The sequence below is a fragment of the Capnocytophaga stomatis genome, assembly GCF_002302635.1.
Lineage (GTDB): Bacteria > Bacteroidota > Bacteroidia > Flavobacteriales > Flavobacteriaceae > Capnocytophaga > Capnocytophaga stomatis.
The window spans coordinates 2,476,065-2,706,750 of the sequence record NZ_CP022387.1 but is presented as its reverse complement, the minus strand read 5'-3'; the positions used below and the strand labels follow the sequence as shown (position 1 = coordinate 2,706,750).

Annotated in this window: 200 protein-coding genes, 1 tRNA gene, 3 pseudogenes and 1 CRISPR repeat array (2 of these 205 only partly in view); of the genes and pseudogenes, 70 read left to right on the top strand and 134 right to left on the bottom strand. The window is 34.8% G+C overall.

The window, feature by feature from the left end; genetic code table 11:
- From CGC58_RS12020 to nusB, 18 genes are all read right to left on the bottom strand, one after another.
- On the bottom strand, window positions 1-347 hold the start of the coding sequence (locus tag CGC58_RS12020) for a M23 family metallopeptidase (RefSeq protein ID WP_232748842.1). It extends 1,330 nt beyond the left edge of the window; the window shows 347 of its 1,677 coding nt (coding positions 1-347); the start codon lies at window positions 345-347; its stop codon lies off the left edge, out of view.
- Between the two features lie 77 nt (window positions 348-424).
- A complete protein-coding gene (locus CGC58_RS12015) occupies window positions 425-772 on the bottom strand; it encodes a hypothetical protein (RefSeq protein ID WP_157909266.1) in 348 nt (115 codons plus the stop codon).
- 107 nt (window positions 773-879) lie between these two features.
- Window positions 880-1,536 (bottom strand): hypothetical protein, encoded by a 657-nt coding sequence (locus CGC58_RS12010; RefSeq protein WP_095896933.1) that lies wholly within the window; start codon window positions 1,534-1,536, stop codon window positions 880-882.
- A complete protein-coding gene (locus CGC58_RS12005) occupies window positions 1,533-1,727 on the bottom strand; it encodes a hypothetical protein (protein WP_095896932.1) in 195 nt (64 codons plus the stop codon). Before CGC58_RS12005 ends, CGC58_RS12010 begins: the two co-directional genes overlap by 4 nt.
- Before the next feature lie 225 nt (window positions 1,728-1,952).
- Window positions 1,953-2,642 carry a cell division ATP-binding protein FtsE gene (locus tag CGC58_RS12000; protein ID WP_095896931.1) on the bottom strand — a complete coding sequence of 230 codons (690 nt, stop codon included), beginning with the start codon at window positions 2,640-2,642 and terminating at the stop codon, window positions 1,953-1,955.
- 49 nt (window positions 2,643-2,691) lie between these two features.
- Window positions 2,692-3,603 (bottom strand): UDP-3-O-(3-hydroxymyristoyl)glucosamine N-acyltransferase, encoded by a 912-nt coding sequence (locus tag CGC58_RS11995; RefSeq protein WP_095896930.1) that lies wholly within the window; start codon window positions 3,601-3,603, stop codon window positions 2,692-2,694.
- 49 nt (window positions 3,604-3,652) lie between these two features.
- Window positions 3,653-4,276 carry a WbqC family protein gene (locus CGC58_RS11990; RefSeq protein ID WP_095896929.1) on the bottom strand — a complete coding sequence of 208 codons (624 nt, stop codon included), beginning with the start codon at window positions 4,274-4,276 and terminating at the stop codon, window positions 3,653-3,655.
- Between the two features lie 102 nt (window positions 4,277-4,378).
- Window positions 4,379-5,938, bottom strand: a complete 1,560-nt coding sequence (lepB, locus tag CGC58_RS11985) for a signal peptidase I (protein ID WP_095896928.1) — start codon at window positions 5,936-5,938, stop codon at window positions 4,379-4,381.
- A 109-nt stretch (window positions 5,939-6,047) separates the two neighbouring features.
- Entirely contained in the window at window positions 6,048-6,356 is a 309-nt protein-coding gene (locus CGC58_RS11980) for a hypothetical protein (protein WP_232748841.1), read from the bottom strand.
- A 293-nt stretch (window positions 6,357-6,649) separates the two neighbouring features.
- Window positions 6,650-7,741 (bottom strand): DNA polymerase III subunit gamma/tau, encoded by a 1,092-nt coding sequence (gene dnaX / locus CGC58_RS11975; RefSeq protein ID WP_095896926.1) that lies wholly within the window; start codon window positions 7,739-7,741, stop codon window positions 6,650-6,652.
- Window positions 7,742-7,821: 80 nt separating this feature from the next.
- Window positions 7,822-8,352 (bottom strand): isopentenyl-diphosphate Delta-isomerase, encoded by a 531-nt coding sequence (gene idi, locus CGC58_RS11970; RefSeq protein ID WP_095896925.1) that lies wholly within the window; start codon window positions 8,350-8,352, stop codon window positions 7,822-7,824.
- An 8-nt stretch (window positions 8,353-8,360) separates the two neighbouring features.
- Entirely contained in the window at window positions 8,361-8,891 is a 531-nt protein-coding gene (locus CGC58_RS11965) for a DUF192 domain-containing protein (RefSeq protein ID WP_095896924.1), read from the bottom strand.
- Window positions 8,892-8,947: 56 nt separating this feature from the next.
- Entirely contained in the window at window positions 8,948-9,877 is a 930-nt protein-coding gene (lgt, locus tag CGC58_RS11960) for a prolipoprotein diacylglyceryl transferase (protein ID WP_095896923.1), read from the bottom strand.
- 17 nt (window positions 9,878-9,894) lie between these two features.
- Window positions 9,895-11,397 (bottom strand): glutamate--tRNA ligase, encoded by a 1,503-nt coding sequence (gltX, locus tag CGC58_RS11955; protein ID WP_095896922.1) that lies wholly within the window; start codon window positions 11,395-11,397, stop codon window positions 9,895-9,897.
- 45 nt (window positions 11,398-11,442) lie between these two features.
- Window positions 11,443-12,105, bottom strand: a complete 663-nt coding sequence (locus CGC58_RS11950; protein WP_095896921.1) for an aspartate kinase — start codon at window positions 12,103-12,105, stop codon at window positions 11,443-11,445.
- A gap of 101 nt (window positions 12,106-12,206) precedes the next feature.
- Window positions 12,207-12,566, bottom strand: coding sequence for a YraN family protein (locus CGC58_RS11945; protein ID WP_095896920.1), 360 nt, complete (start codon window positions 12,564-12,566; stop codon window positions 12,207-12,209).
- A gap of 106 nt (window positions 12,567-12,672) precedes the next feature.
- The gene (yajC, locus tag CGC58_RS11940) at window positions 12,673-12,960 is read right to left on the bottom strand and encodes a preprotein translocase subunit YajC (protein WP_095896919.1); all 288 of its coding nucleotides are present in this window, start codon (window positions 12,958-12,960) and stop codon (window positions 12,673-12,675) included.
- A 40-nt stretch (window positions 12,961-13,000) separates the two neighbouring features.
- Window positions 13,001-13,945, bottom strand: coding sequence for a transcription antitermination factor NusB (nusB, locus tag CGC58_RS11935; RefSeq protein WP_095896918.1), 945 nt, complete (start codon window positions 13,943-13,945; stop codon window positions 13,001-13,003).
- A gap of 194 nt (window positions 13,946-14,139) precedes the next feature.
- On the opposite strand from nusB, the gene CGC58_RS11930 reads away from it, so the two are divergent.
- The 6 genes from CGC58_RS11930 to lpxB all read left to right on the top strand — a co-directional run bounded on the left by CGC58_RS11930 (window position 14,140) and on the right by lpxB (window position 21,569).
- Window positions 14,140-15,045 carry a YitT family protein gene (locus CGC58_RS11930; RefSeq protein ID WP_095896917.1) on the top strand — a complete coding sequence of 302 codons (906 nt, stop codon included), beginning with the start codon at window positions 14,140-14,142 and terminating at the stop codon, window positions 15,043-15,045.
- A gap of 139 nt (window positions 15,046-15,184) precedes the next feature.
- A complete protein-coding gene (tpx, locus tag CGC58_RS11925; protein WP_095897224.1) occupies window positions 15,185-15,682 on the top strand; it encodes a thiol peroxidase in 498 nt (165 codons plus the stop codon).
- Between the two features lie 92 nt (window positions 15,683-15,774).
- The gene (locus tag CGC58_RS11920) at window positions 15,775-18,171 is read left to right on the top strand and encodes an FtsK/SpoIIIE family DNA translocase (RefSeq protein ID WP_095896916.1); all 2,397 of its coding nucleotides are present in this window, start codon (window positions 15,775-15,777) and stop codon (window positions 18,169-18,171) included.
- 90 nt (window positions 18,172-18,261) lie between these two features.
- Entirely contained in the window at window positions 18,262-18,906 is a 645-nt protein-coding gene (locus tag CGC58_RS11915; RefSeq protein ID WP_095896915.1) for a LolA family protein, read from the top strand.
- 91 nt (window positions 18,907-18,997) lie between these two features.
- Entirely contained in the window at window positions 18,998-20,443 is a 1,446-nt protein-coding gene (locus CGC58_RS11910; RefSeq protein ID WP_095896914.1) for an LptF/LptG family permease, read from the top strand.
- 16 nt (window positions 20,444-20,459) lie between these two features.
- Window positions 20,460-21,569 (top strand): lipid-A-disaccharide synthase, encoded by a 1,110-nt coding sequence (gene lpxB / locus CGC58_RS11905; RefSeq protein ID WP_095896913.1) that lies wholly within the window; start codon window positions 20,460-20,462, stop codon window positions 21,567-21,569.
- A gap of 14 nt (window positions 21,570-21,583) precedes the next feature.
- Here lpxB and CGC58_RS11900 read toward each other — a convergent pair whose 3' ends face one another.
- The 24 genes from CGC58_RS11900 to CGC58_RS11785 form a co-directional block, all read right to left on the bottom strand.
- Window positions 21,584-22,186 carry a thioredoxin family protein gene (locus tag CGC58_RS11900; protein ID WP_095896912.1) on the bottom strand — a complete coding sequence of 201 codons (603 nt, stop codon included), beginning with the start codon at window positions 22,184-22,186 and terminating at the stop codon, window positions 21,584-21,586.
- A 45-nt stretch (window positions 22,187-22,231) separates the two neighbouring features.
- On the bottom strand, window positions 22,232-22,501 hold the full coding sequence (locus CGC58_RS11895) for a chaperone modulator CbpM (RefSeq protein WP_095896911.1): 270 nt from the start codon (window positions 22,499-22,501) through the stop codon (window positions 22,232-22,234).
- A gap of 3 nt (window positions 22,502-22,504) precedes the next feature.
- On the bottom strand, window positions 22,505-23,389 hold the full coding sequence (locus CGC58_RS11890; protein WP_095897223.1) for a DnaJ C-terminal domain-containing protein: 885 nt from the start codon (window positions 23,387-23,389) through the stop codon (window positions 22,505-22,507).
- Between the two features lie 119 nt (window positions 23,390-23,508).
- A complete protein-coding gene (gene mscL / locus CGC58_RS11885) occupies window positions 23,509-23,883 on the bottom strand; it encodes a large conductance mechanosensitive channel protein MscL (RefSeq protein WP_095896910.1) in 375 nt (124 codons plus the stop codon).
- 166 nt (window positions 23,884-24,049) lie between these two features.
- Window positions 24,050-24,970: a tRNA (adenosine(37)-N6)-dimethylallyltransferase MiaA gene (miaA, locus tag CGC58_RS11880; protein ID WP_095896909.1), complete on the bottom strand. Its 921-nt coding sequence runs from the start codon at window positions 24,968-24,970 to the stop codon at window positions 24,050-24,052.
- Window positions 24,954-25,847, bottom strand: coding sequence for an ion transporter (locus CGC58_RS11875; RefSeq protein WP_095896908.1), 894 nt, complete (start codon window positions 25,845-25,847; stop codon window positions 24,954-24,956). The genes miaA and CGC58_RS11875 overlap by 17 nt, the downstream gene beginning before the upstream one ends.
- A 66-nt stretch (window positions 25,848-25,913) precedes the next feature.
- Complete coding sequence (locus CGC58_RS11870; RefSeq protein ID WP_095896907.1) at window positions 25,914-26,573, bottom strand: alpha/beta hydrolase; 660 nt, start codon at window positions 26,571-26,573, stop codon at window positions 25,914-25,916.
- A 93-nt stretch (window positions 26,574-26,666) separates the two neighbouring features.
- Window positions 26,667-27,917: a dihydroorotase gene (locus CGC58_RS11865; protein WP_095896906.1), complete on the bottom strand. Its 1,251-nt coding sequence runs from the start codon at window positions 27,915-27,917 to the stop codon at window positions 26,667-26,669.
- A gap of 208 nt (window positions 27,918-28,125) precedes the next feature.
- Window positions 28,126-28,842 (bottom strand): DNA repair protein RecO, encoded by a 717-nt coding sequence (gene recO / locus CGC58_RS11860; RefSeq protein WP_095896905.1) that lies wholly within the window; start codon window positions 28,840-28,842, stop codon window positions 28,126-28,128.
- Window positions 28,843-28,949: 107 nt separating this feature from the next.
- Window positions 28,950-33,539: direct repeats of the CRISPR family, unit length 47 nt; unit sequence GTTGTAAATTGCTTTCAAATTTTCGTAACTTTGTGATTGGTTACAAC.
- Between the two features lie 112 nt (window positions 33,540-33,651).
- Entirely contained in the window at window positions 33,652-33,990 is a 339-nt protein-coding gene (gene cas2, locus CGC58_RS11855) for a CRISPR-associated endonuclease Cas2 (RefSeq protein ID WP_095896904.1), read from the bottom strand.
- Complete coding sequence (gene cas1, locus CGC58_RS11850; protein WP_095896903.1) at window positions 33,987-34,880, bottom strand: type II CRISPR-associated endonuclease Cas1; 894 nt, start codon at window positions 34,878-34,880, stop codon at window positions 33,987-33,989. The genes cas2 and cas1 overlap by 4 nt, the downstream gene beginning before the upstream one ends.
- A gap of 17 nt (window positions 34,881-34,897) precedes the next feature.
- Window positions 34,898-39,241 (bottom strand): type II CRISPR RNA-guided endonuclease Cas9, encoded by a 4,344-nt coding sequence (gene cas9, locus CGC58_RS11845; protein ID WP_095896902.1) that lies wholly within the window; start codon window positions 39,239-39,241, stop codon window positions 34,898-34,900.
- A 347-nt stretch (window positions 39,242-39,588) separates the two neighbouring features.
- On the bottom strand, window positions 39,589-40,902 hold the full coding sequence (gene nqrF / locus CGC58_RS11840) for an NADH:ubiquinone reductase (Na(+)-transporting) subunit F (RefSeq protein WP_095894057.1): 1,314 nt from the start codon (window positions 40,900-40,902) through the stop codon (window positions 39,589-39,591).
- 3 nt (window positions 40,903-40,905) lie between these two features.
- On the bottom strand, window positions 40,906-41,616 hold the full coding sequence (gene nqrE, locus CGC58_RS11835; RefSeq protein WP_095896901.1) for an NADH:ubiquinone reductase (Na(+)-transporting) subunit E: 711 nt from the start codon (window positions 41,614-41,616) through the stop codon (window positions 40,906-40,908).
- Window positions 41,617-41,642: 26 nt separating this feature from the next.
- Entirely contained in the window at window positions 41,643-42,284 is a 642-nt protein-coding gene (locus CGC58_RS11830) for an NADH:ubiquinone reductase (Na(+)-transporting) subunit D (RefSeq protein WP_095896900.1), read from the bottom strand.
- A gap of 4 nt (window positions 42,285-42,288) precedes the next feature.
- Complete coding sequence (locus CGC58_RS11825; RefSeq protein WP_095896899.1) at window positions 42,289-43,023, bottom strand: Na(+)-translocating NADH-quinone reductase subunit C; 735 nt, start codon at window positions 43,021-43,023, stop codon at window positions 42,289-42,291.
- 2 nt (window positions 43,024-43,025) lie between these two features.
- Window positions 43,026-44,252, bottom strand: coding sequence for an NADH:ubiquinone reductase (Na(+)-transporting) subunit B (locus CGC58_RS11820; RefSeq protein WP_095896898.1), 1,227 nt, complete (start codon window positions 44,250-44,252; stop codon window positions 43,026-43,028).
- Between the two features lie 105 nt (window positions 44,253-44,357).
- Entirely contained in the window at window positions 44,358-44,684 is a 327-nt protein-coding gene (locus CGC58_RS11815) for a DUF1493 family protein (protein WP_095896897.1), read from the bottom strand.
- A 15-nt stretch (window positions 44,685-44,699) separates the two neighbouring features.
- Window positions 44,700-45,050 carry a hypothetical protein gene (locus tag CGC58_RS11810; RefSeq protein ID WP_095896896.1) on the bottom strand — a complete coding sequence of 117 codons (351 nt, stop codon included), beginning with the start codon at window positions 45,048-45,050 and terminating at the stop codon, window positions 44,700-44,702.
- On the bottom strand, window positions 45,044-45,289 hold the full coding sequence (locus CGC58_RS11805; protein WP_095896895.1) for a hypothetical protein: 246 nt from the start codon (window positions 45,287-45,289) through the stop codon (window positions 45,044-45,046). The genes CGC58_RS11810 and CGC58_RS11805 overlap by 7 nt, the downstream gene beginning before the upstream one ends.
- 170 nt (window positions 45,290-45,459) lie before the next feature.
- Complete coding sequence (locus CGC58_RS11800) at window positions 45,460-46,812, bottom strand: Na(+)-translocating NADH-quinone reductase subunit A (RefSeq protein ID WP_095896894.1); 1,353 nt, start codon at window positions 46,810-46,812, stop codon at window positions 45,460-45,462.
- A gap of 237 nt (window positions 46,813-47,049) precedes the next feature.
- A complete protein-coding gene (locus CGC58_RS11795; protein WP_095896893.1) occupies window positions 47,050-48,885 on the bottom strand; it encodes an SUMF1/EgtB/PvdO family nonheme iron enzyme in 1,836 nt (611 codons plus the stop codon).
- Window positions 48,886-49,063: 178 nt separating this feature from the next.
- Window positions 49,064-51,694, bottom strand: coding sequence for a putative LPS assembly protein LptD (locus CGC58_RS11790; RefSeq protein WP_394336617.1), 2,631 nt, complete (start codon window positions 51,692-51,694; stop codon window positions 49,064-49,066).
- Between the two features lie 119 nt (window positions 51,695-51,813).
- Complete coding sequence (locus CGC58_RS11785) at window positions 51,814-52,335, bottom strand: DUF7935 family protein (protein ID WP_095896892.1); 522 nt, start codon at window positions 52,333-52,335, stop codon at window positions 51,814-51,816.
- A gap of 306 nt (window positions 52,336-52,641) precedes the next feature.
- On the opposite strand from CGC58_RS11785, the gene CGC58_RS11780 reads away from it, so the two are divergent.
- Window positions 52,642-53,889: a site-specific integrase gene (locus CGC58_RS11780; RefSeq protein WP_095896891.1), complete on the top strand. Its 1,248-nt coding sequence runs from the start codon at window positions 52,642-52,644 to the stop codon at window positions 53,887-53,889.
- Between the two features lie 138 nt (window positions 53,890-54,027).
- Here the strand turns inward: CGC58_RS11780 and CGC58_RS12765 are convergent, their stop codons facing one another.
- On the bottom strand, window positions 54,028-54,270 hold the full coding sequence (locus CGC58_RS12765; RefSeq protein WP_095896890.1) for a hypothetical protein: 243 nt from the start codon (window positions 54,268-54,270) through the stop codon (window positions 54,028-54,030).
- A gap of 209 nt (window positions 54,271-54,479) precedes the next feature.
- Between CGC58_RS12765 and CGC58_RS11770 the strand changes: the two genes are divergently transcribed.
- Genes CGC58_RS11770 through CGC58_RS12760 form a run of 4 tightly spaced genes read left to right on the top strand, consistent with a single transcriptional unit; the run spans window position 54,480 to window position 56,284 of the window.
- Window positions 54,480-54,827: a molybdenum ABC transporter ATP-binding protein gene (locus CGC58_RS11770; protein ID WP_095897221.1), complete on the top strand. Its 348-nt coding sequence runs from the start codon at window positions 54,480-54,482 to the stop codon at window positions 54,825-54,827.
- Window positions 54,828-54,841: 14 nt separating this feature from the next.
- Window positions 54,842-55,234 carry a single-stranded DNA-binding protein gene (locus CGC58_RS11765; RefSeq protein WP_095896889.1) on the top strand — a complete coding sequence of 131 codons (393 nt, stop codon included), beginning with the start codon at window positions 54,842-54,844 and terminating at the stop codon, window positions 55,232-55,234.
- Window positions 55,235-55,255: 21 nt separating this feature from the next.
- Entirely contained in the window at window positions 55,256-55,780 is a 525-nt protein-coding gene (locus CGC58_RS11760; protein WP_095896888.1) for an antirestriction protein ArdA, read from the top strand.
- A 15-nt stretch (window positions 55,781-55,795) separates the two neighbouring features.
- Complete coding sequence (locus CGC58_RS12760) at window positions 55,796-56,284, top strand: hypothetical protein (RefSeq protein WP_157909265.1); 489 nt, start codon at window positions 55,796-55,798, stop codon at window positions 56,282-56,284.
- Here the strand turns inward: CGC58_RS12760 and CGC58_RS11755 are convergent.
- Window positions 56,212-56,430 (bottom strand): annotated as a pseudogene (locus tag CGC58_RS11755) (DUF4134 domain-containing protein); the annotation flags it as partial. The gene CGC58_RS12760 and the pseudogene CGC58_RS11755 sit on opposite strands and share 73 nt — an antisense overlap.
- Window positions 56,431-56,578: 148 nt before the next feature.
- On the opposite strand from CGC58_RS11755, the gene CGC58_RS11750 reads away from it, so the two are divergent.
- The 5 genes from CGC58_RS11750 to CGC58_RS11730 are packed head-to-tail and all read left to right on the top strand — an operon-like array spanning window position 56,579 to window position 64,677.
- The gene (locus CGC58_RS11750) at window positions 56,579-58,567 is read left to right on the top strand and encodes an OLD family protein (protein WP_095896887.1); all 1,989 of its coding nucleotides are present in this window, start codon (window positions 56,579-56,581) and stop codon (window positions 58,565-58,567) included.
- A complete protein-coding gene (locus tag CGC58_RS11745; protein ID WP_157909264.1) occupies window positions 58,564-59,487 on the top strand; it encodes a hypothetical protein in 924 nt (307 codons plus the stop codon). Before CGC58_RS11750 ends, CGC58_RS11745 begins: the two co-directional genes overlap by 4 nt.
- Before the next feature lies 1 nt (window position 59,488).
- Window positions 59,489-61,624 (top strand): AAA family ATPase, encoded by a 2,136-nt coding sequence (locus CGC58_RS11740; protein ID WP_095896885.1) that lies wholly within the window; start codon window positions 59,489-59,491, stop codon window positions 61,622-61,624.
- 12 nt (window positions 61,625-61,636) lie between these two features.
- Complete coding sequence (locus tag CGC58_RS11735) at window positions 61,637-64,192, top strand: AAA domain-containing protein (protein ID WP_095896884.1); 2,556 nt, start codon at window positions 61,637-61,639, stop codon at window positions 64,190-64,192.
- A complete protein-coding gene (locus CGC58_RS11730; RefSeq protein ID WP_394336616.1) occupies window positions 64,189-64,677 on the top strand; it encodes a DEAD/DEAH box helicase in 489 nt (162 codons plus the stop codon). Before CGC58_RS11735 ends, CGC58_RS11730 begins: the two co-directional genes overlap by 4 nt.
- Before the next feature lie 378 nt (window positions 64,678-65,055).
- Here the strand turns inward: CGC58_RS11730 and CGC58_RS11725 are convergent, their stop codons facing one another.
- The 5 genes from CGC58_RS11725 to CGC58_RS11705 form a co-directional block, all read right to left on the bottom strand.
- Complete coding sequence (locus CGC58_RS11725) at window positions 65,056-65,775, bottom strand: hypothetical protein (RefSeq protein ID WP_157909263.1); 720 nt, start codon at window positions 65,773-65,775, stop codon at window positions 65,056-65,058.
- The gene (locus CGC58_RS11720) at window positions 65,756-68,806 is read right to left on the bottom strand and encodes a TaqI-like C-terminal specificity domain-containing protein (protein ID WP_095896881.1); all 3,051 of its coding nucleotides are present in this window, start codon (window positions 68,804-68,806) and stop codon (window positions 65,756-65,758) included. The genes CGC58_RS11725 and CGC58_RS11720 overlap by 20 nt, the downstream gene beginning before the upstream one ends.
- 219 nt (window positions 68,807-69,025) lie before the next feature.
- Window positions 69,026-69,580 (bottom strand): hypothetical protein, encoded by a 555-nt coding sequence (locus tag CGC58_RS11715; RefSeq protein ID WP_095896880.1) that lies wholly within the window; start codon window positions 69,578-69,580, stop codon window positions 69,026-69,028.
- A gap of 2 nt (window positions 69,581-69,582) precedes the next feature.
- Window positions 69,583-69,984: a DUF3408 domain-containing protein gene (locus CGC58_RS11710; protein ID WP_394336615.1), complete on the bottom strand. Its 402-nt coding sequence runs from the start codon at window positions 69,982-69,984 to the stop codon at window positions 69,583-69,585.
- Between the two features lie 30 nt (window positions 69,985-70,014).
- Window positions 70,015-70,779 carry a ParA family protein gene (locus tag CGC58_RS11705; RefSeq protein ID WP_095896878.1) on the bottom strand — a complete coding sequence of 255 codons (765 nt, stop codon included), beginning with the start codon at window positions 70,777-70,779 and terminating at the stop codon, window positions 70,015-70,017.
- A 482-nt stretch (window positions 70,780-71,261) separates the two neighbouring features.
- On the opposite strand from CGC58_RS11705, the gene CGC58_RS11700 reads away from it, so the two are divergent.
- From CGC58_RS11700 to CGC58_RS11680, 5 genes are all read left to right on the top strand, one after another.
- Window positions 71,262-71,447 carry a hypothetical protein gene (locus CGC58_RS11700; protein WP_095896877.1) on the top strand — a complete coding sequence of 62 codons (186 nt, stop codon included), beginning with the start codon at window positions 71,262-71,264 and terminating at the stop codon, window positions 71,445-71,447.
- Between the two features lie 11 nt (window positions 71,448-71,458).
- On the top strand, window positions 71,459-71,908 hold the full coding sequence (gene mobA, locus CGC58_RS11695; RefSeq protein ID WP_095896876.1) for a conjugal transfer protein MobA: 450 nt from the start codon (window positions 71,459-71,461) through the stop codon (window positions 71,906-71,908).
- Window positions 71,898-73,265, top strand: a complete 1,368-nt coding sequence (gene mobB, locus CGC58_RS11690) for a conjugal transfer protein MobB (protein WP_095896875.1) — start codon at window positions 71,898-71,900, stop codon at window positions 73,263-73,265. Before mobA ends, mobB begins: the two co-directional genes overlap by 11 nt.
- 97 nt (window positions 73,266-73,362) lie before the next feature.
- Entirely contained in the window at window positions 73,363-75,378 is a 2,016-nt protein-coding gene (mobC, locus tag CGC58_RS11685; protein WP_095896874.1) for a conjugal transfer protein MobC, read from the top strand.
- Window positions 75,379-75,647: 269 nt separating this feature from the next.
- The gene (locus tag CGC58_RS11680) at window positions 75,648-78,122 is read left to right on the top strand and encodes an ATP-dependent Clp protease ATP-binding subunit (RefSeq protein WP_095896873.1); all 2,475 of its coding nucleotides are present in this window, start codon (window positions 75,648-75,650) and stop codon (window positions 78,120-78,122) included.
- 27 nt (window positions 78,123-78,149) lie between these two features.
- Here CGC58_RS11680 and CGC58_RS11675 read toward each other — a convergent pair whose 3' ends face one another.
- The 3 genes from CGC58_RS11675 to CGC58_RS11665 are packed head-to-tail and all read right to left on the bottom strand — an operon-like array spanning window position 78,150 to window position 81,344.
- The gene (locus CGC58_RS11675; protein WP_095896872.1) at window positions 78,150-79,028 is read right to left on the bottom strand and encodes a TssN family type VI secretion system protein; all 879 of its coding nucleotides are present in this window, start codon (window positions 79,026-79,028) and stop codon (window positions 78,150-78,152) included.
- Window positions 79,029-79,058: 30 nt separating this feature from the next.
- Window positions 79,059-80,885 (bottom strand): type VI secretion system baseplate subunit TssF, encoded by a 1,827-nt coding sequence (locus CGC58_RS11670; RefSeq protein WP_095896871.1) that lies wholly within the window; start codon window positions 80,883-80,885, stop codon window positions 79,059-79,061.
- Between the two features lie 3 nt (window positions 80,886-80,888).
- A complete protein-coding gene (locus CGC58_RS11665) occupies window positions 80,889-81,344 on the bottom strand; it encodes a GPW/gp25 family protein (protein WP_095896870.1) in 456 nt (151 codons plus the stop codon).
- A 141-nt stretch (window positions 81,345-81,485) separates the two neighbouring features.
- On the opposite strand from CGC58_RS11665, the gene tssK reads away from it, so the two are divergent.
- From tssK to tssR, 6 genes are read left to right on the top strand one after another with little or no spacing between them, the layout of a single operon-like run.
- Window positions 81,486-82,598, top strand: coding sequence for a type VI secretion system baseplate subunit TssK (gene tssK, locus CGC58_RS11660; RefSeq protein ID WP_095896869.1), 1,113 nt, complete (start codon window positions 81,486-81,488; stop codon window positions 82,596-82,598).
- Window positions 82,599-82,615: 17 nt separating this feature from the next.
- A complete protein-coding gene (locus CGC58_RS11655) occupies window positions 82,616-83,563 on the top strand; it encodes a type VI secretion system baseplate subunit TssG (RefSeq protein ID WP_095896868.1) in 948 nt (315 codons plus the stop codon).
- 13 nt (window positions 83,564-83,576) lie between these two features.
- A complete protein-coding gene (tssO, locus tag CGC58_RS11650) occupies window positions 83,577-84,086 on the top strand; it encodes a type VI secretion system TssO (protein WP_095896867.1) in 510 nt (169 codons plus the stop codon).
- 25 nt (window positions 84,087-84,111) lie between these two features.
- On the top strand, window positions 84,112-84,621 hold the full coding sequence (locus CGC58_RS11645) for a type VI secretion system transmembrane protein TssO (protein WP_095896866.1): 510 nt from the start codon (window positions 84,112-84,114) through the stop codon (window positions 84,619-84,621).
- Between the two features lie 3 nt (window positions 84,622-84,624).
- Window positions 84,625-85,524 (top strand): PKD domain-containing protein, encoded by a 900-nt coding sequence (locus tag CGC58_RS11640; protein ID WP_095896865.1) that lies wholly within the window; start codon window positions 84,625-84,627, stop codon window positions 85,522-85,524.
- Between the two features lie 3 nt (window positions 85,525-85,527).
- Complete coding sequence (gene tssR / locus CGC58_RS11635; protein WP_095896864.1) at window positions 85,528-87,942, top strand: type VI secretion system protein TssR domain-containing protein; 2,415 nt, start codon at window positions 85,528-85,530, stop codon at window positions 87,940-87,942.
- A gap of 815 nt (window positions 87,943-88,757) precedes the next feature.
- Here the strand turns inward: tssR and CGC58_RS11630 are convergent.
- The 43 genes and pseudogenes from CGC58_RS11630 to CGC58_RS12875 all read right to left on the bottom strand — a co-directional run bounded on the left by CGC58_RS11630 (window position 88,758) and on the right by CGC58_RS12875 (window position 131,351).
- Window positions 88,758-90,137, bottom strand: a complete 1,380-nt coding sequence (locus tag CGC58_RS11630) for a DUF5458 family protein (RefSeq protein ID WP_095897220.1) — start codon at window positions 90,135-90,137, stop codon at window positions 88,758-88,760.
- Window positions 90,138-90,150: 13 nt separating this feature from the next.
- Complete coding sequence (locus tag CGC58_RS11625; RefSeq protein ID WP_095896863.1) at window positions 90,151-90,609, bottom strand: hypothetical protein; 459 nt, start codon at window positions 90,607-90,609, stop codon at window positions 90,151-90,153.
- 91 nt (window positions 90,610-90,700) lie between these two features.
- A complete protein-coding gene (gene tssD / locus CGC58_RS11620; protein ID WP_095896862.1) occupies window positions 90,701-91,093 on the bottom strand; it encodes a type VI secretion system tube protein TssD in 393 nt (130 codons plus the stop codon).
- Between the two features lie 249 nt (window positions 91,094-91,342).
- Window positions 91,343-91,966: a hypothetical protein gene (locus CGC58_RS11615; protein WP_095896861.1), complete on the bottom strand. Its 624-nt coding sequence runs from the start codon at window positions 91,964-91,966 to the stop codon at window positions 91,343-91,345.
- 4 nt (window positions 91,967-91,970) lie between these two features.
- On the bottom strand, window positions 91,971-92,453 hold the full coding sequence (locus tag CGC58_RS11610) for a hypothetical protein (RefSeq protein ID WP_095896860.1): 483 nt from the start codon (window positions 92,451-92,453) through the stop codon (window positions 91,971-91,973).
- On the bottom strand, window positions 92,450-92,824 hold the full coding sequence (locus CGC58_RS11605) for a hypothetical protein (protein ID WP_095896859.1): 375 nt from the start codon (window positions 92,822-92,824) through the stop codon (window positions 92,450-92,452). Before CGC58_RS11605 ends, CGC58_RS11610 begins: the two co-directional genes overlap by 4 nt.
- Before the next feature lie 5 nt (window positions 92,825-92,829).
- Window positions 92,830-93,453 carry a hypothetical protein gene (locus CGC58_RS11600; protein WP_157909262.1) on the bottom strand — a complete coding sequence of 208 codons (624 nt, stop codon included), beginning with the start codon at window positions 93,451-93,453 and terminating at the stop codon, window positions 92,830-92,832.
- Between the two features lie 5 nt (window positions 93,454-93,458).
- Complete coding sequence (locus CGC58_RS11595) at window positions 93,459-94,106, bottom strand: hypothetical protein (RefSeq protein WP_095896857.1); 648 nt, start codon at window positions 94,104-94,106, stop codon at window positions 93,459-93,461.
- Window positions 94,100-94,720: a hypothetical protein gene (locus CGC58_RS11590; protein ID WP_095896856.1), complete on the bottom strand. Its 621-nt coding sequence runs from the start codon at window positions 94,718-94,720 to the stop codon at window positions 94,100-94,102. The genes CGC58_RS11595 and CGC58_RS11590 overlap by 7 nt, the downstream gene beginning before the upstream one ends.
- A 4-nt stretch (window positions 94,721-94,724) precedes the next feature.
- Complete coding sequence (locus tag CGC58_RS12755) at window positions 94,725-94,862, bottom strand: hypothetical protein (RefSeq protein ID WP_157909261.1); 138 nt, start codon at window positions 94,860-94,862, stop codon at window positions 94,725-94,727.
- 14 nt (window positions 94,863-94,876) lie between these two features.
- Window positions 94,877-95,500 carry a hypothetical protein gene (locus CGC58_RS11585; protein ID WP_095896855.1) on the bottom strand — a complete coding sequence of 208 codons (624 nt, stop codon included), beginning with the start codon at window positions 95,498-95,500 and terminating at the stop codon, window positions 94,877-94,879.
- 4 nt (window positions 95,501-95,504) lie between these two features.
- Window positions 95,505-96,359, bottom strand: coding sequence for a hypothetical protein (locus CGC58_RS11580; protein ID WP_095896854.1), 855 nt, complete (start codon window positions 96,357-96,359; stop codon window positions 95,505-95,507).
- A gap of 5 nt (window positions 96,360-96,364) precedes the next feature.
- Entirely contained in the window at window positions 96,365-96,973 is a 609-nt protein-coding gene (locus CGC58_RS11575) for a hypothetical protein (RefSeq protein ID WP_095896853.1), read from the bottom strand.
- Complete coding sequence (locus CGC58_RS11570; RefSeq protein ID WP_095896852.1) at window positions 96,970-98,769, bottom strand: hypothetical protein; 1,800 nt, start codon at window positions 98,767-98,769, stop codon at window positions 96,970-96,972. The genes CGC58_RS11575 and CGC58_RS11570 overlap by 4 nt, the downstream gene beginning before the upstream one ends.
- Window positions 98,748-99,359 carry a hypothetical protein gene (locus tag CGC58_RS11565; RefSeq protein ID WP_095896851.1) on the bottom strand — a complete coding sequence of 204 codons (612 nt, stop codon included), beginning with the start codon at window positions 99,357-99,359 and terminating at the stop codon, window positions 98,748-98,750. Before CGC58_RS11565 ends, CGC58_RS11570 begins: the two co-directional genes overlap by 22 nt.
- 10 nt (window positions 99,360-99,369) lie before the next feature.
- Window positions 99,370-101,043 carry a phospholipase effector Tle1 domain-containing protein gene (locus tag CGC58_RS11560; RefSeq protein WP_095896850.1) on the bottom strand — a complete coding sequence of 558 codons (1,674 nt, stop codon included), beginning with the start codon at window positions 101,041-101,043 and terminating at the stop codon, window positions 99,370-99,372.
- 2 nt (window positions 101,044-101,045) lie between these two features.
- Window positions 101,046-102,077, bottom strand: a complete 1,032-nt coding sequence (locus CGC58_RS11555; protein WP_232748840.1) for a DUF2931 family protein — start codon at window positions 102,075-102,077, stop codon at window positions 101,046-101,048.
- Window positions 102,078-102,181: 104 nt separating this feature from the next.
- Window positions 102,182-102,367: a hypothetical protein gene (locus CGC58_RS11550; RefSeq protein ID WP_095896848.1), complete on the bottom strand. Its 186-nt coding sequence runs from the start codon at window positions 102,365-102,367 to the stop codon at window positions 102,182-102,184.
- 2 nt (window positions 102,368-102,369) lie between these two features.
- Window positions 102,370-103,407, bottom strand: coding sequence for a DUF2931 family protein (locus CGC58_RS11545; RefSeq protein WP_232748839.1), 1,038 nt, complete (start codon window positions 103,405-103,407; stop codon window positions 102,370-102,372).
- An 86-nt stretch (window positions 103,408-103,493) separates the two neighbouring features.
- A complete protein-coding gene (locus CGC58_RS11540) occupies window positions 103,494-103,895 on the bottom strand; it encodes a hypothetical protein (protein WP_095896846.1) in 402 nt (133 codons plus the stop codon).
- Between the two features lie 3 nt (window positions 103,896-103,898).
- Window positions 103,899-104,771: a hypothetical protein gene (locus tag CGC58_RS11535; protein ID WP_095896845.1), complete on the bottom strand. Its 873-nt coding sequence runs from the start codon at window positions 104,769-104,771 to the stop codon at window positions 103,899-103,901.
- Entirely contained in the window at window positions 104,771-105,811 is a 1,041-nt protein-coding gene (locus CGC58_RS11530) for a hypothetical protein (RefSeq protein WP_095896844.1), read from the bottom strand. Before CGC58_RS11530 ends, CGC58_RS11535 begins: the two co-directional genes overlap by 1 nt.
- A gap of 40 nt (window positions 105,812-105,851) precedes the next feature.
- A complete protein-coding gene (locus tag CGC58_RS11525; protein WP_095896843.1) occupies window positions 105,852-106,583 on the bottom strand; it encodes a hypothetical protein in 732 nt (243 codons plus the stop codon).
- Complete coding sequence (locus CGC58_RS11520) at window positions 106,580-109,054, bottom strand: type VI secretion system Vgr family protein (protein ID WP_095896842.1); 2,475 nt, start codon at window positions 109,052-109,054, stop codon at window positions 106,580-106,582. Before CGC58_RS11520 ends, CGC58_RS11525 begins: the two co-directional genes overlap by 4 nt.
- A 117-nt stretch (window positions 109,055-109,171) precedes the next feature.
- A pseudogene (locus CGC58_RS12935) lies at window positions 109,172-109,270 on the bottom strand (HU family DNA-binding protein); the annotation flags it as partial.
- A 26-nt stretch (window positions 109,271-109,296) separates the two neighbouring features.
- The gene (locus CGC58_RS11510) at window positions 109,297-110,409 is read right to left on the bottom strand and encodes a hypothetical protein (RefSeq protein ID WP_095896841.1); all 1,113 of its coding nucleotides are present in this window, start codon (window positions 110,407-110,409) and stop codon (window positions 109,297-109,299) included.
- Between the two features lie 41 nt (window positions 110,410-110,450).
- Window positions 110,451-111,563 carry a hypothetical protein gene (locus tag CGC58_RS11505; RefSeq protein WP_095896840.1) on the bottom strand — a complete coding sequence of 371 codons (1,113 nt, stop codon included), beginning with the start codon at window positions 111,561-111,563 and terminating at the stop codon, window positions 110,451-110,453.
- A gap of 42 nt (window positions 111,564-111,605) precedes the next feature.
- Window positions 111,606-112,718 carry a hypothetical protein gene (locus CGC58_RS11500; protein WP_095896839.1) on the bottom strand — a complete coding sequence of 371 codons (1,113 nt, stop codon included), beginning with the start codon at window positions 112,716-112,718 and terminating at the stop codon, window positions 111,606-111,608.
- Window positions 112,719-112,760: 42 nt separating this feature from the next.
- Window positions 112,761-113,870 carry a hypothetical protein gene (locus tag CGC58_RS11495; RefSeq protein ID WP_095896838.1) on the bottom strand — a complete coding sequence of 370 codons (1,110 nt, stop codon included), beginning with the start codon at window positions 113,868-113,870 and terminating at the stop codon, window positions 112,761-112,763.
- Window positions 113,857-116,346 (bottom strand): DUF4280 domain-containing protein, encoded by a 2,490-nt coding sequence (locus tag CGC58_RS11490; RefSeq protein ID WP_095896837.1) that lies wholly within the window; start codon window positions 116,344-116,346, stop codon window positions 113,857-113,859. The genes CGC58_RS11495 and CGC58_RS11490 overlap by 14 nt, the downstream gene beginning before the upstream one ends.
- Window positions 116,347-116,373: 27 nt before the next feature.
- Window positions 116,374-117,645, bottom strand: a complete 1,272-nt coding sequence (locus CGC58_RS11485) for a phage baseplate assembly protein V (RefSeq protein WP_095896836.1) — start codon at window positions 117,643-117,645, stop codon at window positions 116,374-116,376.
- Window positions 117,646-117,678: 33 nt separating this feature from the next.
- Window positions 117,679-118,176 carry a hypothetical protein gene (locus tag CGC58_RS11480; protein ID WP_095896835.1) on the bottom strand — a complete coding sequence of 166 codons (498 nt, stop codon included), beginning with the start codon at window positions 118,174-118,176 and terminating at the stop codon, window positions 117,679-117,681.
- A gap of 117 nt (window positions 118,177-118,293) precedes the next feature.
- A pseudogene (locus CGC58_RS12930) lies at window positions 118,294-118,392 on the bottom strand (HU family DNA-binding protein); the annotation flags it as partial.
- Window positions 118,393-118,418: 26 nt separating this feature from the next.
- Window positions 118,419-119,531 (bottom strand): hypothetical protein, encoded by a 1,113-nt coding sequence (locus CGC58_RS11470; RefSeq protein ID WP_095896834.1) that lies wholly within the window; start codon window positions 119,529-119,531, stop codon window positions 118,419-118,421.
- A gap of 41 nt (window positions 119,532-119,572) precedes the next feature.
- Window positions 119,573-120,685, bottom strand: coding sequence for a hypothetical protein (locus CGC58_RS11465; RefSeq protein WP_157909259.1), 1,113 nt, complete (start codon window positions 120,683-120,685; stop codon window positions 119,573-119,575).
- Window positions 120,686-120,741: 56 nt separating this feature from the next.
- Entirely contained in the window at window positions 120,742-121,773 is a 1,032-nt protein-coding gene (locus CGC58_RS11460; RefSeq protein WP_095896832.1) for a hypothetical protein, read from the bottom strand.
- 41 nt (window positions 121,774-121,814) lie between these two features.
- Window positions 121,815-122,840, bottom strand: a complete 1,026-nt coding sequence (locus CGC58_RS11455) for a hypothetical protein (protein WP_095896831.1) — start codon at window positions 122,838-122,840, stop codon at window positions 121,815-121,817.
- A gap of 40 nt (window positions 122,841-122,880) precedes the next feature.
- On the bottom strand, window positions 122,881-123,912 hold the full coding sequence (locus tag CGC58_RS11450; RefSeq protein WP_095896832.1) for a hypothetical protein: 1,032 nt from the start codon (window positions 123,910-123,912) through the stop codon (window positions 122,881-122,883).
- Between the two features lie 41 nt (window positions 123,913-123,953).
- On the bottom strand, window positions 123,954-124,979 hold the full coding sequence (locus CGC58_RS11445; RefSeq protein WP_095896831.1) for a hypothetical protein: 1,026 nt from the start codon (window positions 124,977-124,979) through the stop codon (window positions 123,954-123,956).
- A gap of 40 nt (window positions 124,980-125,019) precedes the next feature.
- The gene (locus tag CGC58_RS11440) at window positions 125,020-126,042 is read right to left on the bottom strand and encodes a hypothetical protein (protein WP_095896830.1); all 1,023 of its coding nucleotides are present in this window, start codon (window positions 126,040-126,042) and stop codon (window positions 125,020-125,022) included.
- Window positions 126,039-128,360, bottom strand: coding sequence for a DUF4280 domain-containing protein (locus tag CGC58_RS11435; protein WP_095896829.1), 2,322 nt, complete (start codon window positions 128,358-128,360; stop codon window positions 126,039-126,041). The genes CGC58_RS11440 and CGC58_RS11435 overlap by 4 nt, the downstream gene beginning before the upstream one ends.
- A gap of 27 nt (window positions 128,361-128,387) precedes the next feature.
- The gene (locus CGC58_RS11430; RefSeq protein WP_095896828.1) at window positions 128,388-130,190 is read right to left on the bottom strand and encodes a phage baseplate assembly protein V; all 1,803 of its coding nucleotides are present in this window, start codon (window positions 130,188-130,190) and stop codon (window positions 128,388-128,390) included.
- A 243-nt stretch (window positions 130,191-130,433) separates the two neighbouring features.
- Complete coding sequence (locus tag CGC58_RS12875; RefSeq protein ID WP_255321234.1) at window positions 130,434-131,351, bottom strand: DNA topoisomerase; 918 nt, start codon at window positions 131,349-131,351, stop codon at window positions 130,434-130,436.
- A 105-nt stretch (window positions 131,352-131,456) separates the two neighbouring features.
- On the opposite strand from CGC58_RS12875, the gene CGC58_RS11420 reads away from it, so the two are divergent.
- Complete coding sequence (locus tag CGC58_RS11420) at window positions 131,457-132,284, top strand: RteC domain-containing protein (protein WP_095896826.1); 828 nt, start codon at window positions 131,457-131,459, stop codon at window positions 132,282-132,284.
- A 1-nt stretch (window position 132,285) separates the two neighbouring features.
- Here the strand turns inward: CGC58_RS11420 and CGC58_RS12835 are convergent, their stop codons facing one another.
- Window positions 132,286-132,537: a hypothetical protein gene (locus tag CGC58_RS12835; protein WP_198540732.1), complete on the bottom strand. Its 252-nt coding sequence runs from the start codon at window positions 132,535-132,537 to the stop codon at window positions 132,286-132,288.
- 120 nt (window positions 132,538-132,657) lie between these two features.
- On the opposite strand from CGC58_RS12835, the gene CGC58_RS11410 reads away from it, so the two are divergent.
- The gene (locus CGC58_RS11410; protein WP_095896824.1) at window positions 132,658-133,653 is read left to right on the top strand and encodes a TlpA disulfide reductase family protein; all 996 of its coding nucleotides are present in this window, start codon (window positions 132,658-132,660) and stop codon (window positions 133,651-133,653) included.
- 471 nt (window positions 133,654-134,124) lie between these two features.
- Window positions 134,125-134,826: a class I SAM-dependent methyltransferase gene (locus CGC58_RS11400; protein WP_095896822.1), complete on the top strand. Its 702-nt coding sequence runs from the start codon at window positions 134,125-134,127 to the stop codon at window positions 134,824-134,826.
- A gap of 13 nt (window positions 134,827-134,839) precedes the next feature.
- Here CGC58_RS11400 and CGC58_RS11395 read toward each other — a convergent pair whose 3' ends face one another.
- The 9 genes from CGC58_RS11395 to panC all read right to left on the bottom strand — a co-directional run bounded on the left by CGC58_RS11395 (window position 134,840) and on the right by panC (window position 147,186).
- A complete protein-coding gene (locus CGC58_RS11395) occupies window positions 134,840-135,460 on the bottom strand; it encodes a hypothetical protein (protein WP_095896821.1) in 621 nt (206 codons plus the stop codon).
- Window positions 135,461-135,544: 84 nt separating this feature from the next.
- Window positions 135,545-138,055, bottom strand: coding sequence for a type I DNA topoisomerase (gene topA / locus CGC58_RS11390; RefSeq protein WP_095896820.1), 2,511 nt, complete (start codon window positions 138,053-138,055; stop codon window positions 135,545-135,547).
- 218 nt (window positions 138,056-138,273) lie between these two features.
- Window positions 138,274-140,052 carry an acyl-CoA dehydrogenase family protein gene (locus tag CGC58_RS11385; protein ID WP_095896819.1) on the bottom strand — a complete coding sequence of 593 codons (1,779 nt, stop codon included), beginning with the start codon at window positions 140,050-140,052 and terminating at the stop codon, window positions 138,274-138,276.
- 103 nt (window positions 140,053-140,155) lie between these two features.
- Entirely contained in the window at window positions 140,156-140,845 is a 690-nt protein-coding gene (locus tag CGC58_RS11380) for a DNA alkylation repair protein (RefSeq protein WP_095896818.1), read from the bottom strand.
- A 43-nt stretch (window positions 140,846-140,888) separates the two neighbouring features.
- On the bottom strand, window positions 140,889-142,682 hold the full coding sequence (locus tag CGC58_RS11375; RefSeq protein WP_095896817.1) for an AMP-dependent synthetase/ligase: 1,794 nt from the start codon (window positions 142,680-142,682) through the stop codon (window positions 140,889-140,891).
- 66 nt (window positions 142,683-142,748) lie between these two features.
- Window positions 142,749-143,435 (bottom strand): transporter, encoded by a 687-nt coding sequence (locus tag CGC58_RS11370; protein ID WP_095896816.1) that lies wholly within the window; start codon window positions 143,433-143,435, stop codon window positions 142,749-142,751.
- Window positions 143,436-143,574: 139 nt separating this feature from the next.
- Window positions 143,575-145,167 carry a pyruvate dehydrogenase complex dihydrolipoamide acetyltransferase gene (locus CGC58_RS11365; protein ID WP_095896815.1) on the bottom strand — a complete coding sequence of 531 codons (1,593 nt, stop codon included), beginning with the start codon at window positions 145,165-145,167 and terminating at the stop codon, window positions 143,575-143,577.
- A 6-nt stretch (window positions 145,168-145,173) separates the two neighbouring features.
- A complete protein-coding gene (pdhA, locus tag CGC58_RS11360) occupies window positions 145,174-146,172 on the bottom strand; it encodes a pyruvate dehydrogenase (acetyl-transferring) E1 component subunit alpha (RefSeq protein WP_095896814.1) in 999 nt (332 codons plus the stop codon).
- Window positions 146,173-146,340: 168 nt separating this feature from the next.
- Window positions 146,341-147,186 carry a pantoate--beta-alanine ligase gene (gene panC, locus CGC58_RS11355; RefSeq protein WP_095896813.1) on the bottom strand — a complete coding sequence of 282 codons (846 nt, stop codon included), beginning with the start codon at window positions 147,184-147,186 and terminating at the stop codon, window positions 146,341-146,343.
- A 104-nt stretch (window positions 147,187-147,290) separates the two neighbouring features.
- Here panC and CGC58_RS11350 point away from each other — a divergent pair, with 104 nt between their 5' ends.
- The 9 genes from CGC58_RS11350 (at window position 147,291) to CGC58_RS11310 (ending at window position 158,485) form a co-directional block, all read left to right on the top strand.
- A complete protein-coding gene (locus tag CGC58_RS11350) occupies window positions 147,291-148,100 on the top strand; it encodes a glycogen/starch synthase (protein ID WP_095896812.1) in 810 nt (269 codons plus the stop codon).
- Window positions 148,101-148,114: 14 nt separating this feature from the next.
- A complete protein-coding gene (locus CGC58_RS11345; protein ID WP_095896811.1) occupies window positions 148,115-149,680 on the top strand; it encodes a DUF4270 domain-containing protein in 1,566 nt (521 codons plus the stop codon).
- Window positions 149,681-149,793: 113 nt separating this feature from the next.
- Complete coding sequence (gene gldF, locus CGC58_RS11340; protein ID WP_095896810.1) at window positions 149,794-150,513, top strand: gliding motility-associated ABC transporter permease subunit GldF; 720 nt, start codon at window positions 149,794-149,796, stop codon at window positions 150,511-150,513.
- Window positions 150,510-152,192: a gliding motility-associated ABC transporter substrate-binding protein GldG gene (gene gldG / locus CGC58_RS11335; protein ID WP_095896809.1), complete on the top strand. Its 1,683-nt coding sequence runs from the start codon at window positions 150,510-150,512 to the stop codon at window positions 152,190-152,192. The genes gldF and gldG overlap by 4 nt, the downstream gene beginning before the upstream one ends.
- Before the next feature lie 174 nt (window positions 152,193-152,366).
- Complete coding sequence (gene secDF, locus CGC58_RS11330; RefSeq protein ID WP_095896808.1) at window positions 152,367-155,330, top strand: protein translocase subunit SecDF; 2,964 nt, start codon at window positions 152,367-152,369, stop codon at window positions 155,328-155,330.
- A gap of 152 nt (window positions 155,331-155,482) precedes the next feature.
- Window positions 155,483-156,580: a Nif3-like dinuclear metal center hexameric protein gene (locus CGC58_RS11325; RefSeq protein ID WP_095896807.1), complete on the top strand. Its 1,098-nt coding sequence runs from the start codon at window positions 155,483-155,485 to the stop codon at window positions 156,578-156,580.
- 2 nt (window positions 156,581-156,582) lie between these two features.
- On the top strand, window positions 156,583-157,365 hold the full coding sequence (locus CGC58_RS11320; protein ID WP_095896806.1) for a zinc ribbon domain-containing protein: 783 nt from the start codon (window positions 156,583-156,585) through the stop codon (window positions 157,363-157,365).
- A gap of 140 nt (window positions 157,366-157,505) precedes the next feature.
- Entirely contained in the window at window positions 157,506-158,282 is a 777-nt protein-coding gene (mazG, locus tag CGC58_RS11315) for a nucleoside triphosphate pyrophosphohydrolase (protein WP_095896805.1), read from the top strand.
- A 2-nt stretch (window positions 158,283-158,284) separates the two neighbouring features.
- Window positions 158,285-158,485: a hypothetical protein gene (locus tag CGC58_RS11310; protein WP_095896804.1), complete on the top strand. Its 201-nt coding sequence runs from the start codon at window positions 158,285-158,287 to the stop codon at window positions 158,483-158,485.
- A gap of 26 nt (window positions 158,486-158,511) precedes the next feature.
- Here CGC58_RS11310 and CGC58_RS11305 read toward each other — a convergent pair whose 3' ends face one another.
- A complete protein-coding gene (locus tag CGC58_RS11305; RefSeq protein WP_095896803.1) occupies window positions 158,512-159,792 on the bottom strand; it encodes a replication-associated recombination protein A in 1,281 nt (426 codons plus the stop codon).
- A 162-nt stretch (window positions 159,793-159,954) separates the two neighbouring features.
- Here CGC58_RS11305 and CGC58_RS11300 point away from each other — a divergent pair, with 162 nt between their 5' ends.
- Window positions 159,955-162,057 (top strand): M3 family metallopeptidase, encoded by a 2,103-nt coding sequence (locus CGC58_RS11300; protein WP_095896802.1) that lies wholly within the window; start codon window positions 159,955-159,957, stop codon window positions 162,055-162,057.
- A gap of 86 nt (window positions 162,058-162,143) precedes the next feature.
- On the opposite strand, the gene cydB is transcribed toward CGC58_RS11300, so the two are convergent.
- The gene (cydB, locus tag CGC58_RS11295; protein WP_095896801.1) at window positions 162,144-163,220 is read right to left on the bottom strand and encodes a cytochrome d ubiquinol oxidase subunit II; all 1,077 of its coding nucleotides are present in this window, start codon (window positions 163,218-163,220) and stop codon (window positions 162,144-162,146) included.
- A gap of 5 nt (window positions 163,221-163,225) precedes the next feature.
- Window positions 163,226-164,566, bottom strand: coding sequence for a cytochrome ubiquinol oxidase subunit I (locus CGC58_RS11290; RefSeq protein WP_095896800.1), 1,341 nt, complete (start codon window positions 164,564-164,566; stop codon window positions 163,226-163,228).
- Window positions 164,567-164,846: 280 nt separating this feature from the next.
- Here CGC58_RS11290 and CGC58_RS11280 point away from each other — a divergent pair, with 280 nt between their 5' ends.
- The 4 genes from CGC58_RS11280 (at window position 164,847) to rimM (ending at window position 168,347) form a co-directional block, all read left to right on the top strand.
- The gene (locus CGC58_RS11280; RefSeq protein ID WP_095896798.1) at window positions 164,847-166,208 is read left to right on the top strand and encodes a sigma-54-dependent transcriptional regulator; all 1,362 of its coding nucleotides are present in this window, start codon (window positions 164,847-164,849) and stop codon (window positions 166,206-166,208) included.
- A complete protein-coding gene (locus CGC58_RS11275) occupies window positions 166,192-167,184 on the top strand; it encodes a sensor histidine kinase (RefSeq protein ID WP_095896797.1) in 993 nt (330 codons plus the stop codon). The genes CGC58_RS11280 and CGC58_RS11275 overlap by 17 nt, the downstream gene beginning before the upstream one ends.
- Window positions 167,185-167,296: 112 nt before the next feature.
- Window positions 167,297-167,818: a 30S ribosomal protein S16 gene (locus tag CGC58_RS11270; protein WP_095896796.1), complete on the top strand. Its 522-nt coding sequence runs from the start codon at window positions 167,297-167,299 to the stop codon at window positions 167,816-167,818.
- A 1-nt stretch (window position 167,819) separates the two neighbouring features.
- On the top strand, window positions 167,820-168,347 hold the full coding sequence (rimM, locus tag CGC58_RS11265) for a ribosome maturation factor RimM (RefSeq protein WP_095896795.1): 528 nt from the start codon (window positions 167,820-167,822) through the stop codon (window positions 168,345-168,347).
- Window positions 168,348-168,367: 20 nt separating this feature from the next.
- Here the strand turns inward: rimM and CGC58_RS11260 are convergent, their stop codons facing one another.
- The gene (locus CGC58_RS11260) at window positions 168,368-168,958 is read right to left on the bottom strand and encodes a DUF3109 family protein (RefSeq protein ID WP_095896794.1); all 591 of its coding nucleotides are present in this window, start codon (window positions 168,956-168,958) and stop codon (window positions 168,368-168,370) included.
- A gap of 148 nt (window positions 168,959-169,106) precedes the next feature.
- Between CGC58_RS11260 and CGC58_RS11255 the strand changes: the two genes are divergently transcribed.
- Window positions 169,107-171,740 (top strand): sodium:solute symporter family transporter, encoded by a 2,634-nt coding sequence (locus CGC58_RS11255; RefSeq protein WP_095896793.1) that lies wholly within the window; start codon window positions 169,107-169,109, stop codon window positions 171,738-171,740.
- A gap of 218 nt (window positions 171,741-171,958) precedes the next feature.
- Window positions 171,959-174,085 (top strand): elongation factor G, encoded by a 2,127-nt coding sequence (locus tag CGC58_RS11250; protein WP_095896792.1) that lies wholly within the window; start codon window positions 171,959-171,961, stop codon window positions 174,083-174,085.
- 1,010 nt (window positions 174,086-175,095) lie between these two features.
- Here CGC58_RS11250 and CGC58_RS11235 read toward each other — a convergent pair.
- Together CGC58_RS11235 and CGC58_RS11230 are read right to left on the bottom strand one after the other, a co-directional pair.
- The gene (locus tag CGC58_RS11235; protein WP_095896789.1) at window positions 175,096-175,593 is read right to left on the bottom strand and encodes a stage II sporulation protein M; all 498 of its coding nucleotides are present in this window, start codon (window positions 175,591-175,593) and stop codon (window positions 175,096-175,098) included.
- A gap of 145 nt (window positions 175,594-175,738) precedes the next feature.
- Window positions 175,739-176,011 carry a hypothetical protein gene (locus CGC58_RS11230; RefSeq protein WP_157909258.1) on the bottom strand — a complete coding sequence of 91 codons (273 nt, stop codon included), beginning with the start codon at window positions 176,009-176,011 and terminating at the stop codon, window positions 175,739-175,741.
- Between the two features lie 161 nt (window positions 176,012-176,172).
- Here CGC58_RS11230 and CGC58_RS11225 point away from each other — a divergent pair, with 161 nt between their 5' ends.
- From CGC58_RS11225 to CGC58_RS11200, 6 genes are all read left to right on the top strand, one after another.
- Entirely contained in the window at window positions 176,173-176,370 is a 198-nt protein-coding gene (locus CGC58_RS11225) for a hypothetical protein (RefSeq protein WP_308444662.1), read from the top strand.
- 196 nt (window positions 176,371-176,566) lie between these two features.
- Window positions 176,567-177,709 carry an AAA family ATPase gene (locus tag CGC58_RS11220; protein ID WP_095896786.1) on the top strand — a complete coding sequence of 381 codons (1,143 nt, stop codon included), beginning with the start codon at window positions 176,567-176,569 and terminating at the stop codon, window positions 177,707-177,709.
- 3 nt (window positions 177,710-177,712) lie between these two features.
- Window positions 177,713-178,372 (top strand): tRNA (5-methylaminomethyl-2-thiouridine)(34)-methyltransferase MnmD, encoded by a 660-nt coding sequence (gene mnmD, locus CGC58_RS11215; protein ID WP_095896785.1) that lies wholly within the window; start codon window positions 177,713-177,715, stop codon window positions 178,370-178,372.
- Window positions 178,373-178,476: 104 nt separating this feature from the next.
- On the top strand, window positions 178,477-180,252 hold the full coding sequence (locus tag CGC58_RS11210; RefSeq protein ID WP_095896784.1) for a vWA domain-containing protein: 1,776 nt from the start codon (window positions 178,477-178,479) through the stop codon (window positions 180,250-180,252).
- Between the two features lie 199 nt (window positions 180,253-180,451).
- Window positions 180,452-182,593, top strand: coding sequence for a S46 family peptidase (locus tag CGC58_RS11205; RefSeq protein WP_095897219.1), 2,142 nt, complete (start codon window positions 180,452-180,454; stop codon window positions 182,591-182,593).
- A 137-nt stretch (window positions 182,594-182,730) separates the two neighbouring features.
- A complete protein-coding gene (locus CGC58_RS11200) occupies window positions 182,731-183,582 on the top strand; it encodes a hypothetical protein (protein WP_095896783.1) in 852 nt (283 codons plus the stop codon).
- A gap of 323 nt (window positions 183,583-183,905) precedes the next feature.
- Here the strand turns inward: CGC58_RS11200 and gpmA are convergent, their stop codons facing one another.
- Complete coding sequence (gene gpmA, locus CGC58_RS11195; protein WP_095896782.1) at window positions 183,906-184,652, bottom strand: 2,3-diphosphoglycerate-dependent phosphoglycerate mutase; 747 nt, start codon at window positions 184,650-184,652, stop codon at window positions 183,906-183,908.
- Between the two features lie 84 nt (window positions 184,653-184,736).
- Window positions 184,737-186,479, bottom strand: coding sequence for an ABC transporter ATP-binding protein (locus CGC58_RS11190; protein ID WP_095896781.1), 1,743 nt, complete (start codon window positions 186,477-186,479; stop codon window positions 184,737-184,739).
- 258 nt (window positions 186,480-186,737) lie between these two features.
- Between CGC58_RS11190 and CGC58_RS11185 the strand changes: the two genes are divergently transcribed.
- The 5 genes from CGC58_RS11185 to CGC58_RS11165 all read left to right on the top strand — a co-directional run bounded on the left by CGC58_RS11185 (window position 186,738) and on the right by CGC58_RS11165 (window position 190,236).
- On the top strand, window positions 186,738-187,436 hold the full coding sequence (locus tag CGC58_RS11185) for a MotA/TolQ/ExbB proton channel family protein (protein ID WP_095896780.1): 699 nt from the start codon (window positions 186,738-186,740) through the stop codon (window positions 187,434-187,436).
- A gap of 28 nt (window positions 187,437-187,464) precedes the next feature.
- On the top strand, window positions 187,465-187,851 hold the full coding sequence (locus tag CGC58_RS11180; protein ID WP_095896779.1) for an ExbD/TolR family protein: 387 nt from the start codon (window positions 187,465-187,467) through the stop codon (window positions 187,849-187,851).
- 6 nt (window positions 187,852-187,857) lie between these two features.
- The gene (locus tag CGC58_RS11175) at window positions 187,858-188,709 is read left to right on the top strand and encodes an energy transducer TonB (protein ID WP_095896778.1); all 852 of its coding nucleotides are present in this window, start codon (window positions 187,858-187,860) and stop codon (window positions 188,707-188,709) included.
- 106 nt (window positions 188,710-188,815) lie between these two features.
- Window positions 188,816-190,030, top strand: a complete 1,215-nt coding sequence (locus CGC58_RS11170; protein WP_095896777.1) for a bifunctional folylpolyglutamate synthase/dihydrofolate synthase — start codon at window positions 188,816-188,818, stop codon at window positions 190,028-190,030.
- A gap of 133 nt (window positions 190,031-190,163) precedes the next feature.
- A tRNA-Gly gene (locus CGC58_RS11165) sits at window positions 190,164-190,236 on the top strand.
- 42 nt (window positions 190,237-190,278) lie between these two features.
- Here CGC58_RS11165 and CGC58_RS11160 read toward each other — a convergent pair.
- From CGC58_RS11160 to CGC58_RS11150, 3 genes are read right to left on the bottom strand one after another with little or no spacing between them, the layout of a single operon-like run.
- On the bottom strand, window positions 190,279-192,180 hold the full coding sequence (locus CGC58_RS11160; protein ID WP_095896776.1) for a RecQ family ATP-dependent DNA helicase: 1,902 nt from the start codon (window positions 192,178-192,180) through the stop codon (window positions 190,279-190,281).
- Window positions 192,181-192,206: 26 nt separating this feature from the next.
- The gene (locus tag CGC58_RS11155; RefSeq protein ID WP_095896775.1) at window positions 192,207-192,560 is read right to left on the bottom strand and encodes a hypothetical protein; all 354 of its coding nucleotides are present in this window, start codon (window positions 192,558-192,560) and stop codon (window positions 192,207-192,209) included.
- Window positions 192,561-192,620: 60 nt separating this feature from the next.
- Window positions 192,621-193,814, bottom strand: a complete 1,194-nt coding sequence (locus CGC58_RS11150) for an alanine dehydrogenase (RefSeq protein ID WP_095896774.1) — start codon at window positions 193,812-193,814, stop codon at window positions 192,621-192,623.
- Window positions 193,815-193,979: 165 nt separating this feature from the next.
- Here CGC58_RS11150 and CGC58_RS11145 point away from each other — a divergent pair, with 165 nt between their 5' ends.
- The 3 genes from CGC58_RS11145 (at window position 193,980) to CGC58_RS11135 (ending at window position 197,112) form a co-directional block, all read left to right on the top strand.
- Window positions 193,980-194,393, top strand: coding sequence for an HYC_CC_PP family protein (locus CGC58_RS11145; RefSeq protein WP_095896773.1), 414 nt, complete (start codon window positions 193,980-193,982; stop codon window positions 194,391-194,393).
- Window positions 194,394-194,486: 93 nt separating this feature from the next.
- Window positions 194,487-196,754 carry a TonB-dependent receptor gene (locus CGC58_RS11140; protein WP_095896772.1) on the top strand — a complete coding sequence of 756 codons (2,268 nt, stop codon included), beginning with the start codon at window positions 194,487-194,489 and terminating at the stop codon, window positions 196,752-196,754.
- Between the two features lie 4 nt (window positions 196,755-196,758).
- The gene (locus tag CGC58_RS11135; protein WP_095896771.1) at window positions 196,759-197,112 is read left to right on the top strand and encodes a heavy-metal-associated domain-containing protein; all 354 of its coding nucleotides are present in this window, start codon (window positions 196,759-196,761) and stop codon (window positions 197,110-197,112) included.
- 98 nt (window positions 197,113-197,210) lie between these two features.
- Here CGC58_RS11135 and CGC58_RS11130 read toward each other — a convergent pair whose 3' ends face one another.
- The 10 genes from CGC58_RS11130 to pfkA form a co-directional block, all read right to left on the bottom strand.
- Entirely contained in the window at window positions 197,211-197,600 is a 390-nt protein-coding gene (locus CGC58_RS11130; protein WP_095896770.1) for a thiol-disulfide oxidoreductase DCC family protein, read from the bottom strand.
- Window positions 197,593-198,843 (bottom strand): ABC transporter permease, encoded by a 1,251-nt coding sequence (locus CGC58_RS11125; RefSeq protein ID WP_095896769.1) that lies wholly within the window; start codon window positions 198,841-198,843, stop codon window positions 197,593-197,595. The genes CGC58_RS11130 and CGC58_RS11125 overlap by 8 nt, the downstream gene beginning before the upstream one ends.
- A 48-nt stretch (window positions 198,844-198,891) precedes the next feature.
- Window positions 198,892-199,716: an HAD family hydrolase gene (locus CGC58_RS11120; RefSeq protein WP_095896768.1), complete on the bottom strand. Its 825-nt coding sequence runs from the start codon at window positions 199,714-199,716 to the stop codon at window positions 198,892-198,894.
- Between the two features lie 43 nt (window positions 199,717-199,759).
- Window positions 199,760-200,461: a 4-hydroxy-tetrahydrodipicolinate reductase gene (gene dapB / locus CGC58_RS11115; protein WP_095896767.1), complete on the bottom strand. Its 702-nt coding sequence runs from the start codon at window positions 200,459-200,461 to the stop codon at window positions 199,760-199,762.
- A gap of 111 nt (window positions 200,462-200,572) precedes the next feature.
- Window positions 200,573-201,412, bottom strand: a complete 840-nt coding sequence (locus tag CGC58_RS11110) for an outer membrane beta-barrel protein (protein WP_095896766.1) — start codon at window positions 201,410-201,412, stop codon at window positions 200,573-200,575.
- 63 nt (window positions 201,413-201,475) lie between these two features.
- Window positions 201,476-201,826, bottom strand: a complete 351-nt coding sequence (gene arsC, locus CGC58_RS11105) for an arsenate reductase (glutaredoxin) (RefSeq protein WP_095897218.1) — start codon at window positions 201,824-201,826, stop codon at window positions 201,476-201,478.
- A 12-nt stretch (window positions 201,827-201,838) separates the two neighbouring features.
- Window positions 201,839-202,603 carry a C40 family peptidase gene (locus CGC58_RS11100; protein WP_095896765.1) on the bottom strand — a complete coding sequence of 255 codons (765 nt, stop codon included), beginning with the start codon at window positions 202,601-202,603 and terminating at the stop codon, window positions 201,839-201,841.
- 132 nt (window positions 202,604-202,735) lie between these two features.
- The gene (locus tag CGC58_RS11095; protein ID WP_095896764.1) at window positions 202,736-203,587 is read right to left on the bottom strand and encodes an N-acetylglucosamine kinase; all 852 of its coding nucleotides are present in this window, start codon (window positions 203,585-203,587) and stop codon (window positions 202,736-202,738) included.
- A gap of 102 nt (window positions 203,588-203,689) precedes the next feature.
- The gene (gap, locus tag CGC58_RS11090; protein WP_095896763.1) at window positions 203,690-204,691 is read right to left on the bottom strand and encodes a type I glyceraldehyde-3-phosphate dehydrogenase; all 1,002 of its coding nucleotides are present in this window, start codon (window positions 204,689-204,691) and stop codon (window positions 203,690-203,692) included.
- 77 nt (window positions 204,692-204,768) lie between these two features.
- Window positions 204,769-205,758, bottom strand: a complete 990-nt coding sequence (gene pfkA / locus CGC58_RS11085; RefSeq protein ID WP_095896762.1) for a 6-phosphofructokinase — start codon at window positions 205,756-205,758, stop codon at window positions 204,769-204,771.
- Window positions 205,759-206,099: 341 nt separating this feature from the next.
- On the opposite strand from pfkA, the gene CGC58_RS11080 reads away from it, so the two are divergent.
- A complete protein-coding gene (locus tag CGC58_RS11080) occupies window positions 206,100-207,338 on the top strand; it encodes an MFS transporter (RefSeq protein WP_095896761.1) in 1,239 nt (412 codons plus the stop codon).
- Window positions 207,339-208,128: 790 nt separating this feature from the next.
- Here the strand turns inward: CGC58_RS11080 and CGC58_RS11075 are convergent.
- The gene (locus CGC58_RS11075; protein WP_095896760.1) at window positions 208,129-209,280 is read right to left on the bottom strand and encodes a cysteine desulfurase family protein; all 1,152 of its coding nucleotides are present in this window, start codon (window positions 209,278-209,280) and stop codon (window positions 208,129-208,131) included.
- Between the two features lie 782 nt (window positions 209,281-210,062).
- Here CGC58_RS11075 and CGC58_RS11065 point away from each other — a divergent pair.
- The 3 genes from CGC58_RS11065 to CGC58_RS11055 all read left to right on the top strand — a co-directional run bounded on the left by CGC58_RS11065 (window position 210,063) and on the right by CGC58_RS11055 (window position 213,757).
- Window positions 210,063-210,557 (top strand): hypothetical protein, encoded by a 495-nt coding sequence (locus CGC58_RS11065; RefSeq protein WP_095896758.1) that lies wholly within the window; start codon window positions 210,063-210,065, stop codon window positions 210,555-210,557.
- 199 nt (window positions 210,558-210,756) lie between these two features.
- Entirely contained in the window at window positions 210,757-212,076 is a 1,320-nt protein-coding gene (locus tag CGC58_RS11060) for a pentapeptide repeat-containing protein (RefSeq protein ID WP_095896757.1), read from the top strand.
- Between the two features lie 124 nt (window positions 212,077-212,200).
- The gene (locus tag CGC58_RS11055; RefSeq protein WP_095896756.1) at window positions 212,201-213,757 is read left to right on the top strand and encodes a flotillin family protein; all 1,557 of its coding nucleotides are present in this window, start codon (window positions 212,201-212,203) and stop codon (window positions 213,755-213,757) included.
- Window positions 213,758-213,899: 142 nt separating this feature from the next.
- Here the strand turns inward: CGC58_RS11055 and lysA are convergent, their stop codons facing one another.
- Complete coding sequence (gene lysA / locus CGC58_RS11050; protein WP_095897217.1) at window positions 213,900-215,108, bottom strand: diaminopimelate decarboxylase; 1,209 nt, start codon at window positions 215,106-215,108, stop codon at window positions 213,900-213,902.
- Window positions 215,109-215,346: 238 nt separating this feature from the next.
- On the opposite strand from lysA, the gene CGC58_RS11045 reads away from it, so the two are divergent.
- The 3 genes from CGC58_RS11045 (at window position 215,347) to CGC58_RS11035 (ending at window position 219,255) form a co-directional block, all read left to right on the top strand.
- Window positions 215,347-216,096: a Mur ligase domain-containing protein gene (locus CGC58_RS11045; protein WP_232748838.1), complete on the top strand. Its 750-nt coding sequence runs from the start codon at window positions 215,347-215,349 to the stop codon at window positions 216,094-216,096.
- 201 nt (window positions 216,097-216,297) lie between these two features.
- On the top strand, window positions 216,298-218,745 hold the full coding sequence (gene lon, locus CGC58_RS11040) for an endopeptidase La (RefSeq protein ID WP_095897216.1): 2,448 nt from the start codon (window positions 216,298-216,300) through the stop codon (window positions 218,743-218,745).
- Between the two features lie 15 nt (window positions 218,746-218,760).
- Window positions 218,761-219,255, top strand: coding sequence for a DUF4112 domain-containing protein (locus CGC58_RS11035; RefSeq protein ID WP_095896754.1), 495 nt, complete (start codon window positions 218,761-218,763; stop codon window positions 219,253-219,255).
- 37 nt (window positions 219,256-219,292) lie between these two features.
- Here CGC58_RS11035 and CGC58_RS11030 read toward each other — a convergent pair whose 3' ends face one another.
- Complete coding sequence (locus CGC58_RS11030) at window positions 219,293-219,856, bottom strand: NfeD family protein (protein ID WP_095896753.1); 564 nt, start codon at window positions 219,854-219,856, stop codon at window positions 219,293-219,295.
- A gap of 149 nt (window positions 219,857-220,005) precedes the next feature.
- On the opposite strand from CGC58_RS11030, the gene CGC58_RS11025 reads away from it, so the two are divergent.
- The 3 genes from CGC58_RS11025 (at window position 220,006) to CGC58_RS11015 (ending at window position 226,427) form a co-directional block, all read left to right on the top strand.
- On the top strand, window positions 220,006-221,193 hold the full coding sequence (locus tag CGC58_RS11025; RefSeq protein WP_095896752.1) for a PNGase F N-terminal domain-containing protein: 1,188 nt from the start codon (window positions 220,006-220,008) through the stop codon (window positions 221,191-221,193).
- A gap of 233 nt (window positions 221,194-221,426) precedes the next feature.
- Window positions 221,427-223,469 (top strand): recombinase, encoded by a 2,043-nt coding sequence (locus tag CGC58_RS11020; RefSeq protein WP_095896751.1) that lies wholly within the window; start codon window positions 221,427-221,429, stop codon window positions 223,467-223,469.
- 48 nt (window positions 223,470-223,517) lie between these two features.
- Window positions 223,518-226,427 (top strand): glycoside hydrolase family 3 N-terminal domain-containing protein, encoded by a 2,910-nt coding sequence (locus CGC58_RS11015; protein ID WP_095896750.1) that lies wholly within the window; start codon window positions 223,518-223,520, stop codon window positions 226,425-226,427.
- A 55-nt stretch (window positions 226,428-226,482) separates the two neighbouring features.
- On the opposite strand, the gene accC is transcribed toward CGC58_RS11015, so the two are convergent.
- The 5 genes from accC to CGC58_RS10990 form a co-directional block, all read right to left on the bottom strand.
- On the bottom strand, window positions 226,483-227,832 hold the full coding sequence (accC, locus tag CGC58_RS11010) for an acetyl-CoA carboxylase biotin carboxylase subunit (RefSeq protein ID WP_095896749.1): 1,350 nt from the start codon (window positions 227,830-227,832) through the stop codon (window positions 226,483-226,485).
- A 72-nt stretch (window positions 227,833-227,904) separates the two neighbouring features.
- Window positions 227,905-228,402 (bottom strand): acetyl-CoA carboxylase biotin carboxyl carrier protein, encoded by a 498-nt coding sequence (gene accB, locus CGC58_RS11005; RefSeq protein ID WP_095896748.1) that lies wholly within the window; start codon window positions 228,400-228,402, stop codon window positions 227,905-227,907.
- Window positions 228,403-228,448: 46 nt separating this feature from the next.
- Window positions 228,449-229,438, bottom strand: coding sequence for a beta-ketoacyl-ACP synthase III (locus tag CGC58_RS11000; RefSeq protein ID WP_095896747.1), 990 nt, complete (start codon window positions 229,436-229,438; stop codon window positions 228,449-228,451).
- Between the two features lie 349 nt (window positions 229,439-229,787).
- Window positions 229,788-230,597: a hypothetical protein gene (locus CGC58_RS10995; RefSeq protein WP_095896746.1), complete on the bottom strand. Its 810-nt coding sequence runs from the start codon at window positions 230,595-230,597 to the stop codon at window positions 229,788-229,790.
- Between the two features lie 31 nt (window positions 230,598-230,628).
- On the bottom strand, window positions 230,629-230,686 hold the final stretch of the coding sequence (locus CGC58_RS10990) for a hypothetical protein (protein ID WP_095896745.1). Its footprint extends 2,066 nt past the window's final position; only the last 58 of its 2,124 coding nucleotides appear in the window; its start codon lies off the right edge, out of view; it ends in the stop codon at window positions 230,629-230,631.

Below are 230,686 nucleotides of genomic sequence, written 5' to 3'. Positions count from 1 at the left end.
CGTGCATATTGTCGTTTTTTGATGTAAGCCTCAATCGCCGGAGCAAATTTTTGCAAGTGTGCGTACACGCTTGTATATCCGTTAGGGTGGGTTATGTACAGAGCTTTGCCATATCCGTACGCACCTACCTTAATTCGTGATACATATCCTTCTTTTATAGCGTATATGTTAAGTCCTTCGCGTCCCTGAGTTTTAAAATCAACTCCCGCGTGGAAATGATTAGGGCGTAATTCCCCAAAATTGCCCGATAAGAGCAACGGAATGTCCAGCGGAGAGGCGAAATCTGTTTGTGCAAATGAAAATGAGCATAGTAATAGCGACCATACGGCCGTTAGTGATAGTTTCATATTCTGTGATTCGATGTTTTTTATTGAAATTTGTTTCTTTTTATGTGTTTTTTATTAGTTTTAAATGATTTTGCTTATTAAAATAAGGTTTTTTCACTATTAAATTGAACGAAATTCATTTTTTTGTGTAAAGAGGCTTCGACTTCGCTCAGCCTGACAATAAATTCGCTCAGCCTGACAATAAATTCTTTCAGTTTGACATTCAATTTAATTGATAGGGCTTCGACTTCGCTCAGCCTGACAATAAATTCGCTCAGCCTGACAGTGACTTCGCTCAGCCTGACAATAAATTCGCTCAGCCTGACAATAAATTCGCTCAGCCTGACAATAAATTCTTTCAGTTTGACATTCAATTTAATTGATAGGGCTTCGACTTCGCTCAGCCTGACAATAAATTCACTCAGCCTGACAGTGACTTTGCTCAACCTGACAATCAATATGATTAATTAATGTATTTAATAGGTTGCCTTATTAAAAAATCTTTGCCAAAGTATTAAAACTTCGGCAAAGATAATACATTATTTCGTTATTTTTAGCTCCGAACCGATTTTGCGATGCTTTCCAACAGTTGAGGCTTGTCTTCCAACGCTATTTTTGCCACGCTGTACAGTTCACGCACCCATTTTTCCAGCTCGCTGAATGCAGCATCTTTGTTTTTTGTGGCTTGTTGTGCCTCTCCTTTTTCATTCTGATATGCGGCGTAGGCTTTCTCGGCTTGTACGATGCCTTCCAACTGCGATTTGATGTGTGATTCATCAACTTTTAAGCGGGAAATAGCTTGGCGTAAGGCTTCATCTTGGTCGAGCACGTTATAAAAATTCTTCATCTCCTCCATCAGTGAAGCGATGCTCTTTGAGGGTAAGGCTTTCAAACGAAGTGTACGCAAATTGGCTTCTTGGTCTTTAAAAACGATTTTTCCCTTCTTGCGGTCTTTCATAAAAACGGACAAGACGGAGTTGAATTTCTTGTCGAAATCGGCATACGACTCCGTTTCTTCTTTGGTTTCCTTCAGATTGGCTTGATGCAATTCGATAGCCTTATCATACAAAGCCTTTCCTTGTGCAATTTCTGTCTCTCCATAGCCATATTCTGCCATTTCTTGGGCAATTTCGGCATTATTTTTCAAATTTTCAAACAGAATTCCGAAATTCTGTATCATTCCTGCGATTGTGTAGTAATGTTTTCTCATTTTATTTCAATTTTATGTTTCTCTTTTATCGGATGACGTTCCATTTCCATCGGAGGACGCTTCATTTCCATCGGATGACGCTCCATTTCCATCAGAGGACGCTCCATTTCCATCAGATGACGTTCCATTTCCATCAGATGACGATTCATTTCCATCGGATGACGATTCATTTCCATCGGATGACGATTCATTTCTGATAGATTACTTCATTCTTGCATCAGAGCTTTCAAAAACGCACACAAACCGAGCTTTATTTCCGTTTGATGTATTTTTGTTTTATATAATTCATTTTCAAATATATGACAAACTTATAGTTTATATTTTTAATTTCCAAATTTTTAACAAAAAGAAAAGACGAATAAGAGAAATTCCTATTCGTCTGCCAATTGTTTTTGTAGTATTTAAGTATGATTTTTTTATATTGTAGGGCGTTTTTGCACTACCTCAAACACTCTTTTATCATCGCACTTGAGCGTTTTGGACGGAAACTTCAAAATAAGAGCATAATCGTGCGTTGCCATCAAAATTGTACGCCCCGAAGCATTGATTTCCTTCAGAACTTGCATAATTTCAACGCTGGTTTCGGGGTCTAAGTTTCCCGTAGGCTCGTCTGCTAAAATAAGTTCGGGGTCATTGAGCAAAGCACGTGCAATTGCAACGCGTTGCTGCTCTCCTCCGGATAATTCGTGCGGAAATTTTTTCGCCTTATCCTGCATTTTTACCTTAGCAAGAACGGTTTCTATGCGTTGTTTGATTTTTTCTTTATCTTGCCAGCCCGTTGCCTTTAACACGAACGACAAATTGTTAAAAACACTCCTGTCCGAAAGCAGCTTAAAGTCCTGAAACACCACGCCCAGTTTTCTTCGCAAAAGCGGGATTTCGCTTTCTTTGAGGTTCTTCAAATTAAAGCCGACAACACTCCCCTCACCTTTTTCCAGAGGCAAATCACCGTAGAGGAGCTTTATTAAACTGCTTTTTCCGGTTCCCGTCTTCCCGATAAGGTAAACCAATTCGCCCTTGTTTATTGTTAGGTTGATTTCGGTGAGAATTAAACTCGAACGTTGATATATTGATGTGTTCTTTAGCTCTAATACAGGTTTTTCCATCGTCCTTTGTACTGATTTTTGTTATTTTTAATTGTGACGGAGCTTTATTTTATTTGATTAATCTTCGTAAGGCACTCATTTCCTTGTATTTTTTACGAGCTTCCTCAGCCGGATAACCGAAGTACGTTAGTCCGCCTTCCAATGATTTGGAAATTCCGCTTTGTGCCAGAATAACTGCTTTCGCTCCAATGGTAATTCCGCTGGTTATTCCCACTTGCCCCCAAATAGTTACTTCATTTTCAATAACTACACATCCTGCAATGCCGGTTTGTGAAGCAATCAAGCATTTTTCCCCGATAATTGTATCGTGACCCACGTGAACTTGATTGTCTATCTTCGTTCCGCGTTTGATTGTCGTGTCGCCTGTAACGCCTCGGTCAATAGTACACAAAGCTCCCAAATCCACATTGTCCTCAATCACTACTCTTCCACCCGATTTGAGCTTGTCGAAACCTTCCGGACGCTTTTTATAGTAAAATGCATCAGCCCCCAGCACAGTTCCTGCGTGAATGGTTACGTTATCACCAATAATGCAATCATCGTAAATGCTCACGTTAGGGTGAATCGTGCAATTCTTCCCGATTTTTACATTATTCCCAATGAATGCTCCGTGTTGTATGACGGTATTTTCTCCAATTTGAGCCGACGGAGCAACCAACGCTGTGGATTTCTCAAACGGTTTGAAAAAGTCGGTCAATTTATTGAAATCCCTGAACGGGTCATCGGAGATGAGGAGTGCTTTTCCTTCGGGGCATTCTACTTCTTTGTTAATCAAGACGATTGTAGCTCTGGATTGCAAAGCTTTGTCGTAATACTTCGGGTGGTCAACAAAAACGATGTCGCCCTCTTCCACCACGTGGATTTCATTCATCCCAAGCACGGGAAAATTCTCATCACCCACGAAAGAACTCTTGATGATGGTGGCAATTTGCTTTAATGTGTAGGGTTGCGGAAACTTCATTTTACTTCTTTATGCTCTAAAAATGTGATTTTTAGATTGATTTTTATGTTTATAACTGTACTTTGTTTATCAAATAATCCTCCGTGTTAGGTCCTTCGTGGAAAAGTAAGTCCAATACACTCAGATTAGGCAAAAATCCGTGCTTATCGGAAAAAATTTGATGATACTCTTCCATTTGCAAAGGAAATTCTTTTTTGGCAGAAGTCAGAAAACGGAAATCTATAACTTCCTTAGGTTCTGCTTCGTAGCTTTTTGTTTTGTCAAAATTAATATCGGTTTGCAAACAAGCCAAAACAGTTTCGATTGTGTCCATATTTACATCCAACAGAAACGTATATTTCTTCTCAAAAAGCGGATATAAATCATCTTCATAATACTCGAAGAAAGGTGAAGTTCGATACGCCGTTTCGAGGCTCTTCCAATGCAATCGCTGCCAAGGAAAATGATTTTCCACACGCACATCTTTGAAAAGTTGTCTTCCGGTTTCGCCCCCAACGTGCTTAATAGGCAGATTTAACGCCAATTTTCCGTTAGCTCCGTAAATATAGGCTCGGTTTCGGAGTGTTTGTTTTTGATAATTATCCGAAACTTCCAAAACACAAGGATGTGTGAGCATCAAATGAAATTGAGCAATGCTCGGGAAATATGTCGGGTGAATTAATGCCTGATACATTTTATATTATTTTTCTTTTTGAAATTCAATTCGGGTTGAATAATGCACAAATTCAACACAACTTCTTTGAATTTTATAACGATTATTCTATTCTTTTACGTTTTATTTGGATTCTTTCGCTTTCTTTCTCTTTCTGGAATAAAATTCATATCCACCCCAAACCAGAACAATTAGCACAAGGGCGTAATATCTGTACGAAACGGGTTCACCTTCGCCATTAACAGTGGTAAAAAGCCTATTCCAACGGATTTTATTCAAACCTGAAGCATTTTTGTCTGTACTCATCCAAATCAGAACAGGTTTTCCAAGTACGTGATCTTCAGGAACAAATCCCCAGAAGCGACTATCCTCCGAGTTGTGGCGATTATCCCCCATCATCCAATAATAATTTTGCTTGAATGTGTAAGAATTTGTGTTTTGTCCATTTATGATAATATCATTTCCTTTGATTTCCAAAGAATTATTCTCGTAAACTTCAATAATTCGTTTGTAAAGTGGTAAATTTTCAACAGAGAGTGTAATTGTTTGTCCTTCAGCAGGAATTGTTACAGGTCCGTATTGGTCTTCGTTCCACGGAAATTTTTCAGAATGCGGAAACACAGCCTGATTGTACTTCCCTGCCTCCTCAATTCGTTTTTTTACAGAAACCACATTAGGGCTTTTTCTCAGAGCTTCGGCTACTTCCTCAGTTAATGACGAAAACACGTAAATATTAGGCTGAATTTGTGTAAAATAATCAGTTACATCAAACTGTTGGTACATAAAAGCAGGAGTTAACTGACCAATATTAGGCTTAGTTTCAACAACATAAGATGTTTGCAATTTTGCTCTAACGGGATAGATTTCTTTCTTTCCGTTGATGTAAACATCTCCATCTTTGATTTCAAATTTATCTCCCGGAATGGCAACAGTTCTTTTCACGTAATTCGATTTTTTATCGATTGGTTTGTCAACGTGAATATTAGAATTATCGCGGAAAAAACGCACCGTATCTGTAGGCCAGTTAAAAACCGTAATATCGTTACGCTCAATTTTTTGCAATGCAGGCAAACGCAAATAAGGCAACTGCGGAACTTTCAAATATGATTTTGTACCCACCAACGGAATAGAATCGTGAACCATAGGCAACGAAAGTGGCGTCATCGGCACACGAACTCCGTAATGAAACTTACTAACAAACAGAAAATCACCAACTAACAAAGTTTTTTCCAAAGATGAAGTCGGAATCATATACGGCTGAATAAAATACGTATGAATTGCCGAAGCCGCAACCACAGCAAAAAGTGTAGCACTTATCCACGAAGATACGTTTTTCTTAATTACTTCATTATCCTTACCAATGTATTTAGTTGTAGGCAAATAAGTTACGTAAGCTGTAAATATTCCTAAAGTAAGAACAGAAAGCAAAGTATATCTCTTTCTACGATAGCCAAAAACGTGCAACCACTCGTAATTCATCACGATGAGCATAATATTCCCAATTACAGGCAAATACATCAGAAAGAGCCACCACCACGGACGTTCTATAATTTTTAAAAATATAACATTATTGTAAAAAGGAACAAAGGCTTGCCACGCCTTATAACCTGCCTTTTCATAGCCTTTCCAAAAAAATAATCCATTGATTATCTGTGCTGTAATAAGAATATAAATATATAACATAATTTGTCATTTAAGTTAAACCCCACAAATATAGAAATTTATTTTATATAAACTCTCTTTTATTATTTTTCAAGCTTAAAAGTTAAATTTACATTTAATTCGCAATTGGTTAAAATCCTAAATTTAAGTTAAATGCTTCTCGAAATTCTTTCAGTAAAGGATTGATTTCAAGTAATTTTTCATATTTATCATCAGGAGTGACCAAAATCTTTTTCGCTAATTCTTCATTTTTAATAAGCTTCAAAGAAATATCATAATTACATAGTGATTTGCGTAAATAATCAAGTAATCTGCTTTCATTCTGTAAAATTTCCGTATGAGCAGTATCGTTAGAAACCTCTAAATGAATCTCTTTCTCTTTGAGTACGGGAACACTCATTTGCAAGTACGAAGCTTGGATTCGTTCTCCTTTTGCCAATAAATTTTCGATATAATTATTCCAAAAACGGAGAAAATCCGTTTCAGAAAATTCTTCCCGAGGCAGAGAATTTGGGTCAATAATTTCCTCTTTCGAGTTCTTCTTTACTTCTGTCTTTAATTGAACACTTCGTATTGAAAAACTTGAAATTACCTCAGTTCGTTCCTGTTTTGTTATTGTTGGGATGTTAGCGTGAAGTCTGGAAGTTGTTATTTGCGTAACCGATTTTTGCTCATTAGCTGTTACGGATGACGGTTGTATTTCTTCCTGTTTATTAAATACATACGCCGGAATTATGAAGCGTCCATCATTTTTTTTTTATCACCTTCAAAGGTCAAAGATGCAAGTTGCATCAAAGCAATTTCAACCAACAATCGTGGATTTTTACTACTTCTGTACTTCAAATCACAATCGTTTGCAATATTGATAGCTTCCATCAAAAATGGAACGGTAGTTCTTTGAGTTTGTTGTGAATATTTTTTCTGCGTTTCCTCACTTACCTCCATAAGTGCGATGGTGATGGGATTTTTACAAACCATCAAATCTCTGAAATGACTTGCTAAACCAGAAATAAAATGATGACCATCAAACCCTTGTGCAATAATGTCATTGAAAGCCTTTAGCAAATCAGGAAGTTTATTTCCCAAAATAAGATCTGTGATGGCAAAATATGTTTCATAATCAAGCACATTCAGTATTTCGGAAGTGGCTTGACGTGTAATTTTATTTCCGGAAAAACTAACCACTCTATCAAAAATAGAAAGAGCATCACGCATCGCTCCGTCTGCTTTTTGAGCAATAATTTGGAGTGCCTCATCTTCGGCTTCGATGCCTTGTTCTTGAGCAATATATTTCAAATACTCGCGAGCATCATTTACAGTAATTCTCTTGAAATCAAATATTTGACATCTCGAAAGAATCGTTGGGATGATTTTGTGTTTTTCAGTTGTTGCCAGTATGAAAATAGCGTGCTTAGGGGGTTCTTCCAAAGTTTTCAAAAAAGCATTGAAAGCTGCCGTTGAAAGCATATGCACCTCGTCAATGATATATACTTTGTATTTTCCTACCTGAGGCGGAATACGCACTTGGTCGATAAGCCTGCGAATATCATCCACACTATTGTTAGAAGCAGCATCTAACTCAAATACATTGAATGCGAAGTCATTATCATCTTGTACTCCCGAAGTTTGCTCATTGATTTTCTTTGCCAAAATCCTTGCACAAGTAGTCTTCCCTACCCCACGAGGTCCCGTAAACAGAAGAGCCTGAGCCAAATGATTATTCTCAATGGCATTCATAAGCGTATTGGTAATTGCCTGTTGCCCAACCACATCACGAAACGACTGCGGGCGATATTTTCTTGCGGATACTACAAAATGATTCATACGGCAAAAATAAAATGTTTTACGTAAAAAACAAAAACTTAATCCCTAAAAGTATTCCGAGATTAAGTTTTTCAATTTTACTATTTTTCTATTTTCTTATCAAACAAATAATCGTAGAATTTTTCAAAAATAATTTTAAACCATTCGGTGTATTTTTGCGGATTTTGTTCGATATCTTTTTTTATGTTTTCAGGGAGTTCCCATTTCCAGTTGGCAACCTCTTCCGTGTTTATATTAGGATTTTCTTCGTAATATCCCAGCAAAACGTGGTCATATTCGTGTTCAGTAAGCCCATTATCAAAAGGAGCTTTATAAATGAAAGAAATTACGTCCGTCAGCTCGGTTGTGAATCCCATTTCTTCTTGCAAACGACGCTTTCCAGCCTCCACATTAGTTTCATTTTCACGCTGATGGCTACAACAAGTATTTGTCCACAAACCCGGAGAGTGATATTTATGTAAAGCTCGTTGTTGTAACATCACTTCTCCTTTTTGATTCATTACGAAAACTGAAAAAGCCCTATGAAGCAATGCCTTTTCGTGTGCTTCCAGCTTGGGCATCAAGCCAATAGGATTGTTTTGTTCATCTACCAGAATTACTTTTTCTTCCATTTTTGATTTTATCTAATTTTCTCAAATGTAATTGTATCTCCTGCCTCGATTCCCCATTTATCTGAAAGTCCGCCATTTATCTCCAAAACGTACATTGCCGGTTTTTCTGACGGAAGCGAAGTTTCATCATAAGGTTTAGCTCTTTTCGCAATACTAACTACTTGTTTTTGAGCATCTAAATAAATAATATCAAGCGGAAACTCAGTATTTTTCATATAAAATGAACGCATTTCTTCCTCCGGAAAAATGAATAACATTCCTTGATTTTCATCCATTCCTTTACGATACATCAGTCCCAAGCTTGTCTCTTCAGGTGTATCAGCAAACTCTACATCTATCTTTTTCAGCAAGTTACCATTTTTAAATATTGATAATTCGGCTTCTCTTGTAAACTCAATTTCAGGAGCTTTAATTTCAGTTTCTTGAAATATAACTTTCTTTTCCTCAGATGAAAAAAGTACGGGCAAAACATATGCCAATGCTGCAATTCCAACAAGTCCTAATGCCAAATGCACAAAATATTTTCTAAAAAAATTCATTATCTAATAATATTTCTAATTTAAAAAATCACTTTTCTAATTATTCTTAAAAATTTTTATTTGGTTTTTCTAAGCAAGAAATAAAAACCGGCGATGATAAACGGAATGCTGAGCCATTGTCCTGTTGAGAATAATCCCAAACTGCTTTCAAATCCGCCTTGGCTTTCCTTCACAAATTCTACTGCAAAACGAATGCCCCAAAGAATAATCAAAAACAAACCAAAGATGAAATAAGGTTGCTGTTTTTTGTCCGTTTTCCAATAAAAATACCATAAAATCCAGAATAATATGAAATAACCGAAAGCCTCATACAATTGTGCCGGATGTTGATACGGAATGCTTGCTAACACTTCAGAAAAACGAGGGTCCGAAGCAATTAAATCATAAGCCGCGTCAGGGGTATTCGTTCCTGTGATTTTCATCGCCTCACGAGGAGAAATCGTTCCCCCTTGAACAAACTTCACTCCCAGCGGAAAACTTTCACTCACCACTTTCCCGTTAATTTCAGAATTAAAGAAATTCCCAAACCGAACGAACATTCCTCCGATAGAAATAGGAATTACTACCCTATCCAAAATCCACGAAAGTGAAATATCTTTGTATTTTCTGACGTACAAAACCATCGCAATGATAATCCCCACCGCCGCTCCGTGACTTGCCAACCCCGAAAATCCAGTGAATTGAAATTCAGGTTCAAACCTTACAGGTAGGAAAATTTCCAGAATATGATGCTTGAAATAATCCCAATCGTAGAAAAAACAATGCCCAAGCCGAGCACCTATCAACGTAGCTAAAGCTGTGTAAATGAATAACGTATCTAACTGCTGCAAAGTTTTTCCTTCATTCAGATATATTTTTTTTGTTAAATACCAGCCCAACCCAAAAGCCACCACAAACATCAGGCTGTAATAACGCACACCTACATTCAAAATAGGAATGGTAAATAAAGCCTCATCCGGATTCCAAATAAAACTCAAGAATGTCATTTTGTTTAAAATTTTAATTATTTGTTTTCTTCCAAAATGGCTGACAATCGGTTAAGTGTATCTTCTTTTCCGATAACTTCCATAATATCAAATATATGCGCTCCCTTCATTTCTCCCACCAAAGCCAACCGAAGCGGAGGCATTACCTGACCAAATCCGTAACCTTTTTCAGAGATGTATTTTTTGACATTTTCTTCCAAAACTGATGAAGAAAAATCGGCTGTGTTTTTGATGATTTCAGCTACTTCCGAAATAATTTCAGCCGTATTTTCTTTCCATTGCTTTTTCAATGCCTTTTCATCATATTTTTCAGGTTTTTGGAAGAAATAATTTCCTAATTCCCAAAAATCAGAAACAAAAGTTGCTCTTTCTTTAATTAACGAAACTATTTTCTCAACTATTTCAATTGGTTTTGAAATATTCTTTTCGTGGAGGATTTTTTGAAATTCGTTCGCTAATTCGGTATTTGATTTCTTCTGCAAATACTGATGATTGAACCACTGAGCCTTTTCAATATTAAATCTTGCCCCTGCTTTATGAACTCGCTCCAAATCAAAAAATTGAGTAAGTTGTTCTAATGAAAAAATTTCTTCATCATTACCAGGATTCCAGCCTAAAAGAGCTAAAAAGTTCACCAAAGCTTCCGGAAAATAGCCCTCTCCTCTGAAGCCTTTGAGCATTCCGCTTTCTTCTTGCCAATCCATCGGGAAAACCGGAAAACCTAACTTAATTCCATCGCGTTTACTTAGCTTTCCATTTCCTACTGGCTTCAAAATCAATGGCAAATGTGCAAATTGTGGAGCTTCCCAACCAAAAGCACGATACAACAAAATATGCAATGGCATTGACGGTAACCATTCTTCCCCACGAATCACGTGCGAAATCTCCATCAAATGGTCATCAACGATGTTAGCCAAATGATATGTTGGCATTCCGTCGCTTTTGAATAAAACCTTGTCGTCCAATGTTTTAGTATCAACAGTTACCTCACCACGAATTAAATCGTTCATTTTCAAAACTTCATCGTGCGGCATTTTAAAACGAATTACAAACTCTTCTCCGTTTTGGATTCGTGTTTGTACCTCTTCATTGGAAAGTGATAAGGAATTTTTTAATTGTTGCCGATTGCTCCAATTATAGATAAAAGTATTTCCTTCGGATTCGTATTTTTTTCTCTGATTATCAAGTTCTTCTGCTGTGTCAAAAGCGTAATATGCCCAGCCTTTTTCAATAAGTTCATCGGCATATTTTTTGTAGATTTCCTTACGTTCACTTTGGCGATACGGAGCGTGTTTTCCTTCTTTTCCCACCCCCTCATCATACGGAATTCCGCACCAATTCAGTGAATCAATAATGTACTTTTCAGCACCTTCCACATATCGATTTTGGTCAGTGTCTTCTATACGAAGTAAAAATTCTCCTCCGTGTTTTTTAGCAAATAAATAATTGAACAAAGCGGTACGCACCCCGCCTATGTGTAATGCTCCTGTTGGACTTGGAGCAAATCGAACTCGAACCATAATTTGTTTCTTAGTGGTTAGTAATTATCTTTAAACTTCTGTTAACTATAATAATTTCAAATCTTTAATCACTTTAAATGCTACATCTACCTGATATTCAGGAACAATGATAGTAAATTCATTAGCTGTAGAAATCACTTCATTCATAGAAACTCCTTCCCAAGCCAATTTCTGAAATATGAAATAATAAATACCTGGTACTGAGATGTTTTCTTCCGGAAGTTTCACACTTATTGAACCCAAATTTGTAAACTTATGCAAGCATCTTTCATTTTTAAAAACTTCTTCAACAATTGCTTCCGTAGAGTTGCTAACAATCAAACTGGTTTCATTCACTCCCCTTGATGTTGCGTAAAAAACATCCTTGGTATTTTGGATTTTTTTCAGCAATTCAGCTTGGCTATTCAAAATTGTTTCGGATACCAAAAAAGTGTAATCCGTTAAATTTGAACGAACTATAATCTCTCCGATATTTTTCAGAACCTTAACAATGCGATGAGTTGAACGAAACTCCATATCGGTAGACAATCGCTTCAAAGCCATCACAATAGCACCATTACGCACTTCGCGATGCGTTGTATCATTTTGAATTTCCTTGCGAATAATACGCGCAAGAGAAGTCAAATTAATAATCCCCTGAGAGAGTGCGGTTTGCAAAAAAGGCTTTGATTTGATATAATTTTCAACGGCAGACGATACTGTTTTCATCAAATTATTTTCTAAAAAAGTTAATCTTATTTTTGTTACAAAAATACAACAAAAAATGATTTTGTAACAGTGAATTTATTTTTTCACTTTTTCTTAACTTTTCAGAAAGAATAAAACGCATCTTCTATGTAATTGATATTGAATTCAATACTATTTTTTACAATTGAAATAATATCAAATTGAACTTCTAAATCCAAATCTTTTTTTTCGATATAATTATTTGTTGCTTTTATAACCAAATTTATTTTTTGTTTGCTAACGAAGCTCTCTGGCTCTCCATAAGCTGTTGAAGTTCGGGCTTTAACCTCAACTATGTGCAAAGTATTTCCTTTTTGTGAAATAATATCAATTTCGGCGTGACCAAACGTGAAATTACGTTCCAGAATTTGATGCCCATTTTTCACCAAGAAATCTGCTGCAATTTGCTCAGCCTCTTTTCCAAAATCATTATGAACTGCCATCTAAACTTTTTTTAAAAATCCTAATCTACAAAAACTTAAAATCCGTGAAATGAAAAACACTCACGGATTTTTTATATTTGCAATTAAATTTACTCTTCGTATTTAATTATTTTTTCACCTCTTTTGGTGCGTTCAATTTTTTTGACATTTCCATAGAAATAGCCGAACGCTCAAATTTGATTTTACCAGCAAGAGTTTCTATAACGCAACTATCATCAGTAAGCTCAACGATACGTCCGTGCATACCGCTCTTAGTTATTACGTTATCTCCCTTTTTCATCTCTTGAACAAAGTTCTTTTCTTGTTTTTGACGCTTCATTTGCGGACGAATCATAAGAAAATAAAGTACCGCAAACATTAATATAATTGGTCCAAATTGATTAAGTACTTCCATTATTATCTAAATTTTAAGTTATTTTTGTGTTTGTATGCTTTTAAAGCAAGCCTCTTCCTATTTTATTAAGCTCATTTCTTTCCTGAAATTCTTTGGATAAATTATCAAGAATTCCGTTGATAAAAATACTACTTTTTTCTGTTGAATATTCCTTAGCTATCTCAAGATATTCATTCAGAGTTACTTTCACTGGAATTGTCGGAAATTTCAAAAACTCGCAAATAGCCATTTTGATGATTATATTATCCAAAACAGCGATACGATCTTTATCCCAATTAATTGTTTTTTCGTGTATGTAACTCTGTAATTTTTCGTCATTTAGCGTTACCTTTTTCAGTAAATCGGTTGCAAATAACTTGTCGTCATCATTTTTAAAGAGTTTCGGCACAAAATATTTTTCATTACTATCTGGCTTTACATTCTTTAACAACTTCAATATAAAAGTATTAACTATTGAAAAATCATCTATCCAAGTTAAGTTAAATCCTTCTATATAATCATAAATTTTTTCATTAGGAGCCACAATTTCCTTAAATACATCTACAACAAAGTCTCTGTCTGTGTTGAAATCGGATTTCTTTTCAGATACATATCTTTTGTATATGTCACTCTCTATAATCTTTTTATAAATAATTTTGACATATTCGCTATCCAAATCCCAACAATTCATCTGAGCATTATTGATTGCATCTTGCAGAAGCTCATTATTCGAAATAAGAATAAAAACCTGATTATCAATTATTTTCTTATTCAAATTTTTATCCTGCGTGGTTGCTAAATATTTCTTCTGTGCAACTTCAAACTGCGTAACAGCCATATTGTGAAGTTCTTTCAAAAGAGAGAAGGTTAGTAAATAAAGTTTGAACGTATCGTTCGCACTATTTTGTAAAAACTTCAATTCTTTATCCAAGCTCTGACTTTGACTTTGTGTCATTGCATAAATGGATTGCATCACCTTTACTCTGATATGTCTTCGTGTCAACATAAATTTAAGAACTCTAAAATATGATTTTGATTACCAGCATTATTTTCGGGTGCAAAAGTAGAAAAATAAAACTAAAAAACAAACTATAGATACATTTTGAGGATATGAAAAAAAACAGTCGAAAAAAACTCCCAAATTAAAAAATATTAAATATTTTTGCACTCAAATTTAATAAATGGATATATTTTAAGAATATGAAAAAAAATAAAAGTCGTAGAATAAAATATCTGAAGTCTTTCTACATTAAAGATTATTTGGTAATCATTTTAGGATTGGCTCTTTTCACCATTGGGTTGACGGGGTTCATCATTCCAAACAGAATTGTAACCGGCGGACTGTCAGGAATTTCCATCATAGTTAAATATGTAACAGGCATTGAAATCTGGAAAACAACTTTGGTGGTAAATATCGTTTTACTGGCGATTGCTTTTCGTGCCGTAAACCGCCAATATGTCATTCGTACATTGTTAGGAATTGGTTTATTATCATTAATGTTGAGCTTTGGGGAATCTTATTTACAACCATATTTCTCTGAAAATCCACCGGTTAGCGATGAATTTCTTTCTGCAATTGTAGGAGGGCTGTTTTGCGGTACAGGTTTGGGGCTTGTTTTTTCAGTAAATGGAAGTACGGGAGGAACTGACATTATAGGTGCTTTGGTGACAAAATATTATCGTATCAGTCTCGCTCGAATTCTGTTAATCGTTGACGTTCTGATAGTTGTTTCATCTTATTTCATCTTAGATAGCGATAAAGAAACTTTAGAAAGAACGATTTACGGCTTGATTCTTCTTCCTTTGATGTGGCAAATGGTTGAAATTGTGATAAATGGAGCTCGCCAATCGGTTCAACTTTTCATATTCTCAAAACATTACGACGAAATTGCTACTCACATCAACACAGAAATAAAACGCGGATGCACCGTAATTGACGGACTTGGTTGGTATTCCCAAACTCCTCAGAAAATAGTAATTGTAATAGCACGCCGCACTGAAGCCACTTCTATTTTCCGATTAGTAGGAAGCATTGACCCTGAAGCTTTTGTAACCAAAGCAACTGTAATGGGCGTTTATGGAAAAGGCTTCGACAAGCTCAATTAATTTTAAATATAATCAACATTTTTTGTCCGTAGTTCTTTCCAATAATTCTGAACTGCGGACTTTTTCATTTTTACTTTTAACTTTCCATTTTTTTATCTTATCTTTGCCCGTATTCATTAATTTTAGAACTCAAATTTTTATGGCAACAATCACATTAAAAGGTAATACTATCCACACAGCGGGAGAGTTACCAAAAGTAGGCAAATCAGCTCCTAACTTTACAGCAGTTTCAACAGGATTAGCAGAGGTTTCTTTAAGTGATTTTAAAGGGAAAAAAGTCGTTTTAAATATTTTCCCAAGTATTGACACGGGAGTTTGTGCGGCTTCTGTTCGCAGATTTCACAAAGAACTCAGCAACTTAAATAATGTGCAAATACTCTGTGTTTCAAAAGATTTACCTTTTGCTTTGGGGCGTTTTTGCGGAGCGGAAGGCATTGAAAATTTGGTAATGCTTTCTGATTTCAGAGGAGATTTTGGGAATCATTATGAAGTAGCGATTACTGACGGACCTTTGAAAGGCTTGCTGTCTCGTTCCATAGTTGTTTTAGACGAAGAAGGAAATGTTATTCACACGGAACAAGTGGCTGAAACTACCAACGAACCTGATTATGAGGCTGCATTGGCAAAACTGAAATAACATAAAAACCTTGGAATCAACAAATTGAGAGTGAAAAAGATTCATTCTCAATTTTTTCGTTCATCTTCAATTTCAATTTTTCAAAAATATAAATGGGACAAAAAAAGCAAAAACAAACAGATAAAAAGCCTAAAAATCAATCTGATAAGTCAAAACAACGAAAATTAATTTTCGGGATTGTTTTGATTGTCATTTCTCTTTTCTTAATTATCACATTTGTGTCCTATTTTTTCACTTGGCAAACCGACCAAAGCATTTGGTCTGAGGTTGGTAACCGACAAGAAAAAGCCAACAATCTTACCAGCAAAATAGGTGCTTATCTCGGGTATATTCTCATTTATAAAGGGTTTGGTTTAGCGACGCTTATTCCTATTAGTTTGTTGTTTTTGTCGGGATTAAAAATTGCTTTTAACCTCAAAATTCCTATGCTAAATCGATGGTTTTGGGGAGTGCTTTGGACTGTTTTCATCGCTACATTTTTGGGGTTTTTCTCAGGAAAAGCAAGTATTCTTGGAGGCGTTTCAGGTTTTGAAATCAATCACTTCCTTCAGGATTATTTAGGGCGTTTCGGCACAATATTAGTCTTATTACTATTTTTAACCTTATATGTTGTTTTCAAAGCTAACCTAACTCCTGAAAAAGTTAGTGCAATTTTTTCTGATACATTATCAAAATTCAAAAGAGAAAAATCATCGTACAACAGCACAGAAAAATCAACAGAAAAGATTGATATTAAAGAAGATACAAAAGCAAATAAAAAAGATATTTTCATAAAGGAAAAAGAAGCTGAAAAATTGGATGTTTTTACTCACAAAAAAGAAATTCCTTTCATTGATAATTTCCAAAATGAAGCTTCTCAAGAAATTGAAATTGAGGACGATTTTTTCATAACAAATATAAAAGAACCTGATTTTGAGGTAGAAAAACCTAAAACAGAAGAAATCGATCCTGAATTATTGGCTCAAAAATTGGTTGAAAATTATGGCGAATATGATCCCAGATTGGATTTGAGCGATTACAGATTTCCTTCAATTGAATTGCTAATTGAGCCGAAAGATAACGGAATCATTATCAATCAGGAAGAATTAGAGGAAAACAAAAACACTATCGTTCAGACACTTAAGGATTATAAAATTGAAATTTCGCAAATAAAAGCAACCATTGGGCCAACTGTTACACTTTATGAGATTGTTCCAGCAGCAGGAATTCGTATTTCCAAAATCAAAAATTTGGAAGATGACATCGCTCTTTCCTTGGCAGCTTTAGGAATACGTATTATCGCTCCTATTCCCGGAAAAGGAACTATCGGTATTGAGGTTCCTAACAAAAAACCTACAACGGTTTTTATGCGTTCGATGATAACCTCTCCTAAGTTTCAACACGCTGAAATGGAACTGCCTGTGGCTTTCGGTAAAACCATTAGTAACGAAACTTTTGTTGCCGATTTAACCAAAATGCCACATCTTTTGATGGCTGGTGCTACGGGACAAGGAAAATCCGTTGGTTTGAACGTAGTTTTAACATCTTTACTATACAAAAAACACCCTGCGGAAGTGAAATTTGTATTGGTCGACCCAAAGAAGGTGGAACTTACACTTTTCAACAAAATTGAACGTCACTTTTTAGCCAAATTACCTGACAGTGAGGATGCTATAATCACGGATAATAAAAAAGTTGTAAATACTTTGAACTCACTCTGTATTGAGATGGATAATCGCTACGAATTGCTGAAAAATGCTATGGTTCGTAACATAAAGGAATACAACGCAAAGTTCAAAGCAAGGCAATTAAACCCAAACGAGGGACACCGATTTTTACCGTATATTGTTTTGATAGTAGATGAATTTGCCGACCTGATTATGACTGCTGGGAAAGAAGTTGAATTGCCTATTGCCCGCTTGGCACAATTGGCACGAGCAATTGGTATTCACTTGATTATCGCCACACAACGTCCGTCTGTAAACGTGATTACAGGTATCATCAAAGCTAACTTCCCTGCAAGGATTGCTTTCCGTGTGACTTCAAAGATTGACTCCAAAACCATCTTAGATGGCTCGGGAGCGGAACAATTGATTGGTCGTGGGGATATGCTTTACACACAAGGCAATGAGCCAATTCGTATTCAATGTGCCTTTGTTGATACTCCGGAAATAAACCACATTACTGAATATATCGGTAACCAAAAGGCGTATCCTGATGCTTATTTACTACCAGAATACGTTGGTGGGGAAAGCGAAGGTCTTGATTTGGATTTCAATCCAGAAGATAGAGACCCTCTTTTTAGGGAAGCTGCTGAAATTGTGGTAAATACACAGCAAGGTTCTGCTTCACTTTTACAGCGAAAATTGAAGTTAGGCTACAACCGAGCCGGAAGACTTATTGACCAATTGGAACACGCTGGTGTTGTAGGTCCGTTTGAAGGAAGCAAAGCCAGACAAGTTTTGATACAAGATATCGTTTCTTTGGACAGACTTTTAGAGGGAATGTAGTTATTATTTCAATCTGTAAATTAACAAATTAAGTTTTTTGGAACAATTATTGATACAACAAAATATAACATCAAAAAATAACAAATTAAAATGAAAAAAATATTTTTAGTATTTATCGCTTTGTGTGGATTTTTTGCAAACGGACAAAATAGTGATAGAGCAAAAAAAATGTTAGACGAAGTTTATAACAAAATCACAAGTTACGACAACATTTACATTGATTTTAAATATAATTTGGATAATATGGCTGAAAACATCAGTCAGGAAACTAAAGGAAACGTCACTTTAGCCAAAGACAAATATGTTTTGAACTATTTAGGCTCCACCAGAATATATGACGGAAATAAAACATACACAATAGTTCCTGAAAATGAAGAAGTTGTAATTGAAACTACATCTAACGAAGATGATGCTGCCATCACTCCTTCAAAAATGCTAACTTTCTACAGAAAAGGCTACAACTACAAATGGGACATTGAGCAAAATGTACGCGGAAGAAAAATTCAGTATATCGAATTAAAGCCCCAAAAAGCAAATTCTGATGTAAAACAAATCCTATTGGGGATTGATGTACAAACAAAACATATCTATAACCTCATTGAAATAGGAAAAAACAGTACGAAAACCACAATTACCGTAACAAGTTTTAAAACAAATCAGCCTATTCCTGCTAATCTTTTCAAATTTGATAAAGAAAAGTACAAAAAAGAAGGCTATTATATTTCAGAATTATAAAATTTCTTAGTTTTTGTGAGTCTTAGTTCGTATTAAGATTTCTTACAAGCATTTAAAAAGTATCAAATTTGAGAATTGTAAAACGCAAACCTTGAAAATTTTAGATAGATATATCCTGACACAGTTCCTAAAAAATTTTTTAGGAACTCTTTCCATTTTAATCCTTATTTTTATTTTCCAAACCATTTGGACGTATATCGACGAACTTGCTGGTCGTGGGCTGGAACTGTGGGTAATTGGGAAGTTTTTGTTGTTTTCCATTCCGCAGTTAATTCCCATTACCTTACCTTTGGCTGTCGTTGTCTCCTCAATAATGACTTTTGGCTCTTTTTCTGAGCATTACGAATTTGCCGCAATGAAAGCCTCAGGAATTTCCTTAATGAGAATAATGCGTCCGTTAATCGTTCTGATGGTAATCTTAAGCGGGATTACTTTTTTCCTTGTAAACAATGTTATCCCCGTGGCTTACCGCGAAGTATATGATTTGCGAAGAAATATTGCAAAAGTAAAACCTTCTATGGCTATTCCTGAAGGAATTTTTTCAAATATTGGCGATGATATAAGCATCAAAGTCAGCAATAAACACGGAGAAAATGGCGAATTTCTGGAAAAAGTAATCATTCATAAAAAAACGCCCGACAAAGTAAACAGAGTGGTTATCAACGCAGAAAGAGGAGAATTAAAAAGCGGAAACAATAATGATTTTCTTCAGCTGATTCTGGAAGATGGCACTTATTATGAGGATATTAAGACAAGGAGTTACTCCCAACAAGAAAGATTTCCTTTTGCTAAGGTTCATTTCAAAAAGTACATTATCAATCTCGACCTTTCACATTTGAATAATGTAGATTTCAATGAAAAATCAGATGTAACGACCTATAAAATGATGAATGTAGGTCAGTTAAGTTACGCCATTGATTCGTTAAAAACAGATTTCAAACAAAATTTGACTGACCAAGGAAATAGTATGTTCCGCCGTACAGGAATTCTAAATCTCAATAACACAAAAGAAGCTAAAGATTCTGAACCTGAAAAAAAAGAAAAATTTAAAGTAAAATCAATCGATGATTTGACCAATCTTCTTGATGAATATAAAAAAATCCAAATTTGGGATGTTGCCGTCAGTAATAATAAAAGTCAGTTTGACAATCTTAAATTCCGACAAGATGAGGTAGAATATCGTTACAAACTGATGAACCTGCACATCATTAACTTTAATGACAAATTCGCCCTAACTGTGGCTTGTTTTGTGCTATTTTTCGTGGCAGCTCCTTTGGGTGCGTTAATTCGCAAAGGAGGAATCGGTTTGCCTTTGGTTGTGGCTATGTTTCTTTTTCTGTCATATTACTTTATTGGTTTGTTTATCAAAAATATTGCAGAAAACAACTCGATAAGCCCTATATTTGCTCCGTGGATTTCCACTTTAATTCTCTTACCTTTAGGATTTTACCTAACTTCACGTGTAGCAACAGACAAACCCATTTTCCAATTTGAGCGAATTACTCGTTTATTTTACAAATTGAAAAAGAAAAAATAAACTTTTCATAAAACAAATGAAATATTACATTATTGCAGGCGAAGCCTCTGGCGATTTACACGGAGCCAATTTGATGAAATCCATCGTAAAAAAAGACCCAAAAGCAGAATTTCGTTTCTGGGGTGGCGATAGAATGCAACAAGTTGGAGGAACGATTGTTAAGCATTATCGTGATTTGGCTTTTATGGGGTTTTGGGAAGTTATCACAAACCTGAAAACTATTCTACGTAATATTCATTTTTGCAAGAAAGACATCGAAAATTATCAACCTGATAAATTGATTTTTATTGATTATCCCGGCTTTAATATGCGAATTGCAAAATGGGCTAAACAACAAAAAATTCAAACAAATTACTACATATCTCCACAAATTTGGGCTTGGAAAGAAAATCGTATTAAAGACATAAAACGTGATATTGACAATATGTACGTTATTTTGCCTTTTGAAAAAGATTTTTACGAAAAAAAACACCAATTTCCTGTACATTTTGTAGGTCATCCCTTACTTGATTCCATCACACAGCACCAGAAAACAGATGAAATTACCTTCAAGAAAGAAAACGGATTAGATAACCGCCCCATTATTGCTCTCTTGCCAGGAAGTCGAAAACAGGAAATTGCCAAAATGCTTGCTATTATGACTTCTATTACAGAGGGTTATAGTGATTATCAATTTGTAATAGCAGGAGCACCCTCACAAGAATTTTCGTTTTACCGGCAATTCATCAATACGGAAAATATTCATTTTGTAAGTGGAAAAACATATGATTTACTATCCATATCAACTGCTGCAATAGTTACCAGCGGAACGGCTACACTCGAAACCGCTCTGTTCAACGTTCCCGAAGTGGTTTGCTACAAAGGAAATTGGCTATCTTACCAAATTGCTAAACGCATTATCAACCTGAAATACATTTCGTTGGTAAATCTGATAATGGATAAACCTGTTGTTACAGAACTAATTCAAAATGAATTCAATAAAAACAATTTAAAAACTGAATTAGACAAAATTTTAGATGACAATCACAGAGAGAAAATACTCAAAGATTATAGCGAATTGCGAAAAAAACTCGGAGGTTCAGGTGCAAGTGACCGTACCGCCGAGTTGATTATCAATTCTAAATAATTTCTCAGAAAAATTTATTTCTCGCTTAATATTTTGATAAAATCATCAACAATGTTGTTTCCTTTATCTTGGTTGTACCACTTCTGTAATTCTTCTTTGAATTCCGCAGATAATTTTCCGTGCTGAGCTTTATAATCTTCAACCATTTTAGTAGCAATTGACGGACGAGAGCCCCACGATGCCAACACGTTATCTTCCAAATCCAAAACTACAACAATTGGGATTGCTTTTCCGCCGTTGGTAAGAAATAAATTCATAAGCTCCTCATTTTCATCTCTAAACACTAATTTTAGAGTGATTTTAGGATTTAATTCTGCTATTTTGTTAATAACAGGAACTATCTGAGCAGCGTCTCCACACCAAGTTTCCGTAATTACAAGAAAAGTAACACTTTTTGAATAATTTTTAAAAAATTCAGCTTTTTCCTCTGAAATTTTTATAGTTTTATCCAATCTCTTGTAACGTTTCTCGTTAAGTGCCGTATAATCAATAAGGTCTTGAGTTTGTTCCGGACCACTTGTTTTGCCTTCCTCAACCATTTTATCAATAAGATTTCTGTAGGTTGTGTATGATATGCTTTTTAGCAAGCTTTTTTGAATGATTTGCTTTTTTTCCATAAAGATTAATTTTTGCCAAAGGTAATAAATAAAAAGGTAACTTTTCTATCTGCCCAATAATTTCCTATTTTCTTCTTGTAATGATTGAATTTGATTTAGCAAATGATGGATAATTTCCAAGCCTGGCATATTTACTTCCAAATCATAATACCAATTTGTAAATCTCTCAAAATTAGACAACTGGTCGTAATTAAGATAAATAGTTTCATCCACGACCTCAGTTTGAATCAACCCACAAGCCTCCAACTCATTGAAAAAAGCAATTTCAATGTTGTATATCCTGATAATTTCCTCTCTTGAAATTCTTCCTTCCATAATCTATGAATTTTTAAGTTGTTCGAATAGGTCTTTTTGCTTGTCTGTCAAGTTTTTAGGAAGCTGAACTTCATATGTGATAAACAAATCTCCGAATTCTCCTTCCTTCTTGTACACAGGAAAACCTTTTCCTTTCAGGCGTACTACCATACCATTCTGAGTTTCAGGCTGTACCTTTAGTTTCACTTTTCCTTCCAAGGTTTCCACTTGAATTTCTCCACCCAACATCGCTGTGTATAAATCAATCAAAACTCTGGTTTTCAAATCATTACCCACGCGTTCAAACTGCGTATCAGGCTGAATATTAAAAGTTATGTACAAATCTCCGCTCGGTCCTCCGTTGTATCCTTTGCTTCCGTAACCTTTCAGTTTTATTTGCTGCCCATCGTGAACCCCAGCCGGCACAGTGATACGAATGTTTCTTCCGTTGACAGAAAACGTCTTTTGTTGCTTTTGAGCTGCTTCCCTGAAAGAAAGTGATACTTCGGCATAAATATCTTGTCCCTTGAACTTACCTGATGCACGGCTGTAGGAACTTCCGCCAAAGCCCGCTCCGCCAAACATATCTCTGAAAAACTCGGAATAATCCGCCGAACTCTCATAATCTGTCTCATCGAAGTTATTTCTTGAATATTGACGTTGTGCTTTTTCGTACTCCTCCCCGTGTTTCCAATTTTCTCCGTATTTGTCATACTTCGCTCGGTTTTCCGGATCGCTAAGCACCTCGTTAGCTTCATTAATTTCCTTGAATTTTTGCTCCGAAACCTTATCTCCCGGATTCATATCCGGATGATATTTTCTGGCTAACTTCCTATACGCTTTCTTTATTTCTTCGGAAGTTGCCGTTTTTTCAACGCCCAAAGTTTTGTAATAATCTATGTATGCCATATTAAACAAATTAGCAATGTGCAACAAAGATAAAACAATAAAAGTAGAAAGACAAAAAATAAGGCCATCTTAACAAAAGATAGCCTTAACAAAACGTATTAATTAAATACGTTATTTTATTATTTTTTCAATAAATCTCTGATTTCCGCAAGTAATTCCTCTTGTGTAGGTCCTGCAGGAGGTGCTGGAGCTTCCGCTTCTTTTTTCTTCATTGAATTAATTCCTTTAATCATCACAAACAATATGAAAGCAATGAAAATGAAGTTAATAACAGCCGCTAAAAACTTACCGTAAGATACTCCGTTCCAAACAAGTTCCTCTAATCTGTCTGCTCCTGCTGCTTCCAAAGCCGGAGTCAATAACAATGGCGTAATCACATCTGATACCATTGAATTAACAATTGAACCAAAAGCCCCTCCGATGATAACACCGACAGCCAAATCAATCACGTTTCCTTTTACGGCAAACTCTTTAAATTCTTTTAAAAATCCCATAACTACTTGATTTTTTGTTTTAAAATTATTTTAGTTTAATCTCTGGGGCAAATGTAATTAGAAAACAGATACAAAAAAACAAAATTTCAATTTTTAATAAAACTTTAATAATTTTCAAAGATAAATAATTAAAAATATTAATTTTAATCTTTATTGTGAAAAGATTTTAATCGCTTCGATTAAAGTTAATTTGTTTTAAAACATCTGATATATTACACTGATAATCAAACCATTTAATGTTTTCATTTTTACCAAACCAAGTATATTGTCGCTTGGCAAAACGCCGAGTATTTTTTTTGATTTCCTCTATTGCAAAATCCAATGAATATTTTCCTTCAAAAAACTGAAATAATTCCCTGTAACCTACTGTTTGTAAAGCATTTAAATTTTTATAAGGAATTAATTCTTGAACCTCACAAAGCAAACCTTGTTCGAGCATTTGTTCCACTCGTTGGTTAATCCGCTGATATACAATATCTCTCTCGGCAGTAAGTCCAATTTCTATATGTGAAAAATTTCTTTTGGTTTCTTTCCTATTTAAAAAAGAAGAATATGGTTTTCCACTTGCCAAACACACCTCCAAAGCCCGAATCAGCCGTTGTGGATTTTGTATATCCATTCGGGAATATTGTACAAAATCTAACTTTTTTAACTCTTCTTGCAGATATTCAATTCCTTTTTGAAGATATTTCTGATTTAATTCCGCACGAACTTCCTCGGGAACTTCAGGAAATTCATCAAGCCCTTTTATAACTGCATCAGCATAAAGTCCGCTCCCTCCTACCATCACTACAACTTTTCTGTTCTCAAAAAGCTCTTCAAGAAGTTGGATTGCATCACGTTCAAAATCTCCAACAGAATAAGAATCAAAAATACTTTTATGTTGAATAAAATGATGCTTTACTGCTTCCAACTCAGATGGTTCGGGAACTGCTGTTCCAATTCGCATTTCCTTGAAAAATTGACGAGAATCACACGAAATAATCTCTGTATCAAATTGTTTTGCTAATTCTATTGCCAAACGCGTTTTGCCAATAGCGGTAGGACCTACAACAGTTATTAACAAATTGTTATGTTCTTCTATCATCTTTTTCTCTTCCTAATAAAACTCCACATTTGCAGCAAAATTTAGCTCCTTCCTGATGATTTTCATTGCTGCAATTCGGGCAAACAACTGCGTTTACATCTTGTTCTTTTTGGTATTCCTCGCTTTCCCTAACATCAAAATTTTTCCTTTTTACTCGTGAATATTCAGCTGTGACAATTCCCGTTGGAACGGCAATGATACCATATCCCAAAACCATTACAAACGAAGCTACCATTTGTCCGAGTGTCGTTGCCGGAGCAATATCTCCGTAACCCACTGTGGTTAAGGTAACTATACACCAATAGATACTTCGAGGAATGCTGGTAAATCCACTTTCCTCACTTTCAATAACATACATTAAAGAACCTAACAAAATACAAATCACCAAAACAAAATAGATAAAAACCATTATTTTGGTTCGGCTGGTTCGCAGTGCCATTTTTAATTCTTCCCCTTGATTCATAAAGTTTGCGAGTTCCAAAATACGAAAAACACGCAACAGACGCAAAGCCCGAACCACTGAAAGAGCTTTTGAACCGGGAATAAAAAACGATAAGTACATCGGTAGAATAGAAATCAAGTCGATTATTCCGTAAAAACTAAATATGTATTGTAACGGTTTTCTGTTAGAAATAATTCTCAAAATGTATTCAAGTGTAAAGAAAACTGTGATGAACCACTCTAAAAACACTAAAATTCCGTGAGCTTGATGGTCTATATCTTTCACAGTTTCAAGCATTACCATAATTACACTGAGGAAAATAAGTATCAGCAGAACAATATCAAAAAGCTTACCCAAAGGCGTATTTGTACCATAAATGATAACGTACGCCTGTTGTTTTAAAATATCGTATTTTGATTTTATTACACCTCGCATAATTTTAAAGGTTTTGTTTGAAATTTCTCATCAAAATTTTCAATATAGCACTAAATTTTTATATTTTTAATTATTTGAAAGCCAATTTCTAAAGGAATAGAAATTCTGTGGAGCCACTCCGTGACCAACAGGAAATTCCTCATACACGCACTCAATTCCTAAGTTTTTTAAAAATTCCGGAGTTTTTCTTGCCCATTCAATCGGAATTACTTGATCGCTTGTGCCGTGCGAAACATAAAAATGCAAAGCAGAATGATTCTCCTCATTGTAGTCCTCTTTCAAAATTTCTGTATTTAAATATCCGCTTAAAGCTATCACATTCCGTATTTTACGAGGATATGAAATTGCAATTGACATACTGAGAATGCTTCCTTGGCTGAATCCCAACAAAGTAATATTTTTCGTATCCAAATTAAACAATTTGCACGCTTCATCGATGAAATCTACCACCAAATCACGTGATTTTATAGCTTGCTCATTATTGCTCCACCTATCTTGTTCCTCATCAAAATTGATTGAATACCAAGCATATCCAAACTCAGGAAGCCTGTACGGAGCTCTTAATGAGATGATTGTATATTCTTTCGGTAATTCTCCCGCAAAAGAAAATAAATCTTCTTCATTGCTTCCATAGCCGTGAAGCATAAAAATAACCGGCGAACGCTTGACTTTCACCAAAGGTTCACGCATAACATACCTTAATGGTAAAGAGTTGTTTGTTTCCATATTTTTGTTCTCTATTTTATTATTTTTACTTACAAAGATTAATTGCTTATAATCAGAATTTTACAACGATTTATAAATTCACATTTTGAAAAATTAATCATTCATAACAAACTGATTATTAGCTATAATTCCAACAACTTTTCCTTTTAAAGTTTCTCCGATAAAAGCCGAATTTTTTGAAGTTGATAAGATATTTTCTTTTTCAAATACATAATTTCTTTCCGGAGTGAATAGCGTTAAATCCGCTTGAATATTCTCTGAAATTGGCTCCGTTTTTATTCCAAATCGCTTGCGGGCAGAAGTCAGTAATTCTACTGTTGTTTCCAAATCAACATACTGATTTACAATACCAAAAACATTTTCCAAACCGATAGTACCAAATGATGCATAATCAAACTCCTTGAATTTCAATTCAATATCTAACGGATTATGGTCGGAAGTCACAAAGTCAATCACTCCTTCTTTCAGAGCTTTACGTAAGGCTTCAACATTTTCTTTATCACGTAATGGCGGTAATACTTTAAAATTGGTATCAAATCCGTCCAAAATCTCATCAGTAAAATGAATATTATGAACTGCAACACTGCAAGTTACATCAAGTCCTTTGTTCTTTGCTTCACGAATCAATTCCACAGATTTCGCCGTTGAAATGGTTGGAATGTGCAACTTACCGCCCGTATATTCCAATACCGCCAAATCACGAGCAACGCAAAGTTCTTCGGCTAAGGCAGGAATTCCCTTTAGCCCTAATTTGGTTGCGGAAATATGCTCATTAACAACTCCTTTTCCCATTATTTTTGAATCATTGGGGAAAGAAATTACTATTCCTCCGAAATTCTGTACATATTGCAACGCTATTTTCAATAAATTATTATTTGCTATTGCTTTTTTATAATCGCCAAAAGCCACAGCTCCACCACTTTTCATATCGAATAATTCAGCCAAAGCCTCTCCTTTACTTTGCTCTGTCAAAGCTCCGATGGGGTGTGCTGTTGCTGCAAAATTTTTCGTTTGATTCTTGATATACAATACGGAAGCCTTTGTGTCTGTCACCGGATTCGTTAATGGATTAACAAGCACGTGCGTAAAACCGCTTTTTTCGGCTGTTTTCATTCCATTTTCCAGAGTTTCTCGTTCTTCAAATCCCGGCTCACCAAAACAAACGCTACTATCCGCCCAACCTTGCGAAACATACACATTTTCAATGATTTTATCTACATTTTCAGCTGTAATGGCATCTGAAATTTTTGTAATAATTCCATCAGAAATTAAAATATCTTTAGTAGTTTTATGGAAAGCACTTAGTTTATCTAAAATTTTTGCAGATTTGATTAATATATTCATATTCGAATTAACATTTAAAAAATTTAAATATAAAGCTGAAAAATTACAAACATCAGAAAATCAGCTGAAAATCCAATATCCGAAAAATTCACCTCTCAACTGGCAAAGTTAAGATTAAAAAATGAACTATATAAAATTTTAAGCTATTTTTAGTATTAAACTTTTTGAATTTGCTGACTAAGAAGGATTTTTTTGAAAGAACTTCAAATCAAAATAAAACTTGCAAAACTTCCAAAGATTTTGGCTTTCTAAAACCGGGAAAGTGCCACTGATAATATTTTAAAAGATGATTTAAAAGAATATTTCTTTCATTTTTTGAAGATTTAATTTCATATAAATCAGAATATTCACAAGAAATAATATTTTTAAAAAAAATAAGTTCTTTGCCCGAAATAGAATGTTTTGTTTCATCGGAATGACTGAAAGTTCCTTCCTCCAAACTGAAAAATAAATTATCCTCATTGGAAGTATCGGGATAAAATCCTAAAAATCGTGTTAAATCAATCAAAAATTTTAAATGAAAGTTGGGCAAGAAATCATTTTCATCAAAAAAACATAATTTTTCCTCTAAAAATTGATACAAATCAGGTTCTGCATACTCATTAGCACAGGCAAAAGAACAAATTTCGGCTAAGAGCATTGTTACGGAACTTTTGTAAATATCTGTGTGTATGGACTGATAAACTTTGGTTACTTTTGCTTCCTTGATGCGTTCCAAAGAGGCTGTGTTTCTGTTACTTACCACCAATTCCAGTTGCATAAAAGGCTGAAAAAGAGCTGGTTTTAATGTTGTTTTTTTTGAGGATAAAACGCCTTGAAGCAAGTACGAACGAACACCCAAATCTTCGGTAAAACATTTAACTATCAAGCTATTATCTCCATATTTCAAAGCTGAAATTACAATTGCCTTAGTTGTTGAATACATTTTTCTACATTTTTTAAATTTGTGCCTTTCCGATTATTTTTAACGAAAATACAAATTCCCCACCAAAACTACGCGAAGATATAAAGTATTTGTAGATTGACAAAAATTATTGTAACGGCTTTCAAATTTTCGTAACTTTGTGATTGGTTACAACGAGGAGCAGTTCGGTAAGGAGAACATCGTGGTTGTAAATTGCTTTCAAATTTTCGTAACTTTGTGATTGGTTACAACCAAAACGCCTTAAAAACAATGCAAAATAAAGTTGTAAATTGCTTTCAAATTTTCGTAACTTTGTGATTGGTTACAACATACGACACCCTCACGCCGTGAGTTTATAAGTTGTAAATTGCTTTCAAATTTTCGTAACTTTGTGATTGGTTACAACCACTTTTCGCCAGAACCAACAACGCCCAATGTTGTAAATTGCTTTCAAATTTTCGTAACTTTGTGATTGGTTACAACGAGGAGCAGTTCGGTAAGGAGAACATCGTGGTTGTAAATTGCTTTCAAATTTTCGTAACTTTGTGATTGGTTACAACAAATATGTGCTTTTTTGTCCTGCTGGAGATGTTGTAAATTGCTTTCAAATTTTCGTAACTTTGTGATTGGTTACAACGTAAGTTATTTTTGAGTAGAAAAGATGTAGGTTGTAAATTGCTTTCAAATTTTCGTAACTTTGTGATTGGTTACAACATGGGAGCTGCAAGTCCATATTTTTTTTCTGTTGTAAATTGCTTTCAAATTTTCGTAACTTTGTGATTGGTTACAACATGGGAGCTGCAAGTCCATATTTTTTTTCTGTTGTAAATTGCTTTCAAATTTTCGTAACTTTGTGATTGGTTACAACCACTTTTCGCCAGAACCAACAACGCCCAATGTTGTAAATTGCTTTCAAATTTTCGTAACTTTGTGATTGGTTACAACGAGGAGCAGTTCGGTAAGGAGAACATCGTGGTTGTAAATTGCTTTCAAATTTTCGTAACTTTGTGATTGGTTACAACTTCTTTATGTTTCTTATCCTGCTCCTGAATGTTGTAAATTGCTTTCAAATTTTCGTAACTTTGTGATTGGTTACAACTTTTCTTTTAACTTATCAATTAGTTCTTTAGTTGTAAATTGCTTTCAAATTTTCGTAACTTTGTGATTGGTTACAACGTTGGCATACAATTAGAGAAACTACGGACAGTTGTAAATTGCTTTCAAATTTTCGTAACTTTGTGATTGGTTACAACACGAAGGCGAATATTTAGAAGCTAAAGAAGGTTGTAAATTGCTTTCAAATTTTCGTAACTTTGTGATTGGTTACAACCACGTTCTTTATCGAAATTCTTGTTCGCTAGTTGTAAATTGCTTTCAAATTTTCGTAACTTTGTGATTGGTTACAACGAATTATGTGCGCATTAGCGGGTATTGTTAGTTGTAAATTGCTTTCAAATTTTCGTAACTTTGTGATTGGTTACAACATACGACACCCTCACGCCGTGAGTTTATAAGTTGTAAATTGCTTTCAAATTTTCGTAACTTTGTGATTGGTTACAACATCTCAAAGACCAATCTGAAAGAGTAATTAGTTGTAAATTGCTTTCAAATTTTCGTAACTTTGTGATTGGTTACAACTTATGGGGCTTGCTGTTAGTGAAGTTCCGGGTTGTAAATTGCTTTCAAATTTTCGTAACTTTGTGATTGGTTACAACGACGAGGATTTGAAGACGCACGAGGCACATGTTGTAAATTGCTTTCAAATTTTCGTAACTTTGTGATTGGTTACAACGTTGATTGTTTTTTTTGCTATTAATATCTCGTTGTAAATTGCTTTCAAATTTTCGTAACTTTGTGATTGGTTACAACTTACACAAGTTCTTGATGTAAATCATTGGCGTTGTAAATTGCTTTCAAATTTTCGTAACTTTGTGATTGGTTACAACATTACCAGCGTAAACGTGTATAGCACTTCCGTTGTAAATTGCTTTCAAATTTTCGTAACTTTGTGATTGGTTACAACATTACCAGCGTAAACGTGTATAGCACTTCCGTTGTAAATTGCTTTCAAATTTTCGTAACTTTGTGATTGGTTACAACGATTGTTAAATGTATCCTTTAATTTTGAATGTTGTAAATTGCTTTCAAATTTTCGTAACTTTGTGATTGGTTACAACAAATCCGAAATAGACGCAAGTATATTATTTGTTGTAAATTGCTTTCAAATTTTCGTAACTTTGTGATTGGTTACAACAAATAGTGTATAAAGAACACGTATAAGTAAGTTGTAAATTGCTTTCAAATTTTCGTAACTTTGTGATTGGTTACAACTAAAAAAAGTCTGTCATAATTAAGATACTTGTTGTAAATTGCTTTCAAATTTTCGTAACTTTGTGATTGGTTACAACTGTGTTTTTTTATTACCACACATTTTACATGTTGTAAATTGCTTTCAAATTTTCGTAACTTTGTGATTGGTTACAACATACGTTCAGGCTTGCCGTACGCCAAAGTCGTTGTAAATTGCTTTCAAATTTTCGTAACTTTGTGATTGGTTACAACTGTGTTTTTTTATTACCACACATTTTACATGTTGTAAATTGCTTTCAAATTTTCGTAACTTTGTGATTGGTTACAACATACGTTCAGGCTTGCCGTACGCCAAAGTCGTTGTAAATTGCTTTCAAATTTTCGTAACTTTGTGATTGGTTACAACTGGGGTATCTAAAAAACAGAAAATCATTTCGTTGTAAATTGCTTTCAAATTTTCGTAACTTTGTGATTGGTTACAACCAAGCTCAAAGTAATTTTTTAAATAAGGCAGTTGTAAATTGCTTTCAAATTTTCGTAACTTTGTGATTGGTTACAACTTTTGTTGGTTTATTAACTAATTGTGCTTCGTTGTAAATTGCTTTCAAATTTTCGTAACTTTGTGATTGGTTACAACCAAGCTCAAAGTAATTTTTTAAATAAGGCAGTTGTAAATTGCTTTCAAATTTTCGTAACTTTGTGATTGGTTACAACTTTTGTTGGTTTATTAACTAATTGTGCTTCGTTGTAAATTGCTTTCAAATTTTCGTAACTTTGTGATTGGTTACAACCAACAATCGCAATTAATGCGAAAATAAATAGTTGTAAATTGCTTTCAAATTTTCGTAACTTTGTGATTGGTTACAACCTGAATTTGTAATTGCTTTTGTTGCTCTTCGTTGTAAATTGCTTTCAAATTTTCGTAACTTTGTGATTGGTTACAACAGTTGTTGACAACTTACCAGAGCCGATGGGGTTGTAAATTGCTTTCAAATTTTCGTAACTTTGTGATTGGTTACAACCGCCGCTCAAATTCCTCTTTTAAAATCCTAGTTGTAAATTGCTTTCAAATTTTCGTAACTTTGTGATTGGTTACAACAAGAAAATAAAAGTGTAACTGATATAAATCGTTGTAAATTGCTTTCAAATTTTCGTAACTTTGTGATTGGTTACAACGGAATCTTGTATAGGTACAGGCTGATTTTCGTTGTAAATTGCTTTCAAATTTTCGTAACTTTGTGATTGGTTACAACGCAGCCGTGACTAAAGAAGGCGTCCCGGCCGTTGTAAATTGCTTTCAAATTTTCGTAACTTTGTGATTGGTTACAACAAGGCCGCTTCGTTGATTATATGAATGTTTGTTGTAAATTGCTTTCAAATTTTCGTAACTTTGTGATTGGTTACAACAATTTATAAATCTATAATCTCCATATCTCCGTTGTAAATTGCTTTCAAATTTTCGTAACTTTGTGATTGGTTACAACGAACATACTTTTAATGGACTAAGTGTAGAAGTTGTAAATTGCTTTCAAATTTTCGTAACTTTGTGATTGGTTACAACGGGTTTTACTTTCATTTGTCCTTACTAAATGTTGTAAATTGCTTTCAAATTTTCGTAACTTTGTGATTGGTTACAACGACTTGACGATGAATCAAGCCTCCGCACTCGTTGTAAATTGCTTTCAAATTTTCGTAACTTTGTGATTGGTTACAACGTCAGCAGAGATGATGCCGCTAGCGATATAGTTGTAAATTGCTTTCAAATTTTCGTAACTTTGTGATTGGTTACAACAAGACAAAAAATTTTCCTACAAATCCTACAGTTGTAAATTGCTTTCAAATTTTCGTAACTTTGTGATTGGTTACAACAGAATAATTTTTGTCAGTAGCACGAACGGGGTTGTAAATTGCTTTCAAATTTTCGTAACTTTGTGATTGGTTACAACAATCGGATAATTTATTATGACGTATGGAACGTTGTAAATTGCTTTCAAATTTTCGTAACTTTGTGATTGGTTACAACTCTGCTGGTGCTTGTACTTTTTCTTCTGCAGTTGTAAATTGCTTTCAAATTTTCGTAACTTTGTGATTGGTTACAACGTTTTTTTTATTTTTAACTAACTATATTGAGTTGTAAATTGCTTTCAAATTTTCGTAACTTTGTGATTGGTTACAACGTGAAATTTATCGGAACGGGTATTTCGTGGGTTGTAAATTGCTTTCAAATTTTCGTAACTTTGTGATTGGTTACAACAAAGGATTAGAAATAAATTTAAACAAAACAGTTGTAAATTGCTTTCAAATTTTCGTAACTTTGTGATTGGTTACAACGCCTTTGAAATTTTCAATGCGTAATTCTTTGTTGTAAATTGCTTTCAAATTTTCGTAACTTTGTGATTGGTTACAACCTCAAAAAATAATCCCCTGTTTTTCAGGGGATTATTTTTATTTTTAGAAATAAAAAATTGAGCAAAAAAAGAATAAACTGGATTGGATAAATCCATTTTTTTCATTCTATTTCTAAAATAACTCGAGCTGCTGAAAAGTAGGTGGCGGATCTTCGCGTACTTTAGAATGAAATATTTCCATATCACCAAACTGCTTATCTGTAATCGTCATTACGGCTACTTTCCCGTATTTGGGAAGCATCATTTTTACTCGTTTTTTATGCACTTCTGCATTTTCTCTACTCGGACAGTGCCTCAAATAGATAGAAAACTGAAATAAAGAAAATCCATCATCTTCCAAGCGTTTTCGGAAGAGATTGGCTGCTTTTTGCATTGCCTTAGTTTCGGTTGGCAAATCGTATAAAACCATTACCCACATAATTCTATAAGCGTTAAATCGTTCGGAATTCATAACATTTTAGGATAAGAAATTTGTCTTTTTTCGCCCGTATAGCATTTGTACAGAGAGGAAACGGTAGATTTTACCGCGACTAATAGCGGACGCACCTGCTCGTCTATTTTCACATCTTTGGTAGCGATTTGTAAAAAATAGGCTTTCGCTTCTTTGGTCAGTTCTTCGGCTTCAGGATTCTTTTCCAACCATCGGATGACCAATAAATCCACAAAAGGACGGTAAGGTTCCATTAGGTCATCTGCCAAACAATAAGCATTGTATTTGTTTTTGTGAAAAATCCCCAAAACGGGCAGTAAACCTGTTTCTACAATGGCTCTTGCCACGATACTTCTCAATACGGAATAACCAAAATTGAAAAACTGATTGGGCGAATCGCCGTAGCGTTCGCGTAAAAAATCGGGGTGAATGAGGTATTTCCAATAGTGCTGTGCAGCGATGCCTTCCATATTGCTGGTGTCGCCCGATTTCACTTGGCTGAGATACTCATACATCGGACTGGCGTAAGTTCCAAGTCGTTCCAAAACAGCGGCTTGATTGGCTATTTTGCATTCTATGGTTTGTTTCCACAGCTGTTTTTTGAGCGGTTCGCTGGCTTCTATCTGGTCTTTTATGCGTTGGGAATAAATCGCATTTCCGTGGAGCGGTAGCATTTGTCCGTGTGGGAGATGATGGGCATCGCAACTGATAATCACCACATTGTTTCCCATCAGCCACTGTATCAGCTGATGGGAAATGGTAATCTGAAAGTGGTCGAGCATCAACAAACCCAAATCTTCTACCGGAACGCTCCCTTTCTCTGCTTTGGTTTCGGGACAAACGATTTTCATCTGTTGGTCTTTCAACTTCAGATACGCTGGATTACCAATATAAATGGAGCGGTAGAGCATAATTTCATCGTTTTTAATTAATATTCTCCTACACTAACAATATCTCCTAAATGATTGATTCTAACCTTTATGATATCATTCAAAGGTGACAAACTTTTAATTTGTTGGTAAGTTTTTCCTTGCAACTCTTTTTTATCTTCTACTGTCGTTTCTAGATGATGTCTGAATTTAAAATCACGAACTATCGCATTACCATATTTCACAACAGATATAGTTTGCACCCTAAATAAATTTGGGCTTATTATTTTCTTGTTTTTAGGATCCAATAAATCAATATCGTTAGGATTAAATCCTGTTGATTCATTCGGAAAAACAAACATTTCATTCTGTTTCATTGTGAACAAAAATTCCCAACCCAAATGCTGATTGTATGTTTTGTCTATAATAGGTAATCCTTGATTGGCTCTTACGACAGCTTCAAAAACTGATACTACTTTTTCTTGTAAATTCCCTTTATCATCAGAGTAAACCGCTACATGATGATTGTTTCCTGTACTGATAAAGTCCACAGGAATAGGCTTACCTTCTTTATCCAAAATTTCTTTTCCTAAATGGTCTTTTTTCGTATGCAAAGGCTCGGCATTTGCTACACCGCTTATGGTTACACGCTTTATCGCAATTCCCTTTTCTTTATTGAGCCATATCGGATTTTTGTCTAAATCTGAAAAGGCTTTTTTAGCATCGTTTCCAAAAGATTGTAGTCGTTCTTTCAAAATTCTTTTTACCCCTTCGTCTAATATTTTGTCGATTAACTTTTCATCTTTAAAGTTTTCAGGAGTAATGTCTTTTCGGATGGAAAAACTATTTTCTAACCATACCAATTTCACTTTTTCAGGCAGTTGTTCTGTTTGGGTATCATCTAAATAAATAGGATTTTTCGCCAATGAATTTTTACCTGTAAAAGCCTTTTTCGGATCGCCGCCATTTTCTTCTAATCTCTTTTTCAACAAGGATTGATACAGTGGATTGGCTACTTTTTTGATGGTTTCCAAATCAAATTTCCCTCCAATTTTTTCCTCTTTTTGTACATAATACTGGTATTTCCCATAAACTGTTTCTTTATGCAATTGTCCACGAGGAGTTAAAACTTCCTGAACTTTGTTACTTCCCGCAACTTTATTCTTGTTTTTGGTAACTACCTTATTTTTAGCCTTATGAGAAATTAAAACATTTTCCAAAAAGGCTTTGGTTACCTGACGGAAATTGGGCATTGGTGCTTTAAAAACTCTTTTTTCATTACCATTTTTATCGGTTACTTTTATGGTTTCCAATTGCTGAATACCCATAATATTGCTATGTTCCTTATGTTTTTCATTTTTACGAGCATTCAGATAATTAAGATATTGAATATGATTGTATTTGGTAAAAGCCACCGTAAGAGCATCCATTGCGTGATGGCGATGGTCATTTCGTTTTGTCCAATCAATGATAACTTCCACTTGCTGACCATACTTACGATCTTCCATTTCGGTAAGCCCCAAGGCTCTGTATTTCGGCAAGTTGAGTTCTTTCATCACATTGACCAAATCCCAATCTTCCCTCAATCTATCCGTAATACCCCCCGATGTAGAAAGCACATTTCGAGTAATTTGCAAAAGTATTTCTTTGGCTTTTTTAGCAATGTATTGTGTTTCACGCAAATCTCTTTCCACAAAACCATCTCCGATTTCACTTTCTTTTTTCAATAATTTTTTATACTTAGAATCAGATATTCCTTTTTCCTCAACTTTTTTCAATGGATTTCTCCTATTATGCAATCTACTAGGTTTTCCTATTTCGTATAAATTTTCTATTCTAGAAAGAAACTCTTCCAATTGCTTTTCACCCAAACTTTCTATATAATCATACGCAGTTCGCTCACCTTTTTCTAAATTCGTTTTTCTATAAATAATCGTTTTATTTGAAAAACTATCATCAAACACTCTTGCTTTAGGTATAATATGCTCTATATCAATTTCTTTACTAAATAATTTCTCTCTTGGAATGTAATCTCCTTTATACAAATCTTTATATCCATTATCTTTCAACTCTTCATACAAGCGATAACGGATAATATCATTTCTTGTTGGATTTGGTAAACCAAACTCATTCTTCAAAATCTTAATGATTTTCTCGTGTTCGGTTTTCGCTTTATTGATGTTTGCCGTCATATTGGCTCTTTCTTCCGCATTTTTTTTCAGTTCACGAGCCAATTCTATACGAATTTCATCGAATTTAAAGTTAGGGTTTTCTGTTCGGTATTTCTTTAAAAGCGCATTGACCAAGTTAATCATCTGATTTAGAATCTTTTCTACTACCGGTTGACGCAAACTATTCTTTTTCAAGACTTCCAAACTATCTTTCAGCACACGATTATCGTTTTCTTCTTTGGTCAATGAATGTTTAGAATGGCGGTAACCTGCTAATTCACAGGCGGTACTGAATTTATTTTCCTTAATATATGGATAAATTTTCCGCATCGCTTTGGTAGAAAGATTACCATAATCATCTGACAGAGAAACATTCGCTAAAATTTGAGCATACTCTTTTTTAAAACCGAATTTTGTTTCTAACAATTTATAAAGCAATTCGTTACCACTTTTAGAATCATCGCCTTCATAAGAATACAGCAAATGCCAAAGCTGATAACTTGCTTGATTTTCAAAATCTTTACCGTCTAATTCAGCATTGAAATGCAGAATATCCGTGTTGATACCTGCCTCTTTAAAAATCGCTTGAACCATATCCTTGATTTCCGATGCAGGAACTTTCAAATCATCAAGTTCCACTTCATCTTTATTCAATTTTACTTTGAGGTGATTTTTTGCATCATATCCCTCTAAATCAGTAATTTTCAAATATGCTTCGTATAATGCTTTATTTGTTCTACTACCCTCTAATTCAGGATAATTCATCTCCCATTCTTTGGGAGAATACCCTAAAATTTCCAAGCAATAATCCGCTTTGAGATTTCCTTTGAGATTTAACTCATTAAATAATACTTGTTTTGCTTCCAAATCCAATTCGAAAATTGTTTTCTCTTCTTCAAAAAGAACTGCTTGTTGATTTTTAGCTACTTTTTTCGTTTTACTTCCTTTTTTACGAATCAAGACATTGTTTAAATTCTGCCAAATTTTAAACTCTTGAAACAGAGGCGATGATTTTGGAGCTACTTTAAGACCGATTACTTTTTTGGTACTCGTTCCATCTTCTTTTTTAATCTCTATTTCCTTATTTTCAAATTCACAGAAACTCACCAATGATTTTTGCGATTTCAGTTTTCTTTGGTAGAAAATTACTACATCTCGAAGTTCTTTTTTTAGTTCGTCGGTCAAAATCTGTGGATAAAATTGAGCTTGGGTATTCCAAATTTGTTCAAATTCATCTAAATAATCTTGGCGATAAAACACCTGATTTTTCAACGAAGTATGTGGATTTGCTGCAATTTGCTTCCAAAGATACTCGCCTACGGTTTCATTATTGAAGTAAAGTTCCTTGCTTCGGTCTGAAATTGCTCCCAAATAACCACTGGAATTATTTAAATTATTATTGATTTCGGTGATGACAAAAGCCAATTCTTCCCTTGTCAATTCCTTTGAGAGAGCATCTACTCGCCATTGATAGGCTTGTAATTTTTTATCTTCTCTACTTCCTTTATTTTCAGCGGTATAGATTTGGTATTTTGCCAAAAACAAAGCACTGGTTGCCCTTTGTCCTTTACCTTTAAGTTGAGCGTAAAATTCATCGGTCAAAATATCCGAATGAAACTGCTTTTGAAAATCCCACACTTTGTCCATTTCTATCTGTAAATCAGAACGATAGTAGTCAGGTAAGGATTTTTTACCTTCTTTCAAAAGTTGTAAAGACAATTGCCCTGTGGTTAGGTTTTCTTCATAAAGTCGTTTTGCAACTTCCATTCCGTCAATCAGTTGCCCTTCGTCTTCGTTTTTTGCCTTTCGACTGCTTTTATAACCTCTTTTTTTATTAATCGTTAAAAAAACACGAGCCAACTCTTCCAAAGATATTTTTTCTTTAGCCGATTTTGCTCGTAATTCTAATGTTTGGAAGGTGGTTCCTTTACCGTTTTCTGTTAAAATTGTATTTTCAGAAATGAGTTGATGATCTTTCAAAAGTTCGATGAGTTCTTTTCTACGGAGCTTATAGCGTTGCAGGTTGCGTCTAGCACTTCGTTTCAGGGTTCTATCGGCATTGGTAGAAATGGGCTTCCCTTTCTCGAAATTTGTTTTTTCATCGGTTGTTAGCGGATTAACCCGAACACCAACATCCAAAATTTCTGATTGTTCATTATCGTTTTGAGCTTCTTTTACAACTGCCCAACCAATGGAGTTTGTCCCTAAATCAAGACCAAGTATGTGTTTCATATTTATAGCTTTTAAAAATTTACAAGTGTAAAAGTACAAATAAAAAGTTAAATATTTTTACAGTATCTATTTTTTTTTTACCTTTGTGGCAGTAAGCAATTTACAATAAGGATTATTCCGTTGTGAAAACATCTAGTGCCTCGCCTATCTGCGGGGCTTTTTACTTTAAATAAGCTCTCTGAAAATGTTTTACCTCAAAATCTTCTTCAAAAATATAGCTAATAGGGCTAATTTTAATAAATCTAGGATTTTTAATCCTTACTGATTGAGTATAAAATCAAAAAAATCCTTTCTCAAATTTGAGAAAGGATTTTTCATTTAATATTTCTAACCGCTTTCGGTTTTTATTATCCACCAAAGTCATCGAAGCGGATATTTTCATCGGGCAAGCCGAAGTCCTGACCCATTTTTTGTACCGCTTTGTTCATCATCGGAGGTCCGCAGAAGTACAACTCAATATCTTCGGGGGCATCGTGTTTGCTCAAATATTGGTCAATTACCGCATTGTGAACAAACCCTGTAAATCCGTCTCCTTCCGTATCGTGAATGTCTTTTTTCACTTTCCAATTATCCTCAGGAAGCGGCTCGGAAAGTACAATGAAGAACTTAAAGTTCGGGAACTCACGCTCCAATTCCCAGAAATGCTCCAAGTAGAACAATTCTCGTTTGGAACGACCTCCGTACCAATACGTTACCTTACGTCCTGTTTTCAATGTTTTGAACAAATGATACAGGTGCGAACGCATCGGAGCCATACCAGCTCCACCACCTACATACAACATTTCGGCGTTGGATTCGTTGATAAAGAACTCTCCGTAAGGTCCTGAAATTACCACTTTGTCCCCTTTCTTACGAGAGAAAATGTATGAAGAAGCTACCCCAGGGTTCACGCTCATCCAGCCGTTTTTAGCTCTGTCCCAAGGTGGCGTAGCGATACGAACATTCAACATAATTTCGCGTCCTTCGGCAGGATACGAAGCCATTGAGTAAGCACGCTCTACGCTTTCTGTATTTTTCATCACCAAAGGCCAAAGGTTGAATTTATCCCACTCCATTTTGAATTTGTCAGGCTCGCCAGGGTGTTCAGCAGGATGTGCTGTAATATCAATATCCGAATATTTGATTTCGCACGGCGGAATTTCAATCTGAATATATCCTCCCGGTTTATAATCCATATCCTCAGGAATTTCTACCACAAATTCTTTAATAAAAGAAGCCACGTTGTAGTTACGTACCACCACAGCTTCCCATTTTTTGATACCAAAAATTTCTTCAGGAATTGAAATTTCCATATCTTGTTTTACCTTCACTTGGCAAGCCAAACGAGCTCCTTCTTTCAATTCTTTTTTAGTGAAGTGAGGTGTTTCGGTAGGAAGTGCCTCTCCTCCACCTGAAAGCACGTGGCATTCACATTGGATACAAGAACCTCCACCACCGCAAGCCGAAGGCAAAAATATCTTTTGATTTCCTAAGGTAGAAAGCAATGAACCTCCCGAAGGAACTTCAATTACTTTTTCTTTGTTGATGGTGATTTTCACAGGACCCGACGGGGCTAATTTCTGCTTAACTACCAACAACAAAGCTACCAACAATAACGTAATGACCAGCAAAGCAATCACCGTTACTGCTACTGTTACTAATATACTGCTTGATAATATCATTTCTTAAAAATCTTTTGTGTTATGGGCTAATTTTTCCTTTTTCTCCACTTTTTGCTCCATCATCGCTTTAGTCTGCTCGTCTTCAGCTTTTTTGGTACCGCCTGTAAGCATACCACCGAAACTCATAAACCCGATAGCCATAAGCCCCGTGATGATGAAGGTAATCCCTAATCCACGAAGTGCAGGCGGAACGTTCGAATAACGGATTTTCTCGCGAATGGCAGCAATGGCAACAATTGCCAAGAACCAACCAATTCCCGAAGCCAATCCGTAAGTAGCCGCCAAACCAATAGACGGAATTTCACGAGATTGCATAAAAAGCGAGCCTCCCAAAATCGCACAGTTTACAGCAATAAGCGGTAAGAAAATCCCCAAAGAGTTGTACAATGCAGGAGCAAATTTTTCAACAATGATTTCTACTAACTGAACCATTGTAGCCACCGTTGCGATGAACAAAATGTAGGTCAAAAAGCTCAAATCATAGCTTGCATACTCTTCACCCAACCAAGCCAAAGCTCCTTCTTTGAGCAAATATTCGTTAAGCAACCAGTTGATAGGCACCGTTACCGCCAAAACGAAGATAACCGCCGCTCCTAAACCAACTGCCGTAGATACTTTTTTGGATACCGCAAGGTAAGAACACATACCCAAGAAGGTAGCGAATACCATATTATCTACGAATATCGATTTAAAAATCAGTTCAATATATTCCATTTTATAATCTTTATAAAGTTAACCAATTATTCCTCAATTAATGATTTGTTACGTGTACGCTGAATCCAAATCACGATTCCGTAAGTGATAAGTGCCATTGGAGCAAGTAGCATAAATCCGTTATTTTCGTATCCTAATGCGTACAAACCTGTCTTTTTGATAGGGTCGCCCAATACTTGGATTCCGAAAAGCGTTCCCGAACCCAAAAGTTCACGGAAGAAAGCCACAATCACAAGAGCAATGGCGTAACCTCCTGCGTTTCCGATACCATCCAAGAACGATTTCCAAGGCGTGTTCCCCAAAGCGAAAGCCTCAAAACGTCCCATAATGATACAGTTCGTGATGATAAGCCCCACGAATACAGAAAGTTGCTTACTTAACTCATACGAAAAGGCTTTCAGCACTTGGTCAACAATGATTACCAACGCCGCAACCACCAACAATTGCACGATAATACGAATTTTACCAGGAATAACGTTTCTGATTAAAGAAATTACCACGTTCCCCACACTGAGTACAAATATTACGGACAATCCCATAACGATAGCCGCTTTAAGCTGTGCCGTAATCGCCAACGCGGAACAAATCCCCAATACTTGTACGGTAATCGGGTTGTTATCCCATAGCGGGTCTGTAACCAATTTTACGTCTTTTTTTGATAGTCCCATAATATTAGTTTTTTAAGTTTTTAATATAATCAACATACGCACCAACGCCTGTTTTAACCATCTCATTTACACCATTTACGGTAAGAGTTGCTCCGGCAATGGCATCAACTTTTCCGTCTTCTTTACGTTTGTTTTCAGGGTCGCTGTTTGATTTTGAACCTTCAACACTTTGGAAATGCCCCGAAGCGTCCAACAAATGCTCCCCGATGAAATCGTCCATAAAGAAACGCTCTTTGATGTTTGAACCCAATCCGGCAGTTTCTCCTTTGTGGTCGAAGAAAACTCCCTGAACGATAAGATTCTTATCCACAGCTACATATCCCCAAATAGCATCCCAAAGTCCTTTTCCGGAAACAGGAATGATGTAGAAGGTTTTGCTGTCTTTCTCACCTACAAAAAGCGGCAGACCGTTTTCGCCTTTTTTAAGCGGATTTTCAATCAAATCACGCTCCGATGCCTGTCCGTTTTCAATCACCAATTGTTGTTTGATGTACTTGTTAAACTCGGCTTTTACCTCAGAAGTAGGAACGAAAGTTACATCGCCCTCACCCAAATTAGTATTCTGATTTCTATTTACGCCCATTGCGTAAAGTACGTTTTGCTGCTTTTCAAACTTCTTGTTCTCGCTGATTTTATCACTCAACGCCGAAGAAACTCCCGCAAGCAACGCTCCTACGATAATTACCATAATAATGGCAAAAATCACTGTATATGAATTACTTTCAGTTCTATTTGACATACCTATGCAGTTTTAGCTTTTAGACGTTTTTTTCTTCTTGCCACATTTGCCTGAACCACGTAATGGTCGATAGTTGGAGCAAATACGTTCATCAACAAGATTGCCAACATAACTCCCTCAGGATAAGCAGGATTGAAGCAACGAATCATTATCGAAATGAAACCTGCCAAAAATCCGTAAATATATTTACCCGTATTGGTTTGCGATGCTGTAACGGGGTCTGTCGCCATAAACACCGTACCGAAAGCAAATCCTCCGATGAGCAAGTGTTGCCAAGCCGGCATACTCCACAGGGTGAAAAATTGCGTTCCTTCCATTGACGGAGCAAAAGCGTTGAAAATATATCCCATTGCCAAACCTCCAAGTACCATACTTAGCATAATTCTCCAACTTCCTATCTTAGTGAAAATCAAGAACAAAGCTGCTAAAATTATAAGCAAAGTAGAAGTTTCACCGATTGAACCCGGAGTAAACCCGAAGAACATATCCGAAACCGAAAATTTATCGGCAATGTTGTGTTGCTGAGCCAAATGCCCAAGAATAGTTTCTCCGGAAATAGCGTCTAAATTTGCTCCGGAAGCGATTTCCTGAGCGCGTTTAGTAGCCCCTTCTACCCAAATTTTGTCGCCACTCATCGAAGTCGGATAAGCGAAGAACAAAAACGCACGGATAGTAAGTGCCGGATTTAAGATATTCATTCCCGTTCCTCCAAAAACTTCTTTCCCGATAATTACCCCGAAAGCCACCGCAACAGCAAGCATCCAAAGTGGTAAATCAACAGGAACGATAAGCGGAACAAGCATTCCAGTTACCAAATATCCTTCCTCAACTTCGTGTCCACGAAGTGTAGCGAAGATAAATTCAATTCCCAAACCAACGGCGTAAGAAACTATCACCAACGGAAGCACTTTTATAGCTCCGAAAGAGAAGTTTTGCCACGACCAAAATTCGGGACTAAAAAAAGGTAGCCCTACGGCGTGCGATAAAGCTCCCGTAGCTACATAATGCTGATACCCCACGTTAAAAATCCCGAAGATAAGACACGGAACCAGTGCCATAATCACGGTATTCATCGTACGTTTGAGGTCGTCAGCTGCCTTAATGTGCGTACCGCCGTGGGTCGTTTCATTAGGCAAATAAAGGAACGTATGCAAAGCATTGAACGTCGTTTCCAGCTTCGTTCCCTTATACTTTTCTTTTAACGTATGTAATTTACTTTTTAAACTCATTTTTCTTATAATAAAGAATGATTACTTAAACAATTAGTTATTAGGGAATAGGGATTAGTTTTTCTAATCACCATCCACCTTTATAAGTCATAGGATATTTCGTGTTTACTCCAAAATCCCGCTTTTGATAGCCTCATCTAATTCGGCAAAACTCAGGTCTTTGCGTTCTTCCTTTTCCTGTTTCTTCCCTAAAAAGATGTTTTTTATTAGTTCCAAAATCGGACTTCCTTCGGGGTAAAAACGTTCTTCGTAATTGAACGCTTCGCCAAGTTTTACATTAAATCGCTTCATAAATCGCCCCACGAAATCATCCAAATCTTCGCCCGCCATCTTGAAATTTTTGTAAAGTTTCATTTCAGGAGTGAAGACCATTTTGCGGGATTCATACCGAAATTCTTTTCGTAAAAACTCTTGCAATTCCTCACTTAACATAAAGTACGATATTTATTACCAATTATGAGAAGATCCTCCACCTCCACCTGAGCCTCCTCCAAAAAAAGGAGAAAAAGCATCCCTCTTATCATTATCTTTATACACCTCTACCAAAATGTTCACTGCATCAATTACCAGTAAAACCATTCCGACATTGGGTATCAATCTGCCAAGAGCCCTCCCCATCGTTTTAGTTGAAACTAATCTAAACTTTGCATTAATAGTGTAAACACGGAAAGGCAATTTTTGAGGGAAAGTCTTTGACAAAAAACTTGATGCAATTGAAGTTGCTCCAACAGCTCCTTTCGTAACAAATTTTTTTCGTATAATGGGACTTCCCAAAGCTACCATCCCTGCTCCTACCATTCCCTTTGAATGTTTATCAAAAAACTTTCTTCTTGAAAATTAGAAGTTTTATTTTCTAAATTTCCTATCTGGCAATAATATGGAGCATTGTGATTATTAAGGTAAAACAAATTAGATCGAATTTCATTATACAATAGCTTCTCGGGAGATAAATACTTTTTTTGTTGTATCTCTCTTTGAGCACTTGCTCTTGATTTTTCTATCAAATTCAGAAAATCAAAGTCTGATAACTCATCCATATAATTCTGATTTAAGTTTAATCATTTACAATACTTGTATATTCAAAAATTATGATTTACTCTAAAAAATTACCTCCCAATAAGTTTTGGTAAAAATTGCTTATTTTTCAGTTTTTAAAAGAACGATGGCAATGTATTTCATCTGAAAAATGAAAAATCATCAGCCCAACTTATCCTAACTCTTGCATCATCAAATCCAATCCTTCGCGGATAATCTTTTGATGTGGTTGTTTAGAAACGCAAACAAACTCGGTCAAGGCAAAATCCTCAGGGGCAATTTCGTAAGCTCCCAAGTTTTCCAACTCGTCCAAATCTTTGTACAAACACGCTTTTAAAAGTTGCATCGGATAGATGTCCAACGGAAAAACTTCTTCGTACATACCCGTCATCACAAAGGCACGATGTTCGCCATTGGTGTTGGTGTTTAGGTTGTATTTTTTCTTCGGATTCAGCCAAGAGAAAGTCATTGCCCTCGTGGTTGAAACTTTATTAAAAATAGGTTTGTTCCAACCGAAAAACTCGTAGTCGTCTCCTTCGGGAATTACCGTGATTTGGTCATCGTAATACCCTAAAAATCCGCCTTCCGAAACTTTTTCTCCCGTAAGCACATCACCACTGATGATACGTGATTTCTCCTTTTTAAGATTTCCGGAAACAAGGCTATCCATCTGAGCACCAGCAACTGCCGAAAAGTATTGCGGTTTTTCCACACAAGCCCCCGTAAGAGCCACAGTGCGAGTAAGGTTGAGCTTTCCAGTTACAAAAAGTTCACCGATAACCACCAAATCTTGCGGGGTTACCACCCAAACCACTTCGCCCTTGTTAATCGGGTCAATTTTAGCAATTTGTGTACTTACATTTCCAGCAGGATGTGGACCTGAAACGTTGTGAATCACGATGTCTTTAAGATTTCTGAGTGGCGATTGCGGGTCATTTTTGAAGACTGATACGTGTACCTTGCCCGTAGTGAGTTTGGCTAAGGCAGTCAGTGCCACTTGTAAGAATTTCTCTTTTCCGTTAAGCACATAGCTGTAATCGGGAGCAAGCGGATTGGTTTTGCAAGCCGAAACAAAAATCGCTTTTGGGGTAGTGTCAGCCCCTGCGATAATGTCGTACGGACGTTGCTTAATGAAAGTCCAAGCCCCACTTTCAAGCAAGAAATTCTTGATTTCGTCTGCTGACATTTTTGCAGGGTCTTTGCTTCCGAAGTCCTTAAACACTTGTTGCGTATCCGGTAAGATTTTGATTTCTAAAATCTTACGACGTTCCCCACGAACAACTTCGGCGATTTTCCCACTCACAGGAGAAGGGAAAACAACCCGCTCATCTTTTTTGTCGTGAAAAACGGCTTCTCCGGCTTTAACTTCTGTGCCCTCCTTTGCGATAAGCTTCGGCACAACAGAATGAAAATCAGAGGGTTTAAGACCATACACTTTCGCAAGCGGAAGCTGCCGAGTAATCTTCTCAGCCTCCCCTTCCAAGTGTATGTCCAACCCCTTTCGAATGCGGATGTCGTTTGACATATCTGTTAAATTATTGTTAGTTAGTTTTATTAAAATTCGGTACAAATATAATACTTTATATTTATAAAAGAAGATAAAAAAGTTTTTTTTGTTGTATTTCGAGTTCTAAAATCGTCAATTGTAGCAATTATTCAATCGTAAACACATACTCTCTTTTTAAAATTTTCTAAATTTAAATAAAAAAACATCCTCTCAGAAAAGAAAGGATGTTTGTAAAAGTTTCATTTTAAATCTTTATTACTCTTTAAATACAACACGGAAACCTATGTTATTTTGATAAGAACCATTCGCTCCACGATTTGCTGAACGACAATAATTTGGTTTGCAATACACACTAGCACCGCGACGAACAAACACTTTTTTAGGATTATCCGTTTTATATGGTTCTGGGTTTACTTTTGCCTCTGGCGTATATCTTGAACTATACTCATCCAATGTCCATTCCCAAGCATTTCCACTCATATCGTGAATACCTAATTCATTAGCTTTCAATGTTCCAACAGGATTAAGTCCTTTTGAATTTCCTAAATGATACCCTACTTCATTAACAATATTGCTTCCTGAAAATTTAAACTTATTACTTTTAACTCCCCCCAAAGAAGCGAATTCCCATTGGGCTTCTGTTGGCAATTTGCCACCTACCCATTCTGCATAAGCATTTGCTCCATACCAAGAAACGTAAGTTACAGGATAATTTTCACGCCCCTTTACGACTTCATAAGTATTTCCATTTTTAACAATACCTCTTTCTCTCTCTTTATCAGCACCATAATAGTAAAACATCCCTTGTTCTACTTTATTACCCTTTTCGTTTAAGAACTTAGCAAATTGTGCATTGGTAACCTCATATTTACTGATTCTGTAGCTACTCAAAGTCACAGTATTTCTAACTCTTTCATCAGGATCTCCATCATCACTTCCCATCAAAAAACTCCCACCTTCAACCAATACAGTATCCATTTCTTCAGGTTTTATGATATTTTCAACCACGTAAACTCCCAAAACAGCCTCTTTACCTGAGACTTTGTCTTTTAAGATAATATCAGCCTTCGTGGTAGCAAGACCCGTAATTATGATTTTGTTTTCGCGAATTGTTGCATTCACATCATTTGGTAAATTATCCAACAGCTCATATTGACCACTACCGTCAATCACCTGAACTTCAACTGATTCATTAACCTTCAAACTGATATTACTCACTTCAAGACTTAGTGCGTATACATTTGCTGTAATCACTCTAGGTTCATTTACCTCATTAGATATTGTAATAGTCACTACTCCTGTCTTATAACCATCAATATGAACCATATCTCCTTCCACTTTCACCTTGGCTATGGTCTCATCACTTGATGTCACTGTGTAATTTCCTGCACCTGAAGTAATTTGTATTTTCGTATTTTCTAATTTCTCTCCTTTTACCGCAGCTTGATCCCTTTCAATATCTGTAAAAGCTCTAACAATCAAATCATTTCCTTCAATATTTAGCCCAATAATCTGTTTCTCTGTCACAATCACATTGAAAGTAACTTCTTTACTACTTGCTTTATCTTTAACCTTAACCGTTGTTGTACCTGATGACACACCACCAACAACCACTGTTGTTTGCGATAAAGTTGCAGTAGCAATGGTAGAATCGGATACCGAAACTTCGTAATCTCCGTTTCCTGAAGAAATGTTTGCAACTTTGTTTTCTCCTAAATACAAAGTCAACTCATTTACATCAAGAGCTAAATCCACCAAACCTTCACTAACGGCAATCTTCACAGTTGCCCTTTGATTAGTTTTTTTATCAAGTACCGTTACTGTTGCCTCTCCTTCGGCTACCCCAGTCAAAACTACTTTAGTTTGTGAAAGAGAAGGTTTTATTACGGCATTATTGGAACTCAGCACTTCATACTCTCCACTGCCAGCTTTAATATCAAAGGAAATATTCTCCCCTTCCCTAACAGCAAGATTTTGACCTGCTACACTCAATTTAAGGTCATCATAGGTAACCTCATCCTTTTTGGAACAATTTGTAGCTGTCATTACAATCATCAATGCAACAGCTACATAAGCAAAAAATTTTTTCATAAGAAATTATATGTTGTTATTAGTAGATATATTCATTTTCGAGATGCAAAGGTAATTATTTATTCAATAAAAAATATAAACAAAATTTAAAATTTTTCATAAAAATACACTTTCAAAATTAAAAAAATCATAATTTTGAATATAAGAAAAGGCTCCTCTTTAAATTATTCACAAAATATTAACGTAATCTTCTGTCCGGTTCTTTGCTCTTATCCCACTTCAAGTCAGACAGCATTGAGGATTTTATTCCTATGAAGAAATACCAAGAATTCCTATATCCAATGGGTGTGAAGTGAAAACTCATCCTAAAACTATTCAAATCACGTTCAAATCGTAATTGCGTGTAAGTAATTCCTTTATTTATAAAATCGTATCCGCTTGAAATTCCCACTTGCCATTTTGGTGAAAGTTCAACATTACTTGAAAACATAATGGAATTATTCGAAATCCTTCCCTCACGAGCCATATTACTGTAAGTCAAGGAGTAAGCCAAATTAACATCCCACGGAATGCTTGCATTATAGAAAGAACTTTTCTTTTCGTCTCTTTCTTGTTTTTCTTCTGCTTCCTCATCTTCGTCTTCATTCTGCATATCATTTATGGGTTTGGACGAACCGAACAAATCATCCGCACGCCCTCCGGAAGCCGTGTTATCGTTATTTTTTGTTTTGCTTTTATCTCTGTTTGAAAAAGTATAACTCGTTGATAAATTGGCATTTGTTAAACGGAAAAGACTTCCTCCATTATTAATATTAAACTTTTCCATCTGTCTTCCATTTTCATCAATTGCGTACGGATTCAAAGTCATCCCGAAATTGATAGGCAATTTTCCTTCGAAAAACGAAGTTCCTCCCGTTACGGATATAGGGCTAAATTGTTTTGTAATTACATTATAACTCGAACTGAAATTCAAGCTATTAAGCAACATAATTTTCTTTGGTTCGGTTTGTGTGCTGTCTTTTTGCTTCACTTTTGCTTCCAAAGTATTACTCAATGAAAAGCTGATGGATTGTGATTCATTAAGCCCCGGTGTTCCGTAAATCCCCCCTTCAAAACGAGTGTATTGCGACTTATTCCCGAAAGCATCCGAAATATAATCCTCATAATATTGATCGAAAGCAGGTGTATAACCATAACTAACAGACGGACGCATCACGTGCCTGATAGCCTGTATCTTACTATCTTTTTTAAATCGGAATGTTCCATAAACGGTAGTACCCAAACTCGCTCCCAAATTATATGTAAGAAAACGGTCAAAGCCATTCAATGTATCAATTTTAGATTTCCCTACGTTGCTATTGAAGTCATTTTTACGAATCGTTTTAAATTGCCAAGTTTCATTTAAAGACGAATTCAAGCCTAAAGTTATGTATTTGAACAATTTTGCCGTAGTACTAACAGGAATTGAATGTCGCACTCCGTTTTTGGCATCATTGAACATTTTTTTTGAAAAAAACAAACTATCAGTTGTTGAAAACCTATTATCAGCCTGCATACTATATTGAAAATTAAGGCTTTTTATAAAACCTTTTTTGGATTGACCTTGCTTGACGAAAGGATAAATACGTTCCAAATTTGCACGCAATGCAGGCAAAGTCATTTCAATACTTTGTGTATTAGTATTTTGCGAATGTGAAGCCGTAACAGAAAGATTTACAGAAGGATACACCGGAAAAGTTTTAGAATAAGAAATCGATGAGGATAACGTATTATTCAAAACATTTGGCGAATTGATTTGATTGTATGAATTTTGGTAATAACGACTACTTCCCAAATTCACCGATGCCGAAAAACTTGAATTAGGATTCGATTTTGCATCTTTTGAGTGTGTCCATTGAATGTTATATAAGGTCGTTCCACTGTAATCAGGAAGTCCTTTGATACTATAAATCTGATTTTCATAGTTTAAACTAAAATTACCAGAAAATTTATATCGTTTATTATATGCGGACTGTGCTCTGAAACCGTAACTTCCGTTGGTGAAATAATCTCCTGTGAGAGCCAAATCCAAATGGTCACTGATAACGAAGTAATATCCACCGTTTTGTATAAAATATCCTCGATTATTTACCTCTCCGAAAGTAGGAAAAATAAGCCCTGATGCTCGTCCTGAAACCATCGGATAATATGCAAAAGGAATGGCTATAGGAGTCGGAACATCAACAATATACATATTGCTAAGCCCCGCTATTATCTTCTTCTGCGGAACAAACTTAGCTTTTCGTACTTTGATGTAATAATCCGGGTCGTCCAAATCTTCCGCTGTTGTGATAATAGCATTCTTCATAAAATAGGTAGAATCATTCTCTTTTTTAATGATTTCACCTTTTATGTTATTTTCATCTTGCTTAGTGTAAGCATTTCGGATGATTGCTCTTTGGGTTTTGTAATTAAAACGGATGGAATCCGGTTCAATCACGTCATCACCTTGCTTAAAAACAGGATGTTGCGTGTATTCTCCAACAGAATCTTTCAATCGCCCTGCGTAAACTTCTCCTATATCAAATTTAATAAGCTCAATTCCTGCAGATATATCAATATCAGTATATTGTACTTGCGTTTCGTTGTACAAGATGATTTCACTTTTCACCTTATTAAATACAATACTGTCCTTAGCTTTGTACTTAACAATATCTTCCAAAGCTCCTTTTGGTTTTTGCAAAGAATCTTTCTTTAAAGAATCTTTTTCTTGCGAAAGAGAATCAATTTCAGATTTCGTATTTGTTTTTTTGATAGTGTCCTTCGCTGAGCTTCTGGAACGTTTCAAAGTATCCAACACCGAAAATGTGTAAAAACCCCGATAATCCATCTTTCGGATAGCAAACAACTCCGCATACCAAAAGAAACTGGTTGCGATTAATAAACCTATCAATAAAATTATTTGTCTCCGATAATTTAGCAAAGTATTCTTTTTTGAAATTTCAAAATTTAGCGTAAAAATTCACGAACTTCGTCCTTTAAATGGCTCAAAGCACTCGATGAAGGTGATGGTTTGTTGATAAACTCTTTAAAAATAAATTCGGTCATAGCCTTGGAATCAGCCAATTCCTCATCATATGTGGCTTTGCGAATCACTTGAATAGTTGCCATTTTGGCTGTTCGGATAACATTCCATAAATCTTCACTCATATATATTTGCTGTGAAAGATTATGTTCAAACTCCTCATCAATTGAATTTACCAATAACGCTTCATATTCTTTTTTAGGCAAGTTGCGGGAAGGAATGCGAAGTAATAATTGTTGCGGACTGATTCGCTCCAAAAACAAAGCCATTCGCTCGTAAGCCTGCAAACGCAACGGAAGCGAAAGTTTCTGATTTTCTTTTTGCAACAGAAAAAAACGGCGTTTTTCTTCATTTTTGGTGTGTAAATAAAAGAAGTAATAAGCAACCACACCAACAATGGCAGAAGGAACACAATACAACAAAAAAGTGACAATTTGGCTTTCCATTTGTTATGACATAATTTTGTGGACAAAAGTAATAATTTTTTCAAACAAAAAGAAAACTAAACTGTGAAAGTAAGTAAAAAGATGTAATATACACATACTAAATGGTTTAGTTTGTTATCAGGAAAGTATTGGAAAGCAAGGCATAGGGTAATTTGACGGGTAAAAACAAAGTTAGGTTTCTAAATCGTTACCTAATGGTAGTTTTAAATATTTTGAATAAAAGACTATATTTCAGTGTTTTGCACTTGTTTTCATAGCGTATGGTAACTCAATAGAAATTAATTTTGTAATTTAAAAAGTTGAGTTATGCAAGTAAAAAAATCAACCTTCAAAGTGCTTTTCTATCTGAAAAAGAATGCTCCTAAGAAAAACGGAAAAGTGGCCATTATGGGTAGGATTACCATTGATGGTAAAATTGCCCAATTTAGTACCAAGCTCGAAATTCTTCCTGATAAATGGGATTTGAAATTCGGCAAAGTCTTAGGTAAGAGTGAAGAAGCTCTTTCATTAAATCGCAAATTGGAAGAGCTGAAAACTCGTTTGGTCAATCAATATGACCATCTGATGAAAATGGATGGATTTGCCACTGCCGAAAAGCTTAAAAACAGCTTTTTAGGCATTGGAACAATGGACGATTCGCTTTTAAAAGTTTTTGAAAATTTCAACGTTGATTTTGAAAAAATGGTTCAAAAAGGAGTAAGAGGCAAACAAACATTAGCGAAATATCAAAATGTATATACACATCTTTCAGATTTTATTGGTTATAAATACCATCGAAAAGATATGGCTTTTCGGGAGCTTACAGCGGATTTCATTAAAGATTTTGATTTTTATCTTCGTATCAATAAAAGACTAACACACAATACAATATGGGTATATATGATGCCTTTGCGTAAGATGATTGACATCGCTTTGGAAAAGGATTTGATTCACAAGAATCCATTCCGAGAATACGAAATCACAATGCAGGAAAAAGACCGAGGCTATTTGCTAAAAGAAGAAATTGAGCAGTTGTTGAGCTGTACTTTTAAGAGTAAAACCCGCGAATTGGTGCGTGATTTGTTCGTGTTTAGCTGTTTTACGGGACTTTCGTATATTGACATCAAACAGCTCAAAAAGAGTCAAATTCAAACCTTTTTTGATGGTAATCGTTGGATTCTTTCCCGTAGGCAAAAGACAGGGAACACTTCCAACGTTCGCATACTTCCCATCGCTCAAAAAATCATTGATAAATACGAATCCTTCAGCAAAGGCGATTTTGTGTTTCCTGTTCCGAGTAACTCTTGTTCCAATTTTCATTTAAAAGAAATCAGTTTGAAAGTCGGTATTGACAAAACGAAACCTTTGAGTTTTCATTGGGCAAGGCATACTTTCGGCACCTTATTTCTTACAGAAGGCGTTCCTTTGGAAAGTGTTAGTAAAATGATGGGACACAAGAATTTGAAAACCACACAGATTTATGCTAAAATCACCAATGAAAAAATCAGTAGGGATATGGAAAAAATCGCTTATAAATTTAATGATTTCGGTGAGCGATTAGTTGCTTCATTATAGTATAATTTGCTGCAATTCATATGATAATATAAAATATTTGTCTTTAAGATTAACCGATACAGGGATTATTTACAATTTCTGTATCGGTTTTTTTATTGGATTTTATTCGGCAGAGGAAGACTCCTTCGTTTCATTTTATTAGTAATGGTGTGTGCGTTTGTTTATGGGATTTTCTCCTGTTTTATTTATGAAGTAATCACCCGAAATGGGTATTCGTTCTCGAGAGCAAAGGTATTTCTGTGTTTGTAACGCTGCCACAAGGTCAAGCCTCTGGTTTTCAAAAAAATCTCCACACCCGTTTTCAACAGGGGTTGTATTTTTTTGAAAAACCTTGTAGCCGCTAAACACAGACCTTTTAGGCTCTCGAAACGACAACCGCATATTCCGGCTCTTTATACGAATAAAAAAAATGTCGAAAATGATAAAAATGAACGCACTGCTTACTACTTGTTTTAATGAAACGACTTCGCTCTTCCTCTCATTGCCGAATTAAAAATTTTCAGAGATAGAGAGTGGAAAAAGCAGGGCGGACAAAACATTTCGCAAAACGCAACTCAAAACCCAAATATTCACACTCAAAAATAAAGAATATGACAAGAGAAAACACACCTATTGCCACAAAATTCGTATCGTGGAAAGTATGTACTTTAAACCAATTAAAAGACACTCGTGCCTACATATTACGGCAAAAACTCAATGAGAAGCAACCCCTGTCAAGAGCGGATAAAAACTGGATAACCTACCAAATCAACCATAATGCGTATTTCAAAAATGCCATTCCTATTATGGGATACTGCTTTGATTTTTCAGACGTTTTAAAAACTTTTTTGGTACTGCAATACCAACAATGGCACGAATACAAGGCGATTGACAAAACAAGCCTTCGGGCAATGCTTTATGGGAGAATATCCCTTATTATTGAAATTAAAAAACCTTAAACACATAAAACACTATGAATATCATTGGAAGATTGACAAGTGATGCACAGGTGCAGACCTTGTCCAACAAAAAACAAGTTGTTAATTTTTCGGTAGCGGTCAATGATAACTACCGAAATAAAGAGGGAGAAACCATACAGCAAACCACGTATTTTGATTGTGCGTATTGGATAAGTGTCAATGTAGCTAAGATATTGACCAAAGGGGCTTTGGTGGAGCTTTCGGGCAGGGTCAGTGCAAGAGCTTGGATAAATGCACAAGGCGAACCCAAAGCAGGATTGAATTTTCATACCTCAAAAATCAAATTGCATCAAGTTAAAAAGTCGGAAGCAACCACCAACACGCAACTCCAAGAACAAAAGCACTCCACAACAACGGACGAAGATTTTGACGATTTACCTTTTTAAACATTTTAAAACCAAAGAGATATGAATTATATCCTAAATGAAATACGTATTTATGTAGGTACATATAAAAAATACAATGAGGGTAATTTATTTGGTAAATGGTTTACTTTATCGAACTATGATGATATAGAGGCGTTTTATGCCGACTGCAAACGATTGCACCAAGATGAAGAAGACCCCGAATTAATGTTCCAAGATTGGAAATGTCCTCCAATTTTTGACGGATTTATAGGCGAATGCCATTTGGATAAAAGCATTTTTGAAATGGCTTTGCTTTTGGAAGAAATGAGCGATGACGATATAGAAATCGTACAAAATTATATCTATCTAACAGGAATACCTCTAAATGAGCAGACCATCGAAAAAGCCCAAGAGCGGTATATCGGTTACTTTTCCACTGAAACGGATTTTGCCGAATATTATGCGGAACAAACAGGACTACTCCAAAATATTCCTGATGAGGTGGCAATGTATTTTGATTATGAAGCCTATGCAAGGGATTTGGATTTTATGGAACACAATAACCACTATTTCTATAATTATTAACCAAAAAGAAAAAAGATGAAAATAGCAAACACAAATACAAAACATATCCTAATAAAAGCCCATACCAATAGCGATTGGGATACCTGCGACTTTGCCATCATTCAAATAGATGAAGCGTGGAAAAAAGAGTTAAAAAAACGGCTAAAATTAGTTGAGTTCATTGATGATATGCCTAACCTTGTTTCGGTTTTGTTTCGAGATAGTGCCGTGAGTTTTTACGCCACTAATGAAGATGACACGCCCCATATAGATACCCTTTTGGGGGACAAAAATTGGCAATTTGTGAGCCTCGAAAACAACGAAACGAACCATTTTAACACTCCCACAAGTACGCTCAACTTATATCAAATGGTAGTTTGTAAAGGTGGGTATGCCTACTTCCAAGCCTTTGGAAAACATACGGGGGAAGAATTCTACACAGATGATTTTAACGGATCGCCACTACTGAACTTGTTATACACCTTTACCCCACCGATAAGTCCCACCACGGCACCTATGGCATAAATCAGTTTGGTAGCAGGGTCAAAGTACGAGGTAACCATTTTGGTAGCCTCATTGATACCACCCACTCCATTGCCCTGTGAAAAGGCAAAATTCGCCATCATCAAAAGCAATAAAAACAACTTTTTTTGAATTAATTTTCGTGTCATTTTTTTAACGTTTTTAAAATTTTAAGGCAAAAGTAGATTCATAATATCCACTGAAAATCAAAGTGGTAGCAAATGGAAGAAGATGGCAGGGATTGGCAGTTGTTAAGAATTATTTGTATATTTGCAATACCTTATTTATAATTGAAAAATGATCGTAAGTATATATCTGAAGGAACACGGATTTTTAAAGCTAGAAACTCCCCAAACCTTAAATTTTGGAGGAAAGTATCTGTATAATTTTGAAGAGCAAGGTCGCAATCTGTGTGTAACAAAAAAGTTGAATGAAAAATACATTCCTGATTTTTTTAATATTTCTGGAAGCCAATGTAAAATAAATTTACTCAGTGCTATTGTTGGAGCAAATGGTGTTGGGAAGTCATCTGTTTTAGATATCATACGAAATATATTTGCTAATTCTGGCTATAACGGAGCTTTCCCTCATAATCTTTGTGTAGTTTTGGTGGAAGAGAATGGGCAAACCAAGGTTTTGTATGAAGCAGGTTATACCAATATTTATATAAAATCTGATAGTGGTGAAACATCAGAGTTAGAATATGCTTCAAAACAAGAATACCAATCTATTTATTACTCTCCCCATTTTGATTTAAAGTACAATCCGGATTTTGATGAAGTGGATAAATATGATATTTCTCTTGATAAATACATCCAAAAAGATTTGGAGAATATTGATAAAAAAGGAACTAACGAATCTGGGTGGAAATATCCTCTGCACGAAGAATTGAAGTTTAAAGAGTCTATGAGGCAGATTGAGTTAATGCAATCATCTATTTTTCAAAACAATTCTGTTTTTCGTGATATTTTTAATCTTCCTGAATATAAAATAGGCGTATTGTATTTTAGAGAAACAAATATTGATTATGATGATAAGGGAAAAGTGAATTTTTGGAATACGCCGATGCCTTTACAATCCATTATTCAGTTAATTTTAGATAAACTACAAGAAGAATATAAAAAATGGCATTCCATAAGAATTTTTGATAAAAATAGTAACGTTACAAATCAAGAAAAAGTAAATAAATACCTATTAGAAAGATATGTTATCCAATGTTTTATGACAATGATTATAAATCAAATGGAAAAACATAATACTTGGCTTGAAGAAGGGCATATACCAGAGCCATACCAAATGGAAAGGTTTGCAAATCATTCTGCAAAAGATGTTTTCCTTTATTTTATTAAAGAAAGTTTTATTGAGAAAGGAGGTCATAAAAAGAAAATTTTTGAATATGAAAAAATTAAATTATTTATTGAAAAACTATTTACTCTTTTCGAAAAAGAAAAAAATCCTGATAAAATAACAAAACAGAGTATTTGGCTCGATTTAAGCGAATTAAAAGAGATATTAGAATTGCATAAAGAGATAATTACCAATCTTTTCCATTATTATCCAAAATATGAGAGGAAAATAGATGAAATGGATTATGTAGAAGGTTTTTTATCGTTTTATCCCACAGACAGAAATATGAGTTCGGGGGAAACGGCAACACTTAATTTATTTTCAAAATTATATGATTTTATTGATATGAATTTAGTGGAAGAAAGACAATTTTTATCCAATACACAAAACTATATTTTACTATTAGATGAAGCAGATTTGGGCTTTCACCCACTTTGGAAGAAAAAATATGTGAATGCAATTTTGAAGGCGTTGCCATATTTCTTTGAAAATCTACTCCTAAAACCTAATTTACAAATTATCATTACCACGCACGACCCTTTGACTTTGTCGGATTTACCAATGAATAATGTGGTTTTCATACAAAGGCGGGGGGATTTTTTAGAAGTTGTTCCCGAAGAAAACAAAGTACAAAAAACATTTGGAGCAAATATTACGGATTTGTTAGCACACTCCTTCTTTGTAGAGAACGGATTGATTGGTGATTTTGCAAAATCGAAAATAGAAGAAACCATTACTTGGATAAATGAAAATAAAACCAATCAGGGTGAAAATTTTGAAAAAGAATTGAAATATTATAAGAAAGTCATCAATTTGATTGATGAAAGAGTACTAAAGTTAAAACTTACCGAAATGATTACTGAATTGGTTCCCGATGACCATTATCACAACCAAATCATCGAAGAAGAAATTAAAAAACTAAAAAGATTAAGAAAATGATTTACATAGATATAAATAAACCGAATATAATAAGAGCAAGAGATTATCACTATCAGATAATGAAATACATTATCCAGAAAAGGATAAAAGGTAATAATTTCAAAGATAAACCACCTATTACTAATATGAAAATCCAACAAATTAAAGGAATTGATTATGCAATACAAATTTTTTTTGAAAATGAAGAAAACTTGAAAAAAGTATTAATAGGCTTGCCAACGGAATTAGATAAGATAAAAACAAAGTTTTCAAAAAAGGGCAAAATAAAACAACTTTTTCATTATGACAATTGGATAAAATATGACAAATATAATGCTTACCATTTGGCGGAAAAATTAGATATTCCCACTTGTCCATATTGTGGGAGAATGTATACAAAAACAGTGATTTCAGAAAAAGGGAAAAAAATTGTGCGTCCTGATTTTGATCATTGGTTTCCAAAAAGTAAATATCCTCTTTTAGCTTTGTCGTTTTATAATTTAATCCCTAGCTGTAATATCTGTAATAGTAGACTGAAGGGAGCTTATGATTTTGAGTTAGATACTCATTTTCACCCTTACCATAAAGTCGATGATTTGAAATTTACTTTCAGTTATGATTTAGATGCCTATGAAAAACCTCGTGTAAAAATTGTAACTGAAAATGATTTTTCCAAAGATTCTGTAAAAGCATTTGAGTTAGAAGAAATTTACAAAACGCATCAAGACGAAGTAGAAGATTTACTAAAAATTCGCCAAGCCTATTCCGAAAATTATATTGAAATTCTTAATAAAACACTAGAAGGAGCAAATCTCACTCGTGAAGAAGTTTACCGTTTGGCTTTTGGGGCTCATCTTGCCGAAGATAAATTTGACCGAAGACCACTCAGCAAAATTAAAAAAGACATCTTAACCGAATTAGGAATTGTAAAATTGAAATGAAATGAGCTTTAAACTATTAGCTATACGACCTCTTAAAGGTTGTGATAAAAGATTTTTAAAAAATCTAAAAGAAGATAAAATATACCAATTTTATAATGAATATGCTTTTGAGCAAAATGCTAACGGAGAAGTAATAGATGTAAAGAAAGATAAATCGTCTGTTCCTGAAAATTTATATCAATTGGCAGATTCAGAATTGAAAATCAATATTTCTGCTTTGGTAGGGAAAAACGGAAGCGGGAAGAGTTCGTTATTAGAATTATTTTATGCGACTTGTTTCGTTATTGCATCAAAAGAAGGAATTTTATATAATCCCGATAAAATAGACAAGGATATAGAAGATATAAAGACATCTGATTATCTTAATGAGGATGAAATATCAAAAGTGGAAGAAAAAATATCTGAAATAAAAAATCAACATTCTAATAAAAAATTTAATATAGAATTTAATTATGATATTGAAAATCAAGTAATAAAAAGATTAGAAGAAAGAAAAAAAGAGATAAAAAAAATATATGAAGATTTAAAAATTGAAATTTATTATGAAAAAGAGGATAATTTGTATAAAATTTCTTTTTCTGATAGCAAGATTAAGTATTTTCAATTAAAAGGAGAAGAGTGGTTAAAGATTGACGATAAAGAAAAATTCTTTTACAGTATAGCAATTAACTATTCTCTCTATGGGCTTAATGAAGAATTTTTAGGAGAATGGATTTCCGCCTTATTTCATAAAAATGATGGCTATCAAACGCCATTGGTTATAAACCCTTACCGAATAAACGGGAATATCAATGTCAATTCGGAACTTCATTTGGCTCAAACCCGACTGATGACAAATATTTTATTAACAAATAATAAAGAAGTTTTAGTTGGGAAAGAAATAGAAAAAGTAATTTTTGAGATAGATGCCAATAAATTTAATGATGAAAGAATTAATGAATTAGCGAAAAAAGCGGATATTTCATTAGTATATCAACACATTTATGGTGAAGAAATATCTAATCCTGAAAAAACTCCAAATTATGAACTGCTAAAAAGTTATGTGATTTTCAAGATTGAAAAAATTTGTAGAGTTTATAAAGATTATCAACGTATTAATCCATTCGATGATGAAAAAAAAATCTCCAAAGAAGTATTGGATAAGCTAAAAGAAGACAAAAGTCATATTACTTTAAAATTGAGGCAAGTTCTTAATCTTATTCGTTTTGATATTTTGAAAAATGATAGTCAATCCAAATGGAATGAAGAGAATGGAATTTATCGATTTGAAATTCAAATAGATAATTTAATTAATAGAATAGATAAAATTAAAAATATTTCGAAAGAAGAACTAATCCCTATTGGTTGCCATCGTTTTACAATTAAAATTAAAAATGATAAGGAGAATGAAAGCTCTTCTTCGGAAATGAGTACTTTAAGTTCGGGAGAGCAACATTTGGCACATACCACACAGTCGGTATTATATCATATTTTGAATGTCAATTCTGTTCATAATTCTAATTCTGGCAAAAAGAAATATCATTATATCAATATTATTTTTGATGAGATTGAGTTGTATTTTCATCCCGAATACCAAAGAAGATTTGTTTTTGAATTATTAGAAAAATTAAAAAATATAGAAAAAAATATAAATAATATAAAAGGAATAAATATACTGTTTTGTACGCATTCTCCTTTTATTCTATCCGATATTCCAAAGCAAAATGTATTATTTTTAGGAGAAGGTGAGATAGAAAATAAAAATACATTTGCAGGAAATATTTCAATGATGTTATCCAGTTCGTTTTTTATGAAAGAATCTTTAATTGGAGAGTTTGCGAAAAATAGAATCAATCAATTATTAGAAAAACTGAATCAACAAAAAGAAGAATATAGAAAGGAGGAAGAATATAAGAAAAAAACAAATAAAAAAGAAGAAGATAAGTATAAAGCACAAATAATAATGTCTGATAAAGAAAAATCAGAAGCCCTCGAACTTATAAAACTAATAGATGAACCTATTTTAAAGTATAAACTTAACGAGATGTTTTGTGAGGTATATCCTAATTTTTGCAAAGAAAATGAGAAAAAAATCAGAGAAAATGAATTAAAGGCTCTTGCCGAGCAATATGGATTTAAAATAGAAATTAAAAAATAAATTGAATAAAATATGCCTCAAAAAGACATTTTACATTTTTGGAGAAATGTAGAAATCTTCAATTTTCCTGACTTAGATAAGGATTCTGTTATAGAAATAAAAAATCAACTTCCTTGGAATACACCCAAAACTATTGAAAAAGGTAAAAAAAGAATCTACACACTGTTTTTTGGGGAAATTTCAAAAGAGAATATTGTAAATCATATTGAAAATTTATTTCCAAGCAAGGAAAAGGTACTTTGGGAAGAGAAAGTGAGTGGTTTTACTTGTCTTTCTTCAATTATTCTTGATGAAAAAGGACAACCTGATGCTAATAGCTATACATTAGCAAGTTATGTTTTGGGATTAACTATTTTACACAACAAAAGAGATATTTCTTCCGTGTTTCAATTACTTCAAAATGTACAAGATGAGTATTCTGAACGGTTTAATATTCTCAAAAATCAAGATAATGAAAACTCAAAAGGTGAAGTTATAACTTGGGATTTTATAAATAAAGAAATAGACTATCTCAAACAATTAACTCCTTGGAATACAAAAGAAATAAAAGTTTATTATCTTGAAAAAGATGTTAGCATAAATACTGAGCTTGATGCTCCGTTTCTAAATAGCTTTTTCTTAGAAGATTTGAATAATTTGATTGATAAAAAAACTGAATTATCACTCACATTACAAGATTATTTGACTCTTACTCCCTATCAGCAAAAATTAGATTTGATTAAAAATAAAGAGGAACTTTTTAAAACCATCCATCCAGAATATTTAACTGAAGGAAAATGGGCTTCGTCTCCTCAATATGGACTTTGTACTGCTCAATTAGGTGCTGTAAATTCTATTTTTAAAGATTTGAATAACAACTCAGGTTTGCAAGGCGTAAATGGACCTCCCGGAACGGGTAAAACCACACTTTTGTTAGATGTGATTGCTCAAATCATAGTGGATAGAGCCAAGTATATTACTAACATTGGCACTGATAATCTTTTTGGAAAAGGTGTAAAATTAGATTTTAAAGATAGATACCAATATGTTTATCCTTTAAATGCTTCATTACAAAAGAATTTTGGTATTGTTGTAGCGAGTAATAACAATGCAGCGGTGGAAAATATCAGTAAGGAATTGCCTCAGTTGAAAAAAATTGACAAAAAAGCCTTTTCAAATGCAGATTATTTTGGGGAATTTGCAAAAGAGGAATTAACTGGCAGTGAAAATTGGGGAATTTTAGCTGCTGCATTGGGGAATTCCGAAAATAAAAGTAAATTCCACAATTTCTTTTGGAAATCATTTATAAAAGATGAAAATGGAAATAGCATAGTTGATAAAGAAGTAAATAACTTTCAAAATTATTTAGTAAAAATTCAATCAGAACAAGAGAAAAATCCAAGTAAAAAAAGGGAAATCCTATCAAATTTCGAAAACGCAAAAAATAATTTTGAGAAAAAATTGAAAGAGTTTAATACTTTCAAAACGATAGCAGTCGATTTTCACAATAGATTTGATGAGTTTAGAAAAAATATAGCTTTAAAAAAGGAGTTGGACATTTCTAAAATAGAAAAAGAAACCGCTAAAAATCAATTTATTAATGATTTAAAGGCATTAGAAATTAGAAAAAACGAAAAAGACAAAGAGCAAGAAAATGTAAAAATTTCTTTGAATTTTCATAATAATAAAAAGCCTATTTTCTTTTTCTTCCAAAAGTTGTTTAATACAGAAAATTATAAAAAATGGAACAATGAAATAAGTGAGATTTTAAGCGAATTTGATAGTATTTCATCGGAAATAAAGCAACTTAACTCTCAAATTGAGAAAAAGAGTTCTGAATTGAATATTGTTGAAAATCAACTCAAAAGCTTTCAAAATCAATTAAATCAAATTGAGAGATTTGAAAAAGAATATGAAAACTTAAAATCTCAACTTACCCAAGATTACAAAATTGAGGAAAAGAATCTTTTTGATGAAAAATTCTATGGTAAAGATTTGAAAGAAATTCATTTACTCTCTCCATATCATTCAGAATTTATAGCAAAACTTCGTAGTGAAATATTTTTAAATGCTCTCGAAGTTCATAAATATACAATTCTTAACAACGCCAAACAATTCAAAAATAATTTGAATTCTTTTTTTGAAATGATTACAGGTAGAGCGAAAATTGATGAAGAACTAATACAATCACTTTGGGATACTTTCTTTTTCTGTGTTCCAGTGGTTTCTACATCATTAGCTTCGGCAAGTAAATTGTTTCCTAATATGGCAAAAAATCAAATCGGATGGTTATTAATAGATGAAGCAGGACAAGCCACGCCTCAATCAGTTGCAGGTCTGATTCAACGCTCAAAACGATGTGTTATTGTAGGTGATCCAATACAAGTAGAGCCTGTGGTTACTATTCCCAAAACTTTGGTTGATGGATTGATAAAACATCAAAATATTGATTCTGTTTGGTCTCCATACAACGGTTCTGCTCAACAGTTAGCCGACAGAATTTCCAAATACGGAACACAAATGGGAGATGTTTGGACTGGATTTCCACTGAGAACCCACCGAAGATGTTTTAACCCAATGTCGATATAGCCAATGAAATAGCGTACGAAAATCAAATGGTAAAAGGCACGAAAGATAAAAACGAACAAGAATATATTGGTGAATCTTGTTGGTTTGATGTTGTTGGTAATGGTTCAGGAGATAGCCAAGTTATTAATGAGGAAATTGAATTACTCAAAGAAAAAATCAGTGGATTAAGAAAAACATATTTAGGGGATATTTATGTAATATCTCCTTTTAAAGCAGTTGCAGATAAATGCAGAGAAGCATTAAATAATTTCGAAAATGTTCAATGTGGTACGATTCACACATTCCAAGGAAAAGAAGCAGATGTAGTATTCCTTGTTTTAGGAAGTCATCCAGATAAAGTTGGTTCTCGTCAATGGGCATCTTCAAAGCCTAATATGCTCAATGTGGCTCTTACTCGTGCAAAAAAACGCTGTTACGTGATTGGAAACAAAGAATTGTGGAGCCAACAGCCTTATTTTAGTGTGATGGCAGAAACGATGCAGTAACAACAAAAAGACCACAAAAGATAATTAAACCCAAATTACGCATTGAATTATTGTTTAGCATAAACTGTTTTACACACACTTGTAATCGTTTTTTGAGAAATTTTTAATACGGAATTTGGGTTAAATAAGAATCAAAATGCAATTTTGGAGAGAGATTGAACTTCGGTTTAATAGACAGAGCATATAAAACTAGAAAGAAAATAAACTTGCTCAAAAGGAGATTGCTTGGTTATAAATAAATTATGCTGTTAACGACAATAATAAATGAGAATGATTCCATTATTATGATCTCGTTGTTCCAACTTGTCTTGGGTGCTAAAATTCAACGATGCAGGAGTATCCCATAATCTGTGTAAGTGAAAAAGTTCTTTCAGAGCTCTATTTTACTAAATCAAAAAGCAAATGATGTATCGTAAATTCTGTATTTTTACGTTGATGGAGACTATCAAAGGTAAATGAGTTTTCTTCTATTGAATTATCTTTTATACTAATCAAATCTCCTTCGGGCGAAATCTGAAATTTTTTATTTAACTTCTTCAGAATTTCTGTCTTAATATTATTGCTATCTCCATCTAATATAAAACCAATCATTCCGCCAAAGCTTAAACCTTGGGCATATTTACCATTGAAATATCGTAATACCCCACCATCAAAAATGTTTTGCCCATTGCTATCTTTTTTGTATGTATTGTAACAAACATATTTATCTATCAAGTTCTGACTGCCGTCTAAATTTTTACATTCAAAGTAGAAGTCTTTATTTTTCCAATATGTATTATGAATGGTAATATCATAATTACCCTCCACACTCTCATCATTTGTTTCTTCTCCCTTTACAGAAAAATTCAAACCAAATTCTCTGTTTGCTTTCAATTTGAGACGCACAAATTTTGCTATTTCTCGTTCAATTCTTGCAGGCTTCTTTTTCTTCTCTTCTTCAACTTTAGATTTTAGTTCCGCACTATCGTAGTTTTTATAAAAGTCGAGCAAATAATAAAACACCCAACTTTTCCAAAACTCATCGTCTAAAGTTTGTAACAGGCGGATATCAAATGGAATCTTTTTGGGCTTCTTAATTCTAATGTACTCTCTTTCCATTCTCATTAGGTATTAAGTGTCTTAAAATGTCCTGACCATCTTCAAAGGCTTTTGTTTCTGTCCAGTTTTTATTTATATCTTCTTTAATGATATACACACAGTCTTTTCCAAAAATCTTCTCCTGACTTGCTAAAAAATTGGCATTAGGATTTTGCTCAAATATTTCGTTAAGCAAATACTTCTTCGTTTTAGCAACTTGAGGACTAATGGAGCTATTTCCAAACGATATTTTTACAACAATTAAATGAAAATCTGTCGATGTTTCTTCTATGGTTATAGGGCTTTCAAAATAAAACTCTACTATTTCTTTCAGCGTATTCTTATAATTATCTAAAGCCTTTTTCTTTCTTCCAATTCTTGATTTCGGAAGAAAATAATCTTTTACTCTTTGCTTTTCCCAATATGATAATTCGTACATTTCATAGATCAACTCATTCAACTCTTGTTCCTTTTCTGAATATTCATATTTACCCTCTGTTAATTTTTGACTTAAATATGATATTTTTATCAATAACTCCTTATCTAATTCTTTAGGAATTGGTATGTTTTTTAGAATACTCCCATCTATTCTTGGTAAGTTATCTCCAAATCGTTTTTTATCTCTTATGTTTATAATGTAATTAATTAAATATGAATTTAATAATGAAACAATGAAATAGCTTAATCCTTCTTCTTTTACTTTAATTCCAAAAACATTTACAGAAAAAACAATATTATTAGGAGTATAAACTGCCTTTATTCTATCTCCAACTCTTGTAATTAAAATTTTGTTCCCCTCAAATATTTTAACATCTCTTGGTCTTTGGAAATTATTTTTGGTTATTGAACTTAAATTTATATAGCCATCATAATTATCTATTTTAAAGTGGTTGATATTCGTATACTCATAAACATACGGTGTTGGATAATCGCCATTTTGAGTTTCATTCAAGTAATTTTTTAACTCAAATTCTTTTTGTAATTTTTTCTTTTCTTTTCTATCTGAATTTTTAAATTCAGTGATACTAAAATTCAAAAAAGAAGCAATTTCTTTATTGCTTTTTCTTGTTAAGCCTTGAAGACTTTCATTGTTTATGGATAGGTAGTTCTCTAATTTAGAAAAACTATTAAATTTATTTATAAAAATTCTATCAAATTCATTTCCCACAAGATAATCTCTTAGTCCTATTTCTTTTTCAATAAGGCCTTTCTGAGATATATTAATAACTAAATCTTCCTGAATTGTAAGTAATTCAAAAGGTTTTTCTGAAAATAGCCCCAGATCCACAGGATAATAATCAATAATGTTATTTTCATCAAGATTATTTGTGAAAATGATTGCCACAACGCTCTCTCTCGCCTTTTCAAACAATATCTTTTTTACCCTTGACAACTCGTAAATCTTTTCAATTCCATAGTGGGAATAAAAATAGAATTGAAAAACTTCTGAATAATCATTATCAAAATTAGAACTGTTTGAAACAAATCCAAACCTTGTACTTTCGTTGCTCCAGTCCTTGATTTTCAAAAAAAAGCATTGAGATATTTGGGACTTACCTACAACATTCTTTGCAACTTTTTTAGTATCATCAGAAATAGCAACCTGATGAGAATTTAGGAATGATATTTCATTTTTAAATTCCTCTGTATTAGGTATTTCAAAAAATGGCGGATTTCCAACTATATAAGAAAACACCTTGTCTTCAAAAGGTTTATCAGATGTATTAAGTGTATTGGCGTGTTTTATATTCTGAAAAAATGAATACTCTGAAAATAAATTAATTTTTTTGTTTTCTTTCAGTTCATTTGCTATAAATTCTTTTATTTCTCTCGGGTCAATTCTATTAAATATCTGAAGTGAAAGAGAAAATAAAGTAAACCGCTGGGCTGTTAACTCTTTTTCAATACCAAATATATTTTCAGATAAAAGTTGTGTTCTGTATTTTATCTTCTCTATAGTATCTTCCGGTTCTAATCCTTGTTTTTGAGCAATTTCCAAAAGCCTTTGATAACCTGTAATAAGAAACATTCCTGAACCACTTGATGGATCTAAAATCGAACCTATTTTATCTTCTTTTATTACATCATCTACAATTAACTGTGCTAATTTCTTTGGAGTATAGTATATGCCGTTTTTTTTCTGCTTTTCAGACAAAAAGACTTCGTAGATGTAACTTATAAATTCAACAGGTAAAACATCAAACCTAAAATCAAACAACCTTAATTGACCTGTATTTACGTTGTGATTAAAAGAACTTGCTATCAGTGTACGTACCTCACTCGTCAAATATTTATCATCTATGGTTGGCTGGTCAAATAATGCATTGTTAAATATTTCGTGAATGATTTTATACAGTTTGTTGATGTCCGTATTAGAATTGTTTTCTAATAATTTTTTGTAATTAAGTTTATCATCATTAAAATAATGACTAAAAAAATATGAGTTAATAATATGATTGTCTTCTAAATACTTAATGTAAAGCGTTCTATCAATTAATGCCTGAATAACCTCATTTCTCTTATTGTCATCAGAAATTGATAGAATTAATAGTTTGCTTAATTGGTCTTTTAACCCCTTCAAAGTAGCAACCAATTCTTTATCAATCCCTTTATATTTGGCTTTGTCAATAAACGAATGATAGTTCAACCAAAATACCCCACTATCAAACTGCCAGTGTCTAATTTTTTCAATCGTATCTAAATCTTTTTCGGTAGTTGAAAAGACCTCTAGAACACTATCGTTATTTGAAACTTTAGGAGAATATTTGGCATATAACATTCTTACTTCATCAGCTTCATTAGGATAGTAGAAAATTATATCTGCATCATTTTTATTCCAAACATATTTTCTAAACTGTTCGAGTTCTGTTGTTTCCAACGAAGAAGTAACAAGGTAAAAAGAGGTATTGGTATTATTCGGATTTTTATAATAAAATACAGAGTCTTTCAGTTTGTGAGATAAAGTATTATTTTCTCCAAAATCAATGGTTTTCAATATCAAATCGATATTGAAATCAAAACCTAAATTAGAAAAAAAAGCTACTTGATTCATTGGAAATATAACAATAATTATCGTGAGCAAAGTTACAAAGATTTTTTTTTATAACTAATTTTATGAGGTAAATATTACAACCGCTTATTCTATTAGAGAAAACAATGCTTGGATGGATAGTTATCTTTGATATAGAAGTTGATACTACCACAAGTAGTCGGATAGGATTTAACAACATATAGAAAAAGCTTTTTCCATTTCTCTTAAATAACAATCCCTCTACACAAACTCCTCAATATCAAAATCACTTTCTTTTTGGGGAGTTTGTGATAAAATTTCGTCTAAAAGTCGGGCTACTTTTAGCGAAGCCTCAGGTAGGGCTTTTTCAATTTCTTCCAATAGATTGGTACCAACCACTTTTTGGGCTAATTCTTTGTTTTCAGTGGTAGAAGATGCATTTTGGCTTAGAAAATCAGTTACTTTTTCCAAATCCTCAAAAGACAAGCCCGTGGCAAAATCATTGTCTTGCTCGGGAGTTCGCATCGCTCGTAAATCCTCTTCTTCATCTTCAAAATCAGGTAAGTAATTTTCATTTTTCTGCTCAAACTCTGCTAAAATTGCCCGTTTTTCAGCCTCTGTTAATGGATTTTCCTGCTTTGGAGGTACAAATTTACTTTTCCCCATTATAGAGGTGTTTTGCTTGGGCTTTTCAGGAGTTTTTTGGGATTCGGGCAAGGGTTTAGAATATTTTTTCCGTTCGATTTTCAATGAAAATTTTTCCGATAATAACAGAAAAATAATCAGTAGCAACAGTATGATGATGAGTTTTTCCATAACTAAAAAATAGGTTTGTATTTTTCTTGAAAACTTTCGGTGATTTCTTGTTTATATTGCTCAAAATGAGCTTTTAAAACATTGTCCAAATAAGTGTAAATACTGATTTTATCCTCGCCAATAACTTGAACAATTCTCGCAATACGTTGATGATATTCCGAGCGAATATACACAGACTTCCCGTCCCTTGCCGATGTATCCCCCTGCTTAAAAAATAGGGTTTCATACGAAAGATTATCGGATTTTACCCTTCGAGGCGATTCTTTTTTGGAAGCAGGTTTTTTGTTTGTCGTTTGAGGATTTTTCTCTTTGTTTTTTGAAAAAGCATCAACATCCGAAGAAGTCCCTGCCATCAGTTCCATCAGCTCGTTTTCATTGATAAGGGGGTTCTTTTCTTTCATAATAAATAGTGTATTTTATTGTAAATTATTGATTTATAGAGAAACGATTTGAATGAATTCCGTTATAAAATCGTCTAAATGACAACCTTTCATCAATCGTTCATCGGCAGGTAATAAAGTAGAACGAAACGCCCATTTTTGATTGTCTGTCCCGTCTTTACGAAAACGCTTACTATCAGAGATATAGGCATTCATCAGAGGTAAGTTCAAATCGGCAATTACCTTTTCGTAAATTTTATACAAAGGCGATTTTTCCCTACCATCGACCTGATTCCAAAACAGATGTACACTTTCAATGGCACTTTGGGTATTTTTAGCGATAATGTTGGAAAGGACTTCGGTAAAGCTCAGTGTACTTTCAATGACCACCCTGTCGGCAGTGATGGGTGAAAAAATATGGTGCATCTGTGAAAGCACTGTCAGCACCCCTGCCGTATTTACCGTACCGGGCATATCAAACAATACCACATCTATCTGAAAAGGATTTTCAGCAAGAAAAGATTGTGCCTTTTCAACGGCCTCATTGGGTTTACAGGTAATAATCGGATAGGCTTTTTTGTTGATTTGACTGAATTGCTTGTGGGCGATATGTTTAAAGTGTTCGTTTTGCATTACCGTTTTGAGGTCTTGCTCTCGCATACGACTCAGGCTATACTGCGGATAATCGCAATCCAAAACGACTACATTGTATCCCATTCGATAGTGTAATAAACTCGCTACAAGTATGGTAAAAGTGGTTTTTCCTACCCCTCCTTTTTGAGTGGAAAAGCTAACAAATTTAGTGTTCTTGGTCTTCATATGTTTATGTGTTTATGTTTATATGTTTTTACAATTTTATGTACTTAGAGATTTGCATAAGTGCGTATCTGTATGTGTACTTATTTACGTGTTTACTTACGTACTTATATGCAAAATCAAGTAATTGAGTATATATGTGTATATGTATGTATCTATATGTGTATTTCTGTAAGTAGATACGTACTTATCCAAATATTTACACATATACACATATAAACAAACAGGTAAGTGTGTAAGTATTTACGTTTGCAGATAATCACATAGGTATTATCGTATTTGTTTACGTACGTATGTACATATGTAAGTACGTTGGGACGTAGCTACGTAGCTACATACATATGTATTTGCGTACAAAGAAACATACACAATTACACACGTATTTACATAAGGAAGTCTTTGGCATTATAAGGCATTCAATGGCAAGGAATGATATACCTGCTAAATGATTGAAATTCGGTTGTTTTGCACAAAAATAAAAGACAATGAGTTTGGAAGGTTTTTCTTTCTTTTTTAAAACTGACTTTAATGCGACCGATGGGAGCATTTTCTGTTCACCCGAACAGAGCAAGTTGTGTTTTGAGATGCTCAAAATATTTTCCGCATCTCAAAACCACTTGCCCTTGCAGGGAGCCGAAAACCTCTCCAAAGTCGTGGTTTTTACTTACTAATAAAATTGTATATGGACAATAAATTACAACCTCAAAAACGAAAATTAGGAATAGTTCCTAAAATAGATAAGGCTATTTACCGGTATACTATCAGTTTCAATCAGGTAGAACATACTCGATTTTTATCTCTTTTCGAACAATCAGGAATGAAAATCAAAGCTCATTTTATCACTTCGGTATTATTTTCCAAAGAAATCAAAAGTGTAAAAATCGATAAATCAGTAATGGATTTTTATATCAAACTCACCGAACTCTATGGACAATTTCGGGCGGTGGGAGTGAATTACAATCAGATAGTAAAGATTTTGTATCGCAATTTTTCCGAAAAGAAAGCCGCTGCCTATCTGTTTAAACTCGAACAACAAACCGCTCAAATGGTGGCTATCTGTAAAGAAATTATGGCTATTTCACAACAATTAGAACAACATATCACTGAAAAAAACACGAAAAATGGTCGCTAAAATACATCGAGGAGGCAATCTTTTGGGAGTGCTTCTGTACAATCATAACAAATTAGACAAGCAAGAAGCTACGATTTTACACACTCAAAACATCATTCAGCCTGTCAATGGAAACATAGGGACATCGGAAATTACCCGTTCTTTTGCTCCGTATTTGTTTGCCAATCAAAAGACCGAAAAGCCAATTCTGCACATATCCCTCAATCCCAATCCAAAAGATGCCGTGTCTGATGAAGTTTTTGTAAAAGTAGCACAGCAATATATGCACGAAATGGGATGGGGTAAGCAACCCTTTGTGGTGTATAAACATTCGGATATTGAACGAGAACATATTCATATCGTATCGCTTGGCATTGATGAAAACGGCAAAAAAATCAAGGATTCGTTTGAGAAAATCCGCTCAATGAAAGTGTGTAGAAATATTGAAAATGAATTTGGACTCACCCCTGCTATTGTTAATGAAAAAGGAGTGGAATTAGAAAATGATTTTGAGCTTACACACAAGGAAAATCATCTTGCAACGCTCAAAGTGGACTACACTCAAAACGAAGTAAAAAAACAGATTGCTTTGGCAGTTAGGCAGGTCATAAAAAACTATCAGTTTCAGTCTTTTAGAGAATACACGGCTTTACTTAGCAGATTTAATGTAGGCATCCAAAAAGTAGAAGGCGAATTGCAGGGTACACTCAAAAAAGGATTGGTTTATTTTGCTTTGGACGAAAACGGCAACAAGGCAAGTCAGCCTTTTAAAGCCTCCAAAATGGGAAAATCCTTAGGACTTCCTTTTTTAGAAAAACAAATTCAAAAACATTTGAACTTTCATAAAACACAGGACACGGATTTTCTAAAAGGTGAAATTTTAAATGCCCAACATTCCGCTCAAAGTACGGAGGATTTTGTAAAAATGTTAAACACGAAAAATATAGATGTCGTCATACGAAAAAATGCCGAAGGGCGATTGTATGGTATCACTTTCATAGACCATAATTCACAATGCGTATATAACGGCTCTCGGCTTGGAAAAATATTTTCTGCCAATAGTTTTGACTTATGGGAAAAACAAGTGGAAAGTAACAAAAAACAAGAAATCAAGAATCAAAGTGTCAAGAATCAAGGAATAAGTAGCAAGGAACAAAAACCAAGTAATCAATCTATTAGAGAAGAAAGTAATAACCATTTTTCTATTGATTTTCAATGTAATGAAGCCTACCAAAAAGATTTTGGAACAGATTCGGCGTTACATAGTTTTTTGAATTTATTTTCATTGGATACACAAGCCGTTAATTACGAGGAAGAAAGTTTTATCCGACAAATGCAGCGAAAACGCAAAAAGAAATCTAAAAGAATCACCTCTTAATCCTTTCCCTTTTTCTATTTTTTTAATGTTTCAATTTTTTAATCTTTTAATTCTTGAATATTTGAATGTTTTAATCTTTTAATCTAAACTAAAAAGTATGCAAAACGATGATGATTTAAGAGCTCTTGCCAAGATTATGGCATTTATGAGAGCGGTAAGTATTTTAGTGGTGCTAATGCACTTGTATTGGTATTGTTACGGCTTTTTTCAAGCCGAAAAATGGATTTTAAATGTAGTGGATAAAATACTTGCTAACTTTGAGCGAACGGCAGGACTTTTTTCACATCCACTATATACCAAATGTTTTGCCCTTGTGCTATTGGCTTTGAGTTGTTTGGGAACCACAGGTGTTAAAAACGAAAAAATCACTTGGCGGAAAATTCATATGGCATTGATAGTAGGAGTTTTATTTTTCTTTGGAAACTTTTGGATTTTATACCTAAAAGCTCCCGCTTCTCTTGTGGCGTTTTTCTATATTTTTACCACTGCCATTGGGTATATTTCACTACTGATGGCAGGTTCGTGGATGAGTCGTTTATTAAAAAACAACCTGATGGACGATGTCTTCAACAACGAAAACGAATCTTTTATGCAGGAAACACGGTTAATGCAAAATGAATACTCTATCAACCTGCCTACACTTTTCTATTATCAGAAAAAATGGAACAAAGGTTGGATAAATGTAGTCAATCCCTTTCGGGCAACCATCGTGTTGGGAACGCCAGGGTCAGGAAAATCCTATGCCATTGTCAATAACTACATCAAACAACAAATCGAAAAAGGATTCTCTATGTATATCTATGACTTCAAATTTGATGACCTTTCTACCATCGCCTATAACCACTTGTTAAAACATTTGGACAAATACAAAGTACCTCCCAAATTTTATGTAATAAACTTTGACGATCCTCGAAAAAGCCATCGATGTAATCCCATCAATCCCGATTTTATGACGGATATTTCTGATGCGTATGAAAGTGCCTATACCATAATGCTGAATCTCAACCGCTCGTGGATACAAAAGCAAGGTGATTTTTTTGTAGAATCGCCCATTATCCTTTTAGCGGCTATTATTTGGTTTTTAAAAATATATGAAAACGGAAAATATTGTACTTTTCCGCACGCCATCGAACTACTAAACAAACCTTATGCCGATGTTTTTACTATTTTGACTTCCTACCCCGAATTGGAAAACTACCTTTCGCCCTTTATGGATGCGTGGCAAGGCGGAGCTCAAGACCAACTACAAGGTCAAATCGCTTCGGCTAAAATTCCACTATCGAGAATGATTTCACCACAGCTCTATTGGGTAATGACAGGCGATGATTTTTCATTGGATATTAACAATCCCAAAGAACCCAAGATCCTTTGTGTAGGTAATAATCCCGATAGGCAAAATATCTATTCGGCAGCTCTGGGTCTCTACAACTCCCGAATCGTAAAACTCATCAACAAAAAAGGACAACTCAAATCTTCCGTGATTATCGATGAGCTTCCCACCATTTATTTCCGTGGTTTGGACAATCTTATCGCCACCGCACGAAGCAATAAAGTAGCCGTGTGTTTGGGATTTCAGGATTTTTCACAGCTTACTCGTGATTACGGGGATAAAGAAAGTAAAGTAATTCAAAATACCGTAGGGAATATTTTTAGCGGACAAGTCGTAGGAGAAACTGCCAAAACGCTATCTGAACGCTTCGGAAAAGTATTACAACAACGCCAATCCAAAACCATCAATCGCAATGATGTTTCTACCTCCATCTCCACGCAATTGGACAGCTTAATTCCTGCCAGTAAAATTTCCAATCTTACGCAGGGAATGTTCGTAGGAGCTGTATCCGACAATTTTGATGAGCGTATCGACCAAAAGATTTTCCACGCTCAAATTGTAGTGGATAATCAAAAAGTAAGTGCCGAGATGAAAAATTATCAGAAAATTCCACAGATTCTATCCTTTGTAGACGAAGATGGAATGGATAAAATGCAAGAACAAATACAAGCCAATTACAAGCAAGTGAAGTTAGATATTGTAGAGCTCATCAAAAACGAACTTGAACGCATCGAAAACGACCCTGATTTGGCTCATTTAGTGAGGAAAGAGGAGAAATATTAAAAATGTCTTTTAATAGATTTTGTTTTCAATATCAACAATTTGGATTTTTATTGTATATTTGCTCGGGAATAAATTAAAAAATATAGGTGATTTTGTGAAAAATTATCTTTATCAGATAATGTTCTTTTATAGACAAAACATTGATTTATAAAAACTTTTGTTTTGATAATATTTTCAGAAGATTTGAAAATCTTTGTCTTATTTCTCTACTAAAAAGATTATATAAAACCTTGTAAATATTAATAAATATCCTTAAAATATAAAAAAATATGGAATTTTTAAACTTAGATGAATCCGTTCAATCAGCTATCAAAATAGCTAAATCAATCGCTCGTGAGTTTGGTAATAAACATTATACTCCAGCTCATTTACTAAAAGCTCTTCTTCACAAAGAGGTAGGAATAGGGAGTTTTGTCACTGCATTAGGAAAAGACGCTTCGTTTTTGGAAGAATGGGCTGAGATTCGTATAGAAGATTGTGAAAAATTTGCAGGAGTCACTGAGATAGAACCGAATGAAAAAATCCACAAAGTTTTTGAAGAAGCCGATAATATACGACTCAAATTAGGTTTATTACAGATAAACCCTATCTGTACCTTAGGAGCTATAGCCAAGCCTGAGGTAGGTTTTTCCACTGATCAATTAAAGTCATTTCCAATACGAGAAAAAGAAATTTTAGATTTTTTCCTCCAAGGCGACAATCTACAGTTACACTCACTACATCAAGCAGAAGGGCAAGAAATAAGTGGAAAAGCAAGTAAACCTCTTACCAATCTTTTAAAATATTGTATAGATAAAACCTCTTTAGTGCGTGAGAATAAAATTTTTCCAATTGTTTGTCGAAATAAAGAAAATCGGCAAATGTTGGAAATATTAGGTAGGCATAGCAAACCCAATGTAATGATTATAGGAGATTCGGGAGTAGGTAAAACGGCAATGGTAGAGGGGCTCGCTTATGATATTATCAATGAAAAAGTTCCTTCATTTTTGGCTGGCACTACTATTTGGGAGCTTGATAATGGAGCTTTAATTGCAGGAGCAACCTACAAAGGAGAGATTGAAGACCGACTTAAAAACATCATCAAAGAACTCCGCCAAATAGATAGAGTGATTTTATTTATTGATGAAATACACACACTATTAGACCCCAAACAGGGCAACGCAGGAGCTGCGAATATATTAAAACCTGAACTTTCTAAGGGAAACCTGACTGTTATCGGAGCAACAACGATTGACGAATATCGAAAACTTATTGAACCTGACCACGCTTTCAGTCGCCGGTTTGAAGTGCTTCAAATTGAAGAACCCTCCACTGATAGTGCCACTTCAATGGTACAATTTGTACGTGAAAAATATAGGGATTTTCACCAGTTGGAAGTAAGTGATGAAGCCTTGACAAAATGTGTCTTAATGGCAAAACGCTATGTTAAAGACCGTCGATTACCCGATTCCGCTATTGATTTACTTGATAGAACTATGTCGGCAGTAAAAATGACCAATGAAACAGCTGTTTCAGACCATCTTTTACTGTTAAACAAACTGAGTGTTTTAGAAGAAAAACGAACCGAACTTTCTGAGGAAGAGTTTCTTGATGAAATATCATCACTTTGGAAGGATTTTCCTTCACATCTAAACCCTATAATGCAAGGGTATATTACCCAAGAAGCCAAATTAGATGAAAACACTCCTGCTACTGTTATTTTTGACACCCTAAATCAGATGGCTGATAGGTTGCTCTATTTTACCAAAAATCCAATAAAACAAGTAGAAGAAGAACACCTTGCGTGCGTGGTAGCAGCTAAAACAAATATTCCTGTGGGGAAAATTCAAGAAGGAGAAAAGGAAAAACTACTCAATATGGAGAATCAATTGCAAAAAAGAGTAGTGGGTCAAAACCACGCTATTAAATCGTTGGTTGATGCTATATTGGAATCCCGAAGTGGAATGAATAAACAAGGACAACCCATTGGTTCTTTTTTCTTTTTAGGTCCGACAGGAACAGGAAAAACTGAGCTTACAAAGTCCTTAGCCGAAGCATTGTTTAATGATGAAAAAGCAATGATTCGTTTTGATATGTCTGAATTTAAAGAAGAGCACTCAGCGGCACTACTTTATGGAGCTCCTCCCGGATATGTGGGGTACGAAGAGGGAGGGCTTTTGGTTAATAAAATCAGGCAACAACCTTATTCAGTAGTTCTTTTTGACGAAATAGAAAAAGCTCATTCTTCGGTATATGATATTTTTCTTCAAATAATGGACGAGGGAAAACTTCACGACCGATTAGGAAAAGAAGGAGATTTTTCCAACGCTATTGTTATTTTCACTTCAAATGTAGGGAGCGAGTGGATAGCTAAAGAAATGACAGAAGGAAGGCTACCAACAACCATACAGATGATGGAAATAATGGCAAGTTACTTTCGTCCTGAATTTTTGGCTCGTCTGTCCGAGATAGTGCCTTTCTCGCCTATTAAAGAAGAAATGTTACTGAAAATTTTTGAAATCCAATTTAAAGGATTCCGTAAACTGTTACAAGCACAAGATATGGATATTGAACTCACAGATGAAGCAAAAAAAATGCTTGCTTTTAAAGGTTTTGTCCCTAAATATGGAGCTCGTCAGGTGGCAGGAACCATCCGTAACTATCTCAGAAGACCTATATCAAAAATGATTCTCTTAGGAGAATTAAAAAAAGGACAATCACTTAAAGGAAAATTGGTCGATGGAGAATTAATCTGGGAAGTGTAAATATTTTTGTAGGTGTTAAAAAAACACCTACAAAAGAGTTTCTTCGACTTCTTCTTTTTTACGAACTCGCTTAGACACTATAACGTGTTTTTCAGATAATTTATTTTCTCTAAAAGACAAATCTGGGTCAATATATTTACGTGGTAAGAAAAAAGAAGGCTTGGTATAGAAAATCCACCCATAAGGATTCTCTGTATCATAATACTCAATGGGAGCAGAAAATTTTCTGCCGTTATAATCTGATAGAATAAGCTCAAACCAATCTCCAAAAATCATATCTTTTGTTGATTTTGCTTTCAAGCGAGTAGGTTCACTATCGTGAGAGTTTTTATAAATTTCTATTTCATAAACCAATAATCCTTCATTTCCTATAGGAGGAATGAGAACTCCTTTCTGATTTGGATTGTATATTTTCATTTTATAGATTTCAACAGGAATTTTTAAATATGTACTTACAGTATGTACAAAAAGGGGAAGAACCAACAGAGAAAGTAGACAGGTACTTGCCCAAACTCCATATTTGAAGTCGTTTACCAAATTAAACAAAAAAGAAAAAATGGAACCGCTAAGAATAATTTGTATGAGCAATATCAATGCTACTCTTCCAAAAAAATCTCTCTTTAAGTTTTTGAAGTAAACAAATAATAGTTGATAATTAAAATATCCCAATATCAGATAAAAGATTTGAAGACCTATGTATCCATAGGGCATAAAATCTACTTGTAAATATCCTAAAACTCCCAAAGAACTAAACATTACACCTGTCAAAAGGATATATAAAACGGCTTTTTTATCACTTAATAATTGCTGTTTCTTGGCAACAACCATCATAACAATGGCAATTAAAAAAGTAACTATAGGTATAATAAGTTGTGATGTGATTAGTTTTTGTAAAAATGTATTCATTTTAAATTATTTTATTGAATAGATGATATATTAATCTATAAAAACTCGATAGTAAAAAGTCATAGGAGAATATTTTATTAATTGCTTATGAAGATGTTCTATCACAGACGATTTATCTTCAATGGTAGAAATAGGCATAAGATGAACATCAATGGTACGTATGAGTCCTTGTTGTGGTAATGCACCTATACTTACTCCGTGTTGGATTCGAACATCTGCAATTAAATCAGGAAATTCTGCCAAACAAAATGTTTTTATATCGTGATTGGTAACAATACGCCCTCTTCCGTTTAAAAGATATTTAAATTGGGCGATACGTTCTCTCTCTGACGGAGTTGTAGTTCCTCCCACAGAGGGAGTTACTAAAAATGAATGTTCAATATAATTGTGTTCTCCAAGAGTTTGAGGTGACAGTGGGGTGTTTACTCGTATTCCATTAGCCAAATTCCCCAAGGTAGTCCAATATTTTACAAAAAAATTCGTTTGATAAGCCTCATCCAAAAAAATATAATGCAAATGTTCTGCATTGTTATTTTTCTCCATAGAAGATGTTTGAAGATGAATTTGTTTTATCGCACTTTTTATTAGATTTATGGTAGCATCTTCATTCTTTTTACCCATTATGAAAAAACTTCCTTCGTCTTCAAGTAAGTTTTCCAATCGCACTAAAAAATCGTGTGCATTTCGGTTATCAAAGGATTCACTTCCTCCTTGTCGAAGTGTATATGTGTTTTGAGCGTTTTCAATTTTAAATCCGTGTGAACGAGTATAAAGTTGATTTTTATCGTCATACACTGAAAGCATTCCTAAAAATGATTCTCCAACACCCATTTCTAAAGGAATAATCCCCCAATCTTTATAGGTGTTTTTTTGTATGCTATGCAAACGTTTATTAGCTACAGGAACAGCATTAATGGTTATTTGAATATTTTCAAGTATTTCATAATTAAACTGCTCTGGAAAAATGATTTCCAACCATAGTAGTTTTTCAGTGGCGTCTTTTGAAATGTTTTCTTGTTCAATCCCAATGTTATCAGAAATAGGCATATAAGAATAGTCTTCTTTATATACTCCAAGAGATTGTTCTATCGTAAAATAATGTGGGGCGTAGTATTCCAAGGCTTGAGAATCCATACGAACACTAAATTCTTGATTTTCAAAAAAATAATCTAAAGTATTTTCACCTACTACTTGTTGATTTTTTAAGTAAATCCCATTTTTCATATGTAATTTTTCCCCTTTATATCTCCATTGTGCATATTGAAGTGCTTTTAAATACTCATCTTTTTTGATAGTATTTGGAAAGTTAACAAAGAAAGATAAGTTATTCATATCTCGTACTGGATTATCAAAAGTAAGCCCTATCCAAATTTTGTTCTCCTTTTTCTCAGAAGGAGTTGTATAAATCATTCTTTTGGTTAAATCTTTTTGAATTTCATAGACATCTCCATTAAAGATAACTTTTTTTATTCCTCCTTGATACAAAAGAGTTTTACAGACAGGAAAGAACGTATATTGATGTTGGTCCTCACTCCCCAAAAAAGGTATTTTTGAGAAAAAGCCTTTTTCTGTATTGGTTTCGGTATCTTCCCATTTAGGTTCTATGTAGGCGATTGCGTGTGCAGGTTTAGCCTTGGAAACAGATTCTGGGAGTAATACTTCACTAAGACGTTGCATTACCCTATTTTCCAAATCTAACATCTCGTTGGAAAGTAGATACAACTGTTCAGAGAGTGCTTCAATAAGAAGTCGTACCAAAGGGTCTAAATTATCTACATTCTTGATGTTCCAAAAATGCAAAGCCGTACGAATCATTTTCTCTTTTAATTCCTCCTTTTTTTCTCTGTGATTACTCATAAACTAATTTTTAGATAATGGGCTTAAAAATAACTGATAATGAAACCGGCAAAACCTCTCATTACTTTTCAAAGTGGCTTCTATGATAATATCAGCCCGTTTACGAACATTAACGTTTCCAAACATTGTATCTTCTTCCACCAACTCCGATATTTCCAATTGAAAATCTGTAATGGATATACGTGGTTCATATTGTGAAATAGCGTTGGACAAATATTTAGAAAAATCTTCTTTCCAAACTTCAACTGAACGAATATGCTCAAAATCAAGTTCCCATATAGCTGTTCCATAGTTTTTATCAAAAATATGCTCACCTTGGTAAGTAATTATCAAGAGGTCTATATGTTGGTCAACCGATTCTATCTCGGAACATTTTTCAAGACTTCCTTCCTTTTCATCGAAAAAGGGCTTGAAATTTAATGGAATTTGATAATTCTTTTTTGCTTCGTTATTGAACATAACTCAATTATTTATCTGGCAAATATATAATAATATCTGTAAAAAAACGAATGATTTTCTTTACAAAAATAAAATTTGTAAAAACATTGTTTTCTCTATAAATTATTTTTATTTTTGCTCACTAAAGTCTTATTTTATATTATGGAAAACTTCTCTTATTTGCCTATTAATTGGACACAAGGAATGAATGTTTCTTCTTCGCATTTTATTGCGACAGAAAATTTTCTTTTGGAACGTCTTTTAAAAACCATCTCTCTTTCTTACAATCACTTTTATGGAATTTTACCTAAAAGCAATGCCTCGTACACAGACATTCGAGTCCGTAACTTAGGAAATACAACACATATTTCTCTGAATAGTTATTCAGGAATTTGCCCTGGTGGATATCCCTTGTTGATAGATGAAACAAATAATGACAATTTAAACTATATCATAGAAAAATCACAAGAAAGGTCAGAACAAAAATGGGATATTGTTCTTAGTGTATTTCCTTTTCAAAGAGTTCCGACAGGTGTGCCTGATGCTAATGAACTCCCGTTACGTTTTCCATATGTTAAAACTCTTTTTCAATTAGGAGTATTACCCTATCAAGAGCAAGTGGAGCACGCTCAATTCAGCGTTGTGATTGGAGTACTAAAAAAGACAACTGCTGGATATGAATTGGACGGAAATTACATCCCGCCCTCCTTGACGATGAATGCACACGAATCTCTAAAAGATTATATGCTTTCATTCTCTAACGCATTGTTTTTGATTGAAGAATCATTAAAAAAAATTCTTATAAAAATACAAACACAACCCAACCAAACCTCCATTACAAAAAGTTTGTTTATTCTTTGCAAAGAAATGCTTCGTCATTTGTCTTCCATCAATTTTTCGTGGAAAAATATGATGTCCAATCTGTCTCCTTTTCAGGTAACAGAAATGTTAAGTTCTTTCGCAGGAGCAATTCTCACAGGACTTTTCTTCCTCTCCAAAAAAGATAAAGAAGAAGTTTTAAAATACTTTCACGAATGGAACGGAATTTTACCAGCTACGTTTGAACAAATGCTAAAAGATATTCACGATAATAAATACAATCATAACAGAATCAATCTTTCGATGTTTGTTATTGATGGAATGTTACAAACTATGGGAGAATTGTTAATTATGCTTTCTCAGTTAGAATTTGTTGGGCAGCACAAAGAAGGGATTGTTATTTCAGAACGCCAGATACAATCCAATACAGAGAATAATCGTTGGACAGTTGATTAATACTAATACTTTCATTTATGAGTAATAAGAATGTCGAGATTCAAAATTTTCTCTCAAAAAATACACTTTACACGAATTACAAAGCAGAGGTTTTTGCTTCTGTAATGGTGGAAAAGGGCATCGAAAAAGATAAAATCCGAATTATACGCAAAGGAAAAGCTTTACGGGGAGCATATAAAGAAGTGGATAGCATCACGTATGAAGACACAGAAAATGACACCTACTACGCCATCCACACCCACCGAAGAGATTTATACGACTCCCTTCCCAAAGGATTGTTTCACAGCAATGTAACTAACTTTTCAAACAAAAAACAATTAAAAGATCGTATACTTAAATCTATTGAAATTGGGAGGCAAGAAGAGAAAAACGCTCGTTTTTTTTTCAAACCTTTTGAATTTCATATTGACAGAATGTTCATCACTACACAGCTGTATGAACGACGGTTGGAGAAGCCACATTTACATTCTGATTTTATAAACTTATTCGTCCACGATTGGGAATTTTTAAAGGAAATTCCTTTAGAGAAGGCTCTTTTTGTACTAAACTTTCTATCACAAAGTTACCGGATTACCTCTGGGGAGCAGATAGCACATATTTTGTCTTTCTTTTTGGAATGTGATGTAACTCTTGAAAATACAATCAAGACACAAAATATCAGTACCTCTTATCAGTGGAAACTTGGGACAGAACCCTTAGGTGAAACTTCATTTATTGGAGGGTCTTTTGCAAGTACATACCCTTCAGTTTCTGTTTGTATATCAGGGCTTCCCTCAAAATACAAGGAATTGATTTACCCTGAAAGTTCTATCAGAAAACAATTTCGCTCTCTTTTAGACTTATTTATCCCTGCTGATGCGCAATTGGACTTACAAATTAGAGGTAATGAACAAGAAACCACCTTTTCATTAGCTTCTGAACAAGGGGGAAACTCTATTTTAGGTTTTTCAACAAGATTACAATAAATGTTACTTATCTATGAAAGCATTAAATCGCAAAGAAGTCTTTGTTTCACATTTGAAATTCACCAAATATATGGTGTTTTTAGTGTGTACCACCTTAATTTGTCTTTTTGTTTTTTTCAAAACCGCTTCGGTAGAGATTAGCAAAATACAAGCCTTGGGAAAAGAAAGCATAGACATTTTTAATCAGCAGGTTTCGCTAAGTGATGATTTTGATAGAATTTTTGAAACCTACCAGAAATTGGATTTGGTACAAGAGAATAACATTCCGTTTTTAATGAATGATATTGCCTCAAAGAAATTACAGATTTCTAATACATTGCTAAAAACTCCCAGTAGTGATGTACAGGTACACAGTTACATAATCCAAGAAATGGATAAATTTTTGCGTACTCGTGACTCTATCAACTCTTTGAAACAAACAGAAAATGTTTATAAAGATGATGTTATCCGGTGTACCGAAGAAAATAAAACGGTAACCCGCAAGGTACAAGTAGGAAGATTGACGTATGACCGCAATAAATGAATGTTAAAAAGAAATCACAAATGATATGGAAATCCTAAACGAAACTAACAAAACTACAAACTCTCGGGAGAAAAACATTGGTTTTTTCTATGTATTAATACTTTTTTGCACCACCACGACTCTGTCTGGATATATTCTATTTTTCTCAAACAATAGTTATAAGGCGTTGGAAGGGAAAAAAGCTGTATTGGAGCAAATCCAACGGATAAATGATTTTAAAAAAATTCAAAATTCACAAATGGAAAAAATACAGCAAATTGATAAAAAAATATCACAAATAAATCCAGAATTAAAGGCAGCATATGAAAAACGCGAATTAAATTTTCTTATAGGAGAGGTACGTAATGTATATACTCAACAAAAATGGGATGTTCGCTACAAAATTTTCGATCAAGTAGCTACTTTCTATGAATTTCGAATGGCTGATAGGGATAGACTTTGGAATATTCAACAAAATATTGAAAAATTTAAATCTGACCTAGAACGCTGTCGATCAAATACAGAAAGTAGAAGAAATAATTTAACCTCACAATAGCATATGAATAAAATTTTTACTCGCTGGTCAATTATCATATTGATTGTTGTTGGTAGCATTATCGGAGCAGTTTGGTTACTGCGTCCTAAAACAATTATTAAAACTGATATCCGAGCGTGGGTTTCTCCAAAAGAAGTGGAGCTGGGAGACCCCATCCGATTCATAGATAGTACGGCCAATGCCAAAGAGGTTCTTTGGGAATTTGGTAATGGTGATTTTTCCAAAGAAAAAAGTGGAAGTTATGTGTTTCCACAAGCAGGAAGATACCAAGTACGTCTAAAAATTAACAATACCCTTGAGCAACGTTATATCATCACGGTTAAAGAAAGTAGGCGAGTTACAGATTTTCGTACCATAAAAATCATTGCTCCACAAACAGCAATTCAGAATGAATATATTTCTTTTTTTGCTGACGGGTACTCCAAAGAATGGCGTTGGGAATTTGGTGAAACAGGAGATATTGATTCTTATGAGAAAAATCCTACTTACTTCTACAAATTACCTGGTGTTTATGAAATTCGATTAACCTCAGAAGACACGACTTTTCCTATCATCCATCATATTGAAATTTTACCTGAATATAGCGAATCAGATACCTCTGATGTGCTTTCTCTTATCGCCAAAGACATTCAAGAACGTTTGCAAAGCATTATTGATGGAGGTTCTTTTAATGAAAATTATAATTACATTTTGAGTAAGTACCTCTGTAATGAACCTAATCAAATTGTGATCGTTAATGCAAGCAAACAAAATGATTTTTATTCATATTGTTATAGCTTGAAAATACTTGGAAGTCAATCCACTACCACCATCAATGAAGTGGTTATAGAACCTGACAAGAACTCTAATTGTGTAAAACGTATTTTAGTGAAACAAAATTCATTAACTTCTGAAAACAAATAACCAATGAAGCCTCTTTTTTATATTCTTTTTTTCATCATAACAGCAAGTATAACAGGATGTTCTCCTATAACACCATTGACACGTGCAAAAAAAACACCTAAAATCTATACTCAAAACTTTTGTTGTGATCAAGAAGTAAAACGAACTTTAGGAAAAAGAACGCCTTGGATAGTGTTCTCTGATCGCGATGACAATCCTACACATTACAATCCAGGCGGAAAAGTGGTCTTGAAAAAAGCCTCTTACTTGGAAGCCTTTTTGGTTATTGGAAAAAAAGGAGAGTTTCTAAGGGTAATAAAATATGCTCCTGATATTATTGAAAATAATTCTTTAAAAAACAGAAAACAGATTGAATATTATGGTTGGATACATCAAGACAATCTGCTATTATCTTCGCAGGCTTTAACTGATATTGCCTCAGGAAGAACTTACAAAATGATAACAATGATAAAAAATGGAAATCCCCTATCTCAAGCAGAGAATTTTTTATCAAAAGATTCTTTGATACTTTATAAAGAACCAGAGTTATTAAACCCCATCAAAAAAATAGCACTGCATTCCTTGGTGTACTTGTACAAAAAAAATAATGACCGTAGTAAAAGTTTGGTTTTCGTAAAATCACAAATTAATCCAGAAAATACCAAAAATGTTATTTCTGGGTGGACTTCCTCTTCCTTTATAACTCCGTACGGAACATCGTTTTATAGCAAACTCTCCGAAATATCTATTGAAAAAATTTCATTGACAGATAAATCTAAAAAAGTTATTGAGCAGGATAGTACTTTTACTTTTGAAACAGGAGACACTTTTACAGAACTCAATCCTATTACCTCTTTGAAGCAAGGTGGAGAAATGGTTGATATTAACACATATGTACCCATCAACGTGATAGACAATAGCCACAATTACGTGTATGGTATTTCGGGAAATTCCATTACTTATGGGCGGTTCAAAAAACTAAAAACAGATTTAAAACGTATTAATATTGTTTTTGCTTTTGAAAATCAGTCAAATGTAATTGCTAATTTTGAACAATTGGTTGTTGCCATCAATCAACTTAAAAATCAATTACCTAATAAAAAAGAATACCTCTATCAAATAGGTATTGTTGTGGGATTTGGAATGCAAAACAACACTTTATTGGAATTCCCTCTTTCCAAAGATGTTGACTTGACTTTAAAAGAATTGGAAAGATTAGCTGATAGTAAAAAGGATATTCCTTTATCCAATGCACAATCTTGGACAGCTACTTTGAGAGCCTCACAAATGTTGTCAAAATATAGTAAAGAAAATAATCTTATCATAACGCTTGGTGAAAGTGGAAATGAAAAAGAACAAATAGACAAATATTTAGTTGAGAACATTATTGCTTCAAATGCTCGTGTGTTGGGATATCAGCTATTTTCAGATACCGGAAACAAGTTTAATAATTTTATTTTACAAGTTCAAGACATTATCACACGTTCCTCCCAAGAAATTATTAAACAGAAAAAAGACTTTTTGGTAAATTCTCAACAACTTCGAACAGAAAACCTGTTTGTGGAACGCGGTGAAAATATTTATAGTTTAGATTTTCCTAAACGAAGTATGTGGCAAGGATGGATTGTTTTCCCCAAGAAAAAAGAGCAAATGTCACAGGATTTATTAATTTCTTCAATTACTTCTTTCATTGAAGAAATTCAATCCGATGCCCAAAATATGGTAGATGAACTACAAAAATCATTCGTAGCATCGGGAATGTCCCGAAGTAAAATCAATCCAGCGTGGATGTCTTTGCAAAATCTTCCGCCTCAATATGTTCCTAACACTGCATTTGCAAAGCCTCTGGCAGGTACAGAACTTTATACACTTTTCCCTGCCTCAGTACAAATTAAAAAAGCGAATTGGATTGGCGGAACTCATTTTTTGTTACTTTCAGAAGAAGAAATTAATACGGTTCGCGATTTTCTTGCGGATATTACCAAACGACAAGTAGACTACAGGTACAGCAACAAAAAAAATGAAAGACCTGAAAAAAAATCTTTTTTAGAAGATGATGGAACTTCTACCGAAGAAAAAACAGGAGAAAATCCTGAATATTTCAATACACGAAAAGTAAGAAAATCTTTACAAAAAAGTTATTATAAATGGGTTAGAAACAATAAGTTGTATCCTCCAAAAAAACGGCAAACTCAAAAATTAACCCTCACACAAGCCACGGAGCAGTCTATTTGGTTTGTATCGTCCAATTTTGATTTACAAATGATAAAAGTGAAAGATATACGTAATAAGAAAAAACTGTCTGACAAAGAGTTAGACAATCTTATTGAGTATTTTGTAAAGAAAAAAAGAAGTTTTGAAGAAGCTATTACCACTGAAAATCAACTTAAAGCCAATGGAGAGATTTTCTATAAAATAAGCACCGATAATTTACCATAATCATTAAAAAAACAGAGTCCTACGGGGAAGTTTAGACAAAGAAAAACAAGAAGAATTACCTGAATTGAAAACCTTTGAAGGAGTTTTTGGATGAAGAAGTGTATCAGAGTATGTATTGGAAAGTCTTAGAGAAGATGAAAAAGCCTTTGAAAACGCCACAAAAGAATACGAACGAATCCACCGCAACTTTTTGTAATAGACGGGGCAGAAGTGAAATTCAATCCTCACGAAGGAAAACCTGAAGTCTTACAAGAGTTTTGCTTTTCGATTTCTTGATTTTATGCCATTATCTTGTTTAATAGAATGGGTGACGATTCGATTAAAATTTTTACTAAATTAACACCTCGTCGAATCTTTGATTTTGTATATAATATAGAAAATTTGCTCATTAAATTTCATTGTTTTTTAAAGGTATTCGTGATGTATTTCACAGTTACGTAATTTTATCACCTAACAATACAGGGAGTGTATTTTGATTAAACTATGCCTTTCAAATATTTAATACATTAAAAAACTATTTCCTTTTTTACAAATAAATTTGTGTTTTTTATATCGAACTCACATTCTTTATGAACTAAAGTAAAGATAAATGAAAACGGCAGTCTATAATTTTGTTCGGGTATAAAATGTTATAATAAAGCTACTTTCATCATAACTCTTATAAATCTATAAAATATAATGCCTTACAAAGTTTTTTAAACACTGTTTTTTACCAAATTGTCAAATAAAAAAGTTTACCTTTCTCTGTAAAAAGAAAGAGGCTACACGACTGATAGCCTCTTTTTCTTCTTAAATTTTATATAACCCTAAAATTACTAATCTTGCTGGTACTCTACATTCCAATTATTCCCATCGTCTCCTTTAGTTCCATCAAATTTGATGATAAAACTTTTGGTATGGAAGAATGGAGATAAATGAATATCCAAATACACCCTATCTTTTTGATTAGGGTCTTGCTCAAAACGCGTAATCTTGTAATCTTGAATAAGTCTCCCAGGTCCTTTGATACTATCTAAATATTTAACTAATTGAGTTCTCAAATCCTGTGAAGTTCTTGAATTCCAATTCTCAAAAGCTCTTCGATTCAAAAAGTCTATTGACGTTTTAGATACACTGTCAAACACCCTAACTACTGAATAGGTTTGTAATCCCAAGTCATCTCCGTTGAAAAGCGTTTTTCCTGAAAATGCCATTACTTTTCCATATTCATTAACCATAGGAACTAATCCCATAGCCTCTAATTGTGATATTTCACTTTTCTTTAAAGGGAATGTAACGGCATCTACCTCATTGATTCCGCCGTGTTTTTTACCTGCTGCTACCTGAGCAATGGATGTTGAATACACTTTTCCTGCTAATGCAGATGCTGGAGATACGTGTAAATCCTCTGTTTCTCCGATTTCTCGATATGCAGCTCTTCCAATAAGCCAATTGCAACTCATTACCACATTGCTTTTAAAAACATCTCCACTGGCTAAGTTGGAAGAAAAGAATAAATCTACTACATCATCTGGTTTATCCAAATCTGCAAAATCTGTAAAAAGCATCACTTTATTATTGTGTGCAATTTTTGCCCATTTTTCAACTACTTTATTAGAGCCTAAAAAACCAGGGAGCACTAAGATAGAATAATTCTCACGGAGGTCTAACCTATCATAATTTTGGTTGATTTCATCAGAAATGAAGTCAATAAACTGTGAATTGTCTAAATCAGACAATTGTTCTACTGAGGCGTTTACAATGGTAACGTTTGTTAGTTTATCCAATTCAGTATTTTTATAAAACGCCTGTACGGAACGATATGATTTCTCCAAATCACGAACTGACTCTACCACAGTAAGCTGATTTTTTGCCAACAATTCAGATGTTGCATCCGCTTGGCTCTGGCTTTTATCAACCATTTCAGCTATAGAATCACTTTGTGTTAATAAATCAATCCAAAGATCTATTTTTTCAGCCAATTCTTTTCGCTCGGCTTCCTTTTGTTCTTCTACTAAGAACATTTTCTTACGAGCCTTACGCTCGGGATTCAAATTTTGAATTCCATCAATAGCTGATTCCAAAAAATTAAACCCTCCTAAACGAGAAAGACCCGTAAGAGCTTCGTCTAAGGCTGATTGCGAAAATGATTCGGAAACTTGTTCTCGTACCTTCTCAGAAGTGATATTTTGATTGTTTTGTTGTTTCTGTTCCATATAAATCAGTTTTTTAGGATTTAGAAGCTGCATCCAACTCTAGTTTCAACTGAGTAAGTGCCTGAATAAACGCCTTTTTTGTTTCTTCATTTTCTAAGGCACGTTGTAAAATTTTATTGGTACGAAGTTGCTTTACCAATTTTGTATAGAAATCACGTTGAATTTCTAACTTTTTTAAAAAAGGACTTTGACTTGTTAAGTTTTTAACCTGAAAATCTCCCGTGTTTCGGAAAACGAAATTCTCTTGAACAGGCTCTCCTTCCGCAGTTTCAAACTCAACATCAACATTAGGACGAAACGCATCAAAGACAGCCTCAATTGTGGTCAGTCCTTCCATTGTTTCAGGAAACATAGGTTCCTCTACCGTTAATTTTTCGACTAAAAGCGTGCGATTAGAAGGAATATTAGCAATAGCTTCTGAAGCATCTCTTTTGACTTCATTACCTCCAATGCCATAATCTAAAATACTCATAATCTTTATATTATATTTTTAATCTTTATACTTAATAAAAGAAAAGTGCCTGACAAACAGTTAGGCACTTATTCTCTGTTTTTAAAGAAAACTAACTTTTCGGCCAATTCTCTTGATGCTCTGCATTTCCTATTTTAATAATTTGTGCAGAAATAGTGATGCAAAGTGACATTGGTGTTGTTCCTACCGTGTCAATACCTTCTTCAAATTCAATGATATATGCATTCTCGAAAGATAACTCTTTCATTTTTGCATCCTCATCTCCTTTTTTAAATACGATACTTCCTGAAAAAGGCTTGTACATATTGACCATTTGTTCGATAATGGTCGTGTCAGCAGTAGATTCTACACGAACTGTAATACGCCCTCCGTAAATGTTTGATGAAGGTCTTCCTTTTGAATCTACATCTCTGCGAAGAGAGTATTTACAATCAAGAATATCATACTCTTTTCCTCCTAAGTTTAATGTTGAGCTGAATGCCATAGACTAATTTTTTTAATTAAAACTCATTTTATTGTTAAAATGTAAAACGTAAATCGTTACCCATTTAACGAGTGCAATTTACGATTATTTTTGATATAAACAAATAAATTTTATTTTTTTTATTTTTTGCAATTATCCTTTGACGTAAAAAAATTAATGACAGATTCAATCTACAATTGTTAATTCATTATTCACTAATTATAAATTTTTCTGTTTTTTTATGTATTCGCTCAATAATCTTTGCTTTCCCTACCACTCTGCTTTAAACTTGTATTTTTGTTTTACAGGACTAATAACCTCTAATTCAATGCTATCACCTTTGGTTAAAAATTCTAACAACTCTGGGTTTTTGCGTTTGAATTCGGAAAAGGGTTCTTGGTAAGAAAGAACTCTTTTATTTTCATACGTTTCCCCTGTCAATTCGTTTTTTTCAAGAGGATGCTTGCCCAAAGGTATGTATTGTTCCAAACCTCTATAAATACCTTCAAACTTAAAATTCCTCATATACATATTTATCTCATAAATAACCCTTCGTTCTCGAAAAGGGGAAATGTTAATCTTGTAAAATTCTTCCCCTTTACCGCTACCTATAATGTACAAATTACCATCATCACCATAATCCATAGGAGAGGCGTAAATATCAGAAACTTTTTCTCTCTCAATAAAATAATTTATCCTAACATCTGCGAATCTGATATATTGATTTTTTAAATTTATTTTTTTACGTAAGTAGATAGAGGCATTTTGAATATTTTTATAACCATAAAAAACTATTTCTACATTTTCATTGCCCTCCTGTATTAGCTGAACATGTTTACCTGCACTGCAACCTATTAAAAACAAGGTTACAATGGTTAAAATATACTTTTTCATAACCTTATTTTTTTTCTGTGTTTACAAAAAACGTATCTATTAAAATCCCGTCTTCAACTTCTTTATAAACAATGGTAACTTCTTCATATCCTGACTTTAAGCCTTCAATTTTTTTTATAGTCCCAGTGAGCAATCCTTGCATTACTTGAAAACTGATGGGCTTTGTTTTATAAATATCTCTCAAAAAGGCATAAGTATTGAGGGCTTCTATAAAATCTCTTCTTCCTCTAAACTTCACCTTATCCAACTCTTTTTTGTCTCTTTCTAAACCTTCTGCCATAAATTCTTTCAGCGGTTGGTTTAAAATATTTAGGGTGATATTCACCAAAAGTCCGCCTAAAAAGTTGGTTCCCAGTGCCGTGGTGATTATACCAGAGGTCATATCCGCCTCCCCACTTTTGGTCGATGAAGCCGCCTGAACCAAGTCATACATATCTCCGAAAATATTCAACGCATCTTTGGCTACATAAAGCGCCTTGGCTTTCAACGGAGTAGACTCGTAAAACGTCTCCCGAAAAGCAATATTGTTTTTCCTGTTCGCAGTTCGTTGTTTTTTAGCCTGTTCTTTGGAAAAATAATCGTGATGTAACGATATTTTTTTCCGTTAATAGCACATTTTCCGTCACTTACCGAACCCTTAAAAGCATCAGCATACGACTTGTACTTCTGCTGAAAAGAAACCTTATCAACCCGTGTCAAAGCGATGGGTTGGACTTTTTTGGAAGAAGCATTTTTCTTGATTGCGTCTGCTTTTTCTTTAATTTTTTCCTCTGATTTTGATATAATTTGGTTTCTTATTTCATTTTTAACCTCGTCTTCTATGATTGTAACGTACTCATTTTCATAAAATTCAACCATATTTACTACCACTCTGCTTTAAACTTATACTTTTGTTTTACGGGACTAATAACCTCTAACTCAATGCTATCACCTTTGGTTAAAAATTCTAATAACTCGGGGTTTTTGCGCTTGAACTCGGAAAAAGGCTCTTCGTAATATAAAACCATTGTATCCTCATACTTTTCTCCTGTCAATCCATTTTCTCTAATAGGGTGTTTCCCTAATGTAAGATATTGCTTTAAACTTTTATAAACTATACCTCCAGAATCAAATTTTTCTATGTGTTTCCATATTTCATAAATGACTTCTTTGTTACTTAAAGGTGATAATGAAATTTCATTTCTTGATTTTAATGTAATAAAACGATTATATTTTTCATTCAATTCAACAAGACGTGCAGTAAGAAGTTCAAAATCAGTATTATTATATACAAAATATCCAATGTTGGTTCTTAAATGTCTCGTACTCACATTTTTTAAAACTAATTTTTTACGTAATACAATTGTAATTTTCTTTTGACTTGAATAATCCGAAATGGTTATTCTTATAGGCGTATCATCACTTTTCTGAATCAACGCAATCTGTTTACCCACACTACAACTCATCAAAAATAGAGTTATAAAAAAATAAAACATTTCTTTCATCATCTTATTTATTTAACAAAAAATGAATCAATTAAAATTCCGTCTTCTATTTCTTTATAAAGAATAATAACTTCATTATACGCTGATTTTAAATCTTTTTGTTTTTTGATTTTACCATTCAGTAAATCTTGCATTGTTTGGTAACTAATTGGTATTACATGGTATTTTTCCATTAAGAAAACATCTGACTCAACAAAATCCCTAAGGTCTGTTATACCTTTAAATTTCATTGCGTTCATCTCCTTCACACTCGCATTTCTCATATCCTCAAAAAACTCTTTTACAGGCGTCTGCATTACATCCAACGTTATTTTTCCAAAAGCAAACAGCAAGGTTCTCACTTCCAAGCTTTTATCAAGAAAACTCAACGCAGAGGCAGCTACCGCATTAACATCTTTTCCGCCTGCCGCAAAATCTACCAAACTCGATAAACTCCCATAAATATCCAACGTATTTCTAATAAAATAAAGCGTACGCGAACTTTTCAAATGGTTTTCCATAGCCGGTAATTGCGAAATGCCTTTGGTGGTTTCACCTTTTACAAAAGTCCCCGTGTTTACCGCTCGTTTGTATGGTACTTTGCCCTCTTCAAGATATTCCGAATAGGTTTTTACAGCGTTTTTCCGCTGATATAGCCTGCCTTTGTTGGTTACCACTCTGCTTTAAATTTATACTTTTGTTTTACGGGACTAATAACCTCTAACTCAATGCTATCACCTTTGGTTAAAAACTCTAATAACTCTGGGTTTTTACGCTTGAACTCGGAAAAGGGTTCTTCGTAAATAAAGGAATTTGAACTTTTATATTTTTCTCCTGTCAATCCGTCTTCATAAACAATAGGTTTTCCCAAAGAAAGATAATGTTCTAAACTTTTATAAATCCCTTCAAATTTAAGATAATCCATAGGAATATATAGTTCATAAATAATTTCCCTCTCACTTAAAGGTAAAATATTAATTTCATACAATTTCTCTCCCTTAGCACTACCTATTCTATACAAATTACCATCTTTTCCATAATCCATAGGATACGCATACATTCCATCAATTTGCTCTCCCTCAATAAAATAATTCAATTTAACATTTGCAAATCTTATATTAGGATTTTTAAATTTTATTTTTTTTCTTAAATAAATGGACATTTGTTGGAAACTGTAATTAGAATAAAGTATTTTAACACTTTCATTCCCACTTTGTGACAACCAGATTTGTTTACCCGTACTACAACCTATTAAAAATAAGGTTACAACAATTAAAATATATTTTTTCATAACCTTATTTTTCTTTTATATTTACAAAAAACGCATCTATTAAAATCCCATCTTCTATTTCTTTATAAACAATGGTAACTTCTCGATAAGCTGATTTTAAATTTTCCACCTTTTTGATTGTCCCTTTTAGTAAACCTTGCATTGTTTGAATATTAATTACCACTCTGCTTTAAATTTATACTTTTGTTTTACAGGACTAATGACCTCTAACTCAATGCTATCACCTTTGGTTAAAAATTCTAATAACTCTGGGTTTTTACGCTTGAACTCGGAAAAGGGTTCTTCGTAAATAAGGGAATTTGAACTTTCATATTTTTCTCCTGTCAATCCATTTTCATAAATGGGAGGTTTACCCAATGCAATATATTGCTTCAAATTTTTGTATATTCCCTCAAATTTAAAGGGCTCTATAAAAGTATTGAATTCAAAAATAATTTCTCTCTCGCTTAAAGGATAGAGATTTATCTCATACAATTCTTCCCCTTTTTCGCTACCTATGATGTATAAGTTTCCGTCTTTACCATAATCCATTGGTCGAGCAAATATTTCATCGATTTGCACTCCGTTATGAAAATAGTTTATTTTCATAGTTGCAAATCTTATATAAGGATTTTTTAGTTTAATTTTTTTACGTAGAGCTATATTATATTGTTGAACTTTACCATAATCAATAAAATGTAGTTCAACATTCACATTTTCTCCTTGCGTGAATTGAATTTGTTTATTTGTGCTACAACCCACTAAACACAAGACTACAATAATTAAAATATATTTTTTCATAACCTTATTTTTCTTTTATATTTACAAAAAATGTATCTATTAAAATTCCATCTTCTATTTCTCTATAAACAATGGTAACTTCTTTATTTGCTGACTTTAAGTGTTCTATTTTTTTAAGTGTTCCTTTTAGTAATCCCTGCATTGATTGATAACTAATTGGTATTGTTTTATAAATATCTCTCAAAAAAGTAGAATTGTAAAGTTCTTTCTTAAACCTTTCTTCTCCCAAAAATTTATAAGTATCCAACTCTTTTTTATCTCTTTCCAAACCTTCTGCCATAAATTCTTTCATCGGTTGGTTTAAAATGTTTAGGGTGATATTCACCAAAAGTCCGCCTAAAAAGTTGGTTCCCAATGCCGTGGTGATTATGCCGGAAGTAATATCCGCCTCCCCACTTTTGGTCGATGAAGCCGCCTGAACCAAGTCATACATATCCCCGAAAATATTCAACGCATCTTTGGCTACATAAAGTGCCTTGGCTTTCAACGGAGTAGACTCGTAAAAACTTTTTTGAAAAGCAATATTATTTTTTCTGTTTACAGTTCGTTGTTTTTTAGCTTGTTCTTTGGAAAAATAATCGTGATGCAACGATATTTTTTTACCGTTAATCGCACATTTTCCGTCACTTACAGCACCCTTAAAAGCATCGGCATACGACCTGTATTTCTGCTGAAAAGAAACCTTATCAACCCGCGTTAAAGCAATCGCTTGGGCTTTTTTGGAAGAAGCATTTTTCTTGATTGAATCGGCTTTTTTCTCAATTTTTTCCGATGCCTTTGATGTAAGCTGGTTTCTTATTTCAGATTTAATCTCGTCTTCTATGATTGTAATGTACTCATTTTCATAAAATTCAACCATATTTACTACCACTCTGCTTTAAATTTATATTTTTGTTTTACGGGACTAATAACCTCTAACTCAATGCTATCACCTTTGGTTAAAAACTCTAACAATTCTGGGTTTTTGCGCTTGAACTCGGAAAAGGGTTCTTCGTAGATAAGAGAATTTTTATCTTCGTAAGTCTTTTTCATCAGATTATCCTCTATAACAAGATATTTTCCTAAGGGAATGTAATGTTTTAACATCTCGCTATTTATATTTCGTTCCCATAGATTATAATAAATTCCTTTTGTTTCTTTGGGGTTTAATCCAATGATATGTAGTCCTTTTTTATGTTCAAAAGTTCTATTTTTTTGTATTTGCTCATCGAAATAAAGAGGATAGGTATCAATAGAAGAAAACAATTCTTTATCTTTGTAATAATTTATTTTTACTTCTGAATATTTCCAATTGGGATTAATAATTATTATTTTTTTTTGTAGTACTACACTACTATTTAGCACATTATCAAGTGAAATGAAAATTTTAACCTTACAGTTTAAACATTCTTTTTGCTCAAAAGAAATATTTTTTGGGGAATTACAACTTATAAATACTATTATATTGATTATATAGAATAATTTTTTTTTCATTTGTTATTCGTTTTGGGTTTAACAAAAAATGAATCAATAATTGTATACTCTTCTTTACTGATACAAAGAATAGCAACTTCGTCAAATTTAGAGTATCTATTTAATTGCTTCCAATCTCTTATACTTCCATTTAATAATCCTTGCATTCCCTGATAACTAATATATGCTATATTATATTCATTCAAAAGTTTGGTTTGATTCTTTCTCATTGAAAGATAGCTTCTAACGTCGTTTACTCCTGAAAATTTGTAAACGTTTAATTCTTTTATGTAATCATTTTTTAAATCATCAAAAAACTCTTTCACAGGTGTTTGCATTACGTCTAACGTCATTTTAGTCAGAATACCCAACACAGGAGTAGAATTGGACGCCAATACCAATGCATCTGACAATACAGAATTCATATCTCTACCGCCTTTGGCTACTTCCGTTAAGCTATATAAACTTCCAAAAATATTTGCTGCATTTTTTAAAAAATAAAACGTTTGGGTGCTCGGTAATTTTGTTTGCATTATGGCTAACTGGTCTACTCCATTAACCACCTTTTTTTCCAATGGAATAAATTGCCGAAGTGATTTTTGTGAGGACAAAAATTTCTCAAAATCATCATAACGCACCATTTTCCCAGAATGATTTACTCTATAACCGGCTTCATATTTAGCCATTGCAATCCCTTTTGAAACATCTGGAAGTTTTTTATCGCCCAAGTAAGCCGCTCCTGAAATCAAAAAACTTTTCCCATATCCTACAAACTCATTCTCCGAAGACTCTTCCACAACTTTCATTTCAGTAATCCCCGCAAAAAACATCGGGTCACCATCAAAAGAATATATTTCCGGTACACCGTAATTATAACCCGTTTCGCTCATTACGGGTTTTATGTAAATTTCACGTTGGTTTCTTACTTTTAAGTGGTTATATATTTCTCGTGGAAATATTTCTTTTGATATTTTTTTGTTATCACAACTAATTTTCCAATAAAGTTCAATAGCACTATTGGCAAAGGGTTGTCCTTTTTCAGCATCAATGTGTTCTTTCCATTGAGGCTTTAAATACACTTCCATTACAGCCTGATTATTTTTCACTTTTATTTCTCTTGGACTATCTATTTTGTCGTCAAAGTTCCACAAATCATTCCACAAAAAATGGTCATAATCATAGAGTTGCACCGTTAATTTTTCTCCATCTTCAATATTAACCGTATCTATCACAAAATACACCGTATCTTCCAAATAGGCTTCTGTGATTTCGTTGGCAGCGTTTCTGTCCGATGCCCAACGCCCGTTGGTTATTTTGGGGCGGGTTTTATAGGGCGGTAAGGGGGCAAAAGTTGTGTCAATGCATTCAGGAACATTGATTTGCCCCGAATGTATGCACTCGGCTGTGCCTGCCTCCACTGTGGAAGAACCAGGCATTTGCCCTACATAAGAAATTTTAGACCCTTGTATCAGCACTTCGTTATTCTGAAATTTTGCCGTACCCTGCCCCGTCCATTGCCCCAGTGAGGTCAGCTGAAAACCATCGGCAAAGGTAAAGTTCGTAGGTTGGTTTTCAACAACCGTACCCACTAACTTACCTTGTATGGTAGGCGTGTCATTGAGTACTTTCAACTCTGCCAAATGTGCCCCAAACCTATACCGTGCTCCGTCAACAACTATGAGTTTGTCTTGCTGGGCTTGGAGTTCTTCCTCTTGCTCCTGCTCTACTTTTTGAGCTTCCGTTGAGCTTAAATGAGCATCGAATAAGTCTTTCTCTTCTTGCGTGAAATCGTTATTTAAATTATCAGTCCCTGGCATAATACTTCATATAATTGGTTAGAATTTCTTTTTTTTACCTCTTTCAGAAAAGTGCCTTTATATAAAAACTTGTAATGAGGTAAATCATCTACTATAATCTCATTAAAAACTTTACTCGGGCTTGCATTACAAGTATGGCTGAGTTGCTCCCACTTTTTATTGAAAAACAAACCATACATTGCATCACTTTCTAAAAAAGCAATAAGTGCCTTTTTATCATTTACGACAGAGTCAACTACTTGAACAAACGAATCAATCTCTTCCCCTTTGTGGTCATTGAGGACAGATGCTTTGATTTTTTGCCATTTTTTTTGTATCTGTTCGTGTGAATATACATTTATAATGGCACCTCTCTTGTCTACAAATATAATTATATTACTGAAAACAAGTGCTACTTTTTTGAGGAAAAAGGAAATTTGCGGAACTTTATATTCTATTTTTTCACACAATAAACCAAAAGCAAAAATATCCTCCCTTGAATAAGGAATTCGGGTTATTTTTATAATACGGCTGTACTTTATTTCTTGCTCTTTTTCATAAGAAGTGGTGCTAAACTTATATCGAGCAGACAATTTTTCATCAAGATTCATAATCAATATTTTAAAAATCCATTCGTTTTCTGTTTTTGGCAGGACTATTAGCAATTCTGTCAGTAAAAGTATTCAATTTAGCCGACCAATGCAAGTATTGATTTCGCAATTTTCTTAATATATAATCTGAACGATAAGCACTTATTTCCACCTGTTCAAGATTAATAGTAGGGATAATTTCTTTTGATGATGCCGTTGTATGTGTATTATCCGCTGGCTCAATTTCTTGAATGTCAAGTGGTGAAATGTTGTTATTGTAGTTATGAGAAACCGAAGAATCAATCAATTTCCACTTATTCTTTCCTTCAATAGTATATTGTTTTAAATAGTTTTTCACCTTTTCGAGAAAATCATCTTCTAAAGCATAATCAGATAAGATTTTTTCTCCAAACAAATTTTCAGCCAAGTAATTAGCTGCTTCATCGCACATAAAATGAAGCGGAATAAAACTATACCCTCTGTTCAAAATACGTTCAGCATAGAGATGTTTTTGTATAGGGAATTGATATTTTATTTTTATTTGGTCTTCTGTGAACCAACCTTCAGAAATCAATTCTTGCCTGAATTTTTCAAAATTTTTTAAAAAAATATCACTGTCTAAACGTACCATTTCATACTCAGAAGCTTTGCGTGTAGGAACACTTTGAAGCAATAGTTTTGCTTTTTGTTGTTTGCGGGCAAACTCCTGCGTTGATAACTTATCGTGGTTATAACTTCCTCCCACATCACTATGCACTCCCGGAAATTCAAACTCTTGCCCTATCTTTAAACGTGTTAGTGAAAAATTTTCTCGATGTTCATCCAAAGCAGTATAATGTACTGCTCTTGTGGGAGTTCCTAAGTCGTGTAAATGTAACTTATGAATTTGCTTTTCAAAATTTGGAATTAAAATACAATTAGGGTCATAAGAAGCAACCGTGTCATATATGCCCAAAAAACGCACCTTAACTCCCATTGTTTCAATAAGTTCTCGTGAAATACCCGCTTCCAAAAGTGATATACCTAAAAAACCGTACCGTGGCAACAGACCATCTTTGACCCAACTGTCTTTTATAAAATAACCTGCATAGTCTGTTTTAATGACTGCCAATGAAGGGTCTATGTTATGCACTGTATTTATAGATTGGCAGGACGGAGGATATGCCCGCTTTTGCAAATTATACAAAAAATGCCGTGCCGCCGCTGCCCCACGACTAAAACCAAATGCATCGACGATTAAGTGAATATGATTTATATCATCATCTTCTACTTTCTTATCATATTCTTCTTTTATTTTTTCAGCCAACATTTTACAACCTGAATGTACCTTGGCAATGATTCCCGTAACCCCACGCCCATAAGCAAAACCATCCATTTCATCGTCTTTATCTTTCACTTCTTTGCCTACCGTCCCGATACCTTCCACATAGATAGCGTATTTTTTTCTTTCACAACAGTACCACTTACGGGCAACATTAGTAAAATCGTTCCCAAAACTTTCGTTATCCCCATAATTTGCATAAATATCTCTTTCCTCTTGGGTAGGGGCTTGGTCTTTAAACTCACCTTTGTTTTCTATTTTCTTGCGAATTTCAGTATGATACCGATTGTTTTTGGTACCGTCAAAAAACATCCCAAAAGTAACTGACAGAACCCCTTTTTTTTCAGGGTCAAAGCTACCATCATTATATACAAATGTACTCATAGTCACTTTCTTCTTTTAACTATTATTTTACCATCAAACAAAGCTATTTCTTTATATTTGCTCTTCAAAGCTACCGTAGCATCAGTTCTGCTATCGTTGATATACACTACCAGCTCTGCTTCCGTATTAGGACTATCGCCAAAAACATCTCTAAAGGCTTTAAAGATTTCTTCTTCATCAAATTTAACGGAGCAACTGTATGTAGCATCATCAATTATCCAACGAAAAGAAACAGATTTTGGCACTGCTCTCTCTTTATGAGTTGTCCAGCGAAAAGATTCTGGAATTTCAGGATAAACTTCTATCAACGTTTCTCCAAACAGAAACTCTCTTTCTCCATTGTAGAAACCATAATTAACATCCTTTACTTTCTCTTGATGTAAAAATTCAAAAGATAACTGCCAATTATATTTTTTACGATAGGTATCCCATAGCCCATACGGAACAGGCTTGTCTTTCACTTTGTCAACAATTTCCTTGGGTACCATCTTCCAATGATACAAAATATTATTATGATATTCAATGTTATGCATATTCTTTTTAGGTCCTGAAGGCAGTTCATCTATCTGTTCTTGAGTAAAGGTAATCTCTTTTCCTTGATAACGTCCAACCTCAATTTGCCTGCCTGCTCCTGCTACCCATATAACCACAACACCACCAGGTGCAAATCCTACCATAATCGTTTTATAATTGGTTTTGTTCAAAGAAGGCTCTTTCGCATTGGGGTCATTTACAAAAGACATTTCATAGTATCCCTCATTAAAAAGACTTACCATTTTTTCATAATCAATCGGGGTATCTATCTCATAAAACTTATGTTCAAAATAGGATACCCAAATCACATGCAAGTGGTTAGGGATCGTTTTTAATCCGCTACTCATTCCATAATTAGCTTCTCCCCAGCCTCCTAAGGTGGTACCATTATACAAACTTGTAAATCCATTTTTAGATTGTAATCCTCCCATATAAACATCCACAAGATAGCCATCAGGAGCTGATGTGGCTTCTTGCCATTCAAATTTATCACGTTTCATATCATTATTATTGTTTTTTTGTTGACAACTACTCAATTGTAATGCAAAGAAAGTTATTAGTAAAAAAAGGTTTTTCATAGCGTTTCTTTATTTTTATCAATAATTTAGGCTTCTCTTTCCTCTTGGGTAGGGGCTTGGTCTTTAAACTCACCTTTGTTTTCTATTTTCTTACGAATTTCAGTATGATACCGATTGTTTTTGGTACCGTCAAAAAACATCCCAAAAGTAACTGACAGAACCCCTTTTTTTTCAGGGTCAAAACTACCATCATTATATACAAATGTACTCATAGTTACTTTCTTTTACCAATTGAAACATTACTATTAAACAAGGCAATTTCTTTGTCTTTGCTCTTCAAAGCTACCGTAGCATCAGTTCTGCTATCGTTGATATACACTACCAGCTCTGCTTCCGTATTAGGACTATCGCCAAAAACATCTCTAAAGGCTTTAAAGATTTCTTCTTCATCAAATTTAATAGAACAACCATATTCTGAGCTTTCTACTACATAAATAAAGGAACACAATTTAGGTGTGGGTCTAACCTTGTGGGTTGTCCAGCGAAAAGATTCTGGAATTTCAGGATATTTTTCTGTTTCAACTGCTCCAAAAAGTTCCTCTCGCTCCCCATTATAGAAGTCAAAAAAAACGTCTTTTATCTTCTCCTGATGTAAAAATTCAAAAGATAACTGCCAATTATATTTTTTACGATAGGTATCCCATAGCCCATACGGAACAGGCTTGTCTTTCACTTTGTCAACAATTTCCTTGGGTACCATCTTCCAATGATACAAAATATTATTATGATATTCAATGTTATGCATATTCTTTTTAGGTCCCGAAGGTAGTTCATCTATCTGCTTTTGAGTAAAGGTAATTTCTTTTCCTTGATAACGTCCAACCTCAATTTGCCTGCCTGCTCCTGCTACCCATATAACCACAACACCACCAGGTGCAAATCCTACCATAATCGTTTTATAATTGGTTTTGTTCAAAGAAGGCTCTTTCGCATTGGGATCATTTACAAAAGACATTTCATAGTATCCCTCATTAAAAAGACTTACCATTTTTTCATAATCAATCGGGGTATCTATCTCATAAAACTTATGTTCAAAATAGGATACCCAAATCACGTGCAAGTGGTTAGGAATCGTTTTTAATCCGCTACTCATTCCGCCACCACCAGTACCCCAACCTTTTAAACCTAAGGTGGTACCACTATACAAACTTGTAAATCCATTTTTAGATTGTAATCCTCCCGTATATACCTCTATAGGATACCCAGGCGGAGCCGATTTAGCTTCTTGCCATTCAAATTTATCTGTACTCATTGTATCTGTACTTTGGCTATTTCTATTGTTTTGACAACCTAATAAAGGTAAAAACAATATGAAAAAAAAATGTCTTCTTCATAAACCTAACTTTTATTAACCAAAGCATCTACTTTACCTAACAATTTAGAAACATTGGCACTTTGTATAGTAACGTCTCCATTTTGTGCAGTATGTGAGTATTTAGAGGATGTTTCTTCTAAATCACCTAATATATTAACCGTTTTTTTGCCATCAACCTTTTGGGTATAATCTTTTGAGTTATGCTGATGTGTATTGGCAATATTTATTACACTATTGTTACCAACAGATGTTGTCATATCATTACCTGCATTGATAGTGTAATTTTCTCCTGTATTGAGAGAAATGTTTTGTGTTGCATTAATGTTAATATTTTCCCCTGCGGTAAGGGTCATATTTTTAGGTGCATTTACCTCAATGTTTCCTGCTCCGTCCATAAAGAATTTATTACCGCTGGGGTCTTTCATCAATTATTGTTTATCATTTAAAATCTTTTTAGATTCATTTTTTACAAAAGTGGTTATGTTGAGTCCATACTGAATATTTTGTTGTTTTATTTTTTGTTTCTTGTTTGAAAGATATATTTCTTGCTGGGTAATTGTATTTCGTTTGACTGTATTTTCCTCAATCTCAAAGATTATTTTCTCAAAATCAATATATTTTCTTCTTTTGAGATATGAAATTTCATCATCAATCCCTTTTTTTTGAATTTCTAAAATACCTTTTTTATCGTATAAAAAAGAGATTTTCCAACTATCAAGTCCATCAGAATCTACTTTTATTGTTTTTATTGTAGCATTTTTTATTCTAAATTTTTTCCTATACTTGCTTTTTGAGCCTATCAAAAATATTTCAGCTGGCAGAAAATAATTTCCCAATTCATCATCTAAAAAATCTATTATTTCAGTAATATTTCTATCTTTTAAAACTTTCTTTTTAAAAAAACTATAATACTCATTTGTTAGAGAATACAAATCGTTATTTATCTGAACAGCCCTTTCTTGATGATGAAAACGCAATACAATCGTATCAGTATAATTTTTATTCCAAACCAATAAATTTGCTTTATTATTTGAAACATCAACGGTAAGTCTATTTATAAACTTATTCTCATTGTCAATTTCTGACAAAATCTCACTTTTATTGATAAAGATAGTGTCTTTTTTCTTGTTAAAAAGAAAATTTATAAAAAATATACTTTTTTCGGTTTTATCCTCAATCAAAGAATCAGTATCATTATTAAGGGCAAATTCTTCCCACTCTGTTTTGAAAGAAATTATATTTTTCGTTTGGGAAAATAGCAAACTTTGACCAAAAATAAAAATAAATAGTAGCTGTTTCATTATTTGCTCGTTTTAGTTTTAGAAAGTTTCCAAAAAATACTCTTCCCTGATGCTATGGTTGCTATTATTCCATAGGTTGTATTAATACTTGTTTCGTAGTAAAAATCACCTGTTTTCCAATTATTTTGATCTTTAAAAACAGTCTCCGGAATTTCATATTTTATTTTGTTTTCATACACTGTTTCTTTTCCTTTTTTTCTTTCTTTGACAAAATGTTGGTGAGTTCCTGAGTCTGTTTCTTCATTATGACAATATTTTTCGGTTTCATTATACGTCGCATCACTTGCTTGAGCGTTTAAATACTTATCATAGACAGATTTAGGAATTTCTATAAATTTATATTCTTTAAATTTATTCTGTCCTTTCTTATTATATGGAGTTGTTTCTGATGCCCCCCAAGCGATAAAATCTGTTCCATCCCAAAACTCTGCCCCATCTGTAATATCCTCTTCCCCTATCAAAACGCTTATAACGGCTTTTCGTGTTAATTGATTTTTGATGCCATTCCCATTATCCATTTCTTTTTTATTTGGTACCGAAGAATATGAAGTTGATAAAAGATTTTTCCATTTTTTCTTAATTTTTACACTACGATTGTAGCTTGCAAAAGCAATACATTTAAATTCATCTAAGTCTGTTGTACCTGCTTCGTGTTTAACTATGTAACAAATATAGCGAAACTCACTATTTGAAATTTCACTATCATTTTCCTTTAACAAATTTTCTTCCAAATTTATCAAACTCCATTCTCCTTTTTCTTTGGCTTTGTCATATTCTGCTTTTGTCGTAATATATACCTTGTTGCTATCTTCTTTTCCTCCCAAAAATTCGCCATCTTTGGTATAATAAATGTATTCAACGTTGTCTTCTTCTATGTTAGTGACTACTTTCTCTTTTTTATCACTCACATCTTCAATAAAATACCTTGGTTTTTGAAACCCCGTCTTATTCACCAACGCGTCTTTTTTTCCTAAAAGTTTGGATATATTAGCACTTTGTATGATAACATCGCCACTTTGAGCGATATGATAATAAGCCACCGAAGTTTCTTTTAACTTGCCTCTTTTTCTATTACATCATTTAAAAAATTATATTAAGTTTTACTTTTTTCAGTGGATATTTGGGTTTGTACTCACTAAAAGAATAAGATTTTGTTTTTTTTCCTTCTTGGAGGTCAATAAATTCTTTTTGAAAAAGATATAAATCTTCTATAAAAACAGAGTTAAATTTTCCTATCGTTGAAATATTGTATTTCTCTGCAAAAGCAAAAACATTACCATTAATAACCACACATTCTGTATTTTTGAATATAAAAGAAAAATTGTCTTTCAAAGCATATATAATGTTTAATGAAACATCAAATTTAGTTGATTCGAATGGATTTTTTTTCAATTTATCTTCAAAAAAAGATAAATCATTCTTTCTTAATGCTTGTTTCCATTCATTGTTAGGAAAAAAAGTATACATAAATTCTCCTTTGTTATAGATTGTAAAAGCTTGTTTTTCAGGATTATTTACAAAATCTATATATGAAATCAAATTATCACTATCTTTATAATCTAAAATATCTTTTCTAAATTCAAAAATAGGTTGAACAAGAATTTCCAAACTATCAATGCCTCCTATATAAAGGTTTTGATAAAAACTTTCATCTCTTTCTTTTAATAATTTATTAGCTTCTATCATCTTATTTACATAGAGTTTTGCAATACTATCATAATGTTTTTTTTCAAATACAAAAGTAATGACTTTTTCTTGTGCAAAAATATTGACAGAAAAAAACAATGCAACTAGAAAAAATAATTGTTTCATTTTTTTTCAAATTTTGATAGAGAAATGATATTATAGACTTTTTCTGAATATCCATAAGTATTTTCCAAACTTACTAGACGTCCCGTACTCCTTCCCGTTTGAGGGTCAAAATATTTTATGTGCTTAAATTTCGAAAAGTCAGATTTATATTTTATTTCTGTTACCAAAACAGCATGTCCCATTCCTTTATCTGCCATTTCTTTATCTGAAAAGCCTAAATACACAGGATGATTTTTCTGCAAACTTTCTACAATAAATTGTATAGCTTCCTTTTCTTTGTATTTTGGCACTCCTTTTTCAAAATAATAGTCTTTATCTTTTTCTTCCCATAAGGGGGTTGCTTTAATTCCCAATCTTTGAAAATATAGAGCTGTTCTATTTCCCAAAACACCTCCTTTTTTATTAGCTTCTTTTTGTTTTTCTTTTACATCTATATCCATTCCCAAGTATTTACCTGCGGCACGTGCAATAGTTGGAACGCAATCTGTTTCTCCAGTTTGAGGTCTATCTGCTTGAATATCCATTGTTTCTATCAACCAATCATTTTGCTTTTCTTGTTGCTTCTCTTCCTTTTTATCACTCACATCTTCAATAAAATACCTTGGTTTTTGAAACCCCGTCTTATTCACCAACGCGTCTTTTTTTCCTAAGAGTTTGGATATATTAGCACTTTGTATGATAACATTACCACTTTGTGCTGTGTGATAGTAAGCCGCCGAGGTTTCTTCCATATTGCCCGTAACGGCAACTAATTTCTTACCTTGAATACTTTGATTGTAGTTCCCTTGTAAGGTTTGTCCGTAATTGTTAGCCTCCAAAGTATGATTATTCTGAACAAGCAACATATTATCATTGGTAACAGACATCGTATGGTTATTTCCTACGGTCGCATTCATATTGTTTCCTACGTTCAGATTAAAATCTTCTCCTACTGTAAAAGTCATATTTTTTGGGGCTTTCACTTCAATATTTCCTGCTCCGTCCATAAAGAATTTGTTACCACTGGGGTCTTCCACCAAAACACTTTTGGCATTGTCATCAAAAACAATTTTACAACCACTTTTCGTAGTAATACTCCTTACATTGTTCGACACTTCAGATGCATTGGTTTTGTGAAACATACTTCCCATCACAAAAGGTTGATGCGGATTGCCGTATTCAAAGCCAATCATCACTTGGTCGCCCACCTCGGGAATGAAAACCACACCACGATTACCACTCTTGTCTCTCAAAACTCCCGCATCTGAACTTTGCACACGTATCCAATTCGTTTCCGCTCCCTTATCGCGCTGCCAATAAAAACGTACTTTTACCCGTCCCTGCCCCTGAGGGTCATTGTTTTCTACCACTTCCGCAATTTCAGGATAAGCCACCGTTTTGGGTTCGAACATCGCATATTCCATCCCCTCAGGTACAGCCCTAAATATGTTAGAATAACTACCTCGTTCTACCTTGTGATGTACCGAAATCACTCGATAAACCCCTAAACTGTTGTCTATCCCAAATTCCGAAGGATACCCCACTTGAATAAGTCCGCCAATACGCACCTTACACGTGTCCGAATGCCCTTCAATAAAGTGCATCTTCCCTAAGGCTCTTTGGTACTTCCCCTGACGAAAAACTTGGGTATCTGCATTGTATCCCACAGGCTCTTGAGCAGGTAAGATACCCCTATTAGCAAACAATGGTACTTGGGTAAGTAAGGTTTGCGTAACTGCATTTTCGGGACTAATAGGTTTGTCCGTTTGAGTAAAAAAATATTCATCATCTTGCGAGCTATAATTGTAAAGTGAATAACGATATGGAAGTGCTTTACTGATGGTTTTCAATTGATTAATATCTTCCCTAAAAATCAACTTCTCAGGAGTTTCATTTTCAGGACATCCAAATACGATGTTTTTTCCATCGTAAAAGAAAAGTTCGTTATAAAGAGCCGACAAACGATTTAAAAAAGCAAAGGAACTTTCTTTATATTGCATCACAAAAGGTAGCACACCTTCAAATCTTGGACGACACTTGATGCCAAATTCTTTCTCCTGAGCAATAGTTTTTACAATATTTACCAAATGTTGGTCTACAAATGAGTACATCGAAGGAGTATCTTCCAAAACTACGACTTTTCCTTGACCTATAAAACGAATAACGTTGTCACGAGACCCTTGCCAGGCTGAATCTATCAGCACTTCGGTAATGTATCCGCTAAACTCATAACGATAGGCTTCTTTTCCATATTCAAATCGTATCAACACCGAATCTCCTATCATTTCTGTGAGTTTTTGGGGGGATTTCAGCCAAAGTTCTTTCTCTGAGGTGATTTTTTGAATTAGTTCAAAAGATTGACAATCGTTTAACTCCTGGGTTAAGGTTAAGGAATCAAAAACAAATTCTTCTCCGTTGATAAAAACAGTTTCTTTTACTACATTCATTGGGGGTATCAATGAACTTCTCTTGGACATTGTATAGACTGCCATAGACTTTTAATTTTAAGTGAAACAAAATAATATAAGAGGTTGAACGTTACAAATCTACAAATTTAATACCATATAAATGTGATATTTCTCGTTTTTTATGTCAAAACGAAAATATTCAGATTTAATTTTACTGATTGTAAATTCTTTTTCGGTAGCCGTACCTTCACTATTTAACATAGGATATAACGAACCTAATTTTTCCAAACGAACGATTTTATCTTTACAATAAAATAATTACATTATTACTTTTTCTTTCTTGGGCGAATCACATACAATCCGCCATACGATTTATCAGGATATAACTCGTTGGGAATTTGGTCTATAAATAACACATTGCTGCCTTGACCTCCCATATTATACGGAATTTGGATAATGCGAGTGCCAGGAGTATAAGCCGAATAACGTTTTACATAAATAGTATCCGTAGGACTCATTTGTATCGTATAATAAAAATAACCCGCTGCATAACTGATAGGACGATAGGTTGTACCTTTCTTTTCTATCTCAGTAAGGGTGTGCTGTATCTCAACAGCATAACGAATCGTATCATTTCGTGTATAGTAAAAGGGGTCAATAACAGGAACGTCTTCTGTAAATCGTGAGACCGGCTCGCGAGCTGGATATTGAGCTTCAAATGCCTCTCTTCTCTGATAAGCGGCATCATCATCATAACCTACTTCTTTGGAAGGATACATCATCCAATACCATTTACCACGATACTTCAAAAAATACTCTCCAAATTCCATATGTACATATTCCGCCTTGTCATACAAGCCCTTAAACACTTTAAACCATTCATCTAAATCTTGATGCATATAGGCTTTATATTTTTCTGTCCAATAGTCCGTATTAAAAGAAAATGGCAACTGAATTAACGGATATAAGGTCATATCATCATCTACAATGGAATTACAATAAATTCCATTGCCAGAGCTTAGTATAGTTCCATCTTTTAACAACTCTCCACCTCCATACGGATGATTGAGTATATTCCCCTCAAAGTCTGTCTTAATGTAAGTGTAGAAATCTTTATCTCCTTCCCGCCATTCTTCATAAGGCTCTCCTGATATTAATAATTTCTTCCCGATAGTATCGACCCTAAATCTTCGTAATTTTTGACCTCTTGGTATCAATTCTACCACCTCGTAGTTTTTACTTCCCGGATTTTCGTGTAAAAATTTGTATTTTTTATCCAAATCTTGCATATCTTCTTCCTTTTGTTGTAAATATTCTTGTTCTTGTTTGTTTTTTACATTTTTGCGTACCTTATAAATACCATATCCTATCGCTATCAAAGAAATAGGATTGCATATCAAAACTATTAATACTATCAGTAATTTTTTATTTCTTTTCATTTTGCTTTTATTTTGGCTCTTTACAACAAAAAAATATACCACTACTTTTTCTTTCTTGGGCGAATCACATACAATCCGCCATACGATTTATCAGGATATAACTCGTTGGGAATTTGGTCTATAAATAACACATTGCTGCCTTGACCTCCCATATTATACGGAATTTGGATAATGCGAGTGCCAGGAGTATAAGCCGAATAACGTTTTACATAAATAGTATCCGTAGGACTCATTTGTATCGTATAATAAAAATAACCCGCTGCATAACTGATAGGACGATAGGTGGTACCTTTCTTTTCTACCTCAGTAAGAGTGTGCTGTATCTCAACAGCATAACGAATCGTGTCACGTTCTGTATAGTAAAAGGGGTCTGTTCTGGGTATTTTTTCTGTAAATCGTGAGGCTGGCTCGCGTGCAGGGTATTGGGCTTCAAAGGCTTTTCGTCTTTCCCGAGCAGCTTTATCTTTAAACCCGTTTCTTTTGGAAGGATACATCATCCAATACCATTTACCACGATACTTCAAAAAATACTCTCCAAATTCCATATGTACATATTCCGCCTTGTCATACAAGTCTTTAAACACTTTAAACCATTCATCTAAATCTTGGTGCATATAGGCTTTATATTCTTCTGTCCAATAGTCTGTGTTGAAAGAAAAAGGCAACTGAATTAATGGATATAAGGTCATATCATCATCTACAATGGAATTACAATAAATTCCATTGCCAGAACTTAGTATAGTTCCATCTTTTAGCATTTCCCCACCTCCATACGGGTGATTGAGTATATTCCCCTCAAAGTCTGTCTTGATAAAACTATATGCGTCATCGTCCCCTTCTCGCCACTCCTCATAAGGATTGCCTACTATTAATAATTTTTTTCCAATAGTATCTATTTCAAAAGACTTTAACTTCTGTGTACGTGGTATCAATTCCACCACTTCGTAGTTTTTACTTCCCGGATTTTCGTGTAAAAACTTGTATTGTTTATCTAACTCTTGCATATCTTCTTGTTTTTGTTGTAAATATTCTTGTTCTTGTTTGTTTTTTACATTTTTGCGTACCTTATAAATACCATATCCTATCGCTATCAAAGAAATAGGATTGCATATCAAAACTATCAATACTATCAGTAATTTTTTATTTCTTTTCATTTCGCTTTTATTTTGGCTCTTTACAACAAAAAAAATATACCGCTACTTTTTCTTTCTTGGGCGAATCACATACAATCCGCCATACGATTTATCAGGATATAACTCGTTGGGAATTTGGTCTATAAATAACACATTGCTGCCTTGACCTCCCATATTATACGGAATTTGGATAATGCGAGTGCCAGGAGTATAAGCCGAATAACGTTTTACATAAATAGTATCCGTAGGACTCATTTGTATCGTATAATAAAAATAACCCGCCGCATAACTGATAGGACGATAGGTGGTACCTTTCTTTTCTACCTCAGTAAGAGTGTGCTGTATCTCAACAGCATAACGAATCGTGTCACGTTCTGTATAGTAAAAGGGGTCTGTTCTGGGTATTTTTTCTGTAAATCGTGAGGCTGGCTCGCGTGCCGGATATTGGGCTTCAAAGGCTTTTCGTCTTTCCCGAGCAGCTTTATCTTTAAACCCGTTTCTTTTGGAAGGATACATCATCCAATACCATTTGCCTCGATATTTCAAAAAATAATTACCAAATTCCATATGTACATATTCCGCCTTGTCATACAAGTCTTTAAACACTTTAAACCATTCATCTAAATCTTGATGAACATAGCGTTTGTATTCTTCGGTATAATATCCTATCTTAAACTCAAAAGGCAACTGAATTAACGGATATAAGGTCATATCATCATTTACAATAGAATTACAATAAATTCCATTATCGTAACTTAATATAGTTCCATCTTTTAACAACTCTCCACCTCCATACGGGTGATTGAGTATATTCCCCTCAAAGTCTGTCTTGATGTAAGTGTAGGAATCTTTATCTCCTTCCCGCCATTCTTCATAAGGCTCTCCTGATATTAATAATTTCTTCCCGATAGTATCAACCCTAAATCTTCGTAATTTTTGACCTCTTGGTATCAATTCTACCACCTCGTAGTTTTTACTTCCCGGATTTTCGTGTAAAAATTTGTATTTTTTATCCAAATCTTGCATATCTTCTTCCTTTTGTTGTAAATATTCTTGTTCTTGTTTGTTTTTTACATTTTTGCGTACCTTATAAATACCATATCCTATCGCTATCAAAGAAATAGGATTGCATATCAAAACTATCAATACTATCAGTAATTTTTTATTTCTTTTCATTTCGCTTTTATTTTGGCTCTTTACAACAAAAAAAATATACCGCTACTTTTTCTTTCTTGGGCGAATCACATACAATCCGCCATACGATTTATCAGGATATAACTCGTTGGGAATTTGGTCTATAAATAACACATTGCTGCCTTGACCTCCCATATTATACGGAATTTGGATAATGCGAGTGCCAGGAGTATAAGCCGAATAACGTTTTACATAAATAGTATCCGTAGGACTCATTTGTATCGTATAATAAAAATAACCCGCCGCATAACTGATAGGACGATAGGTGGTACCTTTCTTTTCTACCTCAGTAAGAGTGTGCTGTATCTCAACAGCATAACGAATCGTGTCACGTTCTGTATAGTAAAAGGGGTCAATAACAGGAACGTCTTCCGTAAATCGTGAGGCTGACTCGCGAGCAGGGTATTGGGCTTCAAATGCTTTTCGTCTTTGATAAGCGGCATCATCATCAAAACCATTCCTTTTGGAAGGATACATCATCCAATACCATTTGCCACGATATTTAAAAAAATATCCTAATCCTATATAAACATATTCTGCTTTATCATATAACTCTTTAAATACCTTAAACCATTTATCATAATCTTGATGGACATAACGTTTGTACTCCTCTGTGTAATAAGCATAATCAAACTGAAAAGGGAGTTGTATTAGAGGATACCACGTTGTATTATCGCTAACAAACGAATTATTATACCCTTTGTCTTCATCTAAAATAGTTCCATCATTTAATAAATATGCCCCCCCCCCATCAGGATACCCCAAGATATTCCCTTCAAAATCTGTTTTGATAGATGTATAGGCACCATCGTCCCCTTCTCGCCACTCTTCATAAGGAACACCTGAAATTAAAAGTTTTTTTCCAATGGTGTCCAATCTAAGTTTATATAATTTTTGATTTCGTGGTATCAATTCCACCACTTCGTAGTTTTTACTTCCCGGATTTTCGTGTAAAAATTTGTATTTTTTATCCAAATCTTGCATATCTTCTTCCTTTTGTTGTAAATATTCTTGTTCTTGTTTGTTTTTTACATTTTTGCGTACCTTATAAATACCATATCCTATCGCTATCAAAGAAATAGGATTGCATATCAAAACTATCAATACTATCAGTAATTTTTTATTTCTTTTCATTTCGCTTTTGTTTGGGTGAAACATACTTAGGCTCTTTATATAATTCTTTTAACACTTCTTTATCATTTTTGACATACGCCTTGATCACGTTATGAATATAAGGTGTATCAATGACCGAAGTGGATATTAAACAGCTTTCTATTTCTTTCATTGCAGATTCATAGGCTTCTTTTTTCTTTTTAAAAGTTTGATATTCTTTCCCGTTTGAATCTTTACTTACTTTCTGTTCATCAATTCTATAAAAAATATCTTCACCGGCTTTGTTAATTCGGTCAAAAATGGTTTCTTTTTTTGCATCAGTTCCTTTGGGTGCATTCGGAAAGTCCGTCAGCATTTCTTCATAGTTAATATACGCCACAGGAGCAAAGTGAGCGTACAACTGTGCCGAGTCTAACGAGGCATACCGCCTGAGGTATTCTATATAGTAGGTATATGTTATCACAAAACTTTTTACTTGTTCTTTCCAAGCACTAGTCCTTTCTATTTTATTATGAATAACTTTTCCTACTTTTTTACCTACATAAACACCCGGAAGCAATACTCTCAATAACTTTTCATATGCGGTTTGTTCCCGTACTGAGAAAACTTCCCCAACGATATCCCAACCTACGGTAGCCAAATCGGCAGCCGTTTCTCTGGTTTTTTTAAGCATTGAGGCTATATCAAATCGCCCATACAAACGTTCATACGCTACCTTATTTTTTACATATCTGTCAAAAGCCATCATACAAGCCGTTGCCACAGAGTCATAGTCTCCCCACTCCTCTATGTCGCCTTTCTTTTTGGGTTTGTAATCTTTGGGAGCATTCTTTGGAGGCACTTCGTTTTCTTTAAGGGTATTAAAACGACGGTTTGCCATATAATCATACCATTTCATAAAACCTCCGTCATAGCCCAATTGTTTGTGTTTCATTTTGGAAGTTCCCTTGTCACTTTTAGCAGAAACTGTTCGCCCTACATAGTGTAAATGAAAGGCATCAGTGTTCCTATTGGGGTCGCAAGCACTTTTTATCTCGGGAATATCGCCATCACGGATAACCATATCGCCACGGTCGTTGGAAAAAGTAAACTGTACACAACGCGATTTATAAGCCTCCCAATCGGCTAAGATTGCTTTCAAATGTTCATAAATGCCTCGTTTTTTATGTAGTTTTCCGTATCTTGGTGAAAATAATTGGGCTATAACATCCAAAAGTTTTCCTTCCTGTTCTTTTTCTCCCCAATTAATCATAATAGCATCTAAATCATAAACATTTTTTTTGTCGTGAATTAAGTTTTCATATTCTTCCCCGTGAAGTCCTTGTGGCTGATTTACCCCTAAATAGATAACATTCAAAGCTATTTTATCCCAACCAATCTCTTTGGCATAATACATAATTCCCAACGCTACTCCTGTTCCCATTGCTGCTCCTTGACTATGCCCTACCACCGTTATGGGGCGATACGTAGGAGTAAAACTAAGTTTAGACATCGGAGAATCAGACTGTATCATTTCTTTAGGATATATCTGCCAATTTTCACTTGCCCATTTGTATCCTAAAGCAATACCGTGGTCTATTCGGTGAGCAGCACTTGACGCCAACCCGTGTGAACCGTTAATATAATGGTCTCTACCCACCGAATTAAATGCCTCACAATACTTTTGACTTCCTTTGTATTTATTACTCAAATCATTCCAATAGTTCCAAAATTTTTCTAATTTATTATTGAAAGCTAATTTTTCTTTTTCTAAATTTTGTATCTTCTTTAAAACGAATTCTTTTATCTTAGGAAATACAATAGGATTCCAATAATCAGGAAAAGTATTAACAAATTCAGTACTATTTACAATGGTTTCAATCTTTTGTAAATAACGCTTTTTAGTGGGATTTTGTCGTTTAAGTTCTTGTTCTATTTTATCTTGTCTTGCATTCTCAGGAAGTACGTCTCGAAGCTCCCTATTGGTAAACATATCATTAGCATCCGTATGATTATGTTCATTAACACTTTCCCCTTGCAAACCTTCACCCTCTTCGTGCACTTTATCCAAAATAGCGTTGTAGAGCGTTTGTTCCCAATTCTCTAAGGGATTACTATGATATCCGTTAACAAAAATGACATCTCCTTTTAAAACGGGATAATATTTATCTAACTCATCATCTCCCCCTCCTTCTTTTAAGGTTTTTTGATTGGGATTCGTTATCTCAATAATTCCTCCCACACTACATTGAATGTATGAATTTTCAAGTAAAAGTGACGCTTTAGAAGTAGTGGGTTTGTTTGATGTTATTTTCCATTTTTGTAACGAAGGTACACAAGTGTTACCATTACACAAACTGCAAGAGCCAAAGTTTCCCATAAGAGTCTTGTCCTTTTCTGTAGCTTGGTACTTACCCTCCAATTTCACCTTATTTTGAGAAGTAACTTGTAATTTCGAGGTTTTACTTCCCGAATTACAACGTAATTCTGCTCCTTCACTTACATACTTATTAGCCATAATTAAGGAATTTTAAGTTTAATCTTTTTATGAATCTATCTCTACTCCTTGCCCTCCTTGAATATATGTTGTATTACCTGCCTTAACGCGAATATCTGATTCACTTGTAAATAGGTTTATCTCCTTACTCACAACAGAAGTTTTTTCTCCGGAATGAAGTTCCATTTTCGTGTGTGCGTTCAAAGTAATTTTATCCGAAACAAATTCACTTTCTTTCATAACTGTTTCTTTTTTATTTCCACCAGCAAAAAATTCCATATCATTAGTAGCATCAAAAGTGATTTTCTTTGATTTGAAATTTAATTGCTCAATCGCTGTGATTTCAATGGTATTTTCAACACTGTTAATCTGTATCATATTACCATTTTTATCAGAAAGTACAATACTTTCATCATCGGTAAATACTAACTTATGCCCACTCTTAGTAGTAATACTCCTTACATTGTTCGACACTTCAGATGCATTGGTTTTGTGAAACATACTTCCCATCACAAAAGGTTGATGCGGATTGCCGTATTCAAAGCCAATCATCACTTGGTCGCCCACCTCGGGAATGAAAACCACACCACGATTACCACTCTTGTCTCTCAAAACTCCCGCATCTGAACTTTGCACACGTATCCAATTCGTTTCCGCTCCCTTATCGCGCTGCCAATAAAAACGTACTTTTACCCGTCCCTGCCCCTGAGGGTCATTGTTTTCTACCACTTCCGCAATTTCAGGATAAGCCACCGTTTTGGGTTCGAACATCGCATATTCCATCCCCTCAGGTACAGCCCTAAATATGTTAGAATAACTACCTCGTTCTACCTTGTGATGTACCGAAATCACTCGATAAACCCCTAAACTGTTGTCTATCCCAAATTCCGAAGGATACCCCACTTGAATAAGTCCGCCAATACGCACCTTACACGTGTCCGAATGCCCTTCAATAAAGTGCATCTTCCCTAAGGCTCTTTGGTACTTCCCCTGACGAAAAACTTGGGTATCTGCATTGTATCCCACAGGCTCTTGAGCAGGTAAGATACCCCTATTAGCAAACAATGGTACTTGGGTAAGTAAGGTTTGCGTAACTGCATTTTCGGGACTAATAGGTTTGTCCGTTTGAGTAAAAAAATATTCATCATCTTGCGAGCTATAATTGTAAAGTGAATAACGATATGGAAGTGCTTTACTGATGGTTTTCAATTGATTAATATCTTCCCTAAAAATCAACTTCTCAGGAGTTTCATTTTCAGGACATCCAAATACGATGTTTTTTCCATCGTAAAAGAAAAGTTCGTTATAAAGAGCCGACAAACGATTTAAAAAAGCAAAGGAACTTTCTTTATATTACATCACAAAAGGTAGCACACCTTCAAATCTTGGACGACACTTGATGCCAAATTCTTTCTCCTGAGCAATAGTTTTTACAATATTTACCAAATGTTGGTCTACAAATGAGTACATCGAAGGAGTATCTTCCAAAACTACGACTTTTCCTTGACCTATAAAACGAATAACGTTGTCACGAGACCCTTGCCAGGCTGAATCTATCAGCACTTCGGTAATGTATCCGCTAAACTCATAACGATAGGCTTCTTTTCCATATTCAAATCGTATCAACACCGAATCTCCTATCATTTCTGTGAGTTTTTGGGGGGATTTCAGCCAAAGTTCTTTCTCTGAGGTGATTTTTTGAATTAGTTCAAAAGATTGACAATCGTTTAACTCCTGGGTTAAGGTTAAGGAATCAAAAACAAATTCTTCTCCGTTGATAAAAACAGTTTCTTTTACTACATTCATTGGGGGTATCAATGAACTTCTCTTGGACATTGTATAGACTGCCATAGACTTTTAATTTTAAGTGAAACAAAATAATATAAGAGGTTGAACGTTACAAATCTACAAATTTAATACCATATAAATGTGATATTTCTCGTTTTTTATGTCAAAACGAAAATATTCAGATTTAATTTTACTGATTGTAAATTCTTTTTCGGTAGCCGTACCTTCACTATTTAACATAGGATATAACGAACCTAATTTTTCCAAACGAACGATTTTATCTTTACAATAAAATAATTACATTATTACTTTTTCTTTCTTGGGCGAATCACATACAATCCGCCATACGATTTATCAGGATATAACTCGTTGGGAATTTGGTCTATAAATAACACATTGCTGCCTTGACCTCCCATATTATACGGAATTTGGATAATGCGAGTGCCAGGAGTATAAGCCGAATAACGTTTTACATAAATAGTATCCGTAGGACTCATTTGTATCGTATAATAAAAATAACCCGCTGCATAACTGATAGGACGATAGGTTGTACCTTTCTTTTCTATCTCAGTAAGGGTGTGCTGTATCTCAACAGCATAACGAATCGTGTCACGTTCTGTATAGTAAAAGGGGTCAATAACAGGAACGTCTTCCGTAAATCGTGAGGTCGGCTCGCGTGCCGGATATTGAGCTTCAAACGCCTCTCTTCTCTGATAAGCGGCATCATCATCATAACCTACTTCTTTGGAAGGATACATCATCCAATACCATTTACCACGATACTTCAAAAAATACTCTCCAAATTCCATATGTACATATTCCGCCTTGTCATACAAGTCTTTAAACACTTTAAACCATTCATCTAAATCTTGGTGCATATAGGCTTTATATTCTTCTGTCCAATAGTCTGTGTTGAAAGAAAAAGGCAACTGAATTAATGGATATAAGGTCATATCATCATCTACAATGGAATTACAATAAATTCCATTGCCAGAACTTAGTATAGTTCCATCTTTTAGCATTTCCCCACCTCCATACGGGTGATTGAGTATATTCCCCTCAAAGTCTGTCTTGATAAAACTATATGCGTCATCGTCCCCTTCTCGCCACTCCTCATAAGGATTGCCTACTATTAATAATTTTTTTCCAATAGTATCTATTTCAAAAGACTTTAACTTCTGTGTACGTGGTATCAATTCCACCACTTCGTAGTTTTTACTTCCCGGATTTTCGTGTAAAAACTTGTATTTTTTATCTAACTCTTGCATATCTTCTTGTTTTTGTTGTAAATATTCTTGTTCTTGTTTGTTTTTTACATTTTTGCGTATCTTATAAATACCATACCCTATCGCTATCAAAGAAATAGGATTACATATTAAAACTATCAATACTATCAGTAATTTTTTATTTCTTTTCATTTTGCTTTTATTTTGGCTCTTTACAACAAAAAAATATACCGCTACTTTTTCTTTCTTGGGCGAATCACATACAATCCGCCATACGATTTATCAGGATATAACTCGTTGGGAGTCTGCTCTATAAATAAAACATTACTACCTTGACCTCCCATATTGTACGGAATTTGGAAAAACCAAGAATCAGGTTCATAAGCCGCATAACGTTTTACATAAATAGTATCCGTAGGACTCATTTGTATCGTATAATAAAAATAACCCGCCGCATAACTGATAGGACGATAGGTGGTACCTTTCTTTTCTACCTCAGTAAGAGTGTGCTGTATCTCAACAGCATAACGAATCGTGTCACGTTCTGTATAGTAAAAGGGGTCTGTTCTGGGTATTTTTTCTGTAAATCGTGAGGCTGGCTCGCGTGCAGGGTATTGGGCTTCAAAGGCTTTTCGTCTTTCCCGAGCAGCTTTATCTTTAAACCCGTTTCTTTTGGAAGGATACATCATCCAATACCATTTACCACGATACTTCAAAAAATACTCTCCAAATTCCATATGTACATATTCCGCCTTGTCATACAAGTCTTTAAACACTTTAAACCATTCATCTAAATCTTGGTGCATATAGGCTTTATATTCTTCTGTCCAATAGTCTGTGTTGAAAGAAAAAGGCAACTGAATTAATGGATATAAGGTCATATCATCATCTACAATGGAATTACAATAAATTCCATTGCCAGAACTTAGTATAGTTCCATCTTTTAGCATTTCCCCACCTCCATACGGGTGATTGAGTATATTCCCCTCAAAGTCTGTCTTGATAAAACTATATGCGTCATCGTCCCCTTCTCGCCACTCCTCATAAGGATTGCCTACTATTAATAATTTTTTTCCAATAGTATCTATTTCAAAAGACTTTAACTTCTGTGTACGTGGTATCAATTCAACTACCTCGTAGTTTTTACTTCCCGGATTTTCGTGTAAAAACTTGTATTTTTTATCTAACTCTTGCATATCTTCTTGTTTTTGTTGTAAATATTCTTGTTCTTGTTTGTTTTTTACATTTTTGCGTATCTTATAAATACCATACCCTATCGCTATCAAAGAAATAGGATTACATATCAAAACTATCAATACTATCAGTAATTTTTTATTTCTTTTCATTTCGCTTTTATTTAGGAGAGACATACTTGGGTTCTTTACAACAAAAAAATATACCGCTACTTTTTCTTTCTTGGACGAATAACATACAATCCGCCATACGCCTCCGGGTCAGACTCGCGAGGCTCTTGCATCATAAACAGTACTTTCCCTCTGTAACCACTGTATTTTTCAGGAACTTCATAAATGAACGTACGTGGGTCATACGCAGAATACCGTTTGATATAAATAAACTCATCCTTATCAAGCACCAATGCATAGTAAAAATATCCCGCAGAGTAACTGATAGGATTAAACCAACTGCCTCCTTGCTCATCTACCGGTTCGTACTTGCGAACTCGTACATCATAACCATATTGGTCAAAAGGGTCTACAGGAGTAGTAAGCTCAATAAAACGTGAAGCTGGCTCGCGAGCTGGGTATTGAGCTGTAAATGCTTTCTCTCTTTTGTAAGCTTCTCTATCCCCAAAACCTTTTTCTTTGGAAGGATACATCATCCAATACCATTTGCCTCGATATTTCAAAAAATACTCTCCATATTCTTGATAAACATACTCCGCCTTGTCATATAAGTCTTTAAAAACTTTAAACCATTTATCCAAATCTTGATGATTATACTGTTGAAATTCTTCTTTCCAATAATCTGTGCTGTTAAATGAAAATGGTAATTGTATTAGAGGATATAAGGTCATATCATCATTGATAACAGAATTACAATAAAAACCTTTATCTTCTTCAGCATTTATTAGAGTTCCATCTTTTAATATCTTTCCCCCTCTGTAGAGGTGGCTTAATATATTCCCTTCAAAGTCTGTTTTTATAAAGCTGTATGCATCATCGTCTCTTTCTCGCCATTCTTCATAAGGAACACCAGCAATCAAAAGTTTTTTTCCAATAGTATCTATTTCAAAAGACTTTAACTTCTGTATACGTGGTATTAACTCTACCACCTCATAGTTTTTACTTCCTGGGTTTTCGTGTAAAAACTTGTATTGTTTTAATTCTTCTTGTAACATAACATATTTTATTGATTTATAAATGCCCCAACAAGCTACGATTGATAACCCAATTACTATCCACTTCTTTTTCATTTTTTTGAGTATTTAATTTTTACAACAAAATAATTACATTGCTACTTCTTCTTTCTTGGGCGAATAACATACAAACCACCATACGCCTCTGGGTCAGACTCGCGAGGCTCTTGCATCATAAACAGTACTTTCCCTCTGTAACCACTGTATTTTTCAGGAACTTCGTAAATAAACGTGCGTGGGTCATACGCCGAATAGCGTTTTATATAGATAAACTCGTTATTATCAAGCACTAACGCATAGTAAAAATATCCTGCGGAATAACTAATGGGATTAAACCAATTGCCTCCTTGCTCATCTACCGGTTCGTACTTGCGAACACGCACATCATACCCCCATTGGTCAAAAGGGTCAACAGGATTGGTAAGCTCTATAATACGAGAAGCAGGCTCACGAGCTGGGTATTGGGCTTCAAATGCTTTTCGTCTTTGATAAGCGGCATCATCATCAAAACCGTTTCTTTTGGAAGGATACATCATCCAATACCATTTACCACTATATTTAAAGAAGTAGTCTCCATATTCCAAATGTACATACTCCGCCTTGTCATACAAGTCTTTAAACACTTTAAACCATTCATCTAAATCTTGATGAACATAGCGTTTATACTCTTCGGTATAATACCCTATCTTAAACTCAAAAGGCAACTGAATTAAAGGATATAAGGTCATATCATCATTTACAATAGAACTGCAATAGTATCCATCGTTAGAGGTCTTTATTATAGTACCATCTTTTAACATCCTCCCCTCTCCAAAAGGATGACTTAGTATATTCCCTTCAAAGTCTGTTTTTATAAAGCTATATGCATCATCGTCTTCTTCTCGCCATTCTTCATAAGGCTCTCCTGATATTAATAATTTTTTTCCAATAGTATCTATTTCAAAAGACTTTAACTTCTGTGTACGTGGTATTAGCTCTACCACCTCATAGTTTTTACTTCCTGGGTTTTCGTGTAAAAACTTGTATTGTTTTAATTCTTCTTGTAACATAACATATTTTATTGATTTATAAATGCCCCAACAGGCTACTATTGCCACTACTACTATTATCCATTTCTTTTTCATTTTTTGAGTATTTAATTTTTACAATAAAATAATTACATTACTACTTTTTCTTTCTTGGACGAATAACATACAATCCGCCATACGCCTCCGGGTCAGACTCGCGAGGCTCTTGCATCATAAACAGTACTTTCCCTCTGTAACCACTGTATTTTTCAGGAACTTCATAAATGAACGTACGTGGGTCATACGCAGAATACCGTTTGATATAAATAAACTCATCCTTATCAAGCACCAATGCATAGTAAAAATATCCCGCAGAGTAACTGATAGGATTAAACCAACTGCCTCCTTGCTCATCTACCGGTTCGTACTTGCGAACTCGTACATCATAACCATATTGGTCAAAAGGGTCTACAGGAGTAGTAAGCTCAATAAAACGTGAAGCTGGCTCGCGAGCTGGGTATTGAGCTGTAAATGCTTTCTCTCTTTTGTAAGCTTCTCTATCCCCAAAACCTTTTTCTTTGGAAGGATACATCATCCAATACCATTTGCCTCGATATTTCAAAAAATACTCTCCATATTCTTGATAAACATACTCCGCCTTGTCATATAAGTCTTTAAAAACTTTAAACCATTTATCCAAATCTTGATGATTATACTGTTGAAATTCTTCTTTCCAATAATCTGTGCTGTTAAATGAAAATGGTAATTGTATTAGAGGATATAAGGTCATATCATCATTGATAACAGAATTACAATAAAAACCTTTATCTTCTTCAGCATTTATTAGAGTTCCATCTTTTAATATCTTTCCCCCTCTGTAGAGGTGGCTTAATATATTCCCTTCAAAGTCTGTTTTTATAAAGCTGTATGCATCATCGTCTCTTTCTCGCCATTCTTCATAAGGAACACCAGCAATCAAAAGTTTTTTTCCAATAGTATCTATTTCAAAAGACTTTAACTTCTGTATACGTGGTATTAACTCTACCACCTCATAGTTTTTACTTCCTGGGTTTTCGTGTAAAAACTTGTATTGTTTTAATTCTTCTTGTAACATAACATATTTTATTGATTTATAAATGCCCCAACAAGCTACGATTGATAACCCAATTACTATCCACTTCTTTTTCATTTTTTTGAGTATTTAATTTTTACAACAAAATAATTACATTGCTACTTCTTCTTTCTTGGGCGAATAACATACAAACCACCATACGCCTCTGGGTCAGACTCGCGAGGCTCTTGCATCATAAACAGTACTTTCCCTCTGTAACCACTGTATTTTTCAGGAACTTCGTAAATAAACGTGCGTGGGTCATACGCCGAATAGCGTTTTATATAGATAAACTCGTTATTATCAAGCACTAACGCATAGTAAAAATATCCTGCGGAATAACTAATGGGATTAAACCAATTGCCTCCTTGCTCATCTACCGGTTCGTACTTGCGAACACGCACATCATACCCCCATTGGTCAAAAGGGTCAACAGGATTGGTAAGCTCTATAATACGAGAAGCAGGCTCACGAGCTGGGTATTGGGCTTCAAATGCTTTTCGTCTTTGATAAGCGGCATCATCATCAAAACCGTTTCTTTTGGAAGGATACATCATCCAATACCATTTACCACTATATTTAAAGAAGTAGTCTCCATATTCCAAATGTACATACTCCGCCTTGTCATACAAGTCTTTAAACACTTTAAACCATTCATCTAAATCTTGATGAACATAGCGTTTATACTCTTCGGTATAATACCCTATCTTAAACTCAAAAGGCAACTGAATTAAAGGATATAAGGTCATATCATCATTTACAATAGAACTGCAATAGTATCCATCGTTAGAGGTCTTTATTATAGTACCATCTTTTAACATCCTCCCCTCTCCAAAAGGATGACTTAGTATATTCCCTTCAAAGTCTGTTTTTATAAAGCTATATGCATCATCGTCTTCTTCTCGCCATTCTTCATAAGGCTCTCCTGATATTAATAATTTTTTTCCAATAGTATCTATTTCAAAAGACTTTAACTTCTGTGTACGTGGTATTAGCTCTACCACCTCATAGTTTTTACTTCCTGGGTTTTCGTGTAAAAACTTGTATTGTTTTAATTCTTCTTGTAACATAACATATTTTATTGATTTATAAATGCCCCAACAGGCTACTATTGCCACTACTACTATTATCCATTTCTTTTTCATTTTTTGAGTATTTAATTTTTACAATAAAATAATTACATTACTACTTTTTCTTTCTTGGACGAATAACATACAATCCGCCATACGCCTCCGGGTCAGACTCGCGAGGCTCTTGCATCATAAACAGTACTTTCCCTCTGTAACCACTGTATTTTTCAGGAACTTCATAAATGAACGTACGTGGGTCATACGCAGAATACCGTTTGATATAAATAAACTCATCCTTATCAAGCACCAATGCATAGTAAAAATATCCCGCAGAGTAACTGATAGGATTAAACCAATTGCCTCCTTGCTCATCTACCGGTTCGTACTTGCGAACACGCACATCATACCCCCATTGGTCAAAAGGGTCTACGGGAGTGGTAAGCTCAATAAATCGTGAGGCTGGCTCACGAGCTGGGTATTGGGCAGTAAATGCTAATATTCTTTGATAAGCGGCATCATCATCATAACCTACTTCTTTGGAAGGATATTTCATCCAATACCATTTGCCACGATATTTGAAAAAATAATCATCGTGATCCAAATGTACATACTCAGCCTTATCGTACAAATCTTTAAATATTTTAAACCATTTGTCTAAATCTTGATGGACATACCGCTTGTATTCCTCTGTGTAATACCCTATCTTAAACTCAAAAGGAAGTTGTATTAGAGGATACCACGTTGCATCATCGCTAACAAAGGAATTATTATACCCTTTTGTAGAACTTAATATCGTACCATCATTTAACAAAAACCTCCCCCCCCCATCAGGATAACCTACAATATTGCCTTCAAAATCGGTTTTGATAGATGTATAGGCATCATTATCTCTTTCTCGCCACTCCTCATAAGGAACTCCTGAAATTAAAAGTTTTTTTCCAATAGTGTCCAATCTAAGCTTATATAATTTTTGATTTCGTGGTATCAATTCCACCACTTCATAATTTTTACTCCCTGGGTTTTCGTGTAAAAACTTGTATTGCCTTAATTCTTCTTGTAACATAACGTATTTTATTGATTTATAAATACCCCAACAGGCTACTATTGCCACTACTACTATTATCCATTTCTTTTTCATTCTTTTTGGTTTTTGGGTTCTTTGTATAATTTTTTTAAAGCTCCTTTATCTTTCTTTACATATGCCTTAATCACATTATGAATATAAGGTGTATCAATGACTGATGTCGAAAGCATTCGCTTTTCCAAGTTCTTCACAGCCTTTTTATAGGCATTCTTTTTTTCCTCAAAAGTTTCATACATCTTCCCACTTGAGTCTTTACTTACTTTCTGCTCATCCAATCTATAAAAAATGTTTTCACCAGCTTTGTTAATTCGGTCAAAAATGGTGGTAATGCCATATTGGTCATTGGGGAAATCGCCGTTTATGCCTCTCCATATCTCCTTTTCTGTATGTGGTATTTTGGGCTGCAAAATGCGTATGTCCCTAATAAATGCCACTGGGGCAAAATGGGCATAGAGTTGCGCCTCTTGCAGGGCAGCATATTTTTTAAGATAGTCATCATAACATTCATTTACATAATTGTAAGCCCGCGCTTTGTCATTCATCATTTCTATGGCGGGCATCACTACGAATTTCATTACTCCAAGAGAAGATTCTAAAAACTCTCCTATCAAAGGTTTAGGAGTAAATTTTTCCTTATGACAAAACTCATAACTTTGTTTATTCATTATGAACACATCAAAGGCTTGCATACAATCTTTGGCTATTTTCATATAAGTGCCCCATTCGCTTTTATCTTTCAGGTGAGGAGCTATTTTTTTCACCTCTTCTTCCTTGTATAGCTTTTTGGGGTCAAAACGCCGGTTTGCCATATAGTCATACCATTTTATGAATGCTTTTCCGTGAGGAAATTGATAGTGTTTCATCTTAGGATTCCCCTTATCACTCTTAGCTGAAACCGTACGACCTAAATAATGCAAGTGAAAAGCATCGGTGTTCCTATCGGGGTCGCAAGCACTTTTTATCTCAGGAATATCGCCATCACGGATAACCATATCCCCTCTATCGTTAGAAAAAGTAAATTGTACACATCGTTCCTTGTATGCGTCCCAATCTTTCAAAATAGCTTTCAAATGCTCATAAATGCCTCGCTCTTGAAGAAGTTTGTTGTATTCTTTGTCAAATATTTGCGAAAGTCCATTAACTAACGTTCCTTTTTTATCTTTTCCAAAAAATACAAAATCGTTGGCATCAACCTGATAAAAATCTACTTTGTCTTTTATCAGGTTTTCATATTCTTCTCCGTGAAGCCCTTGTGGCTGATTAACACCCAAATAAATGACATTCAATGCCATTTCATCCCAGCCTATCTCTTTGGCATAATACATAATCCCCAAAGCCACTCCCGTTCCCATTGCAGCTCCTTGACTATGCCCTACCACCGTTATGGGGCGATACGTAGGAGTAAAACTAAGCTTAGACATCGGAGCGTCTGATTTTATCATTTTCTTAGGATATATCTGCCAATTTTCACTCGCCCATTTATACCCCAATGCGATACCGTGGTCTATTCGGTGAGCGGCATTAGAACCCAATCCGTGTGAACCGTTAATATAATGGTCTCTACCCACCGAATTAAATGCCTTGCAATATATCTCTGACCCTTTGTAATCATTGGGCTTATCATTCCAATAATTCCAAAATTTTTCTAATTTGTTATTAAAAGAAGTAAGCTTAAGAAATTCGTCTTCCAAATAACCTCCAGTGGGAGTAAGCTTATTTACTGATTTTATGATTTTTCGTTGGATATTTTTAGTAGTAGTACCGCTTTCTCGAGCCAATTCCTGTTCTATTTTATCTTGCCTTGCATTCTCAGGAAGTACGTCTCGAAGCTCACTATTGGTAAACATATCATTAGCATCCGTATGATTATGTTCATTAACACTTTCCCCTTGCAAACCTTCACCTTCTTCGTGCACTTTATCTAAAATAGCGTTGTAGAGCGTTTGCTCCCAATTCTCCAAGGGATTACTATGATAACCATTAACAAAAATAACATCTCCTTTCAAAACCGGATAGTATTTATCTAATTCATCATCCCCTCCGCCTTCTTTTAAGGTTTTTTGATTGGGATTCGTTATCTCAATAATTCCTCCCACACTGCATTGAATATACGAATTTTCAAGCAAAAGTGGAGCCTGAAAAGTAGTGGGTTTATTCGATGTTATTTTCCATTTTTGTAACGAAGGTACACAAGTGTTACCATTACACAAACTGCAAGAGCCAAAGTTTCCCATAAGAGTCTTGTCCTTTTCTGTAGCTTGGTACTTACCCTCCAATTTCACCTTATTTTGAGAAGTAACTTGTAATTTCGAGGTTTTACTTCCCGAATTACAACGTAATTCTGCTCCTTCACTTACATACTTATTAGCCATAATTAAGGAATTTTAAGTTTAATCTTTTTATGAATCTATCTCTACTCCTTGCCCTCCTTGAATATATGTTGTATTACCTGCCTTAACGCGAATATCTGATTCACTTGTAAATAGGTTTATCTCCTTACTCACAACAGAAGTTTTTTCTCCGGAATGAAGTTCCATTTTCGTGTGTGCGTTCAAAGTAATTTTATCCGAAACAAATTCACTTTCTTTCATAACTGTTTCTTTTTTATTTCCACCAGCAAAAAATTCCATATCATTAGTAGCATCAAAAGTGATTTTCTTTGATTTGAAATTTAATTGCTCAATCGCTGTGATTTCAATGGTATTTTCAACACTGTTAATCTGTATCATATTACCATTTTTATCAGAAAGTACAATACTTTCATCATCGGTAAATACTAACTTATGCCCACTCTTAGTAGTAATACTCCTTACATTGTTCGACACTTCAGATGCATTGGTTTTGTGAAACATACTTCCCATCACAAAAGGTTGATGCGGATTGCCGTATTCAAAGCCAATCATCACTTGGTCGCCCACCTCGGGAATGAAAACCACACCACGATTACCACTCTTGTCTCTCAAAACTCCCGCATCTGAACTTTGCACACGTATCCAATTCGTTTCCGCTCCCTTATCGCGCTGCCAATAAAAACGTACTTTTACCCGTCCCTGCCCCTGAGGGTCATTGTTTTCTACCACTTCCGCAATTTCAGGATAAGCCACCGTTTTGGGTTCGAACATCGCATATTCCATCCCCTCAGGTACAGCCCTAAATATGTTAGAATAACTACCTCGTTCTACCTTGTGATGTACCGAAATCACTCGATAAACCCCTAAACTGTTGTCTATCCCAAATTCCGAAGGATACCCCACTTGAATAAGTCCGCCAATACGCACCTTACACGTGTCCGAATGCCCTTCAATAAAGTGCATCTTCCCTAAGGCTCTTTGGTACTTCCCCTGACGAAAAACTTGGGTATCTGCATTGTATCCCACAGGCTCTTGAGCAGGTAAGATACCCCTATTAGCAAACAATGGTACTTGGGTAAGTAAGGTTTGCGTAACTGCATTTTCGGGACTAATAGGTTTGTCCGTTTGAGTAAAAAAATATTCATCATCTTGCGAGCTATAATTGTAAAGTGAATAACGATATGGAAGTGCTTTACTGATGGTTTTCAATTGATTAATATCTTCCCTAAAAATCAACTTCTCAGGAGTTTCATTTTCAGGACATCCAAATACGATGTTTTTTCCATCGTAAAAGAAAAGTTCGTTATAAAGAGCCGACAAACGATTTAAAAAAGCAAAGGAACTTTCTTTATATTGCATCACAAAAGGTAGCACACCTTCAAATCTTGGACGACACTTGATGCCAAATTCTTTCTCCTGAGCAATAGTTTTTACAATATTTACCAAATGTTGGTCTACAAATGAGTACATCGAAGGAGTATCTTCCAAAACTACGACTTTTCCTTGACCTATAAAACGAATAACGTTGTCACGAGACCCTTGCCAGGCTGAATCTATCAGCACTTCGGTAATGTATCCGCTAAACTCATAACGATAGGCTTCTTTTCCATATTCAAATCGTATCAACACCGAATCTCCTATCATTTCTGTGAGTTTTTGGGGGGATTTCAGCCAAAGTTCTTTCTCTGAGGTGATTTTTTGAATTAGTTCAAAAGATTGACAATCGTTTAACTCCTGGGTTAAGGTTAAGGAATCAAAAACAAATTCTTCTCCGTTGATAAAAACAGTTTCTTTTACTACATTCATTGGGGGTATCAATGAACTTCTCTTGGACATTGTATAGACTGCCATAGACTTTTAATTTTAAGTGAAACAAAATAATATAAGAGGTTGAACGTTACAAATCTACAAATTTAATACCATATAAATGTGATATTTCTCGTTTTTTATGTTTTTAGTTTCAAACCGACTTTGTTCCTCCAAAAATTCATTTATACACACTATATTTTACTCTATAATTTACAAAAGTAGTAGTTGAATTCTAAATTATTTTCAAAATAACAACCAAAAATTAATTATCTATCCTATTTATAATCAAATTTTTACTACCCTTTTGTTTTCTTTTCTCTTCTCTTTACCTTTCTCATTTTCCTTTACTTCTTCTTTCACGGGGGCAATAGAAAGTTGAATTTTTCTATCAATAGAAGTCAATTCGTTTTTGAGTTCGTTGAGGGTATTTTCTTTTGTCCATTCTTTGGATACGACCTCTTTAAGCACAGGCAAATCTTTTTCGATAACGGCGATTTCTTTTTGTTGTTTTTCTATCATTGCGGGAATTTTTTCTAAGGCATTTAGGAAGTTGGTTACGGCCAAATGCGGGTCATTAGCAAGTCGTCCGTTGTTAGTGAGTTTCAGCAAGGCTTGTGTCAAATCTTGGGTATAGCTTTTCATCGCCTGTAAAAATTCCGTTGGTGACTTTTCGCCTTGCTCTATTTTTTGTAAATCTTCTTCCCATTGTCCCGTTAGGGTAACATTGGCAATGTCATCTTCTTTGACCCAATGGTACACTTGCATTCCTTTTTCGGTGGGAATAAGGGATTTTTGTTTACGCACTACATAGCCTCGTTTTAAGAGCGTTTCAATGATAGCGGCTCGTGTAGCAGGGGTTCCTATGCCTGAGCCTTGTAGGAGTTGGCGTTGCTGCTTGCTTTCCAAATCTCTTCCTGCTGTTTCCATTGCCGACAAAAGCCCTGCTTCGGTGTAAAGGGCAGGAGGTTGGGTGGTTTTGGACAAGATTTCAACGGATTTTATCTTTAATGTACTCCCTTTTGGTAAGGACGGCAGTGCTTCACAAATATCAGCTTCGTCCTTGTTAGAGTCAGATAAAAAACCATTAACTCCCCGCCAACCTGTTTGTGTTACCTGTGTATCTTTCATTGTAAAACACTTGTGAAACACCTCTAACGAGATTTTTTGTACTTCTTTTACACAGGGTTCACTCACGGCTTCCAAAAGTCGGAAGGTAAAAAAACGAATAATTTTTATTTTTTGTAAAAAATATTATTTTAACTTAAATTTAGCAAAAAAAATACTACATCAAACTTTATTTTTAATGCTATGAATACATACTTTAAGACTATTTTCTCAAGAGTAGAACAAAAAGAACGAAAGCTAACGTTTTCACTTGAAAGCATTGTAGAGGACTCCCTACAAATGATTACTTTTTTTAACGATATCCTAAAAGAGCTAAAAGAATATGTAACCTCTCATCATTTTGCTTGTCAAAAGGAAGAAATTTTCTTTTTTCGAGAGGTAAAACCATATATACAGGGAAAAGAACTATTTTACTACCAAATTTATCAAATGGAAACTATTGCAGCATACCTACCGGAAAGTCATTTAAAAAAATATTTTGTAAAACAAGAGAATAAACTCGAAAAAGAATTCAAAAAACGTTTTCAAAAGCAACCCTTTTACAACTACTATCTTTCAGGAAGTCGTCATTGGGACAGTAAGTATTTCACCAGATATCAATGTGATATTATTGATATCCAACAAGAATATATGCTAAATTTCGATCCTGATTTTTCGACTTACTATGATTTTTTAGTAGCTCAAATTCTCTGTCACAAGCAATTGATGGAATATTTTTTTCATCGAACCATAGAACTGGAAAATAACATCATTACAAAAGATATTTCTCTTGAATGGACAGCAACTAAAAACGATCTAATTGAACTAATTTATGCATTACAACAAGTCAAAGCCATTGCAGGTGGAAAAATGAGCATCAATAAAATGATAGCTACTTTTAATAAGATTTTTAAGCTCGATTTGAAAGATAGCCATCACGCTTTTCACAGAATGAAAACACGCTCCAAATCCAGAACCTCGTTTTTGGACAAACTTAAAAGATCTTTGGAGGAATATATGGATAAAGAATAATTTACACAACCGGATTTGATTTCTGATTAGTAACATCCCATTCGATAGTACTAAAGGAATCAATCACCTTACTATTGCCCTTTTGAAGCGGGTGCGGTTGCGAGTAGTGATTTAAAATCACTACTCGCAACCGCACCCGCTTCAAAAGGGCAAAGGTAAGATTTTTTTGACAATATGTAAATAGTTTGTAACTTTGCCTCATTGAGTTACTACCCAAAATAGGTAAAAACAATGAAAATAGTTCCGTTACCAAATCGTTACCTTACATATCTTAAAAACCAATTAACTTGCTGATAATAAAATTTTTGAGATAGCTCTTCTATTTTTCAAACAAAAAAAATTCTTATCTTTGGAAACTAAATTCTATCATTTTATGAAACAAATATATTTTTTATCTGCATTAGTACTACTGCTTGCGTTAAACTCTTGTCAGGAGCAAAAAACCAAAACAGAACATTCTTACACAATTAAGGGCAGCGTTCCGAAAGAAACAAAAGGCAAAATTTATCTTCTGGAATTCAAAAACAGAGAGTACACTCCCGTTGATTCTGTTGATATTCACAATGGAAATTTTAAATTCGAAGGAAAAACTTCTCAGCCACTTTTATACTCTTTGCGACTTAACAACAAAGGAAAAAGAGCCAATTTCTTCCTTGAAAACACAAACGTAACAATGCATTTGAACCAAGATTGGACAATAGAAAGCATAAAAGGAAGTGAAAACACCCAACTTTTTAAAACATACGACGATATAAACGAAAAAAGAGCCTTAAACTTGGACAGTATCCTCAAAACAGACAATAATTCGCCTGTGATTGCGTACTTTTTAGGGCGAAACGCTTATATGTATGACTATCCCGAGCTCGTTTCGCTTAGAAAACAAATTTCGCCGGAGTTATTTAAAAATACATACATCGAAGAACTTGACAAAGCCATCAGTAAGCTCGAAAAACTTCAACCGGGACAACCCGCTCCGGATATTATTATGGAAAATCCTGATGGAAAAACTTTTAAACTAACCGATTTAAAAGGAAAAAACATACTCATCGATTTTTGGGCGACTTGGTGTCCCGACTGCCTCAAAGAAATTCCTTCGCTCAAAGAGATTTACAAAACATACCAGCAGAAAAACTTTACAATACTCAGTATCTCGCTCGACCGCAACAAAAACAGTTGGAAAAAAGCCATCGCCGACGGGCTTTCGTGGGAGCACGGTTTTGTGGAAAACGCTTGGAAGTCAGACGCAGCCCAAACATATACGTTACGCTGGTTGCCTACCTACATCTTGATTGATACAAACGGAATCATCATTGCTCGAACCATCGACAGTCATAAAATGATTGAGGAAATCGAAAAGCTGGTCAATTAAACCCTTTTTCTTTCTTTTTGAAGAAATAATCCGTGCAATATTCTCTCAAAAAAAACTTATACATTTATTTTATAAAAAATTCATCTTGAAAAAATATTTTTAAAAGAAGATTGCAGACAATCCAGCTCCAAAAAAAGTTTTAAAGAGAAGATTGCAGACAATCCAACCTCAAAAAAAGTTTTCAAGAGAAGATTGCAGACAATCCAACATCAAAAAAAGTTTTTCAGACAAGATTGCAGATAATCCAATTTCAAAAAAAGTTTTTCAGACAAGATTGCAAACAATCCAATATCAAAAAAAGTTTTTCAGGCAAGATTGCAGACAATCCAACATCAAAAAAAGTTTTTCAGGCAAGGTTGCAAACAATCCAACATCAAAAAATTTTTTTGAAAATAAAATCAATATAAAACTAATCGTACATTTTTAAAACACATCGTTTTAATTTTATATCTGTTAAAAAATAATTTATAAATGAAAGATTTATTCGGACAAGCCATCTTAGATTATCAGCAAGGCAATTACACTGAAGATATTAAGACAGAAACTACTATTTCGGAAGAAGATATTTTGCCCCTGCCCTATTTATTTCGTTCATTCAAAGATATGCCAAAATTAGAGCAGAAAGCGTTGCGTTTAGCCAGAGGAAAAGTTTTGGAAGTGGGTTGCGGAGCCGGTAGCCACGGATTGTATCTGCAAAACGAACGAAATTTGGAAGTTCATTCCATTGACATTTCGCCAAAGGCTGTCGAGGCTTGTAAACTCAGAGGTTTAAAGAACGTCTCGGTTGCCAATGTTATGGACTTTGAGGGGAAATTTGATACCATCTTGCTGCTAATGAATGGAGCGGGAATGTGCGGACGATTAAAGCAAATGGGAACTTTTTTAACTAAAATTAAAAGTTTGTTAGCTCCAAACGGACAAATTTTAACCGATTCGTCCGACATTATTTATATGTTCGATGAAAATGAAGACGGAATGTACGACGTACCACTTCACTTCGATTATTACGGCGAGGTCGATTATTTAGTCAAGTACAAAAAAGAAAAAGAAGAGCCTTTTGCGTGGCTTTACGTGGATTACAACACTTTGCAGAACGTTGCACACTCGGTAGGATTACAATGCGAATTAGTTGCCGAAGGAGAACATTACGACTACTTGGCAAAAATGTTTTGAGGTTGATTTACTTTTAATCCCAGCCCATTTCTTTTGCCATTTGCCTTTTCCTGAGGTATCTTTTGTAAACCATCCAAAATAATTTCGTCAATAAGCCGGTTGCGTCCTTCAATGATTGTTTGGGCATTTCTCGAAACTGATTTTGACGAAATTCTTTTATTTTGCTCTCGCATTCTTGTTTGGATATGTTGCCCAAAGTGTATTGAGCCACAGTTTCATATATTTTCACGATGTGCATTCCCCAAGCTCTTAAAAATCTGTACAAACTTGGCTCAAAAGTTACCAGAAAGTGAAAATCTTCCACCGTAAAGTGAAGAATATGAAAATTTGCGACTATTTCTTCTTGAATTTCTTTAGCCCGTTGTGTGTAATCGATAATTCTGTTTGAAATTTCATCTGCCGAAGAAAGAATATGACTGACGGAAAGTTCTTTTCCCAGAAAAAAACTTATGTCATCGGCGAATTCCTCCGCTTCTTCGTACGAAGAAAAATTTGAATTGAGAAACTCGTACTCCAAGTCTCTCCAAATGTTAAGGTAGGAGAAATGCGTGAGCTTCGCCATCAATTGATATTTTATGTGCCTGTTTTTTCTGAAATAAGCCTCCGTGTATGTGAATTCGTCTTGGTTTTTCATATTTTTTGTTTTAAAAAAAGTTTTTGAAATAATTTCATAAAAAAAACTTTGACAAACAAATAATTTGTCAAAGTTTTAATCTTATTATTTTTTCTTCGTTTTTGTGGCTGTCTTTTTTGTTTTTGCAACCTTTGAAGCCGTTTTTGTTTTCGGAGTTTTTTCGGCAATCAAGGCTGTAGCTTGTTCTAAAGTGAATGCCTCAACGTCGGTTTCCTTTGGCAATTCTATTTTGGTTTTGCCTTTTATTAAATTATAGCGTCCCCAACGTGCTTTTTCCAATCGGATGGTGCCATCTTCCCATTCCTTCACCACTTTCTCCGATTCTTTTTGCAATTTATTTTCTATTAATTCTTCGATATCTTGCTGTGAAAGATTATCAAAATCATATTTTTTGCTGACATTGATAAAAATGTTATTCCATTTTATAAACGGTCCGAATCTGCCTGTTCCTTTGGTAACTTCCATATCCTGATAAAATGCGATAGGTGCATCGGCTTTTTTCTTTTGTGAAATAAGTTCTTGAGCTCGTTCGATGGTTACACTGAAGATATCTTCTCCTTTTTCCAAAGAAATAAAAGTATCTCCGTAACGCACATAGGGTCCGAACCTTCCTACATTTACATCAACCTCTTTTCCGTCGATAATGCCCAATTTTCTGGGGAGTTCAAAGAGTTTCAAAGCTTCTTCAAAAGTAATGGTTTCGATTGACATTCCCGAATGAAGGCTTGCGAAAAGTGGTTTTTGTTCGTCTTCATTTGTTCCTATTTGAGCCATTGCTCCGAAGCGTCCTAAGCGAACGCTCAGTGGTCGTCCTGATTTCGGGTCGATTCCTAAAACACGCTCACCTGTTTCCCTTCCTGCATTTTTTTCAACATTCTCCACAACAGGATGGAAATGCGTATAGAAACGCTGCAACATCTCCGTCCAATTTTCAGTGCCTTCTGCGATGTTATCAAAGCTTCCCTCTACTTTGGCAGTAAAGTTGTAGTCCATAATGGTCTCAAAATTAGCCACCAAGAAATCATTTACAACAATTCCTATATCAGTAGGGATTAATTTGCCTTTGTCGGCTCCTACTTTTTCCGTAAGAGTTTTTTGTTTTACTGTTTCTTTGGAAAGAACAAGCTGCTCGTATTTTCTTTCCTCTCCCTCAAATGAGCTACGCTCTACATAACCCCTATTTTGAATTGTTGAAATTGTAGGTGCATATGTTGACGGGCGTCCTATCCCTAATTCTTCCAACTTCTTTACCAAAGAAGCCTCGGTGTAGCGAGCCGGCGGACGTGTAAACCTCTGTGTGGCAACAATGTTGTTATTGCTAACGGATTCTCCCTTTTTCAAAGTTGGTAACATTCCTTCTTGTTCTTCCTCCTCGTCGTCACTTCCTTCGAGATATACTTTTAAAAATCCGTCAAAGCGAATCATTTCTCCGCTGGCTGTAAAAAGCTCATTATGTTTATCTGCTTCGATTTTAACGTTAGTTCGCTCAAGCTGAGCATCAGCCATTTGTGAGGCAATCGTGCGTTTCCAGATAAGCTCATACAAACGAACTTGGTCACTCTCCCCGGAAATGGTAGTACGTGTCATATCCGTAGGGCGAATGGCTTCGTGTGCTTCCTGAGCTCCTTTTGTTTTTGTGGCAAAATTGCGAACCTGACTGTATTGGTTTCCGTATATTCCGATTATGGCATTTTTTGCAGTGTTTATCGCCTCCTGTGAAAGATTGGTACTGTCGGTACGCATATACGTTATAAAACCTGATTCGTACAAACGCTGTGCAATCATCATTGTTTTACTTACTGAGAAGTATAACTTTCGAGAAGCCTCTTGCTGTAATGTTGAAGTAGTAAAAGGAGGTGCAGGCGATTTTTTCGCAGGTTTTGTTTCTAAAGAAGCTATTTTAAAGTTTGCTCCGATATTTTTTTCCAAAAATTGTTTGGCTTCCTCCAACGTATCGAATGATTTTGGAAGAGTTGCTTTAAACGTTTTCCCTTCGGAATTAGCAAATTCTGCTGTTATTTTGTAGGAGAAATTAGTTTTAAAATCTTGAATTTCACGTTCTCTTTCTACAATCAGCCTCACAGAAACCGATTGAACTCGTCCTGCCGAAAGTCCGCTTTTAACTTTTTTCCAAAGCACCGGTGAAAGTTCGTACCCTACAAGTCTGTCCAATACACGGCGTGCTTGCTGGGCATTTACCAAATTGTAATCAATTCCTCTCGGATTTTGGATGGCTTTTTCAATCGCAGATTTTGTAATAGAGTTAAAAACAATACGTTTTGTATTTTCAGGTTTTAATTTTAAAGTTTCGGACAAGTGCCAAGAAATAGCCTCTCCCTCGCGGTCCTCATCGCTTGCTAACCAAACCGTTTCGGCTTTTTGAGTAAGTGTTTTTAATTCCTTAACAACTGCTTTTTTATCACTGGATACCAAGTATTTAGGTTTGAAGTCATTTTCAATATCTACGCCCAATTCTTTGGAAGGTAAATCAACGATATGTCCGTAGCTTGATACTACTTTAAAATCTTTCCCTAAAAATTTTTCAATGGTTTTTGCCTTCGCAGGCGACTCTACAATTACTACGTTTTTAGCCATATTACTAACTTTTGGTCGGCAAAAATAGTAATTTAATTGGTATTTGAAAATTAAATTATTCTTAAAATCAGAATTTTGGCTTAAAGAAGCATTAAAAACAAAATAATCATCAAAAAATAATCGATTCTTTTGAAAAAACAAAAAGAAAAACTCTACCAAAGCCTTGTAAAATAAACTTCGATAGAGTTTTCAACATCAATGATTCAAGAACAATTTTTTTATTTTTTGCTGATTTCTTCCGCGATAAATTCTTTTAAATCGATGATTTTCGGATAATTATGATACTTAGTAAAGCGTTTCAAGCCCATCAGTAACATTCTTTGTTCATCGCCTTCGCTGAAAGAAATTATCCCTTCCTTAGCTCGGGTAATTATTTTTTCAACAGACTGATATAAACGCAGTTTGGTCATCGCTATTTGTGCTTTTTGACTTTCCTCACCAAATCGTTTCACGTTTTTCTCTGTTCGCAATATTGCCGATTCAGCTATATAAACCTCCATCATAATATCAGAAGCCGCCATTAATAGTAGTTGGTGTTTTTCCAAATCAGTTCCGTATTTTTGAATAGCAAACCCTGAAACCATCAAGAAAACCTTTTTCAAACGAGAAATTATCTCCTTCTCTTCCGACATTATTTCCGAAAAATCAGGAATTTCAAAAGAAGGAATTCCCATCAATTCATCTTTGACTGCCATTGCGGGAGTTAGTAAGTCCACGTGTCCTTTCATAGCTTTTTTGATGAGCATCCCTACTGAAAGCATTCGGTTAATTTCATTAGTACCCTCGTAAATTCGTGTAATACGAGCATCACGCCAAGCACTTTCCATAGGCACCTCGGCAGAGTATCCCATTCCTCCAAAGATTTGAATTCCCTCATCGCTACTTCGCTGAATATCTCCCGAGAGCATCACTTTCAAAATGGAACACTCAATGGCATATTCTTCAATACTTTTCAGTTCGGCTTCATTTGTAGGATTTCCTTCAGACTTCCTGATTTCCATTCTATTTTCAATCTCTTTCAGGGTTCTGTACACAGCCGCCTCTCCAGCATACAAATTACTTGCTATTTCTGCTATTTTTTCTTTAATCGCCCCAAATTCAATAATATGTGTACCAAACTGAACACGTTCTTTGGCATAATTTACAGAATTTTCAAGAATACGACGCTGAGCATCCAAAGTAGCAACAGAAAGCTTTATACGACCGATATTCAGCACATTAAGTGCTATTTTGAAGCCGTTATTTCTCTCCGAAAGAATGTTTTCAACTGGTACTTTCGTGTTATTAAAAAATATCTGTCGGGTAGATGAAGCGTGTATTCCCAACTTATGTTCCTCCTCGCCTAAAGTTATCCCATTGGGGTCGGATGGGTCGTACTCCACAACAAACGCAGTTATATTTTTGTCGTCATTTATACGTGCAAATACTGTCAATATTGTAGCAAATCCGGCATTTGAAATCCACATTTTTTGACCATTGAGGATATAATGTTTTCCATCGGGAGAAAGCTCCGCTTTTGTTTTTCCTGCGTTAGCGTCAGAACCAGCTTCAGGCTCCGTTAAGCAATAAGCTCCAAAGGCTTCGCCTGTTGCCAATTTTGGAAGATATTTTTGCTTTTGCTCCTCCGTTCCATAAAGCAGAATCGGCATTGTTCCAATTCCTGTGTGTGCACCAAAAGCAGTTGCAAATGAGCCGGTTGCTCCCGAAATATAGTCACACACAACCGATGAGGTAACAAATCCCATTCCAAGTCCGCCGTATTGCTCAGGAACAGCTATCCCTAACAGACCCATCTCGCCGATTTTCCGCATCATTTCTATGGTATAACCATAATCCTTCCGCTCAAAACGAGGCTTATTCGGATAAATTTCTTTATCTATGAATTCCTTAACCGTGTCCCGCATCAAGATTTGTTCTTCTGAAAAATCTTCGGGTGTAAAAACGTTTTCACATAGGGTTTCTTTTACTAAGAACTCTCCTCCTCTGGTTGTTTCCATATATTTTTAAGTTAAAAAATTAGACTCTCTTGCCACAAATGTAACAAAAAAATATGAAAATCGGAATTTTTTATCCGTTTTTTTTATCTTCAAACTGAAAATATCAAACTTTTAGCGTTTCTAAATATTTCTTAGTTTCATCGCTTATTCTGCGACTTTCTTTAGCTTTTTGAATGGATTTATTTTGTACAAACTTACTCAGAGACTTTTCCTCAATGATAAAAAGAGTTTCTTCGGGTTGTTTTGCCATAGCTGTAGCAAAATACCAAGCTATCATCATATTCACATAATACTCTTCGCTTTTTACGTTTGCAACCAAACGAAGCATCTCTTTTTCAAAATTTTCATCAAGAAAATTGGTTAAAAGCAACCCAATTGCATATCTAATCGTGTAAATTTCATCACTTTTCAGCCATTTCCTTATTTTTTCATATACTTGATTTGGGTATTTTTTGAAAACTTTTGGAGAAAACGTATCGCAAGTTGCCCAATTATCTATATTTGGAAGAAATTTCTCGGTATATTCCATCGCAAGATTATAATCTTTCAAATTTTCTATCAGAAAAGCGTGTAAATTGTTTTCCTCAAAATAAAAATGAGAAGGTAAGTCAAGATATAGGAAACTTTCCTTCTGTTTAGAAAAATCCTTGGCAAACTTTCTCAATGCCGGAACTCTGATTCCAATAATTTTATCCGGAGAAATTGTAGGAATTAACTTGGAAGTGAATTTTTTATAATCTTCATCTTTCAACAGAAATAACTCCTTTCTGACTTGTTTTTCAATTGTTTCCATATTAATAAAAGAAAAAGGACAGAATTACTTCCGTCCTTATTTTTTACTTGTACATTGCTTCGATTTCTTTGCTGTAATTTGCATAAATCACTTTACGTTTGAGTTTTAGCGTAGGTGTGATTTCGTTCCTTTCAATTGAAAAGGCATCAGGAAGTAATGTGAATTTCTTAATTTTCTCATAATCAGGCAAATCATTTTGAAACTTCTGTAATTGTTTTGTAATATAATCAATTACTTGGCTGTTTTTCAAAAGTTCCGTTGTTGATTTACACTTGATGTTTAACTCCTGAAGAGCTTGCGTAAGCATCTCAAAATTAGGCACAATCAAAGCAGAAACAAACTTTTTGCCGTCTGCAATTACTGCAATTTGATTTATAAGATTGTACTTCCCGACTTTTCCTTCAATGTGTTGCGGAGCGATATATTTTCCGTTAGAAGTTTTCATTAACTCCTTGATTCTGTCGGTGATATATATGTTATTTTGTGCATCCAAATTACCCGCATCACCCGTTTTTAAGAAGCCGTCCTCCGTAAATACTTTTTTAGTTTCTTCAGGATTTTTGTAATATCCTTTCATTACCATTCCTCCCTTAACCAAAATTTCATTATCTGCCCCGATTTTAACTTCTGCATTTGGCATTATTGAGCCAACTGACTGAATTTCAAAATCTACGTTATCCCAGCAGGACACTGTAGCAAGGGTTTCAGTCATTCCATATCCCAATTTCACGTTCACTCCTATCGAATGGAAAAAACGCCCAATACTTGGTTCCAAATTCGCTCCGCCACAAGGCATAAAACGAATCCGTCCGCCCAATGATTGTTTTAATTTCGAATATACTAACTTATCGGATATGTTATGTGCTTTTTTCAACCACCAAGAAACTTTCTTACCTTCTTGATTAATTTTCAATACTTTTCTTCCCGTTTTTACAGCAAAGGCAAATATCATTTTCTTCACGAAAGAAGAGCTATCCACTCTGTCGTGAACCGTAGCAAATATTTTTTCGTAAAACCTTGGAACAGCACACATTACGGTTGGTCTTACTTCCTCCAACGCACTTTTAATATTATTCGGATTTTCCAAATAATAAACCGTCGCACCCTTATATAATGAATAATACGTCCAAGCTCTTTCAAAAACGTGCGACAAAGGCAAAAATGCTAACGATTCGTCCTTGTCCGATATTTCAAGCCTTATATCGTGCCCGATTAACTGATAAGCCAAATTCTCATAATCCAACATTACTCCCTTAGGCTCACCCGTGGTTCCTGAAGTGTATATTATTGTAAATAAGTCATCTAACCTTTTGTCTGCAATCCTTTTTTGAAATTCTTCGTTGTAAATATCTGTCTTACCAAACTCTAAAAAATCACTCCATCGGATTGAATATTTGTCTTCTTTAAGCTCAATATCTTCTTTAAAAACAACTATTTTCTGTAAAGAAGCACATTTTTCGGCTACCTCCAAAGCTTTCTCATATTGCTCCGTATCACCTACGAACAATATTTTCACTTCTGCGTGATTCAGCACGTAAAGAGCTTGTTCTGAAGTATTTGTAGCATAAATAGGGACAGGTATTGCTCTGACTTGCAAACTGGCAAAATCCGTAATCGTCCATTTGGGCATATTTTGAGAAAAAATCCCAACGGTTTCCTGAGCTTGAACGCCAAAATGTAACAATGATTTTGAGAGCAAATCGGTCACTTTACCTAACTCATTCCAAGTGATTCCTTCCCAATTTTGCTCAACTTTGCTCATTAAAGCTTTTTTGTGCCCAAATTTTTCCACATTATCGTGAAGAACAGAAGTATAATGATATGATAATAAGTTCATTACAAATAATCTATTTGAAGAGGCAAAGATAAGAAAAAAAATAATACGTATGACGGATAGCCCGCATTAAAAAAATCGATATGCAAATCCTGTGCTTACAAACCAATTTGAATTTTCGTTAAAAATAGAACGACCAAAAGCCACATCAATCTGAAAATCAGAAGTTATACAATATAATAATCCTGTATCAAAATTATGCAACGGAAGTTGATTCCCGAAAGTGGCAAAATATTCTAAAAAAGTGTATAAATCTTTTGTAACTGAATAACCAAATTGAGTTGTAACGTTCAACTCTCGGAAAAAATTTGATGTTCCGACATTATAGCAAAGGACAAACTTCTCAGAAATATTATTCTCAAAAGCCAAATAAACGTCTGTTTGCCATTCTTTTATAGGATTTTTGTAAGTCAAATAACCAACCAAAGTAATCGCAGGAAGATAGTTTTTTTCTTCCAAAATGCGTTGTTTGAAACTCAAAACGAAATTATCTATTTCAACATTTTCCGATTTATTTTTCTCAAAATCAGAAGATAATCGAACTTCAGTTCCGTTAAAAATTCCATAACGTAACATCAAATTATTGGAAATACTTTCATCGGAAAAAGTAAAACCATCTTCCAGCTGAAATTTATTTTTCGGAAGTGTATAAACCCCTTCACTTTGGTCTGGACGATCGGTATTTATATCATCAATTTGCTGAGAATACAACGTTGATGTTAGCAATAACAGAAATAATAAGTACGTTTTTTTCATCTCAAATTTAACTTATCACCTAAAACTTATGCAAAAGAATAGCTTTTTATTCATTTTTCCTAATAATCAGCAAATAAAAAAATGCAAATCCGAATTAACAGACTTGCATTTTTCAATTATGGTAATCTTTCAAAAATTCCTAAGCTAACATTGTTACAGGATTTTCAATGTAGGTTTTGAGCGTTTGCAGGAACTGAGCTCCCGTAGCTCCATCAACTGTACGATGGTCGCACGCTAATGTAACTTTCATTGTATGCCCTACCACAATTTGCCCTTCTTTCACAACAGGTTTTTCTACAATAGCTCCCACGGACAAAATTGCCGAATTAGGTTGATTGATAATTGACGTAAATGACTCAATACCAAACATTCCTAAGTTAGAAACTGTAAATGTACTTCCTTCCATTTCGGTTGGAGCTAATTTTTTATTTCTTGCTTTTCCTGCCAAATCTTTTACCTGTCCGCCGATTTGTGTAAGGCTCAATTGGTCGGCAAATCTAAGCACCGGTACTACCAAACCATCTTCCACAGCAACTGCAACGCCAATGTGTACGTGTTTGTTGTAAACCGTAACATCACCTTTCCAAGAAGTGTTTACTTGCGGATGTTTTTTAAGTGCCATCGCACACGCTTTCACAACCATATCATTGAAAGATACCTTAGTATCAGGTATGTTATTGATTTGTACACGTGAAGCCATCGCATTTTCCATATCGATTTCGATAGTCAAATAATAGTGCGGAGCTGTAAATTTCGATTCGGAAAGACGTTTAGCAATGGTTTTACGCATTTGCGAATTTTTAACCTCTTCCACGGCTTCTTGTCCTACTGGAGCGAACGCAGCCACTGGTGCAGAAGCACTACTTTGTACCGACGGTGTTGTCGCAGATGGCGTAAATCCTTCCACATCTTTTTTGGTAATACGTCCATTTTCGCCAGAACCTTTTACTTGTGCAAGGTTAATGCCTTTTTCCTGTGCGATTTTTTTAGCTAACGGAGAAGCAAAAATACGTTCGTTATTAGCTGTATTAGAATTAGATACAGGAGTCGAAGCCTCTGCTTTTTTCTCTTCTAGCTTTTCCTCCGATTTAGGTGCAGGAGCTGAAACTTTTCCTCCACCAGCAACAATAGCACTTACATCAGTTCCGGCAGGACCAACGATAGCCAACAAAGAATCCACAGCTGCCGACTCACCTTCCTTTATACCTATATATAATAATGTACCTGAGTAGAACGACTCAAACTCCATCGTAGCTTTATCGGTTTCGATTTCTGCCAAGATATCTCCTTCGCTTACTTTGTCACCTACTTTTTTCAGCCAAGTAGCCACCGTTCCTTCGGTCATTGTATCGCTCAAACGTGGCATAGTCACCACCTCTACTCCTGATGGAACAGTTACTTCTGTTGCAGGTGTTTCAGTTTTTGGTGCTTCTTCAGATTGTGAAGCAGGCTGAGGAGCTGAACCTCCGTTTATTAATGCTGAAATATCTTCTCCTTCTTTTCCGACGATTGCCAACAAGGAATCCACAGGAGCTGTTTCTCCTTCCTGAAGCCCGATATACAACAATGTTCCCGAATAAAACGACTCGAATTCCATTGTAGCTTTATCGGTTTCGATTTCTGCTAAAATATCACCTTCGCTTACTTTATCACCTACTTTTTTTAGCCACTTTGCAACAACTCCTTCTTCCATTGTGTCGCTCAATCGTGGCATATTGATTATTTCTGCCATTTTTTATTATAATTTATGAGATAAAAAAGGATAATTTTCTTGTTCGTAAACAGTATCGTACATTACGTTTTTGGCCGGGAATGGAGATTCTTCTGCAAACTTCTCGCATTCAGCTACAAGTTGTTTAACTCGTTCATCAATTGCCTCAATTTCAGCTTCAGAAGCATATTTCTTAGCTTTAATCACGTCAAGAACTTGAGTAATTGGGTCGATTTTTTTGTATTCTTCCACTTCTTCTTTAGTACGATAGTGTTGAGCGTCGGACATTGAGTGCCCACGATAACGATACGTTCTGATATCCAAAAGAGTAGGTCCGTCACCACGTCTTGCTCTTTCCACTGCTTCATAAACTGCTTCGGCAACTTTCACAGGATTCATTCCGTCAACAGGTCCGCAAGGCATTTCGTAACCCAAACCAAGTTTCCAGATATCTACGTGATTTGCAGTTCTTTCCACTGAAGTTCCCATTGCGTAATGATTGTTTTCAATGATGAATACCACAGGTAATTTCCAAAGCATTGCCAAGTTAAGTGTTTCGTGGAAAGCTCCTTGACGAACAGCACCATCTCCCATAAAAGTCAATGTAACTGCCTTTCTGTCAAAGTACTTATCAGCGAAAGCCAAACCTGCTCCTAACGGAATTTGCCCTCCAACGATACCGTGCCCGCCGTAAAAGTTATGTTCTTTTGAGAAGATGTGCATTGACCCTCCCAATCCTTGTGAAGTTCCCGTAGCTTTTCCGTACAACTCAGCCATAACTCTCTTAGGGTCAACACCTAAAGCAATTGGATGAACGTGGTTACGGTAAGAGGTAATCATCTTATCTTTTTTAGGATCAATAACGTGCATACAACCCGCAACGATAGCTTCCTGCCCGTTGTACAAGTGTAGGAATCCTCTTACTTTTTGTTGGATGTAAACTGCAGCAAGTTTGTCTTCAAACTTTCTCCAAAAAAGCATATCCTCATACCACTTCAGGTACACATCTTTATCAATTTTTTTCATTTGCCTTTATATTTTAGTATGATATAATCTATTTTTAAATAATTAATATTCAAATATTTAGATAAAAAACTATTGAATTATCAGAAATATTTGCAAAGGTGCGAAAAATCTGCTTTTTTTCAAAATAAAATAGCAAAAAAATATCTTTTAACTCGTTTGAGTCTTCATTTAAATTTCCAAATTGTCTATCAAACGAACTCCATCTACGTACACAACGATGAAAGACCTATATTTTTTGCCTGATTCTTTTTTTGTGATTTCGGCTAATGTATCTGCCTCAGCTATAATAAAGTACTCTAAATCAAACCCTTCTTTGGCTTCAAACTGTTTTTTAACCCAATCTCCAATTTCAATAGGATTTTTTGTTTCAAACTGATTTTTAACCTCTTGTAGCACTTGATAAATGTAAGTAGCCTCAGCTTGCCTTTCCTTGCTAAGTCTCTGATTTCTTGAACTTAAAGCCAATCCTTTTTCATCTCGAATAATGGGGCAACCAATCACCTGAACGGGCAACTGTGTTTGAGTAACCATCTTCTTGATAATGAGTAGTTGTTGATAATCTTTTTCTCCAAAATAAGCTTTATCCGGAGTTACAATCTCAAAAAGTTTCTTCACTACTGTCCCCACTCCATCAAAATGCCCCGGACGATATTCTCCTTCCATCACCTTGTCAAGTCCTTCAAAATTAAATTTTTCAGAAACCACATTTTCGCCATAAATATCTTCTGCATTAGGAGCGTAAACAATTACTTTTTCACTAATTTTTTTTATTTTCTCAACATCTGCTTCAAGCGTTCGTGGATATTTCTTCAAATCTTCTGCATTGTTAAACTGCGTTGGGTTTACAAAAATGCTCATAATAGTCACATCATTCTCCGATAAAGATTTGGAAATCAACGATAAATGCCCTTCATGCAAAGCTCCCATAGTAGGAACAAACCCAATAGTTTTACCTTCTTTTTTATATGTTGAAATTGTGTTTTTTAGCTCCTTTTGTTGCGTATAAATTCTCATCTTTTAAATAATTATCGTGCAAACTTATATATTTTTTGTGGATTTCTGCATATTTTTTTGTACTTTTGTAGCTTTCAAAGCTAACAAAAAACTATTTACTCTTTATGAAAGATAAGAAAGTGCTTTTTGTATCTTCTGAAGTAATGCCTTATTCTCCTGAAAATGAGATATCAAAAATGTCTTTTGAAGCTCCAAGGATGGTTAATAGCAATGGTGGGCAGATACGAATTTTTATGCCTCGCTTCGGAAATATCAATGAGAGAAGGCACCAACTTCACGAAGTAATTCGGCTCTCAGGGATGAACATTGTTATCAATGATATTGATGTGCCCTTGATTATCAAGGTTGCCTCCATACCAAAGGAACGTATTCAAGTTTATTTTATCGATAATGATGAATATTTCAAAAGGAAAGCTACTTTTTCGGACGAAAACGGAGAATTATTCCCTGATAATGACGAACGCTGTATTTTTTTCGCAAAAGGTGTAGTAGAAACTGTTAAAAAACTAAATTGGCTGCCTGATATTATTCACATTCACGGCTGGTTAGCTTCCTTATTACCTTTGTATTTAAGGACTTATTACAAAGATGAGCCTATTTTCCACGAAAGTAAAATAATTACTTCTGTGTTTAATAGAGATTTTGAGGGTAATTTGGATGCTACTTTGGTTAATAAAGTAAGCTTTGATGGCATCAGCTCCAGAGCTTCGGACGCCTTGAAAGAACCTAACTATTTCAATTTAATGAAGGTAGCGGCAAAAAATTCAGATGGAGTGATTATTGTGGGAGATGAAATGTCTGAAGATTTTAGTACTTTCCTTAAAGGACTTAAAAAGCCAATACTTTACAACACTGACCAAGAAACTTTTCAAGAATCTTACCGAGATTTTTATTTGCAAATTTTAAAAAAATAAGACGAAGATAAAATATGAATAAAACAATACGTTTTAAAACATTAGCAATTGCAGGATTATCAACGATTTTCTGTGCTTGTTCTGATGATTCATTTAAGGAAATAGAAAGTGATTTATTAGGAAATCCAAACTACGATACAGGTGTTTACACAGCTACTGTTTCTGTAAATAATGTAAAAGAAAAGGCTGTTCAGGCTAGCAGATTAGGAGGTTATCTTTTAGGAAGCTACACACAAGAACCTTTCGGAACAAAAAAAGCAAGCATCATTGCTCAGGTACTTTTACCTTCAGAGAATCCTACTTTCGGAGCTAATTCACAGCTTACTGAAACCGCAAATAAATCACAAGAAGAGGAAACCGTTACTGAGGCCTATTTGTACATTCCGTTTTTTAATCCTAATAGTTTTTCAGACAAAGTTTCATATCTCAAAGATACCGAATACGTATTGGACTCTATTTACGGGGATTCAAAAGCTTCTTTCCAAGTAGATGTGAAAGAGCTGAACTACTTTTTGAGAGATATTGACGAGAATTTGAATAATCAAGTTTATTATTCGGATTTGAATGTTAATAGTCATTTGGGAGCTTCTTTAATAAAGGAAAGCACAAAATATACCATTAGCAGTAAGCCTATTACAAGAAGTAAATCAGGAAGTTCGGCTGATGATAAAGATACCAATAACACTGAAGAAGTATTAGCTCCGGGAATACGAATTGCTTTAAAAACAGATTTCTTCCAACAAAAAATAATAGACAAAGAAGGAAGCAACGAACTTGCCAACCAGAATGTTTTTAAAAACTATTTCAGAGGTATTGCCATTTCAGCCGACAATCTTTCAGCTGATTTAATGATGCTTTTAAATATGGCGAAAGCAAAAATAGAATTGGTTTACACCTACAAATCGTCTTCCGAAAAAGATAAAAAAATCACAAGCCGTTATGAAATGAACTTGAACGGAATTACGGTAAATCTTTTGAACAATTCGGAAGAAACCATCAATGCCGATTCAAATCCGAATGATGTATCACGAATATTTTTGAGTGGTTCACAAGGAAGAACAGCTGAATTTAAACTATTTACAGATGCTGAATTGGCAGAAATTCGTAAAAAAGATGTTTTAATCACGGATGCAAGTTTATTTCTATATGTAGATCAGTCATTTGGCTATAGTAAAGAACCGGAACGAATCTTCATTTATAATGCGAAAACAGGAGCTGTTTTGGTTGATTATATGCACGACCCAACAACAAGTTCTCCTTTACCTGATAATGCTCAAATAGTTCATTTAGGAAAACTACAAAAGAAAGATGGTAAAGGGGTTTATTATCAGCTTCGCATTACCAACCATATTTTGAATGTTGTAAAAAACAATGCTGAAAATGTTCCTTTGGGCGTTGCGATTGCTTCAAATGTTAAAAATAATTCGTCTGCAAAATATCTGAACTCATCAAACGAAAAGAAATTCATCCCTATGAATTCACTCTCAACTCCCTTGAGTACAGTTATTTACGGAAACAGTCCAAATATTGATAAGGATAAACGATTACAGCTAAAAATAAACTATACTAAATTGAAATAATTTATTTTAGAAATTTGAATTTGAGGTTTGAAGTTTGAGATTTTGTAAACAGAATTTTAAATTTCAAACCTCATTCACAATATAAAGCCTTCATTTTTAAAAATTGATTTAAAATGTACGCATTATTCAAAAAAGAAATACGTTACTTTTTTACTTCCCCTATCGGTTTTACCGTCATTGGGTTATTTGTTATACTAAACGGATTATTTTTATGGATTCTGAAAACGGAATACAACATTTTCAACAGTAATTTTGCTGATTTACTTCCATTTTTTAAGATTTCATCGTGGATTTTTGTATTTTTAGTTCCAGCCCTTACAATGCGTTCCATCTCTGAAGAAAAACGTAGCGGAATGCTTACACTTCTATTCACAAAGCCCGTGAGTACCTTGCAAATTGTGCTTGGAAAATATTTCGGAATTTTATTTCTGCTTCTCATCATACTCATTCCTTCTGTTATATATATATATATGGTGTGGATTTTAGGCAACCCTGTCGGAAATTTAGATATTGCGGGTACAATCGGGTCATATATTGCTCTTTTTCTGCTTATTGCTTCTTTTGCAGCAGTGGGATTATGGGCTTCATCGGTAAGTAACAACCAAATTATTTCGTTTGTGTTGGCAGCTTTTCTGTGCTTTTTTTTCTTTTTTGGATTAGACCAAATCGTAGAATTAATTTTCCCTGAAAATCTTTCAAAAATCGGATTTCAATCACATTTTGACGCTATCAGTCGTGGTGTTATTGACAGCAGAAATATTATTTATTTTCTTTCTGTTATCGCGTTTTTCTTATATATAACAACCTTATCTTTAAAAAGTTACAAATTATGAAAGCTCTTTTAAATAAAATTGGATTGAAGGCTGTTATTGCTTTTTTAGCGTTGCTTTTCATCAATTTCCTTGCCGGAAAATGGCATACTCGCTGGGATTTGACAAAAGATAAACGATATACACTTTCTGAGACAACACAAAAAATATTATTAAAAATTCACGAACCCATAGTGATTGACGTTCTTCTGAAAGGGAATATTCCAACAGAATTTAAAAAATTACAAACCGAAACGTTACAACTTCTGGAAGAATATTCAGCTTTTAACAATAATATTCATTTCAATTTCGTAAATCCGTTAGAAGATGAAGAAAATACGGAGCAAGCTCTGCAAGAATTAATTAATTTCGGACTAAATCCATTACAAATATCTCAAAACGAAGCAGGAAAATCCTCAGTTGAATACATTTTCCCTTGGGCAATTGTAAATAACGGACAAAAATCGGAAAAAGTAGCTCTTTTTGTAAACAAATTGGGTACAAACGACCAAGAACGTGTTCAAAATTCGGTACAACGATTAGAATATGGCTTAACAGATGCCCTCCACAAACTAACCTTAAAAAAGAAGAAAAAAATTGCAATGTTAAAAAGCAATGGCACTTTGGAGGATATCTATATGGCTGATTTTCTGAAATCTGTTCAAGGATATTATCGCATTGCTCCTTTTACTCTGGATTCTGTAAGTACAAATGCAGAAAAAACATTAAAAGACCTCAATGAGTTTGATTTACTGATAGTTGCCAAACCTACCGAACCTTTTTCTGACCCCCAAAAGCAAGTTATTGACCAATTTGTAATGAAAGGCGGACGTGTATTGTGGCTCATTGATAATGTAAAAATTGACATTAGTGATTTGTACAATCCTTCAGGAACAACAATGGCAATGCCTGTAAATCTGAATCTTACGGATTTATTTTTTCAATACGGATTCCGAATTAATTACACAATCATCAACGATTTATACTCATCGCAAATCGTAATTGCAACCGGAGAAGGTAGCCAAACTCGTTATATGCCCATTCCTTGGGTATATAATCCTATGATTTTATCAAGCAACAATCACTTAATTAACAACCACTTAGATGCTACGCGATTGCAATTTGCCAACAGCATTGATACACTCAAAAACGGGATAAAAAAAACTGTTCTGCTTTCGAGCTCTCCATTTTCAAAAGCTGATGGCACGCCAAGAGAAGTCAGCCTTAAAATTGATGTAAATAAATTAGATAAAAATGCTTATAAAACTGGCAATATTCCTGCGGCTGTACTTTTGGAAGGAGAATTTACTTCAGTTTATAAAAACAGAATTCGTCCTATCGATCTGAAAACCAACACAGAACTAAGCAAACCAACTAAAATGATTATCGTTTCCGATGGCGATATTATTAAAAATGATATTAGCGATAATGTTCCTTTAGAATTGGGATTTGATAAATGGACAAACAAGTTTTATGACAATAAGGCATTCTTGCAAAATGCACTTAACTACTTGTTAGATGACACTAATTTCCTAATTCTGAGAAATAAAAAGGTACAATTAGCCTTTTTGGACAGAGAGAAAGTTGCTGAAAATCAGAAATCTTGGAAAATTAAAAGTATCGTGTATCCCCTTTTATTATTTCTTTTGGTAACCATAATCGTTCGGATTTTCTACAAAAAAGGAAATATTTTGAAAAAATAGTTCTTTTAGCTGAAATTATCAGTAAATTTCAAATGTTAATTTTTTTAAATATTTCCGAAAAATCTTCTGTATAAAAAAACTTAAAAATTTAACAAACATAAAGTGTTATATATTACTTAAATTGTATATATTTGCCGATTGAAGAAAAAAAGAATAAGTAATTAATTTTAAAAAATGCAAAACAAGGGACTTATTAAACTATTTGCACTTTTATTCGGACTTGTAAGCATCTTTCAGCTTTCATTTACGTATGTGGCAAATAGGGTGGAGAACAAAGCCAAGGCATTTGCTGAGGCAAAAGTGTCGAACACAGAGAGTAATTACGTTTCGAAACGAGAAAGAGTTGAATCTCAGTACTTAGACTCTATGTTGGGGCAAGATGTGTATAACATCGGAGTTACCAAATACACCTATGCAAAGGTGAAAGACAAAGAGTTAAACAGAGGTTTGGACTTGAAGGGAGGGATTAACGTAATCCTACAAATTTCTGTAAAAGACATATTAAAAGGTCTTGCTAATAATACAAAAGACCCCATTTTTAACAAATCATTAGCAGAAGCTGATGAACTATTACGAAAAACAGACCGTACGTACTTGGATTTATTCTTTGAATCGTATGAAAAAAATGGAGGTAAATTGGCTTCACCTGACGTTTTTGCTAACAAAACGTTAAGCGAAGAAATCAACTTCCAAATGTCTGATAGTGAAGTTCGTCCTATCATCAAAAGAAAGGTTGATGAGTCTATAACCTCGGCTTTTGAGGTATTGCGTAAACGTATTGATAAATTTGGTGTTTCGCAACCAAACATTCAGCGTTTAGGTTCTTCAGGTCGTATCTTAATCGAATTACCTGGAGCTAAGGATGTTACACGTATCAAATCGCTTTTGCAAAGTACAGCTCAGTTGGAGTTTTGGGAAACTTTCAAAAATATAGATGTTCTTCCTTACATAAGTGCTGTAAATGAGCATTTCAAATCAACAATGAAGCCACAAGAAGCTGTTAATGAATCTACTACAAGTGCAATTGATTCGCTTCTTACAGATATCAAAAAAGATTCAACAGAACAAGCCAAACAGGTTAATCCTTTGTTTGATTTGTTGAAGCCCGTACCTACTTATGAAGGTTCGCCTGTGCTTTTCGCTGTGAGTTTGAAAGACACGGCTAAAGTTAATAGTTACTTGAAATCTGCTGACGCAAAACGATTACTACCTGCTAATCTTCAATTTGCTAAATTCGTTTGGGGTAAACCTTCAAAAGATTCAGACTTAGTGGAAATGTATGCTTTGAAAGGCAATCGCGACAATGTAGCTGCCTTGACAGGAAATGTAATTACAGATGCGGCTCAATCTTTTGATGTGAGAAATCAGCCTGCTGTTTCAATGCAAATGGACGGAAAAGGAGCCAGAATTTGGGAAAGCCTTACAGACAAAGCATTTAAAGAACAAGGAAATATCGCTATCGTTTTAGATGATATCGTTTACTCTGCACCAGGTGTAACTAATGGAGCTATCTCTGGCGGTCGTTCAGAAATTACAGGTACCTTCACCCTAAATGAAGCTATCGACTTGGCTAACGTGCTTAGAGCAGGTAAATTACCCGCAGGAGCTGATATTGTTCAGTCAGAAGTAGTTGGACCATCACTTGGACAAGAAGCAATTGACAGCGGTATGAATTCATTCTTGATTGCAGCAGTAATCATTTTTGCTTGGATGATTTTCTACTATGGAAGAGCTGGTATTTATGCTGATATTGCATTGTTGTTCAACATTTTACTTGTATTTGGTGTGTTGGCAAGTATCAATGCGGTACTAACCTTACCGGGTATTGCGGGGATTGTGCTTACCATTGGTATGGCAATTGATGCTAATGTACTTATATTTGAGCGTGTTAAAGAGGAATTAGACAGAGGTAAAGGTGTTTCACAAGCCGTTTCCGACGGTTTTGGCAATGCCCTTTCATCAATCTTAGATGCCAACATTACAACTGGATTAACAGCACTTATCCTATTGGCTTTTGGTAGTGGACCTATTCAAGGATTCGCAACTACTTTGCTTATTGGTATCGCAACTACCTTGTTTACAGCTATTTTCATAACACGTTTATTAGTAGATTATAGTGTTGAAAAGAAACACAATTTAACATTCTCAACTAATCTTACTAAAAACGTACTGAAAAACGTTAATATTGATTTCATCGGAAAACGCAAAGTTGGTTATATTATTTCTGCAGTAGCTATTTTGATAAGTATAGTTTCTTTAGCTACTAAAGGATTAAATCAGGGTATTGATTTTGTGGGAGGTAGAACATACCAAATCCGTTTTGAACATCCGGTAGTTCCTGCGGAAGTTTCTAAAGAATTGCAACCGCTTATCGGAAATGCCGAGGTGAAAACTTTCGGAGCTGCAAACCAAATTAAGGTTGCCACCAAATATAAAGTGGAAGAAGAAAGTACTGCTGTAGATAACGAAATCCAAGAATTACTTTATAAAGGACTACAAAAATTCCTACCGGAAGGATATTCTTATGAAGATTTTGTGGGAGCTTCCACAGAGGACACTTTAGGAATTGTTCAGTCAATGAAAGTAGGTCCTACAATTGCGGAAGATATTAAAAGTAATGCCGTTTGGTCTGTGCTTGGAGCTTTAGTAGTAATTGCTTTTTATATTTTAATCCGATTCAGAAGATGGCAATTCTCTTTGGGAACTGTAGTACCTTCGGCTCACGATGTTATTTTGGTATTGGGTATTTTCTCTTTGACTTACAGTTTTATGCCTTTCAATATGGAAATTGACCAAGCTTTCATCGCTGCAATTTTGACAGTTGTAGGATATTCTTTGAACGATACTGTAATCATTTATGACCGTATTCGTGAGTATATGCACGAGCCTAACTGGACGAAAGAAAAAATCAATACAGCATTGAATAGCACCTTAAGCCGTACTTTGAATACTTCGCTTACTACATTGGCAGTACTCGTAACCATATTTATTTTTGGTGGAGAAACGCTAAGAGGATTTATGTTCGCTATGATTGTAGGAGTTGTTGTTGGTACATATTCATCTATATTTATCGCTGCACCAATGCTTTATGATACTTTAGATAAAAAGTCTAAAAAAGAGGAAGAATCACACTCATAGTAATAATTGTTTTTAAAGGGAAAAGCTACTCGTTAATTTGAGTAGCTTTTTTTGCAAAAATATATCCCAACTTCGCAGTGAAGTAAATCGTTTTATTTACAAAAAACACTTTTTAAAAAGATAACTCAATCACTAAATAATTTATTTCTGTTATGAAAGTAAAAGATATTACCCAAAAGATAGAGCAACTAAGTCCGTTGTCATACGCGGAAGGTTTTGATAATGTAGGTTTACTTGTAGGTAATCCTCAGATGAATGTAACCAAAGTTTTGATAACGTTGGACACCCTTGAAGAAGTTGTTGATGAAGCCATTGAAAAGCAATGTAACCTGATTGTTAGCTTCCACCCTATTATTTTCGGCGGAATAAAAAATATCACGGGCAAAAACTACGTAGAACGTGTGGTAATGAAAGCTATCAAAAATGATATTGCTATTTACAGTATGCACACAGCCTTGGATAATATGTTTTTGGGAGTAAATTCGGCAATATGTGATGCTTTGGAACTTAAAAACAGAGCCATTTTAATTCCTCAAAAACACACAATTCGCAAACTTGTAACGTATGTTCCTCACAACCACGCCGAAACATTACGAAAAGCATTGTTTGAATCAGGAGCTGGCGAAATTGGTAATTATAGCAATTGTAGTTTCAATTTGGAAGGATACGGAACATTTAAAGGCAATGATGATTCCAACCCTGCCATTGGCGAGAAAAATCTCTTACATACTGAAAATGAAACACAAATAAACGTTATCTTCCCAAAACATCTTGAAAGTAAAATACTGAAAACTTTGAAAGAAAATCATCCCTATGAAGAGGTTGCCTATGAAATTTATGTTTTGGAAAATATTCATCAGCATATAGGAATGGGAATGGTTGGCGAGCTTGAAAATGCGATAAGTGAAAAAGATTTCTTGAGTTATTTGAAAACAAAAATGCAAACCGATTGCATTCGGCATTCTGTTTTTATAGGAAAAAAAATCAAAAAAATTGCTGTATTGGGCGGAAGTGGAGCTTTTGCCATTGACGCAGCCAAAGCAACCAAAGCCGATGCTTTTGTAAGTGCAGACTTCAAGTATCACGACTTTTTCAAAGCCGAAAACCAGATTTTACTTGCCGATATTGGTCATTTTGAAAGCGAACAATTCACAAAAATGCTTTTATATGATTATCTTACAAAAAAATTTCCTAACTTTGCCGTCGTTTTATCGGACATAAACACAAATCCTATCAAGTATTACCAGTAGATATGACAAAGAAAGCTGAAATTACAGTAGAAGAAAAGTTGAGAATGTTGTATGATTTACAACTTATTGACTCACAAATTGACGAATTGCAAAACGTACGAGGCGAGCTTCCGTTAGAGGTTTCAGACCTTGAAGACGAAGTTGAAGGACTTAAAAATCGCTTATCCAAATTCAAAGAAGAATTGGAGCATTTACAGTCTGGAATTGCCGAAAAGAAAAATATTATAGAAGAAGCTAAAATCTTGATTAAAAAGTACAACACACAACAAAAAAATGTACGCAACAATCGAGAATATAATTCCATCACCAAAGAAATTGAGTTTCAAGAACTTGAAATTCAATTAGCTGAAAAACGAATCAAAGAAGGAAAAGCTCAAGTTGAGCAAAAAAAGGAAGCCATCAAGCAAGTTGAGGAGAAAAAAACTCAACGTGAGGCTCACCTCAAACACAAAAAAGAGGAATTGGATTCTATCTTAGCGGAAACTGAAAAAGAAGAAACTTTCCTTAGAGAAAAAGCAGAGGAATACGCAGAGCAAATTGAAGACCGCTTGCTGAACGCTTATCGCAGAATTCGCGGAAGCGTGGTGAATCGCTTGGCGGTTGTTCCTGTAGAGCGTGGAGCTTCAGGAGGTTCATTTTTTACAATTCCGCCACAAGTGCAAATGGAAATCGCTGCTCGTAAAAAAATCATCACTGATGAACATAGCGGACGCATTTTGGTAGATTCGGCTCTTGCTGAGGAAGAAAGAGAAAAAATGGAAGCTCTTTTCAACAGCATAAAATAAAAGAAAACAAAATAAATCGAATTTGGAAATTTGAAAATTAAGCAATGTTTTTATTTTCAAATTTCCATTTTTTATACAATAAATTTGCAGAATAACACAATTTCTATTTATCTTTAAAATCTTAAACTTCTAATTTTCCGATGAATTCCCGAGAACAACAACTGCAAGCCTTTGAACGTCTGCTCAATATAATGGATGATTTACGAGAAAAATGCCCTTGGGACAGAAAGCAAACCTTGCAATCACTTCGTCATCTAACCATTGAAGAAACTTACGAATTAGGCGATGCGATTTTAGAGAATAATTTGCAGGAAATCAAAAAAGAATTAGGCGATTTATTGCTCCATATTGTATTTTATTCAAAAATTGGCAGCGAAACCAACGATTTTGATATTGCTGATGTAGCTAATTCGGTTTGTGACAAACTCATCGAACGGCATCCTCATATTTACGGAAATGTTAAGGTTGAAAATGAGGAAGATGTGAAACGTAATTGGGAAAAAATCAAACTTAAAGAAGGTAAAAAAAGTGTTTTGGAAGGCGTGCCAAACAGTTTGCCCGCTTTGGTAAAGGCTTCTCGAATACAAGATAAAGTAGCTGGTGTTGGTTTTGATTGGGATTCAAAAGAAGGCGTATTTGATAAAATAAAAGAAGAAATCAATGAACTTCATCACGAAATTGAGCATAAAAACAAAGAAAACATTGAAAAGGAATTTGGCGACGTGCTTTTTAGCTTGATTAATTATGCAAGATTTCTGAAAATTAATCCCGAAGATGCTTTAGAAAAGACAAATAAAAAATTCATTAAACGATTCCAATATTTGGAAAAAAAAGCAGAAGAACAGGGTAAACACCTGAAAAATATGACTTTGCAAGAAATGGAGAGTTTCTGGCAAGAGGCCAAAAAAGAAGATTAAAGATGTATCCGTATCACAACAAAATAAAGCAACGCATCAAAAATGGCGAATTGATAAAATATGAATTTGTTGAAAAATACAAAGATATAAGCCCTTGTCTGTTGCTTTATTTTAATACAGAGCCTTACGTTCGTCCTGTTCGGGAGCATCGTTTTGAAGAATACAGAGAAATTTTAGCTTCTCTTACAGATATTTCAAAATAAATAGGCAATAAGTAAAATACTGAAAATCAGTAATCATACCTTTCCTTCCACAAATTTTTTAAGTAAGCACGCATTGCGTTTTCTCGCTGATTATTTCCCGGTTCATAGAATTTTTCTCCTTGTAATTCTTCCGGCAAAAAATCCTGAAAAGCAAAATTATTTTCGTAATCGTGTGAATATTTGTAATCTTTCCCATAATTCAACTCCTTCATAAGTTTGGTTGGAGCATTACGCAAATGAATCGGGACGGATAAATCTCCTGTTTGTTTTACTGTTTGTTGTGCCTTATTTATTGCCACATAAGACGCATTACTTTTAGGCGAGGAAGCCAGATAAGTAGCACATTGACTGAGAATTATCCTTGCTTCGGGATAGCCAATCGTTGTCACAGCCTGAAAAGTATTATTAGCCAAAATGAGTGCCGTAGGGTTTGCATTTCCAATATCTTCCGAAGCTAAAATAAGCATACGTCTGGCGATAAATTTCACATCTTCACCACCTTCAATCATTCGAGCAAGCCAGTAAACCGCCCCGTTTGGGTCGCTCCCCCGAATAGATTTAATAAAAGCAGAAACAATATCGTAATGTTGTTCGCCTGTTTTATCATAAAGAACCGTATTTTTTTGAACAATTTGAAATACTTTTGCATTTGTTATTTCAATAATTTCATTTTCTGATGAAGAATTTACGATTAATTCAAATGTGTTAAGTAATTTCCTTCCATCGCCTCCGGAAAGTTGCAAAAGAGCTTCTGTTTCAGTGAGTTTTATGTTTTTGGATTTCAAAATCGAATCGTTCTCAATGGCATTTTTCAACAGTTTTTCCAAATCATTTCGGTCAAAAGCATTGAGAATGTACACTTGGCAACGTGAAAGTAAAGCCGGAATTACTTCAAAACTCGGGTTCTCCGTAGTTGCTCCGATAAGCGTAATCCACCCTTTTTCAACAGCTTGCAGTAGCGAATCTTGTTGAGTTTTGTTAAAACGATGAATTTCATCAATGAAAACAATCGGATTTTTAGCAGAAAACAAGCCTCCAATTTGTTTGGATTGTTCTATAACTTCGCGAACTTCCTTAATACCTGAACTAATGGCACTTAACGTAAAAAAAGAACGATTACTTTGCTGAGCTATGATATTAGCAAGTGTTGTTTTTCCCGTTCCGGGAGGTCCCCAAAATATAAGCGAGGGAAGCAAACCACTTTCAATTTGTTTCCGTAAAGAACCATTTTCGCCTACTAAATGCTCTTGCCCCACATACGACGCCAAATTCTGCGGACGCATACGCTCTGCCAAAGGTGTATTCATTGTCAAAAATATATTTTCGCAAAGATATGAAACTTTTATTCAACCTCACCTGAATGCTATAATTTATCAAGTTACATTCTTTAGAAAATACCTCACTTTTTGTTTTTTCAAAAATAAACTCCTATCTTTCGCGACTAATTTTATCATAAATGATTTATATCTATGAAACATTCTAATTTTTTAACCTCAACGGCTTTGGTACTTGCCTTAGTTAGTTGCAATGAAAATCAATCAGTTAAAAATGAAACTATGGAAGAAAATCCATTATTAGTTGAAAGTACGTTAGAGTACTTTGCCCCCGATTTTTCAAAAATCAAAGACGAACACTATCGTCCTGCATTGTTAAAAGGAATGGAATTGCAGGCAGAACGCGTTAAAGCCATTGCCGAAAATACGGAAGCACCAACGTTTGAAAACACGATAGTAGCTCTGGAAAAAAGTGGAGAAGAATTCAGCCGAGCAAACCGAGTTTTTGGAGCTTTAGCCTCTGCACAAACCAACGACACTATCAAAAATATTCAAAAAGAATTATCCCCTAAATTTGCCGCCCATTCCGATGCTATATATCTGAATGACAAACTTTTTGAGAGAATAAAAAACCTCTACGAAAAGCGTGAAAACTTAAATTTGGATACCGAATCTAAAAAATTATTGGAACATTATTATGAAAATTTCATAATTTCAGGTGCGAATCTGTCTTCGGCTGATAAAGAAACTTTGAAAGGATACAATTCCGAATTGGCTTCCTTACAAACCGAGTTTAATCAAATTTTGTTAGAAGGAAATTTAGCTTCTGCTCAAGTATTTACGGATAAAAACTCTCTTGACGGGTTGAGCGAAGAAACCTTAAAAGGGCTTGAAACAGAAGGAAAATGGAAAGTTCCCACGTTTAACACCACACAGCAACCTTTGCTTGTAGATTTGAAAAATAGAGAAACTCGCAAACAAATTTTTGAATCTGCGTGGAACAGAACCGACGGCGGGAAGCATAACACCAATGAAGTGATTAAAAAAATTGCTTTGCTTCGTGCCAAAAAAGCCAGTTTGTTAGGATTTAAAAACTATGCTGAATGGGCATTGCAACAAACAATGGTTAAAACTCCTGAAAATATCTATCAGTTTTTCAAGGACTTAGTCCCTGCTTCTGTTGGGAAAGCCAAAAATGAAGCTAAGGAAATTCAAGCTCAGATTAAAGCCACAGGCGGTGACTTTCAGCTTGCTCCATACGATTGGAATTTCTACGCTGAGCAAGTTCGTAAAGCAAAATATGACTTAGATGAAAATGAAATTAAGCCTTATTTTGAGCTGAAAAATGCTTTGGAAAACGGAGTCTTTTATGCAGCAACAAAACTATACGGAATTACTTTCAAAGAACGAAAAGACATTCCTGTTTATCATCCTGATGTTGTTGTATATGAGCTATTTGAAGAAGATGGAACTAAATTAGGACTTTTCTACGGCGATTTCTTTGCTCGCGAAAGCAAACGCGGTGGAGCTTGGATGGGAAATTTTGTTGAGCAATCTAAGTTATTAGGCAAAAAGCCTGTAATTTACAACGTTTGCAATTATCCAAAACCAGCCAATGGTGCCCCTGCTCTACTCTCTTTTGATGAATTAACGACACTTTACCACGAATTCGGTCACGCTTTACACGGATTTTTTGCCAATCAGCAATATGCTTCACTTTCAGGAACTTCTGTAGCTCGTGATTTTGTTGAGTTGCCTTCACAATTCCACGAGAATTGGGCTTTACATCCTGAAGTTTTAAGTAATTATGCTTTTCATTATCAAACAAAAGAGGCTATTCCGCAATCTTTAGTTCAAAAAATCAAAAATGCGAGTACTTTTAACCAAGGATATTCATTTACAGAGGTTTTGGCTGCAGCAAACTTAGATTTACAATGGCACACTATCTCTGCGGATACCAAAATTGATGACGTAACTGCTTTTGAAAAAGAAGCCTTGAAGAAAACAGGATTGTTATTAGATGAAGTTCCTCCGCGATATCGTTCTTCATATTTTGCTCACATTTTTGGAGGAGGATACGGTGCCGGCTACTATTCATATCAATGGACAGAAATGTTGCATCACGATGCTTATAAATGGTTTGAAGAAAATGGCGGACTTACCAGAGCTAACGGTCAGCGTTTCAGAGATATGATTCTTTCTCGTGGTAACACATTGGATTATGAAAAAATGTATTTAGACTTCCGTGGGAAAGAACCTTCTATTGAGTCGTTGCTCAAAGCCAGAGGATTGAAATAAAAGAATCAATACATTTTTTACAGAAAAACAGCCGAAAAGTTATAAAAACTTTTCGGCTGTTTTTCTTTTTTATAAAATACTTATTATCAATGTTCTCCGTAATCTATATTGTCTAACTTTCCTTTGAATACCCTGAATTGAATAACAAAATAAGCAATTACCAATATGGCTGCAATGATAAACCAATTCAGCCCCACACTCAAACCATAATCGTTAGCTGCTGTGTTATAAATTGTTAGCGAAGGATTTACTTCATTGGTGGAAGGTAATAAATTCGGGAATAATGATGCCACGCTGGTTGCAAAACTTCCAAAAATGAACAGTGTGGAAAACATAAAACCAGTGCCATCCTTTTTAAAAGTCCGAATGCGAAACTGACCGAATAACCCCACCGCAGCAATTATCGGAAAAATCCATAACCACAAATGTTCCTTAAAATTATGAAAAGGCACAGGACGAACATATTGCCACGACATTATTGAAATAATCACCAAAAATAACAAAACAAAATTCAGCCTGAAAATGATGGCTCTCAAACGTTTGTTAAGTGATGAGGAGGTTTTCAAAATCACCCAATTCGCTCCGTGAATAGTTAAAGTTACCACAGCCAAAACTCCCATAAGCAATGTAAACCAATCAATTACACCTTGTTGATGAGCAAGAGGGTCAAAAGTCGGATTCCATAAGGCAAGGAAAAAATAATGTGGCTCTTGAGTAGAAATTCCATTTTCAACCATTCCTAAATTTACTCCCCGAACAACATTTCCTAATGCTGCCCCAAAGAAAAGTGCCAACAGCAAGCTCGCAATTCCGAAGGCTTTATCCCAAAATCCTTCCCATAACGAATTGTGAAATTGCCCACGCAACTCCAGCCCTATAGCCCTGAAAATCAGCAACCACAAAACCATCATCAGAGGTAGGTAAAATCCACTAAATGAAGAAGCATACAGCGTTGGGAAAGCAAAAAATAACACTCCGCCACCGGCTATCAGCCAAACTTCATTCGCATCCCAAAAAGGTCCAATTGCTTTCGTTACTGCCTTCTTTTCTTCTTCAGTTTTGGCAAAGAATAAATGCACAATTCCTGCCCCAAAATCATATCCGTCAAGAATGACATACATTCCCAACATAAACATCAAAACAATATACCAGAATAATTCCATATTTTTTAGTTATTTAGCTGAATTTTTGTTTCAGGTCCTTTATTAACAATTTTGAATACTAAAAGAATAAAAAGTAAGCCCAAAAGCAGGTAAAGCCCTACAAATCCGAGGAATGTAAACAACGTATTTCCAGAGGAAACCGTAGGCGAAACACCTTCCGCAGTTCGCATTAAATTGTAAACAAGCCAAGGTTGTCTGCCAAGTTCAGCAGTGTACCAACCAGCCGTATTGGCAATGTACGGAAACGGAAGTAACATCATCAAAGCCCAAAGTAACCACCTTGTTCGGAAAAGTCGCTTCTTCCAAAGTAAGAAAGCAGCAAAAGCCATAACCCCAATAAAAATAGTTCCCAAACCGACCATAATATGATAAGCATAATACAAACCGGGAACATTTGTTGGGTGAAGTGATGGGTCAAAATCGTTCAAACCTTTTATTTCGGCGTCCCAACGATGATGTGTTAAAAAGCTAAGTACGTTAGGTACAGCTATTTTGTTATCAATTTTTTTGTTTTGCATATCGGGCTGCCCGATGAGGATAATTTCCGCACCTGCTTTTTCAGTTTCAAAAATCCCTTCCATTCCTGCAAAGGTAACCGGTTGATATTTAGCTACATTTTTAGCTGCTAAATCTCCCGTTGGGAAAGCAACCAAAACAGCCGAAATAACTCCGAAAATAACTCCGTTTTTAACAAATAATTTTCCATACTTGCTATGTTTGTTATTGAGCAGATAAAAAGCCCCAACCGCCGTCACGAAAAAAGAACTCGTAACGAGCGACCCTGCCTGATTGTGTAAATATGAAGGCCACAACCAAGGATTATCAAACAGGGCAGAAAAATTGTTCAATACAAATTTTCCGTTGGCAAGAATTTCGTAACCTACTGGGTGCTGCATCCACGAATGGGTTGCTATTATGAGAAATCCGCTTGCCCAAGACCCTAAAAACACCAAAAATCCGGCGAGAAAATGAAGCTTATGCCCAAGTAATTTCTCTCCAAAGAGGAACATTCCTAAAAAAGAAGATTCCAAAAAGAAAGAAAACATTCCTTCCATTGCCAGCGTTTGCCCAATAATCCCGCCTGTAAGCTCGGAGAATTTCGCCCAATTCGTTCCAAACTGAAACTCCATCGGAATACCTGTAACCACTCCCATTGCAAAGTTCAAGGCAAAGATTTTCATCCAAAATTTTGCCGCATCATTGTAAGCAACATCATTGGTTCTGAGAAACTTCCACTTGAAATAAACAATCATCAATGAAAGTCCCATCGTTAGTTGCGGAAACAAATAATGAAAGGTGATTGTGAAAGCAAATTGCAATCGATTGTACAAAATCATATCTTCCATAGAAACAAAAATTTAAATTTTAAAAATATTCGCAAAGTTACATATTAAAATTTAATAATTCTAAATAATATCGCTCTAAAATAAACTTTTAATACATAGTGCGTTTTTTAAATCAGCTTCAGAAACTTTCGTTTTTGGAGAAAAGCAAATCTTTTTCAATCTGCTTGAAAGGAAATGAGCTTCATTTACCTGTGCGTTTTCACACTTTTTTAGGTGCTAAATCGCACTTATTTTCTAAAAATAAAACCGTATCTTTGCCTGAGAAAAGTTTAAAATAAATATGTCTGGAAAAATACTAATTGTTGATGATAATGAAGATATACTCTTCGCTTTGAATCTGTTATTACAGTCATATGTTGAAAAGATAAAAGTAACAACACAACCGGAACGCATTGAGCATTTTATGGAAACTTTCGTCCCGGATGTTATTCTGCTGGATATGAATTTCAATAAGGATTCAGAAAGTGGGCAAGAAGGGCTTTTTTGGTTGAAACAAATAAAAAAGAAAGATCCAAATGCCGTTGTTGTCTTTATCACTGCTTATGCCGACACGGAAAAAGCCGTTCAAGCCATCAAAGCGGGTGCCACGGATTTCATCCCGAAGCCTTGGGAAAAAGAAAAACTACTGGCAACCATATCTTCTGCCATTGCACTTAAAAAGAGTAAAAACGAAGTTTCCATCCTGAAACAACAGGTTGAAGCCTTGGAAAGCAATCGTGTAATGCCTGAAATTATTGGAGAAAGTGACGCTATGTTATCGCTTTTCAATATGATTGATAAGTTAAAAAATACTGATGCAAACATATTGATTTTGGGTGAAAACGGAACAGGGAAAGACCTGATAGCTAATCTGTTATATTGCAAATCTCCTCTTTCAGAAAAACCTTTTGTACACATTGATTTAGGAAGCATTCCTGAACAACTTTTTGAAAGTGAGCTTTTTGGACACGAAAAAGGAGCCTTTACCGATGCAAAAAAGGAGAAAAAAGGACGTTTTGAATTAGCTTCAGGAGGAACGCTTTTTCTTGATGAAATCGGAAATTTATCTCTCGCTATGCAGGCTAAATTACTGACAGCCATCGAAAAAAAGCAAATTATCCGAGTTGGGGCAACCACTCCCATTCCTATTAATGTAAGGCTAATTTGTGCCACGAATGCGGACATACATCAAATGGTAGAAAACGGCTCTTTCCGTCAGGACTTACTTTACCGAATTAATACCATTGAATTACACATTCCTCCTTTGCGAGAAAGAGAAGGAGATATTTTGTTACTTGCAGAACACTTTTTGAAAAAATACAATCGAAAGTATAAAAAAGAAATACGCTTTATATCGCCTCAAGCACAACGCAAACTCAAGCAGTACAATTGGGCGGGTAATGTTCGTGAGCTACAACACGCTATGGAACGTGCTGTGATTTTAGCTTCGGGAAATAGCTTGCTACCCGATGACTTTATGTTGAAACCTGCTACCAATCATAAAAGAAATTCTGAAATTTTGAATCTGGAACTTTTAGAAAAACGAGCTATTGATTCCGCATTAAAACAATGCAACGGCAATATGAATCAAGCTTCTGAGCTGTTAGGAATTTCACGATTTGCACTTTACCGAAAAATCGAAAAATATGAAAATTCAGACTAAATATTTATTCATAATAAAAATAATTGCGAACATTTTCCTTTCAATCTTAGGAACTTGGCTATTTGTGCAGAATTTCTATTTTTCGGCAGTATTTATTTGGTTATCAGTTGTTGGAATATCCGTCTCACTTTATCAAGACCGTCAGCGTTTGATTGACAAAATGAACCGAATGATTATGAGTATTCGCCATTCCGATTTTTCATACAATTTCACAAATAGCAAATCCAAGGACGAAATCAACAACTTGCATCAAGAGATGAATGAAGCCCTTACTGCTTTCCGAAATCGTACACAAAACCTAATGATGGACGAAACAGAAACCAAAGCTTGGCAGAAATTAATCAGCGTTCTCACGCACGAAATTATGAATAGCATTGCTCCAATAATCTCGTTATCAGAAACTTTAAGTGAAGAAAAAAATCACAAAGAAGTAAGTTCTACTCAATACAAAACGATGCATCAAGCAATGGAAATCATTCACAAACGAAGCAAAGGTTTACTTACTTTCGTGGAAAATTATCGTAAACTTACACGAATTCCTGAACCTATTCTACAACCCATTTATTTAGAACAAATGCTAAATTCTTTGCAACAATTGGTGGCTTCTGATAAAATAAATTTCACATATTCTGTTTATCCTGAAAAACTTACGCTTAACGCCGACAGAAATATGTTAGAGCAGGTTCTTATCAACTTGCTGAAAAATGCTCACGAGGCTGGTAAAGAAAATACCGAATCCAAGGTAAATGTAACGGCTGCCAAAATAGGAAATGAAGTACATATTTCCGTGAAAGACAATGGTTGTGGGATTTCCTCCGAAGCAATTGACAAAATTTTCATTCCTTTTTATTCTACAAAAACAAGCGGTTCCGGAATAGGTTTAAGTCTTTGCAGACAAATTATGCTTCGGCACAACGGGAAAATAACAGTACAATCCAACGAAAAAGGAAGTATTTTCACTTTGATTTTTAAATAATTATACTTTATAGAAATATTTTTATTCAATTCTGTTTCTATTTCAAAAAATAGATATATATTTGCACCCTGAATTAATAATCGAGGTCGTGAACCTCACAAATTAAATACTTATGCCAGTAAAAATCAGATTACAAAGACACGGAAAAAAAGGTAAACCATTCTACTGGGTGGTTGCAGCTGATTCTCGTGCAAAAAGAGATGGTAAATTCCTTGAAAAAATAGGAACTTACAACCCTATTTCAAATCCTGCTCAAATTGAATTAAACATTGACGCAGCAGTGAAATGGTTGAAAAACGGAGCTCAACCTACGGAAACAGCTCGCAGAATCCTTTCTTACAAAGGTGTTTTATTAAAATATCACCTTTTGGGTGGTGTTGCTAAAGGAGCTTTGACTATGGAGCAAGCCGAAGCTAAATTCAACGCTTGGTTGGAAGAAAAAGCCGGAAAAATTTCTTCAAAAGAAGAAAAATTAGCAAAAGACAAAGCTTCTGCAAAAGCAAGTGCATTGGCAGCTGAGAAAGAAGTCAATGAAAAACGTAAAAATGCAGCTGCAGCAAAAGCTGTTGAGGCAACAGAAGAAGTTGCTGATGCAGAGGTAGCAAACGAAGAGAACAACGAAACTGAAGCTTAATATGACTTTGAAAGATTGTTTTTATGTAGGAACAATTGTATCAAAATTCAGTTTTAAAGGGGAAGTTTTGGTAAAATTAGACTCTGACGACCCCGAATTGTACGAAAATTTGGAATCAGTATTTATTGCCTTAGGCAATAATCTGGTTCCTTTTTTTGTTGAAAAATGTTCCTTACACAAATCTGACTTATTGCGAATTAAATTTGAAGACATTGAAAATGAGTCAGATGCCGATGCTTTGTTAAAACATAAACTTTACTTGCCTCTCTCCTTTCTTCCAAAATTAACCGGAAATAAATTCTACTATCACGAAATTATCGGATTTACAATGGAAGATGTAGAATACGGTTATGTTGGAAAAATTATTGGTGTAAACGACAGCACTTCACAAGCCTTATTTGAAGTGGAAAATAATGACAAAGAAATCCTCATTCCAATGAATGACGAATTTATTGAGAAAGTGGACAGAGAAAACAAAAAAATCATTGTAAAAACTCCTGAAGGCTTAATTGATTTATACCTTGATTAGTAGTCGTTTTTACTTTGCTTCTATTTTCTTGTTTTTTTAGTTTCGGTTTTCAAATACTCTGCAATTAGCTCCAATTCTTTGTACCATTCTTCTCCAAATTTTCTGATAAGAGCCTCTTTTACAAACTTATACACCGGAACCTGAAGTTCTTTTCCTAAACTGCAAGCATCGTCACAAATTTGCCAACGATTGTAATTTACCGCCGTAAAAGAAGTATATTCCTGTAAACGAATTGGATACAAATGGCAAGAAATCGGCTTCTTCCAATCAATTTTACCATCGTTGTAAGCCTGTTCTATAGCACACAAAGCCCATCCTTTCTCATTTCGGATTACGTAAGCACACTCTCCTCCATCAATGAGTGGAGTCTCCCATTCTCCATCTTCTCCTTTCACATAAACTCCTTGTTTTTCAATTGATTGCGTTCCTTTTGTAGTAAGATACGGAGCTACTTTATCGTAAACTTTTTCTAATATTTTGAGTTCACTTTCTTCCACAGGTGCCCCTGCATCGCCTTCTATACAACAAGCTCCTGCACAAGCATTTAGATTACAAACAAAATCATTCTCAATAATATCTTCAGAGATTATGGTTTCACCGATTTGTATCATTTTTCTAATTTACAAAAATATTTTGGGGTGCAAAAGTATAAAAAAGTTCCATTACTATGAAATTTTTAGCTCTTTACTCAAATATAACCTTCTTTTTCTTGATTTTAGCAATTAAAAAATATACCTTTGTAAGACCAAAATTTTTGTTATGAGAAAAAATTATTACCCAATCGTTTTTTTTATTCTTTTTTTCTTTGGTATGGTCTTTTCTTTAAAAGCACAGCAAGAAAAAAGCATCAACCAACTTAAACAATCCGTTGTTTGGAATAGTAACTCATTGAAAGAAAAGCAATTTCACGAAGGGCTAGCAGGGACTTACTTCGGAAAACACAAACAGTTTTTCATATTAGCAGGTGGTTCATATTTCCCGAATGAAAAACCTTGGCAAGGAGGTAAAAAAGAATTTTCCAAAACTGTTTTCGTATTTGAAACATTAGCTGACGGAAAATTATCGGTCGTTTATCAAGGAGAAGATTTACCCGAAGCCATAGCCGAAGGAACCTGTATTTCTCTTCCTGAAGGATTGCTTTGCATTGGAGGACAGACACCTAACGGAATTTCAGCAAAAACTTTTTTAATTTCTTACGAAAATAAAAAAATAAAAATTACAAACTTGCCAGATTTGCCAACAGCAGTAAAAAGTGCAGCAGCAACTTCTAACTTAAGTCAAGTGTATGTAGTTGGAGGACAAACCATTGATGGAAATTCCTCTCAGCAATTTATCAAATTGGATATAAACAATTCTGAAAAAGGCTGGCAAAAATTACCGGATTATCCGAAAAACGTTTCAGGAGCGGCAGCCGTTGCTCAACAAGATGGAGAGGAGATTTCAGTTTTTGTTTTTGGAGGAAGAAGTCGCAACAACGCTGATATTACTGCTTTTTACAGTGATGTTTATCAATTCAAACCTTCTAAAAATCAATGGATTGATAAAAAAAACATCCAAAATTCAAAAGGAAATTTACCTCTGGCAGTTTCAACGGCCACAAAAGTGGGAGCTTCAAGTATTTTGCTTTTTGGTGGAGATACAGGTCTTGTTTTCAATAAAGTAGAAAAAGCTATCAATGACGGAAACACAGAACTTCGTAACGAACTTTGGAAAAATCATCAAGGTTTTGAAAAAGAAATTTTGGTTTACAATACAATTACCGATGAATGGTTCACGTTGGGAAAAGCTGACAATACAGTAGCTGTGGCTTCCGCTTTTTATGATGCTCAAAATCAGGATATTTATATTGCCGGAGGAGAACAAAAACCGGGAATTCGCTCATCTTTAATTACTAAATTATCACTTTCAAAAGGAGAAGGCTTCGGTTGGCTAAATTACGCAGTATTAGCACTTTACTTTATCGGAATGTTGTGGCTTGGATTTTTCTTTATGAAAAACAATAACAACACCGAAGACTATTTCAAAGGTGGCGGACGTATCCCTTGGTGGGCGGTGGGTGTGAGTATTTTTGCTACTATGCTCAGTGCCATTACGTTCATTTCCATTCCAGCTAAAACTTACGCTACCGATTGGCGTATGTTGATGTTCAATATGACAATAATTTTGGCTGTTCCCATAATTATTCGCTTTTTTCTGCCTTTTTTCTTGCGTTTCAAACTCGATACGGCTTACCAATATTTAGAAATTCGATTTAATCGCCCAATTCGTTGGGTTGCATCGGCTTTCTTTACTTTTTTTATGATAAGCCGAATTGCCATCGTGCTTTTTTTACCTTCATTAGCGTTAAACATCGTTACCGGATTTAATATTTATTATGCCATTTTGATAATGAGTTTCGTAACTATCATATATTCAACGAGTGGCGGAATGGAAGCTGTGGTTTGGGGCGATGTTATTCAAGGGTTTATCTTGGTTGGAGGGGCTATCGCTGCTCTGGTAGTGATGATTACAGGAATTGAAGGTGGCATCAGTGAATTTTGGAATACAACAATGACTTTCAATAAATTAGACACGTTTGATTTCCGATTTGATTTTTCACAACCTGTTTTTTGGGTCGTAGTTTTCGGCGGACTTGCAAATACTTTGATTTCATACACCAGCGACCAATCGGTAGTGCAACGATATATGTCCACCGTGAATGAAAAAGCCACAGCCAAAAGTATTTGGCTCAATGGGATTGTAAGTGTGCCTGTAAGCATTTTGTTTTTCCTTCTCGGAACGGGGTTATTTGCGTTCTACAAATCCAATCCTGAACAAATGTCGATTACTGACCCTAATATCGATTCCATTTTCCCTCAATTCATTGTTTCACAAATGCCTACGGGATTATCAGGACTATTGATAGCTTCAATTTTTGCGGCTGCAATGAGTACTTTGTCATCAAACATCAATTCGGTTTCGGCGGTAATTACTTCCGATTTTTACAAAACTTTGTTCAAAAACACTTCATTCAAAGGGCAAATGACCGTAGCCCGATGGTCGGGAGTTATTGTTGGGTTATTAGGAACAGGAATGGCTATAATACTGGCTACGTGGAACATAGCTTCACTTTGGGACCAATTCAATACCTTCTTAGGATTGTTAACCAGCGGATTGGGAGCTTTGTTTATTTTAGGAATATTTTTCCCTCGTGTGGGCTCTGTTGCAGCTTTCATCGGGTTGGTTTCCGGCGTGATTATCCTCTATTTGGTAAAATCTCACACAGGACTTTCATTTCTGCTTTACGGACTCATTGGAATGGTTTCCAACATAGTTATTGCATTTATCTTCAGCTTGTTTATCCCGAATCAGAAAGGAATTGAATCAATCACTTGGAAAACAAGAAAGAAATAATAAAAAATCGAAATAAAACAAAAACAGACTACCTTTTTAGACAGTCTGTTTTATTTTTTATAAAATATTAATAAACAAATATATACAAAAAATAATTTTAAAAAAAGAAAATTATCATCTTTTCCAAAAAGTAAAAAAATGAAAATTATTTTGCTTTGTGTTTTACTTTTTTATACCTTTATGGGGTATTTTTAACACAATCAAAAAATTTATTCATTATGGATTATAATACAAATAATATTCGGAATGCTGTCTTGTTAGGGCACGCAGGAAGTGGAAAAACATCTTTGGTGGAAACAATGTTGTTTGAATCAGGAGCTACCACACGCATCGGAAACATTGAAGAAGGAAATACAATTTCTGATTTTCACGAAATGGAAAAAGAAAAGAAATACAGTATTTTCAGTTCATTGATGCACGTTTTTTGGGGAAATGCAAAAATTAATTTCATCGACACCCCTGGTTTTGATGATTTTATCGGAGAAGCTATCTCAGGATTAAAAGTTGCCGACACGGCGGTAATGGTAATCAATGCCAAAGAAGGAATTGAGGTTGAAAATGAGCTTCATAAAGATTATATTGAAGAATTTAAAACCCCTACCCTATTTGTAATCAATCAATTAGACCACGAAAAGGCTGACTTTGAAAAATCACTTCAAGAAATCAAAAACACTTTCGGAAGCAAAGTGGTTGAAGTTCAGTTCCCTTACAAATTGGAAAACGGATTCAACCACATCGTTGATGCGTTGCGTATGACAATGTACACTTTCGATTCCAACGGAGGAAAACCTAAAAAAGAACCTATTCCAACAGAAGTACTCGAACGAGCAAAACAAATTCACAATCAGCTTGTTGAAATAGCCGCTGAGGAAGAAGAAGGACTAATGGAACGCTATTTTGAGCAAGGAACATTAACCGAAGAAGAACTTACCAAAGGGCTTCAGTTGGCTATGGGAAAACAAAATTTCTTCCCTGTTTTCTGTGCTTCGGCAAAAGAAAATAAAGGAACCGGACGCATTATGGGTTTCATTCGTGATATTTGCCCTTCACCTTTGCAACAACCTGATAAAGAACTTCAAAACGGTCAAACAATCGCTCCCGATGCCTCTCTTCCTACAAGTATTTTTATCTACAAAACACTGAACGAACCACAAATTGGAGAACTCAGTTATTTCAAAGTATATAGCGGAACGCTCAAAAGCGGTGAAACGCTTAAAAATCAAATGAATGGCGAAGACGAACGCATAAATAAAATATTTGTAGTAAACGGAAAAAACAGAGAATCTGTAGAGGCGTTAGTCGCTGGTGATTTGGGAGTTACGATAAAACTCAAAAATTCACACACAAACAATACTTTGAATGGCGAAGGACATCACGAAATTCAAATCAAGAAGATAAAATTCCCTCAAATGAAAATTCGTATGGCGGTGGTTCCTCCTTCAAAATCGGATTTTGAAAAACTAACTAACGCCCTGCATATCATTCAGGAAGAAGACCCAACTTTCACTTTGCAATATTCGCCCGAACTGAAACAAACCATCATTCACGGACAAGGTCAAATGCACTTCGATGTGGTAAAACAACGCATCAAATCGTTATATAATATTGATATGGAACTTATTCGTCCGAAAATTCCGTATCGTGAAACCATTTCAAAAGCTGCTGAAGCTCAATATCGTCATAAAAAACAATCGGGTGGAGCGGGACAGTTTGCCGAAGTGCATTTACGCATTGAACCTTATGATGAAAATGCTCCTTTGCCTACTGATTTGAACGTTCGTAAGGAGGAACTTATCGAACTGCCTTGGGGCGGACATCTGCATTTCTTGTGGTGCATCGTGGGCGGAAGTATTGACACGCGTTTTATCAGTGCCATTAAAAAAGGAATAATGACCAAAATGGAAGAAGGACCTCTAACGGGTTCGTATTGCCAAAACATACGTGTAAGTATTTTCGACGGAAAAATGCATCCTGTTGATTCTAACGATATTGCGTTTCAGTTGGCGGCATCGGCAGGTTTTTCGGAAGCCTTCAAAAATGCCTCTCCGAAAATTATGGAACCCATTTACGAGTTGGAAGTGCTTTGCGATACCGTTGCGATGGGCGATGTAATGACCGATTTGCAAAGCCGAAGAGCCGTTATCACAGGGATTGACAATATTCGTCAATATCAGCAAATTAAGGCGTTAGTTCCAATTGCGGAAATGTACGGATATTCTACCTCGTTGCGTTCCATCACGCAAGGAAAATCGAAATTTAACCGTTATTTGTGGGGGTATCAGGTAATGAACCACGAAGTACAGGAGAAACTGCTGTCATCAGGAATTACAGAGGTTAAGAATTAGTAGAAGTAAACATTCTTCGCTCGAAGTATTGGTAAATCATATTTGCCTTTTTGATAAACTTTGTCGAAGTTCTTTTTGTATTGGATATCAATTCTATTGGACTTTGACAAAGTTTTTACATTTTATTTCGAATTTCTGAATTATCATTTTTCAAATTTTGTAGTTTGGTAAATAATAAAAGTGTATAAGAAAATCATTATAATTCCTAAAAATAATCCTGACAGGAGGGCTCTAAAAATATCATACCCTTGATCTAAAAGTATCACAGGAGGAGCCACTCCTAAAACAATTCCCAATAAAAAAGTATAAGTCCACGTAGATTGAATCTGTTTGTTGAATTTAGGATAAATCCTTCTCCCACAATTAGAACAATTGGTTTCAAGCAAAGGTTTAATTTTGAATGTTTTGAGAAAGGGCTGTGTATGATTACAGTATGGACATTTGAAATTATTCATAATTACATCATATGGAAATTTTAAACAATAAAAAAAGTAAAACAGGAACAATTACAATAACAAATGATTTGACTAAGGGGATATTTCTTTCTGTTAATGCAATAACAAACAATGTGTAAAATAATATCCAAGACACATCGTGAATAAATTTTAAGTCAATTATATTTAAATTATAAAATATTTCCTTACTATTAAATTCTTCCACATCTTTTGAGTAGTCTAATTTGTGAATGTTACAAACAATAATTATAAGAATAATTAACAATATAAATGCTACTGGAAATAAAGATTTACATATAATTTGAATTAATTCCTTTGAATTTATTACTGTACCTAATTTATAATAGTTTATAATATATTTTGAACTTAAAAAAGATAAAATTAGAGTTAACAAAGGGGATATGATAGATGCAATATTATTTATTGTAACAATAACCTTATGAAAATTGGAATTATTTATTTTAAGTATGTTTTGCTCTATGACAAAAGAAATAATAAAAGAAAAACAAATAATTGATAAAGGAATGAATAGTGGTTTCTTAGTATTTATCATAGCTATCTTATAGAAACAAAAACCTCTAATAAAGAAGATATAAAAACAATTATTAAACAAAATAATATTTTCTTTATATCTTTAAAATTAAACTCCATAACTTCTTTAAAAATATAATGGTACAACTTTATTGACAAACAGTACCCTATGTAACAAGATAATAAGATGGCTACTAATTCTATCGAATGAGGCAGGAAAGAACTAAAAATTAAAGATAAATTTGTTTTTTGCTTGATTGTATTAAAAAATAACCCCAAAACAAAACCATTGTATGAGGTATTTAACAAAGTTATACCTCCAAAAGACAAAAAACCTAAAACATTTATCAGTATAACATAGGTATTGTTAGCAAGTATCTTAAATAGTAAATCAACTTTATCCAATACTAAGAAACTCGGGTTAGATTCTTCCTTTATAGGGACATCATTCACCTCAATTAAGAATAAACCTACTACAAAAGGTAAGAAAAAGGTTAATACTGTAAGAATCTTTAATTTCATAGAGCAAATTTGAAGTCTATTTTAAGTTTATCAACTACCTTATCATATTGAAAAAAATATTAGAGAATAAATCAGAAACATATTTCATTCATATAAATAATGTGTTTATATAAATTTAAAATAGGCTCTTATTAATTCACAATCATCATAAGCCCACTCCTAGCCCTACTGCTAATCCGACAGGACCTCCCCAAGCCAAAGCAGCTCCATATCCCAATACAGAACTCTCTACCGTACCTACTACTCCAAAGATGGCTCCCACCTCAGGTGAGCTGTCAGTCTGTGTTGCATAGAGGTATGCTGCTCCTACCCAAGCATTAGAACTTACAGGAGACTCGTTTATCACTTTTGAAATAGAAGCCAATGAGCCACACAAAATAACCAAACTTAATAATAATCTTACTGTTTCATGACACAAAAAGTTAAATTTATAATTACGTTACCTATTTTGTCGCAAGGTAGAATTTTATTCTGAATATCCAAAAAAATAACATTTTTTAACTTATTGGTATGGCTTGTAAATTGCAAAAATATTTCTCTAACAATGATTCTCATTTTCGGAGATAGGGAAGTTTTTATATTGTAAAACTCTTCTTATTTTTTTCGGAAATCTTTGAAAGAGAGGCTGAATCAAAATGTGAAGTTCCGATTGCCGAAATGTACGGATATTCCACTTCGTTGCGTTCCATTACGCAAGGAAAATCAAAATTCAGCCGACATTTATGGGGATATCAGGTGATGAGCCACGAAGTTCAAGAGAAATTATTGAAAGGATAAAAAACTAAATATCTTAATTTTGAGGCGAAACGTTACTATTTTCGGAAAAACGTTTCGCCTTTGTTTTTGTATTTTCAAATCAAATTTGAGTTTTTATCTTTTAACTTCTCGGCACATTTCATACCTTTGCGGAAATTTTTTCTTTCAAAAGGCGAACTTTTTTCGTTTTTTTGAATGTTTTTTAAACCATTTATTTATGAAAATACAAGATTCTAAATATTATCGTCCGATTAACTTATTACAAACCGATGGCGATGACAACATTCAAGTTGTAGATAAATTTAAAATGCTGACTTACAGCAATCCATATCAATGTTTGTTAGATGACCTGATGACTCGAATTTATTTGAGCGGAGAAGATTTGGTAATTCAGAAAGAAAAACTGAAACATTTTGTAAAATGCACCGACTATTACACCGTTGATTATGCTTCAAAGCAAAATGAACTTTTTGAATCAGAGGAATGTTATTTTCATCCTGATTTAGAGGTTTTTATATTGACAGATAAGAATTTATCCAATGAATATGACAACCAAATTTTTGAAGACGGGCTTTTCAAGGTGAATTACGTGTATTACGAAAATACAAATCCAAAAACGAAAGAAAACTTAACTGCACTCTTCTCGGAATACATTGAAAAATATGTTTCTAAGGATTCAAAAGTGTCAATTCTGCTGAAAACTCAAGTCGGACTTGAAATAAAAACGCACACCATAAAACCATATCGCATTGATTTTGAGACAATGTACAATGACGATTTTTTAGAAGTTCACAATCGTGTCAAAAATGTTTTGACCAATGACACGAAAGGAGTGGTTCTGTTTCACGGCATTGCAGGCTCTGGTAAAACAAACTATATCAAATGGTTAACAAGCCAAATTCCAAATAAGAAATTTATTTTTATTCCCACAACGATGATTGGTTCACTCACTGACCCTGCTTTTATCGGGTTATTAATTGGCAATAAAAATTCGATTTTGGTTTTGGAAGATTGTGAAAATTACATCGCTGAGCGAACTGTTTTTAACAGCAACACAGATGTAGTTTCTTCTATTTTAAATATCGCCGATGGTATGCTTTCCGATGTGCTTGAATGTCAATTAATTTGCACTTTCAACTCTGATATTTCAAAAATTGACCCTGCACTTTTGCGAAAAGGACGACTTATTGCGGAGTACAAATTCAGAGAACTCACCGTTGAAAAAGCAAACAAATATTTGCAATCAACTGACAAACAAATCACTGTAAACAAACCTTATTCTCTGGCAGAATTGACAAACATTAATATTAAGGAATTTAAGGAGAACTCTGAACCTTCAAAAATAGGTTTTAAAAATTAAAAAATGGAGCGTAAAGTTATCATAACTTCCGATGGTTCAACTACTTTTCAAATTCCAGAATGGGACGAGTGTTTCCATTCCAAGCACGGTGCGGTTCAGGAAGCTTTACACGTTTTCATAAAAAACGGACTTCATTTATTTGAAAATCAATTGGTTTCTATCCTCGAAATTGGCTTCGGAACGGGATTGAATGCTTTAGTTACATATTTGGAACATTCAAAATTAGGTTTGAAAATCCACTATGAAACTGTGGAAGGTTACCCTCTTTCTTGGGAAGAAGCCCAGCAAATGAACTATTGCAATCAATTGAATAACAGTTCTCTACAATCCATTTTTGAAAAAATTCATCAATCGGAATGGGAAAAAGAGATTCCTATTTCGGAGAGTTTTATCATCAAAAAAAGAAATCATTTTTTTGAGCAAATTAATGATTTTGAACGATTTGACCTTATTTATTTCGATGCTTTTGGAGCAAGGGTTCAGCCCGAACTTTGGGAAATTTCTATTTTTGAAAAAATGTACAAAGCACTGAAAAAAGGTGGCTACTTGGTTACTTATTCATCAAAAGGAAGTGTTCAAAGAGCAATGAAAACTTGTGGCTTTCAGGTTGAAAAACTTCAGGGACCGCCCGGAAAACGTGAAATGTTGAGAGCAAAGAAATGATTTTCTTTCCAAATTTGTTAAATTTTGGCTTTTTTATGATTTCCACACACAATTAGTGTGTTCTGGCATAATTTTAGCTATTTTTCAGAAAAATATTTTCAATTATGAGAACAATTCTATTATTTTTTCTGACTTTAGTATTTGCCTACGGGCAAGAATACGAATTGAGTGGTACCGTGACCGATGAATCAGGAAATGCCCTACCTGGAGTAAATATTGTAATTAAAGGAACAACTAAAGGTACACAAACCGACTTCAACGGAAAATATGCTATCCGTGTAAAGCCTAAAGATATACTGGTTTTCAGTTATATTGGCTTTGAAACCCAAGAAATTATAGTCAAACAGCAGAAAACACTCAATGTAGCTTTGAAAGAAGACCAACAAATTCTTCAAGAAGTTGTTGTACTTGGGTATGGAATACAATCCAAGAAAGCCGTAACAGGAACGTATCGTATGCCTGAAGAAAAAGAAACCTACAAAAACATTGAGGAAAACAAGTTTAAAAAAACGGCTACCGACCCCGTTTCTACTTTTTCGGCGGATGTGGACAGAGCCTCGTACAGCAACATTCGGCGTATGCTCAACAACGGTTCTTTTCCTGAAAAAGATGCCGTTCGCATTGAGGAAATGATTAACTATTTTGATTACGATTATCCGCAACCCGATGCCAAAAGCAAAACGCCTTTTAAAATGACTACGGAACTGAGCAAAGCTCCTTGGAACTCTAAAAACTATTTGCTACAAATCGGGATGCAAGCTCAAAAAATTGATATGGAGAAAACACCTCCTTCCAATATTGTTTTTCTGATAGATGTTTCTGGTTCAATGGATTATCCTAACAAATTACCACTACTGAAATCGTCCTTTAAACTGCTTCTAAATTCGTTGAAACCCTCCGATAAAGTAGCCATTGTGGTTTATGCGGGTAGCTCTGGTTTGGTCTTGCCTTCCACTTCGGCAAAGGAAAAAGCTACAATTGAAGCTGCCTTGGAAAAATTGGAAGCAGGCGGAAGCACCGCAGGCGGAGAAGGACTGAAATTAGCTTACAAAGTGGCTCGCGAAAATTTCATTCCGAGTGGAAACAATCGAATAATTTTGGCAACCGACGGCGATTTCAACGTAGGGATAAACAATTACGACGAACTACAACGATTGGTGGAAGAGGAACGAAAAAGTGGCGTCTATATCAGTGTTTTAGGATTTGGAATGGGAAATTATCGCGATGATATGACCGAAACCATAGCCAATAAAGGCAACGGAAATTACGCCTATATTGACAACATTATGGAAGCCAAAAAAGTGCTGGTTAACGAATTTGGCGGAACGTTCTATACTGTTGCCAAAGACGTGAAATTTCAGGTGGAATTCAACCCAAAATATGTGAAAGAATACCGATTGCTGGGCTACGAAAACCGAATGCTAAACACGGAAGATTTTGAAGACGACCAAAAAGACGCCGGCGAAGTGGGCTCGGGGCATACTGTGACCGTTCTTTACGAAATTATTCCCGCCGATGGAAAAAACGAAGATACTTTACGTTACCAGAATCAGCAACTTAATGAAAAAGCTAAAAAAGGAAATGAAATTGCTTTCTTAAAAATTCGGTATAAAAAACCCGATTCAAAATCCAACAAAAGCATTGAAGTTTCGGAACCTATTGATTTTCAAGTGAAAGAAATTTCAAAAACCACGGACAATTTCCGATTTGCCGCTTCCGTTGCCGAATTCGGGATGTTACTTCGCGATTCGGAATTTAAAGCTGAAGCTTCTTATCAGCAAGTGATTGACCTTGCCAAAAACGCCCTCGGAAAAGACAAAGAAGGCTACCGAAAAGAATTCATCCGATTGGTGGAAAGTGCAAAATTGCTTGCTAAGTAAATTCAACAGATAATTTATTTATAAAACATAATTATCTTATTATAAACATTTTACAAAAAATATTTTTAAACTTTTCGTTTAATTTTCTCCCCAAAAAAGTAAAAGAAAATTATTCCAAAATGTTAAAAATGACTAAATAATCTTTTTAGTTACAATTATTATTTATTTTTAGCCTCGAAAAAAAATTAATTTATTTATGATGAAAAAAATATGTTTGACATTCATCGCTGCCCTGCTTTTAACACCAATAGCTCGTGCCGATGAAGGAATGTGGTTTTTAATGTTCATAGAGCGTCTGAATCAACGTGATATGCAAAAAATGGGTTTACAACTTACTGCCCAAGAGATTTACAGTATCAACAACAATAGCTTGAAAGACGCAATTGTGCAATTTAATGGAGGTTGTACGGCAAGTATTATTTCCAAAGACGGACTGGTATTAACCAATCACCATTGCGGATACGGGCAAATTGCTGAGGTTTCTACCCCTGAAAATAACTACTTACGCGACGGATTTTGGGCAAAAACGTATCAAGATGAGATAAAACCGCAGTCGCTTTTTGTTCGCTTTTTCGTTCGTATGGATAACGTTACTGACCGAATGCTTTCTGTTGTTAATGATAAAATGACTGAAAAAGAGCGTGAAGCGGCATTGAATCGTGAAATGGCAAAAATTCAGAAAGAAAACAACGAAGGCGGAAAGTATGTCGTTTCTGTTCGTTCATTCTTTCAAGGAAATGAATATTATTATTTTGTATATCAAGATTTTAAAGATGTTCGTTTGGTAGGAACTCCGCCTGAAAGTATTGGAAAATTTGGTGGAGATACCGACAACTGGGAATGGCCTCGCCAAACGGGAGACTTTTCACTTTTCCGCGTTTATACTGATAAAAACGGAAATGCTGCTGACTATTCTGCCGAAAATATCCCAATGAAAGCTAAAAAACATCTGGCAGTAAGCCTAAAAGGTGTTCAAGAAAAAGATTTTGCTATGATTTTGGGCTATCCTGGGCGTACAAATCGTTGGGTGCCATCTTTCTGGGTTGACCAAAATGTGGAATATGCGTATCCAGCTTGGGTAGAAGGCTCAAAAACAGCAATGGACGCTATGAAACCTTTTATGAATGCTGATGATGCCGTGCGTTTGATGTATGCTTCAAAATACGCACAAATTGCAAATTACTGGAAAAATCGTCAAGGTATGATTGAGGCTTTAAAAGCTCACAAAACCGCTGATGTAAAACGCAGTTACGAGAAAAAATTTGCCAAATGGGCTAACAAAAAGAAAAACAGAGCCGAATATGGCGATGTGCTAAAAACAATGGCTGATTATTTTGAAAAAACAAACGTTCAATCGGCTGATAATAACTATTTGGTTTCGCTTATTCGTGCAACGGATTTTGTTGGGCTTCCGCAAGCAATAGCAAAAGCTTTCCAAAATTACGAACAAATGTCTGACCAACAAAAAAGCCAATTGGTTAGTCGTATGCAAAATGTTTTGGAAATTTATAAAGAAAAACACATTCCTACGGAAAAAGCAATTCTGGCAAACGGATTGAAATTATACGTGAACAAAGCAAAAAATGTTCCTTCCGAAGTGAAACAAATACAAACAAACTTTCAAGGAGATTTCAAAAAATTCGCAGACAAAGCCTTCGAAACCAGCGTATTCGGCTCACAGGAAAATTTTAAAAACTTCTTGGAAAACCCAAATTCTGAAGTGCTTAAAAACGATATGCTGGCACAACTTTCGTTATCGCTTGTGAATCAATATAATCATAAGTCAGAAGAAGAAATTGCGTTGCACGATTCTTACGAAAAAGCTTTCCGAAAATTCGTAAAAGGAATGCGAGTTTCTAAAATAGGAAATACGTTATATCCTGACGCAAACTCCACACTTCGTTTAACTTACGGAACTGTCCGTGCACTTCCTGCCGACAAACGCAACGCTGACGCTTCCATCAACAATTATACAACCTTCAAATCAATGGTTGCCAAGTATAAACCTAACGACCCGGAATTTGATATGCCAAAACGTATGATTGAAATGTATGAAGCAAATGACTTTGGGCGTTATCTGGATAAAGACGGAACAATGCACGTTAATTTCTTGACAGACAACGACATCACAGGAGGAAACTCAGGTTCGCCAGTGATGAATGGCAAAGGCGAACTTATCGGTTTGGCTTTCGACGGAAATATCGAGGCAATGGCGGGAGACGTTATTTTTGACCCAAAATTACAAAGAACCATTAATGTGGATATCCGCTACGTACTTTGGGTAATCGACAAATTTTCAGGAGCAAAACACATCGTTGATGAAATGACGATTGTAGAGTAATTCCAAGATTTTACTTTTATATTAAAATACTACATAATAAGATGATTAACATTTTATTGTGTAGTATTTTTATTTAGTAGATTTTTAACGTTAGATTTTACAAAAATTCATACTTTTGCTTTTTAAAATTTCAAATTATGAACTCATTACTTACAAAAAATCCATATTTTAACACTTCAGGGCTTACCTCTTCTGAGGCTAACTATGTTTGCGAGCGTATCAAAGAACGTTTGAAACCAATTCAAAATTTAGTAACAAACATAGCTACACATACTTCTTCTTTGGAAGGAGAAAAATTGGATAATTTCAAAAAAATAGACAATATTGATGAAAAGTTAGAAAAAATAGGAACTTTATACGCAATTTCTGCCTATTTGAGAACTGCCATTAAGGAAAAAGATAACCGATTGAATGAAATTTCACAAAAAATATTACAAGTTCGTCATAAAATTGAAGAAAAAGTAGAAGAGATAGACTTTGAAGCTCTTAATAAACTAAAAAATGTAACAATTGACGACTTTTTAAAGACTTTATCGCTCGAAGAAGTTGTAAAATACAAATCTTGTGAAGCAAAAGCAGCGCATATCGGTAAATTCATTCACAATTTTGATACTTTGCGTGATGAAATCACCAGGAAAGAACTCATTTCACTCAAGCAAGTAGGCGAAAAGGTTTTCAAAATTGTTAATACTCCACTGTATGAAATGGAAGAATTACAAATTTTGCAGGAAAAATTATTAGCACAACACCGCGAGTTTGAAAGTGAAGTCAACTTCTACAAGGCGAAATTTCGTGATTTTGAAAACCAGTCAAAATTGAATTATGAAAAGGAATTTTTACGACTTTCACAAGAACGACAAGAAAAAATCAACGAACTTGTAGTAAAACAAACTGCCGAACTGACAAAAATAAAAGAGGAAGTTGCAAGCTTCAGGATTGTTATTCCAAATTTATATCAGACTGAAATTCAAGAATTATTAAAAAAATAATTAAGGTTCAAGTGAAAGAAGATAGTTGACCTATAACAGACTTTTTTCTACTTGATTTAGAGTGATATAAGGTGGACTTTTCATTAAATTGGTCACCTTTGGATTTTCGCTCTGCACCCAACTAATCGCTATTTAGGCACGTGACCAAAGTGTCTTCTTTTAAATAGCCTTTGATTTTGCCTTTGACTTTAAGGGTATGGAGGTCTTCGTTTTAATCGTTACCATAACCTGCGACCACTTTATATCATTCACTTTTTTAAAAACAAAAAAAATCCCGCAAAATTTTTAAAATTTTCTGCGGGATTTTAAAACTATCCTATAAATTATTTTGATTTTCCTTGATTAGCAACGCTGTTAATTGCTGCTGCGATAGCCTCTTGGTCACCTAAATAATAGCTCTTAATAGGTTTTAAATCAGCATCTAATTCGTAAACCAAAGGCACACCTGTTGGGATATTCAATTTCAAAATTTCAGCTTCGCTAAGCCCGTCCAAGTATTGAACTAATGAACGTAAACTATTTCCGTGAGCAGCAATAATCACACTTTTTCCTTCTTTGATGGCAGGAGCAATATCACTAAACCAGAAAGGTAACATTCTGTCATAAGTATCTTTCAAGCTCTCTCCTCCTGTTTTTTCTTCTGCGGTCAAGCCACTGTAACGACGATCGTGCGAAGGGTGTCTTTTATCAGTTTCTTCAATAAGCGGAGGTTTCACATCATACGAACGTCTCCACAAAAGTACCTGATCCTCACCGTATTTCTCTGCTGTTTCGGCTTTGTTCAACCCTTGTAAAGCTCCGTAACTTTTTTCATTCAAACGCCAGCTTTTGTTGGTAGGCACCCACAAATCTCCCATTTCATCCAAAGCGTAGTTTAATGTTTTGATAGCTCTTTTCAAAACAGAAGTAAAAGCTACGTCAAACTTAAATCCTTCTTTTTTTAGAATTCTACCTGCTTCACGAGCTTCTTCAATCCCCTGCTCTGTTAAATCAACATCTTCCCAACCTGTGAACAAATTCAGTTTATTCCACTCGCTTAATCCGTGACGCAATAATACAATTTTGTACATATTTTTATATTTTTTTAATTATTAATTATACTCTAATTCAGGACAAATATACAACAATTATTTCATTCTTACATCAAATTTTCATTACTCTACTTGCGAATCGTAAAACGCTCTGTAATAGCCATTTTTGTTAAAAAGTTCTTCGTGCGTTCCTTCTTCTACCAACTCGCCTTGATTCAACATCAAAATACGGTCAGCATTTTTGGTAATTGAAACCCGATGACTTACAATAATTACTGTTTTTTCTCTAAAAATTTCATTCAGATTGTGAAGTATTTTTTCTTCCGTATCCGTATCCACAGCTGAAAGACTATCATCCAACAAATATATTTCGGCTTCTTTGAGCAAAGCCCGAGCAATGGAAATACGCTGCTTCTGCCCTCCGCTTAACGACACTCCACGCTCTCCCAAAACGGATTCATACTGATGCGTAAAGTCCATTATATTATGGTGTACAACTGCTTTTTCTGCTGCTTCAATCATTTGTTTGTGAGTCGCTTTCTCATTTCCGAACAAAAGATTGTTTTTTATCGTATCTGAAAATAAAAACGATTCCTGCGGAACTACTGAAATAGCTTTGCGAAGGCTCTCTAAGTTCAAATTCTGAATTGGTTTTTCATCAATAAAAATTTGTCCTTTTGAAACATCATACATTCTGGAAATCAAATCAATAATTGTAGTTTTCCCGCTTCCGGTTTTACCGATAATGGCTATCGTTTCACCTTTTTTAATGTTAAAAGAAACATTCTTAAGTGCCTCAATACCTGTATCTTGATAAGTAAAACTTACATTTTCAAAGCGAATATTTCCTTCAATTGTTTCCGGATTCGGATTTGTATTTTGAATATCAGGTACTTCTGCCAGAAATTCATTAATTCGTTTTTGTGAAGCCTCCGCTTGCTGAACAATAGAACTCACCCACCCCACCGTTGCAACAGGCCAAGTAAGCATCATCACGTAAATACTAAATTTGACAATGACACCAATTGAGGTAATTTCTCCCAAATAATAAAGCCTTCCTCCCATAAAAATTACGAAAATCAAGCTCAGTCCTATCATCAAAATCATTGTAGGAAAGAAAATTGCCTGTACCCTTGCCAATTTAATATTCTTTTGCCTTCCTTCTTCTGCCAAATCAGATAACTGACTATTAATCAGCGATTCATCATTATAAGCTTTAATGACTCCTATCCCCGAAAATGTTTCTTGAGAGAAGGTAGATAAATTCGATAAAAATTGCTGTACTACTAAGGTTTCTTTGTTGATTTTCCTGCTCATCACATAAATTAGTGCCGACAAAATCGGAAGAGGAATCAAAGTGTAAAGCGTCAGCTCCACAGATGTGTAAAACATTAACGGAATTACACACGCAAAGAGTGTTATCGTCTGAACGCTGTACATAATCGCAGGACCGGCATACATCCGAACTTTGCTAACGTCTTCACTAATTCGGTTCATCAAATCACCCGTGCGATTTCTCTTGTAAAAAGAAAGCGAAAGTTGCTCGTATTTTACAAAAATTTCATTTTTGAGGTCGTATTCTATATATCTTGAAACATTAATTATCAATTGTCGCATAAAAAACGTCATTATTGCAGAAATAATGGTAGTTCCAATGATAATTAAGGCATATTTCAGTAGTAATTCGGTAATATTTGTGTTTTCTTGCGGAGATTTTGCGTATTGTTCAATTGCAGAAACAGAATTTTGCACATATTCCGGCATAAATAACGAAAATATTCTGGCAATAATTGTTATAAAAATCCCTAATATCAGATGATAACGATATTTATAAAAATATTTTCGAATATGTCGTAAATTGGTCATACTTAAATTTTAAGAGGACAAAGATAACTATTTTTTAGAAAAAATGGAAAAAATAAATTATTTACCAGAAGATAAAAAGCAGTGATTAAATCTTTCGAAAAATATAAAAATTCGTCTTATTTGAATACCTATCAGCAAATTAATTCAAAAATATATCTTAAAATGAATCTATCAAAATGCAAAAAAACAATAAAAACTATGCAGAATAAGAATTAATTATTAATTTTGCGAGATTTAAAGAAAAAACGAAAAATTATTATGTTGGTATTACAAACATCTGGTGAAGTAGCAAGTGTTGCAAGTGAAACAGCTCTTGTTGAAGAAAAAACGCTTTCAGTTATGGATATGATCCTCAATGGAGGAGCTGCGAGTACTGTTATCATAGCTGTATTATTCATTATGTTGGCTGTGGCTTTGTTTATCTATTTTGAAAGGCTATTTGCCATAAAATCAGCTTCTAAAGTTGACAAAAACTTTATGATGAAAATTCGTGATGGCATTTCGGCTGGTAAGTTGGACGCTGCGAGAATGTTCTGTGTTCAATCAAATACTCCTGTTGCTCGATTAATTGAAAAAGGAATTTCCAGAATTGGTAAGCCTTTGGAAGACATCAACAAAGCAATCGAAAACGCAGGAACGTTAGAAGTGTACAAGTTAGAAAAAAACACAGCAATTTTGGCTACTATCGCTGGGGCTGGACCTATGATAGGATTTTTAGGCACGGTTGTTGGTATGATTATGTCATTCCACGAAATGGCTACCGCTGGAGGGCAAGCTGAAATGGGAGCTTTGGCAAATGGTATTTATACCGCAATGGCAACAACCGTAGCTGGGCTAATCGTTGGGATTATTGCTTATATCGGTTACAACCACTTGGTAGTTCGTACCGATAAAATCGTTCATCAAATGGAGGCTAATGCCGTTGAATTTTTGGATCTATTGAACGAACCTGCATAAGACAACCTCCTAAAAACCAAATATTAAGATGAAAATAAGAGGTAGAAATAAAGTTAGTCCCGAATTTAGTATGTCATCTATGACCGACATAGTATTCCTATTGCTCGTATTCTTTATGATTACTGCAAATAGCCCAAATGCGTTGGACTTGCTTTTGCCAAAAGCTAAAGGTAAATCCACTAATACACAGAATGTTTCTGTCAGCATAAATAAAGACTTAAGTTACTTTATAGATAAAAAACCAATCACTATTGAAAGTTTGGAACAAGAACTTAAAATAGCATTACAGGGAGTTGAAAAGCCCACTATCATTTTGAGAGTGGAAGAAAGCGTTCCTATCGAAAAGGCTGTCGCTGTGATGGATATTGCAAATCAAAATCAGTATAAAGTAATTTTGGCTGTTCGTCCAAAATAAAATGATATGAGTTTAATTGACACAGAACATAAACGTAAATCACTGGCTCTCACTACGGTTATTATGGGGCTTATTGTGGTTCTGCTATTTTTTGCGGGGATGAGATACCTTGACCCTCCTCCTGAAAGTGGCGTAGATGTTATTTTTGGTGTTGATGCACAAGGAATGGGTGAAAGAACTCCTCCGCCAAGTGCTTCAAAACCACAAACATCGCGTTCTGAAGAAATGTCAAAACCAGAGGAAAGTACTTCTGAAAGTGTAAAGGAAAATCTTTTAGCTCAGGACAATGATGAAGAAATTGCTGTGCCAAATGAGCCAAAAAAGAAAGAAAAGAAGAAGGAAACTCCTAAAAAAGAAAAATCGGAAAAAACTCCTAATAAACAAACAACCGAAAAACCAAAAGAAGAACCAAAACCGTCAAAAGAAGCTACTGATGCCCTATCAAGCATTTTAGGAGCTGCCAATGCAAACGGAAATTCTTCCGGAGGACAAGGTGATGACAATGTTAGTGGTTACAAAGGTAGCCCAGACGGTGACCCTTATGCAAACAGTTACTACGGTTCCGGAGGTTCAGGAACAAGTGGCAAAGGCTGGGGACTTAAAGGACGCAGCATTGAAGCAGAGGGCAAAGTTCTGCAAGATTGTAACGAATCAGGTACAATAGTTGTACAAATTGAAGTTGATCGAAATGGAAATGTGGTAAAAGCAACTCCGGGTGTGAGAGGTTCTACCAGTCGTGAACCGTGTCTGTTAGAAGCTGCCCGAAAAACAGCTTTCAAACACAAATGGAATGCTGATTCAAAAGCTCCTGCACGACAAATTGGATTCATCGTAATTAATTTCAAATTAGGAGAATAATTCCTTATAAAGTGAAACTTTTTTAAAATCAAGATAATTTAAGAATTCTAAAAAATGTCTTCTTAAATTATCTTTTTGTTATATCAACCTTTTTAATTTAACAAAATTGGACTATCAAGAAACGCTTTCGTGGATGTTTAACCGCTTACCTATGTTCCAAAATCAAGGCAGAAAAGCATTGAATCATAAATTGGATAATATTCAAGCACTTACATCCGTTTTAAATCATCCTGAAAAAAAATTTAAATCGCTACATATAGCCGGCACAAACGGAAAAGGTTCGTCAAGCCATATGCTGGCTTCTGTTTTACAACAAGCGGGATACAAAGTGGGGCTATACACTTCGCCACATCTTAAAGATTTTCGGGAACGCATAAAAATAAATGGTATTGAAATTCCTGAAAACAAAGTAATTGCGTTTATAGAAAAATACAAACCTTTCTTTGAAGAAAATCACCTATCTTTTTTTGAAATGACAGTTGGGCTGGCTTTTGACTATTTTGCAGAAGAACAGGTAGATATTGCTGTTATTGAAGTAGGATTGGGTGGAAGATTTGATTCTACAAATGTTATAAATCCTGAAGTATCGTTAATTACCAATATTTCGAAAGACCATATAGATATTTTGGGAAATACTTTGCCTGAAATAGCCGTTGAAAAAGCGGGAATTATAAAGAAAAACACACCTGTGGTAATTAGCGAATACAACGAAGAAACAGCTCCTATCTTTATCGAAAAAGCTAAAAAGGAAAAAGCTCCCATAGTTTTTGCTTCTTCTATTTCAACAGATTTAAAAACTGATTTACAAGGAATTTATCAGGAAAAAAACATAAAGGGAGTCCTCGCTGTGTTGGATTTTTTGAGAAATGACTTTTGGGAAATTTCCGATGATGATATCAAAGCAGGGCTATTAAATGTTGTAAAAAATACGGGCTTGAAAGGACGTTGGCAAACTCTCTGCGAAAAGCCTAAAATAGTTTGCGATACAGGGCATAACGAGGCTGGATTGTCATACGTTATCAAACAAATTTCCCAGCAATCATTTGAGAAGCTTCACATTGTGTTGGGTTTTGCAAAGGATAAAGATGTGGAGGCGGCACTTGATATGTTTCCCAAAGATGCAACATATTATTTCTGCAAGCCAAATATTCCACGTGGGTTAGATGTGCATATTTTAACTGAAATCGCAACTAAAAAAGGAATAAACGGAAAGGCTTACGATTCCGTAAAACAAGCTTTACAAGCCGCAAAAGAAAACGCAAATTCAGAAGATTTTATCTTTGTAGGAGGAAGTACGTTTGTTGTAGCAGAAATTGTTTAATTTTTTATTAACATAAAACACTAAAAACAAACCACTTACATTTTAACATAAAATTTTATCAAAAAAAGTTTAAAAAATATTTGGAACTTTACTAAAAGTTGTATTATATTTGCACTCGTAAAACAAAGGATAGGCGGGAGTAGCTCAGTTGGTAGAGCGTCAGCCTTCCAAGCTGAATGTCGCGAGTTCGAACCTCGTCTCCCGCTCAAAAAAAGCAACCTATTTTCAGGTTGCTTTTTTATTTCTATTCAATTTGTTATTTTAACATATTGATTGTATTCGTTAATATATACTTTATTCGTTTCCAATAAATTATACAATTCCTCCAGAATATTTTTCTCCTCAAAATCCAAACGTAAAAGCAACTCATTGGAAGACATACCTTGCTTCTTCAATAAATTCAGAATTTGTTGTCTCAATTCCTCAGTATTTATTTCCACTTTTTGTTTTTTTGAAACACAAACAGAACAAACTCCACAAGAGGTCATTTCTGACTCGCCAAAATATCGCAATAACTGAACACTTTTGCATTCATCCGAATTTTCAATATAACGAAACATCGCTTCTTGCAAATCGATTTTATTTTTGTTGTATTCCTTCAGATTTTTGGCAACCGCATTGATAGTACGGTCGTCATCACGTGGAACTTTAAAAATTATCTCGGCATCAGTATTTTCATTCGTATATTCTATAATTTCATCTTTTTGCAATTTTTCAAACTGAGTTACAATTTTTCCAACTTCTATTCCCGTTTTCTGGGCTATTCTTTCAATTTTTATAGGTGTGGTTTGCTCGTAAATCCCGGGGAAGTTTCTCAGTAAGTAAAAAACAATATCTTTTAATTCCGACTGATTTTTCAAATAATTAATCACCTCCACACTTGTAGGAAGAAAGCGTAACGTGATTTTATGATAAAAATTCTGACTTAAGGAAATAACTGATAATCTGTCAAGTAGAGAAAGTCCGTTGTATGTTTTTTGAAACTGTAAATTGTAACGTTTGCAAAAGTCAGAAAATTGAAATCGGAAAGGAATTTCTTCTCCTTCCCCGTAAGCAATCTGAAAATAAGCATTCAATTTTGCATACAAAAATTTCAAATACGAAACATCTATAATTTGTTCTGTAAGTTGATTTTTAGCATTTTGCAAATCCGATTTATCATAAAGCAACACAGCGTAAGATTTTTCGCCATCACGCCCTGCCCTTCCTGCTTCCTGAAAGTAATCTTCAATTGTGGCAGGAATTTCCCAGTGAATCACAGTTCGGACATCGGGTTTATCAATTCCCATCCCAAAAGCATTTGTGGCAACCATCACCTGAACGTCATTTAGTAGCCACATACTCAGTTTTTTATTCTTTTCTTCAGAAGAAAGCCCTCCGTGAAAAAAAGTTGCCGAAATACCCTGTTCTTGCAAATATTCTGCCATTCGCACAGTTCCATTTCTGCTTCGGACATATACGATGGAAGTTCCTTTATTTTTCTTCAGAATTTGCTCTAATCGCTGCCACTTACTGTCGGTTTTGAAAGTCATATAGGCAATATTAGGACGCTTTAAAGAAGTAGAAATAACCGTTGCTTTTTCGATAGTTAATTGCTGAAGAATATCTTTCTGAACCCTTACTGTTGCCGAAGCGGTCAAAGCCAACAGCGGGACTTCAGGGAACTGTTCCTTCAACCATTTACACTTCAAGTAGGCTGGACGAAAATCTTTCCCCCAATGAGAAACACAATGTGCTTCATCAATAGCTATAAGATTGACATTCATCGATTTAATAAAATTCTGAACTACTTCTTGTTGCAAACGTTCCGGCGATAAATACAGAAACTTATAATTCCCACAAATTGCATTATTGAGCAATCGTTCCAAATCCTCATACGCAATTCCTCCAGCAATGGACAAGGCTTTGATTCCTTTACTTTTTAGGTTTTCCACTTGGTCTGTCATCAGGGCTATCAAAGGAGAAACCACTATGCAAATCCCTTCCTTTACCAAAGCCGGCACCTGAAAAGTAATGGATTTTCCTCCGCCGGTTGGCATCAAAGCCAAAACATCATTTCCTTCTAAAACAGACTGAACTATAACATCTTGCGGATAACGAAACGATTCATATCCCCAATATTTCTTGAGTATTTCGAGAGAATTTTTCATATTTTTGCGAGCGAAAGAAGAAAAATTTATTGAGTCTCTACTTTCTTAACAATGACTTTTTCTTTGCAATTTTCAACAGTTATTTCCACTTTTTTTCCTTGCAAATCACCTTCAATAACGTAAATTTTGCAAGGAACAGCTTTCACATCGCTTTTAGCAAAAAGAACATTACCGTCTGTAAAAACTTTTGTCAGCTCTTCTTTTGTGGCAATAATCTCAGGAGAAATTTCTATAGTTTTGGAACGTAAATCCTTCAAAACTCTACAATTAGGAAAATAGCAAAACGCCTCGGTTTCTTTCTTTTTTAAGAAAAAAGCCACAATCACAATTCCGATAGAAAGCCCAATGGAATAATATCCAATTCTTTTTAATATTGACATTTCAGATTTCTTTCACATTTTTCAACAACAGAAAAAATAGTTTCCCCCATTGTTATTTTTTTAAATAAATAATAAGTTAATCGGTTTGTAAGGCAGTCCAAACCACTCAGAAACAGTGCTATCTGTGAGAATTCCGTGATAAAAGTACAATCCGTTTCTTAAACCTTTATCAGCGTGCAAGATATTCTCAATTCCTCCCTCCTCTCCTATTTTCAATATGAAAGGCATTAAAATATTACTGAGGGTAAACGATGAAGTTCGGGCATAACGCGAAGCAATATTCGGAACGCAATAATGTACCACATTGTGTTTCACAAAGGTAGGATTTGCCAAAGTAGTTATTCGGCTTGTTTCTATGCAACCTCCCGTATCTATGCTGGCATCAATTATCACAGAACCTTTCTTCATCAGCTGAACCATATCTTCACTAACTACAACGGGAGAACGATTCTCGCCACGCATTGCCCCAATTAGTACATTACAACGCATCAGAGCTTTTTTCAAAATCTTTGGTTGCAAGGTAGATGTGAAGACCGAACAACCCAAAGACTGTTTCAATTCTCGCAAATTTGCCAAAGAATTATCAAACACTTTTACATTCACTCCTAAACCGATTGCCGATTTCACAGCCGATTTGGTTACGTCATTCGCTCCAAGAAAAACAACTTCAATAGGCGGAACTCCTGTGATATTTCCGAAGAGAAAACCACCGCCTCCGTTTGAAGTATTGGCAATCAACTCCGAAGCGATTAACACCGAAGCAGCTCCTACAATTTCACTAACAGACTGAAGAACAGGATAATTCCCCTCTTCATCTTGGATATACTCAAAAGCCAAAGCCGTAATTTGTTTCTTTGACAAAGCTTCAAAATATTCCTTCGTTTGAGTTTTTATCTGCAAGGCAGAAATTAAAACCGATTTCGGACGAAGGTAACCTATTTCTGTTTTGGTCGGTGGTTCAACTTTCAATACGATAGGGCAAGAAAAAACTTGTTCCGTATCATACACAATTTCTGCTCCTACTTCGCTGTAATCCTTGTCGGAAAAATTGGCATTTTCTCCCGCCCCTGATTCAATGAGAATTTTATGTCCGTTTGCCACCAAAACCGCAACATCATCAGGAGCCAAACAAATACGCCTTTCCTGAAATGTACTTTCTTTCGGTAAGCCTATTTTCAAAGATATCTGTCTGTTAGACACTGCCAATCGCTCTTCTTGTGGCAAAAACTTTGAGATTGTGGATAATTTTGACATAAATTTCTATTAAAAAACACAAAGATAAAAAGCAAAGCACAAAGATACAATAAAGTTTTAAAAAAATAATTAAGAATATCTAATTAACAGTCACTTATAATTAAAATTGAGTTATATTTATCATTTTAACGATTTTATAACAAATAAATTATTACTTTTGCCCCGATGATTCGGAAATTTACAAACATATTACTGGCGACACTAATCCTGTTTTCAAATTCAGGATGGGCATTGTCGTTCCATTATTGTAAAGACGAATTAGCCTCAATTTCAATCTCTTATACAGAGATTTCGGAGCAAGACAGTGATTCCTGTAGCTTAGATGGAGGATGCTGTGAAGCAAAGGACGACCATTCTGATTGCTGTGATAATCAAACATTTGAATCCTCTAAGTCAGATAACACATTGGTTTCAAAAGTTTTTGAACTCAATTTGTTTTCGTTTGTCTTATCCGAAAATTTATATAACTTCAACAATATAAGTATCTTAAAATCAAATAGAAGCATTCCTGCTTTTTATGTTGATTTAAATGCTCCTCCTCTGTACGAATTATTCTGTCAGCTTGTATTTTATGCCTAATTAATTTTTTGATGGCTAATCTCAGGCATTCTGATTTAGAATGTCTGCAAATACGTTTGTTAAAAAATTAATAACATAAAACACTGATAATAAATGAATAAGCATATTTTTATAGTCGGAATATTATTATTCCCTCTTTTACTTTTCTCCCAAAAATATACAACCGGAAAAGTTGTTGATGAAAACAAAGATCCCCTTTTGGGTGCGAATGTTTACTGGAAAGGAACCACTATTGGAGTTTCCACAGATGAAAATGGTAACTTTACCATAAAAAACACAGAACAAACAAACGCTCTTGTTTTCAGCTACATAGGATATAAATCCCAAACTATCAATATAAACTCAGAGTCGAATTTAACTATTCAACTACAACCAGAAAACAATCTGGAAGAAGTAGTTGTTGCACATAATCGGGCGGCTACGGTTCGTTCAAAATACCAAGTAGCTAATTTGCAGATAATGAGCAGTAAGGAATTATTAAAAGCGGCTTGTTGTAACCTTTCGGAAAGTTTTTCTACAAATCCGTCAATTGACGTAAATTTTTCTGATGCTGTTACAGGAAATAAGCAAATCAAAATGTTAGGTCTTACAAGTCCATATATTTTGATGGCTGAAGAAAATATTCCTACCATTCGAGGAGCTTCACAAGCCTACGGAATGATGTTTGTTCCCGGTACGTGGATTGAAAGTATCCAAATTACCAAAGGTGCGGGAAGTGTAATAAACGGGTATGAAAGTATCTCAGGACAAATCAATTATGAAATTTTAAAACCCGCCAATGACATTCCTTTTTTCCTTAATATATTCGGCTCGCAGGATAGTCGTATGGAAATTAATGCACATTTGAATCAAAAGTTTTCCGATAAGTTAAGTTCTACACTTTTCGCCCACGGAAATATTTTGAATACAAAAAATGACCATAATAAAGACGGGTTCATTGACCATCCGAAAGGTAATCAAATAAACTTATTAAATCGATGGCAATTCATTGATAGTGAGAAAGGTTGGGTTGGATTCTTGAATCTGAACTATATGAAAGACAACCGACAAGCAGGAGAAATGAAATTTAATCCGGCAACAGATAAATTTTCTAAAAATGCTTGGGGAAGTGAAATAAATTCCGAAAGAATTGGAATTGCTAATAAAGTAGGTTACGCTTTTCCTGATGAACCACACAAAAGCATCGGGTTGCAAAATGCTTTTCATTGGCACAAACAAAATTCATATTTCGGTATGAATCAATATGATATACACCAAAAAAGCTTCTATTCGAATTTAATTTACAATTCGATTATCAGCAATATGAAAAACAAATTTGCCACTGGTATTAATTTCGTGTATGATGATTTTAATGAATTAGTAACCAGCAATTTAAAAAATGATTTTTCACGTGTAGATAAATCCATAGGTGCTTTTTTTGAATACACGTATGATAATTTGGATAATTTCAGTTTAGTGGCAGGAATTCGTGCTGATAGCCATAATAACTTGGGGAATTTCATAACTCCACGTTTGCACTTACGTTACAATCCTTGGAAAGATGCCGTAATCAGGGCTTCTGCAGGAAGAGGAAAACGAGCAGCTAATATTTTTGCTGAAAATCAACAGTTTTTTGCTTCAAATAGAAAGATTTCAATACTCGGAAATGGCGGGAAATTATATGGTTTGAACCCTGAAATAGCTTGGAATTACGGTGGAAGTTTTTTGCAGTCATTCAAAATATTCAACAAAAATGCAGAATTTAGCATTGATGCATACAGAACTCATTTTGAAAATCAATCAGTTATAGATTTAGATAATTCTCCACAACAAGTTTTGTTTTATGATTTGCAAGGAGAAAGTTTTGCAAATTCTTTTCAGGCAGAATTTAGCATTTCACCTCTAAAAGGTTTGGATTTAAAAACTGCCTATAAATATTATGACGTTCAAACACAATATACAACCGGAAAATTAGAAAAAACATTGACGCCCAAACATCGTTTTTTTGCGAACGTAGCGTACGAAACTTTTGAAAAAAATCATACTCATTGGAAATTTGATTTCACATTCAATTGGCTTGGAAAACAGCGACTTCCGTCAACTAAAAGCAATCCGGAGCAGTATCGTTTAAGTGATTATACTCCTTCATTTGCTACGATGAATTTTCAAATTACGAGAGCTTTTTCTCATCAATTTGAAATATACGTTGGAGGAGAAAATATCGGAAATTACAAGCAAGAAAACGGAATTCTATCTGCTAATGACCCATTTGGCACATATTTTGACAGCACGATGCTGTATGCACCTACTTTCGGGCAAATGTACTATGCAGGATTGCGTTTTAAAATAAGAAATTGGAAAAATAATTCACATAAACACTAATAAAATGAAAAAACTTTTAATTTTTATGGCAATATTTTGTTCTGTGGGACTTATTGCCGCTCAGGAAAAACCTAACAAGAATAAAAAAGCTGAATTTGCTGTTGGAGGAAACTGCGAAATGTGCAAAAAACGTATCGAAAAAGCAGCTTATTCCGTAAAAGGCGTAAAAAGTGCCGTTTGGAATGTACAAAGCGGAAATATGCAAATCACTATTGATGAGCGTAAATGTTCTGTAAAAGATGTTCAAAAAGCCATTGCTAAAATAGGACACGATGCAGGAGAGGAACGTGCAGAAAATAAAACGTACGAGAATTTACACCACTGTTGCCTATATGATCGATTACCGGAACAAAAATAATGTTTTACTTATAACAGAAAAAAGCAAAAAATAAAGAAAAAACTCAAAAGACAAGAATCTCATTCTGAATCTTTTGAGTTTTTCTACGTTAAAAATATTCATAGAAACTTCTTTCTGATTTCAGGCTCTGGAATTGGACACTCGCTTTTTATTATTTTTTTACGATTTCTGGCAATAATGTCATAAAAAAAATCGGCAAGAAATGTGGGAAATATCCAAATTAAAAAACGAAAAAAGGGAAAAGTTTTACTTATTTTCAGGAAATAATACATAGCTTGTGATTTAAAAAAGAACCTCTCTCCCACCCTGACTATCACGGTTTTATCAATCATTTCTTGTAAGTTATTCTCTTTTATGATTTGTTTTCCTTTCTCGGAAGTGCTTGATACAAATCTGAAGAAATCTTTTTTGTCCGTTTTTGCTAAAAAATAAGCCACCCGATTGCAAAAAATACAATCTCCATCAAAAATAAGAATTGGATTATTCATAACGTAAAGCTTCAACCGGGTCTAATTTTGAGGCTTTTACAGCCGGATATAATCCTGAAATTATTGAAACCACAAGTGCGATTAAAATTGCTACAAAAATTACCATCCAAGGAATTGTAAACTCAAATTCAGCCATTTTTGATATAAAATAACCCAAACTTATTCCTAAAATAATTCCGGAAATAGCTCCCAATTGGGCGATAATTATCGTTTCGGTAAAAAATTGCATCGTAATCGCCTTTCTGTGAGCTCCTAAAGCTTTTCGTATTCCGATTTCTTTAGTTCGCTCAGTTACAGAAACTAACATAATATTTAAAAGTGCAATCGAAGAGCCCAAAATAGTTATTAACCCAATTACAAAACCTGCAATGGCAATTCCTCCCGTAATATTTGCAATGCGATGCAACAAATCATCACTACGCTCTATTCCAAAATTATTTTTATCTAAAGGTCTCAAACTTCGGATGTTACGCATTATCAGGATTGCATCATCCATAACCGCGTCTATCTTTCCTTGGTCACTCACTCGTACTTTTATCTGATAATTAGGTGTTTGGGTAAGAAAAGTAGAACGTGCAATTCCCAGCGGAAGAAACACTTGCAAATCTTCATAATTTCCAAAAGTAGAACCTTTTGATTTCAAAACACCAACAATTGTGAATTTATGCCCACGAACTGAAATTACCTTCCCGACAGGATTAACGTCCTTCAAAAGAGTTTTTTGAAAATCCGCCCCTATGATGCAAACGTTAGTACTATTTTGAATATCCAAAACATTGAAGTCCCGACCGGACTCAAGTTCTAATCCTGAATTAGTCACATAATTTTCATCAATACCAAGTATATTCACAAGTGGGTCGGTCTTCTGGTTTTCATATTTGACTTCCACTCCTGAGGCAGAAAAAACGGAAATACTTGTTTTGGCAAACGGATTATCCAATTCCTTTTTAAACGCCAACGCATCTTGGTAGGTAATCAACGGATTTATTTTCTCTTTGGTGCCATTTCCCTGAACCCGTTGTGTAAATTCATATCGTGAAATTGAAAATGTATTTGCTCCCATCTGTGAAAAATTTCCCTCAAGTGTATTACGTAGGGCAGTAATCACGCTTAAAATTCCAACCAAAGCAGTAATACCAATGGCTATAATCAAGACAGTCAGGATAGTACGCAACAACTGACTTTTGATTGAATCAATGGCAATTCTTATATTTTCTCGGATTACAACAAATCGGATTGGCATTTTGTGTGAGTTTTATTTTTCAAAAATAGAATAAAAATCCAAAATTAACTACAAAATTCCTTTGAAGAAAGAGAACAAGTACTTCGCTACGCCGTCTTCCTTGTGGTGGAATGTAAGCCCGTAAGCTATTTTTTTCACTTCTTCGCGAGCATTTGCAACGGCAATTCCGTAACCAACCCCTTGAATCATTTCCATATCATTGTAATTGTCGCCAAAAGCCATCGTTTCTTTCAAGCTATAATTGTATTTTTGATTCAAAAGCACATTAATTCCCGTCAATTTTGATACTTTTACATCTGCAACTTCAATGTATGTATCTTTAGCTCGGTAAATATGTAATTTTTCAGAGAAATTTTCATTCAAATGGGAAAACATTTGTTCAATTAAGGCTTGGTCGCCCATAAGCATCAATTTATGAGCTCCAATATTTTGCTTTTTCCACTCGGAAAGAACTTCTCTGTTTGACAGAATTTCAGGTTTTGCTTTCGTATTATTTTCCTCACGCATCGCCCAGAAATCATATTCCGGAGCATACCACAAATCATTGTGATACAAGCTTATATGAATTTTATTATTAAATTTCTGTTCGTTGTACGATACTATTTTTTCAATTAATTCAAGATTTATTTCTGTTGAATGCAAAACATTTCCTTCGTCTAAAACCAAAGCCCCATTATATGCTATAACTGGCAAATCAAGCGTATCCAACATTTTTTGTAAGTAACTCATTTGCTTAGGCATACGCGATGAAACCAATACAAAAGGAATTTTGTCCTTCACTCTTTTCACTTCTGAAATTGTCATCTCCGAAAGGGTTCTTTCTCCATTCAAAAGCGTTCCATCTACATCTGAAAAAATAATTTTACAATCCATTATCAATCTTAAATCTTTTTATAACAAAATAATCATCTAAAAATCAATCTATTCCCAAAACATCTATCATTGAAAATACACCTTTCTTATTCAAAATCCATTCAGCTGCCAAAACAGCTCCCAAAGCAAACCCTTCACGACTGTGAGCAGTGTGCTTAATTTCAATGGTATCTACCTGACTTTCATAAGTTATGATATGAGTACCAGGGACATTTTCGATACGTTTTGCCTCAATAGGTATTTCGGTTGCTTCCGCTTGCCCCAGTTTCCAAGCTGTTTTACCTGAATTTGCGATAATTCCCTCTGCCAAAGTAATTGCTGTGCCACTTGGAGCATCTAACTTCTGCGTATGGTGAATTTCCTCTATCGAAACTTCGTAATTTTTCAACGGAGCCATTAACTTAGCTAACTTCTTGTTTAGGGCAAAAAACACGTTTACCCCCACACTAAAATTGGAAGCATACAAAAATGCACTTTGATGTTTCTTGCAAATCTCCACTGCCTTATCATAATCTTTTAGCCAACCCGTAGTTCCCGCAATTACAGGAACTTGACTTTTAATACAACTTACAATATTATTAAAAGCACTGTCAGGAGTACTGAATTCAATTGCAACATCAGCAACAGAAATATCATAAGGCGTTTGTGAATCATCTACCTTCAAAACTATCTCGTGACCTCGTTCCGTTGCTATTTTTTCAATGGTTTTTCCCATTTTCCCATATCCGAGTAAGGCTATTTTCATCTGTGAATTATTTTTTGAAATTGAGCTACAAATATACATTACTTAGCTATAAAAATCAAAAAAAGAGGTTCTTTTTAAGAAAACCTCTTTTTGAAAAGTATATTTTAAATCTTAGAAGTGGAAAATTAAACCAAAATTGAATCCTATTGATGAATAAGGCGATTTATCCTGATTTGCCACGGATACTTCATCTTCTTGCAACAAAGTAGAAAGCCTAGTTACTAAAGGTTTAGCTTTTTCCACAAGTGCTTTATGCTCCGGAGATGGAGAACCTGATAATCTTTCCAACGTAGTATTCACATTTCCCAAAAATTCTTTTGATGAAACATTTTTACCTCCGAATGTTCCGCTAAAATTATCTAATTTCAACTTATTAGGAGCAACGCTTATATTTATGTACTCACCTTCAACAAAGAAAGAAAGTTTTTCAGTTAGTTTGAATTTGTATCCCAATCCTCCGATAAATCCAAAAGGCATTTTTCCGCTTGTTTTCGAAGTCACAGCTGCTTTTGCAGGCATAGAAAACGGAGTTAAATCTATATTTGTGTTAATTTCCGACGAACCGCCCACTTTTGTAACCCCTCCGGCACGCAAATAAATATTTTCAGTAACATTGAACACTGCCGATAGTGACGCTCCAAACACACTTGATTTAGAAAGTGACTCAGAAACAGGAGTTTTTGAAGTTTTAACCTCTCTTCCGTGCAAATACCCGATTGCCAATTCTGCTCCCCATCTCTTGTTAAAGAAGTATCCTCCCCTTAATTGCGTTTGGAAACCTGCTCCAAAACTTCCTTCCACATCCGATGAAACTCCGGTCAACGCTACCTCTTCTCCAACTTTCTTTTTGTGGGCTTCAAATCCGTAGCCTCCACTTACCGAAACATAAGTTTGCCCATAAACTGTTGCTCCAAAAATCGCGGCTACAGCCAATAAAAAATTTCTCTTCATTATTTAAATGTTTATACGTTTTTGCAAACGTATAAAAAAAAACAAAATCTCCAAACAGATTTCTTAAAAAATACTTAAAAGCTCACTAATTTTTTCGATAGGTCTACCAATAACAGCTTTATCTCCCACAATAACTATTGGTCTTTCAATAAGTTGAGGAAAATCAGCCATCGCTTGAATAATTTCCTCATCAGTTAAATTTTTATGCTTAAAGTTCTCTTTCCAAATAGTTTCATTTTTTCGAACCAAATCCAATGGAGAAATATCCAATTTTGATAAAATATCAATAATTTCTTCTTTTTTTGGCGGATTTTTCATATAATCCACAACTTCATATTCTTTTTTTGATTCTTTAAGTAAATCCAAACCGCAACGAGACTTTGAACATCTTGGATTATGATATATTTTTATCATTTTCATAATAATTTAAAATATTCTACGCATTAAACGCAATTTATGTGTATAATTCCTAATTTCGGAGTTAAAAATTCCTATATGATCTAATTTATCAATGCGGACTTTTCCGTAAGAATGAATGATTTGATTATTCCCTAACAAAATTCCAACGTGGATGATATTTCCTTCATCATCATCGAAAAAAGCCAAATCACCTGGGATTATTTCCTCAATGAAATTAACTAACTCTCCTTGCTTGGATTGCTTCTCCGGAGTTCGTAACAAATTGATTCCATTCAACTTATAAACCATTTGTACAAAACCCGACGCATCAATGCCAAAAGGCGTTCTGCCTCCCAAAAGATAAGGTGCATTCAAATACTCCAATGCTGTTGGAACAATTCCTGTATTAGACGGCTTTTGTGTGGATTGTGAAGTATTCAATAAATAATTATATGAAAAAGTGGCCCCTTTGGGAATGTGCAAAAATGAATTTTCTGCGTTTTTTAATCGCAATTTAGTAACTAAACGATGAGCGTATTTGTCTTTCTTTTTGAGAGCTTTACGATAATCTTTGTCCGAAATTTCCAAAAATTGGCTATTCAAAACCCATCCTTCTGTTCCATCAAAAATCATCCGAATAAAGCTCCATTTTTCTTGTTTTTCAACCACTTGTAACAAGTCTCCAAACAATAATTGAGTTGTCATCTCTGCAACATCAGAAGGCTCTAAACGAACAGGAACAACGCTCAAATGACATATTCCGTAAGGTGTGTATAATATTTTCATATTCATTATGTTGCAAAAATAAAAAATAAGGAACATAAATCAATATAATTCCTTATTTTTTATCTGAAATTTTTAAAAATCAGGCAATTCGTATCGTTTTTCGGAAAAAAATCACCTGCTTTCTGAATTTTTAGAATATTATCTGTTTTTAACGTGAAAAGCCACCAATCCGTCAATTGGTTTTCTCAACACAGTTCCCAATTTCAAATTATTTTGTGCAAGTACCTCTCCCAGAATATCTTGCAAATAGAAAGCGATACTTCCTACAAAATTAATTGGCACTTCGTATCTGGCTTCGTACTGAGAAATCCAATGATCTACAAATAATTGCATTCCATTTTTGATGATATTTCGGCAATACTCGTGATTTTTATTTTCAACGATAAATTTCGCGAATGTTGCTAAATAACTGTTCGGATTTGGCAATTTGTACAAATGATTTTTTATTACATCGGAATTCAAATCATATTGTTTTTCAAAGTTTTGAGCCAAATCTTTCGGCATTTTGTTAAAGAAATAATCAGTAATCAAACGTTTTCCGTAGAAATTTCCACTTGATTCATCCATAAGGATATATCCCAATGAATCCACCGCTTGAACCAATTTTTCTCCGTCCCAGTACGAGCAATTCGCTCCTGTTCCTAAAATACAAACAATTGCTTTACTTTCAGGATTTGTGGTGGCGTAAACCGCTGCAAATGTGTCTTCTTTAACATTTACTTTCGCATTTTTGAAAATAGATTTCAAGATACGCTCCATAAACGAACACATACGCTCAGTTCCGCAACCTGCTCCGTAGAAATAAAGCTCTGATACAATATCCTTATTTTCAGATAATTGATAATTTGTCGTAATTCGCTCAATTACAATTTCTTCTGTTAAAACTTCAGGATTTAACCCTAATGTTTGCGTCAAAAATATCTTCTCTCCTTTGCTGTTTAAGGCTGTCCAATCCGCTTTGGTAGCCCCGCTATCAATGATTAAAATCATAATTTGTTCGGTTTAAAAATCAAGAAGTTTGAAAGCCTGAAAGTTTTTTATGATATAACTTTCTAACTTTCAAACCTCTAAATACTTTAATGATTAAAAATATTACAAAGAAGCAACGTGTTCTGCCAAATCAACCAATTTGTTAGAATATCCAGCTTCGTTATCGTACCAAGAAACTACTTTGAAGAAAGTATCGCTCAATGCAATACCTGCTTTCTCATCATAGATTGAGGTATTTTTGCAACCTACAAAGTCTTGAGATACAACCAGTTCGTTAGTATATCCTAAAACTCCTTTTAGTTCACCTTCCGATGCTTTTTTCATAGCAGCGTTGATTTCAGCCAATGAAGTTGGTTTTTTAGTACGAACTGTCAAATCCACTACTGAAACGTCAGCCGTAGGTACACGGAATGCCATACCTGTTAATTTTCCGTTTAATTCAGGGATAACTTTTCCTACCGCTTTAGCAGCTCCTGTTGATGAAGGAATGATGTTGATAAGTGCTGAACGACCACCTCTCCAGTCTTTTTTAGAAGGACCGTCAACCGTTAATTGCGTTGCAGTTGTAGCGTGAACTGTTGTCATCAAAGCCTCTTCAATTCCGAAAGCATCGTTGATAACTTTTGCAATTGGTGCCAAACAGTTTGTAGTACAAGAAGCGTTCGATACGATATTGTCAGTTGGTTTTACTGATTTGTGGTTAACTCCCATTACGAACATTGGAGCATCAGCTGACGGAGCAGAAATAACTACTTTTTTAGCACCTGCATTGATGTGAGCTTGAGCTTTTTCCAATGTAGTGAAAATACCTGTACATTCAGCCACTACGGTCGCTCCGATTTCGTTCCATTTAAGGTTAGCTGGGTCTTTTTCAGCCGTAATGCGAACTACTTTTCCGTCAACAACCAAGTTGCCATCTTTTACCTCTACATTTCCTTTGAAAGTTCCGTGAACTGAGTCATATTTCAAAAGATAAGCGATGTATTCTACATCCTGAAGGTCATTGATTCCTACGATTTCTACGTTTGGTCTTTCATAAACCGCTCTAAATACAAGACGTCCGATACGTCCGAATCCGTTGATTCCAATTTTTAATGTTGACATAAACTATTTTTTTATTTGTTATTAAATTATTTTTTATTCAAGTTTTTATTATACAGAACTAAAAACAGAAACAAAAGCTATACGCTCATAATTTCTGCCACACGAACAAGTTCCATATCCAATTTGCTTCCACCTTTGATAGCTTTTTCAAGTGGAGTCAAGTCGATTTTGTCGTTGTTAATTCCCACCATAAAGTTTGATTTTCCTTCCAAAAGCGTTTCTACAGCTTTTACTCCCATACGGCTGGCAAGTACGCGGTCATAGCACGAAGGAGCTCCCCCACGTTGCATATGCCCCAAAATCGCTACACGGATATCGTATTCCGGATGCTTTTTCTCCACGTAATCTTTCAATTCAAAAATATTTTTTCCGGTTTTGTCACCTTCGGCAACCACAATGATATTGGAAGTTTTTCCTTTAGCGTGTCCTTCTTCAATATCTTGTAGCAATTCCTCAATGGGGGTGTCTTCCTCTGGAATTAAAATACGCTCGGCTCCTCCGCCAATTCCCGTATTTAAAGCGATGAATCCGGCATCACGCCCCATTACTTCGATGAAAAACATTCGGTTGTGAGAGCTTGCCGTATCACGGATTTTGTCAATTGCCTCTACAGCAGTATTTAACGCTGTATCATATCCTAACGTATGGCTTGTTCCGTAAATATCGTTATCAATAGTTCCGGGAATTCCCATTACCGGAAAGTTGTGTTCTTGGTTAAAAAGCAAAGCCCCTGTAAAAGAACCATCTCCGCCGATAACCACAAGGGCATCGACGTTGTGTTTTTTTAGATTTTCATAGGCTTTTTGGCGACCTTCTTTTGTACGGAAATCTTTTGAACGTGCTGATTTTAAGAAAGTTCCACCTTTATTGATAGTATCACGAACGCTTCGGGCGTTAAGTTCTACAAAATCGGCTTCAATCATTCCTTGATAACCACGATATACTCCTAAAACTGCTATATTATGATAAGCACACGTACGAACGACCGCACGAATGGCGGCATTCATCCCAGGAGCATCCCCTCCAGAGGTCAAAACTGCTATTTTCTTAATCTTTTTTTCTGACATTTATATACACATTATTTTTTTTGCGAGGTAAAATTACGATTTTTTTTTGAAATAGCCCTACTTTTTTTACTTTTTTAATCCGAATGAATATGACATCGCAGTAATTATAACATAATTAAGGAGTTAAGAATCTTATTAATTTATATTCTGGTTTCTTCTTCTCCAAAATAAAAAATACAGATTGCAAGAAATAGAAACTTTTTTATTATCAATAACTTATATTTACGAATTCATTTTAAAATATATTTTTATACGGAATTACTTTTCACTTTCATAAAAAAGTATTAATTTGGTCTGCTGAATTTTTAAATATTGTTCATAACCAATTAAAATAATTTAATATGCAAACAAACGATTCTTCAAAAAGTTTTATAGTTCCGTTGGCGTTCATCGGGCTGATGTTCTTCTCCATTGGGTTTGCTTTGGGGATTAATTCGTATCTAATTCCTGTTTTAAAAGGAACTTTAGATATTTCATCTGCAGGAAGTTATATGCTTTTGGCAGCTACTTTCATTCCATTTTTGATTTTCGGGTATCCGGCTTCAATGCTGATAAAAAAAATCGGGTATAAGAAAACAATGGCTTTCTCATTTTTGCTTTTTGCTATTGCTTTCGGGATTTTTGCTACGGCAACTAATTTTTACCTATTTTTAGTAGCTTCTTTTGTAAGTGGAGCTGCTAATGCCTATCTGCAAGCATCGGTGAACCCTTACACAACTATTTTAGGTCCTATTGAAAGTGCCGCAAAACGCATCAGTATAATGGGTATCTGTAACAAATTAGCTTGGCCTATCGCTCCGTTATTTTTAGCCTTCGTTATCGGGAAAAGCATTGAGGATGTAACTCCTGCCGACTTGCAATTACCTTTCTATATCATCGTTGGGGTATTCCTTTTGTTGGGTGTTGTTTCACTTATGGCTCCGCTTCCTGAGGTAAAAGCCGAAGGGGAAGACGAAGATTCTGCTGAAAGCACACTTACTGAAAGCAGCGGGAAGAATTCAATCACTGATTTTCCGTATTTACTTTTAGGGGTTTTGGCTTTATTCTTCTATGTGGGGGTTGAAACCATCTCATTGGCAACAATGGTGGATTATGCAAAAGATATTGAAGAAAACGGAGTGAAAATAGCTTCATTATTCGGGCTTGAAATCAAGAAGGTAGCCGCATTTATTCCTTCTATCGGACTTATCATCGGGTACATTTGCGGTGCTTTATTTATTCCGAAATATATTTCACAATCGGCGGCACTTAAAATTTGCTCTTTGATTGCTATTTTCGGTACAATAGCCGTTGGGTTTGCTCCGGCTGAATATTCAATCTACTTTATTTCATTTATGGCTTTGGGTTGCTCACTAATGTGGCCTGCTATCTGGCCTTTGGCAATGGACGGATTGGGTAAATTCACCAAAACGGGAGCTTCTCTTTTAACTATGGCGATTGCCGGTGGGGCTGTGCTTCCGCTTATTTTCGGGTGGCTGAAAGATAGCTACGGAATGCAAAATGCTTACTGGCTTTGCTTACCTTGTTTCGTGTTCATATTATATTATGGTATGGCAGGACACAAAGTTGGAAAAAAATAGTTCGAATTTTATATCTGCAAACGAAAAACCGATAACTTAAAGTTATCGGTTTTTTATTTTTTCCTACATATAACCAGCTTATATAGCCAATTTACTTTGAATTGTTGAATTTTAAAATCCTCCTTTGAAGGAGGTGTCCGAAGGACGGAGGATATTATATTAAAAGTAACATCCCCCTACCCCCTTTAAAAGGGGAATCGTAGCAGCAAATTATTTTAAATCAGTTGCATATTCAGTTTGGCAAAAAAGACAATCGAAAATAACTTCAATTATATCTAATTTACTTTGAATTGTTGAGTTTTAAAATCCTCCTTTGAAGAAGATACCCAAAGGACGGAGGATGTTTCTTAAGAGTTACATCCCCCTTGCCCCCTTAAAAGGGGGAATCGTAGCAGCAAATTATTTTAAATCAGTTGCATATTCAGTTTGGCAAAAAAGACAATCGAAAATAACTTCAATTATATCTAATTTACTTTGAATTGTTGAATTTTAAAATCCTCCTTTGAAGGAGGTGTCCGAAGGACGGAGGATGTTTCTTAAGAGTAACATCCCCCTTGCCTCCTTAAAAGGGGGAATTGTAGCAACAAATTATTTTAAATCAGTTGCATATTCAGTTTGACAAAAAAGACCATCGAAAATAACTTCAATTATATCTAATTTACTTTGAATTGTTGAGTTTTAAAACCCTCCTTTGAAGGAGGTGTCCGAAGGACGGAGGATGTTTCTTAAGAGTTACATCCCCCTACTCCCTTTAAAAGGGGAATTATAGCAACAAATTATTTTAAATTAGCTATAACGAGCTTAATATATCAACAAAGGTATCTATTTCTTGCTTTGTGTTGAATTGAGAGAACGAAAACCTGAGTGAAGGTATTTTTAATCGGTCTTCGGGGAGGAAAGCCGTCAGAACGTGTGAGTTTTGGGTGCTTCCGCTTTGGCAGGCACTGCCTTTGGAGCAGGCTATTCCCTTTAAATCGAGGTAAAACAATAATGTATCATTCTTCTGTTGCAAAGAAGGAAATCCCACGTTTATAATTGTGTGTGTACTTTGCATTAAATTAGCGGATTTCCCATTAAATAATGCGTCTGGAAATACTTCTTTTATCCTTTTGATGAAATATTGCTTTAATTCGGATAGATATAACATATTTTCCTCCAAGTTTTTATAAGACTGAACGAAAGCCTTTTCCATTGCTACGATGTTATGCAAAGGTTCGGTACCTCCGCGCATACCTCGCTCCTGCTCTCCTCCAAATATAAATCCGTTTAGGTCAATTCCCTTTCGGATATAAGCAAACCCAACGCCTTTAATTCCGTGAAATTTATGAGCCGAAGCCGCCATAAAATCTACCGAAAGTTCGTTCAAATTCAATCGAAAATGCCCAACAGACTGTACCATATCCGAATGGAAATAAGCTCCGTACAATCTGCAAAGTTCAGAGACCTTTTTCAGCGGAAGAATGTTTCCTATTTCATTATTAATGTGCATTAAGCTGACTAAAACCTTCTGCCGGCTTGTTTTTTCCAAAAGTTCCTTCAAATGATTTAGATCAATGTCGCCTTCTTCCGTTAAACGAACATAATGAATATCAATATTGTATTCCGATTTTAGCAGTTCTGTGCTATGTAACACCGCGTGATGTTCTATGGGCGATGTGATAATGCTTTGCACTCCCAAATCACGAACGCAACCTCGCAGAATGAGATTATTAGCTTCCGTTCCACCCGATGTAAATATAATTTCCGATGCTTGAACTTTCAGTTCTTTGGCAATATTCTTCCTCGCACTTTCAATCAATGATTTTGCAGAACGTCCGAAACTATGCGTTGATGACGGATTTCCGTAAACATCTGAAAGCGTTTGGCTTAAAACTTCTATTACCTCAGCAAAAGGCTTGGTTGTTGAAGCATTATCGAAATATATTCTATCCTTGAGATTCATTAAAGAGCTTAATTTTACCGCAAAGATAACAATTTGATTTATTAAAAAATACGAAAGCCTTAAAAACCAATATTTTTGTCAGACTAAGTGAAGTCGAAGTCTATATCATTATTATAATTTAGACTTCAATTATATTCAATTTACTTTGAATTGTCGAGTTTTAAAATCCTCCTTTGAAGGAGGTGTCCGAAGGACGGAGGATGTCACATTAAAAAAACATCCTCCTACCCCCTTTAAAAGGGGGAATCATAATAACAAACTATTTTTAAAATCCTCCTTTGAAGGAGGTGTCCGAAGGACGGAGGATGTCACGTTAAAAAAACATCCCCCTACCCCCTTTAAAAGAGGGAATCATAATAACAAACTATTTTTAAAATCCTCCTTTGAAGGAGGTGTCCAAAGGACGGAGGATGTCATATTAAAAAAACATCCCCCTACCTCCTTTAAAAGGGGGAATCATAATAACAAATTATTTTTAAAATTCTCCTTTGAAGGAGGTGTCCGAAGGACGGAGGATGTCACATTAAAAGTAACATCCCCCTACCCCCTTTAAAAGGGGGAATCATAATAACAAACTATTTTAAGTTAATTACTCATCTTACCCTACCAATATTCACTTTATACCTCCTTTTTTCTATCTATTGGGACATTATTTTCAAAAAAATACTTAATTCTGAAAATTATTATCTTAATTATTTTTAAATTAAAGATATTTTTTGTACCTTCGGGGCAAATAAAACTATCCTTAGGATAGAATGTTTAATATCTAATTTTATAAAAATATGGCAAAGGATAATTACATTAGCATCGAATTCAGCCAAGAGGAACTTGACAGAATGGACAACCTACTTTCACAACTGGAAGAGATTGTAAAAGAGAAGTTTATTAGCCTCACAACCGAAGAGCGTATGGAACACGCTCGCGTGGGCAATAAAACAGAGGATTGGATTTCACGGGTGAGAATTTTTATGGAGCAATACCCTGATTTGGTACTGCGACATATTAACGTTGAGGAGTTCAACCGTGATTACAAAGCACGACAAGCCTTGCTTCCGCGACTTCGCCGATTGCAAGCCATAACCAACAGAGTAGATGATACTACACTTTTGTTGGGTAGTGATCTTCATTACAACGGAATTACATTTTACAAAGGCGTAAAAGCAATGGCACAGACCAATGCTCCTAACGCTCAAACTATTTACGATGACCTAAAAACACGATTCTCTGGGCGACCATCAATGAGAAAGAAAGATAAAGATGAATCTGCCCCGCAATAAGGGAGTAAAAACCAGCCTAAAGGGAGTTATAATGAGCTAAAGGATAGTTTTAATAAGGTTAAAGCAGTTTATAACTCGCTATTAGGTAGTTTTTAGGAGGTTAAAGGTACTTTTAATTATGAAAAAGCTAATTAAAAGTAGGTTTTAGGAGATTAAAAGTAGCTAAAAGATAGTTTTAAGTAGGTAAAAGATGATTTTTATGAATGACGATTTAGAAAAATATATCCAAAAAATAGAAAAAAATCCTGAAACAGGAGAAGATGAGGTTTGGTTGCATAATTTACCAAAGGATGAGAGTTTATTTACCATAATAAATAAGTTTAGAAAGAAATATGAGGAGAATAAATTTATTATTACAAAAGAAATTTATATTCAAGGAAAAACAATTAATAAGGAGGTTAATTTTTCTAGTTGTGTTTTTATACAAGATGTCAACTTTTTGGCTACACAATTCAAACAAGAAGTAAATTTTTTAAAAACCAGATTTAAAAAGGAAGCTAATTTTTCAGATGTTGAATTTGAAAGTATTGTTGATTTCTCAGAAAGTAAATTTTTATCTGAAGTCATTTTTCAAAATACTAAATTTTTATGGTGGACTTATTTTTCTGAAACTATTTTTTTTTCTAAAGCCAATTTTTTAGGTGCTCAATTTTTATCAATAACTAAATTTTCAGATGTTCAATTTGAAAAAAATACTTATTTTCACTATGTTACATTTAAAGATATTATAGATTTTTCTGGTAAAACTTATTTTAAAGATGCTATATGTTTTGACAGTATAGATTTTCAAAATAAAGTATTATTTTCAAATGTTATTTTTGAGCAAGAAACCCAATTTTTGCATTGTAAGATAGGTTCTAATACTTTCATCAGTTTTGAAGGAGCTACTTTTAAGAAATGTTTGGATATTTCACGTAGTAATTTTCATCATTGCAATCTCCGTTTTTGGAATATTAAGATAGAAGGAGATGAAAACTTATCTCAATATGAAAAATATATTAATGATTTTGGTGATAAAAAAGTAGAACCGTCAGTATATGCTAAAATACGAGAGACTTATCGTACTATTAAAAATGCTTTTTATAAAGAAGATAATCGTATAGAAGGACTTGAGTTTTATAAAAAGGAGATGGACGTTTACGAGAAAGAATTAAAAGAAAAATCTTTCTGGCATAAAGATAGATTTATGTTACTTCTTAATAAAATATCTAATAATTATGGTACAAGTTGGTCAAGAGGGTTGCTTTTTACTATTACGGTAGCATTTATATTTTATCTTTGTATTTTAATTTCTCTTCATAATTCTCTTGAATGGGATATTCGTAGTCTTGATGCTTGGGATAACTTCCTAAAACATTTTTTAGAGGTAATAAATGTAACTCGTTGGAAAGATATAGAACCTTTTGGTGTGGAGTTAAATGGTTTAGCTTATCTCTTCTTATTTATAGGTCGTATTTTTATAGGGTATGGTTATTATCAAACTATTCAAGCCTTCCGCAAATATGGTAAATCCTCCTAAAAAGGAGCTTCGGGCGGGTTATTATGAAAATTTTTTTACTTTTTTATGATTCAAATTGTATAAAAATTGTACATTAGCACACTTAATTTATATTAAATAATCAACTTTAAATTTTTTAAATTATATGGATGCATTAATTTCTCCTATCGGACTTGTTGTGATTCTCGCAATTGTAATTTTTGTGACTATCTCCTCGCTTGTGGCACGTTATAAGCGTTGTCCGTCTGACAAAATTTTAGTAATTTACGGAAAAACCGGCGGAAGCTCGGCTAAGTGTATTCACGGAGGTGGTGCTTTCGTGTGGCCTGTAATTCAAGACTTTGCTTATTTGGATTTGCGTCCGCTTTCCATTGAAGCCAACCTAACCAATGCACTTTCACGCCAAAATATCCGAGTAGATGTTCCCTGCCGGTTCACTATTGCCATTTCCACCGAAGCCGAAAATATGAACGCAGCCGCTGAACGTTTGCTCGGGCTATCTCCGGAGCAAATTCAGGAGCTTGCAAAGGATATTTTGTTCGGACAATTACGCTTGGTGATTGCTACAATGACCATTGAGGAGATTAATTCCGACCGTGATAAGTTTTTGGATAACATTTCCAAAAATGTTGATAGCGAATTGAAAAAAATAGGTCTGAAACTCATCAACGTAAACGTTACGGATATCAAAGATGAGTCCGGCTACATTGAAGCTCTCGGGAAAGAAGCCGCAGCCAAAGCCATCAACGAGGCAAAAATCAGCGTTGCCGAACAAGAAAAAATCGGGGAAACGGGAAAAGCCCTCGCCGACCGAGAAAAAGATACTCAAATAGCAGAAACACATCGCGATAGGGACGTAAAAATCGCCATTACGCAGAAAGATAAGGAAATCAGCATTGCCGAAGCTCGCAAAGATGAGGCTATCGGTATTGCAGAGGCTCAAAAATTTGAATCTATCGGTCGTGCCGAAGCTCAAAGAGATAGCCGTATCAAAATTTCGGAAGCTAATGCCATCGCCATAAAAGGAGAAAACGAGGCTAAAATTGCCATTGCCAATTCGGAAGCTACACGTAGGGAAAAAGAAGCGGAAGCATTGCGGGTAGCAATTACCGCCGAAAAGGTACAACAAGCCAAAGCCTTGGAAGAAGCCTATCTTGCCGAGCAGAAAGCCGAGTTAGCCCGTTCGGAAAGAGAGCGTTCCACACAAATAGCTAATATTATCGTTCCTACGGAAATCGCTAAGCAACAAGCAGTTATCGAAGCCCAAGCCGAAGCAGAACGTATCCGTGAAAAAGCAAAAGGAGAAGCCGACGCCATTTATGCTAAGATGGAAGCTGAAGCAAAAGGTTTGTATGAAATCCTTACCAAGCAAGCCGAAGGTTATAAAGATGTGGTAAATGCTGCCGGTGGCGACCCTACGAAAGCCTTCCAGTTACTATTAATTGAAAAATTGCCTGAACTTGTTAAAACTCAAGTGGAAGCGGTTAAAAATATCAAAATCGATAAAATTACTGTTTGGGATTCGGGTAATAATGAGAACGGAAATAATTCCACAGCCAATTTCGTATCGGGAATGATGAAAACCGTACCGCCTCTTAATGATTTATTTAATATGGCGGGGCTTAATTTACCTACTTATTTGAAAGGAGAAAACCCAACTGAAGAAGCTCCGAAAGAGCTTGGGGAAGGTAAAAGCAAGTAAAAAGCAGCTTTTAGGTAGTATTAATAAAAAATCTCTGTATTAATTACAGAGATTTTTTGTTTGACGTAGATTGTGATTAGCTTATTTTCAAACTTAAAATGGTTATTTTCAGCAGAAAGAGAGTTTATTTTAGTTGTGAATTTTATAAAACATCTAACAGGATTTGATTTTTTACCAAATCATCAAAAGTTTCTGCCTTTCGGATAAGATGTGCTTTGTCATTGTACCAAAGTACCTCTGCCGGACGCAATCGTGAATTGTAATTGCTTGCCATAGTATAGCAATAAGCCCCCGCATTTTTAAAGCAGAGAATATCTCCTTCCGATATTTCGGCAATTTGTCGGTTTGACGCAAAAGTATCTGTCTCACAAATGTATCCCACCACCGAATAAAAGCGTTTTCTTCCCTCAGGATTTGAAATATTCTCAATTTGGTGAGTTGCTCCGTAAAGCATCGGGCGTATTAAATGGTTGAAGCCTGTATCCACCCCCGCAAAAACGGTTGATGTGGTTTGTTTTACAACATTTACTTTCGCCAAGAAAAATCCTGCCTCGCTCACCAAGAATTTCCCAGGCTCAAAAGCTAAAGTTAAGTCCTTGCCATATTCTTTGCAGAACTCCAAAAATCGTGCGGAGAGTTTTTCGCCAAGTTCTTCGATGTTGGTTTGTATATCTCCCTCTTTATAAGGTACTTTAAATCCGCTCCCGAAGTCGATAAAATCCAAATCCTTGAAGTGCATTGCGGTTTCAAACAGAATTTCGGCAGCATAAAGGAACACGTCAATATCCAAAATGTCGCTTCCCGTATGCATATGGATTCCGTTTATTTTCATTTTGGTATTTTCAACAATTCGCAAAATATGCGGAATTTGGTGTATGCTGATTCCGAATTTGCTATCGATATGCCCAACCGAAATATTGGCATTTCCGCCTGCCATCACGTGCGGATTAATTCGCACACAGATAGGAATATGTGGGTATTTGCTTCCAAATTGTTCCAAAAAGGAAAGATTATCTATGTTTACCTGAACTCCCAATGCCGAAGCCTCCTCAATTTCCTCCAATGACACCCCGTTAGGCGTGAAAATAATCTGTTCGGGAGCAAAACCCGCCAATAATCCTAATTTTACCTCCTGAATGGATACCGTATCCAGCCCACTGCCTAAGTTTTTTAATAATTTCAGAACAGAAACATTCGACAGAGCCTTCACAGCATAGTTTATTTGTAATTTCGGGACATTTTTAAAAGCCGAAGACAACCGCTCATATTGTGATACGATTTTATTTGCATCATAAACATACACAGGGCAACCAAACTTATCGGCTATTGCAAGTAAATCTTTCGCTCTCATATCTTTTATCTTTTTATTTGAAGAATATTGAAGCACAAAAGTAGGCTATCTTTTTGAAAAACAAATAGAAAATTAGAAATAACATAATTTTTCAACAAAATGTTTGTTTTGTAACAAGTATCTATATTGTAAAATACATTATAAAAGATTATTTTTGCGGATATTTTTTATTCTTTATAACCAATTGAAAATGCGAGTACATTTTATATTCAGTGAAGATATTGTATTACAAAATTTAATGTCTGAACTTTCAAAAACGGACATAGTTACATCAAAAAATGAGGAGATAACAACTGAAATTGACCTTGTAGTTGTAAGCACAGAGATTTCAGAAACTCACCCTGACATACTAAAAGCCAGCAATTTAGGACTAAAAACCATCTTTTACCCTGAATTTATTCACGAATATTTCAAAAATAAAACCCGCGTGGTCATAACAGGAAGCAAAGGAAAGGAAAACGTTCTTGCAATGGTGCTACATACGATGAATTTCCACGATGTTCCTGTTAGTTACTTCCTTGAAAATCCGATAAATGGAAAACAATTTCAACTCATTGAAGATGCTGAATTCGTATTGATTGAAGGTGATGAAAATCTCATCTCAAATAGTAATTCTCAGGCAAAATTTCTTTCCTATCAGCCTACAGTAGCTTTGATTACAGGAATTTCTTCGGAAGAAAATTCTGAAAAATACAGCAATTTCATTGATAGCCTCACCAAAGGAGGAATTTTAATCTACAACGAGGAGGATTCTTTACTCAAAAACATAGTTAAAACCTCCGAAAACCCAGTTCGTAAGCTGGAATACAAAACTCCTGATTATCAAACAGATGGAAAATCATTATTCTTACTAACCGACGAAGGACAACTTCTATTAAAAAACATTCAGCCACAGGAAGTTATAAACGTGGAAGGAGCCAAATGGGTTTGCCAAAATATGGGCATAGACGAAGTAGATTTCTATGAGGCTATGGTTTCCTTCAGCTGATTTCTTTTTCCCCAACCAAACTAAAAAAGTTACATTTTTTGTTTTCATCATTGGCATAACAATTGCAAGAGATATGTGCATATCGGTGTATAAAAATAAATAATATACTGATATACAGATATGTATTAATATAAAATAATTTTCATTTGTCAGGAATTTTTAATTACTTCTGACATAATGGCACGTATAAATAGTATAGAAATGATTATAGGAAATTTTGACAGTTTTTCGCCAGAATCCTTAGATAGTGATGCAGAATTCATCCCACTAATGACGCCCGAAGATGAGGAAGAAATACAAAATGAATCTTTGCCTCAATCCTTGCCTATTTTGCCTTTGCGAAATATGGTTTTATTCCCCGGAGTTGTGATTCCAATTACCGCAGGGCGAGATGCTTCCGTTCGGTTAATCAATGAAGCTAATGAAGGCTCAAAAACCATCGGAGTAGTTGCCCAAATCAATGAAAATACAGAATTCCCGAAAGGTGACGATATTTACCACTTGGGTACAGTAGCCCGTATCTTACGAGTTTTGAAAATGCCTGACGGAAACGTAACTATCATCATACAAGGAAAAAAACGCTTCGAAATAGATACCATTTTAGAAGAAAAACCTTACATAACAGCCACAATCAAGGAAGTAACCGAAACAAAACCTTTGCAAGAAGATAAAGAATTCAATGCAATCATTGATTCTATAAAAGATTTGGCTATTCAAATCATTCGCGAAAATCCTAATTTGCCGTCAGAGGCTACTTTTGCTATCAAAAACATTGAAAGCAACTCGTTTCTGATAAACTTTGTTTCGTCAAATATGAATGCTTCTGTTGAAGAAAAACAAGAAATATTACAAATAAACGATTTAAAAGACAGAGCTTTAGCAGTTTTAAAATATCTGAATGTAGAACTTCAGAGATTAACACTCCGCAATGATATTCAATCAAAAGTACGCTTTGATTTGGATAAGCAACAACGTGATTATTTCTTGCAGCAACAGATGCGAACAATTCAAGAGGAATTAGGAGGAGTATCTTATGAAGCTGAAATTGACGAACTTAGAGCAAAAGCCAAAACAAAAAAATGGGACGCCAAAATTGGGGAACATTTTGAAAAAGAATTAAGTAAATTACAGAGAACGAATCCGCAAAGTCCTGATTACGGTATTCAGCGTAATTACTTGGAAGTCATCTTGGAACTTCCTTGGAATGAATTCTCAAAAGATAATTTCGACCTGAAACGAGCCCAACGAATCCTTGACCAAGACCACTACGGATTGGAAGAAGTCAAACGCCGAATCATCGAATATTTAGCCGTATTAAAGTTACGTAATGATATGAAATCTCCTATTTTATGTTTTTACGGACCGCCGGGTGTGGGGAAAACTTCATTGGGAAGGTCTATCGCCAAGGCACTAAACCGAGAATACGTGCGTATGTCGCTCGGAGGTTTGCGTGACGAGGCAGAAATACGCGGACACAGAAAAACTTACATCGGTGCGATGCCAGGACGTATCTTGCAACTTCTTAAAAAAGCAAAAACATCAAATCCCGTTTTTGTACTCGACGAGATTGATAAGTTAGGCAGCCATCATTCAGGCGACCCTTCTTCCGCTATGTTAGAAGTACTTGACCCTGAACAAAATAAAGAATTTTATGACAATTTCCTTGAAATGGGCTATGACCTATCCAAAGTGATGTTTGTTGCAACAGCCAATGATTTGGGAAGTATCCAACCGGCTCTTTGTGACCGTATGGAAATCATTAATGTAACAGGTTATACAATTGAAGAAAAAATTGAAATAACCAAAAGGCATTTGCTTCCTAAACAAATTGAAGAACACGGATTAAAATCATCTGATATTCAATTAGGTAAAAAAGAAATTGAACGCATTGTGGAAGGTTACACGCGTGAATCGGGAGTTCGCGGACTTGAAAAACAAATAGCAAAAGTAGTGCGAAACAGAGCCAAATCCATCGCTTTGGAAGAGGATTACAACGTAAAAATTTCCCTTGATGACATAACCAAAATTTTGGGTCCTGCCCGAATGGAACGAGATAAATATGAAGATAATGGCGTTGCAGGCGTAGTCACAGGACTGGCTTGGACGAGCGTTGGAGGAGACATTCTCTTCATTGAATCTACCTTATCAAAAGGAAAAGGAACACTCAACATAACAGGAAATTTAGGACAAGTAATGAAAGAATCTGCAACCATTGCCTTGGAATACATCAAAGCAAATTCAGATTTATACAATCTTGATTCTAAGCTATTTGAAAATTACAATATTCACATTCACGTTCCTGAAGGAGCTACTCCAAAAGATGGACCGAGTGCGGGAATTACAATGCTTACTTCGTTAATGTCTCTTTTCACTCAGAAACGCGTGAAAAAACACTTGGCAATGACCGGAGAAATTACTCTTCGAGGCAAAGTTCTTCCCGTTGGAGGAATTAAAGAGAAAATTTTGGCAGGAAAACGAGCTGGAATAAAGGAAATTGTCCTTTGTAAAGAAAATGAAAAAGATATCTTGGAAATCAAGGAAGAATATCTGAAAGGACTTACGTTCCACTACGTTACCGAAATGGACGAGGTGATAAAAATTGCACTTACCGACAAAGACGTAAAAAACAAAAAGAATTTTGATAAATAACAACAAAAAAGAAATTTGAATTTAGAAGAAAAACATAAAACACGAAAAGAATTAAAAAAACTGGAAATAGAAAAAAGCGTTCATTATCAAATCATCAAAAATACAAAGAAATGGATGGACGATTATTATCTCGACGGAATTATTGGCTTAATTCCCATTGTTGGAGATATTGCAACTCAGTTTTTTAGCTATTCATTTCTGTATGTGGCGGCTGTTAAGGTAAAATCCTACCGATTGACTATGGCTATCTTACTTAATTCATTGATAGACATACTTATAGGGTTAATTCCGTATGCAGGAATAGTGCTTGATTTTGTGCATCGTTCTTATAAAAACAATTTTGAACTGATTGTTGGTTTTGTAAATGATGATAAAAAGGTCATTCAGCAGGTCAACAAACGAGCGTTATGGACAACCATCGGGGTTGTTACCGTTCTGATATTAATCTGTTTGCTGATTTGGCTTATAATAACCACTTTTTCAGGATTATACAAATGGATTTTCAATTAAGAAAAAAGCCGAATATTTTTGAATATTCGGCTTTTTTTTATGCTTTTTCAACGACCAGAATCCCATTTTCTTCCCGAAGAATTTTCACCACGGAATTGGAAGCAATACGTTCCCCTTCAGTCATTGCATCAAGTTCCCGCAGCGTTCCTCTGACGCTCAAAGTAACTTTCCCTCTACCCGATTTTCGCTCGGGAATTGGAATATAAACCTCAGCTATTTTTCCAATTGTTTCACTGATTTTAAACGAATTATCTTCAGCCAAACGCATCAAAACGCGAATTACCAAAAAGAATAAATACACAAACAAACACCCCACGGCAATAGCCACGAAAGTCAGTAGTATTTTGCTGTCAATCAGATGATAAAACGTAATTCCTGTCCAACTGAATCCGAGCAAAAAGTTGATTAAATTTCGCACTGAAAAAACTTGAAAAGGTGCATCTCCACCATCAAAATCTCCGTCAAAATCAGCTTCAAGACCATCGGAAGCATTTGCTCCAATAAAAGTCATCACCGTTTGAATCAAAAATATTACCGTTGTTGGAATCGCAACAAACCAAAATCCTTTCAAAAAGAAATCCATATTATCAAAAATTTCCATAAATAGCTTTTTTTATCGCACCGAAGATACAATTTTTTTCGCAAATAAACAAAAAGTTCTTCCAAAAATAAAAAAGTAATTTTTTTCGGTAAGAGTTCATTTTTTCGTAATTTTGACGCTCATTTGTGATTAATTAATTATATTTTCATATGAAACGATTTATTTTTAGCTTATTAACTTTGTGTTTTGCTATTTACTCCACCGCTCAAGAGGCGAAAACTATCAAAGTTTTTGAAAATGCACTTATCAACTTTGCTGACAAAGCAGAAACTCCCTCTGGAATTATCCGTCTGCAACAAGGACGATTATTGGTTAAAAAAGTAACTGTCCCCGAATATCGCAAAGGTACAGATGTTTCCGTTTCCGTTACAATTCGCTCTAATGGAGACACTTGGGACAAATCAGGTTCGTGTTTCGTTTTCAAAAATGAAGATTTGATAAATGTTATCAATGTAGCTCAAGGAAGCAAAAAATTACCTTCTGAAAGCGGGCATAATAATGATTATAACGGAATTAAATCAGTTTCTGGATATGATTTGCCAATTGAGGTATTGCGTTTTATGACTCCTTTCGGTGTGGGGCATTACAGTGATGAATCAAAATTCCCAAATATGCGTTATTACCGCCCCGTTTCTGTTCCAAAATGGGAAGAAAAAGTGGTTTGGACACAAGATGTTTCTCAGTTAGAATCTCTGCTTACGGGAACATTCTACATCGGAATTTGGATTGATACTTGGACAGATAAAGGTTATCTTGCCGATGTATCTTTGACGTATTCTGGCAGACCTCGCCCTAAAAAAGTCGTAACTCCCTTAATTAACACAATTTATTACGTAAACGGACAAAAAATACCAGACCTTTTCGCTAAAACAAGCCTAAAACACACTATAAATCTGAAAAAAGACATCAAAAATGCAGAATTATACTATATAACTACGGGTCACGGAGGGCATTCCGGTGGTGACGAGTTTACAAAAATCAATAATTCGGTGTATTTTGATACGAAAAAAGTAATTGACTTCATTCCTTGGCGTGATGATTGTGCTTCTTTCCGTCGTTTTAATCCTTCTTCAGGAGTTTGGACTAAAAAAGATACAGCAATTGCTTACAACGAAAATCGTGAACGCGTAAAAAAAGCCGTTGAGGAGCGATTAGCCTCATCCGATTTATCACGTTCCAATTGGTGCCCGGGTTCTTCGGTAGTTCCTGAAAATGTGAAACTTGGCAACTTGAAAAAAGGCAACCATTCTTTGGAAATTGTAATTCCTGCAACGTCCAACACAGGCGACCAGCAGAATCATTGGTTAGTTTCGTGCTACTTGGTTTCTGACAAATAATATTTTCCCACCAAAAAGGCTGTGTGGAAAATTTCTTGGAGTTTTGCACAGCCTTTTTGTTTCTTTCCTAAAATAGCTTGCTATTTTTTATCAATAATGAAAGAATAACCTTTCAAAATCATCTATCCTTTATCGCTTTAATTCAAAGATTTTCAATTTTTTCTGTGCGTTTCTAACAGCGATAGTTTCCACTTTTTTTGCTATATTTGCCCACTAAAAACGAAATCTTATATATGCTAACAATAAAGCGAAATCATCAATCAATTTGTGAAATCTTTGAAAAATATATGTCCACAACTGAATATGAGGATATTGATTTCATATTTGACTTGGTTTACTATCATCGTGCAAAATACACCAAGAAAACTCCTGTTGTCAGAATTGACGAATTGCTTTCCGAAATACGCAACGATAAAGCAAAAGCAGATTTTCTGACTCAAAAATTATATTCTGTTTTCTCAAAAAAAGAAAAAACAAACCTTTTAACCGATGCCGGTTTGCTTAGCAGTGTTTCCTTTTTCAGGGAACTTCGCCGAAGACTTTCACATCAGCTTATTCCCGACCAGCCTTCGCATAATAGCATACAATATGTTCTAAATCAGATATTTTACAAATCTTCTGACTCTGTTTGGTTACAATCCGTTCCGATGGAAGATTGGCACAGTCTTTTTGATGTACTTTCATTACCAACGTTTTATGACGATTCCAAAGATAAAGCCACTTCCAAAGAGATTTTATTATCAATGATGATTCTCTCACAACGGATGGGCGGATTTGCTCTTCAAACCGATGTGATGCGTATGGTTCCGGAATATTCATCACTTGAAAGCCCGTTCATTGCCATTGATGAAGAACTCAACGCCATACATCGGAATATGGAGGCCAAAAACAAGGCTTATTTGGATATGGAAGAATACAAACTGGATTACAAACAGCTTAATATTCTGTCCGAACAATGTGAAAATTTTGTAGAACAAGCAGTTAACAACACATCTAAATACGGAATTTCATTCAGCGTAAACCAAACTCTTTTGCTTATTCGTCAGCAAATACGACGAATCCGAAAGCTTTATAACTTTCTGTTTATCAGCAGTGAGGAAGAAAAACGAACCAAAACAATTCAATTTTATTTAAGTTTGGTCAAAACCAACGCCAAGAAAAATAACGTTCGTAAATTGATAAATGACAGCGTTTACAACATTACTTACGAAATTACAAACTACACGGGAAAAACGGGGGAACATTACATAACTTCCGGAAGCAAAGAATATTTCACTATGTTCAGAACCGCATTGTGGGGCGGAGTTGTCGTAGGATTTATGTGTTTGGCAAAATTATTTCTGTCCAAATTAGATACAAGTGAATTTATTTATGCATTGAATTACAGCTTGAATTATGCCATTGGTTTTGTTGTTATTTATTTGGTTGGTGCTACATTAGCTACCAAACAGCCCGCTATGACGGCTTCAACCATCGCTAAAACCTTAGAAAACCTGAATACTAACGACAAAAAGAAAAAAGAGAAACAATATTCCGAGTTTTCGGCGTTATTCACAAGGCTTTTCCGCTCGCAATTTATTGCTTTTGCAGGAAACGTTTTGGCTGCCTTTCCCGTGAGTTTACTACTTATTTGGGGGCTTTTTTATCTGACAGGTTATAACTTAGCCGAATCAAAAAGCGATAAACTGCTGGCAGAGTTGGACATACGTCAAACGCCTGTGTTTCTGCACTCTTGTATTGCGGGAGTATTCCTTTTTCTTTCCGGAATTATTGCAGGAAACGTGGCGAGTGTTAATAATTTCAACAATTTTTACTATCGTTTATCAGAACATCCTGTTTTGAAAGGGGTTTTTGGCAAAGAAAAAATGGTTAAAATTTCCGGTTGGATGCAAAAAAAATGGCCTGGAATCATTTCCAATGTTTGGTTTGGTTTCTTTATGGGATGCACGGGAGTTGTCGGAACATTTCTGGGGCTGGATTTGGACATTCGTCACATTACCTTTGCAAGCGGAAGTTTGGCTTTAGGGCTTTTCGGAGCTGGTTTTAACGTCACTTTAAACATACTGATTTGGACAATTATCGGCATTTTCATCATCGGATTTGGGAACTTTATTGTTAGTTTTTCGTTATCGTTGTGGATAGCTTTACGTTCACGTGAAGTTCCTCTTTATGAATTAAAAAACTTGACAAAATCCGTTTGGGTACGTTTCAAACAGAATCCGATGGCTTTTTTCCTTCCCGTAGGAAATGGAGATATTGATAGCCAAAAGCAATAATTTCAACACATAACATTCTTATTAAGAAAGAGAAACATAAAGAAAACAATGAAATACAAAATTTTTATATTATTTTTTATTATTCAGAATATTTCTGCCCAAAAAATTAATCCTTTGGTAGCAAAAGATGAGCAAGAACAAAAAAAATGGGTAGAAAATACGTATAAAAATATGTCCTTAGATGAAAAAATAGGGCAATTGTTTATGGTTTCTGTATTTTCAAGCCAAATTGGAACCAAAAATACGGAATATATTAAAGAATTAATCAAAAAATATCACATCGGAGGTATTATATTCTCGAAAGGAGGACCAAAACGTCAAGCTAAGCTAACAAATGAATACCAATCTTTATCAAAAATCCCTCTATTTATGTCAATGGATGCCGAATGGGGATTGGCAATGCGTTTGGATTCAACCTTTGCTTATCCTTGGAATATGACGATGGGAGCTATAAAGAACAACGAACTCATTGAGCGTGCCGGATTCCGTATTGGGCAGCATTGCAGACAGCTTGGTATGCAGTTTAATTTCGCTCCGGATATTGATGTAAATACAAATCCCGCAAATCCAATCATTGGGAATCGTTCTTTCGGAGAAGATAAACAAAATGTAGCCCTTAAAGGAATTGCTTTTACAAAAGGAGTGCAATCGGCTGGAATTCTGGGAAGTGCAAAACATTTTCCTGGTCACGGTGACACTTCAAAAGATTCACATAAAACTCTGCCATTGATTAACTTTCCTTCCGAAAGGCTTCACGAAATAGAAATGTATCCTTTCAGAGAATTAATAAATAACGGTGTTGCCAGCGTAATGGTCGGTCATTTGAATATCCCTGCACTCGAATCAAAAGTGGGGCTTCCTTCTTCCCTTTCCCATCACATTATCACCGATATTTTAAAGACTCAAATGGGATTTGAAGGTTTGGTTTACACCGATGCTCTTGGAATGAAGGGCGTTTCGGAATATTTGCCTGTGGGCGAAGTGGAAGTCGCTGCTTTTTTAGCGGGAAATGATATTCTACTAATGCCTGAAAATCTTGTAAAGGGCTTTGAATCAATAAAAAAAGCTTATCAAAGTAAAAAAATCACTGAAGAACGTTTAGCGTATTCAGTTAAAAAAATTCTAATGGCAAAATACAAAGTTGGTTTGTATAAATTTGAACCACTGAATTTAGAAACCATTAACCAGAATTTACATACGCTTGAAGACGATTTACTTTTGGAAGAAATTTTTGAAAACGCTTTGACTGTTGCCAAAAATGAAGATAAACTATTACCTATAAAGAACTTAGATAAACAAAAAATTGCTTATATCAAGTTTGGAAATGATAGTGGCTGGACATTTTACACAAATCTGCGAAAATACGCCGATGTAGCGATTATCGAGCCTAAATCCACAGAACAATTGCTGAAAAGCACCGAGCCATATCAAACGGTCATCATAGGCTTGCATAAACCCGACAAAACTCCGTGGGATGCGTACAAATTCACGAAAGAAGAACTTATTTGGCTGGAGGAAATTGCAAAGAAAAAGAAAGTAATTCTTTCTGTTTTTACTCGACCTTACGCTTTGCTGGATGTGAAAAACTTAACAAACATTGAAAGCATCATAGTTTCATACCAAAATCACAAAGTTGCTCAGGAAAAAACCGCTCAACTTATTTTTGGAGCCATTGAAGGAAAAGGAGTTTTACCTGTTTCGGCGCATCCTGAACTACCTGTAAATACGTCTGTTAGCACGCCAAAAATTGGTCGTTTGTCCTACGGATTACCTGAAAGTGTAGGATTAAGTTCAAAAAAACTCAGTTCTATTGACAGCATCGCTAAAGTTGTTCTTGATAAAAGAATGGCTCCTGGAATGCAAATTTTGGTCGCAAAACAAGGAAAAATTGTATATCGAAAAAACTTCGGAACACTTGACTATAACGAGAAAAATTTGGTGAAAGACAATTCTATTTATGACCTTGCTTCTCTTACTAAAATTTTGGTTACTTTACCCGAATTAATGAAAATATACGCCCAAGAAGGATTCAACATAAATTCCTCATTTTCAGATTTACTTCCCGAATTGAAGAACACCAACAAAGGGAATTTGAAAATGATGAATGTTTTGGCTCATTACGCCCAATTCCCTTCGTGGATACCTTTTTACCTGAAAACGCTTGATACTCAAAAAAAACCTCTAAAAGAAGTTTATAGTAATGTAAAAAGCAATGATTTTTCAGTTCAAGTGGCAAAAAACCTTTACATAAAAAACGATTACAGCAATTTTATTTATCAACAAATTGACGATTGCGACCTCATCAAACGAAAAAAGTATCTGTACAGCGATTTACCTTATTATTATTTCAAAAAATATATTGAAAAAAAGTCAAATATTTCACTTTCAGAGGCAATTCAGCAGGATTTTTATCGCGGAATGGGTGCATATCACCTCACCTATTTTCCGTTAGAGCGTTTTCCTTTAGGAAATATCGCACCTTCGGAGGTTGATAATTACTTCCGAAGACAAGAAATACGCGGATATGTACACGACCAAGGAGCTGCAATGCTCGGTGGTGTGGGCGGACACGCCGGGCTTTTCGGAAATGCAGACGATGTGGCAAAAATGATGCAAATGTTTCTACAAAAAGGATATTACGGAGGAGAATGGTACTTACAACCACAAATTGTTAACTTATTCAATACGTGTATGTTCTGTAGTGAAAACAACCGAAGAGGATTAGGATTTGATAAACCACAAATTGACGGAGAAGGTCCTACGTGTGGTTGCGTCCCGATGTCAAGCTTTGGGCATACGGGTTTCACTGGCACATATGCTTGGGCAGACCCTGATAATGAAATAGTTATTGTTTTTCTGTCAAACAGAACCTTTCCCACTGCTGAAAATAACTTATTAATCAAGGAAAATATTCGTCCGAAAATTCAGCGAATTGTTTATAATTCAATCATAAATTAATCTATTAAAGGCATAAAAAAATCCCTGAATATCAGGGATTTTTTTATATTATTTACTATTCCTGTGGAGGATTCATCTTAAAAGACTCCATAAACTTAGTGGTGTAATTACCAGCCAAATAATCCGGGTCGTCCATTAATTGTAAGTGGAAAGGAATCGTCGTTTTTATGCCCTCTACCACGAATTCATCCAAAGCCCGTTTCATTTTTGCTATTGCCTCTTCACGAGTTTGAGCCGTAGTTATGAGCTTCGCAATCATTGAGTCGTAGTTAGGCGGAATCGTATATCCGTCGTACACGTGTGTATCCAAACGTACTCCGTGTCCGCCCGGTGCGTGGAATGTAGTGATTTTTCCCGGTGAGGGACGGAAATCATTGTAAGGGTCTTCCGCATTGATGCGGCATTCTATAGAGTGTAACTTCGGAGTATAGTTTCTTCCGGAAATAGGCACTCCGGCAGCAACCAAAATTTGCTCACGAATCAAATCATAATCAATAACTTGCTCTGTAATTGGGTGCTCAACCTGAATACGTGTATTCATTTCCATAAAGTAGAAATTACGGTGTTTGTCCACCAAAAACTCTACGGTTCCCGCTCCTTCATATCTTATGTATTCGGCTGCTTTTACCGCTGCTTCTCCCATTCGCTTACGCAGTTCTTCCGTCATAAAAGGTGAAGGTGTTTCCTCCGTCAATTTTTGGTGACGACGCTGGATAGAACAATCTCTCTCCGAAAGATGGCAAGCTTTTCCGTATTGGTCTCCAACTATCTGAATTTCAATATGTCTTGGTTCTTCAATGAGTTTTTCCATATACATACCGTCATTACCAAAAGCGGCTGCAGACTCTTGTTTTGCACTTTCCAAAGCTTTTTCAAGGTCTTCCTCTTTCCAAACGGCACGCATTCCGCGTCCTCCTCCTCCGGCAGTTGCTTTAAGCATCACGGGATATCCCATTTCTTTGGCTACTTTTTTGGCGTGCTCGAGTGACTCGATTAATCCGTCTGAACCCGGAACGGTAGGCACTCCCGCAGCTTTCATCGTAGCTTTAGCTGTTGCTTTATCTCCCATTTTGTCAATCATTTCAGGAGAAGCTCCAATGAACTTTATACCGTGTTCGGCACAAATTTTTGAAAACTTAGCATTTTCAGATAAAAATCCATATCCTGGATGGATTGCATCAGCATTGGTTATTTCTGCTGCGGCAATTATGTTAGAAATCTTCAAATATGAATCTTTACTTGCTGGAGGTCCTATACAAACAGCTTCATCAGCAAAACGAACGTGCAAACTGTCCGCATCGGCTGTTGAATATACTGCTACAGACTTAATTCCCATTTCGCGACACGTACGAATGATACGCAAAGCGATTTCACCTCGGTTGGCTATTAATATTTTTTTAAACATAGGTCTGTTTAATTATAAATTCTAAATAAATTTAGTATATCATACTAATTCAAATCAAAAAAAATGTGATTTCTAAGCTGGTTCAACCAAGAAAAGAGGCTGGTCAAACTCAACCGGAGATGAATCATCTACCAATACTTTCACAATTTTACCAGAAATTTCTGATTCTATTTCATTGAATAATTTCATTGCCTCAATGATACAAATCACATCACCTTTTTTAACAGTAGTACCTACCTCAACAAATAAAGGCTTATCCGGTGCAGGACGTCTGTAAAAAGTTCCAATCATAGGAGACTTAATAGTCACATACTTACTATCATCATTTGCTGTTGCAGGCTTTGAATCCGATGTTTCAGACACTGCCGTTTGAGGCACTGTTACTGCTTGTTGTACAGGTAATTGAGGCATTGTTGCCATAGGCATCTGCTGAACAAACACTTGCTCTCTGGCACTTTCTTCCGGATTTGTTTTTATGGTGATTTTGATATCTTCCATCTCAAGCTTCACTTCACTTGCCCCTGACTTTGCAACAAATTTAATCAAATTTTGAATGTCTCTTAAATCCATAATATTCGTTATTAGGTTGTTATCGTAATATATTTATTATTAAAAATTAGTAAGCCCACTTTAGGTATATCGCTCCCCAAGTAAATCCGCCCCCAAAGGCAGCCAGAATGATATTATCACCTTTTTTGAGCTGATTTTCATAATCTTTTAAAGCCAAAGGAATGGTAGCTGACGTGGTGTTTCCGTATTTGTGAATATTCACCATTACTTTATCTTCCGTCAAGCCAATTCGCTCTGCCGTAGCATCAATAATTCGCTTATTTGCTTGGTGCGGCGTTAGCCATTGAACATCATCTTTTGTTAGTTTATTGCGTTCCAAAATTTCGGCAGCAACACCTGACATTCCGGAAACAGCATACTTGAAAACAGTCTTTCCATCTTGATAAACAAACTGTTTTCCTTCCTTAACATCTTGTTCGGTTATGGGCAACATTGAGCCTCCAACCTTTATATGCAAATAATTTCTTCCTATTCCGTCACTTCTCAAAATTTCATCTTGAACTCCCAATCCTTCGTAATTAGGCTCGAATAACACGGCTCCGGCACCATCTCCAAAGATAATGCAAGTAGCACGGTCAGTATAATCAATAATAGAAGACATTTTATCAGCTCCTATTAACAGAACCTTTTTGTATTTACCTGATTCAATGTATCTTGAAGCCACAGAAACTCCGTACAAAAAGCTTGAGCAGGCTGCTTGCAGGTCAAAAGAAAATGCATTTGTAGCTCCAATTTCGGACGCCACGTAAGGTCCTGTCAATGCCACCGGCATATCGGGCGTTGCCGTAGCAAGAATTACCAAATCTATCTCCTTGGGATCCAATCCTTTTTTATTGATAAGATCTTGAGCTGCTTTAATTGCCAAATATGATGTTCCCTGAGCTTCTTCTTTTAAAATTCTTCTTTCTTTAATACCAGTGCGTGTATAAATCCATTCATCATTGGTATCTACCATTGTCTCTAACATTGCATTTGTCAGCACAAAATCAGGGACATAGCCTCCTATCGCTGTTATTGCAGCAGTTATTTTTGTCATAATAATTTAAAAATTGTATGATACTTACTCAAAAAGTACTGTATAAACTCGGGCAAAAATACGTAATTATTATTTAGTTTTCTAAAAAATACCTCTTTTTATTAGAAGTAATCCTCTGAAAACAGCCTTTTCTCAAGAATTTTACTCAAAAAAATATGATACATTCTTGTTTATGGCACCTAATCTCTCAGCACTAACCGACTTGCAAAGTTAGAAAAAAAACATATTATTTACTAACAAATAACCAATTTAATTTCGAAATCTGTCACCTAAAAGCTCAAAAGAAAAAACCTCACAGAATGACATCTGCAAGGTTTTCTTTTTTTAAAACAATTTCAAAACGGAAAATCTATTCACCAGCTACAGTAACATTAAGAGTTCCTGATTTTCCTGTTATTTTATCTTTTACCGTGATTGTAGTTGTGCCTGCTTTTTTTCCTGTAACATCAAAATAGAACACATCACCAGTACCGTTATTAGTTGCTTCCGAAATAGTTACCAAATCAGGATTTGCAGCAGAAATTTCAAAAATTCCGCTTCCTTTTACATAAGTTCCTGACGATACTTCTTCTATTTCCAGTTCTATTTCTTCATTGGCAAAATTCAATTCAAATTCAGGTAAAGGAAGTACGGTTACAGTAACTTTGTGATTATTAACCCCATCCGAAACATTGATATTGGTTGTTCCTTCAGAAATTCCTTTAAAATAGATGTATCTATCTCCCCAAGTATCAGTTTCTACTTTTTCAAAAACGGCTATATTTGAAGCTTCTGAAACGGAATGTTCCTTAGTAGGATTTCCCTCAAAAATTGCAATATAAGCCGATACTCCTCCCGCAATAGCCTGAGAAGCCACATTGCCTCTAATTCTTAGTTTTTGGGTTACTTTCTCTCGTACGGTAACTTGTATCACTCCTGATTGATTTGTAGCTTTATCGGTTATGGTAACTTGAGTAGTTCCTGCTTTTTTACCAACAATGTCAAAAAAGTAAACATCGCCCGAACCGTAGTTATTAGGCTCTGAAACTGTTATAAAATCAGGATGTTGGATACTGATGTCAAAATCACCACTTCCTTTCACACCTGCTCCAATGGATGTTTCTCCTACTTTTATATCAAATGTATTTTTAAGTAATTTAAAATCAGGTGCCCCAACCACTGTTACAGTAACTTGAAACGAAGTAACTCCGTCAGAAATAGTAACTTTTGTAGTTCCTTTGCTTACCCCCTCTTACATAAACGTATCTA

What these genes read in the sequence shown, in the direction of transcription:
- CGC58_RS11110 (WP_095896766.1), bottom strand. Translation starts at nt 201,412, where the DNA reads ATGAAGAGAAATTTTTTATTGGCTGTAGCCGCGATTTTTGGAGCAACA.
- CGC58_RS11185 (WP_095896780.1), top strand. Translation starts at nt 186,738, where the DNA reads ATGTTGGTATTACAAACATCTGGTGAAGTAGCAAGTGTTGCAAGTGAA.
- CGC58_RS11705 (WP_095896878.1), bottom strand. Translation starts at nt 70,779, where the DNA reads ATGAAGACCAAGAACACTAAATTTGTTAGCTTTTCCACTCAAAAAGGA.
- CGC58_RS11615 (WP_095896861.1), bottom strand. Translation starts at nt 91,966, where the DNA reads ATGAAAAAGTATATTTTAACCATTGTAACCTTGTTTTTAATAGGTTGC.
- CGC58_RS11320 (WP_095896806.1), top strand. Translation starts at nt 156,583, where the DNA reads ATGACAAAGAAAGCTGAAATTACAGTAGAAGAAAAGTTGAGAATGTTG.
- CGC58_RS11345 (WP_095896811.1), top strand. Translation starts at nt 148,115, where the DNA reads ATGAATAAAACAATACGTTTTAAAACATTAGCAATTGCAGGATTATCA.
- CGC58_RS11385 (WP_095896819.1), bottom strand. Translation starts at nt 140,052, where the DNA reads ATGGAAACAACCAGAGGAGGAGAGTTCTTAGTAAAAGAAACCCTATGT.
- cydB (WP_095896801.1), bottom strand. Translation starts at nt 163,220, where the DNA reads ATGGAATTATTCTGGTATATTGTTTTGATGTTTATGTTGGGAATGTAT.
- CGC58_RS11030 (WP_095896753.1), bottom strand. Translation starts at nt 219,856, where the DNA reads ATGGAAATTTTTGATAATATGGATTTCTTTTTGAAAGGATTTTGGTTT.
- CGC58_RS11895 (WP_095896911.1), bottom strand. Translation starts at nt 22,501, where the DNA reads ATGGAAGGAAGAATTTCAAGAGAGGAAATTATCAGGATATACAACATT.
- CGC58_RS11400 (WP_095896822.1), top strand. Translation starts at nt 134,125, where the DNA reads ATGAAAGATTTATTCGGACAAGCCATCTTAGATTATCAGCAAGGCAAT.
- CGC58_RS11100 (WP_095896765.1), bottom strand. Translation starts at nt 202,603, where the DNA reads ATGAATATGAAAATATTATACACACCTTACGGAATATGTCATTTGAGC.
- topA (WP_095896820.1), bottom strand. Translation starts at nt 138,055, where the DNA reads ATGGCTAAAAACGTAGTAATTGTAGAGTCGCCTGCGAAGGCAAAAACC.
- CGC58_RS11575 (WP_095896853.1), bottom strand. Translation starts at nt 96,973, where the DNA reads ATGAAAAAAAAATTATTCTATATAATCAATATAATAGTATTTATAAGT.
- CGC58_RS11830 (WP_095896900.1), bottom strand. Translation starts at nt 42,284, where the DNA reads ATGGGACTATCAAAAAAAGACGTAAAATTGGTTACAGACCCGCTATGG.
- CGC58_RS11410 (WP_095896824.1), top strand. Translation starts at nt 132,658, where the DNA reads ATGAAACAAATATATTTTTTATCTGCATTAGTACTACTGCTTGCGTTA.
- CGC58_RS11055 (WP_095896756.1), top strand. Translation starts at nt 212,201, where the DNA reads ATGGATGCATTAATTTCTCCTATCGGACTTGTTGTGATTCTCGCAATT.
- CGC58_RS11145 (WP_095896773.1), top strand. Translation starts at nt 193,980, where the DNA reads ATGATTCGGAAATTTACAAACATATTACTGGCGACACTAATCCTGTTT.
- CGC58_RS11430 (WP_095896828.1), bottom strand. Translation starts at nt 130,190, where the DNA reads ATGGCAGTCTATACAATGTCCAAGAGAAGTTCATTGATACCCCCAATG.
- CGC58_RS11745 (WP_157909264.1), top strand. Translation starts at nt 58,564, where the DNA reads ATGATTTACATAGATATAAATAAACCGAATATAATAAGAGCAAGAGAT.
- miaA (WP_095896909.1), bottom strand. Translation starts at nt 24,970, where the DNA reads ATGATAGAAGAACATAACAATTTGTTAATAACTGTTGTAGGTCCTACC.
- CGC58_RS11460 (WP_095896832.1), bottom strand. Translation starts at nt 121,773, where the DNA reads ATGAAAAAGAAGTGGATAGTAATTGGGTTATCAATCGTAGCTTGTTGG.
- CGC58_RS11735 (WP_095896884.1), top strand. Translation starts at nt 61,637, where the DNA reads ATGCCTCAAAAAGACATTTTACATTTTTGGAGAAATGTAGAAATCTTC.
- CGC58_RS11380 (WP_095896818.1), bottom strand. Translation starts at nt 140,845, where the DNA reads ATGGAAACAATTGAAAAACAAGTCAGAAAGGAGTTATTTCTGTTGAAA.
- CGC58_RS11525 (WP_095896843.1), bottom strand. Translation starts at nt 106,583, where the DNA reads ATGAAACAATTATTTTTTCTAGTTGCATTGTTTTTTTCTGTCAATATT.
- CGC58_RS11450 (WP_095896832.1), bottom strand. Translation starts at nt 123,912, where the DNA reads ATGAAAAAGAAGTGGATAGTAATTGGGTTATCAATCGTAGCTTGTTGG.
- CGC58_RS11015 (WP_095896750.1), top strand. Translation starts at nt 223,518, where the DNA reads ATGAAATACAAAATTTTTATATTATTTTTTATTATTCAGAATATTTCT.
- gltX (WP_095896922.1), bottom strand. Translation starts at nt 11,397, where the DNA reads ATGGTTCGAGTTCGATTTGCTCCAAGTCCAACAGGAGCATTACACATA.
- CGC58_RS11780 (WP_095896891.1), top strand. Translation starts at nt 52,642, where the DNA reads ATGCAAGTAAAAAAATCAACCTTCAAAGTGCTTTTCTATCTGAAAAAG.
- CGC58_RS11565 (WP_095896851.1), bottom strand. Translation starts at nt 99,359, where the DNA reads ATGAATCTTGATGAAAAATTGTCTGCTCGATATAAGTTTAGCACCACT.
- CGC58_RS11255 (WP_095896793.1), top strand. Translation starts at nt 169,107, where the DNA reads ATGAGAAAAAATTATTACCCAATCGTTTTTTTTATTCTTTTTTTCTTT.
- accB (WP_095896748.1), bottom strand. Translation starts at nt 228,402, where the DNA reads ATGGATTTAAGAGACATTCAAAATTTGATTAAATTTGTTGCAAAGTCA.
- CGC58_RS11990 (WP_095896929.1), bottom strand. Translation starts at nt 4,276, where the DNA reads ATGTATCAGGCATTAATTCACCCGACATATTTCCCGAGCATTGCTCAA.
- nqrE (WP_095896901.1), bottom strand. Translation starts at nt 41,616, where the DNA reads ATGGAATATATTGAACTGATTTTTAAATCGATATTCGTAGATAATATG.
- CGC58_RS11535 (WP_095896845.1), bottom strand. Translation starts at nt 104,771, where the DNA reads ATGAAACAGCTACTATTTATTTTTATTTTTGGTCAAAGTTTGCTATTT.
- CGC58_RS11490 (WP_095896837.1), bottom strand. Translation starts at nt 116,346, where the DNA reads ATGGCTAATAAGTATGTAAGTGAAGGAGCAGAATTACGTTGTAATTCG.
- dnaX (WP_095896926.1), bottom strand. Translation starts at nt 7,741, where the DNA reads ATGAATCATTTTGTAGTATCCGCAAGAAAATATCGCCCGCAGTCGTTT.
- panC (WP_095896813.1), bottom strand. Translation starts at nt 147,186, where the DNA reads ATGAGAATTTATACGCAACAAAAGGAGCTAAAAAACACAATTTCAACA.
- CGC58_RS11820 (WP_095896898.1), bottom strand. Translation starts at nt 44,252, where the DNA reads ATGAGTTTAAAAAGTAAATTACATACGTTAAAAGAAAAGTATAAGGGA.
- CGC58_RS11075 (WP_095896760.1), bottom strand. Translation starts at nt 209,280, where the DNA reads ATGAATCTCAAGGATAGAATATATTTCGATAATGCTTCAACAACCAAG.
- CGC58_RS11470 (WP_095896834.1), bottom strand. Translation starts at nt 119,531, where the DNA reads ATGAAAAGAAATAAAAAATTACTGATAGTATTGATAGTTTTAATATGT.
- CGC58_RS11915 (WP_095896915.1), top strand. Translation starts at nt 18,262, where the DNA reads ATGAAAAAAATATTTTTAGTATTTATCGCTTTGTGTGGATTTTTTGCA.
- rimM (WP_095896795.1), top strand. Translation starts at nt 167,820, where the DNA reads ATGACTTTGAAAGATTGTTTTTATGTAGGAACAATTGTATCAAAATTC.
- CGC58_RS11495 (WP_095896838.1), bottom strand. Translation starts at nt 113,870, where the DNA reads ATGAAAAGAAATAAAAAATTACTGATAGTATTGATAGTTTTGATATGC.
- CGC58_RS11455 (WP_095896831.1), bottom strand. Translation starts at nt 122,840, where the DNA reads ATGAAAAAGAAATGGATAATAGTAGTAGTGGCAATAGTAGCCTGTTGG.
- CGC58_RS11605 (WP_095896859.1), bottom strand. Translation starts at nt 92,824, where the DNA reads ATGGTTGAATTTTATGAAAATGAGTACGTTACAATCATAGAAGACGAG.
- CGC58_RS11160 (WP_095896776.1), bottom strand. Translation starts at nt 192,180, where the DNA reads ATGAAAAATTCTCTCGAAATACTCAAGAAATATTGGGGATATGAATCG.
- pdhA (WP_095896814.1), bottom strand. Translation starts at nt 146,172, where the DNA reads ATGAAAAAAATTGATAAAGATGTGTACCTGAAGTGGTATGAGGATATG.
- gpmA (WP_095896782.1), bottom strand. Translation starts at nt 184,652, where the DNA reads ATGTACAAAATTGTATTATTGCGTCACGGATTAAGCGAGTGGAATAAA.
- lpxB (WP_095896913.1), top strand. Translation starts at nt 20,460, where the DNA reads ATGAAATATTACATTATTGCAGGCGAAGCCTCTGGCGATTTACACGGA.
- pfkA (WP_095896762.1), bottom strand. Translation starts at nt 205,758, where the DNA reads ATGTCAGAAAAAAAGATTAAGAAAATAGCAGTTTTGACCTCTGGAGGG.
- CGC58_RS11205 (WP_095897219.1), top strand. Translation starts at nt 180,452, where the DNA reads ATGAAAAAAATATGTTTGACATTCATCGCTGCCCTGCTTTTAACACCA.
- lepB (WP_095896928.1), bottom strand. Translation starts at nt 5,938, where the DNA reads ATGTTATATATTTATATTCTTATTACAGCACAGATAATCAATGGATTA.
- lysA (WP_095897217.1), bottom strand. Translation starts at nt 215,108, where the DNA reads ATGAGAGCGAAAGATTTACTTGCAATAGCCGATAAGTTTGGTTGCCCT.
- CGC58_RS11045 (WP_232748838.1), top strand. Translation starts at nt 215,347, where the DNA reads ATGTCTGAACTTTCAAAAACGGACATAGTTACATCAAAAAATGAGGAG.
- CGC58_RS11435 (WP_095896829.1), bottom strand. Translation starts at nt 128,360, where the DNA reads ATGGCTAATAAGTATGTAAGTGAAGGAGCAGAATTACGTTGTAATTCG.
- tssK (WP_095896869.1), top strand. Translation starts at nt 81,486, where the DNA reads ATGGAAAACTTCTCTTATTTGCCTATTAATTGGACACAAGGAATGAAT.
- CGC58_RS11720 (WP_095896881.1), bottom strand. Translation starts at nt 68,806, where the DNA reads ATGAATCAAGTAGCTTTTTTTTCTAATTTAGGTTTTGATTTCAATATC.
- CGC58_RS11560 (WP_095896850.1), bottom strand. Translation starts at nt 101,043, where the DNA reads ATGAGTACATTTGTATATAATGATGGTAGCTTTGACCCTGAAAAAAAA.
- CGC58_RS11810 (WP_095896896.1), bottom strand. Translation starts at nt 45,050, where the DNA reads ATGGTAGGAGCAGGGATGGTAGCTTTGGGAAGTCCCATTATACGAAAA.
- recO (WP_095896905.1), bottom strand. Translation starts at nt 28,842, where the DNA reads ATGTATTCAACAACTAAGGCAATTGTAATTTCAGCTTTGAAATATGGA.
- CGC58_RS11540 (WP_095896846.1), bottom strand. Translation starts at nt 103,895, where the DNA reads ATGAAAGACCCCAGCGGTAATAAATTCTTTATGGACGGAGCAGGAAAC.
- CGC58_RS11805 (WP_095896895.1), bottom strand. Translation starts at nt 45,289, where the DNA reads ATGGATGAGTTATCAGACTTTGATTTTCTGAATTTGATAGAAAAATCA.
- CGC58_RS11550 (WP_095896848.1), bottom strand. Translation starts at nt 102,367, where the DNA reads ATGAGTACATTTGTATATAATGATGGTAGTTTTGACCCTGAAAAAAAA.
- CGC58_RS11395 (WP_095896821.1), bottom strand. Translation starts at nt 135,460, where the DNA reads ATGAAAAACCAAGACGAATTCACATACACGGAGGCTTATTTCAGAAAA.
- CGC58_RS11445 (WP_095896831.1), bottom strand. Translation starts at nt 124,979, where the DNA reads ATGAAAAAGAAATGGATAATAGTAGTAGTGGCAATAGTAGCCTGTTGG.
- CGC58_RS11865 (WP_095896906.1), bottom strand. Translation starts at nt 27,917, where the DNA reads ATGAATATATTAATCAAATCTGCAAAAATTTTAGATAAACTAAGTGCT.
- nqrF (WP_095894057.1), bottom strand. Translation starts at nt 40,902, where the DNA reads ATGATATTATCAAGCAGTATATTAGTAACAGTAGCAGTAACGGTGATT.
- CGC58_RS11200 (WP_095896783.1), top strand. Translation starts at nt 182,731, where the DNA reads ATGAACTCATTACTTACAAAAAATCCATATTTTAACACTTCAGGGCTT.
- CGC58_RS11150 (WP_095896774.1), bottom strand. Translation starts at nt 193,814, where the DNA reads ATGTCAAAATTATCCACAATCTCAAAGTTTTTGCCACAAGAAGAGCGA.
- CGC58_RS11930 (WP_095896917.1), top strand. Translation starts at nt 14,140, where the DNA reads ATGAAAAAAAATAAAAGTCGTAGAATAAAATATCTGAAGTCTTTCTAC.
- CGC58_RS11505 (WP_095896840.1), bottom strand. Translation starts at nt 111,563, where the DNA reads ATGAAAAGAAATAAAAAATTACTGATAGTATTGATAGTTTTGATATGC.
- tpx (WP_095897224.1), top strand. Translation starts at nt 15,185, where the DNA reads ATGGCAACAATCACATTAAAAGGTAATACTATCCACACAGCGGGAGAG.
- CGC58_RS11500 (WP_095896839.1), bottom strand. Translation starts at nt 112,718, where the DNA reads ATGAAAAGAAATAAAAAATTACTGATAGTATTGATAGTTTTGATATGC.
- tssO (WP_095896867.1), top strand. Translation starts at nt 83,577, where the DNA reads ATGAAAGCATTAAATCGCAAAGAAGTCTTTGTTTCACATTTGAAATTC.
- cas1 (WP_095896903.1), bottom strand. Translation starts at nt 34,880, where the DNA reads ATGCTCTACCGCTCCATTTATATTGGTAATCCAGCGTATCTGAAGTTG.
- idi (WP_095896925.1), bottom strand. Translation starts at nt 8,352, where the DNA reads ATGGAAGAAAAAGTAATTCTGGTAGATGAACAAAACAATCCTATTGGC.
- CGC58_RS11675 (WP_095896872.1), bottom strand. Translation starts at nt 79,028, where the DNA reads ATGAATACATTTTTACAAAAACTAATCACATCACAACTTATTATACCT.
- CGC58_RS11580 (WP_095896854.1), bottom strand. Translation starts at nt 96,359, where the DNA reads ATGGTTGAATTTTATGAAAATGAGTACATTACAATCATAGAAGACGAG.
- CGC58_RS11510 (WP_095896841.1), bottom strand. Translation starts at nt 110,409, where the DNA reads ATGAAAAGAAATAAAAAATTACTGATAGTATTAATAGTTTTGATATGC.
- CGC58_RS11155 (WP_095896775.1), bottom strand. Translation starts at nt 192,560, where the DNA reads ATGTCAATATTAAAAAGAATTGGATATTATTCCATTGGGCTTTCTATC.
- cas9 (WP_095896902.1), bottom strand. Translation starts at nt 39,241, where the DNA reads ATGAAACACATACTTGGTCTTGATTTAGGGACAAACTCCATTGGTTGG.
- CGC58_RS11700 (WP_095896877.1), top strand. Translation starts at nt 71,262, where the DNA reads ATGAGTTTGGAAGGTTTTTCTTTCTTTTTTAAAACTGACTTTAATGCG.
- CGC58_RS11235 (WP_095896789.1), bottom strand. Translation starts at nt 175,593, where the DNA reads ATGAAATTAAAGATTCTTACAGTATTAACCTTTTTCTTACCTTTTGTA.
- CGC58_RS11875 (WP_095896908.1), bottom strand. Translation starts at nt 25,847, where the DNA reads ATGCGAGGTGTAATAAAATCAAAATACGATATTTTAAAACAACAGGCG.
- CGC58_RS11370 (WP_095896816.1), bottom strand. Translation starts at nt 143,435, where the DNA reads ATGAAAAAAACGTACTTATTATTTCTGTTATTGCTAACATCAACGTTG.
- CGC58_RS11140 (WP_095896772.1), top strand. Translation starts at nt 194,487, where the DNA reads ATGAATAAGCATATTTTTATAGTCGGAATATTATTATTCCCTCTTTTA.
- mobB (WP_095896875.1), top strand. Translation starts at nt 71,898, where the DNA reads ATGGTCGCTAAAATACATCGAGGAGGCAATCTTTTGGGAGTGCTTCTG.
- CGC58_RS11825 (WP_095896899.1), bottom strand. Translation starts at nt 43,023, where the DNA reads ATGTCAAATAGAACTGAAAGTAATTCATATACAGTGATTTTTGCCATT.
- CGC58_RS11310 (WP_095896804.1), top strand. Translation starts at nt 158,285, where the DNA reads ATGTATCCGTATCACAACAAAATAAAGCAACGCATCAAAAATGGCGAA.
- accC (WP_095896749.1), bottom strand. Translation starts at nt 227,832, where the DNA reads ATGTTTAAAAAAATATTAATAGCCAACCGAGGTGAAATCGCTTTGCGT.
- cas2 (WP_095896904.1), bottom strand. Translation starts at nt 33,990, where the DNA reads ATGAATTCCGAACGATTTAACGCTTATAGAATTATGTGGGTAATGGTT.
- mobC (WP_095896874.1), top strand. Translation starts at nt 73,363, where the DNA reads ATGCAAAACGATGATGATTTAAGAGCTCTTGCCAAGATTATGGCATTT.
- CGC58_RS11920 (WP_095896916.1), top strand. Translation starts at nt 15,775, where the DNA reads ATGGGACAAAAAAAGCAAAAACAAACAGATAAAAAGCCTAAAAATCAA.
- CGC58_RS11800 (WP_095896894.1), bottom strand. Translation starts at nt 46,812, where the DNA reads ATGTCAAACGACATCCGCATTCGAAAGGGGTTGGACATACACTTGGAA.
- lgt (WP_095896923.1), bottom strand. Translation starts at nt 9,877, where the DNA reads ATGACATTCTTGAGTTTTATTTGGAATCCGGATGAGGCTTTATTTACC.
- CGC58_RS11125 (WP_095896769.1), bottom strand. Translation starts at nt 198,843, where the DNA reads ATGCCAATCCGATTTGTTGTAATCCGAGAAAATATAAGAATTGCCATT.
- tssR (WP_095896864.1), top strand. Translation starts at nt 85,528, where the DNA reads ATGAAGCCTCTTTTTTATATTCTTTTTTTCATCATAACAGCAAGTATA.
- CGC58_RS11305 (WP_095896803.1), bottom strand. Translation starts at nt 159,792, where the DNA reads ATGAATACACCTTTGGCAGAGCGTATGCGTCCGCAGAATTTGGCGTCG.
- CGC58_RS11000 (WP_095896747.1), bottom strand. Translation starts at nt 229,438, where the DNA reads ATGACAAAAATAACTGCTGCAATAACAGCGATAGGAGGCTATGTCCCT.
- CGC58_RS11120 (WP_095896768.1), bottom strand. Translation starts at nt 199,716, where the DNA reads ATGGATTGTAAAATTATTTTTTCAGATGTAGATGGAACGCTTTTGAAT.
- CGC58_RS11965 (WP_095896924.1), bottom strand. Translation starts at nt 8,891, where the DNA reads ATGAATTTTTTTAGAAAATATTTTGTGCATTTGGCATTAGGACTTGTT.
- CGC58_RS11365 (WP_095896815.1), bottom strand. Translation starts at nt 145,167, where the DNA reads ATGGCAGAAATAATCAATATGCCACGATTGAGCGACACAATGGAAGAA.
- CGC58_RS11715 (WP_095896880.1), bottom strand. Translation starts at nt 69,580, where the DNA reads ATGGAAAAACTCATCATCATACTGTTGCTACTGATTATTTTTCTGTTA.
- nusB (WP_095896918.1), bottom strand. Translation starts at nt 13,945, where the DNA reads ATGTTGACACGAAGACATATCAGAGTAAAGGTGATGCAATCCATTTAT.
- CGC58_RS11630 (WP_095897220.1), bottom strand. Translation starts at nt 90,137, where the DNA reads ATGGAACAGAAACAACAAAACAATCAAAATATCACTTCTGAGAAGGTA.
- CGC58_RS11665 (WP_095896870.1), bottom strand. Translation starts at nt 81,344, where the DNA reads ATGTTCAATAACGAAGCAAAAAAGAATTATCAAATTCCATTAAATTTC.
- CGC58_RS11785 (WP_095896892.1), bottom strand. Translation starts at nt 52,335, where the DNA reads ATGGAAAGCCAAATTGTCACTTTTTTGTTGTATTGTGTTCCTTCTGCC.
- CGC58_RS11625 (WP_095896863.1), bottom strand. Translation starts at nt 90,609, where the DNA reads ATGAGTATTTTAGATTATGGCATTGGAGGTAATGAAGTCAAAAGAGAT.
- CGC58_RS11545 (WP_232748839.1), bottom strand. Translation starts at nt 103,407, where the DNA reads ATGAGTACAGATAAATTTGAATGGCAAGAAGCTAAATCGGCTCCGCCT.
- CGC58_RS11795 (WP_095896893.1), bottom strand. Translation starts at nt 48,885, where the DNA reads ATGAAAAAATTTTTTGCTTATGTAGCTGTTGCATTGATGATTGTAATG.
- CGC58_RS11350 (WP_095896812.1), top strand. Translation starts at nt 147,291, where the DNA reads ATGAAAGATAAGAAAGTGCTTTTTGTATCTTCTGAAGTAATGCCTTAT.
- gldG (WP_095896809.1), top strand. Translation starts at nt 150,510, where the DNA reads ATGAAAGCTCTTTTAAATAAAATTGGATTGAAGGCTGTTATTGCTTTT.
- gap (WP_095896763.1), bottom strand. Translation starts at nt 204,691, where the DNA reads ATGTCAACATTAAAAATTGGAATCAACGGATTCGGACGTATCGGACGT.
- CGC58_RS11900 (WP_095896912.1), bottom strand. Translation starts at nt 22,186, where the DNA reads ATGGAAAAAAAGCAAATCATTCAAAAAAGCTTGCTAAAAAGCATATCA.
- CGC58_RS11480 (WP_095896835.1), bottom strand. Translation starts at nt 118,176, where the DNA reads ATGGCAGTCTATACAATGTCCAAGAGAAGTTCATTGATACCCCCAATG.
- CGC58_RS11585 (WP_095896855.1), bottom strand. Translation starts at nt 95,500, where the DNA reads ATGAAAAAATATATTTTAATTATTGTAGTCTTGTGTTTAGTGGGTTGT.
- CGC58_RS12010 (WP_095896933.1), bottom strand. Translation starts at nt 1,536, where the DNA reads ATGAGAAAACATTACTACACAATCGCAGGAATGATACAGAATTTCGGA.
- CGC58_RS11950 (WP_095896921.1), bottom strand. Translation starts at nt 12,105, where the DNA reads ATGAAAACAGTATCGTCTGCCGTTGAAAATTATATCAAATCAAAGCCT.
- CGC58_RS12760 (WP_157909265.1), top strand. Translation starts at nt 55,796, where the DNA reads ATGAAAATAGCAAACACAAATACAAAACATATCCTAATAAAAGCCCAT.
- CGC58_RS11020 (WP_095896751.1), top strand. Translation starts at nt 221,427, where the DNA reads ATGCTAACAATAAAGCGAAATCATCAATCAATTTGTGAAATCTTTGAA.
- CGC58_RS11750 (WP_095896887.1), top strand. Translation starts at nt 56,579, where the DNA reads ATGATCGTAAGTATATATCTGAAGGAACACGGATTTTTAAAGCTAGAA.
- CGC58_RS11220 (WP_095896786.1), top strand. Translation starts at nt 176,567, where the DNA reads ATGAAAATACAAGATTCTAAATATTATCGTCCGATTAACTTATTACAA.
- CGC58_RS11300 (WP_095896802.1), top strand. Translation starts at nt 159,955, where the DNA reads ATGAAACATTCTAATTTTTTAACCTCAACGGCTTTGGTACTTGCCTTA.
- tssD (WP_095896862.1), bottom strand. Translation starts at nt 91,093, where the DNA reads ATGGCATTCAGCTCAACATTAAACTTAGGAGGAAAAGAGTATGATATT.
- CGC58_RS11275 (WP_095896797.1), top strand. Translation starts at nt 166,192, where the DNA reads ATGAAAATTCAGACTAAATATTTATTCATAATAAAAATAATTGCGAAC.
- CGC58_RS12000 (WP_095896931.1), bottom strand. Translation starts at nt 2,642, where the DNA reads ATGGAAAAACCTGTATTAGAGCTAAAGAACACATCAATATATCAACGT.
- CGC58_RS11060 (WP_095896757.1), top strand. Translation starts at nt 210,757, where the DNA reads ATGAATGACGATTTAGAAAAATATATCCAAAAAATAGAAAAAAATCCT.
- CGC58_RS11770 (WP_095897221.1), top strand. Translation starts at nt 54,480, where the DNA reads ATGACAAGAGAAAACACACCTATTGCCACAAAATTCGTATCGTGGAAA.
- CGC58_RS11590 (WP_095896856.1), bottom strand. Translation starts at nt 94,720, where the DNA reads ATGAAAAAATATATTTTAATTGTTGTAACCTTATTTTTAATAGGTTGT.
- CGC58_RS11180 (WP_095896779.1), top strand. Translation starts at nt 187,465, where the DNA reads ATGAAAATAAGAGGTAGAAATAAAGTTAGTCCCGAATTTAGTATGTCA.
- CGC58_RS11280 (WP_095896798.1), top strand. Translation starts at nt 164,847, where the DNA reads ATGTCTGGAAAAATACTAATTGTTGATGATAATGAAGATATACTCTTC.
- CGC58_RS11725 (WP_157909263.1), bottom strand. Translation starts at nt 65,775, where the DNA reads ATGGAAAGAGAGTACATTAGAATTAAGAAGCCCAAAAAGATTCCATTT.
- CGC58_RS11175 (WP_095896778.1), top strand. Translation starts at nt 187,858, where the DNA reads ATGAGTTTAATTGACACAGAACATAAACGTAAATCACTGGCTCTCACT.
- CGC58_RS12755 (WP_157909261.1), bottom strand. Translation starts at nt 94,862, where the DNA reads ATGCAAGGTTTACTAAAAGGGACAATCAAAAAGGTGGAAAATTTAAAA.
- CGC58_RS11680 (WP_095896873.1), top strand. Translation starts at nt 75,648, where the DNA reads ATGGAATTTTTAAACTTAGATGAATCCGTTCAATCAGCTATCAAAATA.
- CGC58_RS11995 (WP_095896930.1), bottom strand. Translation starts at nt 3,603, where the DNA reads ATGAAGTTTCCGCAACCCTACACATTAAAGCAAATTGCCACCATCATC.
- CGC58_RS11080 (WP_095896761.1), top strand. Translation starts at nt 206,100, where the DNA reads ATGCAAACAAACGATTCTTCAAAAAGTTTTATAGTTCCGTTGGCGTTC.
- CGC58_RS11270 (WP_095896796.1), top strand. Translation starts at nt 167,297, where the DNA reads ATGCCAGTAAAAATCAGATTACAAAGACACGGAAAAAAAGGTAAACCA.
- CGC58_RS11465 (WP_157909259.1), bottom strand. Translation starts at nt 120,685, where the DNA reads ATGAAAAGAAATAAAAAATTACTGATAGTATTGATAGTTTTGATATGT.
- CGC58_RS11420 (WP_095896826.1), top strand. Translation starts at nt 131,457, where the DNA reads ATGAATACATACTTTAAGACTATTTTCTCAAGAGTAGAACAAAAAGAA.
- CGC58_RS11095 (WP_095896764.1), bottom strand. Translation starts at nt 203,587, where the DNA reads ATGATTTTAATCATTGATAGCGGGGCTACCAAAGCGGATTGGACAGCC.
- yajC (WP_095896919.1), bottom strand. Translation starts at nt 12,960, where the DNA reads ATGGAAGTACTTAATCAATTTGGACCAATTATATTAATGTTTGCGGTA.
- secDF (WP_095896808.1), top strand. Translation starts at nt 152,367, where the DNA reads ATGCAAAACAAGGGACTTATTAAACTATTTGCACTTTTATTCGGACTT.
- CGC58_RS11815 (WP_095896897.1), bottom strand. Translation starts at nt 44,684, where the DNA reads ATGTTAAGTGAGGAATTGCAAGAGTTTTTACGAAAAGAATTTCGGTAT.
- mobA (WP_095896876.1), top strand. Translation starts at nt 71,459, where the DNA reads ATGGACAATAAATTACAACCTCAAAAACGAAAATTAGGAATAGTTCCT.
- CGC58_RS11520 (WP_095896842.1), bottom strand. Translation starts at nt 109,054, where the DNA reads ATGGCAGTCTATACAATGTCCAAGAGAAGTTCATTGATACCCCCAATG.
- dapB (WP_095896767.1), bottom strand. Translation starts at nt 200,461, where the DNA reads ATGAAAATAGCCTTACTCGGATATGGGAAAATGGGAAAAACCATTGAA.
- CGC58_RS11025 (WP_095896752.1), top strand. Translation starts at nt 220,006, where the DNA reads ATGAAACGATTTATTTTTAGCTTATTAACTTTGTGTTTTGCTATTTAC.
- arsC (WP_095897218.1), bottom strand. Translation starts at nt 201,826, where the DNA reads ATGATAAAAATATATCATAATCCAAGATGTTCAAAGTCTCGTTGCGGT.
- CGC58_RS11870 (WP_095896907.1), bottom strand. Translation starts at nt 26,573, where the DNA reads ATGGAAACAAACAACTCTTTACCATTAAGGTATGTTATGCGTGAACCT.
- CGC58_RS11130 (WP_095896770.1), bottom strand. Translation starts at nt 197,600, where the DNA reads ATGAATAATCCAATTCTTATTTTTGATGGAGATTGTATTTTTTGCAAT.
- CGC58_RS11645 (WP_095896866.1), top strand. Translation starts at nt 84,112, where the DNA reads ATGGAAATCCTAAACGAAACTAACAAAACTACAAACTCTCGGGAGAAA.
- CGC58_RS11600 (WP_157909262.1), bottom strand. Translation starts at nt 93,453, where the DNA reads ATGATGAAAGAAATGTTTTATTTTTTTATAACTCTATTTTTGATGAGT.
- mazG (WP_095896805.1), top strand. Translation starts at nt 157,506, where the DNA reads ATGAATTCCCGAGAACAACAACTGCAAGCCTTTGAACGTCTGCTCAAT.
- CGC58_RS11765 (WP_095896889.1), top strand. Translation starts at nt 54,842, where the DNA reads ATGAATATCATTGGAAGATTGACAAGTGATGCACAGGTGCAGACCTTG.
- CGC58_RS11210 (WP_095896784.1), top strand. Translation starts at nt 178,477, where the DNA reads ATGAGAACAATTCTATTATTTTTTCTGACTTTAGTATTTGCCTACGGG.
- CGC58_RS11440 (WP_095896830.1), bottom strand. Translation starts at nt 126,042, where the DNA reads ATGAAAAAGAAATGGATAATAGTAGTAGTGGCAATAGTAGCCTGTTGG.
- CGC58_RS11250 (WP_095896792.1), top strand. Translation starts at nt 171,959, where the DNA reads ATGGATTATAATACAAATAATATTCGGAATGCTGTCTTGTTAGGGCAC.
- CGC58_RS11790 (WP_394336617.1), bottom strand. Translation starts at nt 51,694, where the DNA reads ATGGATTATCGGGGTTTTTACACATTTTCGGTGTTGGATACTTTGAAA.
- CGC58_RS11290 (WP_095896800.1), bottom strand. Translation starts at nt 164,566, where the DNA reads ATGGAAGATATGATTTTGTACAATCGATTGCAATTTGCTTTCACAATC.
- CGC58_RS11375 (WP_095896817.1), bottom strand. Translation starts at nt 142,682, where the DNA reads ATGAACTTATTATCATATCATTATACTTCTGTTCTTCACGATAATGTG.
- CGC58_RS11570 (WP_095896852.1), bottom strand. Translation starts at nt 98,769, where the DNA reads ATGCCAGGGACTGATAATTTAAATAACGATTTCACGCAAGAAGAGAAA.
- mscL (WP_095896910.1), bottom strand. Translation starts at nt 23,883, where the DNA reads ATGGGATTTTTAAAAGAATTTAAAGAGTTTGCCGTAAAAGGAAACGTG.
- CGC58_RS12005 (WP_095896932.1), bottom strand. Translation starts at nt 1,727, where the DNA reads ATGAATCGTCATCCGATGGAAATGAATCGTCATCCGATGGAAATGAAT.
- CGC58_RS11135 (WP_095896771.1), top strand. Translation starts at nt 196,759, where the DNA reads ATGAAAAAACTTTTAATTTTTATGGCAATATTTTGTTCTGTGGGACTT.
- CGC58_RS11945 (WP_095896920.1), bottom strand. Translation starts at nt 12,566, where the DNA reads ATGGCAGTTCATAATGATTTTGGAAAAGAGGCTGAGCAAATTGCAGCA.
- lon (WP_095897216.1), top strand. Translation starts at nt 216,298, where the DNA reads ATGATTATAGGAAATTTTGACAGTTTTTCGCCAGAATCCTTAGATAGT.
- CGC58_RS11190 (WP_095896781.1), bottom strand. Translation starts at nt 186,479, where the DNA reads ATGACCAATTTACGACATATTCGAAAATATTTTTATAAATATCGTTAT.
- CGC58_RS11325 (WP_095896807.1), top strand. Translation starts at nt 155,483, where the DNA reads ATGAAAGTAAAAGATATTACCCAAAAGATAGAGCAACTAAGTCCGTTG.
- CGC58_RS11260 (WP_095896794.1), bottom strand. Translation starts at nt 168,958, where the DNA reads ATGATACAAATCGGTGAAACCATAATCTCTGAAGATATTATTGAGAAT.
- CGC58_RS12765 (WP_095896890.1), bottom strand. Translation starts at nt 54,270, where the DNA reads ATGCGGTTGTCGTTTCGAGAGCCTAAAAGGTCTGTGTTTAGCGGCTAC.
- CGC58_RS11760 (WP_095896888.1), top strand. Translation starts at nt 55,256, where the DNA reads ATGAATTATATCCTAAATGAAATACGTATTTATGTAGGTACATATAAA.
- CGC58_RS11655 (WP_095896868.1), top strand. Translation starts at nt 82,616, where the DNA reads ATGAGTAATAAGAATGTCGAGATTCAAAATTTTCTCTCAAAAAATACA.
- gldF (WP_095896810.1), top strand. Translation starts at nt 149,794, where the DNA reads ATGTACGCATTATTCAAAAAAGAAATACGTTACTTTTTTACTTCCCCT.
- CGC58_RS11065 (WP_095896758.1), top strand. Translation starts at nt 210,063, where the DNA reads ATGGCAAAGGATAATTACATTAGCATCGAATTCAGCCAAGAGGAACTT.
- CGC58_RS11670 (WP_095896871.1), bottom strand. Translation starts at nt 80,885, where the DNA reads ATGAGTAATCACAGAGAAAAAAAGGAGGAATTAAAAGAGAAAATGATT.
- CGC58_RS11740 (WP_095896885.1), top strand. Translation starts at nt 59,489, where the DNA reads ATGAGCTTTAAACTATTAGCTATACGACCTCTTAAAGGTTGTGATAAA.
- CGC58_RS11640 (WP_095896865.1), top strand. Translation starts at nt 84,625, where the DNA reads ATGAATAAAATTTTTACTCGCTGGTCAATTATCATATTGATTGTTGTT.
- mnmD (WP_095896785.1), top strand. Translation starts at nt 177,713, where the DNA reads ATGGAGCGTAAAGTTATCATAACTTCCGATGGTTCAACTACTTTTCAA.
- CGC58_RS11555 (WP_232748840.1), bottom strand. Translation starts at nt 102,077, where the DNA reads ATGAAACGTGATAAATTTGAATGGCAAGAAGCCACATCAGCTCCTGAT.
- CGC58_RS11890 (WP_095897223.1), bottom strand. Translation starts at nt 23,389, where the DNA reads ATGGCATACATAGATTATTACAAAACTTTGGGCGTTGAAAAAACGGCA.